The 230686-nt window shown below is 74.1% G+C and carries 170 protein-coding genes, 2 pseudogenes and 2 riboswitches (2 of these 174 only partly in view); of the genes and pseudogenes, 75 read left to right on the top strand and 97 right to left on the bottom strand.

Annotation, left to right across the window (positions count from 1 at the left end; translation table 11 throughout):
- Positions 1-48, top strand: partial view of a hypothetical protein gene (locus tag ACWCRA_RS03265; RefSeq protein WP_451066748.1) — the final stretch only. 471 nt of this gene lie to the left of the window's left edge; the window shows 48 of its 519 coding nt (coding positions 472-519); its start codon lies off the left edge, out of view; the stop codon is at positions 46-48.
- Between the two features lie 84 nt (positions 49-132).
- Here the strand turns inward: ACWCRA_RS03265 and ACWCRA_RS03260 are convergent, their stop codons facing one another.
- From ACWCRA_RS03260 to ACWCRA_RS03220, 9 genes are all read right to left on the bottom strand, one after another.
- Positions 133-1356: a sensor histidine kinase gene (locus ACWCRA_RS03260; protein ID WP_351552877.1), complete on the bottom strand. Its 1224-nt coding sequence runs from the start codon at positions 1354-1356 to the stop codon at positions 133-135.
- The gene (locus tag ACWCRA_RS03255; RefSeq protein ID WP_351552879.1) at positions 1353-3086 is read right to left on the bottom strand and encodes a sodium/solute symporter; all 1734 of its coding nucleotides are present in this window, start codon (positions 3084-3086) and stop codon (positions 1353-1355) included. Before ACWCRA_RS03255 ends, ACWCRA_RS03260 begins: the two co-directional genes overlap by 4 nt.
- Positions 3087-3118: 32 nt before the next feature.
- Complete coding sequence (locus ACWCRA_RS03250; RefSeq protein ID WP_351552881.1) at positions 3119-3499, bottom strand: DUF485 domain-containing protein; 381 nt, start codon at positions 3497-3499, stop codon at positions 3119-3121.
- Positions 3500-3562: 63 nt separating this feature from the next.
- A complete protein-coding gene (locus tag ACWCRA_RS03245; protein WP_451066747.1) occupies positions 3563-4954 on the bottom strand; it encodes an MFS transporter in 1392 nt (463 codons plus the stop codon).
- Between the two features lie 615 nt (positions 4955-5569).
- A complete protein-coding gene (locus ACWCRA_RS03240) occupies positions 5570-5839 on the bottom strand; it encodes a hypothetical protein (RefSeq protein ID WP_351552885.1) in 270 nt (89 codons plus the stop codon).
- 187 nt (positions 5840-6026) lie between these two features.
- Positions 6027-6860, bottom strand: a complete 834-nt coding sequence (locus ACWCRA_RS03235; protein ID WP_351552888.1) for a LytR/AlgR family response regulator transcription factor — start codon at positions 6858-6860, stop codon at positions 6027-6029.
- A 97-nt stretch (positions 6861-6957) separates the two neighbouring features.
- Entirely contained in the window at positions 6958-8517 is a 1560-nt protein-coding gene (locus ACWCRA_RS03230) for a SulP family inorganic anion transporter (RefSeq protein ID WP_451066746.1), read from the bottom strand.
- An 8-nt stretch (positions 8518-8525) separates the two neighbouring features.
- Complete coding sequence (locus ACWCRA_RS03225; RefSeq protein ID WP_351552892.1) at positions 8526-9125, bottom strand: carbonic anhydrase; 600 nt, start codon at positions 9123-9125, stop codon at positions 8526-8528.
- A gap of 151 nt (positions 9126-9276) precedes the next feature.
- Positions 9277-9639: a hypothetical protein gene (locus ACWCRA_RS03220; protein ID WP_351552895.1), complete on the bottom strand. Its 363-nt coding sequence runs from the start codon at positions 9637-9639 to the stop codon at positions 9277-9279.
- 599 nt (positions 9640-10238) lie between these two features.
- On the opposite strand from ACWCRA_RS03220, the gene ACWCRA_RS03215 reads away from it, so the two are divergent.
- Complete coding sequence (locus tag ACWCRA_RS03215) at positions 10239-10925, top strand: HAD family hydrolase (RefSeq protein ID WP_351552898.1); 687 nt, start codon at positions 10239-10241, stop codon at positions 10923-10925.
- A gap of 24 nt (positions 10926-10949) precedes the next feature.
- Here the strand turns inward: ACWCRA_RS03215 and ACWCRA_RS03210 are convergent, their stop codons facing one another.
- From ACWCRA_RS03210 to ACWCRA_RS03180, 7 genes are all read right to left on the bottom strand, one after another.
- On the bottom strand, positions 10950-11822 hold the full coding sequence (locus tag ACWCRA_RS03210; RefSeq protein WP_351552901.1) for an Fpg/Nei family DNA glycosylase: 873 nt from the start codon (positions 11820-11822) through the stop codon (positions 10950-10952).
- A gap of 37 nt (positions 11823-11859) precedes the next feature.
- Positions 11860-12735, bottom strand: coding sequence for an amidohydrolase family protein (locus tag ACWCRA_RS03205; RefSeq protein WP_351552904.1), 876 nt, complete (start codon positions 12733-12735; stop codon positions 11860-11862).
- A 3-nt stretch (positions 12736-12738) separates the two neighbouring features.
- The gene (locus ACWCRA_RS03200; protein WP_351552907.1) at positions 12739-13050 is read right to left on the bottom strand and encodes an L-rhamnose mutarotase; all 312 of its coding nucleotides are present in this window, start codon (positions 13048-13050) and stop codon (positions 12739-12741) included.
- On the bottom strand, positions 13047-14093 hold the full coding sequence (locus ACWCRA_RS03195) for an aldo/keto reductase (RefSeq protein ID WP_451066745.1): 1047 nt from the start codon (positions 14091-14093) through the stop codon (positions 13047-13049). Before ACWCRA_RS03195 ends, ACWCRA_RS03200 begins: the two co-directional genes overlap by 4 nt.
- Positions 14094-14308: 215 nt before the next feature.
- On the bottom strand, positions 14309-15676 hold the full coding sequence (locus tag ACWCRA_RS03190) for a wax ester/triacylglycerol synthase family O-acyltransferase (RefSeq protein WP_451066744.1): 1368 nt from the start codon (positions 15674-15676) through the stop codon (positions 14309-14311).
- A gap of 159 nt (positions 15677-15835) precedes the next feature.
- Positions 15836-17932, bottom strand: coding sequence for a SpoIIE family protein phosphatase (locus ACWCRA_RS03185; protein ID WP_451066743.1), 2097 nt, complete (start codon positions 17930-17932; stop codon positions 15836-15838).
- 68 nt (positions 17933-18000) lie between these two features.
- Positions 18001-19248: a DUF6777 domain-containing protein gene (locus tag ACWCRA_RS03180; RefSeq protein ID WP_451066742.1), complete on the bottom strand. Its 1248-nt coding sequence runs from the start codon at positions 19246-19248 to the stop codon at positions 18001-18003.
- A gap of 201 nt (positions 19249-19449) precedes the next feature.
- On the opposite strand from ACWCRA_RS03180, the gene ACWCRA_RS03175 reads away from it, so the two are divergent.
- Positions 19450-20088, top strand: a complete 639-nt coding sequence (locus tag ACWCRA_RS03175) for a DUF1990 family protein (protein ID WP_351552922.1) — start codon at positions 19450-19452, stop codon at positions 20086-20088.
- Positions 20066-21475 carry a lipase maturation factor family protein gene (locus ACWCRA_RS03170; protein ID WP_451066741.1) on the top strand — a complete coding sequence of 470 codons (1410 nt, stop codon included), beginning with the start codon at positions 20066-20068 and terminating at the stop codon, positions 21473-21475. The genes ACWCRA_RS03175 and ACWCRA_RS03170 overlap by 23 nt, the downstream gene beginning before the upstream one ends.
- Positions 21476-21568: 93 nt before the next feature.
- On the opposite strand, the gene ACWCRA_RS03165 is transcribed toward ACWCRA_RS03170, so the two are convergent.
- The 5 genes from ACWCRA_RS03165 to ACWCRA_RS03145 all read right to left on the bottom strand — a co-directional run bounded on the left by ACWCRA_RS03165 (position 21569) and on the right by ACWCRA_RS03145 (position 26598).
- Positions 21569-21742, bottom strand: a complete 174-nt coding sequence (locus ACWCRA_RS03165) for a hypothetical protein (RefSeq protein ID WP_351553005.1) — start codon at positions 21740-21742, stop codon at positions 21569-21571.
- Between the two features lie 430 nt (positions 21743-22172).
- Positions 22173-23636, bottom strand: a complete 1464-nt coding sequence (locus tag ACWCRA_RS03160; protein WP_351552928.1) for an SDR family NAD(P)-dependent oxidoreductase — start codon at positions 23634-23636, stop codon at positions 22173-22175.
- A 449-nt stretch (positions 23637-24085) separates the two neighbouring features.
- Complete coding sequence (locus tag ACWCRA_RS03155) at positions 24086-24628, bottom strand: dihydrofolate reductase family protein (RefSeq protein ID WP_451066740.1); 543 nt, start codon at positions 24626-24628, stop codon at positions 24086-24088.
- Between the two features lie 76 nt (positions 24629-24704).
- Positions 24705-25850 carry a glycogen synthase gene (gene glgA / locus ACWCRA_RS03150; RefSeq protein ID WP_451066739.1) on the bottom strand — a complete coding sequence of 382 codons (1146 nt, stop codon included), beginning with the start codon at positions 25848-25850 and terminating at the stop codon, positions 24705-24707.
- 10 nt (positions 25851-25860) lie between these two features.
- Entirely contained in the window at positions 25861-26598 is a 738-nt protein-coding gene (locus tag ACWCRA_RS03145; RefSeq protein WP_451066738.1) for a (2Fe-2S)-binding protein, read from the bottom strand.
- A 200-nt stretch (positions 26599-26798) separates the two neighbouring features.
- Here ACWCRA_RS03145 and ACWCRA_RS03140 point away from each other — a divergent pair, with 200 nt between their 5' ends.
- Positions 26799-27971: a DMT family transporter gene (locus ACWCRA_RS03140; RefSeq protein ID WP_351552940.1), complete on the top strand. Its 1173-nt coding sequence runs from the start codon at positions 26799-26801 to the stop codon at positions 27969-27971.
- On the opposite strand, the gene ACWCRA_RS03135 is transcribed toward ACWCRA_RS03140, so the two are convergent.
- Complete coding sequence (locus ACWCRA_RS03135) at positions 27852-29300, bottom strand: transglycosylase family protein (protein WP_351552942.1); 1449 nt, start codon at positions 29298-29300, stop codon at positions 27852-27854. The genes ACWCRA_RS03140 and ACWCRA_RS03135 overlap by 120 nt on opposite strands.
- 391 nt (positions 29301-29691) lie before the next feature.
- Between ACWCRA_RS03135 and gndA the strand changes: the two genes are divergently transcribed.
- Positions 29692-31134, top strand: a complete 1443-nt coding sequence (gene gndA / locus ACWCRA_RS03130) for an NADP-dependent phosphogluconate dehydrogenase (protein ID WP_351552945.1) — start codon at positions 29692-29694, stop codon at positions 31132-31134.
- Between the two features lie 360 nt (positions 31135-31494).
- On the opposite strand, the gene ACWCRA_RS03125 is transcribed toward gndA, so the two are convergent.
- The 3 genes from ACWCRA_RS03125 to ACWCRA_RS03115 form a co-directional block, all read right to left on the bottom strand.
- A complete protein-coding gene (locus ACWCRA_RS03125) occupies positions 31495-31848 on the bottom strand; it encodes a GNAT family N-acetyltransferase (protein WP_351552948.1) in 354 nt (117 codons plus the stop codon).
- 38 nt (positions 31849-31886) lie between these two features.
- On the bottom strand, positions 31887-32303 hold the full coding sequence (gene panD / locus ACWCRA_RS03120; protein ID WP_351552951.1) for an aspartate 1-decarboxylase: 417 nt from the start codon (positions 32301-32303) through the stop codon (positions 31887-31889).
- Positions 32304-32956: 653 nt separating this feature from the next.
- Positions 32957-33568: a TetR/AcrR family transcriptional regulator gene (locus ACWCRA_RS03115; protein WP_451066737.1), complete on the bottom strand. Its 612-nt coding sequence runs from the start codon at positions 33566-33568 to the stop codon at positions 32957-32959.
- Positions 33569-33674: 106 nt separating this feature from the next.
- Here ACWCRA_RS03115 and ACWCRA_RS03110 point away from each other — a divergent pair, with 106 nt between their 5' ends.
- Positions 33675-34895: an MFS transporter gene (locus ACWCRA_RS03110; RefSeq protein ID WP_451066736.1), complete on the top strand. Its 1221-nt coding sequence runs from the start codon at positions 33675-33677 to the stop codon at positions 34893-34895.
- A 142-nt stretch (positions 34896-35037) separates the two neighbouring features.
- Here ACWCRA_RS03110 and ACWCRA_RS03105 read toward each other — a convergent pair.
- The 3 genes and pseudogenes from ACWCRA_RS03105 to ACWCRA_RS03095 form a co-directional block, all read right to left on the bottom strand.
- Positions 35038-35370: pseudogene (locus ACWCRA_RS03105) on the bottom strand (hypothetical protein); the annotation flags it as partial.
- Positions 35371-35431: 61 nt separating this feature from the next.
- Positions 35432-37405, bottom strand: a complete 1974-nt coding sequence (locus ACWCRA_RS03100) for an alkyl/aryl-sulfatase (RefSeq protein WP_451066735.1) — start codon at positions 37403-37405, stop codon at positions 35432-35434.
- Positions 37406-37754: 349 nt separating this feature from the next.
- Positions 37755-37934 carry a hypothetical protein gene (locus ACWCRA_RS03095; RefSeq protein ID WP_451066734.1) on the bottom strand — a complete coding sequence of 60 codons (180 nt, stop codon included), beginning with the start codon at positions 37932-37934 and terminating at the stop codon, positions 37755-37757.
- Here ACWCRA_RS03095 and ACWCRA_RS03090 point away from each other — a divergent pair.
- On the top strand, positions 37911-38702 hold the full coding sequence (locus tag ACWCRA_RS03090; protein ID WP_451066733.1) for a hypothetical protein: 792 nt from the start codon (positions 37911-37913) through the stop codon (positions 38700-38702). The genes ACWCRA_RS03095 and ACWCRA_RS03090 overlap by 24 nt on opposite strands.
- On the opposite strand, the gene ACWCRA_RS03085 is transcribed toward ACWCRA_RS03090, so the two are convergent.
- Positions 38642-39529 (bottom strand): hypothetical protein, encoded by an 888-nt coding sequence (locus tag ACWCRA_RS03085; RefSeq protein ID WP_451066732.1) that lies wholly within the window; start codon positions 39527-39529, stop codon positions 38642-38644. The two genes, ACWCRA_RS03090 and ACWCRA_RS03085, sit on opposite strands and share 61 nt — an antisense overlap.
- Positions 39530-39579: 50 nt before the next feature.
- On the opposite strand from ACWCRA_RS03085, the gene ACWCRA_RS03080 reads away from it, so the two are divergent.
- Positions 39580-40095 (top strand): hypothetical protein, encoded by a 516-nt coding sequence (locus tag ACWCRA_RS03080; RefSeq protein WP_451066731.1) that lies wholly within the window; start codon positions 39580-39582, stop codon positions 40093-40095.
- A 66-nt stretch (positions 40096-40161) separates the two neighbouring features.
- Positions 40162-40329: a hypothetical protein gene (locus tag ACWCRA_RS03075; RefSeq protein WP_451066730.1), complete on the top strand. Its 168-nt coding sequence runs from the start codon at positions 40162-40164 to the stop codon at positions 40327-40329.
- Positions 40330-40908: 579 nt separating this feature from the next.
- Here the strand turns inward: ACWCRA_RS03075 and ACWCRA_RS03070 are convergent.
- Entirely contained in the window at positions 40909-41769 is an 861-nt protein-coding gene (locus ACWCRA_RS03070; protein ID WP_451066729.1) for a hypothetical protein, read from the bottom strand.
- Positions 41770-42618: 849 nt separating this feature from the next.
- On the opposite strand from ACWCRA_RS03070, the gene ACWCRA_RS03065 reads away from it, so the two are divergent.
- Positions 42619-43182: a YcxB family protein gene (locus ACWCRA_RS03065; RefSeq protein WP_351552956.1), complete on the top strand. Its 564-nt coding sequence runs from the start codon at positions 42619-42621 to the stop codon at positions 43180-43182.
- A 561-nt stretch (positions 43183-43743) separates the two neighbouring features.
- The gene (locus ACWCRA_RS03060; RefSeq protein WP_451066728.1) at positions 43744-45768 is read left to right on the top strand and encodes an ABC transporter ATP-binding protein; all 2025 of its coding nucleotides are present in this window, start codon (positions 43744-43746) and stop codon (positions 45766-45768) included.
- A 455-nt stretch (positions 45769-46223) separates the two neighbouring features.
- Here the strand turns inward: ACWCRA_RS03060 and ACWCRA_RS03055 are convergent, their stop codons facing one another.
- A complete protein-coding gene (locus ACWCRA_RS03055) occupies positions 46224-46670 on the bottom strand; it encodes an anthrone oxygenase family protein (RefSeq protein WP_451066727.1) in 447 nt (148 codons plus the stop codon).
- Between the two features lie 91 nt (positions 46671-46761).
- Here ACWCRA_RS03055 and ACWCRA_RS03050 point away from each other — a divergent pair, with 91 nt between their 5' ends.
- A complete protein-coding gene (locus tag ACWCRA_RS03050; protein WP_351552964.1) occupies positions 46762-47343 on the top strand; it encodes a TetR/AcrR family transcriptional regulator in 582 nt (193 codons plus the stop codon).
- A gap of 289 nt (positions 47344-47632) precedes the next feature.
- On the opposite strand, the gene ACWCRA_RS03045 is transcribed toward ACWCRA_RS03050, so the two are convergent.
- A complete protein-coding gene (locus ACWCRA_RS03045; protein WP_451066726.1) occupies positions 47633-48580 on the bottom strand; it encodes a helix-turn-helix transcriptional regulator in 948 nt (315 codons plus the stop codon).
- A gap of 200 nt (positions 48581-48780) precedes the next feature.
- On the opposite strand from ACWCRA_RS03045, the gene ACWCRA_RS03040 reads away from it, so the two are divergent.
- Both ACWCRA_RS03040 and ACWCRA_RS03035 read left to right on the top strand, forming a co-directional pair.
- Positions 48781-49743 (top strand): alpha/beta fold hydrolase, encoded by a 963-nt coding sequence (locus ACWCRA_RS03040; RefSeq protein ID WP_451066725.1) that lies wholly within the window; start codon positions 48781-48783, stop codon positions 49741-49743.
- 147 nt (positions 49744-49890) lie between these two features.
- A complete protein-coding gene (locus ACWCRA_RS03035) occupies positions 49891-50823 on the top strand; it encodes an NAD-dependent epimerase/dehydratase family protein (RefSeq protein WP_451066724.1) in 933 nt (310 codons plus the stop codon).
- 48 nt (positions 50824-50871) lie between these two features.
- Here the strand turns inward: ACWCRA_RS03035 and ACWCRA_RS03030 are convergent, their stop codons facing one another.
- Both ACWCRA_RS03030 and ACWCRA_RS03025 read right to left on the bottom strand, forming a co-directional pair.
- Positions 50872-51045, bottom strand: coding sequence for a hypothetical protein (locus ACWCRA_RS03030; protein ID WP_451066770.1), 174 nt, complete (start codon positions 51043-51045; stop codon positions 50872-50874).
- A 70-nt stretch (positions 51046-51115) separates the two neighbouring features.
- Positions 51116-51757, bottom strand: a complete 642-nt coding sequence (locus tag ACWCRA_RS03025; RefSeq protein ID WP_351552975.1) for a nucleotidyltransferase domain-containing protein — start codon at positions 51755-51757, stop codon at positions 51116-51118.
- A 359-nt stretch (positions 51758-52116) separates the two neighbouring features.
- On the opposite strand from ACWCRA_RS03025, the gene ACWCRA_RS03020 reads away from it, so the two are divergent.
- Both ACWCRA_RS03020 and ACWCRA_RS03015 read left to right on the top strand, forming a co-directional pair.
- Positions 52117-52956, top strand: coding sequence for a MerR family transcriptional regulator (locus ACWCRA_RS03020; protein WP_351552978.1), 840 nt, complete (start codon positions 52117-52119; stop codon positions 52954-52956).
- A gap of 109 nt (positions 52957-53065) precedes the next feature.
- Positions 53066-53614 (top strand): NADPH-dependent FMN reductase, encoded by a 549-nt coding sequence (locus ACWCRA_RS03015; protein ID WP_351552981.1) that lies wholly within the window; start codon positions 53066-53068, stop codon positions 53612-53614.
- A 14-nt stretch (positions 53615-53628) separates the two neighbouring features.
- Here ACWCRA_RS03015 and ACWCRA_RS03010 read toward each other — a convergent pair whose 3' ends face one another.
- The 9 genes from ACWCRA_RS03010 to ACWCRA_RS02970 form a co-directional block, all read right to left on the bottom strand.
- Positions 53629-54879: a cytochrome P450 family protein gene (locus ACWCRA_RS03010; RefSeq protein WP_451066723.1), complete on the bottom strand. Its 1251-nt coding sequence runs from the start codon at positions 54877-54879 to the stop codon at positions 53629-53631.
- A gap of 34 nt (positions 54880-54913) precedes the next feature.
- Entirely contained in the window at positions 54914-55240 is a 327-nt protein-coding gene (locus ACWCRA_RS03005; RefSeq protein WP_451066722.1) for an acyl carrier protein, read from the bottom strand.
- Positions 55241-55297: 57 nt separating this feature from the next.
- Positions 55298-57046, bottom strand: a complete 1749-nt coding sequence (locus tag ACWCRA_RS03000) for an acyl-CoA dehydrogenase family protein (protein ID WP_451066721.1) — start codon at positions 57044-57046, stop codon at positions 55298-55300.
- Positions 57043-58731: an acyl-CoA dehydrogenase family protein gene (locus tag ACWCRA_RS02995; RefSeq protein ID WP_351552993.1), complete on the bottom strand. Its 1689-nt coding sequence runs from the start codon at positions 58729-58731 to the stop codon at positions 57043-57045. Before ACWCRA_RS02995 ends, ACWCRA_RS03000 begins: the two co-directional genes overlap by 4 nt.
- A gap of 197 nt (positions 58732-58928) precedes the next feature.
- Positions 58929-60680 (bottom strand): fatty acyl-AMP ligase, encoded by a 1752-nt coding sequence (locus tag ACWCRA_RS02990; RefSeq protein ID WP_451066720.1) that lies wholly within the window; start codon positions 60678-60680, stop codon positions 58929-58931.
- Positions 60677-62446 carry a thioester reductase domain-containing protein gene (locus ACWCRA_RS02985; protein ID WP_451066719.1) on the bottom strand — a complete coding sequence of 590 codons (1770 nt, stop codon included), beginning with the start codon at positions 62444-62446 and terminating at the stop codon, positions 60677-60679. The genes ACWCRA_RS02990 and ACWCRA_RS02985 overlap by 4 nt, the downstream gene beginning before the upstream one ends.
- A complete protein-coding gene (locus ACWCRA_RS02980) occupies positions 62443-69684 on the bottom strand; it encodes an amino acid adenylation domain-containing protein (protein WP_451066718.1) in 7242 nt (2413 codons plus the stop codon). The genes ACWCRA_RS02985 and ACWCRA_RS02980 overlap by 4 nt, the downstream gene beginning before the upstream one ends.
- Positions 69685-70143: 459 nt before the next feature.
- Complete coding sequence (locus ACWCRA_RS02975) at positions 70144-71694, bottom strand: alpha/beta fold hydrolase (RefSeq protein WP_451066717.1); 1551 nt, start codon at positions 71692-71694, stop codon at positions 70144-70146.
- A gap of 243 nt (positions 71695-71937) precedes the next feature.
- Entirely contained in the window at positions 71938-73623 is a 1686-nt protein-coding gene (locus ACWCRA_RS02970) for an FAD-binding oxidoreductase (protein WP_351559085.1), read from the bottom strand.
- Positions 73624-73910: 287 nt separating this feature from the next.
- Between ACWCRA_RS02970 and ACWCRA_RS02965 the strand changes: the two genes are divergently transcribed.
- The gene (locus tag ACWCRA_RS02965) at positions 73911-74585 is read left to right on the top strand and encodes a helix-turn-helix domain-containing protein (protein ID WP_351559083.1); all 675 of its coding nucleotides are present in this window, start codon (positions 73911-73913) and stop codon (positions 74583-74585) included.
- Between the two features lie 367 nt (positions 74586-74952).
- On the opposite strand, the gene ACWCRA_RS02960 is transcribed toward ACWCRA_RS02965, so the two are convergent.
- The gene (locus tag ACWCRA_RS02960) at positions 74953-75888 is read right to left on the bottom strand and encodes an AfsR/SARP family transcriptional regulator (RefSeq protein ID WP_351559081.1); all 936 of its coding nucleotides are present in this window, start codon (positions 75886-75888) and stop codon (positions 74953-74955) included.
- Between the two features lie 412 nt (positions 75889-76300).
- Here ACWCRA_RS02960 and ACWCRA_RS02955 point away from each other — a divergent pair, with 412 nt between their 5' ends.
- From ACWCRA_RS02955 to ACWCRA_RS02925, 7 genes are all read left to right on the top strand, one after another.
- Positions 76301-77119: an AfsR/SARP family transcriptional regulator gene (locus ACWCRA_RS02955; protein WP_351559079.1), complete on the top strand. Its 819-nt coding sequence runs from the start codon at positions 76301-76303 to the stop codon at positions 77117-77119.
- Between the two features lie 786 nt (positions 77120-77905).
- Complete coding sequence (locus ACWCRA_RS02950) at positions 77906-78610, top strand: class I SAM-dependent methyltransferase (protein WP_351559077.1); 705 nt, start codon at positions 77906-77908, stop codon at positions 78608-78610.
- Positions 78607-80385 (top strand): thiamine pyrophosphate-binding protein, encoded by a 1779-nt coding sequence (locus ACWCRA_RS02945; RefSeq protein ID WP_451066716.1) that lies wholly within the window; start codon positions 78607-78609, stop codon positions 80383-80385. Before ACWCRA_RS02950 ends, ACWCRA_RS02945 begins: the two co-directional genes overlap by 4 nt.
- Before the next feature lie 76 nt (positions 80386-80461).
- The gene (locus ACWCRA_RS02940) at positions 80462-81511 is read left to right on the top strand and encodes a saccharopine dehydrogenase (protein WP_451066715.1); all 1050 of its coding nucleotides are present in this window, start codon (positions 80462-80464) and stop codon (positions 81509-81511) included.
- 10 nt (positions 81512-81521) lie between these two features.
- Entirely contained in the window at positions 81522-82676 is a 1155-nt protein-coding gene (locus ACWCRA_RS02935; protein ID WP_451066714.1) for a saccharopine dehydrogenase C-terminal domain-containing protein, read from the top strand.
- 148 nt (positions 82677-82824) lie between these two features.
- A complete protein-coding gene (locus ACWCRA_RS02930; RefSeq protein ID WP_451066713.1) occupies positions 82825-83847 on the top strand; it encodes an EamA family transporter in 1023 nt (340 codons plus the stop codon).
- Positions 83844-85067 carry an ATP-grasp domain-containing protein gene (locus ACWCRA_RS02925; RefSeq protein WP_351559067.1) on the top strand — a complete coding sequence of 408 codons (1224 nt, stop codon included), beginning with the start codon at positions 83844-83846 and terminating at the stop codon, positions 85065-85067. Before ACWCRA_RS02930 ends, ACWCRA_RS02925 begins: the two co-directional genes overlap by 4 nt.
- 55 nt (positions 85068-85122) lie before the next feature.
- Here the strand turns inward: ACWCRA_RS02925 and ACWCRA_RS02920 are convergent, their stop codons facing one another.
- Both ACWCRA_RS02920 and ACWCRA_RS02915 read right to left on the bottom strand, forming a co-directional pair.
- Positions 85123-85428, bottom strand: coding sequence for a DUF1330 domain-containing protein (locus ACWCRA_RS02920; protein ID WP_351559065.1), 306 nt, complete (start codon positions 85426-85428; stop codon positions 85123-85125).
- Between the two features lie 129 nt (positions 85429-85557).
- A complete protein-coding gene (locus ACWCRA_RS02915; protein WP_351558941.1) occupies positions 85558-87012 on the bottom strand; it encodes a serine hydrolase domain-containing protein in 1455 nt (484 codons plus the stop codon).
- A gap of 132 nt (positions 87013-87144) precedes the next feature.
- Between ACWCRA_RS02915 and ACWCRA_RS02910 the strand changes: the two genes are divergently transcribed.
- A complete protein-coding gene (locus ACWCRA_RS02910) occupies positions 87145-87870 on the top strand; it encodes a TetR/AcrR family transcriptional regulator (protein ID WP_351558939.1) in 726 nt (241 codons plus the stop codon).
- Between the two features lie 184 nt (positions 87871-88054).
- Here ACWCRA_RS02910 and ACWCRA_RS02905 read toward each other — a convergent pair whose 3' ends face one another.
- Positions 88055-89008 (bottom strand): NAD-dependent epimerase/dehydratase family protein, encoded by a 954-nt coding sequence (locus ACWCRA_RS02905; protein ID WP_451066712.1) that lies wholly within the window; start codon positions 89006-89008, stop codon positions 88055-88057.
- A 72-nt stretch (positions 89009-89080) separates the two neighbouring features.
- Here ACWCRA_RS02905 and ACWCRA_RS02900 point away from each other — a divergent pair, with 72 nt between their 5' ends.
- Positions 89081-89980, top strand: coding sequence for a LysR family transcriptional regulator (locus tag ACWCRA_RS02900; RefSeq protein WP_351558936.1), 900 nt, complete (start codon positions 89081-89083; stop codon positions 89978-89980).
- A 58-nt stretch (positions 89981-90038) separates the two neighbouring features.
- Here ACWCRA_RS02900 and ACWCRA_RS02895 read toward each other — a convergent pair whose 3' ends face one another.
- On the bottom strand, positions 90039-91502 hold the full coding sequence (locus ACWCRA_RS02895; RefSeq protein WP_351558934.1) for an FAD-dependent monooxygenase: 1464 nt from the start codon (positions 91500-91502) through the stop codon (positions 90039-90041).
- 53 nt (positions 91503-91555) lie between these two features.
- Between ACWCRA_RS02895 and ACWCRA_RS02890 the strand changes: the two genes are divergently transcribed.
- The 10 genes from ACWCRA_RS02890 to ACWCRA_RS02845 all read left to right on the top strand — a co-directional run bounded on the left by ACWCRA_RS02890 (position 91556) and on the right by ACWCRA_RS02845 (position 103091).
- Positions 91556-92179: a TetR/AcrR family transcriptional regulator C-terminal domain-containing protein gene (locus tag ACWCRA_RS02890; RefSeq protein WP_451066711.1), complete on the top strand. Its 624-nt coding sequence runs from the start codon at positions 91556-91558 to the stop codon at positions 92177-92179.
- A gap of 178 nt (positions 92180-92357) precedes the next feature.
- Complete coding sequence (locus ACWCRA_RS02885; RefSeq protein WP_451066710.1) at positions 92358-93338, top strand: helix-turn-helix domain-containing protein; 981 nt, start codon at positions 92358-92360, stop codon at positions 93336-93338.
- A 148-nt stretch (positions 93339-93486) separates the two neighbouring features.
- Positions 93487-94593: an iron-siderophore ABC transporter substrate-binding protein gene (locus tag ACWCRA_RS02880; protein WP_351558929.1), complete on the top strand. Its 1107-nt coding sequence runs from the start codon at positions 93487-93489 to the stop codon at positions 94591-94593.
- A gap of 50 nt (positions 94594-94643) precedes the next feature.
- A complete protein-coding gene (locus tag ACWCRA_RS02875) occupies positions 94644-95726 on the top strand; it encodes a FecCD family ABC transporter permease (protein WP_451066709.1) in 1083 nt (360 codons plus the stop codon).
- A complete protein-coding gene (locus ACWCRA_RS02870) occupies positions 95723-96859 on the top strand; it encodes a FecCD family ABC transporter permease (RefSeq protein WP_351558925.1) in 1137 nt (378 codons plus the stop codon). The genes ACWCRA_RS02875 and ACWCRA_RS02870 overlap by 4 nt, the downstream gene beginning before the upstream one ends.
- A gap of 32 nt (positions 96860-96891) precedes the next feature.
- Positions 96892-97752 (top strand): ABC transporter ATP-binding protein, encoded by an 861-nt coding sequence (locus ACWCRA_RS02865; protein ID WP_351558923.1) that lies wholly within the window; start codon positions 96892-96894, stop codon positions 97750-97752.
- On the top strand, positions 97749-99455 hold the full coding sequence (locus ACWCRA_RS02860) for an ABC transporter ATP-binding protein (protein ID WP_351558921.1): 1707 nt from the start codon (positions 97749-97751) through the stop codon (positions 99453-99455). Before ACWCRA_RS02865 ends, ACWCRA_RS02860 begins: the two co-directional genes overlap by 4 nt.
- The gene (locus ACWCRA_RS02855) at positions 99452-101374 is read left to right on the top strand and encodes an ABC transporter ATP-binding protein (RefSeq protein ID WP_451066708.1); all 1923 of its coding nucleotides are present in this window, start codon (positions 99452-99454) and stop codon (positions 101372-101374) included. The genes ACWCRA_RS02860 and ACWCRA_RS02855 overlap by 4 nt, the downstream gene beginning before the upstream one ends.
- 3 nt (positions 101375-101377) lie before the next feature.
- On the top strand, positions 101378-102268 hold the full coding sequence (locus tag ACWCRA_RS02850; protein WP_351558917.1) for a siderophore-interacting protein: 891 nt from the start codon (positions 101378-101380) through the stop codon (positions 102266-102268).
- 328 nt (positions 102269-102596) lie between these two features.
- Positions 102597-103091: a DUF4430 domain-containing protein gene (locus ACWCRA_RS02845; protein ID WP_351558916.1), complete on the top strand. Its 495-nt coding sequence runs from the start codon at positions 102597-102599 to the stop codon at positions 103089-103091.
- Between the two features lie 75 nt (positions 103092-103166).
- On the opposite strand, the gene ACWCRA_RS02840 is transcribed toward ACWCRA_RS02845, so the two are convergent.
- The gene (locus ACWCRA_RS02840) at positions 103167-104579 is read right to left on the bottom strand and encodes a hypothetical protein (RefSeq protein WP_451066707.1); all 1413 of its coding nucleotides are present in this window, start codon (positions 104577-104579) and stop codon (positions 103167-103169) included.
- Positions 104580-104682: 103 nt separating this feature from the next.
- Positions 104683-104822: riboswitch (cobalamin riboswitch) on the bottom strand.
- A 316-nt stretch (positions 104823-105138) separates the two neighbouring features.
- On the opposite strand from ACWCRA_RS02840, the gene ACWCRA_RS02835 reads away from it, so the two are divergent.
- Genes ACWCRA_RS02835 through ACWCRA_RS02815 form a run of 5 tightly spaced genes read left to right on the top strand, consistent with a single transcriptional unit; the run spans position 105139 to position 112640 of the window.
- The gene (locus tag ACWCRA_RS02835; protein ID WP_451066768.1) at positions 105139-107913 is read left to right on the top strand and encodes a prenyltransferase/squalene oxidase repeat-containing protein; all 2775 of its coding nucleotides are present in this window, start codon (positions 105139-105141) and stop codon (positions 107911-107913) included.
- On the top strand, positions 107910-108872 hold the full coding sequence (locus ACWCRA_RS02830) for a hypothetical protein (RefSeq protein ID WP_451066706.1): 963 nt from the start codon (positions 107910-107912) through the stop codon (positions 108870-108872). Before ACWCRA_RS02835 ends, ACWCRA_RS02830 begins: the two co-directional genes overlap by 4 nt.
- A 5-nt stretch (positions 108873-108877) precedes the next feature.
- Complete coding sequence (locus tag ACWCRA_RS02825; RefSeq protein ID WP_451066705.1) at positions 108878-110065, top strand: energy-coupling factor transporter transmembrane component T; 1188 nt, start codon at positions 108878-108880, stop codon at positions 110063-110065.
- Entirely contained in the window at positions 110062-111720 is a 1659-nt protein-coding gene (locus ACWCRA_RS02820) for an ABC transporter ATP-binding protein (protein WP_351556712.1), read from the top strand. The genes ACWCRA_RS02825 and ACWCRA_RS02820 overlap by 4 nt, the downstream gene beginning before the upstream one ends.
- Complete coding sequence (locus ACWCRA_RS02815; protein ID WP_351556709.1) at positions 111717-112640, top strand: ECF transporter S component; 924 nt, start codon at positions 111717-111719, stop codon at positions 112638-112640. Before ACWCRA_RS02820 ends, ACWCRA_RS02815 begins: the two co-directional genes overlap by 4 nt.
- Here ACWCRA_RS02815 and metE read toward each other — a convergent pair.
- From metE to ACWCRA_RS02740, 15 genes are all read right to left on the bottom strand, one after another.
- Positions 112614-114938: a 5-methyltetrahydropteroyltriglutamate--homocysteine S-methyltransferase gene (gene metE, locus ACWCRA_RS02810; RefSeq protein ID WP_351556706.1), complete on the bottom strand. Its 2325-nt coding sequence runs from the start codon at positions 114936-114938 to the stop codon at positions 112614-112616. The genes ACWCRA_RS02815 and metE overlap by 27 nt on opposite strands.
- A 163-nt stretch (positions 114939-115101) precedes the next feature.
- Positions 115102-115326, bottom strand: a riboswitch (cobalamin riboswitch).
- A 175-nt stretch (positions 115327-115501) separates the two neighbouring features.
- Positions 115502-116317: an alpha/beta fold hydrolase gene (locus tag ACWCRA_RS02805; protein WP_451066704.1), complete on the bottom strand. Its 816-nt coding sequence runs from the start codon at positions 116315-116317 to the stop codon at positions 115502-115504.
- Complete coding sequence (locus ACWCRA_RS02800) at positions 116314-121035, bottom strand: non-ribosomal peptide synthetase (RefSeq protein ID WP_451066703.1); 4722 nt, start codon at positions 121033-121035, stop codon at positions 116314-116316. The genes ACWCRA_RS02805 and ACWCRA_RS02800 overlap by 4 nt, the downstream gene beginning before the upstream one ends.
- A 97-nt stretch (positions 121036-121132) precedes the next feature.
- Complete coding sequence (locus ACWCRA_RS02795; RefSeq protein WP_351556697.1) at positions 121133-121360, bottom strand: MbtH family protein; 228 nt, start codon at positions 121358-121360, stop codon at positions 121133-121135.
- A 103-nt stretch (positions 121361-121463) separates the two neighbouring features.
- Positions 121464-123200, bottom strand: coding sequence for an ABC transporter ATP-binding protein (locus ACWCRA_RS02790; RefSeq protein ID WP_351556694.1), 1737 nt, complete (start codon positions 123198-123200; stop codon positions 121464-121466).
- Positions 123197-125197 carry an ABC transporter ATP-binding protein gene (locus ACWCRA_RS02785; RefSeq protein WP_451066702.1) on the bottom strand — a complete coding sequence of 667 codons (2001 nt, stop codon included), beginning with the start codon at positions 125195-125197 and terminating at the stop codon, positions 123197-123199. The genes ACWCRA_RS02790 and ACWCRA_RS02785 overlap by 4 nt, the downstream gene beginning before the upstream one ends.
- Positions 125194-126393: an MFS transporter gene (locus tag ACWCRA_RS02780; RefSeq protein WP_351556688.1), complete on the bottom strand. Its 1200-nt coding sequence runs from the start codon at positions 126391-126393 to the stop codon at positions 125194-125196. Before ACWCRA_RS02780 ends, ACWCRA_RS02785 begins: the two co-directional genes overlap by 4 nt.
- 101 nt (positions 126394-126494) lie before the next feature.
- Positions 126495-127514 (bottom strand): ABC transporter substrate-binding protein, encoded by a 1020-nt coding sequence (locus ACWCRA_RS02775; protein WP_351556685.1) that lies wholly within the window; start codon positions 127512-127514, stop codon positions 126495-126497.
- Positions 127515-127548: 34 nt separating this feature from the next.
- Positions 127549-128385, bottom strand: a complete 837-nt coding sequence (locus tag ACWCRA_RS02770; protein WP_351556682.1) for an SDR family NAD(P)-dependent oxidoreductase — start codon at positions 128383-128385, stop codon at positions 127549-127551.
- Complete coding sequence (locus ACWCRA_RS02765) at positions 128372-134419, bottom strand: amino acid adenylation domain-containing protein (RefSeq protein ID WP_451066701.1); 6048 nt, start codon at positions 134417-134419, stop codon at positions 128372-128374. The genes ACWCRA_RS02770 and ACWCRA_RS02765 overlap by 14 nt, the downstream gene beginning before the upstream one ends.
- A 43-nt stretch (positions 134420-134462) precedes the next feature.
- Positions 134463-135635: an acyl-CoA dehydrogenase family protein gene (locus ACWCRA_RS02760; protein ID WP_451066700.1), complete on the bottom strand. Its 1173-nt coding sequence runs from the start codon at positions 135633-135635 to the stop codon at positions 134463-134465.
- Entirely contained in the window at positions 135628-141984 is a 6357-nt protein-coding gene (locus tag ACWCRA_RS02755; protein ID WP_451066699.1) for a type I polyketide synthase, read from the bottom strand. Before ACWCRA_RS02755 ends, ACWCRA_RS02760 begins: the two co-directional genes overlap by 8 nt.
- Positions 141981-143363, bottom strand: coding sequence for a SidA/IucD/PvdA family monooxygenase (locus tag ACWCRA_RS02750; RefSeq protein ID WP_451066698.1), 1383 nt, complete (start codon positions 143361-143363; stop codon positions 141981-141983). The genes ACWCRA_RS02755 and ACWCRA_RS02750 overlap by 4 nt, the downstream gene beginning before the upstream one ends.
- 112 nt (positions 143364-143475) lie before the next feature.
- Positions 143476-150171, bottom strand: coding sequence for an amino acid adenylation domain-containing protein (locus tag ACWCRA_RS02745; protein ID WP_451066697.1), 6696 nt, complete (start codon positions 150169-150171; stop codon positions 143476-143478).
- A 253-nt stretch (positions 150172-150424) separates the two neighbouring features.
- Complete coding sequence (locus ACWCRA_RS02740) at positions 150425-151297, bottom strand: aspartyl/asparaginyl beta-hydroxylase domain-containing protein (protein ID WP_351556664.1); 873 nt, start codon at positions 151295-151297, stop codon at positions 150425-150427.
- Between the two features lie 644 nt (positions 151298-151941).
- On the opposite strand from ACWCRA_RS02740, the gene ACWCRA_RS02735 reads away from it, so the two are divergent.
- Together ACWCRA_RS02735 and ACWCRA_RS02730 are read left to right on the top strand one after the other, a co-directional pair.
- Entirely contained in the window at positions 151942-152577 is a 636-nt protein-coding gene (locus tag ACWCRA_RS02735; protein WP_351556661.1) for a GNAT family N-acetyltransferase, read from the top strand.
- Positions 152578-153422: 845 nt separating this feature from the next.
- Positions 153423-154391, top strand: coding sequence for a terpene synthase family protein (locus ACWCRA_RS02730; protein ID WP_351548423.1), 969 nt, complete (start codon positions 153423-153425; stop codon positions 154389-154391).
- Positions 154392-154467: 76 nt separating this feature from the next.
- Here ACWCRA_RS02730 and ACWCRA_RS02725 read toward each other — a convergent pair whose 3' ends face one another.
- The 4 genes from ACWCRA_RS02725 to ACWCRA_RS02710 form a co-directional block, all read right to left on the bottom strand.
- Positions 154468-155499, bottom strand: a complete 1032-nt coding sequence (locus tag ACWCRA_RS02725; protein ID WP_351548420.1) for an ABC transporter permease subunit — start codon at positions 155497-155499, stop codon at positions 154468-154470.
- The gene (locus ACWCRA_RS02720; protein ID WP_351548417.1) at positions 155496-156422 is read right to left on the bottom strand and encodes an ABC transporter ATP-binding protein; all 927 of its coding nucleotides are present in this window, start codon (positions 156420-156422) and stop codon (positions 155496-155498) included. The genes ACWCRA_RS02725 and ACWCRA_RS02720 overlap by 4 nt, the downstream gene beginning before the upstream one ends.
- A 136-nt stretch (positions 156423-156558) precedes the next feature.
- Entirely contained in the window at positions 156559-157716 is a 1158-nt protein-coding gene (locus ACWCRA_RS02715) for a sensor histidine kinase (protein WP_351548415.1), read from the bottom strand.
- A 139-nt stretch (positions 157717-157855) separates the two neighbouring features.
- Positions 157856-158401 (bottom strand): metal transporter, encoded by a 546-nt coding sequence (locus ACWCRA_RS02710; RefSeq protein ID WP_351548413.1) that lies wholly within the window; start codon positions 158399-158401, stop codon positions 157856-157858.
- Between the two features lie 250 nt (positions 158402-158651).
- On the opposite strand from ACWCRA_RS02710, the gene ACWCRA_RS02705 reads away from it, so the two are divergent.
- From ACWCRA_RS02705 to ACWCRA_RS02695, 3 genes are all read left to right on the top strand, one after another.
- On the top strand, positions 158652-159305 hold the full coding sequence (locus tag ACWCRA_RS02705) for a response regulator transcription factor (protein ID WP_351548410.1): 654 nt from the start codon (positions 158652-158654) through the stop codon (positions 159303-159305).
- A gap of 164 nt (positions 159306-159469) precedes the next feature.
- Complete coding sequence (locus ACWCRA_RS02700) at positions 159470-159946, top strand: VOC family protein (protein WP_351548408.1); 477 nt, start codon at positions 159470-159472, stop codon at positions 159944-159946.
- Positions 159947-160209: 263 nt separating this feature from the next.
- A complete protein-coding gene (locus ACWCRA_RS02695) occupies positions 160210-160632 on the top strand; it encodes a DUF350 domain-containing protein (protein ID WP_351548405.1) in 423 nt (140 codons plus the stop codon).
- Between the two features lie 267 nt (positions 160633-160899).
- Here the strand turns inward: ACWCRA_RS02695 and ACWCRA_RS02690 are convergent, their stop codons facing one another.
- From ACWCRA_RS02690 to ACWCRA_RS02670, 5 genes are all read right to left on the bottom strand, one after another.
- A complete protein-coding gene (locus tag ACWCRA_RS02690) occupies positions 160900-161112 on the bottom strand; it encodes a hypothetical protein (protein ID WP_351548402.1) in 213 nt (70 codons plus the stop codon).
- Positions 161113-161262: 150 nt separating this feature from the next.
- On the bottom strand, positions 161263-162756 hold the full coding sequence (locus ACWCRA_RS02685; protein WP_451066696.1) for a DNA-3-methyladenine glycosylase 2 family protein: 1494 nt from the start codon (positions 162754-162756) through the stop codon (positions 161263-161265).
- A 65-nt stretch (positions 162757-162821) separates the two neighbouring features.
- A complete protein-coding gene (locus tag ACWCRA_RS02680; protein ID WP_451066695.1) occupies positions 162822-164126 on the bottom strand; it encodes an NAD(P)/FAD-dependent oxidoreductase in 1305 nt (434 codons plus the stop codon).
- A gap of 223 nt (positions 164127-164349) precedes the next feature.
- The gene (locus ACWCRA_RS02675; protein WP_451066694.1) at positions 164350-165765 is read right to left on the bottom strand and encodes an FAD-dependent oxidoreductase; all 1416 of its coding nucleotides are present in this window, start codon (positions 165763-165765) and stop codon (positions 164350-164352) included.
- A 5-nt stretch (positions 165766-165770) separates the two neighbouring features.
- On the bottom strand, positions 165771-167219 hold the full coding sequence (locus ACWCRA_RS02670) for an FGGY family carbohydrate kinase (protein ID WP_351548390.1): 1449 nt from the start codon (positions 167217-167219) through the stop codon (positions 165771-165773).
- Between the two features lie 332 nt (positions 167220-167551).
- On the opposite strand from ACWCRA_RS02670, the gene ACWCRA_RS02665 reads away from it, so the two are divergent.
- Positions 167552-168547 carry a hypothetical protein gene (locus tag ACWCRA_RS02665; protein ID WP_351548437.1) on the top strand — a complete coding sequence of 332 codons (996 nt, stop codon included), beginning with the start codon at positions 167552-167554 and terminating at the stop codon, positions 168545-168547.
- Positions 168548-168629: 82 nt separating this feature from the next.
- On the top strand, positions 168630-170159 hold the full coding sequence (locus ACWCRA_RS02660) for an amino acid permease (protein WP_351548388.1): 1530 nt from the start codon (positions 168630-168632) through the stop codon (positions 170157-170159).
- A 74-nt stretch (positions 170160-170233) separates the two neighbouring features.
- On the opposite strand, the gene ACWCRA_RS02655 is transcribed toward ACWCRA_RS02660, so the two are convergent.
- Both ACWCRA_RS02655 and ACWCRA_RS02650 read right to left on the bottom strand, forming a co-directional pair.
- Positions 170234-172339, bottom strand: coding sequence for a PQQ-dependent sugar dehydrogenase (locus ACWCRA_RS02655; RefSeq protein ID WP_451066693.1), 2106 nt, complete (start codon positions 172337-172339; stop codon positions 170234-170236).
- A 162-nt stretch (positions 172340-172501) separates the two neighbouring features.
- Positions 172502-172921: a DoxX family protein gene (locus ACWCRA_RS02650; RefSeq protein ID WP_351548383.1), complete on the bottom strand. Its 420-nt coding sequence runs from the start codon at positions 172919-172921 to the stop codon at positions 172502-172504.
- 239 nt (positions 172922-173160) lie between these two features.
- On the opposite strand from ACWCRA_RS02650, the gene ACWCRA_RS02645 reads away from it, so the two are divergent.
- Complete coding sequence (locus ACWCRA_RS02645; protein ID WP_351548381.1) at positions 173161-173448, top strand: hypothetical protein; 288 nt, start codon at positions 173161-173163, stop codon at positions 173446-173448.
- Positions 173449-173597: 149 nt separating this feature from the next.
- Positions 173598-174725 carry a hypothetical protein gene (locus ACWCRA_RS02640; RefSeq protein WP_351548378.1) on the top strand — a complete coding sequence of 376 codons (1128 nt, stop codon included), beginning with the start codon at positions 173598-173600 and terminating at the stop codon, positions 174723-174725.
- Here the strand turns inward: ACWCRA_RS02640 and ACWCRA_RS02635 are convergent.
- Both ACWCRA_RS02635 and ACWCRA_RS02630 read right to left on the bottom strand, forming a co-directional pair.
- The gene (locus ACWCRA_RS02635; protein WP_351548376.1) at positions 174673-175446 is read right to left on the bottom strand and encodes a GNAT family N-acetyltransferase; all 774 of its coding nucleotides are present in this window, start codon (positions 175444-175446) and stop codon (positions 174673-174675) included. The two genes, ACWCRA_RS02640 and ACWCRA_RS02635, sit on opposite strands and share 53 nt — an antisense overlap.
- A gap of 35 nt (positions 175447-175481) precedes the next feature.
- Positions 175482-176327 (bottom strand): class I SAM-dependent methyltransferase, encoded by an 846-nt coding sequence (locus ACWCRA_RS02630; protein ID WP_451066692.1) that lies wholly within the window; start codon positions 176325-176327, stop codon positions 175482-175484.
- 201 nt (positions 176328-176528) lie between these two features.
- On the opposite strand from ACWCRA_RS02630, the gene ACWCRA_RS02625 reads away from it, so the two are divergent.
- Positions 176529-177995: a N,N-dimethylformamidase beta subunit family domain-containing protein gene (locus tag ACWCRA_RS02625; protein ID WP_451066691.1), complete on the top strand. Its 1467-nt coding sequence runs from the start codon at positions 176529-176531 to the stop codon at positions 177993-177995.
- On the opposite strand, the gene ACWCRA_RS02620 is transcribed toward ACWCRA_RS02625, so the two are convergent.
- Positions 177979-178710 carry an HAD family hydrolase gene (locus tag ACWCRA_RS02620; protein ID WP_451066690.1) on the bottom strand — a complete coding sequence of 244 codons (732 nt, stop codon included), beginning with the start codon at positions 178708-178710 and terminating at the stop codon, positions 177979-177981. The genes ACWCRA_RS02625 and ACWCRA_RS02620 overlap by 17 nt on opposite strands.
- A gap of 6 nt (positions 178711-178716) precedes the next feature.
- Positions 178717-179880: a serine/threonine protein kinase gene (locus ACWCRA_RS02615; RefSeq protein WP_351548364.1), complete on the bottom strand. Its 1164-nt coding sequence runs from the start codon at positions 179878-179880 to the stop codon at positions 178717-178719.
- A gap of 302 nt (positions 179881-180182) precedes the next feature.
- Between ACWCRA_RS02615 and ACWCRA_RS02610 the strand changes: the two genes are divergently transcribed.
- The 4 genes from ACWCRA_RS02610 to ACWCRA_RS02595 all read left to right on the top strand — a co-directional run bounded on the left by ACWCRA_RS02610 (position 180183) and on the right by ACWCRA_RS02595 (position 184680).
- Positions 180183-181484, top strand: a complete 1302-nt coding sequence (locus tag ACWCRA_RS02610) for an extracellular solute-binding protein (protein ID WP_351548361.1) — start codon at positions 180183-180185, stop codon at positions 181482-181484.
- Positions 181485-181593: 109 nt separating this feature from the next.
- Positions 181594-182589, top strand: a complete 996-nt coding sequence (locus ACWCRA_RS02605; protein ID WP_451066689.1) for a carbohydrate ABC transporter permease — start codon at positions 181594-181596, stop codon at positions 182587-182589.
- Positions 182586-183437 (top strand): carbohydrate ABC transporter permease, encoded by an 852-nt coding sequence (locus ACWCRA_RS02600; RefSeq protein WP_351548356.1) that lies wholly within the window; start codon positions 182586-182588, stop codon positions 183435-183437. The genes ACWCRA_RS02605 and ACWCRA_RS02600 overlap by 4 nt, the downstream gene beginning before the upstream one ends.
- Before the next feature lie 145 nt (positions 183438-183582).
- Positions 183583-184680 carry a radical SAM protein gene (locus tag ACWCRA_RS02595; RefSeq protein WP_351548354.1) on the top strand — a complete coding sequence of 366 codons (1098 nt, stop codon included), beginning with the start codon at positions 183583-183585 and terminating at the stop codon, positions 184678-184680.
- 16 nt (positions 184681-184696) lie between these two features.
- On the opposite strand, the gene ACWCRA_RS02590 is transcribed toward ACWCRA_RS02595, so the two are convergent.
- Genes ACWCRA_RS02590 through ACWCRA_RS02580 form a run of 3 tightly spaced genes read right to left on the bottom strand, consistent with a single transcriptional unit; the run spans position 184697 to position 187280 of the window.
- On the bottom strand, positions 184697-185665 hold the full coding sequence (locus ACWCRA_RS02590; protein ID WP_451066688.1) for a mevalonate kinase family protein: 969 nt from the start codon (positions 185663-185665) through the stop codon (positions 184697-184699).
- Entirely contained in the window at positions 185662-186216 is a 555-nt protein-coding gene (locus ACWCRA_RS02585) for an NUDIX domain-containing protein (protein ID WP_351548349.1), read from the bottom strand. The genes ACWCRA_RS02590 and ACWCRA_RS02585 overlap by 4 nt, the downstream gene beginning before the upstream one ends.
- On the bottom strand, positions 186213-187280 hold the full coding sequence (locus ACWCRA_RS02580) for an NAD-dependent epimerase/dehydratase family protein (RefSeq protein ID WP_351548346.1): 1068 nt from the start codon (positions 187278-187280) through the stop codon (positions 186213-186215). Before ACWCRA_RS02580 ends, ACWCRA_RS02585 begins: the two co-directional genes overlap by 4 nt.
- A 197-nt stretch (positions 187281-187477) precedes the next feature.
- Between ACWCRA_RS02580 and ACWCRA_RS02575 the strand changes: the two genes are divergently transcribed.
- The 11 genes from ACWCRA_RS02575 (at position 187478) to ACWCRA_RS02525 (ending at position 203154) form a co-directional block, all read left to right on the top strand.
- A complete protein-coding gene (locus ACWCRA_RS02575) occupies positions 187478-189268 on the top strand; it encodes a hypothetical protein (RefSeq protein ID WP_451066687.1) in 1791 nt (596 codons plus the stop codon).
- Positions 189269-189653: 385 nt separating this feature from the next.
- Positions 189654-189776: a lasso RiPP family leader peptide-containing protein gene (locus tag ACWCRA_RS02570; RefSeq protein WP_351548340.1), complete on the top strand. Its 123-nt coding sequence runs from the start codon at positions 189654-189656 to the stop codon at positions 189774-189776.
- A gap of 91 nt (positions 189777-189867) precedes the next feature.
- A complete protein-coding gene (locus ACWCRA_RS02565; protein ID WP_451066686.1) occupies positions 189868-191778 on the top strand; it encodes an asparagine synthase-related protein in 1911 nt (636 codons plus the stop codon).
- Entirely contained in the window at positions 191775-192032 is a 258-nt protein-coding gene (locus tag ACWCRA_RS02560) for a lasso peptide biosynthesis PqqD family chaperone (protein WP_351548335.1), read from the top strand. Before ACWCRA_RS02565 ends, ACWCRA_RS02560 begins: the two co-directional genes overlap by 4 nt.
- Positions 192029-192451: a lasso peptide biosynthesis B2 protein gene (locus tag ACWCRA_RS02555; RefSeq protein WP_351548332.1), complete on the top strand. Its 423-nt coding sequence runs from the start codon at positions 192029-192031 to the stop codon at positions 192449-192451. Before ACWCRA_RS02560 ends, ACWCRA_RS02555 begins: the two co-directional genes overlap by 4 nt.
- Before the next feature lie 390 nt (positions 192452-192841).
- Positions 192842-193042, top strand: a complete 201-nt coding sequence (locus ACWCRA_RS02550) for a thiazolylpeptide-type bacteriocin (RefSeq protein WP_351548329.1) — start codon at positions 192842-192844, stop codon at positions 193040-193042.
- Positions 193043-193151: 109 nt separating this feature from the next.
- Positions 193152-195872, top strand: a complete 2721-nt coding sequence (locus ACWCRA_RS02545) for a lantibiotic dehydratase (protein WP_451066685.1) — start codon at positions 193152-193154, stop codon at positions 195870-195872.
- Positions 195869-197812: a hypothetical protein gene (locus tag ACWCRA_RS02540; protein WP_451066684.1), complete on the top strand. Its 1944-nt coding sequence runs from the start codon at positions 195869-195871 to the stop codon at positions 197810-197812. Before ACWCRA_RS02545 ends, ACWCRA_RS02540 begins: the two co-directional genes overlap by 4 nt.
- Positions 197809-199776, top strand: coding sequence for a TOMM precursor leader peptide-binding protein (locus ACWCRA_RS02535; RefSeq protein ID WP_451066683.1), 1968 nt, complete (start codon positions 197809-197811; stop codon positions 199774-199776). The genes ACWCRA_RS02540 and ACWCRA_RS02535 overlap by 4 nt, the downstream gene beginning before the upstream one ends.
- Positions 199777-199842: 66 nt before the next feature.
- The gene (locus tag ACWCRA_RS02530) at positions 199843-201606 is read left to right on the top strand and encodes a thiopeptide-type bacteriocin biosynthesis protein (RefSeq protein WP_451066682.1); all 1764 of its coding nucleotides are present in this window, start codon (positions 199843-199845) and stop codon (positions 201604-201606) included.
- Between the two features lie 237 nt (positions 201607-201843).
- Positions 201844-203154 carry an FAD-dependent monooxygenase gene (locus tag ACWCRA_RS02525; protein WP_351548315.1) on the top strand — a complete coding sequence of 437 codons (1311 nt, stop codon included), beginning with the start codon at positions 201844-201846 and terminating at the stop codon, positions 203152-203154.
- A 131-nt stretch (positions 203155-203285) separates the two neighbouring features.
- Here ACWCRA_RS02525 and ACWCRA_RS02520 read toward each other — a convergent pair whose 3' ends face one another.
- Positions 203286-204527 carry a helix-turn-helix domain-containing protein gene (locus tag ACWCRA_RS02520; RefSeq protein ID WP_351548435.1) on the bottom strand — a complete coding sequence of 414 codons (1242 nt, stop codon included), beginning with the start codon at positions 204525-204527 and terminating at the stop codon, positions 203286-203288.
- Between the two features lie 71 nt (positions 204528-204598).
- Complete coding sequence (locus ACWCRA_RS02515; protein WP_351548312.1) at positions 204599-204751, bottom strand: hypothetical protein; 153 nt, start codon at positions 204749-204751, stop codon at positions 204599-204601.
- 294 nt (positions 204752-205045) lie between these two features.
- Here ACWCRA_RS02515 and ACWCRA_RS02510 point away from each other — a divergent pair, with 294 nt between their 5' ends.
- From ACWCRA_RS02510 to ACWCRA_RS02480, 7 genes and pseudogenes are all read left to right on the top strand, one after another.
- The gene (locus ACWCRA_RS02510; protein ID WP_351548309.1) at positions 205046-206041 is read left to right on the top strand and encodes a DUF3068 domain-containing protein; all 996 of its coding nucleotides are present in this window, start codon (positions 205046-205048) and stop codon (positions 206039-206041) included.
- A 321-nt stretch (positions 206042-206362) separates the two neighbouring features.
- Positions 206363-207529 (top strand): annotated as a pseudogene (locus ACWCRA_RS02505) (glycosyltransferase family 4 protein); the annotation flags it as partial.
- Between the two features lie 258 nt (positions 207530-207787).
- Positions 207788-208588, top strand: a complete 801-nt coding sequence (locus tag ACWCRA_RS02500) for a class I SAM-dependent methyltransferase (RefSeq protein WP_351548307.1) — start codon at positions 207788-207790, stop codon at positions 208586-208588.
- Positions 208585-213036, top strand: a complete 4452-nt coding sequence (locus ACWCRA_RS02495) for an alpha-(1->3)-arabinofuranosyltransferase domain-containing protein (protein ID WP_451066767.1) — start codon at positions 208585-208587, stop codon at positions 213034-213036. The genes ACWCRA_RS02500 and ACWCRA_RS02495 overlap by 4 nt, the downstream gene beginning before the upstream one ends.
- Positions 213033-214409, top strand: coding sequence for a condensation protein (locus ACWCRA_RS02490; RefSeq protein WP_451066681.1), 1377 nt, complete (start codon positions 213033-213035; stop codon positions 214407-214409). The genes ACWCRA_RS02495 and ACWCRA_RS02490 overlap by 4 nt, the downstream gene beginning before the upstream one ends.
- Positions 214406-215236 (top strand): class I SAM-dependent methyltransferase, encoded by an 831-nt coding sequence (locus tag ACWCRA_RS02485; RefSeq protein ID WP_451066680.1) that lies wholly within the window; start codon positions 214406-214408, stop codon positions 215234-215236. Before ACWCRA_RS02490 ends, ACWCRA_RS02485 begins: the two co-directional genes overlap by 4 nt.
- Positions 215237-215376: 140 nt before the next feature.
- On the top strand, positions 215377-215622 hold the full coding sequence (locus ACWCRA_RS02480; RefSeq protein WP_351548299.1) for a Trm112 family protein: 246 nt from the start codon (positions 215377-215379) through the stop codon (positions 215620-215622).
- Between the two features lie 55 nt (positions 215623-215677).
- Here the strand turns inward: ACWCRA_RS02480 and ACWCRA_RS02475 are convergent, their stop codons facing one another.
- A complete protein-coding gene (locus tag ACWCRA_RS02475; protein WP_451066679.1) occupies positions 215678-216880 on the bottom strand; it encodes an MFS transporter in 1203 nt (400 codons plus the stop codon).
- A 93-nt stretch (positions 216881-216973) separates the two neighbouring features.
- Between ACWCRA_RS02475 and ACWCRA_RS02470 the strand changes: the two genes are divergently transcribed.
- Positions 216974-217579, top strand: a complete 606-nt coding sequence (locus ACWCRA_RS02470) for a TetR/AcrR family transcriptional regulator (protein WP_351548293.1) — start codon at positions 216974-216976, stop codon at positions 217577-217579.
- A 63-nt stretch (positions 217580-217642) separates the two neighbouring features.
- Here the strand turns inward: ACWCRA_RS02470 and ACWCRA_RS02465 are convergent, their stop codons facing one another.
- The 12 genes from ACWCRA_RS02465 to ACWCRA_RS02410 all read right to left on the bottom strand — a co-directional run.
- Entirely contained in the window at positions 217643-219208 is a 1566-nt protein-coding gene (locus ACWCRA_RS02465) for a carbamoyltransferase C-terminal domain-containing protein (RefSeq protein WP_451066678.1), read from the bottom strand.
- Positions 219209-219269: 61 nt separating this feature from the next.
- Complete coding sequence (gene hisN, locus ACWCRA_RS02460; RefSeq protein WP_451066677.1) at positions 219270-220109, bottom strand: histidinol-phosphatase; 840 nt, start codon at positions 220107-220109, stop codon at positions 219270-219272.
- A 78-nt stretch (positions 220110-220187) separates the two neighbouring features.
- Complete coding sequence (locus ACWCRA_RS02455) at positions 220188-220877, bottom strand: methyltransferase (protein WP_351548285.1); 690 nt, start codon at positions 220875-220877, stop codon at positions 220188-220190.
- Between the two features lie 26 nt (positions 220878-220903).
- A complete protein-coding gene (locus ACWCRA_RS02450; protein WP_451066676.1) occupies positions 220904-222193 on the bottom strand; it encodes a DegT/DnrJ/EryC1/StrS aminotransferase family protein in 1290 nt (429 codons plus the stop codon).
- A 71-nt stretch (positions 222194-222264) separates the two neighbouring features.
- Entirely contained in the window at positions 222265-223287 is a 1023-nt protein-coding gene (locus ACWCRA_RS02445) for a Gfo/Idh/MocA family protein (RefSeq protein WP_451066675.1), read from the bottom strand.
- A 96-nt stretch (positions 223288-223383) separates the two neighbouring features.
- Positions 223384-223857 (bottom strand): NUDIX hydrolase, encoded by a 474-nt coding sequence (locus ACWCRA_RS02440; protein ID WP_351548278.1) that lies wholly within the window; start codon positions 223855-223857, stop codon positions 223384-223386.
- Between the two features lie 714 nt (positions 223858-224571).
- Positions 224572-225429, bottom strand: coding sequence for an SAM-dependent methyltransferase (locus tag ACWCRA_RS02435; protein ID WP_451066674.1), 858 nt, complete (start codon positions 225427-225429; stop codon positions 224572-224574).
- A 490-nt stretch (positions 225430-225919) separates the two neighbouring features.
- Entirely contained in the window at positions 225920-226321 is a 402-nt protein-coding gene (locus ACWCRA_RS02430) for a peptidase inhibitor family I36 protein (protein ID WP_451066673.1), read from the bottom strand.
- A gap of 13 nt (positions 226322-226334) precedes the next feature.
- Positions 226335-226706, bottom strand: coding sequence for a hypothetical protein (locus tag ACWCRA_RS02425; RefSeq protein WP_351548271.1), 372 nt, complete (start codon positions 226704-226706; stop codon positions 226335-226337).
- A gap of 749 nt (positions 226707-227455) precedes the next feature.
- Positions 227456-229171 carry a sensor histidine kinase gene (locus ACWCRA_RS02420; RefSeq protein ID WP_351548269.1) on the bottom strand — a complete coding sequence of 572 codons (1716 nt, stop codon included), beginning with the start codon at positions 229169-229171 and terminating at the stop codon, positions 227456-227458.
- Positions 229172-229176: 5 nt separating this feature from the next.
- A complete protein-coding gene (locus ACWCRA_RS02415) occupies positions 229177-229959 on the bottom strand; it encodes a response regulator transcription factor (protein ID WP_451066672.1) in 783 nt (260 codons plus the stop codon).
- On the bottom strand, positions 229956-230686 hold the 3' portion of the coding sequence (locus tag ACWCRA_RS02410; protein ID WP_351548429.1) for an intradiol ring-cleavage dioxygenase. 121 nt of this gene lie beyond the right edge of the window; only the last 731 of its 852 coding nucleotides appear in the window; its start codon lies beyond the right edge, outside the window; it ends in the stop codon at positions 229956-229958. The genes ACWCRA_RS02415 and ACWCRA_RS02410 overlap by 4 nt, the downstream gene beginning before the upstream one ends.

Genomic DNA, 230686 nt, shown 5'->3' with positions numbered 1-230686 from the left:
TGGCAGCTGGGGCTGCCGCTGAGCCATCTGGCCATCCACCTCTTCTGACACCGTCCCGGCGGCGCACCGCACCTCCGGCGCACCCCGGAGGGTCCGGGCGCGCGGCCGGACCGGCGGCGTCCGGCGGACCCGCTACCCCGGCGGCGTCCGGCGGCCCGGCGAGGAGTGCACCCCCGCGCGGTACTTGGGAATCCGTACGGTGATCTTCATTCCCGCGCCCACGCCCGTCTCGATGACCAGTCCGTGGTCGTCCCCGTACACCTGGCGCAGCCGCTCGTCCACATTGGAGAGCCCGATCCCCGCCGACCCGGTCCGCTCCCCCGCGAGGATGCGGCGCAGCACGGCCGGGTCCATCCCCACCCCGGTGTCGTCGATCGTGACCATGGCCTCCGCCCCCGCGTCCTGGGCCGAGATGGTGATCCGGCACTCGCCCGGCGAGTCCTCCAGGCCGTGCTTGACCGCGTTCTCGACCAGCGGCTGGAGACAGAGGAAGGGCAGCGAAACCGGCAGCACCTCCGGCGCTATCTGGAGGGTGAGACCCAGCCGGTCACCGAAGCGCGCCCCGGCGAGCGCGAGGTACTGCTCGATCGAGCGCAGTTCGTCGGCGAGCGTGGTGAACTCGCCGTGGCGGCGGAAGGAGTAGCGGGTGAAGTCGGCGAACTCCAGCAGCAGTTCCCGCGCGCGCTCCGGGTCGGTGCGGACGAAGGAGGCGATGGCGGCGAGGGAGTTGAAGATGAAGTGCGGCGATATCTGCGCCCGCAGGGCCCGGATCTCCGCCTCGATCAGCCGGGTCCTGGAGCGGTCCAGCTCCGCCAGCTCCAGCTGCACGGAGACCCAGCGGGCGACCTCGGTCGCGGCCCGCACCAGCACGGCCGACTCGCGCGAACCGTAGGCGACCAGCGCGCCGAGCACCCCCTCCTCACCGGTCAGGGGGGCGATGACGGCCCAGCGCAGCGGGCACTCCAGATCGTCGCACTCGGTCTGCACGCTCTGGCTGCGCCCCGAGTCGAGCATCTGGGCCACCCGGACCATCACCCGCCGCTCGTGGTGGTCCCTGCCCGGCCCGTCCCAGGCGAGCACCGACGCGCGGTCGGTCAGACACAGGGCCTCGGTGCCGAGCAGCGACCGCAGCCGCCGGGCGGCCTTGCGCGCGGTGTCCTCGGTGAGGCCGGCCCGCAGCGGGGGCGCGGCGAGGGAGGCGGTGTGCAGGGTGTGGAAGGTGGCGCGCTCCACGGGGGTGCCGAGATCGAGATCGGGTCCGCCGCCGCGCCGCTCCAGCAGCCGCCCCAGCACCAGGCCCACGACGAACAGCACCGCGCCGGCCGCGACCAGCGCCGCGATTCCGGTACCCGTCATCGTTCCACTCCTTCGGGCCGGGCCCTGCCGACGAGGTCCTCCGGCAGATGGAGCCGCGCGAGGATCGCGCTGGCACCGGGCGGTATGTGGCGTGCGGTGGCGAGCGAGACGGCCACCATGGTGAGAAAGCCCAGCGGCACCGACCAGACGGCGGGCCAGGCCATCAGGGTGTGCGCCCAGCCCTCCGGGGCGAACCCGGCGCGGGTCGCCATCACGGCGGTGAGCGCGGAACCGCCCCCGGTGAGCAGCCCCGCCGTCGCGCCCGGCGGAGTGAGCCGCCGCCACCAGATGCCGAGCACCAGCAGGGGGCAGAAGGAGGAGGCGGAGACCGCGAAGGCCAGCCCGACGGCGTCGGCGACCGGCACATTGGTGGCCACCACGCTGATCGCGAGCGGGACCGCCATGGCGAGCAGGGTCGCGAGCCGGAAGTGGCGCACCCCCCGGGAGGGCAGCACGTCCTGCGAGATCACCCCGGCGACGGACATGGTCAGCCCGGAGGCGGTGGACAGGAACGCGGCGAACGCGCCGCCCGCCAGCAGGGCACCGAGCAGTTCGCCCGCGAGCCCGCCGACGATCCGCTCGGGCAGGACGAGGACGGCGGCGTCCGCCTCGCCGGTGAGGGCGAGTTCGGGGGCGTATATCCGGCCGAGCGCGCCGTAGACCGGCGGCAGCAGATAGAAGACCCCGATCATGCCGAGGACGACGAGGGTGGTGCGGCGGGCGGCGCGCCCGTGGGGGCTGGTGTAGAAGCGGACGGCGACGTGCGGGAGGCCCATGGTGCCGAGGAAGGTGGCGAGGATCAGCCCGTAGGTGGCGTAGAGGTCGTAGCCGTCCCGCCCGCCGGAGAGCGGCTGGGACCAGCTGGCCGGGTCGGTTCCCGAGGTGACGCGCTCGGGCACCCGGGCGCCCTCGGGCAGCCCGAGGGTGGTGCCGGAGGCGATGCGGTGATCGCCCTCGCCGAGGGTGACGGTGCGCCCCCGGTACTCACGGCCGTCGACCGCGCCGGAGACGGTCAGCGTCAGCGGGCGGTCCAGTTCGATCCGTACGGTGTCCTCGATCCGGATCTCGGTGTGCTGCCGCAGCACGGCGGGCGCGTCGAAGCGGGCCCTCGGCGCGCCGTCGCCGGTCCAGGCGGCGACCAGGAAGAGCGCCGGGACGAGCAGCGCGGTGAGCTTGAGCCAGTACTGGAACGCCTGGACGAAGGTGATGCTGCGCATCCCGCCGGCCGCGACCGCCCCGGCCACGACCACGGCGACGACCACTCCCCCGACCCAGCCGGGCGCGCCGGTGAGGATCTCCAGGGTCAGTCCGGCGCCCTGGAGCTGGGGCAGCAGATACAGCCAGCCGATCCCGACGACGAAGAGACTGGCGATGCGCCGCACGGTGGCGGATTCGAGCCGGGCCTCGGCGAAGTCGGAGAGGGTGTACGCCCCCGAGCGGCGCAGCGGGGCGGCGACCAGGACCAGCAGCACGAGATAGCCGGCCGTGTAGCCGATGGGGTACCAGAGCATGTCGGGGCCCTGGAGGAGGACCAGGCCGGCGATGCCGAGGAAGGAGGCGGCGGAGAGGTACTCGCCGCTGATGGCGGCGGCGTTGAGCCCCGGGTTGACCGTGCGGGAGGCGACGTAGAAGTCGGAGGTGGTGCGGGATATGCGCAGGCCGAGCCCGCCGATGAGGACGGTGGCGAGGACCACGGCGGTGACGGCGGTCACGGCGTACGCCTGGTTCACCGGCGGTCTCCGCCCTCGCCCGGGTGCATGGTTCAGCGCCCCTCGACGAGCCTGAGGAAGTCCTGCTCATTGCGTTCGGCCCGGCGGACGTACCAGCGGGCGATCAGCCACATGACCGGGTGGACGGCGACGCCCAGGATGCCCCAGACCACCGGACCGGGGGCGAGCGAGCCCCGGTGGAAGGCGTCGGGGAGGGCGAAGAGCAGGGGGAGGGTGCCGATGAACAGGACCAGGGCCCCGAGGGCGACGAGCGCGGCCCGCAGTTGACTGCGCATCAGCGAGCGTACGTAGGTGGTGCCGAGGGTGGTCTGCTCACTGATCTCGGAGCGGGCGTGGGCGTGGCCGGGGGCGCGTCGGGCGCCGCGCGGGACACCGGTGACCACCTCGCGACGGGGGCGTTGCTCTGCAGACATCGTCGTCCGCTCCAGCGTCTGTCGAACGAACTCTCGGGGGTGTGGAGTCTACGCACCGGACGATTACCGACGGTAGACGCCCCGGGGGCGGCGCCGGGGCGGGGCGAGGGTGAGGGCCATCAGGCCGGCGGCCAGCGGGAAGACCGCGACGGCGCCGAGCGCGGCGGGCAGGGTGAGCTGGGGGGCGAGCGCGCCCGCGGTGGCGCTGCCGACCCCGCCGCCGAGGAAGAAGCAGAGGTTGAGCAGGCCCATCGCGCCTCCGCGCAGGGCGGGTTCGACCCGGGCGGACATCAGGGCGGTGGTGACGACCTGGGTGATCGCCGTCCCGGCGAAGCCCAGGGAGGCTCCGGTGACGAGCTGCGCGGGGCCGGTGCCGCCGAGGGAGGCGCCGAGCGCGAGTGCCGTGGTCAGGGCGGTGGCGGTGAGCAGCCGGGTGGCTCCGGGGCCGGCGGCCAGCCGGCCGGCGACCCGGGAGAGGACCGCGCCCGCGACCGCGCCGGGCAGCAGCCAGGCCCCGATGGCGAGGACGCTCCAGCCGTGGTCCCGGGCGAGGATCTGGGGGACGGCGTACATCGCGGCGAACAGCCCCGCGTACACCCCGATTCCGGTGACGGCGGCGCGCAGGAAGGCGGCGTCGGTGATCAGGGCCCGGGGGACGAAGGAGGCGTCGGCGGTGCGGACCCGGCGGACCAGGGCGAGGAGGGTGAGGAGCAGCGCGGCGGCGAGGGCGGTGGTGACGGGTGCGGTGAGTCCGAGCCCGGAGGACTGGATCAGCAGGAGGAAGGCGGTGGCCGCGAGGGTGAGCAGGGCCGCGCCCGGGACGTCCAGGGAACGGCCGGAACCGCGGCGGGCGGTGGCCGCGCGCAGGCACAGCGGCACGGCGACGAGGGAGAGGGCGGGCATCACCAGGGTGAGGCGCCAGGTGACCCACTGGGTGAGGACGCCGCCCATCAGGGTGGCGCAGGCGGAGAAGACCGCCATGGTGGCCCCGATCCCGGCGATGGCCGCGGCGCGGTGCGCGGGGGCGGTGGCGGCGGCGAGGGCCAGGGCGCAGGAGATCATCGCTCCGGAGCCGGCGGCGAGCACGAAGCGGCCGGCCACCAGGACTTCGAGGCCGGGGGCGGCGAGGCAGATCGCGGCTCCGGCCGCCAGCACGAGGGAGCCGCTCAGCAGGGAGGCGCGGATGCCGCGGGAGTCGGCGAGCCGGCCGAAGAGGGCGGTGCCGACGGCGAGGGCGAGGGCGTACGCGGTGAGGACCCAGGCGGCGGAGGAGGCGGAGGCGCCGAGTGCCGAGGCGACCTCGGGGAGGGCGATGCCGGCGGCGGTGACGCCGAGCACGCCGGGCCCGAAGAGCAGCCCGTACCGCAGCCCGCCGGACCGCTCACGGGGCGCGGGGGCGTGCGCGGGGGCGCGGGCGCTTGTCGCGGGGGCCTGGTCAGCCGGGTCGCGGTTCATGGGGGTGCCTCACAGGGGTGGGGGCCTGACAGGGGTCGGTGCCAGGGTGAGCGCCCGTTCTCTTCCGGGCAACGGCCCCGCGCCCTTGATGTCAGGTCCCGCCCCTCCCCGAAAGCCCGCAGGCGCCCGTCCCTCTCGGGTCCCCCGTGGACGGGGTCCGTCCTCAATCGCCGGACAGGCTGGCTTACCCAACCCGCCGGGACCCGGAACCCTCGGGCCCACCGTGTACCGGGTCCGTCCTCAAACGCCGGACAGGCTGACTTTCCCGACCCGCCGGGAACTGGAACCCTCCGGCCATCCATGTGCGGGGTCCGTCCTCAAACGCCGGACAGGCTGGCTTACCCAACCCGCCGGGACCCGGAACCCTCGGGCCCACCGTCTACGGGGTCCGTCCTCAAACGCCGGACAGGCTGGCTTACCCGGCACGGGTCGCACACTCAGCCCCGCCGGCGATTGAGGCGCGGGGTTCGGGGCAGCGCCCCGACAACAACCCGCGGATCACGAGGCGCCCGCACACCCAAGCCCGTCCCCGCGCACCGGACCAGCTCGCACAACCGAAACCCCAACCCCAGCCCCGCCGGCGATTGAGGCGCGGGGTCCGGCCCCGGGGGCGGGTCAGCGGCCCGGGGGGCGGGCGCAGTCGCTCAGGGCTATTTCCAGCTCGACATACGACTCCTCGGCCCGCCGGAACGCCACCTCCAGCGCCGCCTCCGCCCTCGGCCCCACCAACCCCTGGGACGACTCGTGGATCTCGTAGAGCACATCCGCCCAGCGCCCGGCCGCGCTCTTGATCCTCGTGAGCAGTGCCTCGACGTCACGGGCACTGGACGCCCGGGTCGCCGGCAGGCTCCGGAGTTCCTCCAGCAGCGCTTCGATGTCGGACATCAGACCCCTCACTCCCTGATCAAGGCTATGCCTCGGGTGGCGCGGGGCGCGCCTGTTCCCCCGGTGGCTCTGTCAGCGGATGACGACGGTCGCCGGGCGGGTGTGCGGGACGACGAGCGGGCGCCCACCGCTGCCGAACGGTCGGCGGACCGCGACGAACGGCGGTCGCGGCCGGTCACGGGGCGGTTCAGCCCCTGGCGTGCCGCATCAGCAGGTCCCGCAGCTGACGGGCGTGCCGGCGGCTGACGGCCAGCTCCGCGGAGCCCACCCGTACCGAGGTCGTCCCGGCGTCCAGCCGGAGCTCGTCGATGCGGGCGAGCGCGACGAGATGGCTGCGGTGGATGCGGACGAACCCGCGCGCGGCCCAGCGCTCCTCCAGGGCGGAGAGCGGGATGCGCACCAGATGGCTGCCGCTCTCGGTGTGCAGCCGGGCGTAGTCGCCCTGCGCCTCCACATAGGTGATGGTGTCGATGGGCACGAAGCGGGTGACACCGCCCAGTTCGACGGGGATCTGTTCGGAGCTGCTGTGGACCGGCCCGGGCGCCGCCGCGGGCGGCAGCAGGTCGGGCGCGGATCTGGCGGGCGCCGGGACGAGGGGCGGGTGACCCGGCGGCCGGGGTTCCCCGGCCGCGTCGACCAAGTCGCAGACCCGGCGCACGGCTTCGGCGAGCCGCTCCCTGCGGACCGGCTTGAGGACATAGTCGACGGCCTTCAGATCGAAGGCCTGAACGGCGAACCCCTCGTGGGCGGTGACGAAGACGATCAGGGGCGGGTGGGCGAAGCGGGCCAGCAGCCGGGCGACGTCGAGCCCGGTCAGCCCGGCCATGTGGATGTCGAGGAAGACGACATCGACCCCGCCGTCGGCACCGGGCCCCGCGTCGAGCGCGTGGTTGATGCGGCGCAGCGCCTCGGTCGCGTCCGTGGCTCCCTCGGCACTGGTGATCCGGGGGTCCGCGCGGAGCAGATAGAGGAGTTCCTCAAGCGCCGGTTTCTCGTCGTCGACAGCCAGTACGCGCAGCATGGTGCGGAGTCTAGAGCGGGGGCGGGGAGCGCACCATCGGTCGCGCGGGGTCCGCGGCCCCCGCCCCGGCGCGAGGGCGGGGCGGGGGCCGGACGGCTCAGGAGCGGTCCGCCGCCGGTACGAGCACCTTGCGCCCGGCGTCCTCCGCGTCCTCATCCGATTCCGGGCCCGGGCCCGGGCCCGCGTCCGGCCACTCCCCCTCCGCCGCGCCGGTGACCCTCACCGTCTCGGGCGCGGTGGCGCTGTGCCGGGCGGCCCAGCTCTCCAGGGCCGCCCGGCAGGCGTGGTCCAGATGGTGCAGCCCGCTCAGATCCAGCTCCACGGCACGGCCGTGCGGGATCGCCTCCAGGCTGTCGAGAATCCTCGGCAGCCGCAGGAAGGTGGCGTTGCCGTCGAGCCGGACCACCGCGGGACCCGGCTCGTCGCCGGTGACCCGGAGCCGCACATGGGACGCCTCCCAGGCGGTCTTGGCGACCGCCAGCGCCAGGCCGATCAGCACCCCCTCGAACATGTTCACCACGACGATCGACACGGAGGTGGCCGCCAGGATCAGCGCCTCGCCCCGGTGTTCGCGCCACAGCCGCGCGAACCGCCCCAGCGGCAGCAGCTTCCACCCCGCGTGGATCAGGATGCCGGCGAGCGCGGGCAGCGGGATCAGGGCGAGCGCGCCCGGCAGCAGTGCCGCGAAGAGCAGCAGCCAGACGCCGTGCAGGACCCGGGAGGCCCGGGTCCTGGCGCCCGCCTCCACATTGGCCGAGCTGCGCACGATGACCGCGGTCATCGGCAGGGCGCCGAGCAGCCCGCACACCGCGTTCCCCGCGCCCTGGGCCATCAGCTCCTGGTCGTAGCGGGTGCGCGGCCCGTTGTGCAGCCGGTCCACGGCGGCGGCGCTGAAGAGGCTCTCGGCGGAGGCGATCAGGGTGAAGGCCAGCACGGTGCCGAGGACTCCGACACCGAGCAGCCCGCCGAACGCGTCGGCGCCCGGGACGGATACGGCGTTCAGCAGCCCCTGGATCTCGACGGTGGCGACCGGGAGGTCGAACAGCCAGACGGCGAGGGTCGCCAGGACCACCGCGGCGAGCGCCCCGGGGACCGCCCGCGCCCGCCGGGGCAGCCGCTTCCACAGCACGATGACGGCGATGGTGGCGGCCCCCATGGCCAGCGAGGTCAGGGCGGTGGCGCTGCCGGCGGCGTCGACGGCGGCCGAGGGCAGTCCGGTGATCTTCCCGAGCCCGGAGGCGGGGGCGGTGAGCCCGGCGGCGGCGTACAGCTGGCCCGCGATGATCACCAGCCCGATGCCGGCGAGCATGCCCTCGACGACGGAGACGGAGATCGCCCGGAACCAGCGGCCGAGCCGCAGGGCTCCCATGAGGAGTTGCAGCAGCCCGGCGGCGAGCACGATGACACCGAGCATGGGCAGCCCGTGCTCCCGTACGGCCTCGAAGACCAGCACCGTCAGACCGGCGGCGGGCCCGGAGACCTGGAGGCTGCTCCCGGGCAGCAGGCCGGCGACGATGCCGCCCACGATGCCGGTGATCAGCCCCAGTTCGGCGGGGACACCCGAGGCGACGGCGACCCCCACACAGAGCGGCAGGGCGACGAGGAAGACGACGAGCGAGGCGGCGAAGTCCTGCCGCGCGTGCGGGAATTTCCTCACGGTGCCGCTCACAGCGGGGTGAAGGCGTTGGCGTGCGGGCGGTGGGCGAGCACGGCGCCGGTGTGCACCTCGTAGTACCAGCCGTGCAGCCGCAGCGCCCCGCTCTCCGCGCGCCGGGCCACACAGGGGTAGGAGCGCAGCCGGATCAACTGGGTGAGCACATGGTGCTGTACGGCCGAGGTGACGGCCGGGTCGTCGGAGGCGCCGGTGGAGCCGGGGACCTCGGGGGCGCTGTGGGCGAGCCAGTCGCGGACGGCGGGGACGGTGGTGAGGTCCTCACCGCGCGCCAGGGCGCCGACCGCTCCGCAGTGGGAGTGGCCGCAGACGACGATGTCCTGGACGCCGAGCACATCCACCGCGTACTCGACGGTGGCGGCCTCTGAGGTCGGCCTGCCGGGGGTGTGGGGCGGAACGATGTTGCCGGCGGTGCGGAGTTCGAAGAGTTCGCCCGGCCGGGCCCCGGTGATCAGCGAGGGGATGACCCGGGAGTCGGAGCAGGTGATGAAGAGGGCCTGGGGCCACTGGCCGTCGGCGAGCGCGGCGAGTTCGCCGGAGCGGACGGCGGACCGCCGGCCGAAGGAGCGGGCATGGTCGATGAAGGGCTGCATGTCGGTTCCTCCTGGCGCGCCGTGGGGGCGCGTCGGTGTGCGTGGGGAGCGAACGGGGCAGCGCGGACGCGTGACACCGGTCCGTGGGGGCGCCGGCGGAGCCTCGGGGGCCCGTCGGGGGTGCCGTTCGCGTGCGTGCCCGTCGGTCCGCTCAGCAGCGGAAGACCTGGAGTACGGCGGGTCCGGGGCCGGCCGGCGGTCTGGCGCGGCGCGGCAGGGCCTCGGCGGCGGCCCGCGCGGACCGCTCCAGGGCGGCGGGGGTGACCGTGCCGCCGGCGGGTCGCGGTGGCGGCCCGGCTCCGGGCTCGCCCGCGCGGTGCCGGTCCCGGGCCCGCTGGGGCGAGGTGCCTTCCTTGAGGCGCTCCCCCTCCGCGCAGCCGGCGGCTTCCGCCGCGGCGGGCGGTTGCGCGGGGAGCGCCTGTGCCGGTGCCGCGGCGGGGAGGACGAGCAGAAGGGCGATCAGCAGGGCGGCGAGAAGGCCGGAGCGGTTCCGTGCCGTGGTGCCCCGGATCATGCGCCTCCCTTCGGCGGTTCTCGCCGACCGTCCTCCCGTCGGCGCCTTTCCCGTCGATCGGCGCGGCGGCGCCCCGACCGGGCAATACGCTAAGCAGCTCAGATGTTTGCCGGGTTAACGACATGTGTCCGCGGCATGGAGGCTTGAATTCCACCGCTTGGCGCGCTCCCCCCGCCCCGGCGCGCGGCCACAACGACCCCGAAGGCTCGTCCCGGCCCTGCCGGCGGGGCTCAGAACAATGTCATTCGATGGTACATTCCACGACCATGTTTGCGTATCCTCGCACATCGGCCGAGAATTCGAGAATTATTAGCATATACATAATTCATACATCTCGTATCGCTTAATCCAAATTCATTGACTTATACACCCGAAGAAAATTACGGTGGATTTCGCTGGTTTCCCGTCCGGCCCTGCTCACGTCGTGCAGTGCGTCAATACGCGGTCGACCCCGGCGAATGGCCGGCCTGCCGCACTGCCACGCGAGGACAACTCTTCCTGCGGTACGAGTCGGTAGCCCCGTGCCCGCAGCGCGCTCCTCTCAGCCTGCGCGGAAGCCCGGACCGGACACGTCCCCATCGCCTCAGGAAGGCAGAAACATGTCAGAAATCTTTCCGTGGACCCCGGCGGCCGTCGTTTTCGACTGCGACGGCACGCTGATGGACAGCGAGCGCCATTGGGAGGGCGCCCGGGATCTGGTGCTCCGTGAATACGGAGTGGTTCCGGACGACGAGTTCGCCGCGTTGTCGAAGGGTGTGCACTACGCGGAGTGCGGCGAGTTGATGGCGGTCACCGCCGGCCGCCCCGAACTGGCCCCGGAGATGACCGAAAAACTGCTCCGGGGCTTCCGGTCGCTGGTCGCCGATGACCCGGTCACCACACCCGGGGCCTCCGAAATGGTGGCTCACGCGGCCGAGTTCGCGCCCCTCGCGGTCGCGAGCAACTGCCCCCGCGATGTCGTGGAGGACTGCCTCGAGACGGCCGGGCTGCTCCAGCACTTCTCGCATGTGATCGTGCCGGAGGAGCAGATGCGTCCCAAACCCCACCCCGATGTCTATCTGAGCGCCGCGGCGGCCTTCGGGGCCGAACCGTCGGACTGCCTGGCCGTGGAGGACTCCCTCTGCGGCATCCGCTCGGCCGTCCGCGCCGGGCTGCGGGTCCTGGGGGTCGGCAGCCGGCCCGACCGGGAGAGCCTGGCCATGGCCGACCACTGGGTGCGCTCCCTGGAGGACAGCGCCCTGCTCGTCTGGGCGCGCAGCCGGGCACTCTGCGGCGTCGCGCGCTGACGGCGCACCGGGAGCGGGCCGCCGCTACTTCAGCAGCCGGGAGAGCCGGCGGTCCGCGAGCGGTTTGCCGCCGGTCTGGCAGGTGGGGCAGTACTGGAGCGAGGAATCGCTGAACGAGACCTCGCGGATGGTGTCGCCGCAGACCGGGCACGGCTCGCCGGTGCGGCCGTGCACCCGCAGCCCGCTCTTCTTCTCCGCCTTGAGCCGCCCGGCGGCCACTCCCCGGGACCGCTCGACGGCCTCGGTGAGTGTGGCGCGCAGCGCCTCGTACAGACCGGTGATCTCGTCCTCCCCGAGGTTGTGCACCGGCTTGAACGGCGACATCTTCGCGGCGTGCAGGATCTCGTCGCTGTAGGCGTTGCCGATACCGGCGATCAGGCTCTGGTCGCGCAGCGCGCCCTTGATCCGGCGCCGCTCCCCGGCGATGAGCGCGGCGAAGGCCGCCCGGTCGAAGTCGCCGGCCAGCGGGTCGGGGCCGAGCCGGGCGATGCCGGGGACCTCGGCCGGGTCGCGGACGAGATGGACGGCGAGACGTTTGGTGGTGCCGGCCTCGGTGAGGTCGAAGCCGCCGCCCGACGCGAGGCGGACCCGCAGCGCGAGCGGCCCCTTGCCGGGGCGCGGCGGGGTGTCCGGGATCTCGTCCCGCCAGCGCAGCCAGCCCGCGCGGGCCAGGTGCACGACCAGATGGAGCCGGCCGGGTCCGTCGCCCGCGGTGAGGTCCAGCCACTTGCCGTACCGGGCCACCGCGGTGACCTCCCGGCCCTCGACGGCGCTCAGCGGCGGGTCGTAGGTCTTCAGCACACTGATCGCCAGGGGCAGCACCCGGACGATCTCCTCTCCCACGAGATGGGTGTCGAGAAACTCTCTCAGCGATTCCACTTCGGGCAGTTCCGGCATGCGTCCAGGGTGCCGCAGCACCGGCGGCGGCGCAGGTTCACCGGCCCGCCGCGTCCGTGGCCCCGGGCGGGCGCAGTCCGTAGACACGGGTCGCGGTGGTCTCGAAGACCTCCCGGCGGTCGTCCGCGCCGAGCTGCCCGACGAGATCGCGGGCGGCGGCGGCGACCTCGGAGTAGTCGGCGGCGAGCAGACAGACCGGCCAGTCCGAGCCGAACATCAGCCGCCGGGGGCCGAAGGCCTCGACGGCGGTCTCGGCGTACGGGCGCAGGTCATCGGTGGTCCAGGAGGCCCAGTCGGCCTCGGTGACCAGGCCGGAGAGCTTGCAGACGGTGTTCTCGCGGGCGGCGAGGGCACGGACCCGGCTCGCCCAGGGTTCGCGTTCCTTCGCCGCGATGGGCGGCTTGCCGAGGTGGTCGAGGACAAAGGTCAGACCGGGCCGGCGGCTGACGGCCTCGGCGGCCGTGAGGAGCTGGGACGGCAGCACCACCAGGTCGTAGACGAGTCCGGCGGCGGCGACGGCGGCCAGGCCCCGCTGGACGTCGGGGCGGAGCAGCCAGTTCGGGTCCGGTTCGCCCTGGACCTGGTGGCGGATGCCGACGAGCCGGTCGCCGCCGGGAAGCTCGCGCAGCCGGGCCAGGGTGTCGGCGATATCGGGGCGGGTGAGGTCGGCCCAGCCGACGACACCCGCGACCAGCTCGTCGCGGTGGGCGGCGGCGAGGAGTTCGGGGGTCTCCGCCGGGTCGGTGACCGTCTGGACCAGTACGGTGGCGCGCACCCCGGCCGCCCGGGCCGCGGGCGCCAGATCGGCGAGGGAGAAGGTGCGGCGGATCGGTTCCATGGCGGGACCGGTGATCCACTCCTGGTCGCGGACGGCGAGGTCCCACACATGGTGGTGGGCGTCGATGATCGTCACGGCTCACAGCTCCCAGACGACGGGCAGGGGCGCGCCCGCGCCCTCCGGCGAGTAGTCGTGCGGGGTGGCCAGCAGACCGGCCATCCGGGCCTGCCAGGCGACATTGACCGGGAGCCGCTCCAGGGAGGCGAGGAGCAGCGGATAGTCCGCGCACTCCAGGAGGTGGAAGAGGTCGGTGCCGCTGCGCCAGATGGTCCACGAGGTGGCACCGGCGGCGCGGATCGCGCGGGTCAGCTCCGGGGGGACCTCGCGGTGGGCCTCCTCGTAGGCGTCGACGCGGTCGGGGCGGACCCTGGTGTGCAGGGCGACTCTCATCGGCTCTCCCCTTCTTCGTGGTCCCGTTGCTCATGGTCCCGGAAGGTCCCCGGGACCCACGTGGCCCCGGAGGTCCGGGGCGGCTCCGGAAGGAGCCCTTCGGCGCGCAGGTCCGCCCAGAGCGCGGGCGGTACGGGCGTGCGCAGCCGGTGCGCCGCGTCCCGTATCTCGTGGGCGGAGCGGACGCCGACCAGGGCGCCCGCGACGGCCGGATGGGCGAGGGAGTAGCGCAGCGCGGCGGCGCGCAGCGGCACCCCGTGGCGCTCGGTGACCGTCTGGAGGCGCTGGGCGCGGGCGATCAGATCCGGGGGCGCGGGCGCGTAGTCGTAGGTCGCGCCGGGGCGCGGATCGGCGAGCAGTCCGGAGTTGAAGACCCCGCCGACGACGACGCTCCGGCCGCGCGCCCGTGCCTCGGGGAGCAGTTCCGCCAGGGCGCTCCCGTCGAGCAGGGTGTGGCGTCCGGCGCAGAGCACGGCGTCGGCGTCGGTGTCGCGGAGGAAGCGGGTGAGCATCGCGGTCTGGTTCATGCCCGCGCCGATGGCCCCGACGACGCCTTCGGCGCGCAGCCGCTCCAGCGCCGGGTAGCCGTACCGGAAGGCGTCGTCCCCGTGGTCGTCGGGGTCGTGCAGATAGACGATGTCGATCCGGTCGAGCCCGAGCCGCCGCAGGCTCTCCTCGACGCTGCGGAGCACCCCGTCAACGCTGAAGTCCCAGACCCGGCGGTGCGTGGCGGGCACGGCGAAGCCCTGGGCGAGGTCGTCGCCGCCGGGCGGGACGGGTTCGAGCAGCCGGCCGGCCTTGGTGGAGAGGGTGTACGCGTCGCGGGGCCGGGAGCGCAGGGCGCGCCCGAGCCGGTGCTCGGAGAGCCCGAGGCCGTAGTGGGGCGCGGTGTCGAAGGTGCGGACGCCGCACTCCCAGGCCGCGTCGACGGCCGCCGCGGCGTCCTCGTCGGACACCGGGCGGTGGAGATTGCCGATGCCGGCGCCGCCGAAGGCGAGTTCGGTGATCTCGACCGTGCTCCGTCCGAGCCTGCGCCTTCTCATGCGGAACCGCCTTCCGCGGGCCGTGTCCGGGTGATCGGGGGGACGCGCGGCCCCGGGCCGCCCGGGACCGTCCGTGCGCTCGTCCACCTCTCTGTACGCCCGATGCCCGGCGCGGGTTCACCGGACGCGCGGTCCGCCGGTCGTTTCCGGCCGGGATCGCGCGTCCCCGGGCGGCCCGGGGGTGACAGCGGGCGGCGGGCTCCGTGGTCGGCGGGTCAGCGGGTCAGCGCCAGCAGTTCGGCGGTCTCCTCGCGCACCCCGGCGGCGAGCCGGTCGAGATCCGGCACCGCCTTGCCGTCGGCGACCAGCCCCACCTGCACCCGGCCCCCGTAGGTCGTCAGCGCCACCGCCAGCGCCTGGCCCCGGGCCAGGGGCGCCATCGGATAGAGCGCGCTCAGCGGGCAGCCGCCCAGCGAGAGGGCGGAACGGGGCAGCGGGACGCTGGTGACCACGATGTCGAAGAGCATCCGCGCGGCGCCGGAGGCGAGCGGGGTGCCGAAGCGGTGCGCCAGCGGAGGCAGTTGATCGGCGAGCACGGCGAGGGCCCCGGCGCCGCGCAGCGGGCCGGCCGCCTTGTTGCGGTCCATCGCCGTCCGTACGGCGCGCAGCCGGGCGAGCGGGTCGGGCTCGGCGACCGGCAGCTCCAGCAGATAGGCGGAGAGCCGGTTGGCCGAGCCGGGCGGGCCGCCGGGGCGGCGCCGCGAGACGGGGACCAGGGCGCGGGGGCCCGCCGCGGGCAGGGGCTCACCGCGCTGCTCCGCCCAGCGCCGCAGCGCGCCCGCCACGATCGCGAGGAGGACGTCGTTGGCCGTGCCGCCGGCCGCCCTGCGGATGTGCCGTACGTCCTCCAGGTCGAGCACGGCGGTGCCGAGTCTGCGGGTGCCGCTGGGGGCCGCGGTCAGGGCGGGCAGTCCGCGCGGGTCGAGCCGGCTGGCCCGGACGACGGACGCGCCGACGCCGACGGCGCGCCCGAGGCCGTCGATGCGGTCGCGGGCGAAGCCGATGAGCCGGCGGGGGTCGGGGGACCACATCCGCCCGGGCGCGGGCCCGGGCCGGCGGGGACGCGCGGCGGTCCGCGCACCGGGCGGTGCGGCGATCTCGTCGAAGATGCCCGCGCCGATCGCGACCGCGCGCATCCCGTCGGCGAGGGCGTGGTGGAGCTTGACGAGCACCGCGAAGGGGCCGTCCGGGGCGCCGGTGAGGAGGAACATCTCCCAGGGCGGCAGGCCCCGTTCGAGCGGGCGCTCCATGAGTTCCCCGGCGAGCGCGACGGCCTCGGCGGTGACATCGCCCCCGGGGAGGCGGAGCCGGTGGACATGCCGGGTGACGTCGAAATCCTGGTCGACGGCCCAGACCGCGCCGCCGACCGGCAGCAGCACGTCGCGCACCCGCATCCTGAGCCGGCGGACGGCGGCGGCGCGGGCGGCGAGCAGCTCCAGGACCGCGTCGCCGTCCGGGGCGGGGGCGCCCGCGGACGCCGGGGCGGGGGCGAAGAGGGCGAGGGCGCCGAGGTGCATCGGGTGCCCGGTGGACTCCAGCTGCCAGAACGCCAGGTCCAGGGGGGCGAGTAGCTCGCTGCTCACGGTGTCCTCATGTTCGGGGAGTGATCCGGAACCTGTCCGGGGTGCGCGGCCCGGGGGCGGGCCGCCGGGAGGGATCAGGACCGTACCGGAGCAGTCAATCGCCTGCGCTCGATTACGGTCACGTACGATCATTCCACGGAGCGTGACCGGTGGAGGGCTTCAGCCGTCCGGGCGGGGGCCGCCGCCGCCCGGTCCGGCCACCACCTGGAACTCGCACCACACACACTTGCCGGTGCCGCGCGACTCCACACCCCAGGTGTCCGCCAGCCGGTCCACCAGCAGCAGCCCCCGCCCGGTGACTCCGGACTCACCCGCGTCCCGCCGCCTCGGCAGCGCGCTGGAGCGGTCCTCCACCTCGACGCGGAGCCGCCGCTCCGGCCCCGAGAGCACCCGGGCCGTCACGATCGCCCCGCCGTCCGTGTGCAGCAGCGCGTTGGTGATCAGTTCGTCGGCGGCCAGCTCGATGTCGTCGGCCCGCTCCCCCGCGCCCCAGGCCCGGACCGCCGCGCGGACCATGTGCCGGGCGGAGACCAGCGCCTCGGGGTCGTTCTGGGAGACGTGCTGCTGGAGCCGGCCGCCCGTCTGCGGGGTGAACGCGCCCCGGCGGCGCAGCAGCAGGATCGCCACGTCATCGTCGCCGCCCCGGTCGTCCACGACCTCGCACAGATGGTCCGCCAGCCGCTGGAGGTCGCGCGGGCCGCCGCGCACCAGCGAGGTCAGCAGCTGCATCCCGTCGTCGAGGTCGGCGCCCGGCTGTTCCACCAGCCCGTCGGTGAAGAGCAGCAGCGTCTGCCCCGGGTCCAGCTCCACCGTGGAGACGGGGTACTCCAGCCGGCCGAACTCCGCCGAGAGCCCCAGCGGCAGCCCGCCGTCCACCGGCACCCGGCGGCAGCTCCCGTCGGTGTCCCTCAGCAGCGGGTCGACATGACCGGCCCGTACCACCTGCACCACCCCTGTCGAGAGGTCGGCCTCGGCGTACATGCAGGTGGCGAAGCGGTCGGTGTCGAGTTCATGGAGGAAGACCGAGGCGCGTGCCATCACGGTCGCCGGGGTGTGGCCCTCGGCCGCGTACGCCCGCAGGACGATCCGCAGCTGCCCCATCACCGCCGCCGCGTCGGTGTCATGGCCCTGGACGTCGCCGATGACCGCGCCGACCCGGCCGCCGGGCAGCGGGATGACGTCGTACCAGTCGCCGCCGATGTCCCGGCCCATCCGCGCCGAGCGGTAGCGCACCGCGATCTGCGCCCCGGGCACCTCGGGGATGCGGCGCGGCAGCATCGCCTGCTGGAGCCCCTCGGCGATGTCGTGCTCCTGGTCGTAGAGGACGGCGCGCTGGACGCTCTGCGCGATGCTGCTGCCGAGGGCGACGAGGACATTGCGCTCCTCGTCGCTGAAGCCGTTCCGGTCGCTGTAGAGGAGGCCGAGCGCCCCGATCGGCCGGGCCTGGGCGATCAGCGGCAGATAGGCGGCGGCCCGGATGCCGAGCCCCTCCAGATGCGGCCAGAGCAGCGGATAGGACTCGGCGAAGTCCCCGCGGGACTCGATGAAGCGCGGTGCGAGGGTCCGCACCACCTCGCTCATGGGGTAGGCGTCGTCGACATGGGTCCAGCGGGTGCCGGGGATGAAGGCCTCCTGGGGGCCCTCCGCGACCAGGTGGATTCTGCCGCCCGTCTCCAGCAGCCCGAGGACCAGGCTCGCGGCGCCGAAGTGCTCCAGGCCGTGGACGTCGCGCAGCACGTCGATGACGTCCTGCACGGTCCGGGCGTGGGCGAGGGCGGCGGTGGTGGACTCGACCACGCTGGTCCGGCGCCTGCGGACGGCGTCGGCCTCCATCCGCGCGGCGGAGTCGGCCAGCTCCTCCGTGGCGTCCCGGACGATGCCGACGATCCGCAGCGGGCGGCCGGTGCCGTCCCGGAGGACACGGCCCTGGGTGTGGGTCCAGCACAGAGTGGCGTCGGAGCGGCGGAAGCGGAAGTAGACGCCGTAGTGCTCGCTGCCGTCCTTGAGGGCCGTGGCGACCTTGGCGTCCAGCCGGGCGGCCTCGTCGGGCGGCATCCGGGCGGTGAGGCTCTCCCGGCGGCCGTCGTACTCCTCCGGACGCAGCCCGAGCACATCGAGCGCGGCCGGGTCCAGATGGCACAGCCCGCTGGCCAGATCCCAGTCGAAGCTGCCCATGCGGGTGAGGGCGAGGCTCGTCTCGGGGCTCGCCGGCCAGTCGTCGGGAAGCGACAGGGCCCCCGCTGCCCGCTCAACCATGGAGCCACTCTGTCATCATTTGTCGGATTCTTCGACTGTCGGTCCCGGGCCGGTCCCGCGCCCGGCCCTCAGCCCGCGAAGGTGTCGGAGCCGGCCGGCTCCTCATCGGGCACCGGCTCCTCATCGGGGACCGGCTCCTCGGCGTCGGGCAGGATCAGATCGTCGTCGTCCGGCGGGAGCAGACCGCCGCCGGAGCCGCCGCCGTGGTCGCCGTCGAGCGGAAGCAGCCCGTCACCGCCGGACCCGTCGTCGCCCGCGTCGAGCGGCAGCGGCTCGCCCTCCGGGAGGCCGTCCGCGCCGTCCCCGTCGTCCGCCGGTGCCGGAGCCGGCGGTTCCGGCACGGCCGGCGGAGCGGGAACGGACGGCGCGGAGGACTCCGGGGTCTCCCGGTTGGTGTCCGGGGATTCGCCGGGGCCGGGGGCCGGAGGGTAGGCGAACAGCTCCTCCAGGGAGTCCGGGGAGTCCGGCGGGAGCACCGCCGGCCGGCTGTCCTGCTCCCCGTCGCTCCCGGTCCGCCGGTCGATCCAGCTGCGGTCGGCCACATCGACGATCGCCAGCCGCCCCACGGCCCGCTCGGCGGGCTCGATCACCACGGACCGCTCGGGCGTGTATCCGGCCCAGGGGGTGCCCTGGTGGATCACCGCTCCCCGGGCGGCGACCGGCGGCCTCAGCGGACTGCCGCCCGCGCACCGGACCCGGGGGGCGCCGCGCTCGTCGACCAGGACGGCGGTGCCCGCCTGGAGCACGGCCTGCCGGGCGGTGTCCGCGCCGTCCCGGTAGCCGTGCGCGGTCACCCGGGTGTCGGTGCGCAGCACCACGGGGGTCAGCCCGCGCAGGAACCCGGCGAGTCCGGCCTCGGCGACCCCCGCGCCCCGGGCGAAGGCGCGGGCCGCGGCCGGGGCGTCGCGCAGCAGCGAGAGCTGCCGCACGGCGTCGCAGTTCCCGATGGCCTCGATCCCGCCGTAGAGGCCGGGGGTGGCGCCCGAGACGGTGCGCAGGGTCTGACCGCGCAGCGGCGCCCCGCGCGCGCCGGCCTTCGGGTCCGGCGGCCGGGGCGCGGGCGCGGAGAGGTCCCGTACGGTCGAGACGGTGTACGGGTCGGGGCCCCGGGCGGCGGCCGGCTGGAGGAGCACCTCCTCGTCGGGGGCGGCCCTGGGGAGCGGGTCCTCCGCGCCGCACCCGGCGAGCAGGGGCGCGAGACAGATGCCCGCGGTCAGCGCGACGGCCAGCGGCCAGCCGCCGCGCGGCGTCGGCCATGGACTCGTCGGGGACCAGCGCTGACGCGTCGCGGACCCGCGACGGCGATTGGGACGCACGTACCTCTCCCGCCTTCTCACCCTGCTCCGGTGTGCCCTCCGCCGGGTGCCCCGCCGCACTGCCTGCCGCCCGCGCACCCTGCTTCGGTGCCTCAATTTCTGCCGGACTCCCGGGCCGCCCGCCACTTGAACGCGTCCCCGGGAGTGCGTACGCTCAGAGCCCGGAAAGTTGAACATGTTCAAAGACGGGGGTGGCGGCCGATGTCCGTGCTGGTCAACCTGATCGCGAGGGCGGGGAGACGGGCGGCCGGGAGCACGGCGTCCGGCCGCGCGCCCGCCGGACGGCCCGCGCCCGTCCGGCGCACCTTCAGCTACCCCGAGGTCGGCGCCACCCTGCTGGGCCCGCTGCCCCGGGGCTACCGCCATCTGCACCGGACCACCCGGATCGGGCGGGGCCGTGAGGTCTTCGAGGCGGCGGGGGCCGCCGTGCTCGACTGGCGGATGCACCGCGCGAGCGGCGCCCGGCTGCGGAGCGGTTCGGCCGGGGCCCGGCCCGGTGCGCGGGTCGAGGTGTCGGCCGGCCGGCGCCCGCTGCGCTTCGCCGGGGTGTGCGAGGTGGTGTGGGTGGCCCGGGAGCCGCACCGCACGGGGTTCGCCTACGGCACGCTCCCCGGGCACCCCGAGTGCGGCGAGGAGTCGTTCGTCGTGGACCTCCGCGACGACGGCTCGGTCTGGTTCACGGTGACGGCCTTCAGCCGGCCGGGGCTCTGGTACACCCGGCTGGCCGGGCCGCTCGTCCCCCCGCTCCAGCACGCGTACGCCCGGCTGCTCGGCCGCACCCTGCGGCGGCTGGCCGTCCGCCCCGATACTGAAGGGGATGGAGTGGTTCGCCGACGGTGACTACTGGCTGAGCCGGCTGGTCTTCCAGCGGGCCCTGGCCGCCGTCTATCTGGTCGCCTTCCTCACCGCCGCGCTCCAGTTCCGGGCGCTGATCGGCGAGCGGGGCATGCTCCCGGCGCCCGAGCTGCTGCGCCGGGTGCGGTTCCGCGACGCCCCGAGCCTGTTCCACCTGCGCTACTCGGACGGGCTGTTCGCCCTGGTCTCCTGGACGGGCGCGGCACTGTCGGCGGCCCTGGTGGCGGGAGCGGCGGACCGGCTGCCCCTGGCGGTGGCGATGGCCTGGTGGGCCGTGCTGTGGGTGCTGTATCTGTCGATCGTCAATGTCGGCCAGACCTGGTACGGCTTCGGCTGGGAGTCGCTGCTGCTGGAGACGGGCTTCCTCGCGGTCTTCCTCGGCAATGAGCGGACCGCGCCACCGGTCCTCGTGCTTCTGCTGCTGCGCTGGGTGCTCCTCCGGGTGGAGCTGGGCGCGGGGCTGATCAAGATCCGCGGGGATCGCTGCTGGCGCGATCTGACCTGTCTGTACTACCACCACGAGACCCAGCCGATGCCGGGGCCGCTGAGCTGGTTCTTCCACCGGCTGCCCCGGCCGGCGCACCGGCTGGAGGCGGCCGCCAGCCACACGGTGCAACTGCTGCTGCCCGTGCTGCTGTTCACCCCGCAGCCGGTCGCGAGCGCCGCCGCCGGGGCGATCGCGCTGACCCAGCTGTGGCTGGTGCTCTCCGGCAACTTCTCCTGGCTGAACTGGCTGACCATCGCCCTCGCGCTGAGCGCCGTGGACGGCTCGCTCCTCGCCCGGCCGCCCGCACAGCCCCCGGCCCCGCTCTGGTACGAGGTCCTGGTGATCGCCGTCACCGGGGGCCTGCTGGCGCTGAGTTACCGCCCGGCGCGCAATCTGTTCTCCCGGCGGCAGGCGATGAACCGCTCGTATGATCCACTCCACCTGGTCAACGCCTACGGCGCGTTCGGCACGGTGGGACGGGTGCGGATGGAGGTGGTGGTGGAGGGCACCCGGGAGACCCGGCTCCACGAGGGCACCGTCTGGCGGGAGTACGGCTTCCGGGGCAAGCCGACGGATGTGCGGCGGCTGCCGCGCCAGTTCGCCCCGTACCATCTGCGGCTGGACTGGATGATGTGGTTCGCGGCGCTCTCCCCCGCGTACGCCCGGTCCTGGTTCGGCCCGTTCGTGGAGCGGCTGCTGACCGGCGACCGGGACACCCTGCGGCTGCTGGGGCACAACCCCTTTCCCGGCGCGCCGCCCGTCCATGTCCGGGCCCGGCTGTACCGCTACCGCTTCACGACCTGGCGGGAGCTGAGGGCCACGGGGGCCTGGTGGGAGCGGCGTTTCGTACGGGAGTATCTGCGCCCGACCCGGCTGGGCCGCTGAGCCGCCGGTTCCCCGGGGCGGCGGCACGGGCGAGCCCCCTCCGCGGCCCTGTGATGACGGAGGGGGCTGTGGGTCCCGCGGCCCGCGGGGCGGTCAGTCGACGCCCTGCAGGATGTGCGGCTCGGCGAGGTCTTCCTCGTACCCCGCGAGGCGGATCGGTGCCGAGCGGGCCCAGACCTCCAGGCTGCCCAGTTCATCGGGCCGGCGGGTCCGCTCGCGGATACGTTCCGGCAGTCCTTGGTCGGGCTTCTTCACTTCAGTGGTCACCGCGCACTCCTCTGTGTCGCGTAACTGGGACAGGGGCGGTTCGGTCGCGGTGGCGCCGGCTCTCGGGCGGGACCGCAGCCTGGTTGCAGACGTGTCCCAGGACGGCCAAAGGGCTTTTGTGGACCCTTGGGTGGCGTCCGTGCACCCCAGATTAACCAAATGAGCAGAGCATCGCTCGATGGGGCCTTGAATTCCGCTTAATCACGGCCAACGATCCAGCCACATAACGGATTTGTGGTCGTATTGTCGACGGAGGAGGGAACCCGGATGGAGTAACGGCCGTCAGGGCCAGGGGTGTGAACCTCCCCTGGGCCGTTCGGGTGATGCCCGGCCGCCGAACGGCCGCCGAACGGCCGATGGACGGCCGGTACGAGGGCGGGCGCGGGGCACCCGGGCTCGTACCGCCGTCCATCGGCGGAAGGGGAGGGGTCTACCAGTTGGCGGGGGCGTAGTCCTTGAGGAAGCAGCCGTAGAGGTCCTCGCCCGCCTCGCCGCGCACGATGGGGTCGTAGACCCGGGCGGCGCCGTCGATCAGGTCGAGCGGGGCGTGGAAGCCCTCGGCCGCGAGCCGCATCTTGTCGGGGTGCGGGCGCTCGTCGGTGATCCAGCCGGTGTCCACGGCGGTCATGAGGATGCCGTCGCTCTCGAACATCTCCTGGCCGCTGGTGCGGGTGAGCATGTTCAGCGCCGCCTTGGCCATATTGGTGTGCGGGTGGCCCGCGCCCTTGTAGCCCCGGCTGAAGACGCCCTCCATCGCGGAGACGTTGACGACATAGGTCCGCTTGGCGGGGGCCGCGGCCATCGCCGCGCGGAGCTTGCTGATCAGGATGAACGGCGCGGTGGAGTTGCAGAGCTGGACCTCCAGCAGCTCCACCGGGTCGACCTCGGAGACGGTCTGAATCCAGCTGTTGGTGTCGTGCAGATCCGGGACGAGACCACCGGCGTCGATCGCGGTGCCCGCCTCGATCCGGGCCGGGGTCGCCGAGCCGGAGACCAGGGCGAGATCCGTGACGTCCTGGGCGCTGAGCCCCTCGCCCATGGCGGAGGGCAGCGCGGCCACCGACTCCACGGCGCCGCTGCCGAAGACGCCGATGACCTGGGCGGGCGGCAGCTCGCCCGGGGGCAGCGGGGCGCTCTCGGCGGCGAGCAGTTCGCTGTACGCCCGGGGGGAGCGGCGCACGGTCTGCGCGGCGTTGTTGATCAGGATGTCGAGCGGGCCCTCGGCGGCGACGGAGTCGGCGAGGGCGACGACCTGGGCCGGGTCGCGGAGGTCGATACCGACGATCTTGAGGCGGTGAATCCACTCGTCGCTGTCCGGCATCGCCTTGAAGCGGCGGATGGCGTCGTTGGGGAAGCGGGTGGTGACGGTGGTGTGGGCGCCGTCGCGGAGCAGCCGTAGGGCGATGTACATACCGATCTTGGCCCGGCCTCCGGTGAGGAGGGCGCGCCGGCCGGTGAGGTCGGTGCGGGCGTCCCGGCGGGCGCGGTTCTCGGCGGCGCACTTCTGGCAGAGCTGGTGGTAGAAGGCGTCGACCTCGGTGTAGCGGGTCTTGCAGATGTAGCAGGACCGGGGGCGCTGGAGTATGCCCGCGATCTCCCCGGTGACGGAGGAGCTGGGCAGCAGCCCCTCGGTCTCGTCGTCGATCCGCTCGGCGGAGCCGGTGGCGGTGGCCTCGGTGACGGCCTTGTCGTGCGCGGTCTTGAAGGCGCGCCGCTCCTGGCGGCGCCGCTGCTTCACCGTGCGGTAGATGCCGGCGGTGGCACGGCGGACGGTGATGGCGTCGGGGTGATCGACATCCAGCTTGTCGAGCTCGTCGAGCACGCTCAGGCAGACGGCCAGCCGCTCCGGGTCGATTCCGGGGCCGGGGATGGGGGTGTTCTCTGTCACCGTCATGCTGCTGGGGTCCTTGATCACTCACGAGCCGGGGAAGGGGTCAAAAGGGGGAGTTTACAGGGGCGGGGGGTGTGGCCGCCCCGGCCCGTGTCTTCCCGCACCCGGGGTGCGGGGTCCGTCCTCAAACGCCGGACGGGCTGAGACCGGCGACCCCGCCAAAACCCAGACCCCGGGGCACAACCCCACCCCGTGCCTTCCCGCACCCAGGGCACGACGTCCGTCCTCAAACGCCGGACAGGCTGAAACCGGCGACCCCGCCAAAGCCCAGACCCGGGGGCACAACCCCACCCCGTGCCTTCACACACCCGGGGTGCGGGGCGCCGGACGGGCCAGGGGTGGCGACCAATAACGGATGGGGGGGAATGCCGGCACAAGGCAGGGCACAACCAGCCCCGCCGGCGATTGAGGCGCGGGGTTCGGGGCGGAGCCCCGGCGGTGGGGAGGGGTGCTCAGGGGCCCGAGGGGGCGTAGACGACGTGCTGGACGCCAGAGGGGAGCGGGGTCGCGCGGACGACCCGGAGGGGCGTGCGGGGGAGGTCCTCCGGGAAGAGGCGCTTGCCCGTGCCCACGATGACCGGGGCGATCAGGAGATCGAACTCGTCCACCAGCCCCCGCCCGAGCAACCACCGCACCAGCGTCGCACTCCCCCGCACCACGATGTTCCCGCCCTCCTCCCCCTTCATCCCCGCGATCGCCCCCGCGACATCCCTCCGGATGACCGTGGTGTTGTTCCAGTGGGCGGCCGTGAGCGTGGTGGAGACCACATACTTGGCGACGCCGTTCATATGGTCCGCCCCGGGAGCCTCGGCGCCCGGCCAGTCCGCCGCGAACCCCTCGTACGTCGTGCGCCCGAGCACCAGGGTGTCGGAGGCCGCCATCTGCGCGTCGGCCACGGCCGCCATGTCCTCGTCCCAGGAGGGCGTGTGCCATCCCCGCGGGTCCTCCATGACCCCGTCGGCGGTCAGCACCTCCGTGACGACCAGTTTCCTCATGACCGTGCCCCGCTCTCGCTGCCCCCTGGGCCCAGCGTGCCCATATCGCGCACCGGGCGCACGGCGGCGCACGGTCTCAGACCCGGGCGAGCACCTCCTCGTACAGCTCATAGGTCCGTTTGGCGGCCTGGTCCCAGCCGAAGTCGCGGACGGCGCGGCGCCGTCCCGCCGCCCCCATCCGGGCCGCGTCCCCCGGGTCGTCGAGCACCCGGTTCACCGCCTGGGTGAGGCCCGACTCGAAGACCTCGGGGTGGTGCGCGTCATAGGGCACCAGCAGTCCCGTGGTGCCGTCGTCGACCACCTCGGGGATGCCGCCGACAGCGGAGGCGACCACGGCCGTGCCGCACGCCATGGCCTCCAGATTGACCATGCCCAGCGGCTCGTGGGTGGAGGGGCAGACGAACACGGAGGCATGCGTCAGCAGCTGGATCAGCCGGGAGCGGGGCAGGGTCCCGGGGACCCAGTGCACTCCGTCGCGTACCCGCTCCAACTCCTCCACCAGCTCCGCGACGCCCTCGGTGCCGGGCGGTCCCGCGCAGATCACCAGCTGCGCCCGGGGGTCGAAGGCGCGGGCCGCGCGCAGCAGGTGCGGCAGTCCCTTGCGGGGTGCGGCACGGCCCACATGGAGCACATAGGGGCGGCGGGGGTCGAGGCCGATCCGCTCCAGGGCGTCCGTCTCGTGGTCGGGCCGGTAGAGGAGGGTGTCGACCCCGCCGCGGATGAGCCGCACCATGGCCGGGTCGAGGGAGGGGTGGGCGGCGAGGATGTCCTCGCGCATCCGCGCGGAGACCGCGATGACGGCGTCCGCCGACTCGATCGCGGTGCGCTCGGCCCAGCGGGCGAGCGGATGGCCGCCGTCGGACCCGGCCCGGGGACGGGGCGGCTCCAGGGAGTGGGCGGTCAGCACGTGCGGTATGCCGTAGAGGAGCTTCGCGAGGTGGCCGGCGAGCGAGGCGTACCAGGTGTGGGAGTGGACGAGTTCGCGCCCGGCGAGTTCCGCGGTCATCGCGAGGTCCACGGAGAAGGCGCGCAGCGCGCCGTCGGCCCCGGCGAGCTGCGCGGCGGGCCGGTGCCGGAGCACCCCCTCGGCCTCCCCGTCGCCCCAGCAGTGGACCTCCAGATCGGCCAGGGCCCGTAACTCGCGGGCGAGGAACTCCACATGGGCTCCGGCGCCGCCGTGGACGTCCGGAGGGTATTCGCGCGTGAGCAGTCCCACCTTCACCCCACGATGGTCACCCACCGGAGGCGCGCGGGGAAGACGGCGGCCGGTCGAAGACGCAGTCGCCGCAGAGGCCGCCGCGCGGCGCCCGGTAGTAGAGGCAGCAGCTGGTGCGGCGGCGGCCGGGCCCCCGGACCGTGCCGGAGAGGTCGGGGTGGGCGAAGAGACCGGCGGCAAGCGACTCGGCCCGGCGCGCGGCCCCGGCGTCTCCGGTGCCCCGGGCCCAGTCGTCGATCTGGCGCACGGCCGCGGCGAGCGCGGAGCCGGCGTTCCCCCAGAGCAGCCGGGGCGAGACGGCCGTCTCCTGGCGCATGGCCCGCGCGAGGGGGACGAGATGGGCGTACTGGACGGCTTCACGGAGCGCCTCCACGGTGGCGGGCGCCGCCGGCTGCCCCTCCCCGGGGCCGGGCAGCTCCAGCCACAGGTCGTCGGGGGTGGTGAGGCCGGGTGACCAGTGGAGCCGCTCGGGGGCCAGCGGTGGGACGCTCCCGTGGAGCACGGCGCCGCCGAGGGCGATGGACCAGAGCCGGGCGGCGAGGCCGAGGTGGGCGATGGAGGCGGCGACCCGCCGCTCGGGGGGTGTGTGACGGGCGGCGACCAGGTCGACCCGTCGGGTGAGGGGCTCCAGGTCACCGGCGTAGACCCGGGCGAGTGGCACGCCGGGCGCGTCCCCGCCCTCCGGGGGCGCGGTGTCCCCAAAGGTCCGCAGCGCGAAGAATCCGCCCAGTGTGCCCAGCTCCCGCAGATCCATGTGTCCTCGCTCTCATCCGTCACCCGTTGGTGGGCAGCTGTAGTCAACCTCACGTCGGTCGTATTTCTCCGCACCCCCTCTGACCTGCTCGACCTTCGCCCGTGAGACTTTTGGCCTACGCTCGTACTCCGTCGGCAGTACGCCCGAATGCCTGCTCAAGGACGACGACGTGACCGCCGAACAGGGAGATCGTGGTCTCTATGAGTTCCCTTGCGCTGGCCGTGCTTCTGTCCCTGGTCTCCGCGGTCGCCTACGCGGCCGGGGCGATCATGCAGGAGCATGTGGCCGCTGCGTCCCCCGCCCGGCCGTACGCTCCGCTGCACCACGCCGGGTGGTGGCTGGCGGTCGGTCTGAACGGCGTGGGCGCGGTGCTGCACGTGGTGGCGCTGGCGTACGGCCCGCTGAGTGTGGTGCAGCCGCTGGGCGCGCTCACCATCGTGTTCGCGCTGCCGATGGCGGCGCTGTTCGTGGGGCGCAGAGCGGGCGCCACGGCCTGGCGCGGGGCTCTGATGGCGACGGTGGGGCTCGCGGGTCTGCTGGCGGTCTCCGGGGACACCGGCTCGCACACGCTGGGAACCGGGCAGCGCGGGGTGCTCGCCGCGGCGACGCTGGGCACCGTGGCACTGATCTTCCTCATCGCGCAGACGATCAACCGGCCGGTCTTCCGCAGTGTGCTGCTGGCCGCTTCGGCGGGTGTCGCCTTCGGGATCGCCTCGGTCTTCACCAAGACGGTGGCGGACGGCTGGGAGTGGTCGCGCCCGCTGTCGCAGTGGTCGAGCATCGCGGTGATCGGGGTGCTCGCGCTGGGCGGTCTGCTGCTGTCGCAGGCCTCCTACCGGGGCGCGGGTCTCGCGGCGCCGCTGGCCACGGTCACCGTGGTCAATCCGGTGATCGCGGCGGTCGTCGGGATCACGATGTTCGGCGAGAGCTTCCGGTACGGCGTGCTGGGCGCGGTGCTGGCGATCGGCTTCGGGGTGGTGGCCGCGGGCGGTCTGATCCTGCTGACGACGGAGCGGCTGGCGGCCCAGGGGGCGCGGGAGCCGGTCGCTCCACCGCCCGGCGGGCCGACGCCGCCGGCCCGGGAGGCGGGAGCGGTCGGGGCCGGGGCTGCGGAGCCCCGGCCCGCGCGGTCGTCGCCGGTGTATCTGGACGGCATCCCCGCGCCGGAGAGGCCGGTGGAGCCGATGGGATCGGTGGGGTCGGTGGGGTCGGTGGAGCAGCCGCCGGAGAGCCGGCCGGCCGGTCCGGACGGGTCAGATCGAGACGCCGCCCGACCGGAGGTAGGCCAGGGGGTCGATGTCCGATCCGTACCCCGGACCCGTGCGGATCTCGAAGTGGAGATGCGGTCCCGAGCTGTTGCCGGTGGACCCTGAGCGGGCTATCCGCTGGCCGGCGGTGACCTGCTGGCCCGCGCGCACGGAGAGCGCGGACAGATGTGCGTACTGGCTGTATCTGCCGTCGTTGTGCCGGATGACGACCTGGTAGCCGTAGGAGCCGGCCCATCCGGCCGATACGACCCGGCCCGAGGAGACGGCCTTGACGGAGGTGCCGGTGGCCACGGGGAAGTCGACGCCCGTGTGGTAGCCGCTGGACCAGGAGGAGCCCGTCTGGCGGTACGCGGTGCCGGTGGAGGCGTCGACGGGGGCGCTCATCCGGGCGGTGCGGGTCGCGGGGCGGTTCTGGGCGACCTGCTTGGTCTCCCGCTTGACCTCCTTGACCTCCTTCTTGGCCTGCTGCTTGGCCTGCTGTTTGACCTGCTGCTTGGCCGCCGCGGCGGCCTGCTTCTTCGGGGCCTCCTGCTTCGGCTCCTGGGCCTTGGGGGCCCGCTGCTTGAGGCCCGGCCCCTCCGAGGGGGCCGTCTTCTTCGGGTCGGGCTTCTCCAGCCGGTCGCCGGCCGGGGGCTTCCCGGGGGCCCTCTTCCTCGGTGTCTCGCTCGTCTTCGGCGGGGCGGGGGCGGTCGTCGAGCCGCTCTTGGACGCCTGCATCCGGATGACGAGACGCTGGCCGGGGTGGATGAGGTCGGGATCGGAGCCGACCGTCGTGCGGTTCTGCGCGTACAGCTGCGGCCAGCCGCCCCGGACGTCCTTCGCGGAGGCGATCCTGGACAGCGAGTCGCCGGGGGCCACGGTGTAGCCCTCGCGCTGGGTGGGGACGGTGGTCGGCGACGCCTTGGCCTGCTGCGTCTGCGGGGTCTGGCGGGGGGTGGTGGGCGCGGGGCCCTTCCGCTCTCCCTGGGCGCCGCGCTCGCTCCGGGCGCTCGGGCTGCCCGTCCGGTCGGCACCGGCGTCCGTGCGGCGCTCGGGCGCCAGGGCCGGGGAGTCCCCGCCGCGCGTCAGCCCGGCCCGGACCGAGCAGTTGGGCCAGGCGCTGGGGCCCTGCCCCTTGAGCACCCGCTCGGCGACGGCTATCTGCTGGTCCCTGCTGGCGAGGTCGGCCCGGGGGGCGTACTCCCGGCCGCCGTACGCCTCCCAGGTGGACTGGCTGAACTGGAGTCCGCCGAAGTAGCCGTTCCCCGTATTGATCTTCCACTGGTTGGTGGATTCGCAGGCCGCGACCTTCTCCCAGACGTCCACGGACGCGGCTTGCGAGGAGCCCGCGCCCACGAGGGGCAGGGCGATGCCCGCGCCGCCGGCGGTGATCGTGAGAGAGGCACGATTGAATCGGCTCGGCTGGTACTTGCGGTGCCGACCGGTTGCGGTCATGTGAGTCTCCCCCACTGAACAGTTCTGTCGCATTACGGATAGGTCACGTCCGCCGTCAACTTAAGTGCTCGAATTGGCCGGTGACAAGGGCTCATTGCGGGCGCACTGCGGCAGACGCGGAGGGCCGTCCGCACCTCCGGACGGCCTCCGTCCACACGGTGCCGGCCCGCCCGCGGCCGGGGCGCGGAAGCCGCCGCGAGCCGCCGCGAGCCGCCGGGCGGCGCGCGGCGCCCGCACCGCCCCCGTACCGGCTCCGTACCGGCCGGACCCGATCGGAGCCGATCGGAGCCGATTCGGCGGGCCCGGAATGCGGCGGGTGCCGGACCGCTTGAGGATCAATGAAGGACAGTGGACCCGCAACGGACTCGCCACAAAGATCCAGGAGCGCATGATGAGTGGAACAGCCCAGATCGGTGTCACCGGACTCGCGGTGATGGGCCGCAACCTCGCCCGCAACTTCGCCCGCAACGGTTTCACGGTCGCCGTGCACAACCGCACCACGGCCCGGACCCGCGCCCTGGTGGAGGAATTCGGCGCGGAGGGCACCTTCGTCGCCGCCGAGTCCGCCGAGGAGTTCGTGGCGGCGCTGGAGCGTCCGCGCCGGCTGGTCGTCATGGTGAAGGCCGGCGAGCCGACGGACGCGGTGATCGAGGAATTCGCCCCGCTCCTGGAGGAGGGCGATGTGATCATCGACGGCGGCAACGCCCACTTCGCCGACACCCGCCGCCGGGAGAGGGAGCTGCGCGAGCGCGGCATCCACTTCGTGGGGGTGGGCATCTCGGGCGGCGAGGAGGGGGCGCTGCACGGCCCGAGCATCATGCCGGGCGGCTCCCCGGCGTCGTACGAGTCCCTCGGTCCGCTGCTGGAGAAGATCGCCGCCAAGGCACCCGACGGCGCCCCCACCGTGGCCCATATCGGCCCGGACGGCGCGGGCCACTTCGTCAAGATGGTCCACAACGGCATCGAGTACGCCGATATGCAGCTGATCGCCGAGGCGTACCATCTGCTGCGCTCGGTGGCGGGGTACTCCCCCGCGCGGATCGCGGACACCTTCCGCACCTGGAACACCGGGCGGCTCGACTCGTATCTGATCGAGATCACGGCGGAGGTCCTGGCCCATACGGACGCCGAGACCGGGAAGCCCTTCGTCGACATCGTCACCGATCAGGCGGAGCAGAAGGGCACGGGCCGCTGGACCGTGCAGATCGCGCTGGACCTGGGGGTGCCGGTCTCCGGGATCGCCGAGGCGGTCTTCGCGCGCTCGGTCTCGGGACACGCGGCGCTGCGCGAGGCCTCGCGCGGGCTGCCGGGGCCGGAGCCCCGGGCGCTGGGGGAGAAGGAGGCGGAGCGGTTCGCCGAGCGGGTCGAGCAGGCGCTCTACGCGTCCAAGATCGTCTCGTACACCCAGGGCTTCCACCAGATCCGGGCCGGCAGCGAGGAGTACGGCTGGGACATCGACCTCGGGTCGGTGGCCGCGATCTGGCGCGCGGGCTGCATCATCCGGGCGGCCTTCCTGGACCGTATCCGGGGGGCGTACGACGCCCGGCCGGAGCTGCCGAGCCTGCTGTCCGACAAGGGGTTCGCGGAGGAGATCGGGGCGGCCCAGGACGACTGGCGGGAGGTGGTCGCCACCGCGGCGCGGCAGGGAGTGCCGACGCCCGGGTTCTCGGCGGCCCTCGCCTACTACGACGCGCTGCGCGCCGAGCGGCTGCCCGCGGCGCTCACCCAGGGCCAGCGGGACTTCTTCGGCGCGCACACCTACCGGCGTACCGACCGCGAGGGGTCCTTCCACACGCTGTGGGGCGGTGACCGCTCGGAGGTGCCGGCGGGCTGACCTCGGAGGCGCGCACGGACCGTGCGGGGCCCGGGGCGGTGTGCCCCGGGCCCCGCACGGTCAGACCGGTCCCGGTGCGGGCTCCGGCTCCGGTGACGGTTCCGGACCGGGGGAAGGCGGCCTCGGAACGGGGTCGGGGGTCGGAACGGGCGGCGGCGAAGGGGTGGGGACCGGGCCGGGCAGCGGTCCCGGCGGCGGGACGGGCGGCCCCGGGGCCGGAACGGGCGAGGGCGGTACGGGGGGTGGCTGGGTCATGCCTGACCTCCAGGGTTCGGAGTCGTGCGTTCCCACTCTCTCCCCGTCCGCCTTCCCCCGCGCGCGGAATCCACACACCCCGCGCTCCCGGACGCCCTCGCGGCGTCACCAGAGGTTCGGGTCCGCCTTCAGCTGCCGCTCCGCCGCCTCGACCAGCCCGGCCGGCGCCTCGGGGGCCTCGGCCGGATGCCGCTGGGCCCAGGCGGCGGCGTACGGACAGAGCGGGACGACCGGGACGCCCTCGCGGGCGGCGATCCCGTAGAACGCGCGCACCAGCGAGCCCGCGATGCCCTTGCCCTCGTGCTCCGGCCGCACCACGGTGTGCACGGCGACCAGAGCGGCGGGGTCGCCGTCGAGGACGAAGTAGGCGATACGCCCGGTGACGGCGCCGCTCTCGTACGCCTCCAGCAGGCCCTTCGCACGGTTGTCGCGGATGTCGAACGCTGAGATGTCTGGCATGACGGCATACTCCCTCGGCCGGGCGTCGGGCGCCCGTTTCAGACGGCGGCGTGCGGGCTGCGCAGGGCGCCGCTCCCCGGTGCGGGTTCGGCGGTGTCCGATCCCGTACCGATGATCCGGTTGCCGGCGTCGACATGCACCACCCGGGGGGTGAGCGCGCGCGCCTCGGCGTCCTCGACCTGGGCGTAGCTGATGAGGATCACCAGATCGCCGGGGTGGACGAGATGGGCCGCAGCGCCGTTGATACCGATGACACCGGAGCCGCGCTCGCCCTCGATGACATAGGTCTCCAGCCGGGCGCCATTGGTGATGTCCACAATGTGGACCAGCTCACCCGGCAGCAGATCCGCCGCTTCCATCAGCGCGGCGTCGACGGTGACGGAACCGACGTAGTGCAGATCGGCCTGGGTGACGGTGGCGCGGTGAATCTTCGACTTGAACATGGTGCGCAGCATCGAGGTACTCCCGGAACTAGGCTCCCTGCCTGCGTTCGTGCAGGTCAAGGGCGGTTTTCCCACTCTACAACGAGTCGCGTGCCCGGGCAGGTCTCCCCAGGTTCCTCAGGACTCGTGCTGACCACTCCGCTGACCACTTGCCGGACTCCCTGACGGCTCACCGGGGGTGGCTCCAGGTGGTCAGCCGACCGGGCACCCGCCACAAGGCTCCGGGCGCTCGCGACCCCGGGCTCAACTCCCATGGCGCGGGGAGGCAGCAGGGAACCCCCGGACAGAGAATCCGGGGATTTCCCTCGACCATTGACCTGACCGGCTGATGAAGCCTGACGGTGACACTTCCAGGCGGCGTCGACGGGCATCAGGACGCGGGGCTTCTCGGTGGCGAACTCCTCGTCGGTGAGCAATCCCTGAGCCTTCGGGTCGGCGAGCCGGGCCAGTGGGGACACCCGGTCCGTACCCGCCGGCGCCGGGAGGGGGGCGGCTGCCGGCATCTGTGGGGCCTGGGCAACCCCCGGGCGCCGCGCGCCGTGACGCGCCACCCGGTTGGAGACCGCGGTGGCGGTCGCCCGCGGTGCCCGCCACCGGCGGACCGGGTCCCGCCGGCGGCCGTCCACCATTCCACCAGTCCCACGATGCGGCAGCTCGCCCCCGGGTCAAACACCCTTCCGCGACACGCTGGGACTGTTTGCCCCCCTGCATCTCGCGTCCAGCCACAGGCACAGCTCGTCCAGTGCCGCTTCGGCCCGTTCCCGGTCGCCGGTGGTGAGGTAGTCCGTTTGAAGGCCTGCGAAAGCGCTGTTCAGGAGGGTCGCAGTCACAAGAGCGTCGGCTCCGGACATGCCACGCAGAGTGAGGCACGAGGCGACGAACTCCGATCTTCCGCGCACGAAGTCCACTGCGGACCCGGGCAACCGTCCCGCGGCGGCCAGGCCTTCGATCTCGCGGATGAGGCTGGTCATGGAGCGTTCCGCCGTGCTCAGGTTGCGGGCCCACGCCGAGCGGACGACACGGCTGACCGGTACATCGGCGTCCGCCCAGCCTGTGGTGGAACGCAGTTCCTCGTGCTGCCGCTCGTCCAGCCGGACCATGACGGCGCTCAGCAGTTCCCGCTTGTCGGCGAAGTGATGGGTCAGGACGCGGGTGCTCTGCCCCAGCGCTTCGGCGATGCCGCGCAGGGTGAACCGGCTGATGCCGGTGCGGGCGAGGTGACCGATGGTCGCGTCGAGTACTTCACGGCGGCGGTCCGGATTGATCGGCCTGGCCATGGCTGTACCTCTTCTCGTCCCGGCGTCACGCGGGTTCGCAGGCGGGGATGTGGCGGGATGTCACGGTCTCACACCCAGTAAGGGAAACAACTGTTACCTTAATTCGGTGACAGTGCGCTCTCGTCAAACACCCCTGTGGCTCCACGCGTTGACACTGGCCGCCTTCGCCGTCCAGACCGACGACTTCATCATCATCGGTGTGCTGCCCGACCTGGCGGCGGACCTGCGGGTGAGCGAAGGCGCGGCCGGCCAGCTGGTCACCGTCTATTCGCTCGTCTGCGCACTGACCGCCCCTCTCTGGGCCCTTCTGCTGTCGCGAACCGGCCGGAAGCAGGCCCTGCTCGGGGCGCTCGGCGTCTTCGGCGCGGCCAACTTCGCCGTCCCGTTCGCCGACTCCTTCCCCGTCCTCATGGGGCTGCGCGTCGCCGCGGCCCTCGGCGCCGCGGTCGTCCTGCCCGCCGCCCTCGCGGCGGCCTCCTCGGCGGCCCCGCCCGAACGACGCGGGCGGTATCTGGCCACGGTCATGACCGGCCTGACCGGCGCGGTGCTGATCGGGGTGCCCGCCGGTACCCACCTCGGCGACGCGCTCGGGTGGCAGGCCACGTTCGTCCTCGCGGGAGCGCTCGGCACGGCAGCCCTGCTGCTGATCTGGGCGAAGGTGCCGCACACGCCACGCGCAGGAGTGGCACCCGGGTTCCGCGTGTCGCTGAGGCCCCTGCGGCAGCGTCCCGTGTTCCTCATCCTGCTGGTCACCGCCGTTACCGTCGCGGGCAACCTCGCCTTCCAGACCTACCTCGCACCCTTCCTGGACGGATTGGCCCCGGTGACCGGCACCGGGCTGGCCCTCCTGCTGGTGCTGTCCGGCGCCGGGGGCATCGTCGGGACCAGACTCGCGGGACGCGTCGTCGACCGGTACGGGGCCCTTCGGGCGCTGTGGTCGGGCGGCGGACTCTTCTGTACGGGCATGGCCGCCTTCTGCGCGCTGTGGGTGGTGCGGCCCGTGCCGGTCGTGCTCGTGGCCCTGCTGCTGGTGTGCTGGTCGGCCGCCGCGTGGGCCGTGCCACCGGCCATTCAGGCCCTCATGATCGACCGAGTGGGGCCGGAGGGCGCCACCCAGGCCATGGCCCTGCACAGCAGCTCCGCGTATGTGGGGGCCGCGCTCGGCGGCGCACTGGGCGGCATCCTCGTGGGCTTGGACGCCGGCCTGTTGCCACTGGCGGCGGCCCTGCTGGTGGGGCCGGCGTTGAGTCTCGCCGCTTTCACCCTGCGAGAGGACCGCGTCCCCTCGGCCCGGGAGCCGAGGGCCGAGGGGAGCGAGGTGCGGTGAGGCCCCTCGGTGTCCTGGTGCCCACGTGCTTCTCAGCGGACTGTGGGGCCCTGGTGCTGCTTGCTGAATTCGAGCAGGTGAAGGCCCAGGGGGGAGTTCTCCAGGACGGATCAGAAATGGCAACCGACCAGCAAGATCAGGATCACCCGGTGGAGTGCCGCCCGATCCAGCCGGTGGCGGCCACCACTTCACGCGCGATGTCCACGACAGGCCGCCCGTCGGTCGCCACTCGCACCGCCTCCACGGGTGCCCGCTCATCCAGGAGCCGCGCCTTGCGGGCGCTGCCCTTCAGCTCCTTCTCCAGCTCCGAGCCCAGTTCCCGGGCGGCCAGTCGTTCGTCGGCGGTGGCATCGGAGGCGGTGAGCAGCACGCGTACGATCCGCGTGCCCGCCCCGATGGCGCGCTCGAACATGCCCGCCGCCTCGGGCAGCACACTCACGGTGTTCGTGCAGATCAGACGGCGGTAAGCGACGCGACCTCGTGAACGGAGCACTCGGCATCAGCACCGCGCTCCTGCGTCGCGCTGGAGATGCCGGTCAGGGGGTGGCGAGGCCGAACCAGTACTCGAAGGTCTCCAGCAGGCCGTTGAGGGTGTTGAGCGGGTCCAGGGTGCCGGTGTCGGCGGTGAGTTCTCCGTCGGTCTGGAGCTGTTCGGGAGTGGTCTGGGAGATGGCCAGGCGGTTCAGTCCGGAACGGGTGATCGTGTAGGTGGCGTCCGCGGTCGCCGGGTCGGTGAGGCCGGGGGTGTGGACAAGGACGCCGTTGCGCACCCGGAGTGTGCAGTGGGCGGGATCGTCGGCGAGGCCGCCGGTGATCTTGAAGCCGAGGGTGAGGGGGTGGGCGGCGGCGTCGGGTCCGTTGAGGCGGATGCCGAGGTAGTCGAAGAGCATCTCCAGCGGCATCGCCTCCAGCACAGGCTGGGTGATGATCTGCGGGGCGGGGAGATGGGGCGGCGTGCCGTCGGCCGGGCGGGTGCGCAGTTCGTGGGCCGCGGCGAGGTAGAAGTTGCGCCAGGGACCGCTTTCGGCCTGGTAGCCGAGCTGTTCGAGGACATCGGCTTCCAGCGCGCGGGCAGCGGTGTGGGTGGGGTCGGCGAAGACGGCGTGGGAGAGGAGTTCGGCGGCCCACCGGTAGTCGTCGGCGCTCTTGGCGTTCTCGAACGCCTGCCGGGCCAGCTCCACGACCTTGGCCACCCCGCCGATCGCCTCGACGTAGCGGGGGCCGGACTCCTCGGGCGGCAGCGGGTGCAGATGGGCCGCGTTGCCGTCGTACCAGCCCAGATACCGCTGGTAGACGGCCTTGAGGTCGTGGTTGACGGTGCCGTAGTAGCCGCGGTTGAACCACTGTCCCGCCAGGCTCTCCGGAACGCTGCCGTCGAGGTCCTCGGCGATCTCCGTCATCGTGCGGCCCTTGTTGGCCAGCCGCAGCGCCTGGTCGTGCAGGAACCGGTACAGGTCCGCCTGGCTGGTCAGGAACGACACGATGGCGTCCGGGGACTCCTCGGTGTTCCACCGGGGCCAGAAGTGCGAGGCGAAGAGCGTCTTCGACCGATGCCCGTACCACTCCACCGACTCGTTCAGGTACTGCGACCACCCCTTCGCGTCCCGCACCTGTGCGCCGCGCAGGCTGTAGAGATTGTGCAGGGTCGGTGTGGCGTTCTCCGCCATGCACAGCGCCTGGACGTCGGGGAGGTAGAAGTTCAGCTCCGCCGGCGCCTCCGTCCCGGGGGTGAGCTGAAACTCCAGATTCACCGGCCCGAACGTGACGACATGACCGGGCTGGGCCACCTCGGAGGTCACCGTGCAGGTCGGCGGCAGCAGACCGGTGGCCCCGGCGGACATGGTCTTGCCCAGACCGGCGTCCACCTGCCCCTTCTCTGAGCGCTCCAGCAGGGTCCCGTACATGAACAGCGCCCGGCGCAGCATCGCGTTCCCGGCATAGACGTTCTCGCTGACCGAGTGCTCCAGGAAACCCTCCGGGGCGATGATGTCCACCCCCTTGGGCACCTGTCCGCCCTCGAACAGGCCCAGCACGCCGCCGTAGTGGTCGATGTGGGAGTGAGTGAAGATCACCGCGCTGATCGTGCGTTCCTGGTCCCGGAGCCTGCGGTGCTCCCGGTACAGCTTCCAGGCCGCCGCCGCGCACTCCTCGCTGATCAGCGGGTCGACCACGACGACCTCCGGGGAGGCCCCGGTGGGGTCCTCCAGGAAGGAGATGTTCGACAGGTCCATCCCGCGCACCTGGTACACGGCGTCCGGGACGACCTCGAACAGGCCGGTGTTCATGTTCAGCAGCGCGTTGCGCCACAGGCTCGGGTTGACCGTGTCCGGGGCCGGCCCGCTCAGGAAGGCGTACGGGGCCAGACTCCACGCGGGCACGGGGCTGCCCTCCCGGGCCACGGCGAAGTCGGCGGGCAGTGCCGCGATCAGCCCCCGCGCGGCGAGCGCCGACTCCGGATCACGGTCATCCGGCGGCACCACCACCGCCGCGTTCAGATCCCTCGTCAACACTGTTGCGGGCTGGGGCACTTCGGACGGCAGACCAGTCAACGGACTCTCCCTTCACCGGGCAGGGCACACCCCGGAACACAACGGAGCAGAACCCCGCGAACAGACCCCGGAGCCTTGGAGGACACTGGAAAAAGGCTACGGAAAGTAAGCGCTTGGCCACGGAAGCATGCCACTCCCCGGTCACTCCCAAAAGACCCAGAACGAGCCATCCGCCACATCCGGATGGCTTCAGCCGCCGGGCCCGCCGCGCACCCGGGGCGGTTCGGGCGGGACGGCGGCGGAGCAGGCCCGGGTCCCCCGCTCCGCATGCCGCCCCACCGGGGCAGGGGTCGCCGGTGGGGGGATGCGGTCAGGTGGGGGATTCGGTCTGTTCGGCGATCTGTTCGACGGTGTCGGCCTGGGCGGCGATGGCGGCCTGGACGGGGGCGGGGACGGCCTTGTTCTCGAAGGTGGTGACGAGGGTGTCGAGGACCTGGTTGGCGGCTTCGGTGTTGCCGTCCTTGGCGTGGACGAGGGCGAGACGGCGCATGGCGGCGTTGAGGGTGATGTTGTCGAGTCCCGCGTCGCCGAGGGAGGCGTCGACGGCGGCCGTCAGCTGCTGGACGCTCTCGGCGATGTCGGGCGGGCGGACGGCCAGGCCGTCGTCGGTGAGGGTCTGGAAGTGGCGGCCGGCGTTGGCGCCGCGGGCCAGGCGGGCATAGGTGGCCAGGGGATGGCCGCCGTGGCGTTCGACGATTTCCTGGAGGGCGTCGTTGCCGGGGGTGAGCTGGGGTGCGTCGGAGCCGAGGAGGGCGAGGAGGGTGCCCTGTTGGTCGCCGATGAGGAGTTCGCCGACCTGCTGGTCGGTGCGGTCGAGCGGGGCGCGGACCCGGTAGGCGGTCGGTGCGGAGACGGTGCGGGAGCCGTCTGGTGCCTGGTGGGCGGCGGTGATCCGGTAGAGGCCGGGTTCGGCGAAGTAGAGGCCGTCGCCGCCGGAGCCGATGTAGGCGCTCTCGTACAGGGCGGGGGTGGTGTGGTCGAGGACGGTGGTGGGGGCGTCGGGGCCGTGGCCGTGGCAGGTACGGGCGAGCGGGCGGTAGACGCGGGTGTTCCCGTAGGGGTCCTGGACCCGGAGGACGGTGTGGCCGTCGCGGGGGTGCAGGAGGGGGGAGACGGTGACCTGGTCGCGGGTGCCGCTGCGGGTGAGGCGGAGTTCGGCGACGACGGGTTCGCCGTACTCGAAGGTGGTGCGGCCGGTCAGTTCCAGCCGGAGTCCGGACTCGTCGGACGGGGGCGGTATGAAGAGTCGTGCGGGTAGTTCATCCAGGAAAGGTCGCCGTATCCCCGGCGCGGGCCGAGCGGTGCGGGCGGCCAGGCGGAGCGCTTGTCCCAGGAGTGCAACAGGTTGAAGGCGTGGCCCAGTTCATGGACATGGGCGTGGAGGTCGACCCGGGTGCCGAGCGCGGCGTTGAGTTGCAGTGCTTCGTTGAAGACGGCGACGCCCTGTCGAGGGGTGTCGTTGGTGTCGAACATGATTCCGTAGGTGAGGAATCCGAACTGGGTTTCGGCGTACCGGGTCGCGACGAGGGTCCACAACTTCCACTGCGGGTTGTCGCGGTACTGGCTGAAGCCGGCCTCCATCGCGGCGTGGAGTTCAGCCGTGGACCAGCGCAGATCGGCACCTGAGCCAGCGGTGCCCACCGTGTTGCGCGTGCCTGCGGAACGGAGTTCGAGACCGGCGTCGGCGAAGGCGGCGGGCACGGTGAGGACACGGTTGCGGTAACCGGGCGGGGTCGCGGCCCGGGAGGTGTCGTACGAGTCGAAGGCGGCTGTACCGGTGACCGAGTCCACCTCGTGGTCGAAGGTGCGCAGATAGGGGGAGCGGCGGTTGCCGCTCCCGCTGAGCGTCTGGCTCCAGTCGGCGCGGTTCAGGTCCCAGATCGCGGAGGGCAGCGCTCCGCTGAGGGGTTTGCGGTCGATCAGCAGGGAGAGGGTGTGGCGGGGGCGGGCAGGTCGAACTCCACGGTGGCGGCGTCCGCGACGACGGAGCCGGGGGCTGACCTGCACGGTGGCCGGGGTGCAGCGGAAGGAGTTCTCGTAGGTGGCGCTCTGGCCGTTGAGGGTGAAGATGTCGCGGCTGATCATGCGGGAGGTCGTGGGGCCCTCCAGGTCGACCCCGCAGGACGAGCTTGGTCGTGGCGGACTTCCACTCGTACCGGCCGGAGAACGTCTCGCGGGGTACGGCGATGTCCCCCGTCAGTTTGGCGAGGCCCGGGGTGAGCGTGGTGAGCGGGCCCTGCTTCTCCACCCCGGTGGACCAGTTGAGGATCACCCCGTCGGCGCCTTTGATCAGCAGGGAGCGGCGGATGCCGCCGGCGGCGGGCGGCAGGGCGAGGATGTGGTCGAGATCGTGGGTGAAGGCGGAGGGCAGCTTTCCCCAGCCGGGCTGCCCCGCGTCCGGCCCCTCGCTGATGGGGACATCGCGGACGACGCCGGTCTCCGAGTTCAGGGTCAGCACCCGCTCGCCCCGGAAGAAGTACGTCTGCCAGGCGCCGTTCGCGGCCGTCGGCGCCTGGAGGAGGACGTCGATCCCCGACTGCCACTCGACGGGCAGCAACTGGCCCAGCGTGGTACCGACGGGCCCCAGCCGCAGCCCCTTCCAGGAGCCCGCGGCGTGGATACGGCTGGAGCCCCAGCTCAGCTGGAGGTAGGTGTCGCCGTAGAAGAGCATGAGCTGACGGACGCCGCTCTCGTCGGGCGGCTGTAACGCGCCTTCGGTGCAGCTCGTCCAGACCCCGACCAGAGGTGCGAGGGCGCCGCCGTACGCGGCGGTCAGCGCGCCGGAGGAGATCTGGTCGCTCTCGCCGATGACGAGGGCCTTGTCACCCGAGGCGAACAGGGCGTTCCACCCGCTCGCCGAGGTATGGGACACCGCGTACGCGTAGGCGGTGGACTTGTACCGGAGGAGCGCCACGAAGCCTCCCCCTCCGAGGAATCTCCCGCCGGACCAGCTCCAGTGGGAGCACCTCCACCCTGCCCACCTTTCCGGTAGGAAATTCACATGGGCGTAAAAGCACCGCGAATCGCCCCCGGAGGTCTCCGCAGCCGCCTCCGGCGAGCAGCGCAGAGCCCGTCGGCGGCGGAGCCTCCGGGGGACGGCCGGGGCGACCGGAGCCCCGGGCCACGGCGCGGTGGTGTGGGAATGGTGGTGCCGTGCGACGCGTTTCCCCGCGAACGTCTGGGCGCAGTACTGGTCGGGGGCGTTCGTGTACCCGCGGACGGCGAAGCGCTGGGACGAGCGCCCGTCGCACGGGTGCTGCACCAGCACCGCGCCGTTGGCCGAGGACGAGTACACCCGGCCCGCCCGACCAGCCACGGGAGGACAACACCCCCACCAGCCAATCCAGTCGCCGAGCACCGGCGCAGCCGGCCCCTCGGGTCGGCTGCGCCGCGGCGGTGCCCGGTGGACGGGCTCCCGGGTGTGTACCGGGGCGACGGCCGTGCGGGGCGGGATGCCGGGTGGGCTAAGGGCAGGTGGCCAGAAGGACGGAGATGACGGTGCAGGTGGCGCTGCCGGTGTCGTTGGCCGGGTTCGGGTCCGCCGGGGTGGAGGCGGTGCGTGCCGCGGTGACGGTGACGTGGCCCAGGGAGAGCAGGTGCAGGGGTACGCGGAAGGACTTGGCCGCGCTGGTCCCATTGGCGATGGCGCCGTAGGCGCAGGTCACGGACGCGGTGCCGGTGGTGCATCCGGCCGGAAGGCCGGTCGCGGCGGCGCCGGGCGGCAGGGCGGCGGTGACGGTGGCGGAGGTGACCGCGCCGGGGCCGGTGTTGTGCGCGGTCAGGGTGTAGGTGAGGTAGGGGGTCAGGATGCCGAGGTGGGGCCGCGCGGTCACACCGACGGCGAGGTCGGCGGAGGGCGGCGGCGCGGCGGTGACGGTGATGGCCGGTGCGTACACGGTGGCTTCGCCGCCGCCGTCGCCGAAGAGCTGGTAGCCCAGGACGAAGGAACCGGCCGGGGTACCGGGGTTGACCCGGAGGGTCAGCGTTCCGCTGAACGCGCCGCCCGCCGCCAGGTCGCCCACCGGTACGCGCTGGCCGATGCCGAAGGCACTGGTGCAGGGGGCGGTGTTGCCCGTGCACGCAACGATGGTGGTGAAGTCAGAGAGCCGGCCGAGGGTGGAGGAGCCGGCGTAGAAGTTCTCACCGGCGCTGGACATGGCGACGTCCGCGGTGCCGTTGAAGGTGATCGTGAAGGTGTCGCCGGCGGCGACGGTGGTGGAGGAGACGCTGACGCTGGAGACGGCGTGGGCGGCCTGGGGGACCGCCAGGACCGCTCCGGCCGCCAGGGCCAGGGTCGCCAGCCCGGACAGCACCCGTCGGCGCATACGGCGCAGCGGGCCCGGTCCTGCGCCCGCGTCGTGGGTACCGGCTCCGCGGGGCCATCGCGCGGGTGTGGTTATCGGGGTGGTGTTCGAGGACATGAAGGTCCCCCTTCCCTCGGTTGCGCGCCACCACGGGCGGGACCCGGCGGGCCCCGGCAACCAGCGGCGGTGCGGTCACGCCGGCGCGGGCGCGGCACGCCCGCCGGGATCACAGACCACCGGAACACGTACCGCGCATCGCCCACCACCGCGGCACGAGCCCGGCCCGCGGCGACCTCGCCAGACTGACAGCGGACCGGCAGCTCCCGAACAGGGTTTTTCATCATTGATCGGATGAGGTCATCTATCGACCGCGTGGCGTCCATGTCTGGCAGGAAGCCCCGGCCCGTCGGGCCGGTGTTCCGAATCCCGGCGGTTCAGGAGCGATTCCATGTCCGGGAGCAGGTACTGGCCGGAAGCCCAGGACGTGCTCCCGGGCGAGGTCGCGGACGTGGTCGCGGCCCGAACGGCCCTCGCGGGCCCGCCGGCGTCCCACAGACATCTCAGGAGCCTGCTCCTGCCCACCGGACGACTGACAGGGCCACAACACGACACGGCACCGCCCGGAAGAACTCCCAGCCCACCACCGGCCGGGCAGCACCGCGCCGCATCCGGCCGGGTCGGGCTCCTGTGCCCCGCAGGAGCCCGACCCGGCGCCCGGCACCACCGACCGGGAACCCCGCGGCGTCGCCGCGCGTGGTCCTGGTGGCGCCGGGCGGGCCGGCCGTTATGGGCCTCTTTCCGGCCCTCGGACCGGGGAGGAGGGAGCGGTTCACTATGATCCGCATGTCCTGCACCGGGGAGGAACGAACCATGGCCGAAGGCAACAGCGACCAGGGCACCAGCGACGCGGAGGGCTCCGGCCGTGCCGTCGACGAGCGGGCGGGAGTTGAACTGGTCTACCGGCCCCAGCCTTCCGACACTCTGGCCGGGCTGCGGGTCCGCGAGCGGGTCAAGCGCACCGGGCTCCTGCTGCGGTGGGGGTTCCTCCTCCTGTGGGTGGGGCAGTGGCTGGTCCCCACGGTGAGCCGCGGGAGTGCCGACGCGGTCTCGACGGCTCTGGTTCTGTTCGTCGCCCTGATCGTGTGGGGGTACCCCCGGGCGCAAGCCGCCCATGTGCAGCGGCTCGTCGGCTGGCAGGGCGAGTACCGCGTCACCGTGTCCCCCGCCGGGATCACCTGCCGTACCGACCACGGCACACTCATCCAGAAGTGGTCCGTGTTCCAGGGACACCGGGAAACGGCGGGGCACTTCGTCCTGCTCAGCCGAGATCCCGGCATGATGTTCGTCGGCGTCCTGCCCAAGCGGGGCCTGCGGGAGGACGGGGATCCGGAGCGGCTGCGGGAGATCCTGGACCTGCACACTCCTCGCGTGTGACCGAGGCCCGCCGGCTCGGCGGGGAGCGGGAGACGCGTCCATCCGGAGACCTCGGAGCCGGCCGGCCCCGACGGCGCACGTCAGCGTGCCGACGGCCCCGCGTCACCGGCGCCGCGGACTGACCGGCAGCCGGCTTCCGCGGCGGTGACGCGTGCGCTCGCCCGGGCGGGGCGGCAGCGAGTGAGGGCAACCTCATCCGTCACAGGGGCATCGGCCGCGGCGATTCGGCCATCACGGCGTCGAGCACCACCCGGGCTCCGGCACGGGTCGGTGGCCAGTACAGCCTCGGAGAATCGCTTGTTCATGCGGTTCCCGGCCCGGCCGAAAGACGTGTGTTCGAAAGGGCGGTCCGGATCGTTGTCCCGGGTACCACAACAGGTCACAGCGGAGATCGCTCCGCCATCCGCCCGATCCATGGCCACCGGACCGATGATCCTCCCGCGCGTCCGACGCCGAACAGACAAGGGGAACACCGATGACGCCGACGATCCGCCCCCCGGCCCCGCCCGTCGGAGGACGCTCCGGAATCCTCAGCCCGCAGCCGGCGCCGGGGACACGCGGATGAACCAGGCGCGGAACGGGGCCCGGAGCGGGGCCGCCGGGACCGGCGGAGGGCGTGTCCCGCCGCCCCGGTCGGTGGCCGGGCTGGGCCTCCCCCCGGCGCGGGTGTCCGTCGGGCCCGCCGACGGCGGTGACATCACCGACGGGATGGAGACCGCGTACTGGGCGGTGCACGACGGGGCGTCGGCGAAGGCGAGCGTGCGGGAGATCCTGGCGAAGCTCCCGCGCATCGTGCGGCAGGTCGGGGCGCTGGCGTGGCGGGCGGACCAGCGGGGCACCGTCGCGGTCGTCGTCCTCCAGCTGTTGTCCGCCGCGATGAACGCCTTCGGTCTGGTCGCCTCGGTCGCTGTCCTCCACACCCTGTTCGCGTCCGGGCCGACACCGGACAAGATCCGCTCCGCCCTGCCCGAACTGGCCCTGGTCGTGGTGCTGCTGTCGCTGCGGGCCGTGCTGGAGACCGCGGTGTCCACCGCCGAGGCCCGTCTCACCCCGAAGATCCGCACATCCTTGGAAGTGGAGTTCTACCGGCTCGTCGCGCATGTACGGCTCGAAGCGGTCGACGACGCGAACTGGCACGACGACATCCACCGGGCCTCCGACCGGGGCCTGTACTACGCACGGCAGGTCGTCGGCCAGATCGTCGCCCTGGCCGCCGCTCTCCTCGACCTCGTCGCCACCGCGGCCGTTCTCACCGTGCTCCACCCGGTACTGATTCTCATGCTGCCGCTGTCCGTGCTGCCGGTCGGCGCCGCCGCCGTCCGCGCGGCGAAGGAGCGCTTCCACTCGTACATGCGGTGGAACGCGCTCCAGCGGCGGGTGCGCACCTTCAGCTGGATTCTCCTCGATCAGGACTCCGCCGCCGAGATCCGCTCCAACACCACTCAGGGCGCCCTGCTCGCGGAGCACCGGCGGCTCACCGAGAACATCGCCGCCGAGGACACCCGGCTCGGTGTCCGCGCCGCCCGCATCCATATCGCCGGGCGCGCGGCCGGCGGTGTGGGTACCGGCATCACCTACGCGGCGCTGTGCGCGATGCTGATCGGCGGCTGGATACCCCTCGCTGTCGGCGCCGGAGCCGTCCTGGCGATCCAGTCCAGCCACCGCTCCCTCACCACCTTCGTCAACTTGGCTCACATGGTGTACGAGCACGCGCTGTGGGTGTCGGATCTGCTGGAGGTGCAGGCGCGCTGCCGCGGCCTGCTGCCTCGCGCGGGCGGCGCACCGGCCCCGGATTCGGTGCGGGAGATCCGCCTGGACGACGTTTCCTTCACCTACCCGGACAAGGCCTCCCCCGCGCTCGACGGGATCAGCCTCACGCTCAGGGCCGGGGAGACCGTGGCGTTCGTCGGCGTCAACGGCAGCGGTAAGTCCACGTGCTCCAGGCTGATCGCCGGTCTGTACGACCCATCCGCCGGAACCGTGTCCTGGAACGGCGCCGACGCACGGACCCTCGACCCGGTCTCGCTCCAGCAGCGCGTCGCGATGGTGTTGCAGGACCCGGTGCACTACCCGTTCACCGCACTGGCCAACATCACCGTCTCACGGGGGTCGCTGACCGAGTCCGTGCCCGAGGAAGCGCACGCGGCTGCCGTGGCCTCCGGAGCCGACACCGTCATCGCGGGTCTCCCGGCAACCTGGGAGTCGCTGCTGTCCAAGCGGTTCGCGGGCGGGCAGGAGCTCTCGGCGGGGCAGTGGGCCAAGATCGCGGTCGCCCGCGGGCTCTACAAGAGCGCGCCCGTCCTCCTGCTGGACGAGCCGACGGCGAGCATGGACCCACGTGCCGAGCACGCCGTGTACCGGGCGGTCCTTCGCGGCGCCCGCCGTCCCGGCCAGATCACCGTCCTCATCTCGCACCGTCTGGCGTCCGTCGTGGAATGCGACAAGATCATCGTCTTCGACGGCGGGAGGATCGTCGAGTCCGGTTCACATCAGCAACTCATGGACAGACAGGGCGAGTACGCCCAGATGTTCGCCCTCCAGGCCGCCGGGTACCGGAGCACACCGACCAGCGCGGAGGAGGCGTGAGCCCGGAGAACGGGTGCCCTCTGCCTGCGGGTGCCCTCCGGTGAGAGGTCCTCCGGTGACGCCCGGCGTGGCGACTCCTCGCCGAGGGTACGGGCCGGCGGCACGGTCACGGGCCGAGTCCGCGCCCACCGTGCCCGTGCTGTGCGCGGGCACCCCCTTTCCGGCGCGGCCGGCGTGCCGCACCGGGCAACCTGGGGACCTCGTCCCCCGGCCCCCGGCTCGCCTTCGCCGGCCCTACGGCCAGCGGCGCGCTCCCCCGGTCACTCCTCGCGGGCGGCTCCCGCCCGCACCCGGCCCGTTCGCGCGGTCGCCCCGTCCGAGGGCTGGTGCGGCAACCGGGCGGCCCATCGGGATCGCGGCGGTCGCGTTCCCAGCGGGAATCGCGTGTACGGCTGCCGCCGGCCGGGACCGAGGACCGTTCGCCGCCGGGCACGCGCGGTGGCGGCTCCCGGGTGTCAGACGAGGGCGGCGACCAGCAGGACGAAGGCGGCGAAGATGACGGCGACGCGGACACAGTGGTAGCGGGACCAGCGGTCCAACTGCTCCTTCCAGTCCTCGGGCCGGTTCTCCGGGGTCCAGGTCCTGTTCCGGTTGTTGATCGGTACGAGCAGCAGCAGCGACATGACCACGCTGAGGATCAGCAGCCCGCCGGCGGTGACGACGAGGGCGGTGCCCTGGTGGTGCCATCCGGCGAGGGCCCGGACCGCGACGAGGACGAGCGAGCCGATGTACCAGAACGGCATCACCGCGCCGAGAATCCGGCCGCCGTGCGCGTGGCCGAGCTGTCCGCTGTCGCCGGGGAGCGCCCTGAGGATCGGGGCCATGACGAAGAGAACGGAGAACTCCACCCCCACCATCACGCCGACGGCCACGGCGGTGAAGACCTCAAGGGCGTTGAGCATGACGACCCCTCCCAGGATCTAGCGTCGCTAGATTTCAAGGCAACGCTAACTCTGTCGACGCTCGCTTGTCTAGCGGTGCTAGGATTTCCGTATGCCGGTACAGGAACGCAAGGAACGCGAACGGGCGGAGCGCGAACGCCTCATCGTGGCGACGGCTCGCGCGCTCGCCGAGCAGCAGGGCTGGGACGCGGTCACCACCCGTCGGCTCGCCGAGCGCATCGAGTACAGCCAGCCCGTCCTCTACAGCCACTTCCGCGGCAAACGGGAGATCATCGGCGCCGTCGCCCTGGAAGGCGCCGCCGAGCTGGCCGGGGCGGTGCGGGCGGCGACCGCCGCCGAGGACGGCCCGCGCGAGCGGGTGTACGCGCTCGCCCGCGCCTACCTCGGCTTCGCCGCCCGCAACCCGGCGGTCTACGACGCCGTCTTCCAGCTCGACGGCGGCCTCCCGTACGCACAGGAGTCCACTCCGGAACCCCTCAAGGACGCTTTCGCCGCGCTGCTGGAGTGCCTCGGCGAGGTCACCGGGAACGGCGTCGAGGCGGGACTGCTCACCGAGACCTTCTGGGCCGCCCTGCACGGGCTGGCCACTCTGACCCGGGCCGGACGGCTGCCGCCGGAGGACACCGAACGGAGGGTGGAACTGCTGGTGGAACGGCTCGCCGTGGTGGTCTGACACAGAAACCGCGACGGACGGACGGCCGGGGCACCCGGACCCCTCCGCCGCGTGCGCGCGGCATCGCCTCCGGCCACGCGCGCGCACGCGGCGCGGCCACGGATCGCCGCCCCGCACCCCGGGCATGCGCGCCGGCCCTGCGGCGAGGCGCTCCCGGAGTCAGCCAACCGGTGGGCGCCGGCCCGAGCCGTGCCGTGCGGGACGGCCTCCCGGGCCGGGCCCGGGACACCCCTGCCCGCGAGGCCGCCTCCGGGCTCCGGGCTCCGGGCTCCGGCACCACGGGACGGTCTCAGCCGTATCGCTCGACGAGCGCGTTGCCGATCGAAGCCAGGTGGTCTCGCACATCCGGAGGGCCGGTCACCTCGACCCATTCGACGAGCCCGGCGAGCTCGCCGGCGAGTATGTACGCGTTGGGGCCCCGGATCACGACCTCGATGCGGCCGTCGGCCGCGGAGCCTCCCACCTGGAGCCGAGCGCCGAGTGCCATCCGGAGCAGGTCCACCCCGTGCGGCACGCATACTGCCTGGATCTCCAGGGGCGTCCGCTTGCGGTCGACCTCGTCGGCGATCTCGCGCCAGCTCTCGGCGAGGTCGAAGTCCGCGGGCCGGTGCACGGGATCGCCGGTCGGGTCGGCGGACACCACGCGGTCGATCCGGAAGCTCCTCCGGCCCGCCTCGGTGCCGGAGACGAGGTACCACGACACCCCCTTGGCGACGATGCCCAGCGGGTGGACCGTTCGCTCGGTTTCGGCGCCTTCGCGGTCGACGTAGCGGAGCCGCACCTGGACTCCCCGGATCACCGCGTCCTGGAGTTCGCCGAGGAGGCGAGGTGGCCGCTGCTCGATCCGACTCGCCCCCCACCGTCGCGGGTCCATGACCAACGACGAGGCCGCCGCCTCGGCCTGCGCCCGGAAGGGCTCCGGCAGGGCCTGGACGAGCTTGCGCAGGGCCGCTCTCACGGCCGGCGTCGCAGCCGAGGCCGAGCCGGCGACCAGGAACAGGGCGCGGGCCTCGCCCGCGGTCAACCCGGACAAGTCGGTGCGGGCGCCGCCCACGAGGCGCCAGCCGCCGCCCCGGCCCTGCGTGGCGTACACGGGCACCCCCGCCATGGCCAGGGCGTCGAGGTCGCGGCGGGCGGTGCGCTCGGAGACCTCCAGCTCCCGGGCGACCTCTGCCGCCGTCACCTGCTCGCGGCGTTGCAGCAGGAGGAGGACGGCCACCAGCCGGTCGGTTCGCATACCGGCAAAACTCTCATGGAAACCGGTCATGGGGTGACCGGTTTCGGACGGCACGATGGCGACACGGCCTCACCGACGATGCCCACTGCCCACGAGCGCACCGGGCACCGGGCATCGGGCACCGGCCGACCAGGGGTGCGCGGGCGCCACCTTCGGGAGCCCCCACCGCCTGATCACCCGGAGAAGAAGGAGAAAACGCAGTGTTCAGTCCAACCGATTTCCCCAAGTCCACCCTCATTTCCGTCAACGGCGTGGAACTCGAAGTCTTCGAGGCGGGCCGGCGGAACGCGGGGAAACCCATCGTGCTCTGTCACGGCTGGCCGGAGCATGCCTTTTCCTGGCGTTATCAGATGCCCGCCCTCGCCGCGGCCGGTTACCATGTCATCGTCCCGAACCAGCGGGGTTACGGGAATTCATCCCGTCCGGCCGAAGTGACGGACTACGACCTTGAACACCTGTCGGGTGATCTCGTCGCACTTCTCGATCACTACGGGTACGAGGATGCCGCCTTCGTCGGTCATGACTGGGGTGCCATGGTCGTCTGGGGAATGACCCTGCTGCATCCGAGCCGTGTCAACAGAGTGATCAACCTGAGCCTGCCCTACCAGGAGCGCGGAGCAAAGCCCTGGATCGAGGTCATGGAAGACGCACTCGGCGGGGACTTCTACTTTGTCCATTTCAATCGGCAGCCGGGCGTCGCGGACGCCGTGTTCGAAGAGAACACCTTCCGGTTCCTCCGCAATCTGTACCGGAAGAACGAGCCCCCCAGGGCGCCCCGGCCGGGCATGGCGCTGATCGATCTCGCCAGAGCGGAAACGCCACTCGGCGATCCCGTCATGAGCGACGGCGAACTGGCCGTTTTCGTCTCCGCCTTCGAATCGACCGGATTCACGGGCAGTGTGAACTGGTACCGGAACCTGGACCGCAACTGGCACTTGCTGGCGGACGTGGACCCGATCATCCGGCAGCCCACACTCATGATCCATGGCGACCGGGACACGGTCCAGAGGTCCGCGAGGCCGGCGGAGTTCGTGCCCCGTGTGGAAGTGGTGAGTCTGGACTGCGGTCACTGGATACAGCAGGAGAAGCCGGAGGAGACGAACCGGTTGATGACGGAGTGGCTGGAACGGCAGGACGCCGTCCGAGGGCCGTCCCGTAGATGATCTTCCAGCCCGGTGTGGACGCGGTTGGTCCCGATCCGGCCCGTCCCGGGCGCGGGGGCTCGGGTCAGGGGCTCTGATCCAGGGCCCTCGCCCCCCGTTCCGCTGTTCCACCCCAGGAGGCCGGTACCACGCCGTACAGTCGGACGCGTGCACTCAGCGACGAGAAGAGCCCCCGCCGGGCTGGTCACGGTTACCGGGAGTTCGGGCCGGGTCGGAGCGGCCCTGGCCGAGGCACTGGACGCGGCCGGCTGGGTGGTGCGCGGCGTGGACCGGATTCCCGGCCGCTGGACGAGCGTCGTCGGAGATCTGCGCGACCGGCCCGTGCGACTGGCCGCGTTGCGGTCGGCCGATGTCCTGGTCCATGCCGCCGCGCTGCACGCCCCCCATGTCGGCCGCCTGGCCGATGAGGAGTTCCGAGCCGTGAACGTGGACGCGACCGCGGGCCTGCTCGACGACGCCGGCCGCACCGGCGCCCGGCGGGTTCTCTACATCAGCAGTACGAGTGTGTACGGACACGCCCTGGAGCCCACCGACCGGGCTGTCTGGGTGGACGAGCAGCTCACACCGCTCCCCCGGGACATCTACGACGAGACCAAACTCGCCGCGGAGGAGCTGGTCGCCGGCTGCGCCGTCTCCTCGGTCACGCTGCGCATAGCGCGATGCTTTCCGGAGCCGCTGCCGGTGCGAGCCCGCCACCTGCTCCACCGGGCGGTCGACCTCGCCGACGTGGCGGCGGCGGGGGTCCTGGCCGTGGCACACCCCACCGTCACCGGCAGGTTCAACATCTCCGGGCCGCACCCGTTCCGGCGCGAGGACTGCCGTGCCCTGTCCCGCGACGCGGGCGCGGTGCTCGCCGAACGGGTTCCGGACGTCGTCCGGGCATTCCGCGACCAGGGGTGGCCGGTGCCCGGTCGCCTGGACCGGGTGTACGACTCGACTGCCGCGACGAACGCGTTCGGTTACCGGCCCGTTCGCGGAGTCCGGCAGCTGCTGCGCGATGCCGAGGGCGGTCCGGGCGTGAGTGACCGGACGGCTCGGCTCGGCCCGCCCTCGGCGACTTCCGTGGAACCAGCGTCGTGAGACGCCGCTCCCGGCCGTCCCGCCGAGCTGCCGGGCACGGCGGTGAGGTCAGCCCGGCCGGGCGGTGATCTCCCGGCGCGCGGCGTCCCAGACCTCCTCGAACTCCTTGGACGTCAACTGCCGCGGATCGTGTCCCTCCCACTCGGGGACGGGGAGTTCGGCTGTGAGCCCGAACCTGTCCTCGTACGCGCGCAGCCGGTTTCGCGGGAGCAGCGCATCCACGTGGACGCCGCACCCTCGGTTCCGTTCATCGCCACACTCTTCCACCAGCGGGCGACCGGCGGGAACGCGGCTACAGGTCCGAGAGCCAGGGATGTCCCGGGTGTACGCGGGCGAGCAGCCCGGCCAGGGTCGCGCGCTGGGCCGCGGTCAGGTGCGGGACGGTCGCGGCGAAGTCGGCTTGATCCTTTGGGCGGGTGTGCTTGGCCTTGAAGAGCAGTACCAGTTCGGGGATCAGATAGGGGATGCCGTCCGGAGAGCGGTGGATGATGTCGCCGTAGGGAAACCGGACCGTCTCATCGCGTCCGCAGATCCAGGTGTCACCATCGTGCGGTTCGCGGAACACGTCGAGCAGATAGTCGCCGGTGGCCGGATCACGCAGCCAGGTCTGACGCACGGCGGCCAGCGCCTCCGCTCCGGCGTTCTCCCAGATCCGGCCGCCGCCCGCCGCGTCGAAGACGTATCCGGGGAAGCGGCGGCGGACCCCGGGGAAACTCGCGGCCGGGATCGCGATCTCGATGTCTCCATGAGCGCGCGTCCGCTCGCCGCGGAACAGATCCAGCGCCCAGCCCGCGGCCACGTACCAGGGCGTGCCGATCCCGGCCAGCCGCCGCGCGACCTCGGCCGGGGTCCAGCAGGATGACCACCGGTGGTGGAGGGCCTCGGTCTCGTCGGGGGACAGTTCGATGCCTCCGCCGGGGAGCTGCTCACTCATCGCGGGAATCTATCAGCGGACTCGAAGGCCCCCGGCCGTGGTCGAGGAGGAACACCGGCGACGGCGGTGGACCGAGCACGGGCGCGGCGGGCGCTGCGCGGCTCGCGGAGGCGCATCCGGCTCCCGGCGGACTGCCCCCGCGCCGACGGGGCGGCACTTCCCGGCCCGGGGGACACGACGGCTGCCGGACAGGAACGCGGAGCACCTCCGGCGGGACGCGGACTCCCCGTCCCGCTGACCGGGGTCCGGCGCCGGACCGGAGCCCGGCGGATGGTGGAATCGGGGCGGTGCGCTGTTGCACCTGCCGTAGCGGCATGTGGTGTCGTCGAGGCACCACCGCACGAAAGGCCCCCTCCGCGATGTACCCCTTCATCACACCGCCCCGCCAGGTCAGGATCGGCGCCGCTGCCGCCTTCGCCGGGACCACCCCGCGCGCTGTCCGCCACTACCACCAGATCGGTCTGCTGCCGGAACCCGAGCGGGGCGGGGACGGCCGCCGCCGGTACGGCTACGACGACATGGTCCGCCTGCTGTGGATTCGCAGGATGGCGGAGGTGGGCATCAGCCTGGACGACATGCGGACCGCCTTCGACGACTCCGGGAACATCGAGGAGACCCTGGGCCGGCTGGAGGAGTCGCTGGCCGCCCGGGAGAGCGACATCAAGCGTCAGAGGGCGGCCGTCGAGCGCCTGCGGGCCGTGGGCAGTCCGCTGGGGCTGCTCTCCGAGCCGGTGACGGACCGGCTCGGCCACCTGCCCCGTGGCGCACTGCGCGCCGCCGACATGGAGGCCCTGCTGATCACGGAGCGGATCTTCGGGCCGCTCGGCTCCGCGATACAGGCCGGCCTGTACATCGTGCTGGCCACCCACCCCGGGCTGCGGGCCGAGCAGGACCGCCTCGACGAGGCCGAGGCCGCCCTCGACGACGGCGTGGACCCCGACGACCCGCGCGTCGAGGACCTCGCCGTACAGCAGTACACCCACCACCAGGCCCTCCTGCGGGCCATCACGGCGGCCGGGCTGGACGCCGGCGACGACGAGCTCTTCGAGACCTACGAGGCCGACCCGGCGGAGGAGGAGAGACGGATGAGCGCCGTTGAGGCCGTCTCCACCATGCCCTACGACTTCTCGCCCGCCCGGATGCGCTGTATGGAACGCGTGGCACAGCTCATCGGCCAGGACGACCGCGCGGACGGCTGACCGCCCGTGCGCGGCCCCGGCCCGGGCGCCGCCCCGCCGTCGCACCGAGGCCACCGGCGGGTCGCATGTCCCCCACACCGATGATCGGCTCCTGCGATACGGTGCGGTGATGAAGTTCCTCGCTCTGTGCGGAAGTTTACGTGCCGGATCGTTCAACGGGGCTGTGATCAGAGCGGCGGCGGAGCTGTGCCCGCCGACCGCGCGACTGGACATCGGTCCGGATCTGGGACAGCTGCCCTTCTTCAACCAGGATGTGGAGCGGCGGGAGCTGCCGCCCGAGGTGCGGGAGCTGCGTGAGCGGTGCGCGGCGGCGGACGGGCTGCTGATCGCGAGCCCGGAGTACGCGCGCGGCACCTCGGGTGTGCTGAAGAACGCGCTGGAGTGGCTCGTGGGCGGCGGGCAGCAGGTGGGCAAGCCGGTCGTCCTGGTGACGGCCTCGACCTCGATGCAGGGCGGCGACCGGGCGCAGGCCTGGCTGGCGGAGACCCTGACGATGATGCAGACCACCGTGCTCCCCGAGAATCTGCGCATCGGACTGGCCGCCGCGAAGATCACCGATGGCCGGCTGGTCGACCCGGCGACCCGCGAGGAGTTGCGGGCGTGCCTGTCCGCGCTCTCCCGGGCGGCGGGCGCGGCCCGGGAGAGCGCGGTCGGCTGACGGCTCCGGCCCGGTCAGCCGGTGACGGGGCCGGAGCCGTCACCGAAGGCGACGGGGAGTGCGGCCAGCGCCCGCGACACCGTGGACGGCCGGTACACCGGCTCCCCGTCCAGCCGCAGCCCGGGCAGCGAGGCGAAGACCAGCGGTACCGCGATCCTCGCCTCCAGCCTGGCCAGGGGCGCCCCCACGCAGTGGTGGATGCCGTGGCCGAAGGCGAGGTGGCCCCGGTCGCCCCGGGCGCTGTCGAAGGACTCGGCGTCCGGGAAGCGCGCCGGGTCCCGGTCGGCCGACGCGACGCTCAGGGCGATCGCCTCGCCCGCCGGGATGGTGACGTCCCCGAGCGTGACCGGGACCCGGGTGAACCGCCAGATCGCGTTCTGGATCGGGCCCTCCCAGCGCAGCACCTCCTCGATGGCGCCGGGCCACCCGTCCGGCTCCGCGCGCAGCGCCGCCAGTTGTTCCGGGTGGCGGAGCAGGGCGAGCACACTGCTGCCGAGAAGGTTGACGGTGGTCTCGTGCCCGGCGGCGAGCAGGACGCCGAGCATCGCCACGAGTTCGTCCTCGGTCAGCCGGTCGCCCTCGTCGCGGACGTCGATGAGGGCGCAGGTCAGATCGGTGCCGCCGGTGCGCCGTTTGCGCCGGACGTGGTCGCCGAGGAAGGCGTGGAAGTCCTGGAACGCCCGCAGGGCGGTGTCCCGGCTGCCCGGGTCGTTGCTCATGACCGCCTCGGTCGCGCGCCGCAGCCAGTCGCCCTCCTCGGCGGGCACACCGAGGAGTTCGCAGATCACCTCCATGGGGAGCAGCGCGGCGAACTCGGTGGTCAGGTCGGCGCGCCCGGCGCGCGGTCCCTCGCGGGCGGTGAGACCGGCGAGGAGCCGTTCGGTGGAGCGCGCGATCCCCGGCGCGAGGGACTCGACGCGCCGGGGGGCGAACGCCTTGGAGACCAGGGAGCGCAGCCGGGTGTGCCGGGGCTGGTCGGAGACGAGCATGGAGTCCCCCATGCCGATGACCACGTCACCGGTGACGGGGACCCTCTCCTCCCGGTACGCGGTCCAGGCGGCGGCCATGTCCTTGGAGAAGGAAGTGTTGTCGAGGAAGATCCGCCGGCAGTCCTCGTAGCGGGTGACGAGCCAGGCCTCCACCCCGCCGGGGAGGGTGACCCGGTGGGCGGGGCCGCTCTCCCGCAGGGTCCGGTAGACGGGGTACGGGTCGGCGACGAAGCCGGCGGTGAAGAGGTGGGCTCGGGGGTCCGGCCGGTGTTCCATGCCTGAGCTGCTCCGTTCGGCGGGCGGGGTGGTGTCACCTGCTGTCGTCGCGGGCCGCGGGGGCGGCGGGCGCGGGCGGGTCGCCGGCGCGGGCGGCCAGCAGGGCGTCGGCGAGAGAGACGATGGTCGGGTGGTCCCACATGATGGTCGGATCGGCCTCGATGCCGAGGTGGTCCTCGATGTCGCCGCACATGGCGAGGGCGTAGACGGAGTCCAGCCCGTACTCGGCAAACGGAACCTCGTGGCGGATCTCGCCGTCGTACCGCGCGTACTCGGCGACGCGTTCGGTGAGCCAGGCGCGCAGCTCCTCGGCGGTGGGTGCCTGGGCGGGGCCGCTGGTGGTGGTGTCGGGCTGGGGCATGGGGGCCTCCGGTGGGTGCCGTGGTGAGGGGCGGGGTGGGGACGGTTCGGTGCGGTCTCAGGCGCCGGTCGGGTGGCAGCCGAGGTCGAAGGTGCGGCCCGCGGCCTCACGGCGGACGAGTTCGGCGTAGAGGGGCTCGGTGAGGTGCGGGGGCAGATGGTCGCGGTGGCGTCCCTGGTGGGCGTCGAGCCGGTGCAGGGCGGCGAGCACCCAGACGGGGTCGGCGAGCGGCCCGCCCGTGTCGTGGTGGTGCCACAGGCCGATGCAGGCGGAGGCGGCGAGGATGCCCGTCCACCGTTCGGCGAGGGCGAAGCCGTGCGCGGGGGCGGTGGGCGCGAGGTGCTCGGGGCGCAGGTCCCGGCAGTCCGCCGCCAGTGCGGCGAGTTCGGCGGTACGGGAACGGGCCGCGGCGCCGATGTCCCCTTCCGGTGTGCCGTCGGGGGCGTGGCTCGCGGGGCCCGAGGTGAGGGAGCGGGCGAGCGGGTCGCGGCCGGACGCGGTGACGGCGAGGGCGTCGAAGCGCAGGGGCGGCAGGGGGTCGGCGAGCCGGAAGGTGGCGGCGGGGAGCGGTTCGGCCCCGGGGTTGGTCCAGGTGCGGCGGGCGACGAGCGGGAGCTGTGGCAGCAGCCCGGCCAGACAGGAGGCGCGGGAGGCGTGCCCGAACGACGAGGGCAGTCCGTCGCGGAGCAGTTTCTGGAAGAGCGCGTGTTCTCCGGTGCGCAGATAGAACTGGGACCCCATGAGCTGTGAGAGCCGGTGGACCGCGGACATGAGGATGCGCGGGACCAGGGCCTTGACGGCGGAGGAGGGGATGGCGGTCCGGGCCGGCGCGGTGTGCGCGGCCCGGGCGGCGACGGTGAGGAAGGCGTCGGCGAGCAGCAGATCGGCGAAGGACTCGGCGAGCAGGGTGCGGGAGAGCGGCAGATCGGCCGCTGTCCTGCCGTAGAGGGGGCGGCCGGTGGCGCAGCGCAGGGCGGTGCGGATCGCGGAGTCCAGGAGCCCGGCCGTCATGCCGGGCAGGGCGATCCGGGTGAGCTGGAAGGAGCGCAGGGCGGTCTCCAGGCCGAGGCCCGGGGCGCCGATGACGCTGTCGGCGGGGACCGGGCAGTCGGTGAACTCGACCCCGCCGAGCGGGACTCCGCGCATGCCCGTGGTGCGGAAGCGGTCCAGGTGCCGGACGCGGTCGACGGGCAGGGCGGCGGTGTCGAGGAGGAGCTGGGAGTGGCTGCGGCTGCCGGATGCCCGGCCGGTGCGGGCGAAGAGGACGACGGTGTCGGCCCGCCGCAGATTGGCGATGACCTCCTTGCGGCCGTTGAGGAGCAGGGCGGTGTCCGGCGGCGGGGCGGGCAGCGCGGTGACTCCGGCGCGGCCGAGATCGTTCCCCTGGGCGAGTTCGTGGTAGGCGCAGGCGGCCGTGGAGCCCGACAGCAGGGCCCGGGCGAGATGGGCGCGCTGTTCGGGGCGGCCGGCGGTCCAGACGTTGACGGCGGCCATGAAGGGGCCGGCGCCCCGGGCGAGGCCGAGGGCGGGGTCGCGGCGGTAGACGGTCCGCATCACGTCGATCAGTTGGTCGAGCCGGGTGAGCCGGCCGCCGAGGCTCTCGGGGACGACATGGGCGGCCAGGCCGTACCGGTCGAGCAGCTGTTCCCCGGCGGCGAGCGGCTCCTGGCGCTCGTCGGCGGCGAGGACGGCGCGGCTGCCGGTGGGGTTGCCGGGGTCGGCGGCGGTGCCGAGGAGCCGCTCCAGTCCGGCGACGGCGGAGCCGCCGTCCGCGGGGGCCGCGGGGTGGTGGGGGGCGGTGCTCACGGGGTGCCGGTCTCCTCTTCCGCGCCGGTCGCGCCCAGGGTGGCGAGCAGGTCCTCGTACAGGCCGGCCGGCGCGGGCTCGCCGCCGGGGGTGAGCAGGTCCACCGCGCGGGCCAGGGCGGCTTCCAGCCGGAGGGAGCCCTCGGTGCCGGGGTCGGCGGCGAGCCACAGGTGCAGGGCGGCGGCGCCCGCGAAACAGGTCTCGTACGCGCGGGCGAGCGCGAACGCCCCGGCCGGCAGCTCCCGGGCCGAGGGGCGTACCGCGGCCATCCGCTCCGTGGTGTCGTCGGTGAGCGTCCGCAGCCGCCGGGCCAGGGCCACGGTCCGCTCCGGGGCGGTGCGGCGGCCGTCGAGCCGGGTGGTGGCGGCGGCCAGTCCCTGGACGACGCTGCACCCGGTGCGGCTCATCAGGCGCAGCCGGGCGGGGTCGAGGCCGGGCAGTTCCGCCCGGGGGTCGGTGGCGGCGGCGAGTCCCGCCGCGTCGTGGCGCCCGGTCCGCTGGGCGCGGACGAGGACGGGGAACTGGTTGATCAGGGCGTTGCGGTTGACGGCCGTGCTGCCGTCGAAGATGGAGACGATCCGGTGGTCGCGCTCCAGCTTCTGGAACATGCCGTGGGCGTGGAGCCCGGTGAGGAAGCCCCGGGCGCCCAGGACTTCGGCGCAGTCGTCGATCACCGACTGGGCCAGCTCGGGCACGGCGGCCTTGGCGAGCGCCGACACCACACTCTGCTCGCCGGGCAGGGCGTGGGCGCAGCGGGCGGCGACCGTGGTGGCGGCTTCGGCGAGGCAGAGGGTGGCCGCGGCGGTGGCCAGGGTGTTCCGGGCGTGGGGCAGCCGCAGCAGCGAGGTGCCGTACAGGGCCCGGTTCCGGGCGAAGTCGAGGGCGAGGCGCAGGGCGTGCTCGCCGGCGCCGACCGAGAGCGAGCAGCAGACCGTACGGGTGAGCTGAAGGGCGCGGAGCACGGTCTCGGCGCCCTCGCCGGCCGCGCCGACGACGGTGTCGGCGCCGACCTCGGCCCGGTGGAGGGCGATGCCGCTGATGTCGGCGCCCCGGATGCCGTGGGTGGGTTCCTTGGGCAGGTGGCGGTGGTGTCCGGGGCCCAGGGTGTCCTTGTCGACGAGGAAGAGGGTGAAGCCCCGGGGGCCTCCCCGGGGATCGGTGCGGGCGAGCACGGTGCAGAACCGGCTGCGGGTGGCGTTGTTGACGGGCCACTTCACGCCGTCGAGGAGCCAGGTGCCCCGGTCGGTGGCGGTGGCGGTCAGCTCACCGGCGAGGAGGTCGCTGCCCCGGCCGGGTTCGGTCAGCCCCCAGCAGACGACCGCGCCGGCGAGGACCGCGCGTGCGAGGCCGCCGGCCTGTGCGGGGCCGCCGGACAGCCATACGGGCGCGGCGCCGAGGAAGGTCTTGCCGTGGGCGACGGCCGAGGTCAGATCGTGGCGGGCGACGGTGCGCAGGGTTTCCACCAGCTCGGGCAGACCGCCCCCGGCGCCGCCGAGTTCCGGCGGCACATAGGCGCGCGGGACCCGGAGGGCGTCGAGGAGGGCGCACTCCAGGTCCGGGAACTCCTCCCGCTCGTCGAGGCGGGCCGAGCGAGCCGGTGCGAGGGGCGCCTCGGCGCCGTCCTCGGCGAAGCGGGCGGCGATGGCGGATTCCAGGGCCGTGGGAAGCGGGAGGGCGCCGGCCATCGCCGGCCAGCGGGCGGGGGTCGCGGGGAGGGCCGGCGCACTCCCGGCTCCGGACCCCGGCCCCGGCGCCGGAGCGGGGTCCGCGGGCGTGGCCGGAGCGGGGCCGGCGGGCACGGTCGGAGCGGGGTCCGCGGGCGTGGCCGGAGCGGGGCCGGCGGGCGTGGCCGGAGCGGGGTCCGCGGGTGTGGCGGGGGCCGTCACGGGCGTTCCCGGAGGGCCGGGGCGGCGAGCACCGGATCGAGCTCCTGGTGGACCGGGGCGAGGGCTCCGTCGAGGAAGAGCCGGCGCATCCGGGAGCGCCGCACCTTGCCGCTGGAGGTCCGGTGGATGGTGCCGGGCCGCATCAGCAGCACTCCGGCGGCGTGGACGCCGAACTCCCGCAGCACGGTGCGGCGCATGCCCCGGACGGTCTCGGTCAGCTCCTCGGGGGTGAGCCGGCCCCGGATCTCGTGCAGGACCACGATCTCCTCGTGCGGGGCGGGAACGCTGAAGACCGCTCCGGCGAGGGTGGCGAGCGCGGGGTGGCGCAGCCGCAGCTCGTGCTCCAGGTCGTGGGGGTGGAGATTGCGCCCGTGGATGATCAGGAGGTCCTTGATCCGTCCGGTGACGAAGAGTTCGCCGTCGTACCGGGCGCCGAGGTCGCCGGTGCGCAGATAGGGCCCCTCTCCCCGGGCGGTGCGGGCGGCGAAGGTCTCGGCGGACGCCTCCGCGCGTCCCCAGTACCCCGCGCCGACGCTCTCCCCGCGCACCCAGATCTCGCCGGTGGTGCCGTCGGGCAGCTCCCGCGAGGTGGCCGGGTCGACCACGCGCACGTCGAAGTCGGGGGCGTCGGCGCAACCGACGAGTTCGCGTACGGGGCCGCCGGGCGCGGCGGGCCGGAGTTCGTCCTTCTCCAGCGCGCCGGGGTCGACGCGCCGGACGACCGGGGGCCGTCCGGCGCGGCCGGAGATGAAGACGGTCGCCTCCGCCATCCCGTAGCAGGGTGCCAGTGCCTCGGGCCGGAAGCCGGAGACGGCGAAGTGCTCGGCGAAGCCGCGCAGGGTGGACGCCTGGATGGGCTCCGAGCCGTTGGCCGCGAAGCGCCAGCGCGACAGGTCGAGCGCGGCGGCCCGCTCGGCGGTCACCTTGCGCACACAGAGCTCGTAGGCGAAGTTCGGCGCGGCCGAGTAGCCGAGCCCATGGCGGTCGATCATCGAGAGCCACTGGTGGGGGCGTTTGAGGAAGGCCATCGGCGACATCAGCACACAGGTGCTGCCCAGGAACAGCGCGGGCAGCAACTGCCCCATCAGACCCATGTCGTGGTAGAGCGGAATCCAGCCGCCGAACCGGGTGTGCTCATCGAGGCCCAGGGAACGGCGCAGGCTGTCGGCGTTGTGCAGCAGATTGCCGTGGCCGATCATCACCCCTTTGGGGTCCCCGGTGGAGCCCGATGTGTACTGGAGGAGGACCAGGTCCCGCGCGTCCACGGGCGGCTCCCGCCAGGCGGCGGCGTCACCGAAGCCGGGGGCGTCGCTGGCCTCGGCCCGCAGTCCGAGGCCCTGTTCGGTGATCCACCGCTGGACCTCGGGGAGCTGACCGGTGTCGGTGAGCGCGATCCGGGCTCCCGCGTCGGCCGCCATGCCCGTGGTCCGGCGCTGCTGGTGGGCGAAGTGACCGGGCATGGGCGAGGGGACGGCGACCACCCCGGCGTAGAGGCAGCCGAGGAACGCGGTGACGAACGGGAGCCCCGGGGGGTGCAGCAGCACCCGGTCGCCGGGGGCGCAGTGCTCCTGGAGCCAGGAGGCGACCCGGGCCGCCTCGGCGTCGAGCGCGGCGTAGCCGAGGGTCTGTTCCCCGGCGGCGCTGTCGTGGTCGTGGACGAAGGTCACGGCGTCCTGACCGGGGCGCTCGGCCGCGTGGCGGCGGAGCAGACGCAGGGCGGTGGGGTCACGGAGCAGAGAGCCGGTCATGGGGTGGTCCTTCGCGGGGCGGTGCTCGGAGGGGTCGCGCGCGGGGCGGTGCCCGGGGGGACGGCGCCTCGCGGCGGGGGCAGATACCCGGTGGCGGCGAAGTGGGTGAGGAAGCGGTCGATCAGCTCGCGGTCGGGCGGCCCGCAGGAGATGCCGGAGCCCGTCAGCGCGGCCCTCAGGTTCGTGGTGGCGAACTCGGGCTCGCTGCCCCGGTAGCCGAGGTCCTCGGAGGGCGCCTCCTCGCCGAACAGCGGGAGGAAGCGGGCGAGTTCGTTCTCCTCGCCGCGCTCGACGGCGCCGGACAGCTCGCGGTACCAGTCGCGGTACGGGAGCAGGCGCAGCGGATAGCCGCACTCCCCGAGCAGTTCGACGAGCCGGTGCCAGCTGAGGGTGCGGGCGGCCGGGACGTTGAAGGCCGTTCCGTGCCACCGCCCGCCGAGTGCCACATGGGCCAGGGCGTCGGCGAAGAAGTCGACCGGGGTCAGCTCCAGGGTGACGTCGAACTCCAGGGCGGCGCCCAGCTGGACACAGCCCTTCAGTGTGGCGTTGAGGAAGGTGTCGGTCGAGCAGGCCCCGGTGGACTGCGCGCCGCTGACCTGGCCCGGGCGGTAGACGCATGTGGGGATGCCGCGCCGATGGGCCTCGGCCATCATCCGGTCGCCGACCCACTTGGTCTGCCGGTAGCCGCCGACCACTCCCTCGGGCGCGGTGGCCGCGTCCTCGGCCCAGTGGTGCCGGCCGGGGTGCCCCGGATAGACGGCGAGGGAGGAGGTGTAGTGGACCGGTTTGACGCGGTGCCGGGCGGCGAGCGCGAGGACCTCCCGGGTGCCCAGCACATTCACCGGCTTGAGGCGCCGGTAGGGCAGGGCGTAGCTGGACCAGGCCCCGTTGTGGACGATCATCTCGATGTCGCGGGCGAGCCGCTGATGGGTGTTCCGGTCGAGTCCGAGGTGGGGGCGGGCCAGGTCGCCGGGTACGCCGGTGAGCCGCCGCTCGTCGCCGGCGCGCCACACTCCGTACCGCTCCATGGCCGCGCGCACCCGGGCGATGGCCGCCGAGGGGCGGTCGGCCCGGACCAGGACGTGGAGATGGGCGTCGGAGCGGTCCAGCAGCGCGCGGAGCAGAAAGGCCCCGGTGTAGCCGGTGCCCCCGGTGAGGAGGACGCTGCGGTACGGTCCGCCGGAGGGCGGGGCCGCGCCGGGCTCCGGCGCGATGTCGGCGGGGAGTTCCGCGTCGGCGGCGAGGTCGGCCGCGGGGACGCTGCGCGGGTGGCGGCGGACGGTGTCCGGGGTGCGCCCGCCGCCGCCGAGCAGGGCGATGAGGTGTTCCACCGTCGGGTTCTCGAAGAACCGCCGCAGATTGACGCGGGCGCCGGTGTCGGCCCGCAGCCGGGCGGCCATCTGCGCCGCCGCGAGGGAGTCCCCGCCCAGTTCGAAGAAGTTGTCGCGCACACCGACCCGGGGTGCGTCCAGGACGTCGGCCCACAGGGCGGTGAGACGGAGTTCCTCGGGTGTCTCGGGCGGGAGGTGGGCGCTGTCCGGGGTGGCCTCGGCGGGGCCCCGGGCGAGGCGCCCCCGGTCGATCTTGCCATTGGGGAGCTTCGGCAGTTCGGGGAGGACCACGAAGCGCGCGGGGACCATCGCGTCGGGGAGCCGGGCGGCCGTGTGGGCCCTGATGTCGGCCCGGAACCGGGCCCAGGCGGCGGCGGACAGCGGGTCGTTGGCGGTCGGCGCGGAGGGCTGGGAGGGGAGGGAGGGCGCGTTCACCGTCGTTGCTCCTCGGGGTCCTGGTGGGCTGCCGGACCGGTGGACGCGGGAGTCCGGGCCGGTCCGATGACGGCGTCGAACTCGCCGGGCCGCCCGGACCGGGCGGGTACCAGCCGTACGGTGCGGCCGTGCCGCTCCCCGAGGCGCGCGGCGGCCTCGGGGTGCACGGCGCCGGGGCCGCCGGCGTCCCAGACGGCGCGCTCCAGTTCCCAGGCCGTGGTCTGCGCGGGCGGTTCGCCGCGGAGCAGGGCCAGCGCCGCCAGCGGGCGGGCGAGCCGCTCGTCGGGGACCCCGGTCAGGGTGAGGGCGCGATCGGCGGGGGTGCGGGCGAGCAGGGCGTCCAGCGCGCCGGTTCCGGTGCCGTCGGACGCGGTCACGGCCTCGCGCCAGCCGACGGTGCCGGTCCCGCCCGCCGGGGGCGGGTCGGTGGCGCGGCCGGGGCCCAGCAGGGTGACGTCCCGGCGGAAACGGGTGAGTTCGTTGTCGCCGTGGCCGCGCTTGAGGTCGATCCGTACGGTGACGGGGTGCTCCGCCACCGTGCTCAGCTCGTGGAAGAAGCCGGGGGCGAGGCAGAGTTCGCGTTCGTCGGCGAGGGCGCGGGAGGCGGCCGATGCGACGGCGCGGGCCGGGGTCAGCGGCGGTGAGCGGCGCAGCTGCACATCGGCGTGGAAGGCGTCGAGCAGGGTCAGATCCCGTACGTCGCCGATGAACACGGCCCCCGAGGGGCCGGCGACCCGGATCGCCTCGGCCAGGGCCCGGCGGAGATAGCCGGGGCCGGGGAAGTACTGGACCACGGAGTTGAACAGCACCAGGTCGGCGCTGCCGGAGGGCAGGTCGGCCAGGGCGAGGGCGTCGCCCTGGCGCAGGGTGACATGGCCGGGGAGCGGGCCGGACCCGCAGAGCGCGCGGGCCGCGGCGCGCAGGGCGGCCCCGGAGACGTCCAGGCCCAGGTAGGAGTCGGCGCCCGGGGCCAGCTCCCGCAGAAAGAGGCCGACGCCGACGCCGACATCGACGATCCGGCGGGCGTTCAGCGCGGCCACCCGGTCGAGGGTGCCGGTGAGCCACTCCCGCATCTCGTCCTCGGGGATCGGGGCGCCGGTGTAGCTGCTGAGCCAGCCGGCGAAGTCCCCGGAGCCGGCGGTGTCGGTGGCGGCGGAGTCAGTGCCGGCGGCGGGGAGGTCCGTGGGGGGTGCGGGGCGGTCCGCGGGCTCCGGTGCGCCGTAGGTGTCCTCCCAGACCTCGCGCCAGTGGTCGAGATGGGCCAGGTGCGCGTCGTCGGTGGCGTGCGCGGCGGCGGGTGCGACATAGGCGACGAGTTCGGTCTGTCCGCCCGCCCGGTCCACGGCGACCACGGCGGCGGTGGCGACCCCGGGGTGGGTGGAGAGCACGCTCTCCACCTCGTCGGGCTCGACCCGGTGGCCGCGGATCTTGACCTGGCGGTCGATGCGGCCGAGGAAGTCCAGCTCCCCGTCGGCGCGGCGGCGCACCCGGTCGCCGGTGCGGTAGTGGCGCAGCCCGTCGTCGGCAGCGGTGACGAACCGCTCGGCGGTCAGCTCGGGGCGGCCCAGATACCCCTCGGCGACGCCGTCGCCGCCGATCCACAGCTCCCCCTCGGCCCCGATGGGCAGCTCGCCGCCGTCCGGCGCGCAGACGCGCAGGACGGCGTTGGCGACGGGCCGGCCGATCGGCACGGCGGCGCCGGGGTCCCGGTCCCGGTCGAGTTCATGGACCACGGAGTAGATGGTGGCCTCCGTGGGGCCGTATCCATTGAGGACACGGGTATCCGGCAGCGCGGTGAGCAGCCGCTGGGCCAGCCCGGAGGGGAAGGCCTCGCCACCGGCCATCAGGGTGCGCACGGACCTCAGCGACCGCAGGGCCTCGGGCTCGGCGGCGACGGCGGAGAGGAAGGACGGGGTCGCCTGGACCAGTGCGGGCCGGTGGCGCTCGCACAGACCGGTGAAGGAGTCCTCGCCGGGGTCCCCGTCCGGGTCGGGCACCAGCCGGTCGATGACGCGCTCGCCGCCGATGGCGACAGCGGCGCCACGGGTCAGGGGCCAGAGCAGTTCGAGGATCGAGATGTCGAAGGACACGCTGGTGAGGGCGAGGACGGTGGCACCGGGACCGGTGCCGATCAGCCGGTCCATCCCGGCGAAGAAGTTGGTGAGGTTGCGGTGGAGCAGCACCGTTCCCTTGGGATGGCCGGTGGAGCCGGAGGTGTAGATCACATAGACCGGATCGCCGGGTCCCGCCGGGCAGTCGAAGGGTGCGGGTGAGCGGGCGGCGATCGGCCCGGCCTCGTCCTGGAGGCGTACGACGGGCCGGTCCCCGAGGTCCGGGATCTCGGCCCCCGGCCCGGCGAGCACACAGTCCAGTCCGGCGTCCCCGGCGATGTGGCGGAGGCGCTCGGCGGGGAAGTCCGGGTCCATCGGGACATAGGCGGCGCCGGTCCTGATCACCGCGAGCAGCGCGACCACGAGATCGGCGCCGCGCCGCACACTGACACCGACGCGGGCGCCCACGGTCGCGCCCCGCGCGCGCAGATGGCGGGCGAGCCGGTTGGCCCGGGCGTCGAGGGCGGCGTAGTCGAGGGTGGTGCCCCGGTCCAGCACGGCGACGGCGCCCGGCGTCGCGGCGGCCTGATCCGCGAACGCCCGGTGCGCGTGGACCGCGGTGCCCTGGACCGGGGTCGTCTCGTTCCACCGGCTCAGCAGCGCGCGTTCGGTCTCGTCGCGCAGGTCGCAGCCGTCCGCCGCCGCCGCGGGGTCGGCGGCGAACGCGAGCAGCGCCCGGGCGTAGTAGCCGGTGAGCCGGTCGCAGAACGCGGGGTCGAGTACGGCGGTGTCGCAGTCGAGCCACAGTCCGAGCCGGCCGCCGACGGGGTCGACGAGGAAGTTGACGGCCAGTGGGAAGTCGGTGTCCGCGATGCCGAAGCCGTCGAGTACCGCCGTGCCGGCTCCCCACTGCCGGTGGAAGTCCATGAAGTTGACATACGCGTCCGGGGCGGCGGCGGGGTGGTCGCGCAGGACCCGGGCGTAGGGGTAGCGGCGGTGCGGCGCGGTGCGGCGCTCATGGCCGTGGATCTGCCGGGCGAGTTCCCGCCAGGAGGTCCCCCGCACGGAGACCCGCAGCGGGAGGGTGTTGACGAAGACGCCGATCACCTCGTCGCCGCCGTCCTCGTCGAGACGGCCGTGGGCCACCGTTCCGGTGACGACATCGGTGCCGGGCGCGAGGCTGTGCAGAACGGCGGCGTGGGCGGCGGCCAGCACGGACTTCAGCGGCAGCCCCGCGGCACGGGCCGCGTCCGCGAGGCGGGCCGCGGTGCCGGCGCCGACGGGGACGTCGTAGCGGCGGTGGCAGGCCGTGCCGGGCTCCCCGGTGGCACCGGTGCGGGGCAGCGGGGTGGCTTCGGCGCCGGCCAGCTCCGCCTCCCAGAAGGCGCGGTGCCCGGCGTCCCCCGCCGCCGCTCGCTCGGCGGCCACGAACGCGCGGTAGGTGGACGGCAGCTCCGGCAGCCAGAGGTCCTCTCCGGCGCTGCCGGCCCGGTAGCGGGCGGCGATCTCGTCGAGCATCGCGGCGTCGCTGAATCCGTCGAGCACCGCGTGGTGCTCCACCACGCCCAGCTGGAACGACTCCGCTCCGAGCGGATGGGCGGTGAAGGCCAGCAGCGGGGCCGACGCGAGGTCGAACGCGCGGCGCTTGACGCGGTCGGCCCAGGCGCGCAGGCCCTCGTCCCTGGCCTCGGACCCCGCTCCGTACAGCGCGCGGTCCACCTCCACTCCGACGGCGACCTCGTCGTGGACGAGTTGGAGGGGTTCGCTGAAGCCGGTCGGGTGGAAGGAGGTGCGCAGGGCGGGGTGGCGGCGGACGGTGGCGTCCAGGGCCCGCCGCAGCACGGCCTCGTCGAACGGCAGACCGATCCGGACGCTGGTGACGACCCGGTAGACCGAACTCCCGTCCTCGTATCCGCCGTGCAGGAGCATCGCGGTCTGCATACTGCCCAGCGGATACGCGTCGGTGAGGCCGGCGGGCAGCGCGGCCCGGTCGGCGGGGTCGAGCAGCGAGAACGGCCCGGCCCGGCCGGCCGCCGGGGCCGTGGGGCGGGTGCGCCGGGCGAGGGCCCGGACCGTGGGCGCCTCGAAGAGGTCGGCGACCGGGAAGGTGAGCCCGCGCCGCTCCAGGGCGGTCCGCATCCGGATGCTGAGGATGGAGTCCCCGCCGAGCGTGAAGAACGAGCGGTCCAGGTCCACGGCGTCGCGGCCCAGGACCTCCCGCCATGCCTCCAGGACCAGGCGCTCGGCCTCGTCGGCCGGTTCCCCGGCGGCGGGCCGGGCATCGTTGTCGGGCGGCGGCAGGGCGGCGCGGTCCACCTTGCCGCTGGGCAGCGCCGGCAGCTCGCCGAGGACGACGATCCGCGAGGGGACGAGGGGCGCGGGCAGTCGCTCACGGACCTCGGCGAGCAGCGCGGCCTCGGAGACGGCGCCGCCGGGGGCCGCCGGCGCCGGCACCACATGGGCCAGCAGCTGCCGCTCCCCGCCGGGTGACCGGGGCGCGGTCACCACGGCCTGGGCGACGTGGGGCAGGGCGAGGAGCGCCGCCTCGACCTCGCCGGGCTCGACGCGCTGTCCGCGTATCTTGAGCTGCTGATCGATCCGGCCGTGGTACTCGGCGACCCCGTCGGGCCGCAGCGCGGCCAGGTCCCCGGTCCGGTAGAGGCGGCCGAGGAGGGGGTGGCGGATGAAGCGGAGCGCGGTCTCGTCGGGGCGGTTGAGATAGCCGGAGGCGAGTTGGACCCCGCCGATGTGGAGTTCGCCCACGACACCGAAGGGCACCGGCTCGCCGCCCGCGTCGAGCACGTACAGGGCGGTGTTGGCGACGGCCCGGCCGATCGGGACCGGGCCGGCGTCGTTCCCCGGCGCGCACGGCCAGTGGGTGACGTCGATGGACGCCTCGGTGGGTCCGTAGAGGTTGTGCAGGCCCGGGCCGTCCGGTCCGCCGTACACCGTGAAGAACTGCCGGACGGTGGCCGGGCCGAGGGCCTCACCGCTGCACAGCACCCGCCGCAGGGACGGCAGCCGCGCCGCCGCGGGCTCCGCCAGGAAGAGATCGAGCATCGGCGGGACGAAGTGCAGGGTGGTGATGGACTCGCGCCGCACCGTCTCGGCCAGGGCGCGCGGGTCCCGGTGCTCCCCCGGCGCGGCGAGGTGCAGGGCCGCGCCGGTGAGCAGCGGCCAGAAGAACTCCCACACCGATACGTCGAAGGTGTACGGCGTCTTCTGGAGGACCCGGTCACCGGGGCCGATGCGGAACTCGTCCTGCATCCACAGCAGCCGGTTGACCACGCCCCGGTGCGGCACCGCGACACCCTTGGGTGCGCCGGTGGAGCCGGAGGTGTAGAGGACGTACGCCGTGTCGCCGGGGCCGGCGACGTCGGCCGGCGGCCCGGACTCGGGCAGTGCGGGCAGCACCTTGTCCACGGGGACGACCTCGGTGCCGGGCCACTCCGCGGGGCGCGGCCGGGTGGCGAGATCCGCGCTGCTGAGCACGGTGCGCACGGCGGCGTCCTCGATCTGGAACGCGATCCGGGCGGCGGGCAGCCCCGGGTCGAGAGGCAGATAGGCGGCGCCGGACATCAGTACGGCGAGCAGGTCCACGACCAGGTCGGCGGAGCGCTCCTCGTGGACGCCGACGACCGTGCCGGGGCCCGCTCCGCGTTCGCGCAGATGGCCGGCGAGCCGCCGGGCCCGGCCGGTCAGCTCCCGGTAGGTCAGGGTGGCGCCGGCGGCACTCACGGCCGTGGCGTCGGGGGTGCGGGCGGCCTGCCGCTCCACCAGTGCGTGGAGGGACAGCTCCGCCGTGGCGTACGCGGTGGCGGGGCCCCGGCCGGCGCTCAGTACGGCGTCGCGTTCGGCGCCGTCCATGAGGTCGAGCCGGTCCACCGGCACCCCGGGGTCGCGCAGCGCGTGGCGCAGCAGGGTCAGCAGGCGCCGGGTGTGGCCGGCGAGGGCCCCGGGCGCGTACCGGGCGGGGTCGGCGTCGGCGACCAGCCGGACCCGGCTGGTGCGGGCGTCGGTGAAGAAGTCCAGCTGGAGGTCGTGGACCGGTCCGGAGGAGAGGTGGTGCGCGGTGCTCGGCGCTCCGGCGAAGGAGAGGCCGGTGTCGAAGGTGACCACGTTGACGGTGGTGCCCGCGAGCCGCTCGGCGCTGCCGGACATGCCGAGGTCGCGGCGGAGTTCCTCGCCTCGGTACCGCTGGTGGGTGAGGAGCCGTCCCAGGGTCCCCGCCGTCCGGGCGACGAGGTCGGCGAAGGAGGTACCGGGTGCGGCGGTGAACCGCACGGGCAGTTCGTTGGCGAGCATGGCGGGCGTGGCGCGTGCCGCCGGGGTCTGCCGGGCGGTGACCGGCAGGTTCAGTAAGGTCTCCGCGCGGCCGGTGACCCGGCACTGGTAGGCGGCGACCGCGGCGATCAGCAGCGCCGAGGGCCGGGCGCTCAGCCGGTGGGCGGCCTCCCGGAGCAGCGCGAGGTCCGGTTCGCCGAGGTCGGTGGCGTGCCGCAGCAGACTGCGGGCGGCGTGGGTCCGCTGCCCGCCCAGGCTCACGGGCTCGGGCCGTTCGGCGAACCGGCCGAGCCAGAAGTCCCGGTCCCGGGTGTGCGCGGCCGAGTTCTCGTACGCGGCGGCCTCGGCGACGGTCTCCCGCAGGGGCCGGGCGCGCGGCGGCGGGATCTCCGTGCCGGCGGCGAGCGCGGTGCAGATCTCGGCGATTCTGCGCAGATGGAGCGTCTGGCCGTAGCCGTCCATGACGATGTGGTGGTAGCGGAGATAGAGCAGACGGGTGCCGGGGGCGACCGTGATGAGGACGTGGCGCGCCAGGGGCCCGTCGGTGAGCGACGCGGCCTCCGACTGGTCCGCGCGCATCCAGGCCTCGGCCGCGGCCATCGGGTCGGCGGCGGTGGTGGTGTCGAGGAGCTCCAGGGGGTCGGCGGGGGTGGGGTGGACCGTCTGGACCGGGGTGGCGCCGCCGGGGCCGTCACGGTCGTGGAACCGTACGCGCAGTGCCTCGGCCTCGTCGACCGCCCGGCGCACCGCCCGGCGCATCAGCTCCGGGTCGATGCCGCCGGGGAGCTCCAGGTAGCTGCCGCAGTTGTAGCGGGGGCTGCCGGGGTCGAGGTGCTGGGCGGTCCACACACCGAGCTGGGCGGCGGTCAATTCCAGGCATGTCGGATCGGCACTGCTGGGCATTTGCTTGATCACTCCCCCGGGGGCGGAACATTCGCGCTGCTGCCATGGCGTTGGTGCACCGGGTCGACGGCTCTGTCACCCGACCGGACGTGATCCTTCCTAATAGATGCGTGTAGTACACCTCAAGGGGATGACGGCAATCTGGCGGCGAAGCCGCGCGATGGGGCTTGATCCCTACCTTGCGCAGCCGAAAGGGCATCGGCCCATGTCGTGGCCTGTCGAGCGTCGCTCCGGTGAGCTGCGCCGTTCCGCGCGCGGGTGCATCACGCCGCGATGACATGGCCGCCCCGCCGCCGTCGGACGGCCCTCGGTCCCGCCGCCGGTGTGCGGCACGGATCGCGCGGACCGGGGCCGGCCGCGCTCGCGCGGGCCCGCCCGGCGGGCGGTGGCCGGTGCGGGCGGACCGGCGGGCGCGCGGGCCCCCCGCGCCCGGACCCGGTGGTGTGGCCGGTCGCTCCGTCAGGGCTGTTGGCCACCGCCGCAGGTGCCCTCGGCCTTCCGCCCGGTGCGGAAGAAGGTGACCGCCTTCTCGGCGCAGGGCGAGGAGGGCAGGGAGGCGTGCCCGTCGTCCAGGATGGTGAGCAGGGTGCCTCCGGTGGCGTCCCTGGCCTGTTCGGCCCAGGTGTGGGGAGTGACGATCTCGTGGAGGTGGCCGGAGAGCTGGAGCGCGCTGGTGCCGTGCGCGGGCTCGGCGGCCGGCGCGTTCAGCGGCCACTTCGCGCACCAGGGGCTGAACTCCGTCCCTCCCGTCAGGGGATCGGCCGCGCGGCGGGCCTCGCGGGCCGCCCACAGGTCCCCGAACCCCCGGCTCGCGGGGGCGGTGTTGCAGAACATCGCGTTGTACTGGAGCACGTTGAAGCGGCTGCGCGGGCTGCTCAGCCCGAGGGGCCGCACCGGTGCCGCCGCGGCGGCGGCCGCCGCCGCGGCCCGGGGCGCCGGGGGTGTCGGGGGCGTACCGCCGTCGCGCACCGCGACCAGGTTCCTCGCCGCGTCGGGCCACTCCTCCTGGGGGCGGGTGAACTGCTCGACCGCCCAGTACCCGTCCAGGCGCGCCCCGCCGCTGGTGCGCGGCTTCCGCTCCAGCTCACCGCGCAGTTCCCCCAGCCGCCCGCGGGTGGTGGACTCGTCGGCGCCCAGGTGGTACTCGGCGTCGCGCCGGGCCAGCCAGGTGACGAACGGCGCGGCGCTCCCCCGGCCGGACGCCTCCGTTTCGGCGTCCATCGTGGGCCAGTGGCGGGTCGGAGGCATCACCGAGTCCAGCCACATGCGTTCCGTGCGGCGGTCGAACAGGGAGTGGTAGGCCATTCCGATGGCGGTGCCGAAGGAGGCCCCATAGAAGTTGATCTTCTCAGCGCCGAGCGCGGCGCGCAGGCGGTCGATGTCGCGGGCCGCGTTCTCCGGGGTGATCTGCCGTACGAACGCCGGATCGACGGCGGCGCAGCGGTTGTTGAACTCGGCCTGCTGGTCGAAGACTGCCTTCTTGACCTTCTTCTCCGGTGCCGTCGGCGCGGGTTCGGCCATCGGTTTCTCGGCGCAGGTGACGTGCTCGCTGTACCCCGACCCCCGGAGGTCCAGTCCGATGACGTCGTGGTCGGTGTTGAGCGTGGCCAGTCCGCGCTGGGTCATCGACGCGGAGTCGCTGATGTTGGAGAACCCCGGTCCGCCGAGAACGGACACGATGGGCGCCGTCCGCGCTGTCGGCTCGGTGGCCCTGACACGGCTCACCGCGATCGTGACGCTCCGGCCCCCGGGCTTCCGGTAGTCCATCGGTACGCTCAGCTCGGCGCACTCGGTGCGGGTGTCGTTCCTGACCGGCCAGTCCACCGCCGCCGTCGAGCAGAGCCGCCAGTGGAGTCCCGCCCCGGCGGGAGGCCCGCCGTGCCGCGCGGCGGCGAGGCCCGTACTCGCCTGCAACCCGGCCAGCACCACCGCGGCGACGGCCAGGGCGCGACGGCGCGCGACCCCGACGGGGCCGGGTTGCTCACTGCGGTGATCGGTGATCGGTGACACGAGAAGAAGCCTCCGTGCGAGGGGATGGTGGTGGGGAGGTCCACGGCGTGCGCGGACCTCTCCACCGTGGACCGCCCGCGCATCCACCACGCAACGGATACGGTGGCGGCCACCCATCCGTTCTGTATCAGCGGCGCGGCCACGACGGGGTGCCGCCGCCGGCCCGGCCCTCGCGGCCCCGGGGATCAGGGGCCCGGCCCTCGGCGGCCGGCCTCATGGGGCCGGAGGCCGGCCGCCCGGGCATCAGGTGCCGGGCAGCCGGACGGACTGGGCGTGGCGGAAGACGTTCAGGGGGTCGTAGGCCGCCTTCACCGTCTGGAGACGGGGGTAGTTGCCCTTGAAGTAGAGCTCGTGCCACGGCACCTGTGACGTGTTGTGGAGCGGACTGCTCAGATCGACGTCCGGATAGTTGATGTAGCAGCCGTCGGTGACCGCGTTGGGCACCGGAACGCCGCCCGTCGCCGAGTAGACGTCAGCGTAGAACTCCCGTACCCAGCGCACGCACCCCGCCTCCTCGGCCGGGTCGCTCCACCAGATCATCCAGGCCAGCTTGAAGGCCGAATCGCGGTGCGCCGAGGCCGTGGCCGCGGCGGGGACCGTGTTGACCTTGCCGCCGTGGGAGGTGAGCGAGACGCCTCCGGTGGGGTTGCCCAGGTCCGTGCGAGTGAGGTGGTGGTAGAGGGCGGTGAGCTGGGACGCGGGGAACGCGCTGCGCATATAGGACGACTTGAAGTCCCCCTTCAGCGTCGGATCGTTGCCCGTCGCGTTCGCCAGACCTATGTAGCGCGTGGCCTGCATCCAGGGCATCGTGCGCGGCGAGGCCATCTCCGGCATGGCGCTGTACTCACCCATGCGCGTCGTCGCCGCTCCCGGCTGCGTCCCCACACCGGCACCGATCGCGGCGATGAAGTCCGAGAGCAGCTGCGCGGCGTTCGGAACCGTGGCGTCCACCTGGGTGAACAGACCGATCTGGCCGTTGGACTTGTGGCTGAGCGAGAGCGAGGCACAGAGCGCGGAGTTCGGATCGTTCGCCCCGCTGTGCGCCACACTCCACTCGGCGAAGTTCTGTGCCAGCCGCTTGAAGCCGGCCTCGGTCATCCCTGCCCAGGGCCAGGAGACGGCGCTGATCAGCACCTCCGCCGGGGGTTTGGGCAACTGCGCGGCCGGAGCGGTGCCGGTGGCTCCGGGGCTGCGGAACCAGTAGCGGGTGACGATACCGAAGCTGCCGCCGCCGCCTCCGGTGTGGGCCCACCACAGATCCCGGTGCGGGTCGGTGGCCTCGCGGGTGGCCATCACGGTGCGCACGGTGCCGGTGGCGTCCACGGTGACCACCTCCACGGCGTACAGATGGTCGATGACCAGGCCGTGCTTGCGCAGCAGCAGGCCCCAGCCGCCGCCGCTGACGTGGCCGCCCGCCCCGACCTGGAAGCAGGTGCCGGCGGGGATCGTCACCCCCCACCTCAGATAGAGCTGTTCGTAGATGTCGAGGATCTGGGCGCCCGCCTCGACGGAGAAGGCGTTCAGGGCGGGGTCGTAATCCACCTTGTTCATCTCGGACATGTCGACGATCACCTTGATGTCCGGGTGGTGGACGAAGTCCTCCCAGCAGTGTCCACCGCTCCGCACCGTGATGCGCTTGCCCGCGGTGACCGCCTGCTGCACGATCTGCGCCACCTGGTCGGTGTGTCTGACCAGGTAGACCGTGTCGGGAGTGCCGATGTAGCGCTGGTTCCAGCCCCGGACGAGGTCCGGGTAGCGCTGGTCGCCCGGGGTGACCGCCACCGCCGGGTGCACGACCGTCCGCGTGCCCGGGCGCCCGGCCGCCGCCGCGCGCTCCGGAACGGCGGCGGCCAGTCCCGCGCCGGTGATGACCGCGGCGCCGGTGGTCAGCAGCCTGCGCCGTTCGAGTCCACGCTCGTCCTGCCCCATGGATATCCCCTCTCTCACCTGAATGCAGGCGACCTTAGGCGGCACGTGTCCACGCGATCGCTCCGGATCTTGCTCTCTCGGTCACCGGGGCGGAGGAGCGGCCTGGCTCGATCCTTCAGAGGCCACTGCGACAGTGCGGCTACCGGGCTGCCCCGGGCCCGCCCGGCCCCCAGCCCCCCTGCCCCCTGCCCCTTGTCGGTCCGCCGCCCGGCGGTTCGGCGTGACGCGCCCGGAACTCCCGGAGCGGGCCGGCGGCCGGGGAACGGCCACGAGCGACGGAAGCGACGATGCGAGCCGACTTCATGAACGACGACCACGAGAACTGGCGTGCGGTGGTCTGCCGGGTGTGCCGGCTGATGGACGCGTCGGACGCGGTGTCGAGCCTCGACGAGCTGGCGCGCTCGGCGGGCTACAGCCGGTTCCACTTCCACCGGATGTTCAAGGCATTCACCGGGGTCACTCCCCACGAGTACATGGCGGCGGGCCGGGCCCGCCGGGTGCGGGCCGAGCTGCGGCGCGCCGACACGGTGTCCGAGGCGATCTACAACTCGGGGTTCAACTCCAACGGACGCTTCTACGCGGTCTCCGCGGACATCCTCGGAATGACACCGGGGTCGTTCCGCTCCGGTGGGCGCGGGACCGCGATCCACTACGCGGTGGGGACGAGTTCGCTCGGAGCCGTCCTGGTCGCCACCGCCGACCGGGGTGTCTGCGCGGTCCTGATCGGGGACCGCGCCGAGGCACTGCGCTGGCGTCTCGGCGAGCGCTTCCCGCACGCCCGGCTCGTGGGAACCGACCCCGTCCACACCCGCGCGGTGCGCGACGCCCTCAGCCGTGCGGAACCGCCCCGCCTGGGACGGGAGTTACCGGCCGGGGTCCGCCGGGTGGCCATGGCCCAGCGGATACGGCAGCTGATGCGCCGGGAGGGCACGGACACGGCCACGCTCCGCCGCGCGGGCTGACCCGGCCGGTGGCCGGAGCTGGTGGCCGGGGCCCGGCCGCCCCGCCGGGGCCGGTCGGCCGGACGCGGCCGGGGCGCAGCCGGGCCGCCGGGCATCACGCGGGTGATCATTGACTCCGGCGGAGGTCCGCCCTCCCGGCCGGGACCGGTCGGAGGAGCCCGGGCCGGGCACGGGCATAGGGCCGGAGCCGGACCGGAGCCGGACCGGGGGCCAGGTGTCGGGCACGGACCGGCGCCGTACCCGGCCGGGGGCGAAGCCATACCCAGCCCGGCGGCGCACCGGTCCGGCCGCCCCGGGGGCCTTCCCCGGTCCCCGCACGCGGTCGCCCGGAGCCGCGCGATGATGCCGCACGGGTGCGCCCCGCGCATCACGTTCCTTGCTGTCCCGCGAAGGACATGGGGCCGCTGCCCGCGGACGGGGCCCCGTCCGTGTCCACCGTCCCGGGGGGCCGGCCCGGCCCCAGCGCGGGTCCCGCTCCGTCCTGGAGGGGGTCGGTGAGCAGATTCAGCGAGAGGCCGCAGTGGATGCCGGACGGCTTCTCGACACGGGGATGAGCGGCGAGGAGATCCATGTGGAGCTGCTGGACGCGCGGAGAGGGCGACGTTCCCAGCTCCTCGCGCAGCGTGTGCCGCAGCCGGTGGAAGACCGTCAGGGCATCCGCCTGACGGCCCGACCGGTAGAGGGCGAGCATCAGGCTGGCGGCGAGATCCTCGTCGGTGGTGTGCCGATGGACCAGGGCCGCCAGCTCCCCGAGCAGTTCATGGTGGCGGCCCAGCAGGAGGAAGGCCCGAATCCGGCAGCTGACGGCTCTCAGCCGGTCGCGTTCGATCGCCTCGGCACTGGACCGCAGCAGCGGGCCGGCTGTCACATCGACCAGCAGCGGCCCGTGCCACAGCCCCTCGGCCGCCGACAGCTCCGCCGCTCCCGTGGGGATGTCGCCCCGGAGCGCCGCCTTCCGCGCCGCGCGCAGCCGGTCCCGGTACCGGGCGAGGTCCAGCTCCCCGGGGCGGACCTCCAGGACGTATCCCTGGTCACGGGTGTGGAGCCGCTCGGGGGCGGTGGGGCACACCCGTGGCCGGGCACCCAGAGTCCTGCGTATGTGCATGACGTAGGTGTGCACCGCGGCGACGGCGCTGGACGGCGGGCGACCCTCCCACAGCTCCTCCAGGAACTGCGCGACCGATACGACATGGTTGGCGTTGAGCAGCAGAAGCGCCAGCATCTGCCGCTGTTTGGGCGCGGTGGGCGCTCTGCTGACACCGGCATCGACAGCGCGCAGCGGTCCGAGTACGCCGAACTCCATGAAACCCCCATCACAACATCGGGACCCAACTCCGCGCGGGACGCGGCACGGTCATCGTGATCCCAGTGTCCGGTGACCGCGCCGGGCGGCCCAACGGGTTCCGGCGGTACGCGGGTCCCCGGGGCCCGGAGCGCCGGGCCCCGGCCCCCGGGGCGGCGCCTCGGGGCCGGCCACGCCGCCGGGGAGGCGGCGGCGCGCGGAGGAGCGGCAGCACACGGCAGCACGGGAAAACACGCCGGCCGACCGGCCCGAGAGTTCCCGGCATATCACGCCGGACGATTGACACGTTCAATTCCTGCACATAAAATCCACAGAAACGTTCTCCACCAGTGGGAACCATTACCACAAGCTTTTCCGGCGCGCCGCGAGTTGCTCACCGCACACGGCGCGAGTCATACCACGGGGGATTTCCATGGAAGCAGGAGTTCTGGGAGATTTAGTGCTCCTGGACGGAAGGACGAACCTGCTTCCCAGCGCCCCCAAGCCGCGCCAGCTGCTTGCCTTCCTCCTGCTCAACGCGAACCATATGGTCCGGGCCGAGGACTGCATCAGGGAATTATGGGGCTCGGAGCCGCCCAGGAGCGCGATGTCGACCCTGCAGACCTATGTATTGCAGATCCGTCAGGCGCTGCGCACATCCCGGACGGATCTCAGTGAATCCCTCGTCACCAGAGTCCAGGGTTACCAACTGGGAATCCCGCCGGATGATTTCGACCGCACCCGCTTCGTCGATCTGGCCAAGCAGGGCCGCGGGGAAGCCGCCGCGGGAAACGCCGCCCTCGCCGCCGATCTGTTCACGGAGGCACTCGCCCTCTGGCGCGGACCGGCCCTCTCCGATGTCCGGACCGGGCCGATGAGCACCCCTCACCTCGTGGAGCTGGAGGAGTCCCGGATGGGTGTGCTGGAGCAGCGGATCGAAGCGGAACTGGCGCTGGGCCGGCACCGCGAACTGCTCGCGGAACTCCACTCCCTGTCGATGCTCCACCCGACCCACGAGAACATCCACGCCCAGCTCATGGTGGCGCTCTACCGATCGGGACAGCCGACTCGGGCGGCGGGTGTCTACCGGCGGCTGCGGGGCGTGCTGGGAGACTCGCTCGGCATCGCGCCCGTACCGCGCATGAAACGTCTCCACCAGGCCATCAGGGCGGGCAGCCCCTCCCTCGAAGCCCCGCGGCCGGCCCCCTGGCGCGGCGGGCCGGGCCCGGTCCGCTCCTCCGAACACCACTGACGCCGCCCCGCGCCGGGGCGCGCCCCGGAGGCCGCGCCCGCCGGACCGGAAGCCGGGCGCCGGCCCCCGCCGGCGCCCCCCCCGGCCGGTTCCGTTTCGCCGTGCCGGCCCCCGGGGCCGAGGGCGGACGGGCGGGGGCCACACGGCGGCACGGCCCCGCCCGGCGATCCGTCCCGCATGTCAGCGCCATGATCAGGGCCGCCGCCCCGCGCCCGGCGGTTCCGCGGCGTTCCCCTGACCCCCGGGTAATGCGCTCGAAGAGATCTTTCCATTTCCATGGTTCGCCTTTTGGCGATCATAAAGGAGAAGCGGCGCGCTTCTGGCCGCACCAGACATCTTCCAGCCACGCGGATTCCCTTCTCTTGACGCCATCCTGACGTGAATGGCACGCTTGCGGACGCCTGGCCGGATGTCGAGTGTGACCCTCATCGCGCAGAGAGGAATTCACGGGGCGCAAAGGATCGACGTCTCGATCACATCACCGATCGAGTGCGCCGGTTCCTGCCCCAACCGAAACAAACGCACCGCATCGCCGCCCGGTTGTTCCAGGGGCGGACAGGAACGACGCCGCCCGCCGGACGCCGGCGAGGGGTGTCACAGGTGATCCCGCGCGGCGCCCACAAGGCATGAGTCGCTGTGGCGCGCCCCGATACGGCCGGCATGCGCATGCCGGGATTTCACAGCTCACTCACGCTCATGCAGCGCACACACTCACCACAGTCCGCGCAGCCGCGCGCGGAATACTTCCGCGACCGCGCATGCGTGTCCGATTCCTGGGGGGAAAGGGTGTCACGTGTCACGGCGAAGAACCACGAGGACCTGGTCGATTTCTATACGCCGGCCGGTCGGGGCGAACCGAACATCTTCGAGATCTGGGAGAACGGCGGGAGCCGCGACGACTCGGTCACCCCGTCGACGTACTGCCCCGGATACCGCGACTGGATAGGCGGACGGCTCACCGCCGAACTGGAGCGCAACGGCGGCGGTCTGCTCAGCCTGGGATGCGGAAACGGCGCCGTCGAGGCCGAGGTGGCGCGGAAGGGCTTCCGCGTCCTGGCCATCGACGCCATGGAGGACGCCGTGGCGCTGGCCGTCAGGAAGGGGCTCGACGCCCACTGTGCCGACATCTACCAGTGGGAGCCGGACGAGCCGTGGTCGGTGATCTACATCGACGGGGTACTGGGCCATCTCCACCATGAACGGGAGGGCCTGACTCCCGTACTGGGACGCATACGGTCCTGGCTGAGACCCCGGAAGGGCTCCCGCTCCGGTCTCGCCTCGCTCATCGCGTCCAACGACGCCCCGAACGACGGTTCCCCGTACCAGAAAGCCCCGAAGGTGAATGGATTCCACTGGCTCTCGGCCGCCTATATGAGCCGGCAGGCGCTGGCATCGGGGTTCGACCACACGGAGACCGATCAGTTCCGCTATCAGCGCCCCGTGTCCGGAGAGCGGATCAGGGCCGTCATGAACGGATACGTGCGACGTTGAGCGGGGATACCGGCGGCGGGCCGGACGACGGGGCGAGGAACGGCGCGGAGCTGCTCGTCGACGCCCTGATGGAGCACGGTGTGGACACGGTGTTCGGTTTTCCGGGAGACACCAGCATCGCCCTCTACGACGTGCTGTCGCGCCGGAGGGGCCGCGTTCGCCACGTCCTGGCGCGGGACGAACGGCACACGGGTTTCATGGCCGACGCCTATACGCGCACCACGCGGCGCATCGGTGTCTGCGAGGCGTCCAGCGGCGCGGGCGCGGTCTATCTGGCCGGAGGAATGGCCGAGGCGTTCGCTTCCAGTATTCCGCTGCTGGCCATCACCACGGACAACAGCCGCCGCAGTCACGGCACCGCGGCCATCAGCGAGATCGACCAGCCGCGGCTGTTCGCCGCCTGTACGAAGTGGCGCCGGAGCGCGGAGCGGACGGCGGACATCCCCGCCCTGGTGGACGAGGCCATCGCCGCCGCCACCCGGGGGCGGCCCGGACCGGTCGTGCTGATCCTGCCCGAGGACGTCCTGGAGGGAACCGGGGAACCGGCGCCACGGGGGACGGCCCCGGGGCCCGCCGCTCCCGCCGGGGTCCGCACCGCCGCCGTGCCGGGCCTGCGTCTCCCGGCACCGCCGGGCCCGGTGAGCCGGGCCGCGGCATGGCTCGCGGCGGCCGAGCGGCCCGTCGTCGTGGCGGGCGGCGGAGCCCATCTCTCGGACGCCGGGGGCGAGTTGGCCCGGCTCGCCGAGCACGCCGCCGTCCCCGTCGCCACCTCCATCCACGGCAAGGGGGTCATCGACGAGGCGCACCCGTTCGCCCTGGGGGTGGTGGGGGGCAACGGCGCCCGCGACTACGCGAACGCCCGGGTGGCGGAGAGCGACCTGGTGCTGTTCGTCGGCACCCGGGCCAACGCCACGGACACCCTGGGCTTCACCGCACCCGCCCGCGACCGCGCGCGTGTCCTGCACATCGAGACCGACGAGGAACGCGCGGGGCGGAACTACCCGGGCGGGGTCGCCCTCGTCGGCGACGCGAGGACCGTCCTCGGGCAGCTCCGGCGGGAGGTGCCGGCGGCGCCCGGGCCGCTGCGCTCGGCGCGGGCCGCCGGACTGGCGGCGGTACGCCGGGAGTGGGCCCGCGCCGAGCGGCCCGCGCCGGGCCTGCCGGCCGGGGTCCTGCACCCCCGGGACATCGTGCGGGCGCTGGCCGGCGCCTTCGGGCGGGACACCTGGGTCGTGGGCGACGCCGGGACCCCGACCCCCTATCTGTCGTGCTACTGGCAGGCCCCCGGCGACGGGTGGCGGGTGGTCATCCCCCGGGGTCACGGTCCGATGGGCTTCGCCGTCCCCGCGTCGGTCGGCATCGCCGTCGCCCACCCCGGCGAGCGGGTCCTCTGTCTGACGACGGAGAACAGCGTCGCCATGGCGGTGGGCGAGTGGGAGACCGCCAAGCGGCTCTCTCTGCCCGTCACCTATGTGGTGCTGGACAACACCTCGATGGCGTGGATCAAGATGATCCAGCATCTCTACGCGGGCGGGCGGTACTTCGCCGTGGACCCCGGGCCGATCGACCCCGTCCTGCTCGCACGCGGGATGGGGCTGGACGGCGCGCGCGCCCGCACGCGGGAGGAGTTCGCCGGACTGGCCGCCGGGGCGGCGGGCCGTGACGGCCCCTCGGTCATCCACGCCGCCGTGCCCGAGCACATGGACGCGCCGCCGCCCGTTCCGGTCTGGCAGGCCGCCCTGGACGGCGAATCGGCGGTCCGGCCCATCCACTGACCCCGCTTCCCGCCCGGCGGCGAGCACCGGCGGCGGGCACCGGCGGCGGAGCGACGAACAGGAGAGGTGCGCCCACATGACGACCAGCACGGGGATCTGGCTGCGCCGCGAGAGTGGCGTGACCGAGCAGCGGACCCCGCTCGTCCCCGGGGACGCGGCCGAACTCGTCGCGGCGGGCACCCGGGTGACCGTGGAGGAGTCCGGCAACCGGGCCTTCCCGGCCGCCGCGTACGAGGCGGCGGGCTGCCGTGTGGTGCCCGCCGACACCTGGCCGGACGCGCCGCCGGACGATGTCGTCCTCGGGCTGAAGGAGCCCTCGCCGGCGTCCTTCGCGCTCTCCCACCGCCATGTCTTCTTCGGCCACGCCTACAAGGGCCAGGACGGCGGCCCGGCGCTGCTGCGGCGGTTCGCCGCCGGCCGGGGCACCCTCCTCGATCTGGAGTATCTGACCGACGCGACGGGCCGGCGGGTGGTCGCCTTCGGCTACTGGGCCGGATACGCGGGCGCCGCGCTCGCCGTGCTCCACCACCGCGGCCTGCTCGCCGCCCCGCTCGCCTCCTGGACCCGGCCGGAGCTGGACGGGCGGCTGCGCGGCCGTGCCACCGGGGCGACGAGGGCCCTGGTCGTCGGGGCGCTCGGGAGATCCGGCCGGGGCGCCCGCGAGGCGCTGGCCGTGGCCGGTGTGGCCGCCACCGCGTGGGATGTCGCCGAGACCCGCGACCTGGACCGGGAGGCCCTGCTCGGCCACGACCTCCTCGTCAACGCCGTCCTCGCCTCGGAACCGGGGACACCGTTTCTGACCGGGGCCGACTTCGGGCACCCCGGGCGCAGGCTTTCGGTGGTCTCCGATGTCAGCTGCGATGTGACCTCGGCGTGCAACCGGCTGCCCGTCTACCGGCGGGTGACCGACTGGGCCGAGCCGGTCCGCCGGCTGGCCGCCGCCCCGCCGCTGGACCTGATCGCCATCGACAACCTGCCCTCCCTGCTGCCCAGGGAGTCGAGTGCGGCGTTCTCCCGCGATCTGCTGCCGCGGGTGACCGACCTCCTGGCCGGGCGGGGCGCGGTCTGGGGCCGCTGCGAACAGCACTTCCACCACGCCCTCCGCACGATGACGAGCGACAAGTGAGGATCGGCCCATGGCTGAGTTGACCACCCCGACGGGACGCGTTCACTGGATCGGGACCGGGCTGTCCACCGGAAGCGGCCTGGGTCTCGTGTGCGAGAGCGCGCCGACCGTGCTGTGGGGCCGCACCGTCGCGAAGGCCGAGGACTGCCTGGCGCGGCTCGGGCTCACGGGCAGGGCCACGGCGCGCGCGTACGACCTCGGGGCGCTCGCCGGGCGGCTCGCCGCCGGTGACGTCGTGGTGTCGATGCTCCCGGCGACCGAGCACCCCGCCCTGGCGGAGCTGGCCCTGGAGCGCCGCGCGCACTTCGTGTGCTCCAGCTACACCAGCCCGGCGATCGCGGCGCTCGCCCCCGCCGCCGGCGCGAGCGGCTCGGTCCTGCTCACGGAGATCGGGCTCGACCCGGGCATCGATCACCTCCTCGCCCACCAACTGGTCGGGACGGCGCGGCGGCTGACCGGCGAGGAGCCGGCCACGGTGGACTTCACCTCGTACTGCGGCAGCAACCCGGCGGTGCCCAACGACTTCCGCTACCGCTTCAGCTGGGCGCCGCGCGGCGTGCTCACCGCGCTGCTGACACCCGCCCGGCTGATCGGCGGCGGTGCCGAGAGATGCGTCCCCCGCCCCTGGGAGGCCGTCACTTCGGAACGGGTCGGCGGGGAGACCTTCGAGGTGTACCCCAACCGGGACAGCCTCCCCTTCGTCGGTGTGTACGGCATCCCCCCGGCCTGGAGGCTGGAGACCTTCGTCCGCGGGACCCTGCGTCTCGACGGCTGGAGCGACGCCTGGAAGCCGGTCTTCGCGCGGCTGGCGGACGCCACCGACACCCAGATCACCGAACTCGCCCGGGAACTGGCGGCGGACCATCCCACCACGGCGGCCGATCACGACCGGGTGGTGATGTCCGTCCGGCTCCGGGTGCGGGGACAGGCGGGCGGGACCTGGTCCGGGGAGTACGTCCTCGACGCGACCGGCGATGCGGCGGAGAGCGCCACCACCCGTCTGGTCTCCACCCCGCTGGCCTGCGGCGTCCTCGATGTGGCCGCGGGCGGGCTGGAGCCCGGGCTGCACCGGGCGACCGACGATCCGCAGCGGGTGGAGCGGTGGCTGGAGTTCCTCCGGCGGCACGCGGTCACCATCGCGTACCACGAGAGCGGTGCGGCGTGAGGCCGCCGGGCGCCCGCCGGGGCGCCGCGCGGCGGGGCCGGCCGTGCGCCCGGTCCGGCGCGGCGGGCGCACCCGTCCGTGGCCGGGTGGCGTCCGGGGAGGGCGCGGCGACCGGCCGCGAGCGGAGGCACACCGGGGGGACGGCGCCGTGAACGTGAAGGCGGTGTCCGCCTCGGCGGTGACCGACCTCCGCCGGGGCATCATCCCGCTGGTCGGCTACGCGGTGCTCACCGCGGCGATGGACGTGTACGCGGGCAACCGCTTCGAGGTGATCAACCCGGCCAGTATCGCCGCGGTCTCCTTCACCCTCACCATGGTCTTCTTCGCCGGTCTCGACTGGCAGCGGCACGGCCTCCCCCGGCGCGCCACCCTGCTGGCCCACCGCGGCGATCTCGTGGCCATCAACATCACGACGGCCCTGACCTGGATGTCGACGTTCTACGCGCTCTGGTACCTGGAACCCGCCATCGTCAATGTCATCGGCCTCGCCCTCGGTCCGATGATCATGACGCTCACGGGTCCCCTGCTGCGCCGCCACAGTACGGTCATGGCCACCGAGGTCGTGGTGTCGGTGGCCATCGGGGTCCTGCTCGCGGCCCTGATGTGGACATCGTTCAGCGGGCGCAGCGGACTGGGCGACGTGCCCACCCGGGACGCCGTGCTCGGCCTGGTCTTCTCCTTCACCTGCGCCGTGGGCTCGGCCGTGAACATCATCTACATGAAGCGGCTCCATGACGCGGGCTGCGCCGCCGACACCGTGCTGGCCACCAGGTTCGTCCTGATGAGCGCCGTCGCCTGGGTCCTGGTGGCGCTGGAGGACCAGCCCGGGCTGGCGGCGGCGCTGCTGCCCGGGGCCATTGTCGCGGTCATCGGTGTCGGTCTGCCGATCTATGTCCTCCAGGTCGGCATCCGGTACACCGAGCCCATCACCACCTCCCTGCTGATCTCCCTCTCGCCGCTCTTCGCCTTCGCGATGCAGCTCGCCGACGGCCGGCTGCGCTTCTCCCTGTACACCCTCACCGGTGTGGTGGGCGTGGTCGTCCTCGTCGCCGTGGGCGTGGTGGCCCGGCGCGGCACGGCGGCCGCGTCCGCCCCTCCCGGCGGCGCCGACCGGTCGGCGCCGCCGCACGAACACCGGACCGACGACGAGCGCGGAGGCGCGACCCCATGACCACAGCCATCGTCGACGCCTACGGCGCGGGCCGGCTGCTGCCGGACGCCCTGAGGCTGCGCGGCCTGGACGCCGTCCATGTCCGGTCGCCGTTCCCCGACACCCGTCTCACCTACCGGCCCGAGGACTTCGCGGTCGATCTCCGGCACACCGGTGACCTGGCCGGCACCGTGCGGCGGCTGCGCTCCCTCGGGGTGGACTCGGTGGTCGCCGCCGCCGAGTCCGGTGTCCTCCTCGCCGATGAACTCTGCGCCGCGCTCGGGGTCCCCGGCAACGACCCCCGGCGCAGCCTCGCCCGGCGCGACAAGTACGCCATGCAGCGGGCCGTCGCGGCCGAGGGCCTGGCGGCGGCGGGGGGCTGCCGCTCGGCGTCGCTGGACGAGATCACCGCGTGGGTCTCGGGCCGGGGACAGTGGCCCGTCGTGCTCAAGCCGGTGCTGAGCGCGGGCGCCGACAATGTGTTCATCTGCCGTACCACCGGGGAGGTGGCCGCCGCGCACACGGCGATCATGACCTCGGTCGACCGGTACGGGCAGCGCAACACCGTCGCGCTCGCCCAGCAGTTCCTGCCCGGGACCGAGCACTACGTCAACACCGTCAGCCGTGACGGTCTGCACCGCACGGTGGAGGTGTGGTGCTACCGCAAGCGGTCGGTGGACGGCCGGTCCGTGTACGACTACGAGGATCTCCTCGGCCCGGACGAACCGGGGGTCCGCGAGATCACGGGGTATGTCCGGTCGGTGCTCGACGCCCTGGGCATCCGCAACGGCGCCGCCCACACCGAGGTGATGCTCACCGGGAGCGGCCCGGTCCTGATCGAGTGCGGGGCGCGGCTGGGCGGCGGCCAGATGCCGGAGCTGCTGACCCGGTGCGTGGGAGCCGACCAGGTGAGCTGTCTGGCCTACTCGATCGCCTCCCCGGAGAGTTTCGCCGCCGAGGCCGATGTGTCCTACCAGCTCAAGAACCGGCTGCGGTGCGTGAACCTCATCCTGCCCCGGGCGGGCACGGTGCCGGGCGATGAGGGCTGGGACCGCATCCGGCGGCTGCCGTCCTTCGCGCATCTGGTGGTGAACCACCCGGCGGGCAGCGCCCTCTCGCGGACCGTCGACATGGCGACCTGCCCGGGCACGGTCTATCTCACGACGGCGGACCAGGCGGTCCTGGAGGCCGACTACCGCGCCCTGCGCGAGCTGGAGCTCGACGGCCTCTACGACGGCTGAGGGAGCGGCGGCCGGTTCGAGCGGGGCCGGCCGGCGCCGGTGGGGCGGGGGTCCGTCAGCCGGGCGGGCCTCCGGTGCCCTCGACGAAGAGAATCCGGCGGCCGCTGATGCCGGGCCGGGCCGCGCGCGCCCGGGCGTACTCCGGCGAGGCGTACCAGTCCTTCGCCTCTCGCAGACCGGGGAACTCGATGATCACCATGCGGTTCGCCCCGGGCCAGTCGCCCTCCGGGGCCTCCGGCAGCGCGCCGCGCGCGAGATACCGGCCGCCGTACCGGGCGACGGATTCCCGGGCCAGCTCCCGGTATCTGCGGACCTCCGGTGTGTCCAGATGGGGGGCCTCGGCTATCACATAGGCGGTCACGCCGCCATGATGACATGGCGTCAGACCGCCGCGCGCGGGTCGTCGCCGGGCGGCACCGCGCGGTGCCGGGGCACGCGAGCCCGCGCGGTGCCGGGGCTCGCCAGCCCGGCACGATCCGGGAGAGGCGGCCTACGCGACCTTGGGGCCGCAGCGCATGCCGATGTAGACACAGCCCGTGCCGTCGGGCAGCGTGGAGAAGACCACGGGCATGTAGTCCTCGCTGAACGCCGCGCCCACCCCCGTACCGGCGAACACCGTCCCGGTCACCGGCAGCAGATCGATCTCCAGGGGTTCGGAGAAGTCCTTCATGCCGTCGACGAACGCGTAGCGCGCGTGCCCCGCGCCGTCCCGCTCGGTGACGGTGATGACCACACCCTCGCGCCGGTACGTGCCGACCAGCGGCGCGAAGTCGACGGCGGGCGGCCGGGCCGGCGGGGCGAAGGGCTCCGGCATGGTCACCCCGGCGAGTTCGGCGAGGAGTTCGCGGAAGAGCGCCGCGTACACCTCCCGCGCTCCGCCGCCGTTGGTGAGCAGCGCGACCGCGACGCCCGCCGACGGCACCACGCGCAGATAGCCGTACTGTCCGATCGAGGCGCCGTCGTGTCCGTACCCCTGGACGCCGTTCCAGTCGTAGAGGGTCCAGCCCAGGCCCCAGCCGTCGGAGCTGACCGTCCACTTGTCGGGGCAGTCCACCACCCGGCGCTGCATCAGCGCGACCGTCTCCCGGGACAGCACACGGGTGCCGTCCTCGGCCACGCCGCCGGCCAGATGCATCCGCGCGAGCCGGGCGAGGTCCCCGGCGGTGGCGATGACCCTGCCGTAGGGTCCGGCCGAGCGCGGCATCAGGTCCCACCGCGGCGCCGGGTCCGGGTCCTGGCCCGGGGCCCCGAGGTGGCCCATCGCGGCGCGGAACCGCAGCGCCTCCTCGGGCAGCGTCATGGTGTGGGTGAGACCGAGCGGGGTGAGGAGCAGTTCCCGCAGCGCCTGGTCCCAGACCCTGCCGGTCACCACCTCGACGATCCGGCCGAGCACGTTGTAGCCGACGCTGCTGTAGGAGATGGCGGTGCCGGGCGGGCAGTCGAGCGCCACGCCCCGCGCGGCCTCCACATAGCGGGCGAGGCAGTCGTCACCGCGTCCGCTGTCATGGGTGAAGTCGCAGGTGAGTCCGCCGGTGTGGCTGAGCAGCCGGCGTATGGTGATCTCCCTGTTCGCCTCGGGGTCCGCGACCGAGAACTCCGGCAGCACCTCCACGACCGGGGCGTCCAGGTCCAGTTCACCCGCTTCGGCGAGCCGCATGATCAGGGTCGCCGTGTAGACCTTGGCGATCGAGCCCATCTGGAAGACCGAGTCGGTGGTCGCCTCCACGCCCGTGCCGCGGTGCAGCACCCCGCGGGCCACTTCGTGGACGGTCCCGTCCACGAGGAGCGCGAGCGACGCTCCCGGGACGTGGTGCTCGGCGCAGAGCGCGTCGAGACGGGCCTGCCAGTGGGCGAGATCCGGCTGACGGCCCGCGGATTCCCGGGCCCCCCGCGCACCCCCGGCGGTCCGGCCGTCCTGTCCGTCCCGGCTCACGTTCTTCGGCATGTCCGCTCCCCTTCGATGCGTACGACGCTCTCTCGATGCGCACACTGTACGCACGGCAGAACGCTGTACGCAAGATGCGTACGTCGTCCGCTACGATGGGGAGGTCAGAGAACGAGCGGGAGCGAGGGGCGTATGCCGGCCGACGGGAAACCCAGTGAATCGGTGTGGACGCGTCCGCGCCGTCCGCAGCGGGAGCAGCTGACCCGCGAACACATCGTGGCCGCCGCGATCGAACTGCTGGATCTGGAGGGCATCGAGGCGCTCACCATGCGCGGACTCGGCGGCCGGCTGAACACCGCGGCCACCTCCCTCTACCGGCATGTGGCCAACCGGGACGAGCTGATCCAGCTGGCCGTGGACGAGGTCTACGGCGAGCTGGACCCGCCGGCCGCCACCGACCGCGCCCGGTGGCGGGAGTCCGTCACCCGGATCGCCGCCGAGCTGCGGGCGATGACCCTGCGCCACCCCTGGATGGCCCCCGAACTCGGCCAGGTCGGCCTGATCCACATCGGCCCGAACGCGCTGCGGATGTCCTCGGGGATGCTCGCCCACTTCGAGGCCGCCGGGTTCCCGCCCCAGGAGAGGGACCAGGCCGTGGGGACGCTCACGGCGTACGTCATCGGGATCGCGACCTCCGAGGCCGCGTATCTCTCGCTGATCGCCCGCAGCGGCAGAACCGAGCGGGAGTGGGTGGAGGGGCTGCGGCCCGCCCTCGACGCGGCCTCGCGGCAGGACCCGGGGCTGCGGGAGGGCGCATCCGCCCGGCGGGACGCGGACCCCCGGCAGATCCGGGACGACGCCTTCTCCTACGGGCTCGACCGGGTGCTCGACGGACTGGAGGCCCGGCTCACCGGCTGAACCGGCCCCGGCGCGCGGGGTGCGGGGCGGCGACCCGTGGCCGCGCCGCGTGCGCGCGGGCCGTCCGCAGCACGGTCGCCACGGCGGCGGCCACCAGGGGGCCGCGCCGCGTGCGCGCGGGCCGTCCGGGCGGGCCCGGTCCCCCGGCGGGACCGCCCGGTGGACAAGGGCGCGGCCGGTGTGTTCAGTTCCCCGGCCGGCCGGGCGCCGCCGTGAGCCCGTCCAGGGCCTCGGCCACCGCGCCCGGCAGCCAGTCGGTGGTGCGGGAGAGCGGGAAACCCAGTTCTCTCGCACGGGTGTTGCTCATGGCGTAGTGGCGGTCGAAGGAGTACGGCGACGCCTCCTCCCCGGGGGCGGCCGTGCGGTACCGGGGCCGGCGGCCGGTCTGCGCGGCGATCGCTGCGGTCAGGTCGTACACATCGAGCAGGCCGTCGGAGCAGGCGTTGACCGGGCCGGTGAAGTCGCCGGCCGCGGTGGCCCACAGCAGCAGATCCGCCAGCTCGCCGCAGTGGATGAAGACCGAGGGCTTCGGCTCCGCGTGCACGGTTATCTCCGTGCCCCGGGTGACGCGTTCGATGTAGTGCGCCAGCCGGCCGGTGAAGTCCCGGGCGCCGCCGCCGAGCACATGGGCGGCGCGCACGGAGGCGAACGCGAACCCCGCCTCCCGGGTGAGGACGGCCTCGGCCTGGCGCTTCCCCTCGGAGTAGTGCGCGTCGAGGTACTCCGCGTCGCGCCAGGGCAGATCCATCCGCACCGGCCAGTCCGCGGGGTCCACCCGGCTCTCCGGCAGCGGTGTGCCGTGCGGGACGGCGGGCAGTTCGGCGGTGGCGGGGTTGTAGACCTCGATCGTGGAGGTCATGACGTACCGGGGGGTACGGCCCCCGAAGACGCGGACCGCCGCTGCGGCCTGCACCGGCGAGTAGCAGAACTGGTCGATGACGGCGTCGAAGGTGCGGGAACCGAGGGCGGCGGCGAGGGCGGACTCGTCGTCGCGGTCGGCCACGAGGTGCTCGACACCGGGGGGCGCGGGGAAGGAGCCCCGGTTGACCAGAGTGACCCGGTGCCCGGCGGCCAGCAGGCGCTGGACCAGGAGTACACCGATGTAGCGGCTTCCGCCGATGACGCAGATTCTTTGCATGCGGACCATCCTGGGAGATCTACTGTCATCAGCGGAAGTGCCTCCTCACTGACGGCGCGTTAAGGAGAACTGTTGATCGATGTGCAGCGGCTCCGCGTCCTGCGCGCCGTGGCGGAGCACGGCAGCTTCAGCCGGGCCGCAGCGGCGCTCCGTCTCACCCCCTCGGCCGTCTCCCAGCACGTGGCCGCGCTGGAGCGCGGTCTCGGCGCCCAGGTCGTGGCCCGCAGCACCCGGGGGGTCACCCTCACCCGGGCCGGCCGGATCATGGTCGGCGCGGCGGAGTCGGTCGCCGCGGAGCTGGAGGACGCGAAGCGGCAGGTGGACCGGCTCGGAACGGGCCGCACCCGGCTCACGGTCGCCACGTTCACCAGCGGCGGCAGACTGCTGCTCCCCGGCGCCCTCGCCCGGCTGACCGCCGCCCACCCCGACACGGTGCTCCATGTGCGGGAGGCCGAGCCGGAGGAGAGCCTGCCGCTGGTCCGCCGGGGCGCCGTCGACCTCGCGCTCGCCTACCACTTCGACGGTCCGCTGCCCGGCCTCCACTCCACCGTGGAGTGGACCGCGCTCCTGGACGACCCGGTGCGGGTCGTCCTGCCCTCGGGACACCCGCTGGCGGGCCGGGCCGCGCTGGGCATCACCGAACTGGCGGCCGAGCCCTGGGTGCTCGGCTGCCTCAGGACGGAGGCGTATCTGCGGCGCTACGCCGAGCGGGCCGGGTTCGACCCGGAGATACGCGGCACCACGACGGACTACTTCTTCGCGCGCTCGCTGGTCGCCGCGGGCATGGGCATCTCCCTGATCCCCTCCATCGCGCTGGTCCCGCGCGCGCCGGGGGTGTGCACCGTGCCGATCCAGGAGCCGGGCCCGGTACGGCACATCGGGGTGGCGGCGATCGGCCGCCGCCGCGACCGGCCCCATCTCGCGACGCTGGTCCGGGCCCTGCGGGAGCAGGCCGCGGCGCACCCGGTGTGACCGCGCCGGGCAGGGCCGGCCGGCACGGGAACGGGCCCGGGGACCGTCCGGACCCGTCTCAGCGCACCGGCAGCCGGTCCGCGGCGGCGGCCAGGGCGGTGTCGTCGCCGTCGGTGTCCGCCCAGGCGACATGTCCGTCGGGGCGGATGAGGGCGGCGCGCACACCGGCCCAGCCGGCCGGGGGCCGGTCGAGGGTCGCCGCGCGCACGGTGAGGCCCGGGCGGGCGCGGTCCGTGAGGGCGCCGGTGCCGGTCAGGTCGAGCAGGAGGTGGCCGGCCGGGCGCAGTTGGGCGAAGAGGCCGTCGCCGGAGCCGGTGAAGGCCAGATCGGGGGCGCGGGTGCCGGTGAGCGGATGGGCGGCCGGGTCCGGGGCCGGGTAGGTGACGCCGAGCCCGGTGAGGCGTTCGGCCAGGGCGTCGTTGAGGGCCGGCTGGGTGGCGATCAACTCGCTTAGCAGGGAGCGCAGGGCGATGCCCTCGGGGGTGAATCCGGCCGTGAGGGCGGTCTGGGCGCGGCTGTGCGCGATCAGTTGGGCGCCGATGGGCCGGCGTTCGGCGTGGTAGGTGTCGAGCAGGCCGTCGGGGGCCCGGCCGCGCACGGTGGCGGCGAGCTTCCAGCCGAGGTTGTGCGCGTCCTGGATGCCGACGTTCATCCCGACGCCTCCGGTCGGGAAGTGCTGGTGGGCGGCGTCCCCGGCGAGCAGGGCCCGGCCCTCGCGGTACCGGTCGGCGAGCCGGGTGGCGTTGCCGAAGCGGGAGAGCCAGAGCGGGTCGCGCATCCCGAAGTCCTCGCCCGCGATGGCGCGGGTCCTGGACCGCAGCTCCTCCAGGGTGAGCTCGCCGGGCCACCGGGTGGTCAGACCGTCCGGGCTGACGCCGACGACCCGGTGCCGCCCGGGGGAGAGCGGCGCGACGATCACCCCTCCGCTGAGCCCGAAGGTGCTGAAGCCCGGCCGGGGCGGGGAGTCGAGGGTGACATCGCCGAGCCAGCCGAGGACGGTGGAGGGGGTGCCGGGGAAGTCGATGCCGGCGGCGGCGCGCACCGCGCTGCGGGTGCCGTCGCAGCCCACGATGTACGCCGCCGGGAGGTCGTACGGCCCGTCCGTCCCCTCGATGCGCGCGGTCACGGAGCCAGTGTGCCCGGTGAACCCCGTGACGCGGTGGCCGCGCACGATCCGCGCGCCGAGCGCGAGCGCGCGCTCCTCCAGGAGCTGTTCGGTACGGGCCTGGGGCAGGGCGAGGGTGTACGGGTACGGGGTGTCCAGCGCGCGGAAGTCGAGCCGCTGGTCGAGCAGGCCGAAGTGACCGCCCGGGATGGGCAGGCCCTCGTCGAGGAAGGGCCGGTGGGCGGCGCGGGAGGCGAGGATCTCCAGGGTGCGGGGGTGGATGGTGAGGGCCTTGGAGCGCTGGTCGATGCCGGTGCGCTCCTCCACGACGGTGACGGGGACTCCCCCCAGCCGCAGTTCGGCGGCGAGCCAGAGCCCGACCGGCCCCCCTCCGGCGATGACGATCCGCTGATCCATGAAAACCCCTCCTAGGTCAGTGACCAATACCGTCCGCGCAGTAAACTAGGTCAATGACCAATGCGCAAGCGTCCGAGGCCCGAGGCCCGAGGCTCGACCCCGCCGCGGTGATCAGCGCCGCACTGGAGCTGCTGGACGAGAAGGGCCTGGACGCCCTCTCCACGCGGGCGGTGGCCGACCGGCTCGGCGTACGGATGAACACCGTTCTGTGGCATGTGAAGACCAAGGCCCGGATGCTGGAGCTGATGGCGGACGCCGTCATCGGCGAGGCCGGGCTCGACGGCCTCCCGGCGCCCTGGCAGGACCGCGTCCGCGTCCTGGCCCGCCGGTTCCGCCGCGCCCTGCTCGGCCGCCGCGACGGCGCGGCCCTGGTGGTCGGCACCCACACCGCCGAACCCCACACCCTGCGCTTCGCCGACGCCCTGGTGGGCGCGCTGCTGGACGGCGGCCTGAGCGAGCGCGACGCCGCCTGGACGACCTGGACGATCGTCTACTTCACCCTCGGCCTCACCCAGGAGGAACAGGCGGCGGCCCGGGAGCCCCTGGACGGCCGCCTCGCGCGGGAGGTGTCCGGGACCGCCCACCCCGCTCTCCACCACGTCCTGGGGCATCTCGACGCGGAGTCGTTCGGCGAGCGCTTCGAGTTCGGCCTGTCGGCGATCCTCGCGCCGAGGTGACCCGGCGCCACGGCGCGCGAGGCGGGGCGGCCGGGGCGCGCGAGGCGGGGCGGCCGGGGCACGCGGGCGTGGCGGCCGGGGCGCGCGAGACGGGCCCGCGAGGCGGGCGGGCAGGCGGCGGAACACACCATTCCGACCCGCCCGATGGGCCAGGCGGAGGTTAGGCTAACCTAACCGCATGTCGGTTGCCCATGTCTCCGGTCGTGACCACGTCCAGGCGGTCCCGCCGCGGTGGTCCGCGCCGGTGATCGGCGGGGCGGAGGTGCCTTCCCCCTATCTGCTGACCACCGCGGTCTTCGACGGCAGCGAGCCCATGGGGCCGCTGTTCACCGGGGCGCACACCCACACCGACGGGCTCCTGGTGTGGCCGCACGCCGGGTCCATGACGCTCCACACCCCGAGCGGAGTGCGGCGGCTGGTGCCCGGGCAGGGGCTGTGGGTGCCGCCCGGCACCCCGCACGCCTCCACCGCGGACCCCAGCGGCGTCGGCTGCTACACCTATGTGGCGCGGTCGGCGAGCCCGGTGACCTGGACATCGCCGAGGGCGGTGAAGGTGGGGCGGGCGCTCCAGGAGATGCTGCTCCACCTCGACGCGACCCCGATGCGCGACGACCTGCGACTGCGCACCCAGCGGGTCATCCTGGAGATGCTCCAGGACGACCCGCTCCCCGTCCTGGAGGTGCCCGTCCCGGCGGACTGGCGCATCCACGCCCTCGCGGAGGACGTCCTGCGCGACCCGTACAGCGACCGCTCGCTGGAGGAGTGGGCCGCGCGGCACGCGCTGAGCGTGCGGACGGTCACCCGGGTGTTCAGCCAGGACACCGGGATGTCGTTCACCCGCTGGCGCTCCCTGGTGCGGATGTCCGCCGCGATGGGCCTGCTCGCCCAGGGGCACCCGGTGAACCTGGTCGCGCACCGCTGCGGCTACTCCGCGACGAGCGCGTTCAGCGCCGCCTTCCGCAGGGTCACCGGAGCCAGCCCGACCGAGTATCTGCGCGAGCGCTCGGTACCCGCGCCGGCCGAGCCGGCCGCCGGACCGCCCGCCGGGCCGCCCGAGCCGCCCGTGCGCTCCACCGGTGACACCGCACGGCCGGACGCTGGCCGATTCGCGACGCACCCTGGCCGGGACACGACGCACCGGGGGCCCGGAGTTCATTAGCTTTGGCCGAAGTGAGGGTTACCTAACCTCCGGCACGGCAGGCCGCGAGCCCCGTGCCTCGACCGCGCGCGTGTCCCGCACCGCCGGGCCGGCTCTCACCCCCGAACGCCGTCACCCGCCCGCGCGCCGCGCAGAACCGAGGAGAACCATGTCCCTGCCCACGTCCGCCCCCGCCCCGGCGGCCCGCCCCGCCGGGCTCTGGACCCGCGTCGCGGGCCTCGCGGTGACCGCCGCCCTCGTCCTGACGGGCTGCGGCACCTCCGACCCGGGGTCCGACGGGGACGGCGGCGCGGCGGAGAAGGGGTCCTCGGCGGCGTTCCCGGTGAGCATCGAGCACGCCCACGGCACCACCAGGATCTCCGAGAAGCCCCGGCGCGTGGTCGCCGTGAGCTGGATGAACCAGGACGTCGTGGCGGCGCTCGGCACCGTCCCCGTCGGCGTCGACAAGCAGTGGGGCGGCGACAAGGACGGCCACACCCCCTGGTTCCGCACCCAGGTCGAGAAGCTCGGCGGCGAACTCCCCGAGACCCTGAACTACGGCGACTCCGGCGAGATCGACTTCGAGCAGATCCTCTCGCTCGACCCCGATCTGATCGTCGGCCTGTACTCCGGCATCTCCGATGTCGACTACAAGCGCCTCACCGAGATCGCGCCCACGATCCCCTACCGGAAGCGGCCCTTCGACGGGGGCAGCTGGCAGGACATGACCCGCACCATCGGCAAGGCCCTCGGCGAGACCGGGAAGGCGGAGGAGCTGGTCACCGAGACGGAGAGCGTGCTCGCCGGCGTGGTGAGGGAGAACCCCGGGTTCAAGGGCAGGACCTTCGCCTACGGCACCTCCCTCACCCCCGGCTCCACCGAGGCCGGACTGTACGTCGACTACGACCCGAGGGTCCGGCTGCTCACCGAGATGGGCTTCGAGAACACCCCCTCCATGAAGGTCATCACCGACGGGGTCAAGGGGACCAACTTCTACGGCGGCGTCAGCCTGGAGAAGCTCGACACCGTCAAGGCCGATGTCTTCGTCGGCTGGGCCTATGAGGCCAAGGAGGTTCCGTACACCCTCAACGACCCCCTCTTCCGGCGCTGGGAGCCCATCGAGAAGAAGCGGTACGCGTTCGTCCAGACCCCTGAGCTGGGCATGGCCGTCAGCGGGCCGACGGTGCTGTCGATCCCCTGGGCCATGGAGCGGTACGTACCGCTGCTCGCCGACGCGGTCGCCGGCAAGGGCAGGTCGGACGTCCCCGCCTCCTGAACCGCCCCGCACCCGGCCCGCACCCGCACCGCCACACCCGAGGATCACCCGTGACGACCGCATCACCCCCCGGTGAGACCATCTCCGCACGGCGTGACGCGCCAGGCCCGTACTCCGGTACGGGCCTGGTCCCGCGTCACCGGCACCGCCTCCTGGTGCTGCTCACCGCCCTCGCGCTGCTCCTCGCCATGAGCGTTCTCAGCCTGATGGTCGGCGCCCGCGCGATCGCCCCCGGCACCGTGTGGGACGCCCTGTTCCACTTCGACGGGTCCCTCGACGAACACGCGATGGTCCGCGAGCTGCGGCTGCCGCGCACGGTGATCGGACTGGTGGTGGGAGCCGCCCTCGGACTGTGCGGGGCGCTCATCCAGGCGTTCACCCGCAACCCGCTCGCCGACCCCGGTGTCCTCGGTGTCAACGCGGGCGCGGGGTTCGCCGTGACCTTCGCCGTCGGTGTGCTCGGGATCACCGACCCGGCCCGGTTCGTGTGGTTCGCGCTCGCCGGGGCCTTCGCGCTGACCGTGATCGTCTACACCCTCGGCTCGCTCGGTTCCGACCGCGCGACCCCGGTGAAAATCACTCTCGCCGGAGTGGCGCTCACGGCCGTGTTCAGCGGGCTGACCTCCGCCCTCACCCTCAAGAGCCTGGCCACGCTCGACATCATGCGCTTCTGGGGTGTCGGCTCCATCGGCGGGCGCGGACTCGACATCCTCCCCGTCGCCCTCCCCCTCATCGGTGCCGGAATCGTCCTCGGCCTCCTCAGCGCCCGCGCCCTCAACGCCCTCGCGCTCGGCGACGACAGCGCCCGCGCCCTGGGGGTGCGCCTCGGCACGACCCGGGCGTGTGTCGTCCTCGCCGTCACCCTGCTCGCCGGAACCGGGGTCGCCGTCGCCGGTCCCATCGCCTTCGTCGGGCTGATGGTGCCGCATGTGGTGCGCTGGTTCACCGGACCCGACCAGCGCTGGATTCTCCCGCTCACCCTCGTGGTCGCCCCCGCCTTCCTGCTGGCCGCCGACATCGTCGGCCGGGTGGTCCTGCCGTCCGGGGAGCTGCGGGTGGGCCTGGTCACCGCGCTGGTGGGCGCCCCCGTCCTGATCGCGCTCGTCCGGCGCCGGAATGTGAGCGGACTGTGAACACCCCCTCGACCCGGAGAGCCGGACCCGCCGTGCCCTCCACCGCCACCCCGGCCCCCGGACAGGCCCCGGCCGCCGGGGAGCCCCCCGCGCGCGTCGACTTCGGGCGTCCCTTCTGGACCTTCCGGCGGCTGGGCACCGCACTGCGCGTGGACCGCCGCACGGTCCTGGTCTGTGCCGTGCTCGCCGCCGCCACCCTGGTCCTCGGTGTCCTGACCCTCGGCACCGGCTCCATCCCGCTGACCCCCGCCCAGGTCGTCACCGCGCTCGTGGACCCGGAGTCGGACCGCCGCGCCCGGCTCATCGTGGTGGACTGGCGGCTGCCGAGGCTGCTCCTCGCGCTGGTCTGCGGCGCCGCGCTGGCCATCAGCGGAGCGATCTTCCAGTCCCTGACCAGGAACCCGCTCGGCTCGCCGGACATCATCGGCTTCTCCTCCGGCTCGTACGCCGGGGCCAGCGCCGTGATGCTCTTCCTCGGCACCGCCAACCACCCGGCGATCGCCGCCGGCTCGCTGACCGGCGGGGCCGTCGCCGCCGTGGTGGTGTATCTGCTGGCCTACCGCCAGGGGCTGCACCCGTTCCGGCTCATCATCGTCGGAATCGCCGTCGGCGCCGGTCTCAGCTCGCTGACCTCGATGCTGCTGCTCTCCGTCAGCCCGCAGCAGGCGATGCTGGCGGCGACCTGGGCGGCGGGGTCGCTCAGCGGACTGGGGTTCGGGGAGCTGGGGCCCACCGCCGCCGTCTTCGCCGTCCTGCTGCTCTGCTCCGTCGCCGTCGTCCGGCCGCTGGTCCAGCTGGAGATGGGCGACGACGCGGCGGTGGCCCTCGGCGTGCGCTCGCGGCGCGCCCGGCTCGCGGGGACCGTCGTCGGGGTCGCGCTCACCGCGCTGGTGACCGCCGCCGTCGGCCCGATCGCGTTCATCGCGCTGGCCGCCCCGCAGATCGCCCAGCGGCTGACCAGGGGCTCCACCACGCTGCGCGTCCTGCCCGCCGCGCTCACCGGGGCGCTGGTGCTGACCGCCGCCGACTTCACCGCCCAGCGGCTCGATCTCCCGGTGGGGGTGGTGACCGTCTGCGTCGGCGGGGCCTATCTCGCCTGGCTGCTCGCCCGCCAGTACGCGACCCGCCGATGAACCCCGCCCCGCCGCCCTCCCGAGGACCCCTGATGCCGCCGAAGACCGACCGCCCCGGGCCGCACCGCCCCGCCCCCGTGAAGGCGCCGCCCGCGCCGCCCGCCAGGCTGGAGGTGCGGGACGCGACCTTCGGCTACGCCCGGCGGCCGGTCTCCGAACATCTGGACCTGGCGATACCGGAGGGCTCCTTCACCGCCGTCATCGGTCCCAACGCCTGCGGCAAGTCCACCCTGCTGCGCGCGGTCGCCCGGCTGCTGGCGCCCACCGCCGGGCAGGTCCTGCTGGACGGCCGGTCCATCGCCGACTACCGCTCCAGGGAGGTGGCGCGCCGCCTCGGGCTGCTGCCGCAGACCTCGCTCTCCCCCGACGGCATCGGCGTCGCCGAGCTGGTCGCCCGGGGCCGCTATCCGCACCAGAGGATGACCCGGCAGTGGACGGCCGACGACGAGCGCGCGGTGGCCGCCGCGATGGCGGCGACCTCCGTCACCGGACTCTCCGGACGGCTCGTCGACGAACTCTCCGGCGGGCAGCGCCAGCGCGTCTGGGTCGCCATGGTGCTCGCCCAGGAGACCCCGGTCCTGCTCCTCGACGAGCCGACGACCTTCCTCGACATCGCCCACCAGATCGAGCTGCTGGAGCTCTTCACGGATCTGCACCGCTCGGGCCGCACCCTCGTCGCGGTCCTGCACGACCTCAACCACGCCGCCCGGTACGCGACCCATCTCATCGCCATGCGGGACGGCCGGGTGGTCGCGGAGGGCCCGCCGGCCGAGGTCATGACGGCCGGTCTGGTCCAGGAGGTGTTCGAGCTGCCCTGCCGGGTGGTGCCCGACCCGGAGACCGGCACCCCGATGGTGGTCCCGCTGGCCCGCCGGCGGGAGACCGCCCCGTGAGCCGGGCACCGGCCGGAGCCGGACCCGGACAGCTCTTCAGGATCGCGCTGCTGCGCGGCGGACGCGGGCCGCGCCTCGGACTGACCACCCTCGCGTTCATGCTCCACCAGCTCTGCGAGGCGCTGGTGCCGATCCTCATCGGCGTCGTCATCGACCGGGCGCTGGAGCCCGGCGACCCGGCCGCCCTGCTCCGCTGGCTCGCGGTGCTCGGCGGGGTGTTCCTGGTCCTGTCGCTGTCGTACCAGCGGGCCTCGACGGCGATGGTCGGCGTCTACGGCTACGCGGAGCACGCGCTGCGCCGGCTCGCCATGGCCCGGCTGCTCGACCCCCACGGGCTGCGCCGGCGCCCCGGTCCCGGCGAGGCCCTGTCCCTGGTCACCTCCGACACCTACCGGGTCGCGGGGGTCTCCTGGAGCGTGGTCGAGCAGGCCGCCACGGTCACCGCGATCCTCACCGCCTCCGCAGCGCTGCTGCTCATCTCCGTCCCGCTCGCGCTCGGGGTGATCGTCAGCACGGTGCTGGTCCTGCTGCTGATGCGGCGGCTCGCGATGCCGCTGGAGGCCCGGGGCCTGGCCGAACAGGGCTCCGCCGCCCGTGCCGGGGAGGTCGCCACGGACATGATCGGCGGGCTGCGGGTGCTGGCCGGGATGCACGCCCAGGCGGAGGCCGCCGACCGCTACCGGGCCGCGAGCGACGCGTCCAAGCGGGGCGCGGTCGCCGCCGCGCGCGCCGTCCTCGGCTACTCGGCCCTCAGCCAGCTGCTCTCCGGGGTCTTCCTCGCCGGGCTGGCCACCGCGTCGGGCCTGCTGGCCCTGGACGGGCAGCTCACCATCGGGCAGCTCGTGACCGTGCTCGGCCTCGCCCAGTTCCTCCAGGGCGCTCTCGCGCACATCGGAACCTTCGCCTCCAACTGGGCGCACAAGCGGGCCTCCGCCCGGCGGATCGGTGATCTGCTGGCCGGACCCCGGCTGATCGAACCGCCGGCGCGGGGCGGCGCGTCCGTACCCGGCCCGCGCACCGGCGGCGCCCTCCCCCGCCCGCGTACCGTCTGGCACCCGCCCGGGCTCGCCGCACCCGTCGAGCTGGTGCCCGGCGCGCTGGTCGGAGTGGTGCCCCGGCACCCCGCGCACGCGCGCGGCCTCAGCGACCGGCTGGCCTGCCGGGTCCCGCCGGTCCGGGGCGAGCTGCTGATCGACGGGGTCGACGCGGCGGACCTCGGCCCCGAGGCGGTCCGCGCCCATATCGCGGCCCCGCCCCATCAGGGCACCCTCTTCTCCGGCACCCTGCGCGCCAATCTCACCCCGCCGGGCGGCACCCCCGACCCCCGGGTGATCCGGGCCGCGGCGCTGGACGACGTACTGGAGCACATCGGCGGCGAGGAGGCGGACATCGGCGAGCGGGGCCGCAGGCTCTCCGGCGGCCAGCGGCAGCGGCTGCTGCTCGCCCGGGCGCTGCACGCGGGGACCCCCGTGGTCGTTCTGGACGAGCCGACGACGGCGGTCGACCCGGTGACCGAGCGGCGGATCGCCCACGGACTGGGCGGACTCCCGGGCCCGGGCACCACCGTCGTCATCACATCGAGCCGCATTCTGCTCTCCGCCTGCGACCGGGTGATCGACCTCGGGGAGACGGCCGGCGCCGGCGGCGCGGACCCCGGCGCCGAAGGCCCCCGGGACCACGAACCGAACGGAGTCCTCCCGTGACCACGCCCGCCCCCGACCCCGCGACGGGCCGCCCCCGGCTCCCCGTCGCCACCCCGGGCCGTACCCGCCGCGAGGTGGTCCGCCGGCTGTCCCGCCGGCGCGGGCGGCTGACGGTGACCCTGCTCGCCCTGCTGGCGGGCACGGCCGTGTCGCTGACCGCCCCGCCGCTGCTCGGCGCGGTGGTCGACGCGGTCGTCGACCAGTCGGGGCGCGGCCGGGTGACCGCCCTCGGCGCGGCCCTCGCCGGCGTCTCGCTGACCGGTGCCGTGCTCACCCTCCTCGGCGGCCGGATGCTGGTCGGCCTGGTCCAGGACACCCTGGCCGGTCTCCGCGAGGAGGTCTTCGACGCGGCGGTACGGCTGCCCGCCGACACCCTGGAATCCACCGGCAGCTCCGACGCGGTCTCCCGGGTCACGGGCGATGTCGAGGCCGTCTCCGAGGCCGCGTCGGGGGTGCTGCCCGACATCACCGGCGCGGGCCTCACCATCGTCCTGACCGTGGCGGGCCTCGCCGTCCTCGACCCCCGGCTGGCCCTCGCGGGGCTGGTCTGCCTCCCGCTCCACTGGTACGCCACCCGCCGCTTCCTCGCCCGTTCGCACCGGGTGTACGGGGACATCCGGCGGCTGGAGTCCGCGCGCGGGCAGACCGTGATCGAGGCGGTGCGGGGCGCCGAGACCATCCGGGCGTACCGCACCCAGGGGACGCATCTGGCGGAGCTGGACGAGCGCGGCGAGCGGGCCATCGCGCGGCAGCGGGACGGGGTGCGGCTGCGCAACGGCTTCTTCGGTCTGCTGAACACCGCCGAGTTCCTGGGCCTGGCGGCCGTCCTGGCCACCGGGTACGCGCTGCTCGGCCGGGGTGCCATCACCCTGGGGACGGCCACGGCGGCGGCCCTCTACTTCCACCGGCTGTTCGGGCCGGTGGGGCTGCTGCTGACCAGTCTCGACGACATCCAGCGCGCGACGGTGGGCCTGGCCCGGCTGGTCGGGGTCACGGACCTCGCCCGGCCCGGGGGCGCGGACCCTCGGTCCGCGCCCCGGGCGCGGCCGGCCCCGGCGATCGCCGTCACCGGGGTCTCCCTCACCTATGGCGGCGCGGCCCGCGCGGCGCTGCGCGACATCACCCTCACCGTGCCCGGCGGCGCGACCGTCGCCCTGGTCGGCGCCAGCGGTTCGGGCAAGAGCACCCTGGCGCGGCTCGTCGCCGGGGTGGGGCGGCCGGACCGGGGGCGGATCACGGTCGGCGCGGAGCCGGAGGACGGGCCCCGGTATCTCGTCACCCAGGAGATCCATCTCTTCGGCGGCACGCTCGCCGACAACCTCCGGCTGGCCAGGCCGGGCGCCACCGACGCCGAACTGGTCGCGGCGCTGCGGGAGACGGGGGCCGACTGGGCGCTGGAGCCGGGCCGGGGGCTCGACGCGGTCATCGGCGGTCCGGACGGCGCGGCCCTGGACGACGGGGCGGTCCAGCATCTGGCGCTGGCCCGCGCGCTGCTGGCGGACCCTCCCGTCCTCGTCCTCGACGAGCCCACCGCGGAGTCGGGCCCCGAGAGCCGGGCGGCCCTCGGCGCCGCTCTCGAACGGGTCACCCGCGACCGGACGAGTGTGATCGTCGCCCACCGGCTGGAGCAGGCGCTCGGCTGCGACCTCGTCGTCCTCCTCAAGGACGGCCGGGTGGCCGAGCAGGGCACCCACCGGGCGCTGCTGGCCTCGGGGGGCGAGTACGCGGCACTGTGGCGGGCGTACACCGACCACACCGACCACACCGACCACACCAGCCACACCGACCACAGAGAACACACCAACCACACCGGCCGCGTCCGCCGCGCCGACGGCGCGCGGGCAGAGCCGGAACCCCACGCCGACCAGAACAGCGCGCCGGTGCCCGGCAGCGGCGCGGCAACCGACAAGGAGCACTGAACCATGGAGATCTACCGCGCCACCGTGGCCCGGGTCACGCCCCTCACCGCGACCATGGTCCGGGTGACCCTGACCGGCGGGGATCTGCCGGACTTCGTCTCCACGGGCGTCGGCGACGAGTACGTCCGGCTGTTCTTCCCGCACGGACCCGACCGGCTCGACCTCTCCCTGCCGGTCGCGGCGGACGGGAGCTGGGAGACCCCCGAGGGCCGCCCGACCGCCCCGATGCGGACCTACACCATCCGCGCGGTGCGGCCCGAACGCGCCGAGATCGATATCGACTTCGTCCTGCACGACCACGGGGTGGCGGCCACCTGGGCCGCGGCGGCCCGCCCCGGTGACCCGGTGGGTCTCAACTCCCCCACCGCGCTCTACGACCCGCCCGCCGACCTGGCCCGCCAGATCCTGATCGCGGACCAGACCGGGCTGCCCGCCGTCGCCCGGATTCTGGAGAACACCCCGGACTCCGTCGCCACCAGGGTGATCCTCGAAGTCCCGGACGAGGCGTCCGTACAGCCCCTCCCGACCCACCCGGGCACCAAGGTCACCTGGACCTACGGCGGCAACGGGCACTCCCCGAGCCGGCTCGCGGAGCTGGTCACCACGGCACTGCCCGAGGACAGCGATCTGACGGGGACCTACCTCTGGACGGCGGGCGAGACCACCGCCCTGCGCTCCGTGCGCAAGCACCTCCGCAAGACCCTGTCGCTGCCCTCCGGCCGTTTCAAGGTCGTCGGCTACTGGGTGCCGAACGCCGACTCGTGGACGGAGCGCTGGGAGGCCCTGCCCGCGACCGTGAAGGCGGAGCTGGAGGCCCTGTGGGAGGCGCCGGCGGAGGACCCGGAGGACGTCGCCATCGCGTACGAGGACCGGTTGAGCGGGCTGGGTCTCTGAGCGGCCGGTGCCGCCCCGCCCGGCCGGGGTCCTCCGGGGCCTCCGGGACGCTGCCCCGGCCGGCTGCCGCCCGCGCGGTCAACGAGGAGTGACGGCACCGCCGTTGGGCGGCGCGGCGCCGGACGCGTCCCATGGCGCGGCCGGCGCGGGGCGGCGTACCATGCGGCAGCCCTGGTCCTCATCAGGGCCGCGGTCGCGCGTGTGCACGGCCCGGGGAAGCCGGTGGGAGTCCGGCGCCGGACCACAGCCGCGAGGGGCTCCCGCACATCCCGAGCCGGGCCCCCGGTGTGCCGCGCGGACCGCCAGGACCACGCCAGGAAGGCAGTTCATGCGCCGCCCCACCCTGATTCGCCGTACCGCCGTCGCCGCCGCGGCCCTCGGTCTCGCCCTCACCACCGCTCCCGCCACCGCCACCGCCCACCACGCGCCCACCACGACCAACGCCCCGGTCAAGGTGCGGCTGACCGTCACCGGCCCCGACGGGGTGCTCTTCCAGGGGAGAGTCAGAACCAAGGGCCATGACGTCACCACCGCCACCGGTGGCACCCACGCGTGCGACGGCACCAACGGCGGAGCCCATCCGACGGCGGTTCCCACGCCCACCGCCGCCCTCGACGACGCGGCGCGCAAGCACCACTTCACCTGGGACGGCGCCTGGTACCCCTCGTTCGAGGACTTCTTCGTCGAGACGATCAAGGGCGTCAGCGGCGGCGGCAGTGCCTACTGGAGCATCGCGGTGAACGGCACCCCGACCCCGGTCGGGGGCTGCCAGTTCAAGATCCGGACCGGGGACCGGGTGTCGTTCACCTGGACCGGCTTCTGATCCGTCCGCCGATCCGGCGCCCCCGGCGGGGGCCCGTGAACCCGTTCGGTTCACGGGCCCCCGCCGGGCCGGCGGTCAGGCTCCCCAGCGCAGGGCGATCGTGTCCCCGACGTTGATCACCCGGGCGCGGGAGGCGGCGGCGAGGGCCGAGCCGTCCGTGCTCACCTTCCAGGTGCCGGAGCCGCTGTTGGCCTTGCCGTTGAGCGCGGTGATCGCGCCGGTGCCCGACGAGGGCGTCACGGCGGTCACACAGCCGGCCGGTGTCGCCGCCGAAGCGGCGGCGTCCAGCACGTTTCCGAGGGTGGTCGTGGCGCCGGTGGGCGTGAGGGCCACGGAGCAGACCTTGAGCGCCCCCGCGCCGTCGTCGACGGTGAGGGCGAGTTCGGTGGCCGTCCCCGGGGTGAAGGCGCTCGCCGCCACCCATCGCGGCGCGCCCGCCGTGACCGGCGTGGGCGGGGCGGCGGTGAAGCCGCCGCCCGCGACGGCGCGCAGGGCGTCGACGGAGGAGTAGGCGGAGGGCGTGGTGTCGGTCGGCTTGTACTTGAAGCCGCCGCCGGGGTTGTACTGGTTGGCGATGAGGAAGTCGACCGGGGTCCTGCCCATCGAGGTGAGGAAGTCGCCGGTCTGCGGGTTGATGCCACAGGCGTTGAGCCCGGCGACGGCCCAGCCGTTGGAGTTGGTGTTGGCGCCGTACAGGGAGTCGAAGGCCCCGTTCGCGGGGAGCAGTCTGGTCTTGAGGAACGCCTTGGCCTGCACGATGTCGGCGTCCGTGTTCGGGACTCCGGCGGTGCACAGGGCCGCCATGGCGGCGCCGGTCATGTCCACGTCGCTGGGTGCGTTGAGACGGGTCGGGTTGCCCTCGGCCTTCTGGTAGTCCCAGCCGCCGTCGTTGTGCTGGTTGGCCCGGACCCGGGTGGTTATCCGGTCGGCGAGGGCCTGGGGGACGCGCTGGGCGCCGCTCTGCGTCCTGGCCCCGTTGAGGGCGAGCGCGGCGAAGACCGTGCCGTTGAAGTTGCCCGAGGGGCCGAAGTAGCCAGCCTCGGCGGTCTGCCAGTAGCCGTAGATGTCCGCGATGAGATTGCGGGACGGGGAGACCCGGGCCGGGTCGATGCCCGCGGCGTAGGCGTTCAGCGTGGCGCGCTCGTAGTCCGTGACGACCGGGGTGGCGGAGGGCCAGGCCGCGGTGGAGAGCAGGTTCCGGTAGACGGTGCGGGCGTTCTTGGTGGTGTCGCCGCCGGGGGCGACATCGGCGACGGCGGTGCCGGCCGCGGCGAAGGCGCCGAAGGCCCACTCGCTGGAGAGGCCGGACCCGGCGTAGGAACCGTCCGCGGCCTGAAGGGACTTGAGGTAGGCGACACCGTTCGTCTTCGAGGTGGCGATCTGCGCGGGGGACGAGGTCGCGGACGCGGGGAGCACGGTCAGGGCGAAGGCCCCGAGCGCGGCGGGGATCGCCAGGGCGAGGCGTCGGGAGGTCGGAGGACGGGACATGGGGGCCACTCCTGTGATGACAGGGACTCCGGCGGCACCCATGCCGAAGGGAGCCCTCCCGGCCGGGGGGTGCGGGGCCGTCGTCCAAGCGCGTGGTACGGCGTCGAATGCTGCTTCACCGCATGGGCATTCGGGCTCGGTACGGCCCTCGTGCCGTCCCACACCGCTGCGCGTCAGCCCCGGATTCGCACCGGATTCCCCCATGTGGCAGCCCTGGACGCTACCGGAGAGACCACCCGGCCACCAGAGCGGGAAGCACAGCGGCCCCGGACCGCGCGGGTGGGATTCAGGTCACCTTGACGCTGTCTTCGTCCGCGTGTTCCAATCCCGCTGATACAGACTCAACTTCAGGGAAAGCCGGTCGAATTCCGGCGCTGACCCGCAACCGTGGGCCCGGCAGCAGCCGGGCGAGCCGGATTGCCTGAAGGACTGATTCCAGCGAGAAGCGCCGTCGCGGACTACGGCGTGGTCGACCGGCTCTCCCCGTGCCCCGCTCGAACTCGAAGCGGACGGAGCCCCTCCGCCACGCCCTGCCGCCCGGAGGACACGAGGGGCCGTGGTGGGGACAGGCGTACGGAGACGGTGGGCGGGCCCGGCCGCGCTGGTGACGGCGGTGGTCCTGCTCGCGGGCACGGGTGTGTCCCTGGCCGCCGCTCCCCCGGCCGCGGCCGATCCGGTCAACCGGTGCACGGCCACCCGGGGCGCCATCGTCGCGGTGGACTTCGGCCCCTTCGGCGGCGGTGTCGCGCGCGGCTGCGACACCACCCCCACCACCGGCTACGAGCTGCTGCGCGAGGCCGGTTTCACCACCGCCGGGACCGGTCACGACGGCCCCGCGTTCATCTGCCGGATCGGTCACGGCTCGTTCGACTCCGGCAGGCAGTACCCGACTCCGGCGACCGAGGACTGCGTGCTCACCCCGCAGGCCACCGCGTACTGGTCGTACTGGGTCGCCTCGCGGGACGCATCGGAGTGGAGCTACAGCCATCACGGGGCGATGGACCGCCGGCCGAAGCCGGGCGACGTGGACGCGTGGGTCTACGGCGGCACCGACGTCGGCGGCAGCACCGGCAAGCCGGACTTCAGCCCCGACGAGGTCCGCGCGGAGGGCCTGCCACCGGCTCCCGACCCCGAGGCCCCCGCCGTTCCGCCGGGTGAGGTGAACATCGCCAAGGCCGCCTCCTGGGTGCGGGGCAAGCTGACCCGCGGCGACCGGGTGGTGGACGACGGCGGCGAAACCCCCAACCATCTGCTGACCACCGAGGCCGCGTACGCGCTCGCCGCGGCGGACGGCCGGAGCCGCACCGTGGACCGGATCGCCGCCTTCCTCGGCTCCCGGGCGACGGCCTACGCCTACCCGGAGGGGACGGACGCGGCCCCGGACGCGGCGGCGGCGGCCCGTCTCGCGCTGGTCGCCACCAGCACCGAGAAGGACCCGCGCGATGTCGGCGGGCACGATCTGCTCACCGGTCTCGCCGACCATGTCTGTCCGACCGGTTCGGACTCCGGTGTCCACGTTCCCGGGTGCACCGCCCGGGGCGACTTCCGCAACGCGACGTACACCGAGGCGCAGGCGCTGGCGCTGCTGGCGCTGCTGCGGGGCGGTGAACGGCCCCCGGCCCACGCGGTGACCCGGCTGACCCGGGCCCAGTGCCGGAGCGGCGGTTTCGCCGCGAGCCTCGGCCACACCGTCTGCGACGGCGATCTCCTCAGCACGGGTGCGGCCGTCCTGGCGCTGCGCAAGGCCGGCGGTCACCCGGGGCAGCTGGGCAAGGCGCGCACCTATCTGCGGAAGAGCCAGTTCCCCAGCGGCGCCTTCCCCGGCTGGACCGGGAGCACCACGGGCCATGTGATCTCCACCGCGTACGCCGCCCAGGCGCTGCGGGCCCTCGGCGACACCGTCCGTGCCGACGCCGCCGTCTCCTGGCTCTCCCGGCAGCAACTCCCCGATGGGGGCTTCAGGTTCGATGAGGACGCGACGGACGCGTCCGTCTACGCGACCTCGGTCGCCGTCCTCGCCGGGAAGGACACCAGTCTCGCCCGGCTGACCACGGAGCCCCGCCCGGCCAAGCCCCCGACCGGGCCCCCGACCGAGCCGCCGGCCGGCGACGGCGAGGGACCCGACCTGAAGAAGGGGGTCGCCTATCTGACCGGCGCGGCCAACCTCCGGCAGGGGCGGTTCTACGGCACCGGCGGCGCCCCCGCGCGGGCGGACTTCGGCCTCACCATCGACGGCGCCTACGCGCTCGCCGCGACCGGTCTCGACAACGGCAAGCTGCGGGGCGTCGTCGACTTCCTGGACGGCGGCGGCGAGGACGGCGAGGGCCGCACCGTCCACGACTGGACCAAGCTGGGCACCGCGTACGCCGGCGGCGGCTACATCGGCAAGACCGCCGTGCTCGCCCAGGCCGTCGGCCGCGACCCGCGCGACTTCGCCGGCGAGGATCTGATCGCGGGGCTCGCGAAGGCCGTCTGCGCCCGGCCCAGCGCCGCCCCGGACCGCAGCTGTCCCGCGCGGGGCGCCTACACCTGGGCGCCCTCCGTCTTCGCCCAGTCGCTCGCGGTCATCGCGCAGCTCAGGGCCGGTGAGAAGAGCGCGGCGGCGGCCCCCGTCGCCTACCTGGGGAGCCTTCAGCACTCCTCCGGCGCCTGGCCCAGCCTCGTCCCCTCCACCGGCGACTCCGACGTGGACTCCACGGCCATCGCCGCCATGGCCCTGGACCTCGTCGGGGAGCCGGGGACCGACAGGGCCGTCGACCGGGCCCTCGCGTGGATCGCGACCCGGCAGTTCGCCGATGGCGGCTTCCCCGGTGCCGCCGGGAACTCCGTGAACTCCGCCGCCCTCGCGGTGCAGGGCCTGTCGCTGGACGCCCCCCGGTACGGCAAGCAGATCGCCAAGGCGCGGAAGTTCCTGGCCGCGCGGCAGAACGGCGACGGCGGCTTCAATGTCGCGAAGGAGGGCCAGCGCGGCTCCGATCTGCGCGCCTCGACCCAGGCCGTGGGGGGCAGCACCGGTGTCTCCTTCGGGACGCTGACCCGCGATCTGAGCGGTACGAGCCCGCAGCCCGCGCCCGCGCCCACCCCCTCGCCGAGCCCCTCGCCGTCCTCGTCGTCCACCCCCGACATCGTCACGGACGGTACGGACGGAGCGGACGGCACCGCCGGCACGGACACCGGCGGCGACCGGGCCCACGGCTCCGGCGGTGAACTGGCCTCCACCGGCGTCCCGGCGGCCTCGCTCGCGGCCGGCTCCGCCGCGCTGGTCCTGACGGGCCTCGCCCTGACCGCGGTGTTCCGCGACCGCCGCCGCACCCGGGAAGGGAGCCCGTCATGAGAGGGTTCGCCGCCCGCACGGCCCGGCCGGCCGTCGCCCTGGGCCTGGTGGGCGCGGCCCTGGGCGCGACCACCGGCCCCGCCTCCGCCGCCCCGCAGCCCATGGGCCGGTGCACCACCACCTCCGGCGCCGTCCTGGCCGTCGACTTCAGCACCTGGGGCGGTCCGATCCACCGCTCGTGCGGCACCACGCCGACGACCGGCCACGAACTCCTCAACCAGGGCGGCTGGCGGACCACCGGCACGGGCCACGACGGTCCGGCGTTCATCTGCCGGATCGGGTACAGCGGCCACCGCGGCGGCAAGCAGTTCCCGCCGCCCGAGCAGGACGACTGCGTACTGACCCCGCCCGCGTCCGCCTACTGGTCGTACTGGCACGCCGACGCCGGGGAGAACACCTGGGAGTACAGCCGGCTGGGCGCGATGCTCTACAGGCCGAAGCCCGGCAGCGTCGATCTCTGGATCTTCGGCGGCACCGACCTCGAAGGCACCACGGGCCGTCCGAGCGTCACCCCCGACCAGCTGCGCGCCCGCAACACCCGGCCCACCGGGGGCGGGGCGCCCGCCGGCTCCCGGCCCACGGAGAGGACGGACCCGCCGCCCGGGACCGGCACCGGTCCCGCCCCGACCCGGACGGCCGTCCCCGCCCCCGCTCCCACCCGGACGCGGCCCACCGCCACCCCGCCGGTGACGGCCTCCGCCCCGCCGAAGAGGAAGCCCTCCTCCCGGACGTCCGCGCCGGTCCCCCCGAGCGCACCGCCGTCCTCCTCGCGGCCCCCCGCCACCGCGCCCGGGAGCGGCACCGTGACGGAGGCCGCCGAGATCGTCGACGCCGCCCCGGCGGGGGACGCCGGGCACGACTCGGGGTCGTTCCTCCCCGTGCTCGCCGCCGGCGGACTGATCCTCGCCGTCGCCGGCGCCGCCGTGGTCGCGGCCAGACGCCGCCGCCGCGCCGGCTAGCGCCGATGGCCGCCCCCGTCACCCGCCCGCCCGCCACCGCCCCGCAGCCGGACGCGGGCGGACGGCGGCTGCCCCGCACCCTCCACCCCGTGGCCTGGTGGATCTGGGCCCTCGCCCTCGCCACCGCCGTCAGCCGCACCAACAATCCGCTGCTGCTGTTCCTCGTCCTCGCCGTCCTCGGCTATGTGATCACCGCGCGCCGCACCGAGGCCCCCTGGGCCCGGGGGTTCACGTACTACCTCTGGCTCGCGCTGATCGTGGTGGCGATCCGGGTGGTGTTCCGCGCCGTGTTCGCCACCGGCATCACCCCGCGCGACCACTTCCTCTTCTCCCTCCCGCGCGTCCCGACGCCCGACTGGTACGCCGGCATCGAGATCGGCGGCCCCGTCTCGCTGGAGGCGCTGCTCTCCGCCGCCACCGACGGGCTGCGGATCGCCTGCATGCTGTGCTGCGTCGGCGCGGCCAACACGCTCGCCAACCCCAAGCGCGCCCTGCGGGTGCTGCCCGGGGCGCTGTACGAGCTGGGGGCCGCCGTCACCGTCTCGCTCAGCGTCGCCCCGCAGCTCGTGCAGAGCGTCCAGCGCGTGCACCGGGCGCGGCGGCTGCGCGCCGGGCGGACCAGGGGGCTCCGCGCCCTGCGCGGGATCGTCGTGCCGGTGCTGGAGGACGCGCTCGAACGCTCCCTGCGGCTGGCCGCCGCCATGGACTCGCGCGGCTACGGCCGGGCGGGCACGGCCACCCGGGCCTCGCGGCGGCTCACCGGGGCGCTGATGCTGTCCGGGATGTGCGGGCTGTGCGCCGGGGCGTACGGCCTGCTGGACGCCACCGCGCCCCGGCTCCTCGGGCTGCCCGCGATGGCGGCCGGGGCGCTGCTCTGTGTCGCCGGGCTGCGCCTCGGCGGCCGGCGGGTCACCCGCACCACCTACCGCCCGGACCCCTGGCGCCTCGCCGAGTGGGCGGTCGCCGGCTGCGGGGTGCTCTCGGCGGTCGTCCTCTTCGGCAACACGGGTTTCGACGCCGCCGAACTCAACCCGTCCATCCATCCGCTGAGCTGGCCCACGCTCCCGCTGGTGCCGACCGCCGCGATCCTGCTCGCCGGGGCCGCCGGATTCCTCGCGCCCCCGCCGACGGCACCCGCCCCGGCGCCCGTCCCCCCGCCCGTACCGCCCCAGCGCACCGAGGCCGCCACATGATCACCTTCGACCGGGTCAGCGTCCAGTACGAGGACCGGGCGGAACCCGTTCTGCGCGATGTCGACCTGACGGTGGACGAGGGGGAACTCTGCCTGGTCGTCGGGCACACCGGTGTGGGCAAGTCGACCCTCCTGGGCGCCGTCAACGGTCTGGTGCCGCACTTCACCGGCGGCACCCTGTACGGGCGGGTCACCGTCGACGGCCGCGACACGGCCGGCCATCCGCCGCGTGAACTCGCCGATGTGGTCGGGGTGGTGGGCCAGGACCCCCTGGACGGCTTCGTCACCGACACCGTGGAGGAGGAACTCGCCTACGCCATGGAGCAGTTGGCCGTCCCGCCGGCCACCATGCGCAAGCGCGTCGAGGAGACGCTCGACCTGCTGGGCCTCGCCGATCTGCGCCACCGCGCCCTGTACGAACTCTCCGGCGGCCAGCAGCAGCGCGTGGCCATCGGCTCGGTGCTCACCGCCCATCCCCGTGTCCTGGTCCTCGACGAACCCACCTCGGCCCTCGACCCGTCGGCGGCGGAGGAGGTGCTCTCCGCCGTGACCCGGCTCGTCCACGACCTCGGCGTGACCGTCCTCGTCGCGGAGCACCGCCTCGAACGGGTCGTGCAGTACGCCGACCGGGTCATCCATCTTCCGGGCGCCGGCCGGGTGGTGTCCGGGACGCCCGCCGAGGTCTTCCGCACGTCCTCCATCGCGCCGCCGATCGTGGAGCTGGGCCGGGCGGCGGGCTGGTCCCCGCTGCCGCTCTCCATCCGGGACGCCCGCCGGGCGGCGGCCCCGCTGCGCACCCGGCTCGCCCCCGTGCCCCCGCCCCCGGCCCGGCCGCCGGTGGCGCCCGCTGCGGCCGGGGGGCCGCCGCTGCTGACGGCGCGCGGGATCACCGTGAGCCACCGGCGCGTTCCGGCGGTCCGCGAGGTGGATCTCGACCTGCACGGCGGCCGCGTCACCGCGCTGATGGGCCGCAACGGCTCCGGGAAGTCCTCCCTGCTGTGGGCGCTCCAGGGCTCGGGCCCCCGGGCGGCGGGGACCGTCGAGGTCGTGTCGGCGGTGACCGGGAAGCGGGCCGATCCGCGCGGACTCCCCCCGGCCGACGCGCGCCGGCTCGTCGGCCTCGTACCGCAGACACCCACCGATCTGCTGTATCTGGAGAGCGTCGGGCAGGAACTCGACCAGGCCGACCGGGAGTCCCTGACCGGCCGGCCGGGCCCCGGCGCCCGGGCGGTCCTGGACCGGCTCGCGCCCGGGATCGACGGCACCACCCATCCCCGGGATCTCTCCGAGGGGCAGAAGCTGGCCCTGGTGCTGGCGATCCAGCTCGCCGCCGCCCCCCGGGTCGTGCTGCTGGACGAGCCGACGCGCGGGCTCGACTACCGGGCCAAGGCGGAGCTGATCCGGATCGTCGACGGCCTCGCGGCCGAGGGGCGGGCGGTGGTGATCTCCACCCACGATGTCGAGTTCGTCGCCCGGGCCGCCGACCGGGTCGTGGTGCTGGCCGAGGGCGATGTCGTGGCGGACGGTCCGACCACCGAGGTCATCGTCGCCTCGCCCGTCTTCGCCCCGCAGGTCGCGAAGATCCTGGCGCCGCTGCCGTATCTCACGGTGGCCCAGGCCGCCTCGGTGCTCCCGGGCGGCGGGGCGGGCTCATGACGCTCCCCGCGCTCCCCCGCGCCGCGACGGCGATCCGCGTCGGCCCGCGCGCCGCGGTCGTGATCGCCATGGCGGCCCTCCTCGGAGTCGTCGCCTTCTTCTGGCCGTTCCTCGTCGCCCCCGGAACGTTCGCCTCGCACTACGCGCCGCCGCTGATCTTCGGAGTGCTGCTCGTGCTGGTCCTGTGCGTGGTGGTCTCGGAGATCGCGGAGGGCGGGATCAGCTCGAAGGCCCTGGCCATGCTGGGGGTCCTCTCCGCCGTCAACGCGGCGCTGAGGCCGCTGGGCGCGGGGACCGCGGGCATCGAGACGGTGTTCTTCCTCCTGGTCCTGGCGGGACGGGTCTACGGCCCCGGGTTCGGCTTCACCCTCGGCTGCACCTCGCTGTTCGCGTCCGCCCTGATCACCGGCGGGGTGGGGCCGTGGATGCCGTACCAGATGTTCGGCTGCGCCTTCGTCGGCATGCTCGCCGGGCTCCTTCCCCGGGCCACCGGCCGCCGTGAGATCGTGCTGCTCGCCGTCTACGGCTCGTTCTCCGGCTATCTCTTCGGCTTTCTGCTCAACCTCTCCTTCTGGCCGTTCTCGCTGGACCCGGACAGCTCCATCGCGTATCTCCCCGGGCTGCCCTTCACCGAGCAGTGGCAGCGCTACATCGCCTTCGACATCGCCACCTCCCTGGGCTGGGACACGGGGCGCGCCGTCACCACCTTCCTCTGCGTCATCCTGGCGGGCCCCGCGGTGCTGACGGTTCTGCGCAGAGCCGCCCGGAAGGCGCGCTTCCAGGCCCCGGTCCGCTTCGCCGCGCCCCAGGGGGCCGGGGAGTCCCAGGAGCCCGCGGAGCGGGACGGGCCCCGGGCCGGGACGGACCCGGGGGCCCGTCCCGGCCCGGCGCGGTCAGGCGCCCCCGGTGGTCAGCCCTGAGCGGACTTCGCGGGCGGCGGCGACCAGATTCTCCAGGGAGGCGCGGGTCTCGGGCCAGCCGCGGGTCTTGAGGCCGCAGTCGGGGTTGACCCAGAGCCGCTCGGCGGGGATGGCCTCAAGGCCCTCGCGCAGCAGAGCGGCGGCCTCCTCGGCGCTGGGGACGCGCGGGGAGTGGATGTCGTAGACCCCGGGCCCGGCCTCGCGCGGATAGCCGTGCTCGGCGAGTTCCCGGGCGACCTGCATATGGGAGCGGGCGGCCTCCAGGCTGATGACATCGGCGTCGAGGTCGTCGATGGCCTGGACGATGTCGCCGAACTCGGCGTAGCACATATGGGTGTGGATCTGGGTGCCCGGCCGTACGCCGCTGGTCGTGAGGCGGAAGGACTCGGTGGCCCAGGCGAGGTAGCCGGCGTGGTCGGCGGCGCGCAGCGGGAGGGTCTCGCGCAGGGCGGGCTCGTCGACCTGGATGACGGAGGTGCCCGCGGCCTCCAGGTCGCCGACCTCGTCGCGCAGGGCGAGCGCGACCTGCCGGGCGGTGTCGCCGAGCGGCTGGTCGTCGCGGACGAAGGACCAGGCGAGCATGGTCACCGGCCCGGTGAGCATGCCCTTGACGGGCCGTTCGGTGAGCGACTGGGCCCAGGAGGTCCAGCGGACGGTCATCGGGTCGGGGCGGGAGATGTCCCCGGCGAGGACCGGCGGGCGGACATAGCGGGTGCCGTAGGACTGGACCCAGCCGTGCTGGGTGGCCAGATAGCCGGTGAGCTGCTCGGCGAAGTACTGCACCATGTCGTTGCGCTCGGGCTCGCCGTGCACCAGCACGTCGATCCCGGCCTTCTCCTGGAAGGCGAGGACATCGCGGATCTCGTCCCTGATGCGCTCCTCGTAGCCGGCGGTGTCGATGCGCCCGGCGCGCAGATCGGCGCGGGCGGTGCGCAATTCGGCGGTCTGCGGGAACGAGCCGATGGTGGTGGTGGGCAGCAGCGGCAGGCCGAGGCGGGCGCGCTGGGCGGCGGTCCGTTCGGGGTACGGCTGGGAGCGGCGGCCGTCCGCGTCGGTGACGGCGGCGGTACGGGCCCGTACCGCCGGGTCGTGGGTGAGGGCGGAACCGGCGCGGGAGGCCAGGTCGGCCCGGTTGGCGCTGAGTTCGCCGGCGATGGCGCCGGTGCCCTGGGAGAGGCCGCGCGCGAGGGTGACGATCTCGGCCGTCTTCTGCTTCGCGAAGGCGAGCCAGCGGGCGATCTGCGGGTCGATGTCGCGTTCGGCGGCGGCGTCCAGCGGGACGTGGAGGAGTGAGCAGGAGGTGGCCACGTCGACCCGGTCGGCGAGGCCGAGGAGCGTGCCGAGGGTGGCCAGGGACTTCTCGTAGTCGTTGATCCAGATGTTGCGGCCGTTGACGACACCGGCGACCAGCCGCTTGTCGCGCAGTCCGCCGATGGCGGCGAGGTCGGCGAGATTGCCGGCGGCGCGCTCGGTGAAGTCGAGGGCGAGGCCGTCGACGGGGGCCTTGGCGAGAACGGGCAGCGCCTCGCCGAGGCGGTCGAAGTAGGACGCGACCAGCAGCCTGGGGCGGTCGGCGAGCGCGCCGAGGTCGCGGTAGGCGCGGGCGGCGGCGTTCAGCTCGGCCGGGGTGCGGTCCTGGACCAGCGCGGGCTCGTCGAGCTGTGCCCACTCGGCGCCGGCGGCGCGCAGGTCGGCGAGGACCTCGGCGTACACCGGCAGCAGCCGGTCGAGGAGGGTCAGCGGGTCGAAGTCCGCCGCCACCCCGGGGGCGGGCTTGGCCAGCAGGAGATAGGTGACCGGTCCGACGAGGACCGGGCGGGGGCGGTGGCCGAGGGCGAGGGCCTCCTTCACCTCGGCCACCTGCTTGGCGGAGTCGGCGGTGAAGACGGTGCCGGGGCCGAGTTCGGGGACCAGGTAGTGGTAGTTGGTGTCGAACCACTTGGTCATCTCCAGGGGCGCGACGTCCTGGGTGCCGCGCGCCATGGCGAAGTAGCCGTCGAGGGGGTGCGCCGCGACGGCGTCGCGGTGCCGCTCGGGAACAGCGCCGACCATGACACTGGTGTCCAGCATGTGGTCGTAGTAGGAGAAGTCACCGGTCGGCACCTCGTGGACACCGGCGTCGGCGAGCTGCCGCCAGTTGGTCCGGCGGAGGCCCGCCGCGGTCTCCCGGAGGGCGTCGGCGGTGACGCGGCCCTTCCAGTACCCCTCGATGGCCTTCTTCAGTTCCCGGTTCTGTCCCTGGCGGGGGTAGCCGTACACGGTGGCCCGTGCTGCCGCGGCTGCGGACTGCGCTGTCACGGAACTCTCCTTCGCGAGATGTCTCGTTGAATCCCGGGACGGGACGAGAGCGCGAAGGGGGTGCCACAACGGACGGGTCCACGGCGCGCACGGGGCGCGCCGGTCCGCCTGCTCTGGTCGCCGACCCGCCCACGAGGTCACCGGGATGGCCGCGCCGGCGGGGGCCGTGCGCGGACAGCGGGCAGGTCTTCGGACTCGCGGGCGCGTCCGCCGGTCTCCCGGTGGACACCTACTGGCCGTCGCTTCCCAGAACCGTTTCCCGGCTCCAGTGCTCATGACGGCGGTCGTTCCCGCTCACCGCTGCGGGGCAGTCCCGGATTCCCACCGGGTTCCCTCTTGCGACGCGCCTGCCTGGCGGGCAGGGCGAACCAGCTGCGTCCGTCAGCCTAGAGGGATCGTCCGGGTTCGGACAGTACCGCTCACATCCCGGACCGTGACATGGGACACGGGCGGCTCCCCCGGCTCATGGGCCGGGCCCTGTCCGGCGCGGTGTGCGAGGACAGGGCCCGGTCCGGCGGGGCGGAGATGCGGCGGTCCGGGGACCCCGGCGCCTCCCGGCCGGCTCAGGCTCCGGTGAGGAACTCCACCAGGAGCCGGTTCACCTCGGCGGGCCGCTCCAGATAGCCGAAGTGCCCGGCGCCGGCCACGGTCTCCGAGCGGGCGCCCGGAATGGCGTCGGCCATCTCCCGGCCCAGATGCGGCGGGGAGAGCCGGTCGTCGGCGAAGGAGACCACCAGGGTCGGCGCGGTGATGGCGGCGAACGCGGAGACGCTCGGCGGGAATCCGGTGAGCGCGGCGACGAACTGCTCCCGGACTCCGGCCGACGGGGTGGCCGGTGCCATGGCGAGGATGGCGAGCCAGTCCTCGGCCTCGATCTCGTCCCGCAGGCTGGCGGGCGAGAGATTGGCCAGCGCGCCCAGCGCGGCCCGCACCTCCTCGGGGAGGGCCACGCGGTGGTCGTGCAGGGCGATCTGGGCCTGCGAGAAGACCGAGAGCGCCGCGTCCGTGCGGCCCCGGGTCGCCAGCAGGGCCAGCCGGTCGACCAGGTCGGGCCGGGTCAGCGCCAGTTGCTGGGCGGTCCGGGCGCCGAGCGAGGTGCCCACCACATGGGCGGGTCCCCCGGCCACCTTCTCGACCAGGCCGGCCAGGTCGTCGGTGAGGTCGTCCAGGGTGAAGCCCTCGGGGCAGGGGGAGCTGCCGCCCACGCCCCGGGGGTCGAAGACGATCACGCGCAGCCCGGCCGCGACCAGCGCGGGCACCTGGTGGGGGCGCCACACCCGGCCCGGCGAGCCGGCGCCCATGACGAGGACGACCGGGTCCCCGCCGCCGAACTCCTCGTACGCGAGGGTGATGCCACCGATCTCGATGGTCCGGGTCACGCGCCTGTCCTCTCGTTGCCCTCGACCGCCGCGGCGAGCGCCGTGAGCGCCGTGAGCCACAGGGCGGCCAGTTCCTGGATGTCCCCCGGGTCGCAGACACCGGGGTCGTACCGCCAGAGCGCCTCCACCACCGGGCCCCCGGGACCGGGGTGGACGGCGCAGATCAGCTCCAGCGGATACGGCTGGGCCGCGTCCGGTTCGCTGTCCTGCGGGAAGACCTCCCGCACCGCGTCGTCGACGACCAGCGTCCACGGGCGGCCCGGGTCGTCGCCGACGACCTGGTCGAGCCGGCCCAGATAGCTGAAGAACACCTCGGCACGCGCCGCGGCCGGCTCGCCGAGCAGACCGTGGTCGAACCCGCCGTGCGGCACCGCCGCCAGCTCCCCGCCCACCTTCTCCAGCAGGGCGAGCGCCGCCCCCCGGTCCTCCAGCGCCCCCTGGGGGGTGAGCCGGGGACCGGCCGTGCCCGTGTCGAGGGCGACGGGGTGGAAGACGTTGAACCAGCCCACGGTCCGCGAGGTGTCCACGGGTCCGCCGGCGGCTTCGAGGAAAGGGCCGACCAGGTCGTCCCGTCTGCCGTGTCCCTCCCGGACCACGGTGACCCCGCTGTCCGGCGGGTGCCCGTGACGCGCCCGCCAGCCGGCCTCCGCCAGGGCCACGGCCGTGAGCAGCGCGTTCTCGGGTGTGGTGCGCGCGGAGCGGATCAGCGCGCCGGTGGTGGCGGCGTCGGCCGTCACCCGGTGCGACACCAGCCGTCCCCGGGTGTGCACCGCGGGGTCGGCGGTCCGGCGGGCGATGCTCGGCGCCCGCTCGCTCTCCCGTGCCACGGCGCGCCAGTGGTCCAGCTGGGCGCGCGGCTCGGGCCCTTCGGCCCGGGCGGCCAGCGCCCGGGACCACTGGGCCATGGTGGTGCCCTCGGCGAGCGGAGGGGTGCCGGGGGACGCGTGGGCGGCGGCGAGGTCCTCCAGCAGGACGTGCCAGGAGACGATGTCGACCACCGCGTGGTGCACGGCGAGGAAGAGCCGGGCCGTCCCGGTCCCCGTCTCCCGCAGGAGGGCGCCCACCATCATCGCGCCGTTGTCCGGGTCGAGCCGCTCCCAGACGCGGTGGGCGCTCTCCAGGACCGCCCGGGGGGTCAGCCGCGGACACTCCTCCACGACCAGCACGGCGGGCACCGCGTCCGGCCCGGCCGGGACCAGGGCGAGCCGGCCGTCCGGTTCGCGCACGGTGCGGGCGGTGAGCTGCGGATGGGCGGCGCGCACCCGTTCCACCACCCGGTGGGCCTCGGCATCGGTGATGCCCCGGGGCAGCGAGATCAGCTGTGACTGGGCGAAGCGCCGGTAGGTGCCCAGGCGCCGCATCCACTCCAGCGCGGGGGTCCGCACCCGGGTCTCCCCGGCCTCCTCGCCGGCCGCCGTGCCCCCGGACGGACCGGGCGCGCCGGCGATCGCGCGGGCGACCTCGGCGGGGGTGCGGTGGACGGCGATCGTCCGGGGGGTGCAGTGCATCCCGGCGCGGCGCAGCTCGCCCACGAGCGTGATGGTGGCGATGCTGTCCATCCCCCGGTGGAACATGTCGTCGTCGACGCCGAGGTGCGGCTCGTCCAGCAGGGCGCGGGCCGCCCGGAGCACCGTCTCCTCCGCGGCGGTCGCCGGCGGGCGGGACGCGCCGGAGGACTCCCCGCTCCCCGTGGGGCGCGGCAGGGCGCGCAGATCCGCCTTGCCGTTGACGGTCAGCGGGATGGCGTCCAGCTCCACCCAGCGGGCCGGCACCATGTAGTGCGGAATGCGCCCGGCCAGGTCCTCCCTCAGTTCCACCGGGTCGAGCCGGCGGCCGGCGGAGCGCACCTGCTCGGTGGCGACCACATAGGCGACCAGGACGCGTCCCCCCGCTCCCGGCTGGGCCACCACGACCGCGCGGGCCACATCGGAGCGGGTCTCCAGCGCGGCCACGATCTCGGCGAGTTCGATCCGGTAGCCGCGGATCTTCACCTGGTCGTCGGCCCGGCCGAGGAAGACCAGCCGGCCCGCCGCGTTGCGCCGGACCACGTCGCCGGTGCGGTAGAGCCGCTCCCCGGTGACCGGGTCGGGGACGAACCGTTCGGCGGTGAGGGCGGGCCGTGCCTGGTAGCCGCGCGCCACCTGGAGCCCGCCGAGGTACAGCTCCCCGCGGACCCCGACCGGCACGGGCCGCAGGTCCGGGCCGAGCACCTGGGCCGTCGACCCGGGCGCCGCGCTGCCGATCTGCGGCTCCTCGCCGGCGACCACGAGCGCGTTGACGGCCTCCACGGTGATCTCGGTCGGGCCGTAGAAGTTGTGCACCCGGGTGCCCTTGAGCCCGGCCAGGACATCCCAGGCGCTGCGGGGTATGTCCTCGCCGCCGAGGGCCAGGATGGTCAGCGGGCAGCGGTCGCCCTCGATCAGTCCCGCCTCGGCGAGCCGGCCCAGCATGGACGGCGAGGTGTCCAGCATGTCCACCCGGTCGTCCCGGACCCTGCGCACCAGCCGGTACGGGTCGCGCTGGTCCTCCTCGTCGAGCAGGACGACGGTGTGGCCGCCGAGCAGGGCGAGCTGCGGCTGCCAGCTGGCGTCGAACGCGAACGACCAGCCGTGGCCGACCCGCAGCACCCGCTCGCCGTCGCCGGTGACGGGGGCCCAGATCTCCCGCCGGTGCGCCTCCAGAAGGGCCAGCAGGCCCCGGTGGGTGGCGATGACGCCCTTCGGCTCCCCGGTGGAGCCGGAGGTGAAGACGGTGTGCACCGCCTGGTCGGCCGCGGTGGTGCCGGCCGGCCGGCGGGTCCCGGCCCCGTCGTCGCCGGCGGCGGGGGCCTCACCGGTCGCGCAGCGCTCGCCCCGCCACCAGTCCTGGTCCCCGGGCTCGGCGATGAGCACCCGGGCGCCGGCCAGTTCGGCGATGGTGGTGTTGCGCTCCCTCGGCGCGGAGAGATCGAGCGGTACGAGGGTGCCGCCGGCCTTCAGCACGGCGAGCAGGGCCGCGAAGAACGCGCGTGTCCGCGGCAGCGCGACCGCGACCCGGGTCTCCGGTCCGACGCCGAGGGCGCGGAGCCGGTGGGCGACGGTGTTCGCCCAGCGGTCCAGGGTCCCGTAGTCGAGTTCCCCGGCGGCGTCGACGACGGCGGTGCGCCGGGGGTGCCGGTCGGCGGCCCGCTCGAAGAGCCGGTGCACCCCGTGGTCGGCCGGTCCGGCCGGCCGGCCGGTGCCGTCCGCCGGCGCGGTGCCGTCCGCCGGCGCGGTGCCGTCCGCCGGCGCGGTGCCGTCCGCCGGCGCGGTGTCCCCGCCGGACAGGGCCCTCAGCTCCGCCGCCTCGTGGGGCAGCAGGGCGTCCAGGCCGAGGTGGGTGCGCCCGGGGTCGCGGGCGATCTCCTGGACCAGGCGCAGGAACCGCTCGGCGAGCCGCCCCGCGTCCAGGCCGCCGAGCAGGGCGTCGACATGGTCCACATTGACGTACAGCCGTCCGTCGAGCAGGAACGGGACCACCGTCAGCGGGTAGTGGGTGTAGCTGTCCATGAGGACGGGCGACATCGTCACGCCGTCGCCGAGGTCCAGGGTCTCCCTGGCCGTTCCCTTCGGCGTGTTGTGGAAGATCATCATGGTGTCGAAGAGGTCGCCCGCGCCGGCCTCCCGCTGGATCTCGCCGAGCCCCACATACCCGTGGGCGCGCTGCTCGGCGGCGTCCCGCTGCACACGCCGGCAGAGCGCGTCGAGCGGCTCGTCCGCACGCAGTTCGATCCGCGCGGGGACGGTGTTGATGAACAGGCCGATGGACGACTCGATGCCCGGGACCTCCTCCGGGCGCCCGGAGACCGTCACCCCGAAGGTGGTGTCCTCCCGGCCCGTCAGCCGGTGCAGCAGCACCGCCCAGGCGACCTGGGCGACGGTGTTCAGCGTGAGGTTGAGCGAGCGGACCCGGGCGAGCAGCGCGTCGAGCGCCGGCCCCTCCAGGGAGCGCATGGTCAGCCGGGGCAGCGGGGCGGCGCCCGGGGGCGCCGTGCTCGCGACCACGGTGGGTTCGTCCACCCCGGCGAGCATCTCCCGCCAGCGGCGCAGCGACCCCTGCCGGTCCTGCCGCTGGAGCCAGCCGATGTACTCGGGGTAGGCGGGCGAGGGCTCGACCGGCCCGGGGCCGTCCTCCTCGTACCGGTCGGCCAGCTCCCGCCAGAACAGGGGCACCGACCAGCCGTCGACGACGATGTGGTGGAAGACGACCAGCAGCCGGTGGTGACCGGGTCCCAGCGCGGCCAGGGTGGCGCGCAGCGGGGGCCCCTCGGCCAGGTCGAAGGGCTCGTACTGCGCGGTGCGCACATACGCCTGGAAGTCCTCGGGGGTCGACTCCATCTCCCGCCAGGGGAAGTCCGCGGTGGCCGGGACCAGTTGCACGGGGTGCGGCAGCCCCTCGTCCCAGAACCGGGCGAGGAGGTGGGGGTGGCGGGCCAGCACCGCGGTGAGGGCGCGCCGCAGCCGCCCGGGGTCGAGCGGTCCGTGGAAGTCGGTCAGGACGGCGATGGCGTAGATGTCCGCCGCACCGTCCGGTTCCGCCCCCGGCTCCGCCCCCGGCTCCGGTGCCCGCCGGGGCTCCCCGGGGGTTCCCGGTGGGCTCTGCGGTGTGCTGTGGAGCATCCTGTTGAGCGAATACAGCCCCCGTTGGAGGGGGCCCAGTGCCAGGACGTGGGCGATGTCCTGCTTGCCTCTGGGGGCCACCGGGTGTTCCTCACCTCTCGCTGACGATCGGTCGTTCATGTGCGGGTACGCGTCTCTCGGTGCGGGCCGGCCGCGGTGGGGCGGCCGGCCCGGGCGGTCAGTGGGCCGAGGCGTCCGCGGCCATGGCCTCGCGCAGGCTCAGCGGGCGCATGTCGGTCCAGTTCTCCTCGATGTACTGGACGACCTCGGCGCGCGAGGCCTCGCCGAACACGGAGCGCCAGCCGGGCGGGATCTCGCGGAAGGCGGGCCACAGGGCGTACTGCTCCTCGGCGTTGACCACCGCGTGGAACCGGCCGTTCTCGTCGTCGAAGGGGTTGGTGGACATGGTGTGTTCTCCCTGGGTGAGGTGGGTGCGGGGGTGTGCGGGGCCGGGGGCCGGCCGGTCGGTGGGGCTGGTGGGGGCAGTGGGGTCGGTGGGGTCAACGGGGTCAGCGAGGGGTGAGCCTCCAGGAGTCCGCCTGTTCGCGGAGCCGGACGAAGCGGCGGTAGGTGCCGTCGAGTTCCAGCAGTTCGGTGTGGGTGCCCGACTCGGTCACCCGTCCGCCGTCCAGGACGATGACGCGGTCGGCGCCGCGCACGGTCTGGAGGCGGTGCGCGACGACGAGGACCGTGCGGTCCTCGGCCAGTCGCGCGATGGCCTGCTGAACCAGCCGCTCGTTCTCCGCGTCGAGCGAGGAGGTCACCTCGTCGAGCAGCACGATCGGGGCGTCCTTCAGCAGGGCGCGGGCGATCGACACGCGCTGCTTCTCGCCGCCCGAGAGGGTGGAGCCGCCCTCGCCGACCCGGGTCCCCCAGCCGTCGGGCAGCCGGCCGACGATCTCGTCGACCCGGGCCAGCCGGGCGACCCGCTCCAGCTCCTCCCGGCTCGCGCCGGGCCGGGCCAGCAGGATGTTGTTCTCGATGGTGTCCTCGAAGAGGTACGGGTCCTGCGAGACCAGGGAGATCTGGCGCATCAGCGCCTCGGTGCCCAGTTCGCGGATGTCCCGGCCGCCGACCAGCACCGCGCCGTCGCCGGGCGCGAGGTCGTGGAACCGGGCGATCAGGGAGAGGACCGTGGACTTGCCCGCCCCGGAGGGTCCGACCAGCGCGGTCAGTGTGCCGGGGGCGGCGCTGAAGGAGAGCGGGCCGAGGACCGGCCGGCCGGGCTCGTATCCGAAGGTCACCTCGCGGAACTCGACCGTCGGCGCGCCCGCCTCGGCGGCCTCGGCGGGCTCCGGCAGCGGCTCCACGGCCAGCAGGTCCCGGAACCGGCGCATCCCGACCGCCGCGATCCGCAGTCCGCCGGCGATCTCCGCGACGGCGGTGAGCGGCTCCACGAACCGCACCGCGAGCACCATCACGGCCAGCAGCACCGCGAGGTCCGCGCCGCCCCCGAGGGCGAGGTGCACCACCAGGGCGAGGACGGCGGTGAGCACCGCCTGGAGGGCGAGGAACAGCGGCGCGCTGGCGGCGGAGTTGCCGAGCACCATCCGGCGCGCCTGGGCGTCCTGTTCGGCGAAGGCGTCGGCCAGCGGGCTGCCGTCCTCCAGGGTGCGGCCGCAGGCGCGCAGCACCGGCTGCTGGGTGGCGTACTCCAGGACGTGCGCGGAGGCCCGGTTGGTCCCGGCCTCCCAGTCGCCCTCGACACGCTCGATCACCCGCAGGTAGAGCCGGTAGGCGAGGAGCGGCAGGGGTGCGCCGGCCAGCAGCGCGAGGCCGATCTCCCAGCGCACGGCGAGGGTGACGGCGATGATCGTGGCGGGTGTCACGAACGCGGTGACGACCGGGGCGATCAGATGCGCGGGCGCGGTGGCCACATCGAGGGCCGTCTTGGTCGCCAGCCGGTTGACGCTCGCGGAACGGCCCGCGCCGAACCAGCCGAGCGGGATGGCGGTCAGGGTCTCGCCGAGCCGGGTGTGGAGCAGCCGCAGCAGCCGGCTGGACAGCTCGCCGGAGCGGGAGTGGTTGTGGAGGATCAGCAGATGGTGGACGAGGACGAGTCCCGCGAGGACTCCCGCCCAGGTCCAGGTGCGCTCCCAGTCCTCCTCGAACACGGCGCTGAGCAGCGGGATCAGGGTGCAGCCGGCGAGGGCCTGGAGGACGGCGGCGGCGGTGATCCGCGCCAGCAGCGCGCGGAGCCGGCGGCGTCCGGTGTCGTCGAGCAGGGTGTGCAGATCGCGGATCATCGTGGTGCGGGTCCTTCCCGGCGGTCGCCGCGGTCGTCGTGGCCGGGTTCCGGCACGGGGCCGGCACCGGACTCCGGCGCGGGCTCGCGCGCGGGGCCCGCCGGCGGGCGGGGAGCGGCGCCGGGGGCGGCGGGCCCGGTGCCGGACGCGCTCGCCTCCCCGCCGTTGTGGGCCGCCCAGAGCGCCGGGTAGAGGCCGCCGCCGCTCAGCAGTTCGTCATGGGTGCCCCGCGCCGCGATCCGGCCGCCGTCGAGGACGACGATCGTGTCGGCGTGGCGGACGGTGTGCAGCCGGTGCGCCACCACCAGCACCGTCCGGTCGGCGGCCAGGGCGTTCAGCGCCCGCTGGATGACGGCCTCGCTGTCGGGGTCGACGGCCGAGGTCGCCTCGTCGAGGATGAGGACGGGCCGGTCGGCCAGGATCGCCCGGGCGATGGCGACGCGCTGGCACTCGCCGCCCGAGAGGGTGGCGTCCGTGCCGATGACCGAGTCGAGCCCCTCGGGCAGCCGTTCGATCACATCCGCGATGTGCGCGGCGCGGGCGGCGCGCATGACCTCCTCGTCGGTGGCGTCGGGCCGGGCGAGGCGGATGTTGTCGCGCAGGGACACCCGCAGCGGGGTGGTGTCCTGGAACACGAAGCCGACGTGCCGGTACAGCTCGGCGAAGGGCAGCCGGCGCAGATCGGTGCCGTCGACGGTGACCCGGCCGGACACCGGGTCGTGGAAGCGCGCCAGCAGCTTGGCGAGGGTCGACTTGCCGGAGCCGGACGGGCCGACCAGGGCGGTCATGGTGCCCGGCGCGAGGGTGAGATCGATGCCGCGCAGCGCGGCGGTCTCGCCGTAGGAGAAGTCGACCGACTCGAACCGGATCGTGGAGCCGGAGGCGGAGAGCCCCGGCCCGTGCGCCACCGAGGGCAGCTCGGGCTCGGCGAGGATCTGCCGGACCCGGTCGGCCGCGCCCCGGGCGGCCAGCAGCGCGTGGTAGTTGAAGCCCACCGCCAGCACGGGCGCGGGGATGGCGAGCCCGAGGACGATGAACGGCAGCAGCTCCAGCGGCCCGTCGAGCAGGCCGGCCCTCAGCAGCCCCGCGCCCGCCACGACCGTGGTCAGCAGCAGGGTCATCGGGGACAGGGCCAGCTCCATGAAGGTGGCGCCCGCCGAACTCGACCGCATCCACGCGTAGTGCTTGCCGTCGAAGTCCTCCGCGGCCTCCCGGTAGGCCCGGTGGGCGCGCCCGATGGTGCCGAACGACTTGACCTCGGTGATGCCGTCGACGAAGCCCACGGTCACCGAGCCGAGACGGCCGAGGGACCCGGCATACTCCACCATCTTCTCGGTGGTGCCACGGGTGGCGATCCTCAGCCCGAGCATGCCCGCCGCGACCGGCAGCAGGGTGACGAGGGTCATCAGCGGGTCGGTCAGCAGCAGATAGCCGACGATGGTGAGGGGGACCACGACGGCCGTGGTCAGTTCGGTGACCGAGTGCGCCACCAGGTGGTGCAGCGCGCCGACGTCGTCCTGGACGGCCTTCTTCACCAGGCCCGAGTTGCGCTCGGTGAACCAGCCCAGCGGCACCCGGCCGAGCCGGCGCACCACCGAGCGGCGGACCGAGGCGCCGAGGGCCACGTCCGCGAGGTGGGAGAGGGTCGACGCGGCGAGCATCAGGACCAGCCGGAGCGCCAGCGCGCCGGCCGCGATCCCGGCCCAGCCCCAGGCCGCGCCCTCGTCCACGGCGCCGCCGCTCACTCCGGGCAGCAGCACACCGGCCAGCTCCACCAGGGCGATCAGCGGCACGACCCCGGCGAACGCGGCGACGGCCGCGAGCGCGGCGCTGCCGGCGAGCGCGCCGCGCACCGGGCGCAGCAGCGCGCCCAGGGTGGCGGGCGCGTCGGCGGGCGGCCGGGGTGGCGCGGGAGGGGCGTCCCCCGGGCGGGCGGCGGGCGTGCCGGGGCCGTCCCCGGTGGCGCGGGTGTCGGGTTCGGTGGTGGCCGGGGTCACTGGGGCGCTCCTTGTTCCTGTTCGGCGCCGCGCGACGCGGCGGTGGGGTTCGGCGGGCGGAACGCGAGGGTGATGAGACCCAGCGCGAGGACGGAGGTGACGGCGGTGGCGACCGGGAGCCAGCCGGCGCCGGCCTCGGCGACGATGACCCCGCCCAGCGCCCCGCCGAGCGCGATGCCGAGGTAGCCGAAGCTGGTGTTGAGGGCCAGGGCCTGGGCGGTGAGATCGCCGGCGACCTGGTGCAGCCGGGTCTGGACGGCGGGCGAGCTGAGATGGGCCAGGGCACCCCACAGGGCCACCAGCGGCAGGAAGACCCAGAGGGACACGGGACGCAGCCACCACAGGGCCGCCAGCGCGAGCACCACGGCGATGAAGGAGCCGAGCCCCAGCCGGATGGTGCGGTCGGCGCCGAGCCGGTCGGTGGCGTATCCGCCGGCGAGGACTCCGGCGGTGCCGGCGATGCCGAGGACCGAGAAGACCAGGCTCCGCACGCCGTCGCCCGCGGTCAGCACACCCTCCAGATAGGGCACGAGATACGTCAGCAGCATGATCGAGCCCATGATGGCGAGCGCGCCGCCGGTGAGGGCGAGGGAGATGGGCCGGGCGGAGAGCGAGCGGATCTGCTGCCGCAGCGGCAGCGGGACCGACGGCTCGGTCGCGGGCAGGAAGAGCGCGACGAGCACCAGGCTCACCACGCCCAGGACCGCCATCGCGCCGAAGGTGGACTGCCAGTTGAGGCTGGTGCCGATCCAGCTGCCCAGCGGCACCCCGAAGGCGATGGAGCCGGTGACCCCGATGGCCAGGACCGAGAGATACCGGCCCCGGCGCTCCGGGGGAGCCAGTTCGGCGGTGCTCGCGAAGATCAGCGGGGTCGCCGCCGCGGCGGCCAGGGCGGCGACGATCCGCAGCCCCACCATCACGGCGTACGAGTCGACGGCGGTGGCGCAGAGATTGGCCGCGGTGAAGACGGCCAGGGCGCTCAGCACCACCGCGCGCCGGGCGACATGGGACAGCAGGAGTCCTGCCAGGGGGGTGACGATCGCGATGGTCAGCGAGAACACCGTGACGAGCTGACCGGCGACGGCCTCGGAGACCGAGAGCCCTTCGGCCAGCTCGGGGAGTATCCCCGCGATCACATGATCGTCCGTGTAGAACGTGAATATCGACAGGAACAGCGCGATGAGCCACATCGGCATCGCGGTTCCTTTCCCCTCTGCCACCACTTCTCCTGACCGGTCATGGGTTGGTCTCGACGGGCCGCGGTGCCCCGGCACGTGCCGGGGCACCGTGGCGGGAACTACTTCCTGGTCTCGGACAGATACGTCTGCCAGACCTTCTGGACGGTCTTCCGCGACGCCAGTTCGCCCTGGCCGGAGGCGAGGGTGTTCAGGTCGTTGGCGGACGCGTAGAAGGCGAAGCCGGACATGCCGTACCAGACGTCGGCGTCCGGGATGACGACCTTGCCCGTGAGCTTCTTGAAGGGCGCCTTCTTCTGGAGGGCGGCCGGGTCGTAGTAGGCGCCCTTGGGGATGACGATCAGCTCGGCGTCCTGCTCGGGCAGGAACTCCGAGGAGAGCGGCACCGAGTACCCCTTCACCTCGCGCCGCTGGAACTCGGGCCGGGTGAACCCGGCCTCCTCGATGAGGGTGGAGATGGGCACGTGCGGCGGCATGGTGAAGTCGTTCTGCCCGAAGGAGTTGCCGAGCAGGGAGAGCGTCTGGTCGCCCTTCGCGGCCTTGTTGGTCTCCGCCGGCTTCTTCAGCAGCGCCTCGGTCGCCGCGATCTGCCGCTTGCCGGTCTCCTCCTGGCCGAAGTAGCCCGCCGTCTCGGTGACGATGTCGCGCCAGGTGCCCTCGATGGGCAGCACGACCGTCGGCGCCAGCTTGACGAGCTTCTTGTAGCCGACTCCGGCGGGCCCGGCCGCCCCGGTGCCGACCAGCAGATCGGGTCCGTCGGCGGTGAGCTTCTCCATGGAGGGGACGGTTCCGACGGTGATGTCGCGCAGTTCGACGCCCTCGGCCTCAAGGATCTCCTGGGCGCGCGGCTGGGCGCTCGCCTTGTAGACGACCTTGGGCTTGATGCCGAGCGAGACGAGGGTGAGCCCGGCGACCTCGTCGAGCGCGACCACGGACTTGGGCGCGGTCGGCACGTTCAGGGTGCCGAGCGCGTGGGTGACGGAGCGGGTCGTCTTCCCGGCGGGGGCCTTCTCCCCGCCGGAACCGCCGTCCGACCCGTCCTTCTCCGACGATGTTCCGCAGCCGCCGAGGAGCAGCGGCGCCACCAGGGCCGCTGCGACAAGGACACGACGCTTTCTCATGGTTCTTCTTCTTTCGCTGTTTCTTCTTCTTGTCCTACGCTCGCGCGCCGGCGTTACCGAGCATTCGGTTCACCTGCTGGGCGAGCGCCCTCGGCAACCGGGAGACCGTGGCGATGAACACCTTGTTGCGCATCCCGGGGAGCGAGAACGTCTTTCCTCTGCGGATGTCCGCGAGGCACCGGTCGACCACGTCGTGGGGCTCCAGCCACCAGCCGTCGCCGACCGTGCGCACGTCGATACCGGCCCGTGCGTGGAATTCGGTGCGGACGAATCCCGGGGCCAGGACCACGACCCGGGTATTGGTGCCGCGCAGGGCATGGCTGAGCCCCTGCGAGAAGTAGAGAATCCATGCCTTGGAGGCGGCATAGGTCGATCCGCGCCCCGGCACGAGTCCGGTGATGGAGGAGAGGTTGACCACCGTTCCCCCGTCGCCCGCGAGCATCGTGGCGACGGCGGCGTGGGTGAACTCCTGGGTGCCGGCGACATTCACGGCGAGCTGGTCGTCCAGCTCGGCGCGGTCCACGGACCAGAAGGCGCCGGAGACCCCGAACCCGGCGGCGTTCACCAGGAAGTGCACGCCCTCCTCGATCCGGGCCGTGACGGTCCCCCGGCCGGCGGCGGACGCCAGATCGGCGGGGAGCACCTCGCAGCGGACCCCGTACCGCCCGGTCACCCGGTCCGCCACGGCCGTGAGCCGGTCCTGGTCGCGGGCGACCAGGACGAGGGAGTACCCGCGCCGGGCGAGCCGGTCCGCGAAGGCGGCGCCCAGGCCCGAGCTGGCGCCGGTGATCAGGGCGGTGCGGCCGGTGCCCGGGCCGGTGCCCCGGACACACGGCTCCGGCCGCCCGGCGGCGCGTTCACTCCCGGTCATCGCCCTCACCCTCCAGATAGGCGTCGAGATCGTCCTCGCTCAACTCGGTGACCTCGCGGTACATCGCGGCGATCTCCTCCAGCCGGGCGCCGTCCGCGCCGGTGCCGCGGAGCAGGGCCGCGAACTCGGCGGCGCTGCGGGTGGAGAAGACACCCCCGGGTCTGATCCGGGCCCCCGGGAGGATCTCCCGCAGGTCCAGCACCACCCGGGAGACGAACAGGGAATCGCCGCCCAGCAGGAAGAAGTTGTCATCGGGCAGCACCCGCTCCACCTCCAGAGCGCGTGCCCACACCTCGCAGACCAGCCACTCCAGCGCGTTCGCGGGTACGGTCCGGTCCGCGCGCTCCCCGCCGTCGCCGTCGTCGCCGGGGCCGCCGGCGTGCTCGCTCTCGTACGCGCGCAGCAGCGCGGCCCGGTCCACCTTGCCGTTGCGGCTGGTGGGCAGGGTGTCGACGGCGATCAGGCGGTGGGGGCGCAGCGCGGGGGCGAGCCCGGTCATGGCCCGTTCCCGCACCGCCCGGGGGTCGGTGCCGTGGTCGAGGACCACGAAGGCCACGAGTGCGCGCACCGTGCCGTGGCCGGGTCCGGGCACCGGGAGGACCGCCGATCGGCGCACTCCGGGGAGGCCGTTGAGGAAGGCGGTCACCTCGCCGGGCTCCACCCGGTGGCCGCGGATCTGCACCTGGTCGTCGGCGCGGCCGATGAACTCGATGAGCCCGTCGCGGTACCGCCCGAGGTCGCCGGTGCGGAAGAACACCTCACCGGTGTCCGGGTCCGTGTGGTGGCGGTCCCGGGAGATGCGGCCGGCGGTGAGATAGCCGGGTGTCACCCCGACCCCGGAGACGACCAGTTCCCCGGTGGCCCACGCGGGCCGGTCCCGGAAGTCGCCGTCCACCACCCGGTAGCGGGTGGCGGGGATGGGCCGGCCGTACGGGACGGTCGCCCAGTCGGCGCCGACGGCGTCCGGGCCGTCGGTCTCGTGGACGATGTTCCAGCCGGTGGTCTCGGTGGGGCCGCCGATGCTCACGGGCTCGACCCCGGGGGCGGCCGACCGCAGCCGGTCGAGCAGCGGCAGCGGGACCCAGTCGCCGCCGGTGAGCACCCGGCGCAGCGACGGCAGCGCGGACGGTCCCGGGGCGCCGTCGAGCAGCATCTCCACCACGGCCGGCGCGGCGCACACGGCGGTGACGGAGTGCCGGACGACCGCGTCCGCCCACTCCTGGGCGTCGGCCGCCGCTCCGCGCCCGGCGACGACGACCGTGCCGCCCGCGCCGAGCATCACGAACAGGTCGAACAGCGACAGATCGTGGTGGAGCGAGGCCACGGCCAGCGAGGTGTCCGCCTCGGTGAGACCGAAGCGCTCGATGGTGTGGTCCACACAGTTGGCGAGACCGTCCAGGGTGATCGGCACCCCCTTGGGCTCGCCGGTGGAGCCGGAGGTGAAGAGCACGTAGGCCCACGCGGAGCCGGGCCGGCCGGACGGGCCGCCGGGCCAGGGGGCGCGCCAGGAGTCGTCGGCCGCCGCCGGTTGTGCCGGGGTGACGACGGCCACTCCGGGCAGGTCCTCGTCCGGGACGAGCGCCCGGCTGGTCCCGTCGGTGACCACCACGCGTACGCCCGCGTGGCGCAGCACGGTGGCGATGCGCTCCGGCGGGGCCTCGGGGTCGAGCGGCAGATACGGCCGGCCGGCCTCCAGCACGCCGAGACAGGCCGCGTACTGCCGCGGGCCGCGCGCCGTCAGGACCGCGACGGGCCGGTCGGTCTCGCCCGTCGGGGGGATCTCGTCGGTCTCGCGGGTCTCGCGGGTCTCGCCGGTGGGGCCGGTGGGGCCGGCGAGCGCGTCCGTCACGGCCAGCGCGACCGCGCGGGCGGCCGCCGCCAGCTCGCCCCGGGTCACGGTCCGTCCGCCGTCCACCAGGGCGGGGGCGCCGGGGTCGCGGAGGGCGTGCTCCCGGATCACCGTGTGCGGCGGGGCGCCCGGCGCGGTGCGCCCGGGGCCGGTGCCGCGCTCCCGGGCCACGGCCGGGGAGACCGCGGCCACCGGGGGCTCGGACCAGCGGGACCCGGAGTCGCCGAGGGCCTCCAACTGGCTCACGAGCAGCCGGAACACCCCGTCCACCAGGGTCCTCGGGAACAGCTCCTCCACCACGTCCCAGTTGAGCACCAGGGCCCCGGCGCGCTCCCGCAGCAGCAGGTCCATCCACACCTGGGGGGTCTGGCTGAGCGCGTAGGTCTCGCGCAGCCGCCCGTCGAAGATCTCGTCCACGCCGTCGCCGACACCGAGTTCGCTGGTCATCACCACGGGCGCGAGCGCCTCGGTGACACCGCCGTTGCGGCGGATCAGCTCCCGGGTGACGTCCATCCCGCTGAAGTGGCGGTGGTCCAGATCGCTGAGCAGCCGCCGCTGCACGCGCGCGGCCAGCCCCTCGAAGGAGCCGGTGCCGCCGGTGTCCACCTCCAGCAGGGTGAAGGAGGCGCACTCGCCGACGATGGAGTCGACCCCGGGGTGGACCGGGTGGCGGCTCATGCTCGGCACATTGAGCAGGAACCGGGGCGCGTCCGACCACTGGGCGAGGGCCCAGGCGTAGGCGCCGAGCACGACGGCCGTGGGGGTGAGTCCCCGCTGCGCGGCGTCCGCGCGGATCCGGGCCCAGCGCTCGGGCGCGAGGGTGTGGCGCCGGTTGACGAAGACCGGCGCGGCCACCGTCGCGGGGTCCCGGACAAGCGGCAGCCGGGGCCCGGCGGGCAGGGTGTCGATCCTGCCCCGCCAGTAGTCGGCCGCCCGCCGGAACTCGGGCTGCTCGCGCAGCCGGCCCACCGCCGCCACATAGTCGCGGAAGGTGGGGGCGCCGGGGGCGGGGACCAGTTCGCCGCGGAGCGCGGCGGACCAGTCGTCGAAGATCACCTGGATGCCCCGGGCGTCCGCGAGCAGCGCGTCGATGCTGACGCACATCCGCAGCACGCCCTCGGGCAGCCGCACGAACACCACGTTGAACAGCGGGAAGACACCCGGGGGCCGGCTCTCGTGGGAGAGCCGGTCGCGGACGGCCGGCGCGGCGCCGGGATCGGCCACCGCGTCGACGACCTCGCAGACGTACGGCGGTACGTCAGCGGCGGGCAGCACGCGCTGGGTCATGGTCTGTTCGTCGAAGACCGTCCGGAGCGTGTCGTGCCGGTCGATCAACTGCCGCAGCGCGTCCTGGACCTCCTCGATCCGGATGCCGGAGTCCGCGCGGCCGGAGCCCGGGGCCGCCTCCGCGCCCTCGTACTCCAGATAGAGGTGGCAGGCCACCCCGCCGCCCTCGATGTCGCCGCCGCGCCCGACGAGATACGCCTGCTGCTGGTCGAGGAGGTCGAAGGGCTCGTACCGCTGGTCCGGCCGGGGCCGCAGGGCCGGCTCGGTGTCCGGGGCGGCGGGGACCGCGACCCGGGCGGCGACCCGGGCCGCGAGCGCGTCGAAGCGGGGGTGCTCGGCGACATCGGGCACGTTCAGCCGGATGCCGAGCCGGCGCCGCACCGCCGACACCACCTGGATCGCGGTGAGGGAACTCCCCCCGACCTGGAAGAAGTCGTCCTCGTCGGCGACCTCGGCGACCCCGAGGACCTCCGTCCAGATGGCGGCCAGCTCGGCCCGCGGGCCGGTCCTCCGCACGCCGGGCGCCCGGGTGGCGGCGGTGGTGTGCTCGGGGAGGGCGGCCTTGTCCACCTTGCCGCTGGGGGTCAGCGGCAGGGCGTCCAGCAGGACCACCGAGGCCGGCACCATGTAGTCGGGGAGCGTCTCGCCGAGGCGCTCGCGCAGCCGGGCGGGGAGCGAGCCGTCGGCGGTGCGCGGCACCACATAGGCGACGAGGACATTGGCGCCGGAGGAGTCGCGCCGGGTGACCGTCGTCGCGTTGGCGACCTCCCGCTCGTCCAGCAGCCGGGCGGTGATCTCGTCCGGCTCGACCCGGTGGCCCCGGATCTTCGTCTGCGCGTCGCCGCGCGTCACATAGGCGAGCCCGCCGTCCGGGAGCAGCCGCACCCGGTCGCCCGTCCGGTACATCCGGGCGCCCGGCGCGCCGAAGGGGTCGGCGACATAGCGCTCGGACGTCAGCCCGGGGCGCCGCAGATAGCCCCGGGAGAGCTGGGTGGCCGCCGCGTACAGCTCGCCGACCCCGCCGGGCTCCACCGGGCGCAGCCGCTCGTCGAGAACGTACGCCCGGCAGGTGTCCAGGAGCGGTCCGAGGGCGACCGGGCCCTTGGCGTGGCCCCGGCCGCGCCGGGGCAGCGGGAGGGCCGTGATGACATGGGTCTCGGTGGGCCCGTAGTGGTTGTGCAGGGTGGTGCGCGGGTGCCGGTCGAGGAAGCGGCCGATCCAGTCGTTCATCACCAGCGGTTCGCCGGACTGGTAGACATGGCGCAGCTCCGGCAGGACGGTGCCGGTCTCGGCCGACGCCCGGCACATCTCCTGGAGCATCACCTGCGGGCAGAAGAACTCGGTGACCCGCTGCCGGGCCATCAGCGCGACCAGCGCCTCGGGGTCGGTGCGCTCCTCGTCGCGCGGGAGGACCAGGCACTTGCCGGCGGCCAGCGCGGTGAGGATCTCCTGGCTGGCGACGTCGAAGTTCAGGCTCGCGAACTGGAGGACGCGCGGGTCGCTCTCGGCGGTGGCGGTACGGGTGTGCCAGTCCACCAGGTTGCCGATGGCGCCGACCGTGTGCACGACGGCCTTGGGGGTGCCGGTGGAGCCGGAGGTGTAGAGGACGTACAGCGCGTCGTCGGGGCCGGCGGGGGCCCACTCCGGGTCGCCCGGCAGTCCGTCCGCGTCGGCGATGTCGATGGCCCGGGTGGTCTCCGCGTCCGCGTAGGGCGCGAGGGTGCCGGCGTCGCCGATGACCGTGTCCACACCGGAGTCGGCGGCCATGAAGGCCAGCCGGGCGCGCGGGTAGGCGATGTCCAGCGGCAGATAGGCGCCGCCCACGCGCAGCACCGCGACCATCGCGGCGATGGCGTCGACGGAGCGGGGCAGGGCGATGCCGACCGTGCTGCCCCGGCCGCACCCGTGCTTGCGCAGCAGTTCGGCGACGGCGGCGGAGCGCTCGTCCAGGGTCCGGTAGTCGACAGAGGTCTCCCCGGCGAGCACCGCGGGCGCGGCCGGGGCGTGGGCGAACCGGTGGGCGACGCGCTCGGGCAGCGGGATGGACGCGGGTGCGGGGGCGCGCTCGCCCCGGGTCAGCCGGTCCGTGAACCGCTCCAGGTCCGCCGGGTCGATGGACCGCACATCGTGGTCGACCACGGCGACCCCGTCGGCGCGCCGCTCGACCGCCAGCGGGTAGGCGTGTCTCGGGTCCTCGCTGTGCTCGGTGATCCGGACCTCGGTGCCGGGTCCCGCGGCACCGGCCGGGAGGTCCCGCACCCAGGCCCGGTCGAGGAGCAGGGAGCCGCCCGACGGGTCCGGGACCGGGGGCTCCGGGTCGCCGCCCAGGAGGACGCGGACCTCTCCCGGGGTCACCGACGGCATCAGCGACCGCAGCCAGTGCGCCACCTCCGGCTCCGGCACCGCCGCCGACAGCGTCACCTCGACGCTGCGGCGGAGGGGGTAGCGGAGGGCCCCGGCCGTGGAGGTGTCCGGCGCGCCGGAGGAGCGGGACGGCGCGCCGGAGGAGCGGGACGGCCCGCCGGCGGACGCCACCCGGGCGCACAGCTCCCGAGCGATCCCGTGGGGGAGGGCCGCCCGGCCCGGGCCGCGCGGGGCCGCCACCGAGACGAGGTGCAGCTCGCCCCGGCCGTCGGCGGGTTCGGGCAGCCGCGCCACCCGCAGGGTCCAGCCGCCGTCGCCGGCGAGGACGCCGTGCCACTGCGCTGCCTGGACCTCGCGGAACGCGGCGAGCGCCGCCGCCTCGCCGAGGCCGGTGAGATCCACCGCGTCGGCGGTGCCGGGCGCGCCGTCCCGGCCGGGGGGTTCATGACGGACGAGCCCTGCCGCCTCCACCCATCGGTGTGCGGGTACGGCACCCCGCACCCGCAGCACGATATGGGCCACTGGAGTCCCCATGCTCAGACCGCCTCCGTACGATTCCGTGACACGAACCTGCTCCTCAGAAGATCGAGAGATCGAGCGGGGCACCGGTGAACCGCGCGCCCAGCGACTCGGCGCTGGACACCCCCCGCGGTGGATGGAACGCCAGCGCCCGGGAGGCGGACAGCAGATACGCCGGTTCCGGCCCGGTGACGAAGGCGAGGCCGCCGAGGAGCCCGGCCAGCCGGGCGCAGAGGTCCGGCAGCCGCGCCTCCACGTACAGCCGGGCCATCAGCGCCTCGGTCATGGCCTCGTCGGCCGCGCCGCCCGCGTCGAAGGTGGCCGCGGCGCGCTCACAGGCGCTGCGGCAGACGAACAGTTCGGCGGCGAGTTCGCCCAGCGCGCGCCGCTCCACCCGGGGCGCGTGGGCCGCCCGGTCGAAGAGCGACTGGGCGGTGCCGAGGTAGGTGCCGCAGGCCAGCACCTCGAACCAGGTCCAGGCGCGCACCTGCAACTCGTCCATGCCCCGCTCGGGCCGGCCGCCGGGAACCACCATCTCGGCGGGGACGCGCACCCGGTCGAGCACGACCTCGTCGCTCTCCGCCGCCGCGAGCACCGGGCTGCGCCAGAAGGGGCGTACCGAGACGCCCTCGATGGCCGCCGGGATGACGGCGAGGGCGACCGTGCCGTCCCGCTCGTCACCGGACCGCACCAGCACGCTGCTGGTCAGGATCGACATGGAGCGGGCCAGGCTGCACGGCTTCTTCGACCCTTCGAGCACATAGCCGCCGTCCTCCTGGAGGGTGGCGGTGGTGCGCGGGACCAGCGCGTCCGAGCCCCGGCGGGCCTCGGACGAGGCCGAGGCGAGGAGGTGGTCGTGGGCCGCGACGGAGGCGAGCAGGGCCCACTGGGGGGCGTCGTCGCCGACATGGACGCGGAGGTACTCCACGAAGGAGACCACCGCGAGGTGGTGCATCATCGTGCCCACGCCGAGGGAGGGGGAGAGGGTCGCCAGCGCCGACTGGACCCGCAGCGCGGACCGGCAGTCGAGGCCGTGGCCGCCGTGCCGCTCGGGGATCAGCAGCCCCGGCCCCTTCGCCTCGCGGAACAGGCCGAGCACCGGACTGTTCCCGCCCTCCAGTTCCATCAGCCCGTGTGCGCCGAGGCCGGTGATCAGACCGGGCAGCAGGGCGTCGGTGAAGGCCGCGTCGGCCTCGGTGAAGGCGCTCCAGCGCCGTCCCTGTTCACTCATGGCCGTGCTCCTCGCTGCTTGCGGTGACCGTTGTCGCGGTGCGGTGGTGGGGAATGCGCGGTGCGGGCGGGGCGGCTGACGCGCCGCCCGGTGCCTCGGGGGTGGCGCCGAGCGCCTGTCGGACCCAGCGCGTCAGTGACAGCGGGGTGTTGTGGGTGGCGAAGACCTTGACCGGGACGGTCACCCCGAGCGAGTCCCGGAGCCTGCGCCGCAGGTCGACCGTGGTGAGCGAGTCGAGTCCCAGCTCGGTGAAGGTGTGGTGGCCGCGCTCGTCGGCGTCGGCGGGCGCCAGGTGCAGCACCCGGGCCACCGCCGCCAGGACCGCCGTGTCGGGACTCGGCGCCGGTGCCGGTTCCGGTGTTTCGCCTGCCGCCGGTGCCGGGTCCGCCGCTCGCGGAGCGGGTACGGGAACGGGGGCAGGAGCCGGTGCGGGCGCGGGCGCGGCGGGGTGAATCCAGAACCGGCGGTGCGCGAACGGGGTGGTCGGGAGATCGGCCGGTTCCCCGGCGGGCCCGCCGAAGGTCTCCGGCGTCCAGCGGACCGGCACCCCCCGGGTCCAGGCCAGGGCGACCGAGGAGAGGAAGTCGCCGTACGAGCCGTGGTCGCGCCGCAGACTGCCCAGCACGATCGTGTCCGCGCCGTCCGCGAGCCCGTCCAGGGTGGCCGTGATCGGCGAGGTCAGCACCTCGTGCGGGCTGATCTCGACGAACGCCGTCCGCCGCGAGCCCGCCACCGCCGCCACCGAGCGGGCGAACCGCACCTCGCCGCGGAGGTTCTCGTACCAGTAGGCGCCGTCCAGCTCCGGGCCGGTGAGCCGGCCGGCCCGCGCGGTGGAGAAGAACGGGGTGTGCGCCGTCCGGGGCGAGAGGTCCGCGAGCGCGGCCGTCAGCTCGGTCTCGACGGGCTGGACCATGGCGGAGTGGGAGGCGTAGTCCACGGCGACGGTCGCGGTCCGCACCCCCGCCGCCGCCAGGCGGTCGACCAGCGCGCGGACGGCCCCGGCCGGGCCCGACACCACCGTGCTGCCGGGCCCGTTGACGGCCGCGACCTCGACCCGGCCGGCGGGCGACGGGTCCCGCGCCAGCTCGTCGCGGGCCGCGGCCTCGTCGAGTCCGACCACGGCCATCGCGCCGCTGCCCGAGAGCCGGGAGAGGAGCCGGGCCCTGACGGCGACCACCCGGGCCGCGTCCGCGAGATCGAGCGCCCCCGCCGCGTACGCGGCGGCCACCTCGCCCTGCGAGTGTCCGATGACCAGGTCGGGGACGACTCCCGTGGAGCGCCACAGATCCGCCAGTCCCGCCATCGTCGCGAACAGCGAGACCTGGATACCCTCCAGGGTCCTGCCGTGTCCCTCGGGGTCGTCGCCGCGCAGCAGACCGGGAACGGAGAAGTCGACATACGGCGCGAAGGCCTCCGCCGAGGCGGCGACGCTCCGGGCGAACACCCGTGACTCGGCGAGCAGCCGCCGGCCCATGCCGGACCACTGCGAGCCCTGGCCGGGGAAGACGAAGGCCACGGCGCAGTCGCCGCGCGCCTCCCCGAACGCCACCCGGTCGCCGGCCTCTCCGCGCCGCGCGGCGGCGAGCCCGGCGAGCAGCCCGGCCCGGTCCTCCGCGACGACGGACGCGCGGTACGGGAGGGCGGCCCGGCCCGTCGCCAGCGTCAGCGCGGCGGCCGGGAGCGCGGGCGCCGTGCCCGGGTCCCGGGCCAGCGCGGCGCCGACGCGCCCCAACTGGTCGCGCAGCGCGGCGCGGTCCCCCGCCGAGACGACGAACGGCAGCGCGGGCACCGGCTCCCGGGCGGGCGGGGGCGGGCTCACGGGCTCGGCCTCCTCGATCAGCAGATGCGCGTTGGTGCCGCTCATGCCGAACGAGGAGATCGCGGCCCGGCGCGCCCGTGCCCCGCGCGGCCAGGCCGCCGGCCGCTCCAGCAGCCGTACGCTGTCGGGCCAGTCGACCTTCGGCGTCGGGGTGTCCGTGTACCGGGTCGCCGGCAGCCGCTCCCCGTGCAGGGAGGCCACCATGGCGATCAGACCGCCGACGCCGGCCGCGGCCTGGGTGTGCCCGATGACCGACTTGAGGGAGCCGAGGAGGACGGGCGCGGCCGAGGGGTCGCGCGCGCCGTAGGTGTCGATGACGGCCTGGGCCTCCACCGAGTCGCCCAGGACGGTGCCGGTGCCGTGCGCCTCCACGACGTCCACGTCGCCGGGGCGCAGCCCGGCGTCGGCGAGCGCCCGGGCGATGACCCGGCGCTGGGCGCCGCCGCTGGGCGCGGTCAGTCCGTTGCTCGCGCCGTCCTGGTTGACCGCGCTGCCGCGCACGGTGGCGAGAATCCGCAGGCCCCGGCGGTGTGCCTCGGAGCGGCGGGCCACGACGACGACACCGGCGCCCTCGCTCCACACCGTTCCGTCGGCCGCCGCGGAGAACGGGCGGCAGCGGCCGTCGGCGGCGAGGCCGCCCAGGCGCTGGAACTCCTGGAACATCTTGGGTGTCGACATCACGGTGACACCTCCGGCGAGCGCCAGTCCGCACTCGCCGCGCAGCAGCGAGGCGGCGGCGAGATGGATGGCGACCAGCGAGGAGGAGCAGGCGGTGTCGACGGTGAGCGCCGGTCCGGTGAGGCCGAGCTGATAGGCGACCCGGCCGGAGAGGACGGCGTTGGACGCGCCGGTCAGCTCATGGCCGCCGAGATCGTCGCCGGCCTCGCGGGCGGCGGTGGCGTAGTCGCCGGCCATGGCGCCGAGGAAGACGCCGACCTCCTGCCCGTGCAGGGACCGGGGGTCGCAGCCGGCCCGTTCGAGGGCCTCCCAGCACAGCTCCAGGGCGATGCGCTGCTGCGGGTCCATGGCGCGGGCCTCCCGGGGGGAGATCCCGAAGTGGGCCGCGTCGAATCCGGCGGCGTCCGCGAGGAATCCGCCGTGGCGGGGGTGGGGTCCCGGTACGGCCCAGGCGGGACCTCGGTCGTCGGGGAAGCCGCCCAGGGCCTCCCGGCCGGAGAGCGCGAGCTCCCACAGCTGCTCGGGGGAGGAGACCCCGCCCGGGTAGCGGCAGGCCATGGCCGCGATCACCACGGGGTCCTCGCCGGCGGCGGTCCGCCCCGGCCTCGGCTCGCCGGGCCCGGGCCGGGGCTCGGGCCGGGGCTCGATGGGGTCCGGCGCGGTGAAGGGCCGGTCCGGGCCGGCCAGCCGGGCGGCGAGGGCGGCGGGGGTCGGGTGGTCGTAGACGAGCGAGGCGGGCAGCTCGCGGCCGGTGCGCGCGGTGAGTTCGGCCCGCAGCTCCAGTCCGAGGAGGGAGGTCATGCCGAGGTCGGCGAGGGTGTCGGTGGCGTTGACGGCGTGCGCGGGGCGGATGCCCAGCACCTCGGCGACGGTCGCGAGGACGAGCCCGAGGGTGTCGCCGCCGGAGGGTGCCGGGGCGGGGCGGGCCGGGGCGGACGGAGCCGCGGTGGACGGGCCGGGGGCGGCGGGGGTGCGGACCGGTCCGGCGGCGGGTCCGGTGGGGCCTGCGGCAGGGGGTCCGGCGGTGGTGTCCGTGCCGGGCCAGTACCGCCGGCCCGTGAACCTGTGGGTCGGCAGCGGCGTCCACGGGCCCTGTGCGAACCCGGGCAGCGACCGCCAGTCGATGTCATGGCCCTGGGCGTGGGCGAGCACCACCGCGTCGAGGAACGCCCGGTACTCGTCCGGGCCGTCCCCGAGGAGGGAGGCGGCCTCCGGGGCCGCGCCGTCGGGGGTGCGGAGGGCGCCGCGGCCCATCGCGCCCAGGGCGCCGCCGGGGCCGAGTTCCAGGAGGAGCGAGGTGCCGGATTCCGCCAGGCGCTCCAGGCAGTCGCCGAAGCGGACGGTGCGCCGGATGTGGTCCACCCAGTAGTCGGCGGTGCGCAGATCGCCGCCGGTGGCGAGAGCGCCGCTCACATTGGAGAGCACGGGGAGGGAGGGGCGGCCGTAGTCGACGGTCTCGGCGACCGCGCGGAACTCCTCCAGCACCGGGTCCATGTGGTGGGAGTGGAAGGCGTGGGAGACCTTCAGCACCTTGGTGCGGCGACCGCGCCCGCGCAGTTCCCCGGCGCAGGCGAGCGTCGCCGCGCGGTCGCCGGAGAGCACGGTGCCCGCGGGGCCGTTCACGGCGGCGACATCCGATCCCGGGTGCCCGGCGGCGACCGCGCGGACCTCGTGCTCGCCCGCCTCCACCGCCACCATCACCCCGCCGGGGTCGGCCTGGGCCATCGCGGCGCCCCGGGCGAGCACGAGCCGGATCGCGTCGGAGAGCGTCAGTACGCCCGCCACGTGGGCGGCCGCCAGCTCGCCCACCGAGTGGCCGAGGACCACATCCGGGACGATCCCCAGGTCCGTCACGGTGCGGTACAGGGCGACGCCCGTCGTGAACAGGGCGATCTGGGCGTGCTGGGTGGCGTGCACCGGCGCGTCGGCGGTGCCGCTCCCCGGAGCCGGGGCGGCCAGCACCCGGTGGAGCGGCAGCTCCGCGTGGGCGTCGACGTCGGACGCGATCGCCCGGAAGTGGCGTCCGAAGGTGACCAGGCCGTCGTGGAGGGCCGCGGTCATTCCGGGGCGCTGGCTGCCCTGGCCCGGGAAGAGGAAGGCGGTGTGGGCGCGGGAGCCCGCGCCGTGCCGGATCGCCCGGTCCCGGCCGCCCTCGGCGACGGTGCGCAGCCGCTCCCGCAGCTCGTCCGCGCTCGCGGCGGTGAAGCCCGCGCGTCGCGGCAGCCGGGCCCGCCGGGTGGCGAGCGTCCGGGCGAACGCGGCCAGTTCGCCGGCGTCCGCGCAGGCGTCCGGTGCCGACGCCCACTCCGCGAGCGCCTCGGCGCCCAGCCGCAGGGATTCCGCGCTGCCGGCGGACAGGACGACGGGCACCGGCACGGCGGGGACGGCCGCAGCCGCGACAGCCGACAGCGCGGAGCCATCCGGACCGGCCCCCGCCGCGAGCCCACCGACCACGCCGACGGCCGCCCGGGACACACTCCCGGACCCCGGCGCGTCCACCGGAACGGCGGTGGGCGCGCCGTGCCCGCCCGCCCGGGGGGCCACCGGAGGTGCGGCGAGCACCACATGGCAGTTGGTGCCGCCCATGCCCACCGAGCCGACGCCCACCAGGGCGCCGTCGCGCAGCGGGACCGCCCGCGCGGGCACCCCGATGCCGGCGGCGGCGAGCCGGCGTGCCTGCGCGCCGCCCCGGTGCCCGGCCGTGCCGGGGACGGTTCCGTGCCGTGCGACCAGCACGGCCTTCACCAGGCCGAGCAGACCGGCCGCGCCCTCCAGATGGCCCGTGGTCGTCTTGACCGAGCCCACCAGGAGCCGCGCCGGGCCGCCTTCGTCACGGCTGTCTCCGGAGCGCTCGGGAGAACCCTCGCCGAACACCCGCAACAAGGCATCGGCCTCCACCCGGTCCCCGACCGGGGTCCCGGTGCCGTGCAGTTCCACGAACCCCAGCTCGGCCGGGTCGGCGCCCGCGCTCGCGCAGGCCCGCAGCAGCGCCCTCGCCTGTCCCTCGGCGGAGGGGACGACCAGGGCCTCCCCCGCGCCGCCGTGGGTGACGGCGGTGCCGCGCAGGACCGCGTGGACGCGGTCCCCGGCCCGTACGGCATCGGCCAGCGGACGCAGCACGACGGCGGCGCCGCCCTCGCCCCGGACATAGCCGTCCGCGCCGTCCTCGAAGAGGGTGGCGGAACCGGAGGGGGACTGTCCGCCGAAGGACGCGGTCGCCGTGGCCGCCTCGGTGGAGAGGTTCAGATTGACGCCGACGACCAGCGCGGCCGAGCAGTCGCCCGCGCGCAGGGCCAGCACCGCCTGGTGCACGGCGACCAGCGAGGAGGACTGGCCGGTGTCGACGACCAGACTCGGACCGCGCAGCCCCAGCAGATGGCTGATCCGGTTCGCCATGGCCGAGGGCGCCCAGCCCGCGAGGGACGAGGGGCCGATCGGCCCCAGCCGGCCGGCCGCGTGCTCCATCGCCCAGTCCGCGCCCATCGAGCCGGCGAAGACGCCGACCTCCGCGTCACGCGCGGCGCCGGGCACCCGCCCGGCGTCCTCCAGGGCGGCCCAGCCCAGTTCGAGCGCCCACCGCTGGTGCGGGTCCATCGTCGTCGCCTCGCGCCGCGACACCCCGAACACCTCGGCGTCGAAGCGCGCCGCGTCCTCCAGGTAGGAGCCGCGCACCGACCGCGACAGCAGCCCGGCCGGGATCGCGTCCGGGTCGAACCGGCCGTCGGGTGCCCGCCCGTCGGCCCGCCGGCCGTCGAGCAGCAGCCGCCACAGCTCCTCGGGCGACTCGGCGCCCGGGACCCGGCAGGCCAGCCCGACGACGGCGATGTCGCCCTGCGTACCGCGGTCGCTCATGCCTCACCGCCGCCGAGCGCGGCTCCGGAGACGACCGCGCGGTCCCGGTCCCCGAGGACGGCGGCGACCGATCCGGGGGTGGCGCCGAGCGTGATGCCGAGCACCCGGTCGGAGAGCAGCCCCAGCGAGCTGAGGTTGGCGAAGCCGGGCCCCTGCTCGTACCCCGCGAGGGTCGGCAGCAGCAGCCGGGGGGTGACACCGTCCAGGGCGAGGTCCGGGCCGATCCGGCGCTCGATGGCCCGCACGCCGTCGGTGGTGTCGCCGACGGCCCGGAACAGGGCCTTGCGGGCCACGGGTCCGAGCAGGTCGAGGAACCAGTCGGGGCGGGCCCCGGTGGCGTCGATGACGACGTCGAAGCGGAGCGCGCGGTCCGCGCGGCCGGGGTTGCTGAGCACCAGTTCGGTCGAGCCGCCGACGCGGTCGACGGAGACCACGGTGCCCTGCTGGTGCTCCACCCGGGCGTCGGTGGTGATCGCCTCGATGGCGCGGGGCGAGAAGACCCCCCGGTCGGTCCGCGCGATGACGTCCCTGCGGTCCTTCTCGGAGAGTTCGCGCCACCGCTCGGGGCTGGAGTAGAGCGCGTTCTCGAAGTAGCCCTCGCCCCGGCTGTAGACCACCGGCTGCGGGCTGATCACCGTCGTGGCGCCGCCGTGCTGCCGCATCAGGTACTCGACGATGGTCGCGGCGGTCTCGCCGCCGCCGACCACGGCCACGTCCGGCTCGGCCGCGTCGGTGCCGAGGCCCAGGCGCCAGAACTCCTCGACGCTGCGGGTGGCGTCACCCGGGAGCAGCCCGTCGTGAGGGCCCGGGCCGCTGATCATCATCTGGTCCAGGAGGAGCACGGCCTCACCGCCGCCGTCGCCCTCGACGGCGACCTCCCAGCGGTCGCCGGCGATCTCCAGACCGCAGACCCGGCCGCGCACCAGGGCGAAGTCCATCAGATCGGCGGCCCAGCGCAGATAGGCGGCCCAGGTGGCGTGGCGGGGGCCGGGCCTGCCGCTGTCCACCCAGGTGGCGTACTCGCCCCGGGAGACCAGGTAACCGGCCCAGCTGAACTGCTGCATCCGGGCGTTGACCTCGGCCGCCAGCGGCCCGTACACCTCCGAGGCGTAGGGGAATCCGAGGTCCTTCTCGGGGCTGGTGGAGAGCCGGGGGCGGCCGTTGGTGCGCCCGCCGACCGGGGTCCAGTTGGCGCCCACACCGTGGGGCTCCACGACCACCACGCGCGGCGCGGGCAGACCCAGTTCACGCAGGACCTGGCTCTTCGCGGCCGTGGCCAGCGCCTTCGGTCCGGCCCCGACGACACCGAGCAGCCCGTGCGGGTCGCGGTGGCCGGTGCCGAAGCGACGTCGGGCTTCCTCCAGGGAGAGCGGCTCCATCGATTCAGTGCTCCAGGCTTCTGTCGGATGTTCTTCGAATGGGGAGGGGTGCGGGCGCGCGGTCGCGCGCCGGGGGGCCGGCGGGATCACCGGCCCTCGGGGGAACGGCATGTCAGCCGCGCCCCCAACTGCCCAGCAGGGCCTGAAGGGTGTCCTTGTCGAGCCCGGACGCCTCGGTCGCCGACACGGGCGCCCCGGCCGCGGGCCGCTCCCCGGCGCGGGCGGCGTCGGCCGCCGCCCGGTCGCAGGCCGCGGCCATCTCGCCGACGGTGGGGTGCTCGAACACCATCTGCGCGGTCAGCGGCAGCCCCCGGGACCTGGCCCGGCTGGCGAGCTGCACCGAGATGATGCTGTCGCCGCCCAGCGCGAAGAAGCCGTCGGTGCGGCCCACGTCCCGGGCGTCGAGCACGTCCTCGAAGAGGGCGGCGACCGTCCGCTCGGTCTCGCCCACCGGGGGTTCGTGCGCGCTGTCGGCGCGCACCCGGGGCTCCGGCAGCGCGGGCCGGTTCAGCTTCCCCGACCCGGTGAGCGGCATCGCGTCCAGCACGGTGATCACCGATGGGTGGAGGTACGAGGGCAGTTCCCGCGCCAGCCTCTCCCGCACCGAGGCGACCACGGCGTCGGGGTCGGCCGACGGGTCGGCGAGGGTGAGATATCCGGCGAGGGTGGTGGAGCCGTGCGCCTCGTGGGTGCGGGCGGCGGCCAGCGCGACCCCGGGCACCGACCGCAGCGCCGTCTCGATCTCGCCGAGTTCGACGCGGATGCCGCGCAGCTTCACCTGGTGGTCGGTGCGCCCGCCGAAGACCAGCCGGCCGTCGGCGCTCCACATCGCCCGGTCGCCGGTGCGGTAGAGCAGTTCGCCGGGGCGGGTGGCGTACGGGTTGGGCAGAAAGCGCTCGGCGGTCAGCCCGGGGCGGCGCCAGTAGCCGCGGGCCACCTGGTGGCCCGCCGCGTACACCTCGCCGGGCACGCCCACCGGGCAGAGGTTGAGCCGGGCGTCGAGGACCAGCACCCGGGAGCCGTCGACGGGCGTGCCCAGGTGCAGCCCCTCCTCGTGGAGCCGGCCGCGCACCACGCCGCCGCTGAGTTCGGTGGCGCCGTAGTTGTTGATGATCTCGCTGTCGGGCGCGGCGGCGCGCAGCCGCTCCAGCAGCGGTCCGGTCATCGGTTCACCGCTGGTCACCCAGCGCGGCACCGAGCGCACCGCGTCGGGCGACGCGCCGAGCAGGGCGTTGATCGCCGTGGGCACGGCGGTGACCTGGCCGACCGGGTTCTCCTCGATCAGCCGGACCAGACTGCCCACGTCCCGGGCCTCGTTCTCGTCCGCGAGGAGGAGTTCGGCGCCCGCGACGACACCGGCGAGGATCTCGCAGCCGCCGTCGTGGAAGCTCAGCCAGCCCTGGCAGAGCCGGACATCGGGCGAGGCGATCGGGTAGCGCAGCGGCTGCCAGGTCAGCCGGGCCGCGAAGGCGCGGTGGGTGCCGATGACTCCCTTGGGCACGCCGGTGGAGCCCGAGGTGTAGAGGAAGTACGCGATGTTCTCGCCGCGCGCCCGGCGGGCGGTCTCCTCCGGCAGCCGCTCGGCGGGCTGCGCGGCGAGCGCCGCGACGACTTCGGGCGCGTCCAGCGCCAGCCGGGGCGAGGCCGCCGAGCCGGGCAGCTCGACCGGGGCGTCCGAGCGGGTCACCACGGCCACCGGCGCCGCGTCCTCGATCATGAAGGCGAGCCGGTCGGCGGGCAGCCGCATGTCGAGGGGGAGGTAGGCGGCGCCCGTCTTCACCACGGCGAGCAGCGCCACGACCATGTCCACCGAGCGGGGTACGGCGATGGCCACGAACCGCTCGGGTCCCGCGCCGCGTTCGATGAGGAGCCGGGCCAGCCGGTCGCTCCGCTCGTGCAGCGCTCCGTAGCCGATGGTCTCGCCCGCGCAGTCCACGGCGGTCCGCGCGGCGAACCCGGGCTCCCGGAGCCGGCTCCGGCCGCGCTCGATCAGCTCCGGCAGGGTCTCGGCCCGGCCGGGGACGGCGCGCGGGCCGCGGCTCCACCGGTCGAGCACCAGCTCCCGCTCCCGCGCGGGGACCAGGTCCAGCTCGTGCAGCCGCCGGCCGGGGCGGTCCGCGAGGGCACCGAGCACCAGCCCGAGGCCCTCGGCGAGCCGGGCCACCGTCTCGGCGTCGTACAGGTCACGGCGGTAGATCAGCTCGCCGCCCCAGCCGCCGGTGGCCGAGTCGGGCTCGAAGTTCACCGACAGGTCGTACTTGGCGGTGGCGGTGTACTGCGGGATCAGCCGCCAGTCCAGGCCCTCCGTGCGCCGGTGCAGGGCCTCCTCGTCGCGCAGCTGGACCAGGACCTGGAAGAGGGGGCTGACGCTGAGCGAGCGCTCCACGCCGACGGCGTCCACGACCTGCTCGAAGGGCAGCTCGGCATGGTCGTAGGCGTCGACCGCGCGCGCCTTGGCGCGGGTGACGACCTCTTCCAGGGTGGGGTTGCCGGAGAGGTCGTTGCGGACCACGAGGAGGTTGACGAAGAGCCCGACGACCTCGTCCAGCTCCTCGTCGGGCCGGTTGGCCACCGGGGTGCCGAGGGGGATGTCCTCCCCCGCGCCCCGCAGGCCCAGCAGCACGGCGACGGCGCTCTGGAGCACGATGAAGGGGGTGGCCCCGGTGCGCTCCGCCAGCTTCTCCACGGCGGTGCGGGTCCGCTCGTCGACGGCGAGGGGGACGACGCCGCCCGCGCTGTCGGGCTGTGCCGGGCGGGTCCGGCCGAGCAGGACGGAGGTGTCCTGGGGCAGATCCGCGAGCGCGGTGCGCCAGTGGGCGCGCAGGGTCTCCGGGTCCTTGTGGCCCTCGGGCGCGGTGCGGCCGGCGCCGGTGAGCCAGGCGTTCTGCCACACCGCGTAGTCCGCGTATCCGACGGGCAGCGGCGGGAGCACGGGGCTCCCGTCCGCGCCGGCGCCGCCGCGCAGTGCCTCGTACGCCCGGGTCACGTCCGCCACGAGCACACCGGCGGAGACCTCGTCGCAGATGATGTGGTGGACGAGGAGCGCGAGGACGTGCCGCTCGGGGCCGGTGCGCAGCAGGGCGGCGCGGAAGGGCCGTTCGCGGGCGAGGTCGAAGGGGTGCTCGGCGGCAGCGGCGAGGGCGCCGGGGATCTCGTCGGGGGTGAGGGTGGTCAGCGGCAGCTCGACGCGGTGGTCGTCGAGGACGCGCTGGTGGCTGACGCCCTCCCGGTCGGGGAAGACGGTCCGCAGGGCCTCGTGGCGCCGCAGGACCTCCTCCAGCGCCCGCTGGAGCAGCCGTTCGTCGAGCGGTCCTTCGATCTCCAGCGCGAGGGGGACGTTGTAGGTGGTGCCGGCCTCCTCGATCCGGTCGACGAACCAGATGCGCTGCTGGGCGGGGGCCAGCGGCGGCTCGGCGGGCCGGGGGCCGAAGGCGGTGGCGCGGGGCGCGGGGGCGGCGGAGCCGGCCGTCACCAGCCGGGCGAGGGCCGCGGGGGTGGCCTGGGTGAAGGCGTCCCGGACGCCGACGCGCACGCCCAGGTCGCGGCGGATGCGGGAGAGGAGCCGGGTCAGCAGCAGGGAGTGGCCGCCCAGTTCGAAGAACGAGGTGTCCGCGCCGATGCGCCGGCCGCCGACCGCCGGGACGCTGTCGGCAGTGGCGCCGCCGGCGGTGGCGCTCCCGGACTCGGCGCTCCCGGACACGGTGTCCGGGCCGCGCGTCAGCAGTTCGGCGAAGAGGTCCGCGATCCGCCGCTCGGCGCCCTCGCGGACCGGCCGGAAGGCCGCTCCCCCGGCGGCGGGCGCGTCGGGCAGTGCCCGGCGGTCGGTCTTGCCCGCCGGGGTCAGCGGCAGGGCGTCGAGGACGACCAGGGCGCTGGGCACCATGTGCGCGGGCAGGGTCGCCGCGAGGCGCTCCCGGACCGCTTCGGCGTCGAGTTCCCCGCCGTCGGCGGGGGTCAGATAGGCGACCAGCCTGCTGCCCGTGCCGTCGTCCTCGCGGGGCACGACCACGGCCTGTCCGACCTGCCGGTCGGCGCGGAGCACGGCCTCGATCTCCCCGGGCTCCACCCGGAAGCCCCGGATCTTCACCTGGTCGTCGGCGCGGCCGGCGAACTCCAGTTCGCCGCCGTCGGTGAAGCGGGCCAGATCGCCCGTGCGGTAGAGCCGGGCCCCGGGGGTCAGCGGGCTCGGCACGAACCGCTCGGCGGTCAGGGCGGCGCGGCCGAGGTAGCCGCGCGCCAGCGAGGTGCCCTCGATGTACAGCTCCCCCACCTCGCCGAGGGGCGCGACCCGCAGATCGGCGTCGAGGATCAGGGCGGTGTTGCCCCACTTCGGGGTGCCGATGGGGACGATCCGGTGCCCCTGCGGGGCGGTGACGGGGTGGCCGGTCACGGACTGGGTGGTCTCGGTGGGGCCGTAGAAGTTGGCCAGGGTCACCCGGCCGGTGCTCCCGAAGCGGCTGCGCACCCGGTCCGCGAGGTCTCCGGGGAGCGCCTCGCCGCCGACGGGCAGCCAGCGGAGCGCGGGCAGCCGGACGCCCGGCGCGGCGGCGGCCAGATAGTGCAGGAAGCTCGGCACGGCGTGGACGATGGTGGCGTCCAGCTCCGTCAGCTCCGCGAAGAGGGCGTCGAGGTCGCGCTCGGCGTCGGGGCGGGCCACCAGGACCTGGCCGCCGGCGGCCAGCGGGCCGAAGAGCTCGCCGATGGAGACGTCGAAGGCGGGCGAGGCGAGTTGCAGCCAGCGGACGTCGCGGAGGTCGTCATGGGTGGCGGCGAAGTGGGAGAGCAGCCAGGCGAGATGGTCGCCGAGCGCGCCGTGGCTGGTGCCGACGCCCTTGGGGCGGCCGGTGGAGCCCGAGGTGTAGATGATGTACGCGAGGTTGTCCCGGCGCAGCGGGCGCACCCGGTCCCGGTCGGTGAGGTCGCCCGCGCCGGCCAGCGCGGACACCTGGGCGACGAAGCCGGGTCCGGTCACCACCGTGCGGGGCACCGTGGTCGGCGGGATCGCCGTGTCGGTCGCCGCCGAGGTGAACAGATGGCGCGGGCCCGCGTCGGCGAGCAGCGCGGTCAGCCGCTCCTCGGGGTGGGCGGTGTCGAGCGGGAAGAGGACCGCGCCGGACTTCAGCACGCCGAGGGCGGTGGTCACCGCCGTGAAGGAGCGCTCCAGCGCGCAGGCGACGACGTCCTCGGGGCCGATGCCCTGCGCGGCGATCCAGCGGGCCACCGCGTTGGCGCGGTGGTTCAGCTCGCCGTAGGTCATGCGGCCCTCGGCGCCGCGCAGCGCCACCGCGTCCGGCCGCGACGCGGCCTGCCGCTCGAACCGCTCCACCACACCGGGGGCCGGTGCGTCGAGGGCCCGGGCCGTGCCGTGGGCGAGGATGGTGGCGTACTCCTCGTCGGTGACCAGGGCCTGGTCGCCGAGGGGGGCGTCCGGGGTGCTCAGCCCGGCGAGCAGGGTGCGGCGGACCGACTCGACCAGGGACCGCGCGGTCGGCTCGCCGATCGCCTCGGGTATGTGCTCGAAGCGGATCACCCAGCCGCCGTCCGGCTCCTGACGGGCCATCACCGACAGCGGGGACTGGGCGATGCCGGTACGGGCGGTCAGGGGCCGCACCTCGATCCCGGGGAGCCGCAGGGGAACCGCGGCCCCCTCGATGCCGAAGCTGACCTCCACCGGCTGGACCCGGCCGGACGCGCCGAGCAGTCTGATGGCCTCGTCGTACTCCAGGTCCTGGTGGTCCAGTGCCGCCGCGACGACCCGGCCCACGGAGCCGAGCGCGTCCCGGAAGGTGCGGCGCGGGTCGGTGCCGACGGCGAGGAGGAGCACATTGCCGAAGTAGCCGAGCGTACGGGTGGTGTGTCCGCTGTCCCGGCGGAGCACGGGGGTGCTGATCAGGGCGTGTTCGCTGCCGGTGTGCCGGCGCAGGGCGGCGGCGAAGGAGGTGAGGAGGACCGTGAAGGGGGTGGTGCCCTCGGCGCGGGCGAGCGCGTCCAGCGCGGCGGACCGCTCGGCGCCGAGGGCGACCTCCACGGCCCCGGCCTCGGCGGTCTGCTGGTCGGCGGTGGTGCGGCGGTCGAGCCCCGCGCCGCCCGAGGCGTCCGCCAGGGTCTTCGCCCAGTGCCGGCGCAGGGCGGGCAGCGCGGCCCGGGACTCCCGCTCCACGGCGCGGACGGCGCGCGGGTACGGGGTGGTGGGCGCGGGCGCCGCTCCCCGGTAGGCCGCGGCGAGGTCCTCGAAGAAGATCTGCCAGCAGGCGTCGTCCCAGGCGATGTGGTGCACCACCAGCAGCAGGGTGTGCCGGCCGGGGCCCTCGGCGTACACGGTGACCCGCAGCGGATGGCCGGTCTCCAGGTCGAAGGGGGTGCGCAGGCCCTCCCGCACCAGGGCGTCGATGTCCGCGCCGCGGGCGTCCACCTCGGTGAGCGCGAGGGTGTCGGGCAGGTCGGGGACGGCGAGCAGTTCGCCCGCCTCGGTGAGCGAGTACCGGGTGCGCAGGATCTCGTGGTGGGCGAGGACCGTGCGGAGGGCGGCGGCGAGGGCGGGGAGGTCGAGCGGTCCTTCGAGGCGGAGCGCGGAGCCGACGTTCAGCGCGGCGCCGGTGGGGTCGCTGGCGTGCTGGAGCCAGAGCCGCTGCTGGGCGGTGCCGGCCGGGGCCGGCGCGCCGGGGGCCGCCGCCCGGCCGGGAGCGGGCGCGCTGTCGCCGTCCCCGCCCGCCGGGCCCGCCAGTCCGCCGGCGGCGATGCGCTTGCGCAGTGCCGCGAGCCGCCGCTGGTGGTCGTCTCTGCCTCTGGCCGGGTTGCCCGTGCCCATGTGCCCTCCCCCTGTCGCCGGCCGGCCTGGCCGGCGGCTGTTCTCGGTCGCTTTTCTCGTGGTCGGCGCCGTCTCGTCCGGTGCGCCCACCGCACCGGTGCGGTCCGTGCGCCGCCCGTTCCTCCGGCCCCGCCCGGGGCCGTCCTGTCCCGCTCTCGCACACCGTCCGGGCCACGGGGCCGCCGTCCGGCGCCGGCGGCGCGCGGTCGCGCGGTCCGCCGGTGCCGGGACGGCCGGTGCCCGTGGCCGGGGCTCACCCCCAGGAGTTCACGGTGAAGCGCTCGCTCAGCGCGCGGGCGCCGATGGCGTAGTCGCGCAGCTCCTTCGCCTTGCCGACGAGAAGCTCGTCGCCCGAGGTCGCCGCGATGTCGGCCAGCCACTCGTAGGTGGCCTCCGCGGGCACGTCGTAGCGGAAGTGGACCTTGGAGAGGAGGAAGAGGAACTCCTTGAAGTTCGAGCGGTCGACGACCTGTCCGAGGCCCTTGATGGCGTCCAGCCGGGCCGCGGGCAGGGCGGGGCGCTCGATGATCCGCGCGTCGGTCGAGGGCCGGTAGCGGGAGAGGTCGCGGAAGACGTCCTTCTCCTCGTAGGCGCCGTCGAAGGCGAAGTCCACACAGAGCATCTGCCGGCTGTCCGGGGAGAAGTTGGCCGCCGCGTGGACCGAGCCCGCGTCGAGGAACCAGATCTCGCCCGGGCGCATGTTGATGACCGTGTCGTCGTTGGAGTGCAGGGCCGCCGGGTTCTCCTCCAGGAACATCAGCACCCGGAAGTACTGGTCGGCCTCGCGGTCCAGCTCCACGAAGTCCCGGTGGGGGATGACGACCGCGTCCACGAGGTTGCGGGTGCGCACCATCGTGATGTGGTCGGTGTTGAAGGTGGTCTCCACCAGTTCGCGCAGATACGAGCAGTTCTTGCCGTGCTCGGTGAGCTGGGCGGCGGTGTCGGTGTCGCGGTAGAGGTCGTCGCCGGAGTCGCCGGTGCTGTTCCACAGGGGCAGGTTTTTCCAGTACCCGTTGCTGAACTCGTCGTAGCCCTCCTCCCCGCGGGGCAGGGAGGCGAGGTATTCGAGATCCCTGGACAGGAGTGTGGTGTCCAGGTCGATGCGTCCCAGGATGTGTGATCTCAAGACTGACATCACCTTTCCGACTCGTGATGCGGGGGCGGTGGGTGGCCACCTTCGTTCCCGCGCTGGTCAAGTGGCACGGACGTGCCTCTCTCCGCGGCGTTCCCCAGGTTCGTTGCGGGCGGGTGCCATGGTCCGGTCCCTTGGACAGCAGGGGACCCGCTGGGTGTTGTGGGTTGGGGATGCGACGCGTGGGGCGTCCGTCCGGCATCGGCTCCACTCTGTCGGGCCGACGTGGCCTGAACGTTATGCGCGGCTCGAAAGTTTGGCAAGGCTTACCTAAGTTGATCTCCAATATTACACACCGGTCCGACCCCCTGGAACCCCTGGTGTGACGCGTGTCACCGGGAACTCGCGCGCCGGGCGCACCACTTGGCGTAGGGTCGCTCGCGGCAGGGTGGGTGACGGTGATCTCCTTGTCGTCGCGGTCCCTCGGCTGGAACAATCCCCGAGGCCGCGAGTCCCCTTCGCCGGGGCTCGCCCCCTGCTCGGTGCCGTACCGCCCGCTCGGCGGGCCCGCCGCCGTGTCCCCAGCCCACACGGACACCCGGACGGCGGCCCACGCGGGCATGCCCGAGCGCCTCCTCCTGAGCCGGCACCGCCGCCGGCCCCACCCGGCACAGCCCTACCACCTGTGGAGTGTCACGTTGAATCCGACCGAGACCTATCCGGTCCTGCCCCGCTACGTCACGGACGGGCTGCCCGCCTCCTGGCTGGACGTGCCCGCCCCGCCGACCGGCTTCACCCGGGGGGAGCTGCGGTACCGGGAGGTGCGGGCGGACGGCCCCGATGTGCCGATGATCCGGGAGTGGATGAACCGCCCCCACACGGCGAAGGGGTGGGAGTACGACTGGCCGCTGGAGCGCTGGCAGTCGCACATCGACGCCCAGCTCGCCACCGGCTACTCACGGCCGATCATCGTGGAGAGCGCCGGCCGGCCCATCGCCTACATGGAGTTCTACCGGATGGCGCAGGACATCGTCGGGCACCACTACCGGTCCTCGGCGCACGACCTGAGCATGCATCTGGCCATCGCCGACCTCGCCGACACCGGGCGGGGGCTCGGCAGCCGGATCATCGGGGAGGTCACCGATGAGTTCTTCCTGCGCGACCCGCGGTGCAATGCCGTGGTGTACGAACCCGACGCGGCGAACGGGGCGTCCCGCAGGATGATCGAGAACAATGACGCGACCTGCCTCGGGGAGGTGCAGGTGCGGCACCGCAGGATCGCGCTGTACGCGAAGGCGCGAGAGGGGTGTGCGCTGCCGCGCTTCGAACGGTGACCACAGGGGCCCACACGGCACGCGGGCCCGGCCGCGCCCGGGCGGGCTGGGGTTGCCCCGGGGCACGGGGGCGCGGGAGATGCTCCCGGACAGGCTGGGTGGTCCACCCCTGCGTTATGCCGAGGCACAACACCCAGCCTCGTCGGCGATTGGGCCGCACCGCCCCAGCCCGTCCCGCGATCGAGCAGCACGACCCCAGCCCCTCCCGCGATTGAGCCGCACCACCCCAGCCCCTCCCGCGATCGAGCAGCACGACCCCAGCCCCTCCAGCGGCTGAGCCGCACCACCCAGCCCCTCCGGCGATTGAGGAGCGGGGGTTCGGGGGCCGGCCCCCGACCGCGACCCGCAGCGTGCGGGCACCTGTCGCACAGGGTCCGTCCTCAAACGCCGGACAGGCTGGGTGTGCTCGGGGCACCCGTGGTGCGGGGTCCGTCCTCAAACGCCGGACGGGCCGGGTGTGCTCGGGGCACCCGTGGTGCGGCGTCCGCCCTCAAACGCCGGACAGGCCGGGTGTGCTCGGGCCACCCGTGGTGCGGCGTCCGTCCTCAAACGCCGGACAGGCCGGGTTTGCTCAGCCTCTCCCGCGATCGAGCAGCACCACCCCAGCCCCTCCGGCGATTGAGGAGCGGGGGCTCGGGGGCCGGCCCCCGACCGGGGCCCGCAGCTTGCGGGCAGCTGTCGCACAGGGGGCCGTGCTCAGGCGCCCGGCGGGCGGGGCAGTCCGCGAGTGCCGGGCCCGTCAGGGGCGCGCGGGCCGAAAGTGATCGCCGGTCTGGCGCGCGGCGCGACTTCCGGTGTACTGAGGGCTTCGCATCCCACCACCCACCCCGCAGCGAGGCCCCTCCATGACCCAGCCCCCCTCCGTCTTCGGTATACGCGTCCCCGACCGGGTCCACCCCGCCGCCGACCACATCGGCCGGCACCTGATGGCCTGGGCGGTCCACACCGGCCTGGCGTCGGACGGCCGCGACATGGCCCGGCTCGACTCCGCCGGGTACCACCTCGCGGCGGCCCGTGTCCTGCCCGACGCCGCCCCCGCCGGGGTGGAACTCTTCGCCGAGTGGACCGTGTGGCTCTTCCACCTCGACGACGAACAGGACCAGGGGGCCATGGGCCGGTCCGCCGCATCCGTCGCCGCCGGCTACGACGCCATCACCGCCGTGATGGCGGGCCGTCCCGCCCCCGCCGGAGCCTCCCCCGCGGTCACCGCGGCGGCCGCGCTCTGGCCCCGTACCGCCGGGCGGATGTCCCCGGCGTGGTCCCGCCGCTTCCTGGCGCACATCCACGACCACCGCGACGCCTTCATCGCCCAGGCCGCCCACCGCGCCGGCGGCACCCTGCCGACCCCCGAGCAGTACCCCGCGCTGCGCCGGAACGACAACGCCATGTTCCTGTACGACCTGGTGGAGGTCGCCCACCGGACCGAGATCCCCCCGGAGCTGGCCGGTGACCCGCACTGGACCGAGCTGTGCGCGGCCTCCAGCGACATCGGCGCCTGGTGCAACGATCTGCTGTCGCTGGACCGGGAGGCCGCCAACGGCGAGACCACCAACTACGTCACCGTCCTCGAACACGCCACGGGCGCCGGACGGCACGCCGCCGTGGAGCAGGTCCGTGCGCTCATCACCCGCCGGTCGCACGATCTGGCGGCGGCCGCGGACGCCTGTCTCGCCCGGGCGGCGGACCTCGCGCCGCGCACCGACCCGGACGGGGTCCGGCGGGTCGTCGCCACCATCGTCGACATGCCCGGCGCGTATGTGGCCTGGATGCTCGCGTCCGGCCGGTACGAGGCGCCGCTCCACCCGGCCCCGTAGCGGACGGGGTACGGCGGCGCCGGTGGGTGCCGGCGTCGCCGAGGGCATGGCCCGCGCGGGTGCCCCCCACACCGGCTCACCCCGCCCGGCGGCCGATCCGCCGGAGGGACACCGCGAGGAGCACCCCGCTGAGCAGCAGATGGATCGCGGTCTCCAGCCACTGGAACGCCCAGTAACGGCTGCCGGGGTGGTAGAGGACATCGACCCGCAGATCCCGCTCGGCCAGGCACGCCGCCGTGTCGCCGAAGGTGCCGCCCGTGCCGGTGCTGGGCGGGCTGTCGAGACAGGCGTTGAACTCGGCACCGCCCAGGGGCTTCCCGTCCGCGGTGCGGAGCGGGCCGGTCTCGGCGATCCACGCGTCGGGCTCGCCCGGGACGGTCACCCCTCCGATGACGGCTCCCCCGCCGATACTGCCCAGACTCCGTGCCCCGTTGATGACTTCGACCGTCATCGGCAGCGTGGCCCTCTCCGGCGGCATGAGACCGGGCCGCACCACGTTGGGGAAGAAGAACTGGAAGGCGATGAAGCCGACGAGCGTCACGGCCATCGCGGGCAGGGTGCGGCGCAGCAGAAGACCGATGGTGGTGCCCAGGGTGACGGCCAGCGCGGCGTGGCCGATCGGCGCGATGTTCCGCGCGCCGAACACCAGGGTGTCGAACCGCTCCTTGACGACCTCGTCGAAGGGGGCGGCGGCCCAGGTGAGACAGGCGGACGCGACACCCGTCAGCACCATGGCCGCCGAAACGGCGAGCAGCACCTTGCCGAGCAGCCAGCGCGTTCGGGTGACGCTCTGGTTCCACACCAGCCGGTGGGTGCCGTTCTCCAGCTCGCGGGCGACCAGGGGCGCGCCCCAGAAGGTGCCGAGGACGGCGGGGATCAGGGCGAGTCCGGTCGCGAGGAACAGCAGCGTGTTCTGATGGGCGCCGCGGAACCCGGCCTTCGCCCGGGCGCAGCCGGCCCCGTCCCGGTCCTGGCAGTGGGCCCGGTAGACCTCGTAGCCGTCGCGGATCTCCATACCGGTGTACAGCAGATACGCGGCGATGACCAGCAGCGCCCCGGCGCCGGCCAGTGCCTGGAGGCGGAACTGCCGCCAGCTCAGCCACATCATCGCGGGCCCTCCCCGGTGGTGCTCCCGGTCCGTCCGGCTCGGTCGCCGGCCGCCGCCCGGGTCATATGGGCGAGGACGAGCTCCTCCAGCGAGACGGGCTCGGCCGGGTACGGCAGCGCCGCGTGCGGGGTGTCGGTGCGGACCAGCGCCGTGCTGCGCCCGCCGCTCTGCCCGGTTTGGATCACCTCGGTCCCGGCGGGCGGCCGTATCGGCGCGCCGGCCGGCGCGACCAGCCGGGTGTGCCCGGCCAGCAGGTCCCGGGTGTCGCCGGCGAGCTGCACCCGTGCGCCGCAGAGCACGATGAGGTGGTCACAGACCTGTTCGATGTCGCCCAGCAGATGGGAGGAGAGCACGGCGCCGGCGCCGAGTTCGCGTACGGATTCCATCAGGTTCAGCAGAAATCCCCGGCGGGCCAGCGGGTCCAGCGCCGCCGCCGGTTCGTCGAGGATCAGCAGTTCGGGCCGCTTGGCCGCCGCGATGGCCAGCGCGAGCTGTGCCCGCTGGCCGCCCGAGAGCTGCCCCGCCTTCTGCGCGGGGTCCAGTCCCGCCCGGCGGATGCGCCGCTCGGCGAGGGACGGGTCCCAGGAGGGGTTCATCCTGGCGCCGAGGCCGAGGTGCTCGCCCACGGTGAACGAGCCGTACACCGGTGTGTTCTGCGCGACGAAGCCGACGCGGGCCAGATGCGCGGCGCTCGCCGCCGGGCGTGATCCCAGCACGGTCAGCGAGCCGGCCGTGGGTTCGATCAGTCCGCAGGCCAGGTGCAGCAGCGTGGACTTGCCGGCCCCGTTCGGGCCGACGAGGCCGATGACCCGGCCGGCGGGGACGGTGAGGTCGACCTCGTGGAGGGCGGGCCGGCCGCGGCGGCCGTATGTCTTGGTCAGCCTCTCGGCGCGCAGGACCGGAGGGGAGGTTGCTTGTGCCATGCCGACCATCCTGGAATCGCGCCCGCGTCCCGGCATCGGCCGAAAGCACGGCTCCCGCCGCCGGGGGCCGTCCCTCTGACCGGTTCGGTCCCGCACCGGGATTCCCGGCGGGTCCGGCGGTCCGGCGGTCAGCCGGTCAGCCGGGCCGCCCGGTGGGGAGGTGCAGGGGCAGGGTCGCCCGCACGGCCCAGCCGCCGCCGGGCCGGGGGCCGGCGACGAGCGAGCCGCCGAGTGTCTCGACCCGCTCGCGCATACCGATCAGCCCGTAACCGGCGCGGGGGCGGGGCAGGACGGAGCGCGGCGGGGCGTCGTCGACGACTTCCACGGTGACGGCTCCGGGCGCCCGTCCGACGGTGATCTCGACCGACCGGGTGTGCCGCGCGTGGCGCAGGACGTTCGTCAGCGCCTCCTGGACGACGCGGTACACGGTGCTGGTCACCTCCGGTGGCCATGGGTCGCCGTCGCCGGGCACGCTCAGTCGCACCGCCGGGCCCTGCCGTCCGAACCGCTCCACCAGGGCACTCAGCGACTCCGGCCCGGGCGAGGCGGGCGCGGTGGCATCGGCGCCGTCGGTGGCCCCGGTGTCGCGCAGCAGGCCGACGACGCGGCGCATCGCGGCCATGGCCTCGGCGCCGGCGGCCTCGATATCGGCCAGCGATTCGGGTATCCGCTCCGGGCTCCGCCGCGCGACGATCCGGGCGGCCTGGGCCTGGATCAGCATCCCGGTGATGTGGTGAGCCACCACATCGTGCAACTCACGTGCCAGGTCGAGCCGTTCGGCACGGCGCAGCCGCTCCTCGGCGGCCCTGGCCCGGTTGTCGAGCATCCGCAGCGACAGTCCCGCCCCGAGGGCGGCGAGGAGGACCGCGCCGGCGATGAACGGGACGGCCGACAGCGGCCGGGCGGCGAACTGGGCGGCGACCACCACTGTTCCGCCGCCCGCGATGCCCGCGGCCCGCTCCGCCGGCAGTGCCCTGACCGCGGAGGCGATGAGCACCGCGAGGCCCAGGGCCGTCGAGGGTCCGAGTCCGGCGGGAAGCCGGGTGCCGGGCAGCATCGGGACGAGGACGGCCAGCGCGGCGACGGCCAGGCCCGCGACCGCCGTCCGGGTCCGCTTCCGGTGGCGTATCAGCGCGAGGGCGCACACCAGCGCTCCGGTCGCCGCGCCGGGCACCCAGAACAGGCCGCCCCAGGTCTGCGCGATGGCGAGCGCCTGGACCGAGATCACCAGCAGGAAGACGGAGCCGAGCGCGGCGGCGGGCAGGGCCCTGACCCATCGTTCCGGAGTGATCATGCCGACCAGGCTAGCGAGCCCGCGCGGCCGGTCCGGACCGTCGGGCGGGGTGGCGGACCGGGCGGCGGACCGGGCGGCGGGCCGGGCCGGGTCCGGCAGTTGCGAGGGTTCCGCCGGGTCCGGCGGGCCCCCGCCCGGCCTACCGATGCGGCGGGGCTCCCCAGGACCCCTGCGGCGCGGCGCGGCCGGCGCGCGGCCGGCGGTCGAGGAGGCGCAGCACCGGCCCGGTGACCAGGGCGGCGGCCAGCCCCGCGACGGCGATGACCGTCACGGCGGTCCAGCCCCCGGCTCCGGCCCACCCGGTCACTCCGGTGCCGCAGACGGCGATCGCGGCGGCCGGGCCCGGCGGCAGCGCCCGTACCGCCGAACCGACGAGCACGGACAGCCCCAGCACCGTGGCGGGCGCGGGCTCCTGCGGCAGACGGTCGCCGGTGGCCGCGCCCAGCGCGAGCGCCATGGCCGTCACGGCCAGGCCGGCGAGCGCGGTGAGCGCCCTGTTCCGCTCGCGCAGCAGCGCGAGTGCGCCCACCACCACCGAGACGGCGGAGCCGGGGACCCAGGAGGCGCCGCTCCGGCTGTCCAGGAGCAGATACGCCGTGGCGGCGATCCCCAGGGCGAGTACGGCACCGAGCCCGGCGTTGAACCTCGTCCGTGCCGGTCGGACCGGCCGCTCCGCTGTGTTCATGCGGATGAGGCTAGGGAGCGCGGACCCGTCGCACACCGGTCAGAAGTACGGAAGAGCGCCGGGGGAACCGTACTCGGGGAGGGTCCCGGACAGGGGCCCGGGCGGGGTTCCGCGCCGGTGGACCGGGGCCGTGGGAGGCGGGGGCCGCACTCCGGGCACGGCCGTGACCCCGGTGGTACGGTCGACCGGCCCCGACCCGGAACGGGCCGGTCCGTGCGGCCCGTTGTGCCCGTCCCCCCAGGGAGCCCGGATGACCATCAAGGTGCTGATAGCCGACGACCAGTCCATGATCCGCCGCGGTCTGCGGCTGATCCTGGAGGAGGAGTCCGACATCGTCGTCGTCGGCGAGGCCGCGGACGGAGCGGAGACGGTCTCCCTGGCCCGGCGGCTGCGGCCCGATGTGTGTCTGGTCGACATCAGGATGCCGAAGCTGGACGGCATCGAGGTCACCCGGCTGCTGGCCGGCCAGGGGGTGGCCGACCCCCTCCGGGTCGTCGTGGTCACCACCTTCGACACGGACGAGTACGTGTACGGGGCGCTGCGGGGCGGGGCGGTGGGGTTCGTCCTGAAGGACGCCGGACCGGCCCTCCTGGTGGAGGCGGTCCGCGCCGCCCACAACGGGGAGGCGCTGGTCTCGCCGTCGATCACACTCCGGCTGCTGCGCCAGGTGATCTCCGCCGGGGCGCCCCGGGCCCCTCAGCGGTCGCCGCTGTCGGAACGCGAGTCCGAGGTGGTGCGGTCCATCGCCCGGGGCCGCACCAACCTGGAGATCGCCTCGGAACTCTTCATCTCGCTGAGCACCGTGAAGAGCCATGTGTCCGGCATCCAGGCGAAGCTCGGAACGCGCAACCGGCTGGAGATCGCCGCGTGGGCGTGGGAGAACCGCGTGGTGGAGAGCGGATAGCGGCGCCCCGGTCACCGTGGGTGGCCGCCGCGCGGACGGGTGAACGGGACGGGTCCCGGTGCGCGGGAACCGCGCGGCCGGGGCAGCGATGAGTTCCGGGCGCCCTCCCGGTCCGAACAGAGAAGGCGGAGAGCGACCGCAGCGCAGTCGACGAGGAGAATCCCATGCCCACCGTCACTCCCAACCTCTGGTTCGACACCCAGGGCGAGGAAGCCGCGACGTTCTATGTCTCGGTCTTCCCGAACTCCGGGATCACGAACATCACCCACTACGGCGAGGCGGGCCCGCGCCCCGCGGGCACCGTGCTGACGGTCGAGTTCGTCCTCGACGGCCAGCCGTACACCGCGATCAATGGCGGGCCCGAGTTCACCTTCACCGAGGCGATCTCACTCATGATCAACTGCGCCGGCCAGGACGAGGTCGACCACTACTGGTACAGCCTCTCCGACGGCGGCGAGGAGGGCCCCTGCGGCTGGCTGAAGGACCGGTACGGACTGTCCTGGCAGGTCGCCCCCACCGTGCTCGGTGAGCTGCTCGCCGACCCGGACCAGGACCGGGCCCAGCGGGCCATGCGGGCGATGCTCGGCATGAAGAGGATCGACATCGCCGGGCTCCTCAGGGCGGCCGACGCCGAGGCGTAGCCGCACCCGCCGGGTGCGGGCACGGCGGGGGACCCGGCCGGTCGCAGCGGCCGGCCCCTCCGTCCCCGCCCCGCGGCGGTGGGGTGTGTGATCGGCTCCCTCGTGGGCCCGCTCCCCCACCGGTCCGGGGCATCACACGGAACGGACCCCGCACCGGCCCCCGTCCGTCCCGCGGGGCCCGTGCGCCACACCAGGGGGCGTGCGGTAGATTTTGCGCGCCCTTGAACCGGTATCACCTCATGAACTCGGAGACCGTCCCCTCAATGAGCGACATCGTCAATGGACTTGGCCGGGCCGGCGCCTACGGCGCCCTCGGTCTGGTCCTTCTGATCCTCGGCATGGTCCTGATCGACCTGCTCACCCCCGGCAAGCTCGGCCGGCAGATATGGGAGGACCGCAACCGCAACGCCGCGCTGCTTCTCAGCTCGGCGCTGCTGGGCATCGGCGGGATCGTCTTCACCTCGATCTGGACCACCTACGACGACTTCGGCAAGGGCCTGGTCTCCACGGCCGCCTTCGGTGTCCTCGGCCTGGTGATGATGGCCGTGGCGTTCCTGGTGGTGGATCTGGTCACGCCGGGGAAGCTGGGCGCGACCCTGGTGGAGCCGGAGCCGCACCCGGCGGTGTGGGTGACGGCCTCCTGCAACATCGCGGTCTCCGCGATCGTCTCGGCGTCCATCGCCTGACCCGGCGGGGCGCCTCCGCGACCGGTGGGCGCGCCGCCGCCGCGTGCCACCGGGGCGGCGGCCCGGACAGAGCCCCCGGGCCGGTCGCCGGGCGGATGGGGGTGGCCCGGGCCGCACCTCGCGGGCGGTGAGCGGCCCCGGGGGCCGGACCCTCGGCGCGCGACGGTCCGGGACCGCCCTCCCGGAACCCGGCGGCCTCCGGCGGCGACCGGCCGGGCCGGTCCCCGCGACGGCCCGGGGCCCGGCGGCCTCCGGGCGGGTCCGCCGCTACCGGAGTCCGTCCAGAAGCGGAGCGTAGTACCCGCCGTCCCCCTCGGCGAACGCCTCCAGCAGCGCCAGCGACGACGCCCGGTCGGCCTCGTCCGGCTCGGCGGACGCGAGGTCGTTCTCCAGCATCCAGGTCTCCAGCATGACCGCGTGGCCCAGGAGCACGTCCGGGCCGCCCGCCGCCGCCAGTTCCGTGGCGGCGATGGCGCGCACGACGTCCTGGAGGGGGGCGGGTTCGGCAGGGTCGCCCGGGGCGAAGGCGATCTTGAGCGGGGTCCGGTGCCGTGGATCGCGAGGCGGAGGAGGGAGCCCACGCGGAGCACCGGCGACCGACGACAACGCGGCGGGGCGCGGTGCCAGGGCTCACGAGCCCGGCACGATCCGCAAGAGACGACCCAGATGATGGGTGGCGTAGCTGCGCCACGGACGCCACTTCTCACCGGCCGGCCCCGCCGGGCCGGCGCCGGTGCGGCGCAGTCCGGCGCGGACGGCGGGGTCGTCGGCGAGCAGGACGTCGGGGTCGCCGAGGGCGCGCATCCGGATCAGCGCGGCCGGGCGGGGGCCGATCCCGGGGAGGTTCCGCAGCGCGTCCTCGGTGGCGTCGCGGTCGGCGCCGGGGTCGAGGGTGAGGGTGCCCTCCGCGAGGGCGCCGGCCAGGGTGCGCAGGGCGGTGATCCGGTCCCCGGGGAGGCCGAGGCCCTCCAGGGCGGCCCCGGCCAGGGTGTCCGGCTCGGGGAAGAGATGGGTGAGGCCGCCGCTGGGCCGGCACAGGGGCTGCCCCAGGGCCGCGATCAGCTCGTCGCCGAGCGCGCGGCCGGCCCGGACGGGGAGGCCGTCGCCGACGACGGCCCGTGCGGCCAGCTCCTCCGGGTCGGTGGTGCCGGGGGCGCGCAGTCCGGGACAGGCAGCCACCAGCAAAGCAAGCGCGGGGTCGCGGGCGAGGAGTCCGTCGACGGCCTCCGGGTCGGCGTCCAGGTCGAAGAGGCGGCGGACGCGCTGGGTGGCGGTGGTCAGATCGCGCAGATCGGTCAGGTGCAGCCGGCAGTCGAGCCAGCCCGCGCCGGTCTCCTCGGTGACCTCGGCGATCCCGGGGCCGCCGGGCAGCCGCAGGGTGCGGCGGTAGACGCGCCGGCCGCGCTCCCCGGTGATCTCCTCGACTCCGGCCAGGGCGCGCTCGGCGAGGTGGTCGAAGATTTCGGCGGTGGCGCAGACGCCCCGGAAGGCGAGGCGCAGCGGCACCCCGGTGCGGCCGTGCTCCGGGGTGACCGGGCCGACGCGGGCGGCGGGGGTCCGCCCGCCGGGGCGGGCGGCGCGCAGTTCGCTGGGGGTGGCCGCGTAGATGGCGCGGATGGTGTCGTTGAACTGCCGCACGCTCGCGAACCCGGAGGCGAAGGCGATCTCGGCGGCCTGGAGCGTGGTGCTCTGGAGCAGTACGCGCGCGGTGTGGCCGCGCTGGGCGCGGGCGAGCGCGATGGGCCCCGCGCCGAGTTCGGCGTTGAGCTGGCGCTGGAGCTGGCGGGTGCTGTAGCCGAGCCGGCCGGCGAGCCCGCCGACGCCCTCCCGGTCCACCACCCCGTCGCCGATCAGCCGCATCGCCCGGCCGACGACATCGGCGCGGGCGTTCCACTCGGCGGAGCCGGGGACGGCGTCGGGGCGGCAGCGGCGGCAGGCGCGGTAGCCGGCGCTCTGGGCGGCGGCGGCCGTGCGGTGGAAGGTGACGTTGTGGCGTCGGGGGGTGACGGCGGGGCAGCTCGGCCGGCAGTAGATCCCGGTGGTGGAGACGGCGAAGAAGAAGACCCCATCGAACCGGGCGTCCCGGCTGCGCACTGCCTCGTATCTGCTGTCCTGCGTGGTCATACCTCCAGTATCGGCGCTGCCGCGACGCCGTTCCGGCGGGTTTCGGACACGGAGATCCGGGGTGGTCAGAGGGTGATCCGGACCGGGCCCCCGTCCGGGTCGGCGTTCCTCGTCCAGCGCGCGGAGAGCGGGAGCGGGCGCCCGGGGAGCACCGGGCGGGGCAGGAGCTGCCGGTGGAGGAGGAGCCCGTCCTGGCGGACGGTGAGCCGGGGCGGCGCGAGGGCCTCGGCGGCGCGCAGCAGGAACCGGTTGTGCGGGGGCGCGGGGCCGTCCGGGTGGACACGGTTCGGGGAGACCCACAGGAGGGGGTGGGCGGCTTCCACGGGCAGCCCCGGGCCGGGCCAGGGCTCGCCCGCGAGATGGCCGAGCACCTGTACGGCGGCGGCCCGCCCCTCGGCCGCCGCGAGGACGGCGCGCTCGCCGCCCCGGAGCAGGTTCCCGGCGGCGAGGACCCCCGGGACGGTGGTGCGGCAGCCGGTGTCGACGGCGGGCCCCCGGGTGGCCGGATCGAGCGTGACACCGCCGCGCCGGGCGAGTTCGTGATCGGGTATCCAGTCGCCGGTGAGGACGACGGTGTCGCAGGCGAGGGTGGTGGCCCGGCCGTCCCGGTGGCGCACGCGCACCCCGGTGAGCCGGCCGTGGCCGGTGAGAGCGGTGACGGTGGTGCGGTGGAGCACGGGGACGGTGCGCCGCAGCGCGCCCGGCAGCGGCGGCGGAGGGCGGTCGGTGACCAGCGCGACGGTCTCGGCTCCCCCGGCGCGCAGGGTGAGCACGGCGTGGTGCGCGAGGGGGCCGGCGCCCACGACGACGGCGCGGGTGCCGATCCGCCGGCCGTACAGATGGACGGCCTGCTGGAGTTCGCCGGTGGTGAGGACGCCGGCGGGCCGGGTGCCGGGGATCAGCCGGGCGGCGCGGGGCCGTTCGCGGGCCCCGGTGGCGAGGAGGACGGCGCGGGCGGTGACGCGCTCGATGCCCCGGGGGCCGGTGGTCTCCAGGGTGGTGGGGCCCGCCCAGCCGGTGACGGTGACGCCGGTCCGCAGCGCGGCCCCGGCGGACACCGCGTCGTCGGCCATCCCGCGGGCGTACGCGGGGCCGTGGCGGCCGTCGAAGCCGCCGTGGAAGCAGTGCCGGGGGATGCCCCCGGGCTGCCGCTCGCGTTCGAGCACCTCGATCCGCCCGGCTCCGGCGCGTGCGAGCCGGGTCGCGGCGCCGAGGCCGGCGGGCCCGGCGCCGACGACCAGGACATCGACACTCCGCTCGACGACCTCGCCCCTGGTCCGGGCCGATCCACCGGTCCGCTCCACCCCGCCCACCCCGTGCCTCCCACTCGTCGCCCGGCCACGGGAGGAGTCCCGCACCGATCCGTCCATCCGTCCGCTCTCCGCCCGCGCGCCGGGCCCCGGCACCCGGCGCCGCGCCGCGCCGCCCCGGGGGTCCTCACCGCCGTGTGGGTGCCCGCCCGGAGCAATCGCCCACCCGCCCCCGGGCCCACCCCGGGAACCCCGCGCCCGGCCCACCGGACGCACACCACCCACCACGTACCCCTGACAAGCGGTACGCGGCACCGGGCGGGCACCCGCCCCGGCGGGGCGTTCATCCGCCCGGCTCCCCCGGTGGCCCCGCCGCCAGCAGCTCGTCGACCGCCGGGCCGCAGTAGAACCCCTGGCAGCGGCCCGCGCGGGCGCGGGTGCGGCGGCGGAGGCCGTCCACGGAGCGCGGCGGGATGGTGGCGGCGAGCGCGTCGCGGATCTCGCCGCGCGAGACCCGTTCGCAGTGGCAGACCAGCGTGCCGTACTCGGGGTCCCGGGCGATCAGCTCCGGGCGCTGATAGGGGCGCGGGAACGCCTCCCCGAGGTTGGGCATGCGGACCGGCTCCCACGGGTGCGCGGGCCCGGGGTCGAACCCGGACTCCCTCAGCAGCTCCAGCACATGGGCGGCGATGGCCATCGAAGCGGTCAGACCGGTGGAGCGGATTCCGCCGACGGTGAGACAGCGCTGCCCGGGGTGGGCGCGGATGCGGTAGTCCTCCTGGCCGGTGGCGGCGCGCAGTCCGGCGTAGACGGCGGTGATCTCCTCGTCCGGCAACCGTGGCACGATCCGCTCCCCCTCCCGCAGCAGCCCCGCGAGCCCCTCGGCCGTGGAGTCGGTGGCGCGCTTGTCGCCGAGGTCCTCGGCGGTGGGGCCGAGCATCACATTGCCGTACACCGTCGGGGAGACGAGAACCCCCTTGCCGAGGGCGGTCGGCACCGGCAGCAGGATGTGGCGGACCAGGTCGCGGGCGAGCTTGTCGAAGACGATGAGCTGGCCGCGCCGGGGGGTGACGGTGAAGTCGCGGCGGCCGATGAGGCGGTCGATGTCGTCGGCGTGGAGACCGGCCGCGTTGATGAGCCAGCGGGTGCGCAGCGGGCCCCGCCCGGTGGTGAGTTCATGGTGGCCGCCGGTGTCGGTGACGGCCTCGACCCGGCAGTTGAGGTGGAGGCCGACGCCGCCGCGCACGGCCTGGGTGGCGTAGGCGAGGGTGGTGGTCCAGGGGCAGACGATCGATTCGCCGGGGACGTCGAGCGCGCCCAGCGCGCCCGGCCCCAGCCCTGGTTCGCGGCGGTAGACCTCGTCCGCGCCGATGATCCGGGCCCGGTGGTAGTCGTTGCGGACGGCCTTCGCGGCGAGGGCGGGCAGGGCGTCGAGCTGTTCCCGGTTCCAGGCGACGAGGAGCGCGCCGAGCGGTTCGACGGGGATGCCGGTCTCGGCGGCGTACGCGCTCAGCATCCGCTGGCCCTCCCGCACCAGGCGGGACTCCAGAGTGCCGGGCACGGCGTCGAAACCGGTGTGCAGGATCGCGGTGTTGGCTTTGGAGGTGCCGTTGCCGACGTCGTCGGAGGCGTCGATGAGCGCGGTGCGCAGCCGGTGCCGGGCGAGTTCGCGGGCGATGGCGGAGCCGACGACCCCGGCGCCGACGACGGTGATGTCGTGGAGGCCGCCGGGGAGCGGGCCGGTGGTGGTGACTCTCACGACGGTCAAGGTACCCGGGGCGGCGTGCGCTCCAGGAGGGCGGTCACCTCGGCGCGGAACCGGCCGAGCCGTTCGGCGGCCTCGTCGGGTCCGGCCTGCGGTTCGTAGACGGCGGACGGCCGCCAGGCGGGAAGGGCGCCGGCGGCGGTGCGGCCGGGGTCGAGGCCGAGCCGCGCCACGGCGGCGGCGCCGAGCGCGGTGGCGTCGGGCAGGGCGGAGACCTCCACGGGGATCTGGAGCAGATCGGCCTGGGTCTGCATCAGCAGCGCCGAGCGGGTCAGTCCGCCGTCGACGCGCAGACTGCTCAGGGGGCGGCCGAGGTCGGTGGCGGCGGCCCGCGCGACCTCGGCGACCTGGGCGGCGATGCCTTCGCACAGGGCGCGCACCAGATGTCCGGGGCCGGTGTCGAGGCCGAGTCCGGTGAGTTGGCCCCGGACGTCGCCGCGCCACCAGGGGGCGGCGAGACCGGCGAGTGCGGGGACGAAGGCGACCCCGCCGCTGTCCGGCACCGAGGCGCCGACGCGGTCCAGGTCGGCGGCGCCGGAGACCACTCCGAGGCCGGTGAGCCAGCGGACGGCCGACGCGGCGGCGTACACCTGTCCGTCGAGGCAGTAGCTGGTGCGTCCGCCGAGCCGCCAGGCGACACAGGAGACCAGCCCGGCGGTGGTGCGGCGGGGGCTCGGGCCGGTCTGGGCGAGGAGGAACGCCCCGGTGCCGTAGGTGCACTTGGCGGTGCCGGGCTCGGTGACGCTCTGGGCGAGCAGGGCGGCCTGCTGGTCGACGAGCAGCCCGGTGAGCGGCAGCTCCGGGCCGAAGGCGGTGGTGGTGCCGACGAGGCCGGCGGCGTCGACCACCTCGGGCAGCGGCTCGTCGGCGAGGCCGAAGATCCCGAGCGCCTCGGGTGACCAGGCGACGGTGTCGAGGTCGAGGAGCTGGGTGCGGCCGGCGGTCGCGGCGTCGGTGACGAAGGCTCCGGTGAGCCGGTGGACCAGCCAGGAGTCGCTGGTGGTGACCACGCCGTCCCGGGTGCGGTGGCGGCGTATCCACGCCATCTTGGGGGCGGCGAAGTAGGGGTCGAGCGGCAGTCCGGTGAGATGGGCCAGCCGGTCGCCGTGGGCGGCGAGTCCGGCGCAGACGGACTCCGCGCGCCGGTCCTGCCAGACGATGGCGTCGGTGAGGGGTTCCCCGGTGGCGGGGGACCAGGCGAGGACCGTCTCGCCCTGGTTGGCGAGTCCGACGGCGGCGACGGGCTCCCCGGCTGCGGCCAGCGCCCGGCGTCCGGCGGTGACCACGGAGCCGAGCAGTTCCCGGGGATCGGCCTCCACCCGGCCCCCGGGGCCGTAGCGCGGGGTGACGGGCGCCGTGCCGGTGCCGATGACTCCGCGCTCGGGGCAGACGACGAGCGCCTTGGTCGCGGAGGTCCCCTGATCAATGGCGAGTACGGCACTTGACATCGGCCATCACACTCTCTCGGGAAGGCGTTGCCCGACGGCTCTCAAGTGCCGCGAGAATCCTGTTCGTTGACGAGAGGACAGGGTGGAGCACGGGACGACGGCCGTCAAGAGATAGTCAAATACCCTTGTTAATGTGCCCACCGTTCCACGATGTGACCGATCTTCGTCAACTTCTTGTCGTATTCGATTGGTTGAGTAAGATCGGCGCGCATACGGGGAGTGGAACGTTTTCTCTGCCCCCAGCCCACCCCCCACCTGTCCCTATGAGGACCCATGACGACCTTTTCTCGACATCCACGCCGGCGCAGAACGACGGGGGCGGCGGCGGACTGATGTCCCAGGACCAGTTCCGGCCGGTGTACCACCCGGCGGGCCACGACAACGAACTCCGCACCGTCATGCAGGATTTACGGACGGGCCGGTGGTTGTCGATGCGGAATCTGCTGCACACCACCACCAGCTGGGGTGTGTGGACCCAGCGCACCCAGGTGCTGGCGGCCGTCGCGGCGGGCTCCGACGCGGTCCAGGCGTGGCGGGCCGAGGAACCGGGCTCGCGGGCCGCCGCCGTGATGCAGAGCAGGGTCTCGGTGGAGCGGGCGCTGCGGGCCCACCGCGAGAACCACCAGCGGACCCAGGAGCTGTGGCACGAGGCGTGGGAGGCGTGCCGGATCGCCGCCCACCAGGGGCCCGACGACCCGGTGCCGTGGGTCTGTCTGCTGGCGCTGGCCCAACTGGACGAGAAGCAGCGGCTGGAGGAGCACCGCCAGGTCCCCCCGGGCCCGATGCTCTTCCCCGGCCCCTGGGGGCTGCTGGCGGAGGCGCACAAGCGCGACCCGTACAACCGCGAGGCGTACCACCGGATGCTCCAGTTCGTGTACGCCCGCAGGTCGGGCGGGCATCTGTCGGAGGCGGTGAACTTCGTCCAGTGGGCGGCGTCCGCCGCGCCGGCCGGATCAGCGCTGCTGGCCCTGCCGCTCCATGTCCGGGTGGAGCGCTACCGCCGGGACCGGGGCCACGAGCGGGCGCTGGATCTGCACTGGGTGACCGAGGACGCCACCCGGGAGGCGGTGATCGCCCTGGAGGGCTGGTTCGACCGGATCGACCCGGCCGAGGCCTCGCTGCTCGATCTCAACCATCTGGCCCACGCGCTGTGGGGCGCGGGCCGGTTCGCGGAGGCGGCCCGGGTCTTCGAGGCGCTGGGTCCGTACTTCACCGCACCCCCCTGGCTGTACCGCTCACAGAGCCCCGGTGACCCGGCGCTGGCCGAGGAGGTCTTCCTCCGCGCCCGGAGCCGCTGTCTCGCCGCCGCCCGCGGTGCCGGTCACTGACCGCGCCGCACCCGCACCACCCCCGTAACCCCCCACCGACTGTTCAGTGCGCGCACACCTTTCCCCCGGAGGTTGATTCATCATGTCCATCCCCTCACCCAGATGGTCGGGTGCGGACCCCAAGTCCCCCATCGACGAGGAGGAACGGCTGCGGGAACTCGGCTATCAGCCGGTTCTGGCCCGCCGCATGGGAGGCTTCGGCAACTTCGCCATCAGCTTCTCCGTCATCTCCATCCTCTCCGGCTGCATGACGCTGTACGGCTTCGGCATGAACACCGGCGGTCCCGCCGTGATGCTCTGGGGCTGGCTGGGTGTCGGGCTCTTCGTGCTCTGCGTGGGCATGGCGCTGGCCGAGGTCACCAGCGCCTACCCCACATCGGGCGCGCTCTACTACATGGCGGACCGGCTGGGCGGCCGCAAGTGGGGCTGGTACACGGGCTGGCTGAATCTGCTGGGCCTGCTGGGCGCCATCGCCGGCATCGACTACGGCGCGGCCCTGTTCACCGGCGCGTTCCTCCATCTCCAGTGGGGATTCGATCCGACACCCGGCTCCACCATGGTGATCTTCCTGATCATCCTGCTGCTGCACGCAACGCTCAACCTCTTCGGGGTGAAGCTGGTCAGCGTGCTGAACTCGATCAGTGTGTGGTGGCACATCGGCGGTGTCGCGCTGATCGTCGGTGTGCTGGCGGTCGTCCCCAAGAACCACCAGTCCCCGGAGTACGTCTTCACCGAGTTCGTCAACGGCACCGGCTGGGAGAACCCCGTCTATGTGGCGGCGATCGGTCTGCTGCTCGCCCAGTACACCTTCTCCGGCTATGACGCGTCCGCGCATCTCTCGGAGGAGACCTCCAATGCCTCCGTCACCGCCGCCAAGGGCATCGTCCGCGCGATCTGGGTCTCCTGGATCGCCGGTTTCGCCCTGCTCGCGGGGCTGACCTTCGCCATCCAGGACTACGCCGGGGCGCAGGACTCCGCGACCGGGGTGCCGCCGGCCCAGATCATGGTGGACGCGCTGGGCACCGGCGGCGCCTCGGCGCTGCTGCTGATCGTGATCGTGGCGCAGCTCTTCTGCGGCAACGCGGAGGTCGCGGCGGCCAGCCGGATGGTGTTCGCGTTCAGCCGGGACAACGCGCTGCCGGGCTCGTCCCTGTGGCGCAGGGTCAGCAGCCGCACCCAGACCCCGGTCCCGGCGGTGTGGCTGTCGGTGGGCTTCGCGGCGCTGCTGGCGCTGCCCTCCCTCTACTCGTCGACCGCCTACGGCGCGGTGACCGCGATCAATGTCATCGGCATCACCCCGGCCTACGCCATCCCGGTCTATCTGAAGCTGCGGGCGGGCGACCGCTTCCAGCCGGGGCCGTGGAACCTGGGCAGGTGGAGCAAGCCGATCGGCTGGATCGCCGTGGTGTGGGTGGCGTTCGTGACGGTGCTCTTCCTGCTGCCGCAGTCCAGCCCGGTCACGGTGGACACCATGAACTACGCTTCGGTCGCACTGGTCACGGTGCTGACGCTGGCCACCGTCTGGTGGTTCGTGGCGCGCCGCTCGTACGGCACCCCGCAGGCATACGGCTCGGCGCGTGAACAGGCCGAGCTGTCGGACCAGATCGTCTGACGTTCCGTCGGCGATCGGGCACGGAGAGACCGGTGGGGCCCGTCCGTCCCGGACGGGCGGGCCCCGCCGCCGTGTCACCGGACCGCGGGGCTCCCCGTGACCCTCGGTCCGCGCAGGCTCCCGGTGTTGTCGAAGGAGCCGAACCCGACCCGGCCGGTGGTGAGCGTCCGGTCCACGGCCGTCATCAGCGGGTGCCGGGAGCCGTCGACGTACACCGCGATCTCCCCGGTGCCGGCGCAGTGGGTCACGCGTACGGAGTGCCAGGCGGCGTCCGTGACGGCGGGCGGCGCCCCGGTCGCGCCGTTCCACTGGTGGTCGAGGCGGAGCCGGTCCGCGTCGGCGACGACGAAGATCCCGTTGTGCGGATAGATGGTGTTGTCCGACGACAGATGGGCGTAGTAGAAGCGGGTGTCGGACTGGTGGCCGAAGACGACGACCACATCCCGGTTGCCGATCTCGACCGGGGTGTCGAGCCGGATCTCGGCGTCGATCCGGGTGCTGCCGAGGACCGGGCCCGCGGTGAGCACGGCGTACTCGAAGGGCCTGCGGGGCCCCGGCCGTGAGACGCCGGCCTCGGCGAGGGTGACCCTGCCCCGCGGGAAGCGCCATTTCGCGGGGGTGACCGGGGCCCAGTGGCGGGAGGCGGTGAGACCGGTGAGCGTGGTGCCCGCCGGCCGGCAGTCGGCGAAGGTCCGGGTGCCGGTGACCCGCCAGATCCTCCCATTGGCCTTGGAGAGCAGATACAGCTCGCCCGCGGCGTCCTGCCCGAAGCGGAGATCGACCCGGCGGTCCCCGGCGAGGTCGCGCAGGGTCACCCGCTGTCCGGCGCGGTCGAAGAGCATCAGCCGGTAGGTGTCGGCGAGCCTCCCCGAGCCCCGGCGCATCTCGGCGCTCTCGGAGTAGAGGAGCCGGCCGTCGACGATGTCTCCGTAGAGGTACTTGCCGCGCAGCGCGGGGGCCGCGGAGCCCCGGTAGACATGGCCGCCGACGATGGCCCGGCCCACGTCCGAGCGGCAGTTCCAGCCGGCGGGCGGGTCGTGGTCGTAGGCGGCGACCGGATAGGTGTAGCCGTACCGGGCGTCGTCGGCGGGCAGGGTCAGAAGCCGGTCGCAGGGGTCGGCCGCGTTCCGGTCGTACACGAAGGCGCCCTCCCGCTCGCTCCAGCCGAGATTGTCCCCGGCGCGCACCTCGTACACCCCCTCGATGGCGTGTTCACCGATGTGTCCCAGGAGCAGCCGGTGGGGGGCGGCCCGGTCCCAGCTGAAGCGGTGCGGGTCGCGCATGCCGTACGCGTAGATCTCGCCGAGCGCGCCCGCCCGGCCGGTGAAGGGGTTGCCGGCGGGGATGCCGTAGGCGCCGTTGGGACCGTTCCGTCCGCCCGGGTCGATCCGCAGCAGCTTGCCGTGGGGCAGGGAGAGGCTCTGGGGCTCGCTGTTGTTCAGTCCCTGGGCGCCGTCGCCGACGGCGATGTACAGCAGCCCGTGGTCGCTGTCCCCGGGGCGGGCGGTGGGGTTGAGGTCGATCTGCTGGATGCCGTGGCCGCCGCCGGTGAAGCCGATCCGGAGCAGTTCGCGGCGGCTGCCGGAGAAGGTGGCCGCCGCCGGGTCGTCGGCCGTCCACTCGGTGACGACCCCGTGGTAGTTGACGGCCGACCCCTGGACGTAGTCGGGCCGGGCGGTGGTGGCGGACGCCTTCTCGGTGTGCACGGTGTAGAAGCGGCCGGTGTCGCGGAAGCCGGGCGCGAAGGCGACCGAGCCGAGGCCGGAGCCGAGGCCGCTGCTGGCGAAGAAGGCGGAGCCGATGGCGGCGGGGAGCTGGAGATAGGCGCGCGGGGTGCCGCGCCGCACGAGGTAGAGGGTGCCGTTGAGGTCGGGTACGGCCATCCGGCCCGAGCCGTCGGGCAGCTCGACGAGCTGGTTGATCCGGGCGTGGCGTCTGAGCCGGGCGTCGGTGACGGGCCCGGGGACGGGTTCGCTCCTGGGGAAGGAGGCGTACTCCTCGACGGTGAGTCCGAGGCCGGACTCGATGGGCTGCTGGGGGATCGGATCGCGGACGGGACCGGCCGCGCCGGTGTCGGCGGCGCTCCCCGGTGCGGCCGGGGCCGCGAGGAGCAGGGCGAGCGCGAGAAGGAGGGTGAGGAGGGGCGGGGGGAGAGTGCTCCTGCGGCGAGGACGAGACATCCCTCCATGTAATCGACGTTCCTATGTGTGAACAACCGTCGTGACACGATCCGTTGCCGGGGAACGGCGCGGAGGGTCCGGGCGGCGCGGAGGGTCCGGGCGGCGCGGACGGTGCTCCCGGGGCCGGCGCGGGTGGAGGAGAGGAGCCGGCCGCGGGGCGCGTCAGCGGATGCCGAGGAGCGGGCCGGTGATCGTCAGCCCGAGGTCGTGACCGGCGTACGAGAAGAAGGCCAGCAGCATCAGCGCCGCGCCGCCCAGCGAGACCGCCTTGAGGAAGTTGATCATCTCGGTCTGGCGGGCCTGCGCATCGTCCTCCTTCCAGAACGCGTGCATCAGCAGGGCCGTGGGGAAGAGGAAGACGGCGAGCAGCAGCGCGCCGAGGTCGGCCCAGACACCGAGGAGCACCATCAGCCCGCCCGCCGCCAGCAGCAGTCCGCTGCCGAAGGTGGCGGCGGCGGGCGCGGGGACCCCCCGCGCACCGGCGTAACCGGCCAGGGTCCGGGTTCGGGTGAGATGCCCGATGGCCGAGTTGAGGAAGAGCAGCGCGAACAGGATGCGTCCGATGAGCACCAGGACATCCATGGAGACCTCCCGAACAGGCGGTTGAACAGCGGACAACCAGCCCTTCCTCAGCGTACGTCCGCCCGGCGCGCGCCGCCCGCCGTGGCGGTTCGGCGCCCTTTGCCGGACATGGGGGGACACTCCCGGTGGCCGCATATGCCATTTCCGTGGGGGCGCGCGCTCCCCGCCCGCCGACGGGTATAGGACGAGGGCGCGGGCGGCACTCCGCATCGGCCCGCACCCTTCGGAGAGGCACCAGGGTGAACCCGAGCAGCCGGTACACGGCCATCGCAGCGGCACTGATCTTCGCGGCACTGGAGGTGACGGCCGTCCATCTGCTGCTCGGCGCGGGGACGGCCGTCCTGCTCTGTACGGACGCCGTCGTCGTCGCCGTCACCGGCGGCTGTGCGGCGGCGCTGCTCCGGCGGCGGGAGCCGGTGGCGGACGATCCCCGGGCGGAGGCCCGGGCCCGCCACAGGGCCGTGCGCTACCGGACGGACCGGGAGAGCAGCGCGCGCGGGTGCGGCCGGCCCGCCTGGCGGCCCTGAACCGGACGGATCGCACGGCCCGGTTGAATCGAGTCAGCAATCGGCCGTTTCCGGCCTTACTGCCCCCGCGTCCGGGGACAGCGGCCGGGGCTGCGTCCATGATCGTCGGAGCGAGTCCGCACCGGTCACCGGCTGAAGGAGTTCCCTCGATGCCCGCAGCACGCGTCAGTTCGGCCGTGATGACGCATCCGGTCCGACGAGCCGAGGCGGAGGAGCTCTGCGCCCGTCTGGGCCTGGACGGGCTGGCCCTGGACCCCGCGCCGGACGACTCCCCGTCGGCGCTGCGGACCGCGCTGGTGGCGTGGGGACGGGCGCGCGAGGACGCCACCCACCATCTGATGATCCAGGACGATGTGGCCGCTCCGCCGGATCTGCTCGACCTGGTGGCCCACTGCGCCGACCGGTTCCCCGGGGACGCCCTCGCCTTCTACACCAACTGGCACGCGCGCAACGGCGCCGCCGCCCGGCTCGCCGCGCTGGCCGGAGCGGGGTGGGTGCGGGCCGTGCCCGAGGAGTTCGCCCCGACCCTCGCCATCGTCCTCCCGGTGGCCATGGCCGCCGAGTTCCGCCGCTGGGCGGGCACGACCGGCGAGCGCCACGACGACGAGGTGATGGCGGCGTTCCTGCGGCGGGACGGGCGGCGCAGCGCCCTGCTGGCGGTGCCGACCGTCACCGAGCACATGGGGACCAGCAGCATCAACGGCCACGCGGCCCAGGGGGTGCGCCGCGCGGTCTGCCCGGTCGGCGCGGACGACGCCCGCCCGGCGCTGTACGGGGGCTGGGTGCTGGAGGAGCTGGAGTGGCTGCCGTACATGCGGTACGGCGAGGGGTTCATCCGGCTGCCGGGCCAGGACGCCACCCCCAAGGCGCGCTCGCACATCACCTGGCGCGAGGCGCTGCCGGGGACGGGGCTGACCGAGGAGGCGATCACGCGGGCGGTGCGGGCCGGCCGCCCGGAGGCCGCGGCCGGGGAGATCGGGAAGACGTTCGGGGCACCCTTCGCGGACGAGTTCTGGATTCACTGCCTGCTGCTGGGCCGGCAGGCCGAGTCCGCCGCCCGGCGGTACGCGCCCCGGGGCGCGGCCGGGAGCGGTTCCCCGGCCGGTGAGCGGCTGCGGGCCGCGGCGGTCTCCACCGCCGGTGTCGCCGGGCTGCCGCCGGAGCGCCGCCCGGAGGTGGACCAGGCGCACACGGAACTGCTCTCCGCGTACGCCTGGACCGCCGTCAGGTGCGGGGCCTCGCTGCTTCCGGAGCCGGGTCCCGCAGATCGAAGGTGATCCACACGCCCGGCTCCCAGTAGGAGGCGAGGTCCCGGTCCCGGTCCACCCGCAGGGTGGAGAGCCCCTCGGGGAAGACGTACTCGCCGTCCTCGGGGAAGGCCATCCCGGTCCAGGACTCCCACTCGGCGACGGTGCCGGTGATCCGGGAGGACTCCGACACCCCGGCGGCGACCACGCCCCCGAGCCGTACCTGGACACGAATCCAGGGGTCGAAGGGCTCGCCGTCCTCGCGGGTCCAGAACGCGTACCGCTCGACGGGGACGAGGGGGTAGCGGTGCTTCCAGATGGGCCGGACCGGCACGATCAGATGGGGCAGCCCGTCGGCGCGGGCCATCTCCGTCATCTGTGTCAGCAGCGCCTTGGAGAGGCCCTTCCCCTGGTGGGCGGGGGCCACTTCGACCCCGAGGGCGACCAGGGCGTTGGGCTCGGTGCCCGCGTCATGGGCGTCGAAGGCCGCGGTGATCGAGTCGTCGAGCCCGGAGCCGAGGTCCTCGGGGGTGCCGTCCCAGGTGCGCGGCAGTGAGCGGCCCGCGCCGAGCAGGGCGTCGTTCTCCTCGTCGTAGAGGACGAACTGGTGGTCCCTGAATTCCTCGAAGAGACGGTTCCAGTGGGTTTCGTTGATGTCCCCGTGCAGATTGTATTCGGGGACGACTCCGGCGAAGACCTCGGGGATACGGTCCCAGAGCTCGGGTCGCTCGGAATGGAGAACAACTCTCACGGCTGCCGCTGTCCTTTCCTTGGCGCCTTGGGCCGTCACGCCTTGACGGCTTCCCAGACGATGACAATGGGAATACCGCTCCAGGCCGCGCGGGCGGCGTCCGCGATGAACTCCTCGTACCCCCCGGGCGCGAGCCTTCCATTGAACACCGGCTCGACACAGGCGCGCACCGTGAGACCGGCGGATGCGAAGGCGTCGATGTAATGGCTCGGCAGATGCACATAGTTGCGCACAAAGGCCAGCCGGTCGTCGCCCTCCACGAAGAGGCACTGTCCCTGGAGGGTGATGACGAAGGGGTGCATGTCCGAGACGATGACCCGCCCGCCGGGGCGGACCACCCGGGCCAGCTCCGCGATCCCGGCCTTGAGGTCGGGGAGATGCGTCAGGGCGAGGGTGGACACGGCCAGGTCGACCGACTCGTCCTCCACCGGGAGGCTCTCCAGCCGCCCGCGGCGGTACTCGGCCTCCGGGGCCTTCTCCGCCGCGCGCTCCAGCATCTCCGGCGACTGGTCCACGCCGATCGTGCGGTAGCCGCGCGCGGTCAGGGCGGCCGTGGTGCGGCCGGTGCCGCAGGCCGCGTCGAGCGCGGTGCCCACCGGGCCGGCGTCCAGCAGCCCGTGCACCACCGGCTCCTCGACCTCGATGTAGGAGCTGGGCAGGGAGTCGTACACGGTGGACCAGGCCGCGTACCCGGCGGAGGCGTCCAGCTCGCTGACCGCCGAACCGCCGTCGGGCAGCCCCTGGGCGTCCTGGGCCGCGAATTTCCTTATCTCCTTGACGCGTTCGTTCAGGAACTCGTCATCCGCTTCCATCGCGGTGCGCAGCAGAGCCAGTCCCTCGATGCCCAGGACCAGCTCACGGACTCGGAATTCATTACTCATCGACATCTCCCAAGAGGGCGTTTCAACCTGTTGATCCGCGCTACCCAGAAAATCGCTCACACATTCTCCGGGCGCGCCACTTGGCCTGAATTCATCGCGAGTAGGCCGAACTTCTCCACCAGTTTGTTGTAGGGGGAACCGTCTTTTACCATCGCCCGGGACCCGGGCCGCGAACAGCGCGGTGGGTCACCGGGAGGAAAAATGATCGAAGGCTATGTGAACCGCGAAAGCGTGACCGCCGGCGAGATTCTGACACTCCATGTGTCGACCGATGCGGACGAGTTCCGGGTGCGTTTTTACCGGCTGGGCCGCGAGCTGTCCTTCATGGCCGAGTCCGAGGTGTTCCGGGGCGAGTGGAAGTCCCCGCCGCCGCACCCGGACGGGGTCGCGGAGCACGCCTCGCCCGCCGTGGCCTGGGAGCTGCCGCCGTATGCCTTCCGCACCCCCGAGGAGTGGCCGCCCGGCATCTATCTCGCCCATCTCGTGCCGGGCGACGCGGAGTCGGCCCGGTCCGTGCCCCTGCTGGACGCCTCGGGCATCGAGGGGTTCTCCCGGGAGTTCTTCGTGGTGAGACCGCGCGAACCCGGACGCCGGGGGCGCATCCTCTACAAGAAGTCGACCTTCACCCGGCACGCCTACAACCAGTCGAACAGCCAGGAGCTGACCCGGGGCTGCAACCTCTACGAGAACCCCGTCTACCAGGAGGGCGGCGACGGCGAGCCGCGCGGGCACCGGCTCAGTCTGCACCGGCCGGGCGGGGTGATCGATCTGGCCTACTGGGACGCCCCGTTCATCGCCTGGCTGGAGCGGTGCGGCTACGCCGTCGAGTACTGCACGGACCTCGATCTGCACGAGGACCCGGAGCTGCTGGCCCCCTACGACCTGCTGCTGAGCGTCGGCCACGACGAGTACTGGAGCGAGGAGATGCGGGCCCATGTGGCCGCGCATGTGGACGGGGGCGGGAATGTCGCGTTCTTCAGCGCCAACACCTGCTGGTGGCGCGTCCATCCGGTCGACGGGAACACCGCCTTCGTCTCGGACACCGACCACCGGGTGGGCGAGGAGTACCCCCATCTCCCGGCGACGGATCTGTGGTGGCCCGCCCCGCCGGACGGTGTCGGGGTGCCGGAGGACTCGCTCACCGGGATGAGCTTCCGCAACGGCGGCATGTGGCCCGGCGACTGGCCGGGCGACCGGCCGCGCGCGGGGTACACCGTGCAACACGCCGGCCACTGGGTCTTCGAGGGCACCGGGCTGCGCGACGGCTCGGACGGCGGGGAGCCGGACGCGCTGGGCGCGGGTACGGCGCTGATCGGATACGAGTGCGACGGCGCGTCCTTCGCGTACGACGGGGAGGGGGTCGCCCGGGCGGTCCGCGCGGACGGCTCCCCCTCCCCGTTCCTGATACTCGGCATCTATGTGCTGGACCCGGTGAACGAGAGCTTCCACGATCTCCGCTGGGGTCACTGGAACTGCCCCGAGCGGGAGCCGGACGCCACCGGCCCCCGCGCGGCGACCATGGGGGTCCACACGGCGGGCGGCACGGTGTTCTCGGCCGGCACCACCGACTGGCCGGTGGTGTGCGGCCGGGAACTGGACGCGGGTGTCGTCCGGGTGACCCGCAATGTGCTGGACCGGCTCTCGCACCGGGCTACAGCAGACCGGTGAGCGCGTCGAGCGTGGCGATCCGCGCCGCCCGGTCGGGCAGCGCGGGCGCCTCGCCCTCGACGGCCCGGTCGGGCCGCCACAGATGGACGGCGCGCATCCCCTGGTCCAGGGGGCCCAGCACATCCGCCTCCCACATGTCCCCCACGAAGAGGGCCTGCTCCGGTGCGGCCGAGCACGCGTCGAGCACGGTCCGGTAGATATGGGGGTGCGGCTTGCGCGCCCCGGCCCTGGCCGAGGTGACGGCCACGTCCACCAGGCCGTCGATGCCCGCCTCGGCCAGGGCCCGGTCCAGATCCCAGTACCAGTTGGAGCAGACCGCCACCGTCAGGCCGCGCTCGCGCAGTCGCGCGAGCACGGCCGTCACATCGGCGTACAGCTCCAGCCGGAGCTGTCTGACGGCCCGGTCCAGCTCGGCCGCCAGCTCGCCCGCCTGGTCCTCGGGCACTCCGCACGCGAGGGCCCGCCGGCGCAGCCGGTCCAGCTCCCAGGCCCGGTAGGAGTCCTCGCTCACCGAGTGGACCCGGTGATCCGCGCCGTCGGGCGGACCGGAGGACCACTGCCCGCCCCAGCGCGCCGCCGCCTCGTCGAGCCCTCTGCGCAGGAAGAAGGGCTCATGGCTCGGCGGCAGCGGCGGCACCATACGGACGAGCGTGCCGTAGAAGTCGAAGATCACTGCCTTGACATCGGACGGCCCCCCGGGCCGTATGGCGCCCACGGTGCGTCAGTACCGTCCGTGCCGGCGGGGGAAGTAGTCCTCGCAGTCGCCGTCGCGCTCGATGTCGACGGTGGCGCAGTGCAGTCCGCCGCCGAAGGGGCCGACCGACCGGAACGGCACGGGCACGATCTCGAAGCCGTAGGAGGCCAGCTGCTCGGAGAGGCGCACCTCCTTCTCCTCGACGCAGAGGGTGTTCTGGTCGAGGTTCAGCATGTTCCCGGCCAGCCAGGGGCTGCAGTAGGAGAGCTTCGGCGGGTGGTCCCAGCTCGCGGGCTGGACGGCCTCCACGATCTCCCAGTCGTTGAGCTTGAAGAAGTCCATCAGCTCCTGGTCGGCGAGGCGCTCACCGCAGTGCAGCACGAGCCCGGGGCGCAGCGGCACCCAGGTGGCGTCGATGTGCAGCGGATGGGTGTTGGTGGAGGTCACCGCGTGCACCCGGTGGTCGGGGTAGTGGCGCTTGAGCCAGTCGTAGCCGCTGCGGTTGGTGACGAAGGAGAGCTGGACGAAGAGGTCCTTGCCGAAGCGGGCCACATCGGCCGCGTCGAAGAGCGGCTCCTCCTCGGTGAGGACCAGATCGTAGTCGCGGACCTTGGCGAGCTGCACCTCGGTGGGCAGCTCGTTGTACGTGTCCCAGAAGGCGGTGTGGTAGCTGGCGTCGGTCAGCCGCGGCTTGGGCGCGGTCTCCCAGCGCATGCGCGCGTCGGCCTTGAACAGCTCCTGGAGGATGGGCCGGTAGGCGAGGTACTCGTGCCACCGGCTGCGGTACGACATGGTCGCTTCGAGGACCTCGTTGCCCACGGTGAGCAGGATGTCCCGCGGGGGCATACAACCGGACATCGTCTCCTGCTCCCAGTCCGGGGTGGAGACCTTCTGGTTGAAGTCGAGCGGGGTGGGTCTGTCCACCCGGATGCCTCGTTTGCGCAGCATGTCGGCGAAGTTGTCGAGCTGCTCGTTGGCCTCGGCGGTCATGTCGGCCGGCATCGGGCCGTAGGTGCCGAGGGGGTAGCCGTCGTCCGGGAAGTCCCGCCGTACAGCGGGTTCGGGCGCTTGCACCACGGCTTCGTCGGCCCTTCCGACGATGACATGGCGCAGCGGGTCCCAGCCGTTCCATGAGTTGACCCGTATGGGCCTGGTGGCCGATTCGCCAGTCGTCGTGCCGTGCTCAGTCACGTGCCACACCCTTCGATTGGTGACGTGGGGGACGCCAGGAGAAAAATGTGTCAGGAGGTGCGTCACCGTCAAGGGCACCCAAGTGGTGCATCGTAGTATTTTGCGTCAATCGAGAACGGCTGATCTGGTGCTGTTCGACGTTCTTCATCATCGCCGCCCGCTTGACCGGGGGCCTATCCGCATCAAGAACGTTCAATAAATCCCTGATCGATCCTGGCCAAAAAGCGCCCCATGGGTAGATTGCCGGTCTTCGCTGGGTAGATACGTGCCCGGTCCAGCCCGTCCTCGAAAGGTGGAGAATCATGCCCTGGCGCTTAATCCGCTTCACCTCGGCTGTCGGGGTGGTCGCACTGGCGGCGGCACTGACCTCGTGCGACTCCTCGGGGTCCGGCGGCCCGGCGAACGCCGGTGACCGGAGCGGGAGTCTGACGGTTTGGCTGACGATCGACGCCCGGGAGAGCTGGCCCGATCTGGTCGCCGCCACGAACAAACGTTTCGCCAAGCGCTATCCGAAGACGGAGGTGAAGGTTCAGTACCAGCAGTGGACGAGCAAGAACCAGAAGATTGACGCCGCCTTCGCGGGCAAGGACGTACCAGACGTGGTGGAGATGGGCAATAGTGAAACCACGAACTACATCGTCAACGGGGCGTTCATCGATCTGGAGAAGAGCGATTTCGACCATTCGGAAGATTGGCTTCCGGCTCTCTCGGATGCCTGCGAGTGGGAGGGCAAGACCTTCTGTGTGCCCTACTACGCGGGTGCCCGGGTGGGGGTCTACCGCACCGATCTGCTCAAGAAGGTCGGCGTCACCGAGGCGCCCCGCAGCTATCCCGAGATGCTCTCGGTCCTCGACAAGCTGAAAGCCGAGTTCGGCGCCGCCGACAAGAACTTCTCCGCCTTCCACATGCCCGGCCGCTACTGGTCCGCGGCGATGGCCTGGGTCAAGGACGCGGGCGGCGAGATGGCGGTGGAGCAGGACGGCCGCTGGCGCGGCGCACTCTCCTCGCCCGAGTCCGTGAAGGGCCTCACCGCTTGGAAGGACCTGCTGGACGCCTACTACACGGGTGACCGCTCCAAGGACAACGGCGACGAGCCCGCCGTGGTCGGCCAGGGCAAGGTGGGGATGTTCTACGGCAACACCTGGGAGGCCAACGCCGCGACCGACCCCCGGGCCGGCGGCAACGCGGCCCTGCGCGGCAAGTTCGCCACCTTCGCCTTCCCCGGCCCCTCGGGTGAGCTGATGCCGCCCTTCCTCGGCGGCTCCCTGCTCGCCGTCCCGGTCAAGTCGCGGAACCAGGCGCGGGCCCAGGAGTGGATCAAGCTCTTCACCGACCACACCTCGCAGCGGAAGCTCATCGACGCCGAGACCCTGCCCAACAACACCGTCCAGTTGCGCGATGTGCCCGCCGACGGCATCAACGGCGCCGCCGCGCGCGCCGCCGCACGGGGCTGGGTCACCCCGCTGGCACCCGGCTGGGTGGCCGTGGAGAAGGCGAACGTCCTGCCCTCGATGCTCCAGTCCATCGCCACCGGCAAGAAGTCGGTACGGCAGGCGGCCCGGGACGCGGACCGCGAGATCGACCAGCTGATCAACAACAACTGACACCCCTCCGCACTCCCTCACTCCCGTATCCCCCACACGACGAGTCCGCGCCGGCGCGGCGCACACGCCCGGGCGCGCCGCGAAACGATGACGTGAGGAGCCCGCCCGCATGGTGACCGCAGGTCCACCGCGCCCCTCCGGCGCGCCCTCGCGCCCCCACACCGTCCCCGCGCCCCGGGGCGGCCGGCCCGGCACCGGCCGCCGGTCCCCCGCGCGGCGGTGGCGGATCACGCCGTACCTCCTCATCGCCCCGACCGTGCTGGCGCTGACCGCGGTCCTCGGCTATCCGCTGGTCGATCTGCTGATGCTGTCGTTCCAGGACATGACCCGCAGAGAGCTGTTCGCCGGCACCGCTCCCCCGTGGGCGGGGCTCCAGCAGTACCGGACCATCGCGGGCGATGGCTTCTTCTGGGAGGTCGTGGCGCGCACCGCGCTCTTCACGGTGGCCGCCTCCGCGGTGACCATGGGCGCGGCGGTGCTGGTGGCCCTGCTGATGCGCCGGGTCTCGCCCTGGGTGCGGCTGACGATGGCCGGGGTGCTGGTGGCGGTCTGGGCGATGCCGGTGATGGTCGCCGCGTCGGTCTTCCGCTGGCTGGTGGACACGGACTACGGGGTCGTCAACTGGCTGCTCGGCCGGCTGCCGGGGCTGGACTTCGCCAAGCACAACTGGTTCGAGGACCCCTGGCAGGGGTTCACGGTGATCGTCGCCGTGGTGGTGTGGGGCGCGCTGCCGTTCGCCGCGATCACCCTCCAGGCCGCGCTCACCCAGGTGCCGCTTGAGCTGGAGGAGGCGGCCCGGGTGGACGGGGCGACGCCCGCGCAGACCTTCCGCCACATCACCTTCCCCGTGATCAAGCCCGCGTTCGTCATGGTCGCGACGCTCACCTCGATCTGGAACTTCGGTGTCTTCAACCAGATCTGGCTGATGCGCTCGGGCCAGCCGGAGCGGGAGTACTACCTCCTGGGCGTCTACTCCTTCATCGAGTCCTTCGCCGTGAACCGCTACAGCACCGGGGCGGCCATCGCGGTGGTCACGGTGGTGCTGCTGCTCGCCGGAGCCGTGTTCCATGTCCGCCAGCTCGTCAGGATGGGAGAGGCCGAGTGAGCACCGCTCCACGTCCCCGGCGCCGGGCCGGCCGCCGATCGCGGCGGGCCGACGCGCTCGGGCTGCTGTTCTGCGCCGTCATGGCCTTCCCCGTCTACTGGATGCTGCTCACCGCCGTGCGGCCCGCGTCGGAGATCCGGCGCGATCCACCGCGCTTCTGGGCATCGGAGCTGACCCTGGACCACTTCCGCCGGGCCGTCGCCTCCGAGACCTTCTGGTCGAGTGTGCGGGCGAGTGTGCTCGTGGGCGCGGCGACCGTGGTGATCTCGCTGCTCATCGGGGTGCTGGCGGCCTACGCGGTGGCGCGCTTCTCCTTCCTGGGCCGGCGGGCCTTCGTCCTGGTGATCCTCTCCGTGCAGATGATCCCGCTGGCCGGGCTGATCATCCCGCTCTATCTGCTGCTCAGCGACGCCGGGCTGACCGACAGTCTGACCGGTGTGGTGGTGACCTACCTGGTCTTCATGCTGCCGTTCACGGTCTGGCTGCTGCGCGGGTTCATCGCCGCGATCCCGGCGGAGCTGGAGGAGGCCGCGATGGTCGACGGCTGCACCCGCTGGGGCGCCTTCCGCCGGGTGCTGCTGCCGCTGCTGGCCCCCGGTCTGGTGGCCACCTCCATCTACTCCCTGGTCCAGGCGTGGAACGAGTACGTCCTCGCCTATGTGCTGCTGTCCAGCAATGACAAGCAGACCGTGAGCATCTGGCTGGTCTCCTTCCAGACCAGCTTCGGCACCGACTACGGCGCGCTGATGGCGGGGGCCACCCTGACCGCCCTGCCCGTCGTCGTCTTCTTCCTGATCGTGCAGCGACGCCTTGCCTCGGGGCTGGCCTCGGGGGCCGTCAAGGGATGACCGCACGAGGCCCGCCCCACCGCCGCCGCACCGGCAGTGGAGCGCCCGCAGGACTGGGCGCGGGGGCACAGCGCACCGCCCCGACGAAACACCGAGAACACCTGGGCCGTCCTGGTCCGGTTCTCTTTACCAGCAGGAGTTCATTTTGACGTTCGACCGTCTTGACCTGGTGTCCAAGCTGTATCAGCCCACCGGCTGGCCCCGCGTGCTCGAAGCGGCCGCGGGTAAACGTTCCTCCGGGCCGCTGGTGGTGGACCTCGATCCGACGACGTTCTGCGATCTCGCCTGCCCCGAGTGCATCAGCGGCAAGCTGCTGAACCAGGGGCGCTTCACCCCCGAACGGCTGGCGGAGCTGGCCGGGGAGATCATAGAAATGGGTGTGCGCGGTGTGGTCCTGATCGGCGGCGGGGAGCCGCTGGCGCACCGGGGCACCCGCAATGTGCTCCGGGTCCTGGGAGAGGCCGGCGTCGCCATCGGCGTGGTCACCAACGGCACCATGATCCAGCAGAATCTGGACGAGCTGGCGGAGTACGCCTCGTGGGTGCGGGTGTCGATGGACGCCGGTACGCGGGAGACCTATGGAATCTTCAGACCTGACCGCAAGGGCCGCAGCGTGTTCGACAAGGTCGTCGGCAATATGAGGCTGCTGGCCGAGGTGAAGAAGGGCGCCCTCGGCTACTCGTTCCTGGTGATGTCGCGCCGGGAGGCGGACGGCCGGGTGGTGAGCAACCACCACGAGGTGCTGGAGGCGGCGCGGCTGGCCCGGGACATCGGCTGCGACTACTTCGAGACCAAGGCGATGTTCGACGACGGCCACCATGTGATCCAGGTGGAGAACGAGATCCTCCAGTCCGTCGACGACCAGCTGGCCGAGGCCGAGGCGTGGGCGGACGGCTCCTTCGAGATCATCAATTCCTCCACCCTGACCTCACTGCGCAACCGGGTGGGCGCGGTCCAGCCGAAGGACTACCACCACTGCAAGGTCGCCGAGCTGCGGACACTGATCACCCCGTCCGGGGTCTATGTCTGCTCCTACCACCGGGGCAACTCCCAGGCGAAGATCGGTGACGCCGTCACCGAGCGGCTCCCGGACATCTGGGCGAACTCGGACCGCAGTGTGATCGATCCGAGCCGGGACTGCCTCTTCCACTGCGCGCGTCACCGCTCCAACCTCGAAATGGACAAGATCGACGCTGAAGCGGTGACACCCGTTCCGGACAACGACTACGACCCGTTCATCTGAGCCGTGAGCTGACCCTTCATCCAGCCGGTGCCCGCGTCCGCCCTCCGGGGGGCCGCAGGCCCGCCGCCGCCCGGGTGGGAATCACCCGGGCGCCGGGGTGAGCCGCGGCCAGGCCCCGCCGCAGCGCGGTGACCGTCTCGTCGAGACCGGCCACCGGGCAGACCCCGACCAGCGCCCCGCCGCCACCGGCCCCGCTCAGCTTGAGCCGCAGCCCGGTGGCGCGCCGGGCCGCCGACCGCAGTTCCTCCAGCAGCGGGGTGGACATCCCCTGGTGGTCCCGCATGGCGGCGTGGGCCCGGTCCATGGCGTCGGCGAGCCCTTCGAGGTCGCCTCCGCCGATCGCCGCCCACGCGTCGGCCGACGCCCGGTCCGCCTCCCCCATGTACGAGGCGAGCGCGGGGTCCCGGCCGGCGAGCTGTGCCCGTACGACCCTGATGTGGTCGCTGGTGTCCTTGCGGGTGGCGGAGTCCACGACGACCACGGCCCACGCGCCGGGGAACACCGCGCGTTCGAGGACCCGGGGCAGCCCGGTGGGCCTGCCGTCCAGCAGCAGGGCACCGCCCTCGATGACGGCCAGATGGTCCATCCCGCCGCCGTTGAAGTGCGCGAACTCGAACTCGTACGCCCACCGCGCCAGGGTGTCCACCGGGATGCCCGGCGGTACGGCCGCCGCTGTGTACGCCTGGAACAGCGCCACGATCAGGGCGGTGGACGAGGACAGCCCGCTGGCGGCGGGGGCGTCGCTGCGGACGGTGACGGCGGGCGGCTCGGGGCCCAGGGCGGGCAGGCGCGCGCGGAGGAACTCCCACACCTGCGCCGGCCAGTCCCCGCCGGCCGGTGCCCCCGTGCCGGGGGCCGTCCCGACCTCGGTGGTCAGATCCAGGGCCAGGCTGACGGATCTGCCGCCCAGCCAGTCGAGGTCCTCGCCGGAGAGACAGGCGCGGCAGGGCACCACCGCGCGAGAGGATTCACCACCGGTGCTCACCGTGCCTGGAACCTTCCCGTGGCGCCGAACTCCCGGAACATCTCCAGCACCACCCCGGTCGGCGGGTGCAGCGGCCGGGGCGGGTCCGCCGGGTCGTGGAACCCCGCCCGTACGACCTCGCCGGGCCCCGGGACCAGCTCGCCGGACCAGGTCCGGGCCAGGAAACAGAGGGCGAAGCAGTGGGTCACATCGCCGTTGGGGTAGGTGAGCGTGTGCACGCCGGGGTCCGAGAGGGAGCCGAAGGGGATCAGATCCGCCCGCTCCACCCGCAGCCCCGTCTCCTCGGCCAGTTCGCGGACGGCGGTGCCGGCGAAGTCGCTGCCCTCCTCGCACGCGCCGGCCGGGAGCTCCCAGACGCCGGTGTCGGCGCGCTGCTGGAAGAGGACCCGGCCGGCCGGGTCCTGGAGCAGTACCTGGGCGCCGGGGACGAGCAGGAGGCGGCTGCCGACCGACTGGCGCAGCGACCAGATGTAGGAGCCGGTGTACGTCATGGGTGTGCGGCCTTCCTCGGTGCCCGGCCGGTCTCCGGCCGTCTGGAGCGAAGGTGTCACGCGGTCTTCTCCGTGAGCCAGTGCGGTACCGCCTCCGGCGTGGCGTTCAGCCAGCGGACATAGCGCTCCACACCCTCGCGCACGGTGATCCCGGGCTTCCAGCGCATCAGTTCGTTCAGCTTCTCGGTGGCCGCGAAGCCGCCCAGCGGGTCGTCGGCGGGCCGGGGGGTGATGATGAACTCGGAGCCGGGGAAGTGCGGGGCGATCAGCTCGCCCACGTCCCGGACGGAGGTGGGGACGCCGCTGCCGACGTTGACGGTCTCGCCGACGACTCCGTCCTCGACCAGCGCGAGGGCGGTGGCCGCGGCTATGTCGTCCACATGGACCAGGTCCCGCACCTGGATGCCGCCGCCGTTGAGCCTCATCGGCAGCCCCACCCGGGCGTGCATGGCCAGCCAGGCGACCATCCAGGAGTGGCTGCCGGGCTTGGGAACCTGCGGGTCGCCGTAGACGGAGAAGTAGCGCAGGATGGCGAACTCGGTGTCCGCGGCTCCGAGCATCAGCCGGGTCTGGTGCTCGGCCCAGAGCTTGGCGTTGGCGTAGACGGAGAGCGGGTGCGGGGGCTGGTCCTCGGCGAACCGCTGGACTCCCTCGGCGCCCGGGACGCCATTGCCGTAGACGGCGGCCGAGGAGACCATGACGAAGCGGCGCACGTTGGCGGCGGCCACCTCCTCCAGCACGGTCTCGGTGCCGTCGTTGTTCGCGCGGAAGGCGATATCCGGCCGCCGCGTACAGGCGGCGACATCGGCGAACGCGGCGGCGTGGACCACGTAATCGGCGTCGGCGACGAGGGCGCGGACCTTCTCCCGGTCGCTGATGTCACCGACGATCAGACGGGTCGCCAGCTTCTCGGCGCCGAAGAGCCGATGGGTGGATTCCGGGTACGCGTCCATCCGGTCCAGGATCGTCACTTCGGCCTGCGCTCCGCTCAGCAGAGCGGTGAGTCTGCTTCCGACCAGCCCCGCTCCGCCGGTCACCACCACCTTGGAGCCACGGAGCCGCTCCAGCCGGGAAGAAACGGAATCACGTGCGCCGGTGCCTTCGTCAGTTGTCTGCACACTCATACGGGCTCCTCCATCGGTGATACGCATGGGGTTTGCGTGCTGCCAGCATGACGATCTTCGTCGGCTGAAACCAGGGTGCCTTTTCGGCGCCCCCGCAGCCGTGAAAGGCCCGACCGCACTGTCCGAAATTCATTGGTAGAGGGAGAACGCATATGCGGAATTTCTCCGTCCGCCAACAACCCGAGCACGGAGGACCTGTGACGCGTTATCGCATCAGCGGAGCGGTGATGACCCACCCGAAGCGGCTGCCCGCCGCCGAGAGGCTCGCCGCTTCGGCTCCGCCCGGAGCGCTGAGGGTCGTCATGGACCCCGACCCGGCCGGCAAGCCGTCGGTGCTGCGCACCGCGCTGGCGGCCTGGTCGTCGATCGAGGAGGGGGCCACCCATCAACTCGTCGTCCAGGACGACATGATCCTCTCCGACTCCTTCTTCGAGCGGGTCGGCGCGGCGGTGGCGGAGCTGCCGCACGCGGCGCTGGCGCTCTTCGCGCTCTGGGACTCGCGCAACGGGGCCGCCGTGCGCCTCGGCGCCATGGCGGGAGCCCGCTGGGTGGGCGCCGTCAACGAGTACTTCCCCTGTGTCGCGATCGTGCTGCCCCGGCGGGTCGCGGAGGGGTTCGTGGCGTACGGCAGGGCACGCCTGGACGCCTGGCCCGACGACATCCTGATGTACCAGTATCTGCGGGCCAACGGGATTCCCGGGTATGTGTCGGTGCCGAGCCTGGCCGAACACGAGGACCACGGCAGCATTTCCGGGAACGCTTTCCGGGGGCCGCGCCGCGCGGTGGCATTCCTGCCCGGCGACCGGCCCGGTGACGAGGGAGCGCGGCTCGAAGGGCTCCGGGTCATTCCCTTCTTCAAGCAGGGGGTCGCGCAGTGCACGGTCCGGGTGGACGGACCGGGGCCCGAAAGGTGGTTGCATCTGGACTGCAGCGACTTTTTGGAAGGTTATGGAATAAATACTGACAGAGTTATCGACAGTCTTAAATCGGCCAATGTCGGTTTGACCGAAGTATATGATCAAGAGGCTGTCAAGGGGACCTGGCTGACCGCTTTCACCATGGGATTCGTCCATCGGCGGGAGGGACGGGGCACCGATCTTTCCCGGACACCCGTCTGCGCCGAGGCGCTGGCCACCATCGGGGCGGGCGGGGTGAGCCACAACCGGGGCGAGGAGCGGATCGCCGAACTCCGCGACGGGCTGGCGCGGCTCGCCCGCGCCGGGGTCGAGGCGGGCCTGGAGGCGGGTGCGGGGCCCGCGCGGCGCGCGGCCCCCGCCGTGACGGCCCCGCGCGTCGGGGTGCTCGGCGGGGCGACCCCGCTGGGCGAGCATGTCGTCCGGCGGCTGACCGACCGGGGGCACACGGTCTCGCTGGTGCGGGGGGCGACGGGGGCGGACCCGGGGGTCGACGCGCTGATCGATCTGCGTCCGCTGCGGCACGGCGCCGGGGACGCGGGGGCGCGGGTCGTGGTCCGGTTCCCGGACCGGGCGGCCGGTGCCGGCGCCGGCGCCGGCCCGCTGTCGTACACCCTGCACACCGGGGACCTGTACGGGCCGGGCTGCTCCCTGGACACACCGATCGGCCGCATGGTGTGGAGTGCGCTGCGCAGCCATCCGGTGGTGGTGGGTGAGCCGGAGGGGGCGCCGCTGTATCCGTTGCACACGGCCGATCTGATCGAGGCGGTGGCACGGGTGCTGCGCACCCCGCCGCCGGAGCGGGAGTTGTTCCTGCCGGAGCGGGAGCCGGTCGGCGAGGGGGAGATGGCGGAGGCGGTGCGGTCGGCGGTGCGGCCGGTGCCGCTGGCCGGCGGACCGGTGGCGCCGGGCGCCCGCCGCCGGGGGCCGGGTCCGGAGATCACGGGGCTTCCCCGCCCGGCGGGGTGGGGGCCGGGGCGCGGGCTGCACCAGGGGCTGCACACCTTTATGCAGTGGCTGGCGTACGAGGGCATCCGCTATGCCGCCGACCCGGCGACGGACCGGACCGGCTGAACGGGCGGTGGCCGTACCGGGACTCGCCGGTACGGCCACCGCGCCACTCCCTGACACGGAGCCCGAACCACCCCAGCCCACCCCAGCCCACCCCAGCCCACCCCAGCCCACCCCAGGCCGGGCACACCTGCCGCCACCGGACAGAACCCCGAACCACCCCGGCCCGTCCGGCGCTTGAGGACGGACCCCCCACCCCAGGAACCGGCACAGAACAAGAACCCCACCAAACGCACCCCACCCCCCGCCCCCGACAGGGCACTCCCCAGCCACGAGCACCAAATCCAGACAGACATCCGATGACTATCGAATAGATCTTCCCCATCCGGAATATTGGTGCACAGACACCACCCCCTCCGCACCACCCGGCCCCACGAGAGGAATGGACATGGACCCCGACCAGTACGAGCCTCCGGTCATGATCGAGACGGGCGAGTTCGCCGAGACCACCATGGGCACCGACTACGGCTGGCCCGAGGGCGGAATCCTCTTCGTCTTCAGACTGCTCTGACCGCCCGGCGCGCGGGCCCGGTGACCAGGCCCGCGCGCCACCCGGGCCGGGCCCGGGCGCGCCTCCGCCTCCCCCGTCTCAGGAGCACCCCATGGACGACCCCGGACCGGAACGGGCCATCCCCGCGGGTGGCCGGTTCGCGGCCTTCCCCGACAGCGCGGGCGGCGCCGCGGACGCGGCCCGGCTCGCCGCCCGGGGCTGCCGCACCCTCTCCCACCCCTCCGGCCGCCCCTGGATCGTGGGGCGGTGGCGGCACAGCGACCTGGTGCACATCGCCGCCGGGCCGCTGCGGCTCGCGGTCATCGGCCTCTGCCCCGTCACCACCACCGAACTCGCCCGCGCCGCCGCCTCGATCACCCGCCCCGAGCAGGTCGCCGCGCTGGCGGGCCGCTGGCCCGGCTCCTTCCACCTCGCCGCCGCCCGCGACGGCTGGGTGTGGGTGCAGGGCGGCGTCGCCGAGGTGCGCCGGGTCTTCCTCGCCCGCACCGGCCGGGGCCCGGTCGCGGCGAGCCACGCCGCCCTCGCGGCCTGGCTGAGCCGGGCACCGGTGGACGAGGGGCGGCTCGCGGTCCGGCTCGCCTCGCCCGCGGCCACCCCTCTGGCCGAACTCACCCCCTGGCGGGGGGTGGACGCCGTGCCCGGCGGCAGCGGGCTCCGGCTCGACCGCGACGGGACCGCGCGGACCGTCCGCTGGTGGCGCCCGCCCGAGGCGACCGCGCCCCTGCGCGAGGGCGCGCCCCTGCTCCGTACCGCCCTGCGGGACGCCGTGGCCACCCGCGTGCCCGAGGGCGCCCCCCTGGGAGCCGACCTCTCCGGCGGACTGGACTCCACCTCCCTGTGCTTCCTGGCGGCCGAGGCCGGTGCCTCGCTGGTCACGGCGACGATCCAGTGGACGGGCGGCGGGAACACGGACGCCGAGTGGGCGCGCCGCGCAGCCGGGCGGCTGCCCCTGCGGGAGCGGTTCGCGTACCGGGGCGACGCACTGCCCCCGTTCTTCTCCCACACCGGCCGGCCGGGGCCCGTGCTCGACGAACCCCTGCTGGTGCGGGATCTGGACCAGCAGGGGCCCTTTCTGCGGGGGATGCTGGGGCACGGTGCCGTGACCCGGCTGAGCGGCCTCGGCGGGGACCATGTGGTCCAGGCCCCGGAGCAGTATCTGTTCGCGCTGGTCCGCCGCCGGCCCGCCACCGCCGCGCGGACCGTGCGCGCCGAGCTGGCCGAGCACCGCTGGCCCACCGTCCGCACCCTGCGGACCCTGCTCGCGCCGCCCTCCCACACCGCGTGGCTCGCCGGGCTCGCCGGCGCCGTCCGTTCCGGTGTCCGGGTGCCCGGGCGGCTCCAGCCCTGGGGCCCGGTCCCGGTCCTGCCGCCGTGGGCGAGTCCCCTCGCCCGCGAGGCGGTCGCGGCCCTGCTGGAGGAGCGGGCGGCGGCCGGGGCCGGGCCGCTGGACCCCCGGCCCGCGCTCCACGCCCGGCTCGCCCTCGCCCGCTCGGCCGGGCGCTCCGCGGGGCTGGTGGAGGAGTTGTACGCGGGGGTGCTGCCCACGCACGCGCCGTTCTGCGACGACGCCGTCGTCGCGGCCTCCCTCGCGGTGCGCCCCGAGGAGAGCGCCGACCCGTTCGCGTACAAACCCCTGCTGACGGCGGCGATGGCCCCCGTCGTCCCCGCCGGGCTGCTGCTGCGCGACACCAAGGACAGCTCCGTCGTCCACTGGTACGAGGGCCTGGAGCACAACCGGGGCGCGCTGGCGGCGCTCGCCGGGGACTCGGCGCTGGCGGCGCTCGGGCTCGTCGACGGGCGGCGGTGGCGCGAGGCGCTGCTCAGCCCCCGGCAGGCGAGCGGCTCCCCGCCCGCGTTCGAGAAGTCCCTCGCGCTGGAGATCTGGCTCCGGGACCGCGTCCGGGGCGCCGACGACCCCTTTCCCCGGCCTCTCGCACTCGACGATCTCCTCACCGTCCATCCCGAAGACCTCCGATCTCTTGCCCTTGAGGAGCGGACATGACGCTGCGGCTGCGCGACGATGTGTCGATGGTGCGGACCGACACCGCCCTGGTCGTGCTGGACGAGCGGAACGGCCGTTACTGGCAGCTCAATCCCACCGCGGCCGACATCCTGGACGATCTGCTGGCGGGGTGCGGCGACGCGCTGGCCGCCGAACGGCTGGCGCGGCGCTGCGGGATCGGCCCGGAGCGCGCGCGGGAGGATGTCGCCCGGCTCCTCGCCACCCTGGTGGACTCGGGGGTGACGGCGCCGTGAGCCAGGTCGCCGCCACGGCGTCCCGGCCGTCACCGTCCCGCCGGATTCCCGCCCTGCTCTGCGTGTTCGCCGCGCGGCTGCTCGCCCGGGCGAGCCCGCGCCGAATCCGCCGTGTCCTGGAGCTGCTGCGGACGGGCGCCCGGCCCGCGAGCCACGCCGGGACGGCGGCGGCCCGCGACGACATCACCGGCAGCAGCACCCTCTGCCGGGGCCGCCGCCACTGTCTGCGCCGGTCGCTGGCGGTCGCGCTGCTGTGCCGTCTCCGGGGCACCTGGCCCACCTGGTGCACCGGGGTCCGGACAGCGCCGTTCGCCGCCCACGCCTGGGTGGAGGCGGAGGGCCGCCCGGTCGGCGAGGAGGGGGACGACCGGCTCTACCACACCATCATGTCGGTGGGTCCGAGCAGCCCCGCGCGGTGACCGCGTCCCCCCACCGGGCGCGCGGGCCCCGAGACAGCGCCCGGCGCGCGCCCGTGCGCTGTTCCGCGCCGTAAAACGTAAGAATTGTCTCGCCGGTCCCTCCGGGCGGCGCAAAACATTCGCCCCGGTGGCCCCTCGGGCCCCTCCTTTGCTCCCGGAACCCCGGAACGAATTGACACACTGTCGACAACGCGCCTGTCGCACGCGCCGCACGCCCCGGTGAGCAAAGGAACCACGCCGGAAACCGGGCCGTCCGGAAACGGCCCACCGTCACGAACCCCCCGGTCAACTGCCCTTTCCCGCACCGGCGCGGGCCGTCGGAGGCTGATCTACGCTGCGCACGCGGCGCACGGGATCGCGCTGCTCCCTCTCACTCAACCGGGAGACACCATGACGCTCAGAGACATGACCACCTCCTTCGATCCGGACGCTCTGGACCTCGGTGACATCACCGTCACCGCGATGCGCGACACGGCGGGGATCGGTGAATCCACCTACTCCCTCGCCTCGTCCTCGTCGACGTCCTGTATGGGATGCAGCGGCTGCGGCGCGTGCAGCGTGCAGAACCCGCGCGTGACCGAGATGTCCTGACCCCCGCACGGTGAGGGCTTCCGCGGCTTCGGCTCCCCGCTCCGCGGGCGCCGCGGGAGCCCCGCACCGCGCCGGTCCGCCCCTCGCACACGCCGTCGACTGGATCGAAGTGAAACCGCTCCTCCCGGAACGTCAGACGCGGCCGGCGCCCACGCCCCGGGCCGGCACCGAACAGCCCGCCCCCGCCCCGCGGCTCGCCCCCGGCGCGCTGATCCGCACCACCCTGCTGAGCCTGCCCGCCGAGACCCGCCCAGCCGGTGCCTTCCGCGCCGCCCTGGCGGAGCTGACCGCGCTGGAGGAGGAACTCACGGCGCGCGCTCCCGCCCTCGGCGACGCGCTGTACGCGAGCCGGGCGGGCCACGGCGCGGAGTTCCACCGCGAGGTGGTGCTGCCGCTGCGCCGCGCGGTGCACAACGGGCGCGACCCGAGGCCCGCCCTCCTCGGCCGGCTCGGCGATCTGCCCGGACGGGTGCCGGGGCTGCCCGGGTGGCTCGGCGCGCGGAGGCGGAGGAGTGAGCTGCTGACCGCGCTGGAGGCCGGGACCGCGCCCGCCCTCACGGCCGGGCGCGCGGCGCTCGCCGGGCTGTGCCGGGAGCCCGCGTTCACCCGGGCCGTGGCGTTCGGCAGCGCCGATCTGCTGCGCGCGGTGGTGCGGGCCGGGGAGGGCCGGGACGACCGCGGGGCCCGCAAGGAGGAGGCGGGCGTGCTCCGGCACGCGATGCGCGCCGCCGCCCGGACGACCCCGCTCTCCTGGTTCACCGCCGTCGGCTGGGGTGAACTGCCGCCCCCTGCCGCTGGAACACGGCGGCCCTGGAGCGGCGCCGGGGTGCCGCTCGAATCGGCCGGAGCCGTCGTCCGCGTCAACCGGACCCTGGTGGACACCCTGATGGCGGCGCTCCTGGCCGACCGGGAACGCCGTGCGGGTCTGCCCCACCGCATGTGCAGCAGCCCGCGGCTCTCGGACGGCCGGGCGGCCTTCGCCCGCTCCCGTACCGCCTTCGTCTCCGCGCGCTTCGTGTCGGTGGAGGACGACGAGGTCGCCCTCGCCGCCGGGGAGCCGCTGCTCCGCCTCGCCGCACTGTGCGCCGGAGCCGGCGGGCCCGGCGGTCTCGACGCGCTCGCGCGGGCGCTCGCCGGACCCGGCGAGCAGGACGCCGCGCTCGCCTTTCTCGGGCGGGTGTGCGAGGCCGGGCTGCTCGTCCCCGTGGAGCCGGTCGGCCCGCACGACCCGGACCCGCTGACAGGGCTGGCGACCTGGCTCCGGGAGGGGACCGGTTCCCCCGGGGACCGGGAGCTGGCCGGCCGTATCGACTCCCTCGCCGCGGACACGCGCGCGTTCGGCACGGCGGAGCCCGCGCGCCGCACCGCCGTCCTCACCGGCCTCCGGGAGCGCTGGGGCGCCCTCCTCGGCGAGGTCGGCCGCCCGGTGGGCGACGGCGCGGACCGGCTCACGGTGCTGAGCGAGGACGTGGTTCTCGGGGAGCCGGTCCGGCTGGACGGCTTCCTCGACGACGGTGATCACCAGGCCCTGGCGGAACTGGCGGCGCTGACCGAGCTGTTCGACCTCGGCCCCGTGGTGCGCCGCTGCGTCCGGGACAGCTTCGTCGCCCGCTACGGACCCGGCGGTGTCTGCCCCCACGTCTGGGACTTCGGTGCCGCCGCCCACGAGACCTGGCAGCGGGCCACCCGGCTCATCGCCGCCGGTGACCCGCGGGCCGAGCCGCCCGGCTCCCCGGCGGCGGACGGCGCCGGCCGGCTCACCGCCCTCCGCTCCGAGCTGGTCGCCGCCGTCCGCCGGGACCACGCGGAGAGCGGCGGCGCGGATGTGGTCCTGCCCGGCGGGCTGGTCACGGACCTCGTCCACCGGCTGCCGCCGTGGGCGACCCGGCGCCCGGTGTCGTACTCCCTCTTCCTCCAGCGCGGCCACGGCGGACTGCTCTGCGTGAACCAGGTGTACGGCGGGTGGGGCCGCTTCTCCAGCAGATTCCTGGAATCCCTGCCCCCGGCGGCGGCACGCGGGACGGCGGACGCGGTCCTCGGGGCGCTCGCGCCCGGCGCGCGGGTCGCCCAGCTCCGGCCGGTCAGCGGCTTCAACGCGAATCTGCACCCCCTCTTCGTACCGGAGGAGATCGGGCCCGACCGCTCGTACGCCTCGCTCGGCGCGGACGATGTGGAGCTGGTCCACGATGTGCGCGACGACGAGGTGCGGGTCCGGCTGAAGGCCACCGGCGAGCCCGTCGACGTGCTGTACGCGGGGGTGCTCGCTCCGCTGCTGCTCCCGCCCCGGCTCGCGCCGCTGCTCACCGACCACGCGCACGGCACCACCGACTTCAGCGCCCTGGCACCGCGCCGGATCAGCGCCGTGCCCGGCGGCGAACTGGTGCGCACCCCCCGGGTGCGCCACCGCCATCTGGTGCTGCGCCGGCGCCGGTGGGAACTGGCGGGCGGCAGCGTCGCCGCGCTCCGGGCGGAGCTGGCGGCCGAGGGCGGGGTCCCGGTGGCGGCGGTGGCCCGGTGGCGGGCCCTGGCCGGCCTCCCCGACCAGGTCTTTCTGCACGCCGCCCCGCCGCCCCGGGGCGAGCGGGTCACGGAGGACTTCCTGCACGCGCTGGACCTCCCCAAACCGCAGTTCGTCGATCTGGGCGACGCCCTCCATCTGCGCTCGCTGGGGAAGTGGCTGGCCCGGCACCCGGGCGGCGCGGTCCTGGAGGAGGCGCTGCCGGCGCCCGGCACGGCGGGGGCGGGCCCGGCGGTCGAGCTGGTCGTGGAGACCTACCGCGCCGGACGGCCCCGGGTCCGCCGGAACGACGAATCGAGGGACCGGACATGACTGTTCGTCAGGAAGCGCCGCACGCGGCCGAGGACGCGCCGGTCGCACCGGTCGTACCGGTCGCGCCGGTCGCACCGGACGCACCGGACGCACCGGAAGAGGACCTGGGCGCGCCGGGGGGCGGGCCGGACGCACCGGACTCCCTGGACTCCCTGTGCCGGTGGCGGCTGCGCCCGGGGGTGGCGGCGACCGTGCTCGGGGAGGGGGTGCATCTGCGGGGCTGGATCACCAGTGTCTCGCTGGAGGGCAGCCCGGCGCTCCCCGCGCTGTGGGAGCAGTTGGCCGACGCCCTCGCGACGGACGGGGGCGCGGCCCTGGCGGGCGCGGTACCCGCCGGTTCACGGCTCCGGGCGGCCCTGGTCCAGCTGATCGACCGGCTCCGTGAACACGACTTCCTCGTCGAGCGGGACATCCCCGGCGGACCGGCCGGACCGTGGCTCGGCACGGTCGCCGACCGGCCCGCCGAAGCGGCGGCGCTCCTCGCCCGGACCCGGACGCGGGTGCTCGGCCCCCACCCCGGGGGCGCGCTCGCCCGGGCCGCGGGACGGGCGCTGGAGCGGACCGGTGCCGGGGCGGAGCGGCTCCGGGAGGCCGGTCTGCCCGCCGGGCGGATTCTGCTGGTGGCGTCGGTGCCCGGCGGACCGGACCGGGCGGTGGCGGCGGAGGTGGTCGCGGGCTCCGGGTTCGTCACGCCCGTGGGCAGCCCGGCCCAGGCGCGGGCGGACGCGGAGGCGCTGGCCGAGCGGCTGGGACGGCGGGCGGCCACGGCCCCCGGCTCCGGGGAGCACCCGGCGCTGACCGCGCTGGTGGCCTCGGCGGCGGCGCAGCGGCTGCTGTGCGCCGCCGCGGGGCTGCGCGACCCGTCGGCCGAGGCCGGGGACGCCCGGCTGCTGCCGGGCCGGCCGGCGGTGCTCGTCGCGGCGGACCGGCCGCTGCGGGGCGAGTACCGGACCTGGCTGGGCCCCGCTCTGCTGGACGCCGACCGGGTGGCACCCGGCGCGGTCCCCGCCACCCTGGCCGACGCGCTCGCCCGGATTCCCGTGCTCGGCGACGCCGAGGTGGGGGTGGTGGACGCGCCGGACCCCGGCGCCCTGCCGCAACTGCCCGTCGCCCTGGTCCGGTGCGCGGCGCCGGGCGGCGCGCTGCTCTCCGGGGCGGCGCGGGCGGACCTCGCCCGGCTGGAGGCGGTGTGCCGCGCCGCCGAACTCCACCTCGGGGGCGAGCGGCCGGGCCCGGCCGTGGGGGTGAACCCGGAGCACGCCCGGGGGCGCGCGCTGCGGCGGGCGGTCCCCCTGGACGGCGGCCCCTTCGCTGTCGTCGGCGCGCCGGTGGACACGCTCCATGCGCAGGCCCGCCACTGGTGGTCGGTCCTGGTCCGGCGGCTCGGTGTGGACGCGGAGCTGGAGGTCTCCCGTACCGGCTCCGGCGCCGGTGTGTTCCGTGCCGTGGTGCGCGGGCGCGCGGCCGGGGTCGGCTCTGTTGCCGTCCTCGGGGCGGCGGTGGAGGCGACGGCGGACGACGCGGTGGCCTATGCCGCGCTGTCGGCGGTGGTGCGGGTACGGGCCGGCGGACCGGCGCGGGCGGAGGCGGGCACGCGGGCACTGCTCGGCGGGCGGGTACAGGAGCACCGGTATCTCGCCCTGCCCAGCGGCGCGACGGCCGTGCTCGCCGCCGGTGCGGACCCGGCTCCCTGGGAGGACGGCGGCTGGACGGCGGTCTGGCTCGGGGAGACCGCCGGCCGGGAGCGGGCGTTCCAGCAGGCGCTGGCCGGACTGACCGGCGCGTCCCCGCGTCCCTGGGAGCCCGCCGGCGGCGCGTCCGCGCACGCGCACGCGCTCCGGTCCGCGCTGCGGCAGTGCGGGTTCTCGGTCCTGACCACGGAGCCCGCGTCCGGCCCCGACCTCGATCCCGGCTCCGGCCCCACGGAAGGACTCCGATGACCTCAGCGGCTCCGCTGCGGGACGCCCTGGCCGAACGGCAGCCCGTGGTACTCGACGCGCCACAGGCCCTGCGTCTCACCGGGGGCGGCGCCGTCGTGGTGCTCGACGAGTGGAGTCTCGCCACGGCGGCGGAGCTGTCCCGCCACGCGCTGGGGCATCCGGTGACCCTCGTCCCGGTCCGCTGCGACGGAGCGCTCGCGGTGGTCGGGCCCGTGCTGCGGCCCGGCGCGCGGGGGTGTCTGTCGTGCGGCGAGTACCGGCGGCTCGCGACCATCGGCGGCCGGGTGCCCTGGCACAGCCCGGGGCTGCGGCTCACGGGCCGTCCGTCGCCCGCGTTCCTCGACGCGGTCGGTGTGCTGGCCACCGAGCTGCTCGCCACCGGGACCCCCGCCGCCCACGGGAGCGGCGCCCCCGACGGCTCCCGGGGCCAGGACCCGGACCCCGGCGCGGTCGTCCATGTCGTCCACAGCGGCCGGGCCACCTGGTCGACACACCTCCTCCGGCCCGTCGGGGGCTGTGCGGTGTGTCTGCCGCTGCCGCCCGACGGGCCGGAGGCCGCCGAGACCGCCATCGGCCCGGCCGCGCGCCGGGCACCGGGACCGGCGCACGATCCGGCGTCGCTGCGCGCGCCCAACGCCCGCACCCACACGGCCGGTCTGACGTCGGAGCTGCTGGACGAGCGGTTCGGGCCGGTCAACCAGCTCCTGCGCACCGAGGAGTCCGTCTCCAGCCTCACCAGCGCGTATGTCACCTACGGCCGCCCGCACGGGCGCGACGGCGGCTACGGCCGGAGCACCGACTTCGACAGCAGCGAGCGCGTCGCCCTGTTCGAGGCGGCCGAGCGGCTCGCGTCCATGAGCCCGATCGGGCGGCGGACGGTGCTCCGCGCCCCGTACGCCGAACTCGGGCCCGCGCGGGCGGTGGACCCGGTGCGGCTCGGGCTGCCCGATCCCGCCCACCACGGCCACCCGGCCTCCGCGACGGTCCCCTACACACCCGCGCTGCCCCTGGACTGGGTGCACGGCTGGTCCCTGACCCGGGAACGGCCCCTGGCGGTGCCCGAGCACGTCGCCTACTGGGACCCGAGCCCCGGCCGGCCCCGTGTGGTGTACGAGTGCTCCAACGGCTGCGGTCTGGGCAACAGCCCGCAGGAGGCGGCGCTGTACGGCCTGTTCGAGGTCGCCGAGCGGGACGCGTTCCTGATGGCCTGGTACGCGCGCACCCCGCTGCGCCGGGTCGCCCCGCCCGCCGACGATCCGGAGGTGCTCCATCTGACCGACCGGGCGGCGCTGGCCGGCTACCGGATCACCCTGTTCGACGCCACCAACGACCTGGGGGTGCCCGTGGTGATCGCCGTCGCCCTCCACCGGGGCGAACCCGCCGCGGCGCCGCAGGCGTTCGTCGCCGCCGGAGGGCACCACGATCCGCGCTCGGCCATCCGCTCGGCCGTCTCCGAGGTCGTCACCAATGTGGTCAACGCCGTGCACCGGCACCGTGCCGAGCCGGGGCTCTACGACCGGCGGCGGCTGCTGACCCTGCTGGAGCGGCCCGAGCTGGTCACCACGCTCTCCGACCATGTGGCCGTGAACACCCTCCCCGAGGCGCGCTCCCGGCTGGACTTCCTCCACGGCGACGGGGCGGAGGCCGACTGGCGCGAGCTCTGGCCCGGTGCGCCCGCACCGGTGCCGGATCTCACCGCGCTCCTGGAACGAACGGTGGCCCGGCTGGCCGGGCTGGGGCTCGAGGTGGTCGTCGTCCCCCAGGACGAGCCCGGGGTGCGGGACCGGCTCGGGCTCAGCACCGTCAAGGTCGTCGTCCCCGGCTCGCTGCCCATGACCTTCGGGCATGTCAACCGGCGCACCCGCGGGCTCCCCCGGCTTCTGGAGGTGCCCTTCCGGCTGGGCCGGGCGGACCGGGTTCTCGGCCACGGCGAACTGTCGCCGCACCCGCACCCGTTCCCCTGACCCCGCCGCCGCACCGCCCATATCTCCCTCCCCCACCCTCAGCACCCCGAGCGACCAGGACATCATGTGACGGACACCCTCGATGTGACACCGGCGACCGGACCGACGGGCGCGGGCGGCTGGCTCAGCCTCCACTGTTTTCTGCGGTCGGCCCCCGAGGACACCGACGCCTTCCTCCACCGGGATCTGGCGCCGCTGCTCGACGGTCTCGTCGCCCGGGGCGGGGCCACCGGCTGGTTCTTCATCCGCTACGACGAGGGCGGACACCATCTGCGCGTCCGGGTGCGGGAGGCGGCGCCGGACGAGGCGGCGGCGCTGCCGGGGGCGCTGGCGCGCCTGGTGGGACGGCTGGCGGTCGTGGCCGGCGGGCCGGCCCCGGACGGGGAACCGCCGGGGCGGCACGGCGAGGTCCGCCAGGAGCCCTACGTCCCGGAGACCGGGCGGTACGGCGGACCGGCCGCCCTGCCGGTGGCGGAGGAGGTGTTCCTGCTCTCCAGCGGTGTGGCGGTGCGCGCCCTGGCCGGCGCTCCGCGCGGCAGCGCACGGCTCGCCCTCGCCGTCGATCTCGCGCACACCACGGCCCTCGCCCTGGGCATGGACCCGCTGACGGCGGCGCGGTGGCTGCGGCGGCACGCGGCCGGCTGGCGCTGGGCCGAGGAGGTGCCGCTGCTGGCACCCCAGCATGTCCACACCCGGGTCAACCAGGTGTACGCGCTCCAGCGCGAGGCCCTCGCGGGCCGCGCGGATTCGGTGCGGAGCGGGCTCGCCGACGGCACGGCTCCCGGCCCGCTGCTGGAGTGGCACCGGGGGGTCCGGGCCGCCGACGAGGCGGTACGGGCCTGCTCCCCCGCCGTGAACCGTCCCCTGGTGTGGGCCTCCCAGCTCCATATGCTCTTCAACCGGCTCGGCACGGCGCCCGACGAGGAGCGGGCCGTCTGCCTCCTGGCCGCGCGCACCCTTCTCGACGAGGGCGGGGAGACATCGTTCTTCCCGGCCGGGCACCTGTCGCCGGACCGGCGGTATCTGGAGCGGAGCAAGTTCCACATCGGGCGCGAGCAGGACTCGGCCGCCCGCGATCTGCCGCCCGCGCCCGCCGGGACCTCCCCCCGGGCGGAGCCGCTCCGGTCCGCCGGGCGGACCCTCCCCCCGGAGCGGGCCCTCCCCGCCGATCCGCTCCCGGAGACGGGTCTGCGCACGGTGATGGCGGCCCGGGTCTCCCGGCGCGGCGCGCTGACGGGCCCGCTGGACGCGCGGACGCTCGGCACCCTGCTGTGGGGGGCGCACGCCTCCGGGCACACCTCGGTCCACCGGCACGCGGACGGGAGCGAACGGATCATGCGCCACCGCCCCTATCCGAGCCCGGGTGCCCTGTACGCCGCCGGTATCCGGCTGATCGCCCTGGATGTCGAGGGACTGGCCCCGGGCACCTACCACTGTCTGCCGGACCGGCGCTCCCTGCGGTTCATCGGCCCGGCGCCCGCCCGGGACGAGGTCGCCGCCCTCTCCTCGTATCTGTCCCGTCCGCCCGGCGACCCCGACGGCATCGCGCCGGAGGGACTCCCGCTGTTCCTCGGTCTGTACGTGGATCTGGGCCTGCTCCGCCGCCGCTACGGGCTGCGCGCCCTGCGCCTCGGTCTCCTGGAGGCGGGCCATCTGACGCAGTCCCTCCTGCTCGCGGCCACCGCCCTGGACCTCGCCTGCACCCCCCTCGGCGGCTTCCGCGACGACCTCGCGCACGAGGTGTTCGGGCTGGACGATCTGGACCGGCCCCTTCAGTACCTGCTGCCCATGGGCAGGCCGCCGACGGCCGGAATGACGGACACCGGATGACGGACACCGGGTCTCGCGGCTCCGACGCCGCCGAACATCGCCCCCCTCACCCCTGATTCATCCCTTCCATCCGTAATCCACCACTAAGCCCATCTCCATCCCCCTTGGCCGTTTATGCGGTCGCCCGTTTGAGTGGTCGCCCCGACGCGGCGGGGTGAAGGGACGGCGGTGGGGGAGGTGGAGGGGGACAGGGAGGCCGGCTCGTCCGCCGGCCGACCGCAAAGGGACGTGGTGCGGATGCTCGGGACACATGCGGTGGTACTCGGCGGCGGCATGAGCGGGCTGATGGCGGCGCATGTGCTCGCGGGGCATTTCGAGCGGGTGACGCTGGTGGAGCGCGACGAGGGCGGGAGCCTCGATCCGCGGCGGGGCATCCCCCAGGGCTGGCATCCGCATGTTCTGGCGCTGAAGGCCAATGATCTGCTGGAGCGCCTGTTCCCGGGAATCGGCGAGGAGTTCATCGCCGACGGCGGGCTCCGGGTGGGCATGCTGGACCAGCACCGCATCACCTACTACGGCCGCCGTCTGCGTCAGTCGCGGAGCGCCCTGGAGACGGTCTGGGCGAGCAGGCCGTTCCTGGAGGAGGGAATCCGCAAGCGGGTGGACGCCCACGCGCAGGTGTCCACCCGGTTCGGCTGGGAAGCGGTCAGGCCCATCGTCGATTCGCCCGGCCGGGTGTCGGGGGTGACGGTCGCGCGCGCCGACGGCGGGCAGACGGAGGATCTCGCGGCGGACCTGGTGGTGGACGCGACGGGCCGGGCCGGCCGGGCGCGGGCCTGGCTGGCGGAGATGGGGTACAAGGCACCGCCGGAGGACCGGATCGGGGTCAATCTGGGGTACGCGAGCCGACTGGTGGAGTGCGCGCCGGATGTCCTGGGCCACGACCGGGCGATTGTGGTGGGGCCCGAACTGAACCGTCCGCGCGGCTTCTACTTCACCGTCCAGGAGGCGGGACGGTGGACGATGACGGTCTTCGGCTACGGCGACCACCGTCCGAGCACCCAGCCCGAGCGCTTCATGGCCCAGGCGGAGGCCCTGGCCCCCGACGATGTGTGGCGGGCCATCCAGTCCGCGAAGGTCTCCCCCGAGGTGCACTCCTTCCAGGTTCCCAGGACGTTCCGGCGCCGGTACGACCGGCTGTCGCGTTTCCCCGAGGGATTCCTGGTGACCGGCGACGCCCTGGCGGTGCTCAATCCCCTCTACGGCACGGGGATCATGTCCGCCGCGGCGTACGCGCTGATCCTCGACAAGCGTCTGCGCAAGGGTCTCGACGGCATCCACCGGGGCTTCTTCCGGGACGCGGCGCGTGTGGTGGTGGGCCCGTGGTGGTTCTCGGGTCTCTCGGACTCCGCCCTCCCCGGCGTGGGAGGTCTCAGCGTGCCGGGCGCGGGGCTGGCCTCCTGGTATCTGCGCCGCGTGGTGGCGCTCGCGGAGCAGGACGCGGCGGTGGCGGCCGGCTTCGTCCGGATCGCCGGAGCGCTGGACAGTCCGCTGTCACTGGGGCGGCCGGCGGTGCTGGGCAAGGTGTTCCGGTCCCGGTCGAGTTGATCGCGGTGGCGCCGCACGGTGCCCGGCCCGGGCGCCGGGCACCGTGCGGCGCCACCGTCCGGGCCATGGCCGTGGCCGTGGCCGTGGCCGGCGAGCGGGCCGGCGCCCGGGCCGCGGACGTGGTGCGCGGGTCAGGGGGTGAAGCGGCCCAGCTCTCCGCGCAGGCGCTGGGCGCGGAGGACCAGTTCGAGTTCGAAGCGGCGGTCGGGGTCGTCGATCTCGTCGCCCCACAGCTCGCGGATCTGGCGGAGGCGGTAGCGGACGGTCTGGGGGTGGACGCCGAGGCGGCCCGCGACCTCGGGGGCGCCGCCGCGGGTCTCCAGCCAGGCGAGGAGGGTTTCGGCGAGGCGGCGGGCATGGGTCCGGCCGCACTCGGCGAGCGGGGCGAGGGTGCGGCGGGCCAGGTCGTCGATCAGTTCCTCGGGCTGGAGGAGCACCAGCGCCTCGGTGTGCTCGGTGCAGTGCAGCACCTCCCCGGCCGGGAGCAGCCCGCGCTCCATGAGGCGTACCGCGGCCTCGGCCCAGCGCAGTGACTTCGCGGCGTCGACCAGGGGCACCGGTGGCCCGATCGCGCCGGCCCAGCCGGTCATGGCGCGCCGCAGCAGTTCGGGGCGGCCCGCCGCGTCCGGGTCGGGCACGACCATACGGGGCTGTTCGGCCTCCATGTCCAGAAGGACACCCTGGCCCACGGCGGGGGCGACGGCCTGGCGGGCGGGGCGCAGCAGCACCCCGGCCGCGACCCTGGCGGGCAGCGGCCAGCCGATCCGGGCGGCGCGCTCCGCGAGGGCGGCGGCGATCTCGTGCGGGCCGGCGGCGGGGCGGCTGCGGTCCTCCACGAGGAGGAGTTCCATCAGCTCGCGCTGGAGCCGGAGGCGTTCACCGGCCTGCCGGGCGGCGGCCTCGGCATAGCCGCGCACCGACTGGTCGACCAGCCCGTCCAGATACTCGTATCCCGCGTCGACCAGTTCGTACATGGCCGGTGGCGGGATGTCGACGCGCTGGCCGATCTCGGCGAGGCGGCGCCAGGTGAGGCGGACACCGAGGCGGTAGATGGCCTGGAGCGAGTCGAGGCTGCGCCCGCCGATCCCCTCGCCCCGGCCGAAGTCCTGGAAGACCTCGGGGTGGACCCGCGGCCGGTCCTCCGCGGTCTCCAGATGCAGCACGAAGATCTCGATGGCGCGCCGGATGCCGATGAGGGACTTGGGTTCGCCGGAGTCGTCGAGGATGACCGGGACGTGCGGGTACTCGCGGCGGATCTCCCGCAGGATCTCCTCGGCCAGCGCGGGAGCCTCGGCCATGGCGAGCGCCGCGAACCGGCGCACCTGGCTGCGCGGTACGTCGTACCAGGCCGAACGGGCCCCGAGGGGCGGCACGGCGCGGTCCCCGCCGGTGACGGGGGCCGCCGCGCCCGGGGGGCCGAGGGCCGGGGTGGAGGAGGGCACGGTCAGCGCTCCCGGTCGGCCGTCTCGTAGGTGACCAGCGGGGTGTTGGGCTGGTCCGGGGTGGCGTCGAGCAGGGCCACGACACCGAGGGCGGCGCCCACGGCGAGGGCCGCGGCGGCCGCGGCGGTGAGTGCGGCGGCGAGCAGTCTGGGCATGCTGGGGGTCCAGCCTCTCCGGTCGAAAGGTCGTCCCCACCCTGGATGATCCACACGATCCGCGCCAGTGGCCACGGGCCCCTGGTTCGGGCCTCCCGTGGTGGCGCACACCGGCCCCGACCGGCTGGGGCCCAGTGTCGGCAATGCATTGACACCTAGTCAAGGGTGCGCCTACGGTTCCCGGCCCATACCGCGGCTGCACTTTCCCCGCCCGCGCGACTACGTTCCGTCACCTTGTGACCGCGACTCCCCGACCCCGTGTCGAGCCGCCCCGAACCCTCCTGGAGTGCCCGGATGCGACGCACCACCTCACCCGTCCCGCTCGTTCTGCTGGGCGCCGGCACCTTTCTGCTGGTGCTGGCCGCGATGCTCGCCTGGTATGTCGAGCCGCGCGCCCAGCGCACCCCGATCGACACCGATGTGACCACGGTCTTCACTGGTCAGGGAAGCTATTTCGACACCGGCAGGGTCAAGACCGTCGACGAGGCGGAGCTGACCATCACCCGCAAGGTCCGCGGCGACGTGGCCGACAGCGAGGAGAGCGGCCGGGCCATCTGGGACGTGTCCACGAGTGTCGACACGAACGACACCCTGCCCGCGTCCGATCCCCACGACTCGTTCCAGTGGACCGTGGAACGCTGGGTGACCGACCGTGAGACCAACGCCCCCGTGCACTGCTGCGGGGAGAGTCCGCGATTCGACGGCGAGGCGTACCTGAAGTTCCCGTTCAACGTGGAGAAGCGTCCGTACCGCTGGTGGGACAGCACGCTGGGCGCCACCGTGGAGCTCCGGTTCAAGGAGCGGACGAAGGTCCAGGGCCATGAGGGCTATCTGTTCACCGGCACGGTCGACCCGGTCAAAACCGGGACGCGGCAGGTGCCGGGGGTGCTCGTCGGCCGGCCGGAGCGCGGCCAGGTGCTCGCCGAGGAGTGGTACGCCAACCACGGCATCGAGCTGGTCGCGGACCAGCGGACCGGGCGGATTCTCCTCGCGGCGATCGGGCCGAGGAAGACGCTGCGGGCGCCCGGGGCCGACTCCGCCGAGAACGAGGTGGTGCTGCTGGAGAGCGAGCGCATCGCGTTCACCGAGGAGACGCAGAGGAAGCAGGTCGAGCTGGCGAGGGCCGACAACCGCAAGCTCCAGTTGGTGGGGGTGACGGGGCCCGTGGGAGCGGGCGCGCTGGGGCTGCTGCTGGCCGTGGCGGGCTCGGTCATGGTGTTCCGGAGGCGTCCCGAGGACCCCGCCGGGGTCCCGGCTCCGGTCCGGGTGCCGGAACACTCCACCCGGTGATGAGGTACGGCCGGTAACAGGTGCGCAATTTGTCACCTCGGTGAGTAGCCGCGGCGAACCACTGGGCGAAAACTGTCCATCCCACCCACCCGAACACACCATCCGTGCATGACCCCAGCACATCCGAGCGGCCCCGGCACCCTCCGGGGCGGCCCGCATCCGGCCGGACCCCGCCGGAACCGCGCGCGACGGCAGTCGCTCCCCGGCGCGGTTCCGGACCCGGCCACCGCACGAACCACCGCGCCGCCGGCACTCCGTACCGCCGTGCACCTCCCTCGTACCACCGCACGGTTCCGCACCCTGAGACGAGTCGGAGCACCCATGCCCCAGCACGTGCACGCTTCGCTGCGCGCGGCCGGTCCCCGGCCCGCCCAGCCCCCCGCGGCGCCGCCCGCCGAGCCGCGCCGCATTGTGTTCCTCTCCCGTCGCGACCTCGGGAATCCCGCCGCCGGCGGTTCCGAGATCCTGGTCGACCGGCTGGCCGGCGGGCTCACCCGCCTCGGCCATCAGGTCACCCTCGTCTGCGGTGGACCGGCGGCCCGCCGTGACTACCGCGTGGTGTCGGCGGGCGGCGACCTCGGTCACTTCCTGCGGGCCCGCGGTGCCCTGGCCCAGCGGGTCGGCGCGTGCGACCTGCTGGTCGAGGTGTGCAACGGCATGCCCTATCTGACACCGCTGTGGCACAGCGGTCCGACGCTCTGTCTGGTCAACCACGTCCACACGGACCTGTGGGACATGCGCTTCGGCGGCCGTGCCCTCGCGCCCGCCGGGCGGCTGGGGCGCCGGCTGGAGCACTGGGCCCTGAAGGAGGCACAGCGGCGGAATCTGATGGTCGCGGTGTCCCCGTCCACGGCCGGGGCGCTGCGCGGGATCGGAGTCGACCAGGACCGGATACGCGTGGTGCACAACGGTGTCGAGGAGCCCGGGCCCCGGCATCCGCGCTCGCCCCGGCCGCTGTTCGTGGCGCTGGGCCGGCTCGTGGAGTACAAGCGGATCGATCTGCTGCTGCGGCTGTGGGAACGGGTGCGGCCGGTGACCGGCGGCCGGCTCGTCATCGTCGGGGACGGTCCGGAACGGGCCCGGCTGGAGCGGCTCGCGGGCGCCGGTGTGGAGTTCGCGGGCCATGTCACGGAGGCGGAGAAGCACCGGCTGCTCTGCGCCGCCTGGCTGCTGGTGCATCCGTCGGCCGTGGAGGGGTGGGGTCTGGTGGTCACGGAGGCCGCCATCCGGTCGACTCCGGCGGTCGGCTTCGACGTGCCGGGGCTGCGGGACTCGGTGGACGACGGGGTGACCGGGGTGCTGGCCCGGGGCGAGAGTTCGTTCGCCGCCGCCTGGTGCTCGCTGGCGCTCAGCGAGGAGCGCCGGACGGCGATGGGGCGGGCCGCGCGCGAGGCGGCGGCCGGGTACACCTGGGCCAGTACGGTACGGGCGTTCCGCGAGGTCGCCGTGGAGGCGGCCGCCCAGGGCCGGGACCGGGGCCACTCCCCCGGCGGAGACCGGGCCCGCGCCCCGGGCGGGGGCCACTCCCCCGGCGGAGACCGGGCCCGCGCCCCGGGCGGGGGCGGCTCCCCCGGCGGAGACCGGGCCCGTCTGTCCACGGTGCCCGAGCCGGGCGCTCCCCCGCCGGGCGCCGTCCCGCCCCTTCCCACCACCACCGCCGGCCGGCCGGGCGGCCGGCGGACCGAACCCCGGGAGAGTCCGCGACCCGCGCGGACCGCCGCGCGCTCCCGGCGGAAGTGAGGATCGATGCCAGCCCCCGCTCCAGGTGTCCGCGCCACCGCGGGCACCCCCGGTGTCCCGCGGACCGACGGCCGCCGCGCGTCACCGAAAGACCCCTCCTTCCGGCGTTCGCTGGCCCTGTTCCGGGCCTTCATGCGGGAACAGGACGACCCCCGGGCGTGCTACACACTGCTGGCCCGGGACGCCGCCGACCAGGTCGAGGCGTACGGCGGGCCGGTCCGCGGGCGTACCGTCGTCGACATCGGCGGCGGGGGCGGGAACTTCACCGAGGAGTTCCGCCGGCGCGGCGCGCACAGCTTCCTCTTCGAGCCGGACGCGCGGGAGCTGGGGCCGAAGCCGCCCGAGGGGGCGGTCGTCGCGGACGGCTATCTGCTGCCGCTCGCGGACGGTTCGGCCGATGTGTGCTTCTCCTCCAACGTCCTGGAGCATGTGGACGATCCCGAGACCTTCCTCAGTGAGATGATCCGCGTCACCCGCCCCGGCGGCCTGATCTATGTCTCGTTCACCAACTGGCTCTCCCCCTGGGGCGGTCACGAGTGGGCGCCCTGGCACTATCTGGGCGCCGCGAGGGCTCGGGCCCGCTACGAGCGGCGCACCGGCCGTCCCGCCAAGCACGTCCTCGGCGAGAACCTCTTCGCCGTGCACATCGGTCCCACCCTGCGCCAGGTACGGGCCAGGACCGACATCACCGTGGTCCGCGCCCGCTCCCGCTACTGGCCGTTCCTGGCCGCCGCGGTCACCCGGGTGCCCGGCCTGCGTGAGTTCGCTACCTGGAATCTCCTCCTCATTCTTCGGCGGTGTCCATGACCAGTACGGCCCCAGCGGCCCAGGCTCCCCCTCCGGCGGCCGTCCGGACCACCGGCACGGCCCAGGACCCTCCCGAGGGGCCACGGTCGCGGCGATGGCTCCTGGCGTTCTGGGCCGTGGTGTTCGTGCTCTTCCTGGCGGTGTCGCCGGGGCGCATGACGTTCGAGACCAAGCTCGGTGTCACCACCGATCCCTGGCGGTTCATGGCCGACCTCGGGACGCTGTGGCGGGACACCGGCGGTTTCGGCGGGCTCACCAACCAGTACATCGGGTACGCGTTCCCGATGCTGCCCTTCCACGGCCTCGCCGATCTGCTCCAGGTGCCGGTGTGGCTGGCGGAGCGGCTGTGGCTTTCGCTGGTGGTGACCACCGCGTTCTGGGGGGCGCTGCGGCTGGCCGAGCGCCTGGCCGTCGGCACCCGTTCGACACGGCTGCTCGGCGCGGTGGCGTACGCGCTGTGGCCGACGTTCACCATCGTCGTCGGCTCCACTTCGGCCGCCGCCCTGCCCGGCGCGCTGCTGCCGTGGGTGCTGCTGCCGCTCACCGACGACCGGTACAGCGCGCGGGTCGCGGCGCTGCGCTCCGCCCTGCTGATCCCCTTCATGGGCGGGGTCAACGCGGCGTCCACCCTGGCGTCCCTGCTGCCGGTGGGGCTGTATCTGCTGTCCCGGCCGAACGGTCCGCGGAAGCTGAGGCTCATTCTGTGGTGGGTGCCGGGGGTCCTGCTGGCGACGCTGTGGTGGGTGATCCCGCTGCTGCTCCTCGCCGTGTACGGGGAGAACTTCCTTCCGTACATCGAGACATCCCAGGTCACCACGGACACGATGGCGGCGACGGAGACCCTGCGGGGCGCCGGCAACTGGGTGGCGTATCTGAACTTCGGTGAGGCGTGGCTGCCCGCCGGGTGGAGTGTCGCGGCGTCGGTCCCGGTCGTCGTGGGTTCGGCGCTGGCCGCCGCGCTGGGGCTCGCCGGGCTCGCCCGGCGGGATCTGCCCGAGCGCCGCTGGCTGGTGCTGACCGTGCTGACGGTCGCGCTGCTCACCCTCGCCGGGTACGCGGGGAAGTTCGGCGCGCCGTTCGCGGGGCCCGTGCGGGATCTGCTGGACGGGCCGCTGGTGCCGTTCCGGAACATCTACAAGTTCCAGCCGGGTCTCGCGCTCGCGCTGGTGCTCGGGCTCGTCCATCTCACCGCCGTCGCGGTGCGGGAGCGCGGGGCGCGGCCGGGGCACGGGGTGCGGTGGGGCCGGCGGTACGCCCCGCTGATCGCGGCGCTGCTGGTGCTGCCCGGGCTCGCCCTGCCGTATGTCAACGGCGCCATTCTCCAGCCGGGTTCGTTCACCAGGCTGCCCACGCACTGGGAGTCCACGGCCGACTGGCTGGAGGAGCACTCGCCGGACAGCCGGGCCCTGGTGGTCCCGGCGACCGCGCACGGCATCTACACCTGGGGCTCGCCCATCGACCAGCCCCTCGACGTGCTCGCCGACTCCCCCTGGGCCCAGCGCGACTATGTGCCGTTCGGTACGGCCGGCAACCGGCGCGCCCTGGACGCCGTGGAGCAGGCCCTCCTCACCGGCGCCGCGATACCGGGGCTGCGGGACTATCTGGGCCGGGCGGGGCTGCACTATGTGGTGGTCCGCAACGACCTGGACCCGGACCAGATCGGCTATGTGCCGACCCCGACCGTGAAGCGGGCGCTGGAGCAGTCCGGCTACCAGCGGGTCAAGGGCATCGGTCCCGTCATGACCGGGGGGCGGATCGCGGACGACACCCCCCTCCAGGTCGAGGGGCTGTACCCGAGGCAGCGGGCGGTGGAGATCTTCGCGCCGGGCGGGGGCACCCCGCCGCCCGGCCGGGCCGCGATCCACGCCGCCGCCGACACCGCCGTGGTCTCCGGCGGACCGGAGTCGCTGCTGCCGCTCGCCGCCGACCCGGCGCTGCGCGGCCGGCCCGCCGTGCTGACCGGGGACGAGCACCCCGGCGTCGACCGGCCGGCGCTCCAGGTCACCGGTGACGGGCTGCGGCGCGCCGACACCCGGTTCGGCCTGGTGAACACCAACACCTCGTACACGTACACCGAGGACGAGCGCAATCATCCCGACAGCGCGCAGGCAGCCGGGGAGGCGCCGCACCAGATCCTGCCGACGAAGGGCATCGAGCGACAGACGGTGGCCGAGCTGCGCGGGGCGCGCGAGGTGACGGCGTCCTCCAGCGGCAACTGGCTGTTCCACCTCCCGCAGTACGATCCGGTGAACGCCTTCGACGGCGACCCCGGCACGGCGTGGGCCGAGGGAGCGCACGACAGCGCGAAGGGGCAGTGGCTGCGGATCGCGTTCGACGGGAAGAAGCGGATGCCGTCGTCGCTGGAGGTGACCCCGCTCCCCCAGGACGGGGTGCGGTCCGCCGCGACGCGGGTGAAGGTGGAGACCGAGCGGGGCAGCGCGGTCAGTCCGCTGGCGACCGGCGGGAAGACCCAGGAGATCACGTCGCCGGCGGGTGGGACGAGGTGGCTGAAGCTCACCATCCTGGACGTGGAGACCGGGCGGCCCGGGCTGATCGGTGCCGGGTTCTCCGAGATCTCGATTCCCGGTGTCACGGTGACCCGGATGCTGAAGCTGCCCGCTGACGGAGCGGGTTCGGACGCGGCGGCCGACTTGGTGTCGCTGCACCGGTCGGCCGACCCGGGCGGGCTCTCCCCGGCCGGCACGGAGTCGGGGCTGCACCGCTCCTTCGCCACCGACACGGCCGGAGCGCGGAACATCGAGGTCAGCGCGGTGCCGGTGCCCGGCGCCGAGCTGGACCGGCTGCTGTACCGGGTGGCGCCCGAGCAGGCGGGGCGGATCGTCGCCACAGCCGGCTCCACGGCCAGGCTCGGCGCCGGGCTGTCGGCACGGAATCTGACCGACGGCGATCTGACGACCGCCTGGATCGCGGGGAACAAGCCGGTGATCCATCTGAGCTGGTCCGGCCGGAAGTCCGTGGACTCGCTGGTGCTGGCCGGCGCGGGCGGGCTCTCGGCCCGGCCCACGAAGATCGAGATCAGCTCCCCGCACGGCGCCGCGATCGCGGACGTCGACGACAACGGCTGGGCCCGCTTCGAGCCGATCACCACGGACCGGCTCGACATCACCGTCACCAGGACCGCGCCGGTGACCCTGCACAACCCGCTCGCCGGCGACGATCTCCAGCTCCCCGTGGGCCTCACGGAGCTGCATGTCCCGGCGCTCGCGGACCATCGCACGAAGCAGCCGGCCGGGGACCGTCCGTTCACCCTGAAGTGCGGCGAGGGCCCGGACCTGGCCATCGACGGAACCCTGCACGCGACCGGCGCCAAGGGCACCGTCAGGGACCTGGTCGAGCGGCGTCCCGTCGAGGTGACGCTCTGCCAGCGGGGCAAGGAGCGGCCGACGATGGACCTCGGCGCGGGCACCCATGTGGTGGAGGCCGGGGACGCGGGTCCGCTGGCGATCACCGGGGTGACCCTCACCCGGGGCGAACCGGCGGCGGCAGCCTCCGGCAGCCGCCGGCTCACCGTCGGCGACTGGTCCCCCGACCGCCGTGAGGTGACAGTCGGCCCGGGTGCCACCGCGTATCTGACGACGTACGAGAACGTCAACGACGGCTGGAAGGCCACGCTGAACGGCGAGGAGCTGTCGCCGCTCAGGCTCGACGGCTGGCAGCAGGGCTTCGAGATCCCGGAGGGCGAGGGCGGCGTGGTCAAGCTGTCGTACGAACCCTCCCGGGTGTACGGCATCGGGCTGATCGCCGGTGGTCTCGCCCTGCTGGCGCTGATCGGCCTGACGCTGTTCCGCAGGCGCGAGGAGAACCCCGAGCACGCGGACGGGACCGCCCCGGCGGTGCCGAACGGGCCCGGGGCGGTCCTCGGGGTGGTGGCGCTGACCCTGGTGGCCGTGGTGGTCGCGGGCTGGCTCGCGCTGCTGGTCCCGGCGCTCGCGCTGGTCGCTCTCCGGCGTCACGCGCTGCTGGTGCCGATCGCGTTCGCCGCGATGGCGGGGGCGGGGATCGCCGCGGCCACCGGGGCCGGGGAGGCTCCGGCCGCCGGGGAGGGGGCGTTCGGGTACACGGCCCAGCTCCTGGCGTTCATCGCGCTGTTCGCCGCCCTGGTGACGGTGACGGGGTCCGCACGGCGCGGCGGGCGGATACGGACGGTCGCGTCCGGCCCCGGGTCCGAAGCCGGTGCCGGGTCCGATGCGGGGTCCGATGCCGATGCGGGTGCCGGGTCCGAAGCCGGTGCCGGGTCCGATGCGGGGTCCGATGCGGGTGCCGGGTCCGGTGCCGGGCGGGGCTTCCGGTTCCGCTTCGGGGCGGGCCGGGGCAGGGCGTCCGGCCCGGACACCCGGCAGACCGCCGGGCCCCCGGCGGACGCCGCCGCTCCCGCGCGCCCGGCGGGTCCCGCGGCTCCCGGCGCCCCCGGAGGTGGCGGGCGGTGACCGCTGTGGATGGTCCCGCGCGCCCGGTGCGGGCCGGGCGGCCCGCCCTCGTGCCGTTCCCCGTGGTCGACGAGATCACCCGGCACTGTCTCCGGGAGGAGGAGCCCGAGACCATCCACATCGAGATCCGGCTGCCGGGGCGGCCCGACCCGGCGCGGCTGCGGCGGGCGTTCACCGGGGCGCTGGACCGCCACCCCCGCGCCCAGGTGCGGCAGACACCGGGCCCCTGGTACCGGCGCCGCTACTTCTGGGAGCCGACCGGGGAGCCGGAGCCGGGCCTGGAGGTGGTGACGGCTCCGGCGCCGGGGCCCTCGGCGCTGGAGCGGGCCAGGGAACGCTGTCTGGCCTCGGCTCCCCCGCTGTCGGTGTCCCCGCCCGTCCGCCTCGACATCGTCGCGGACCCCGAACGGCCGGGCGGTACGGCCCTGTTCCTCACCGCCAACCACACCGCGCTGGACGCCCCCGCGTGTCTGCGGGTCCTGGCCACGGCCGCCGAGCTGTACGGCGGCCGGGACAGCACCCCGGCGGCGCCCCCGGTCCGTACCGCCCCCGGCGGCCGGGGCGCGCCGGCGGCGGGGCCGTCCCCGTGGACACCGTCGGCCCGGGTGGCGCGCGGCACCCCGTCCGGCCCTCCGGGCAATGGCGTGCTGGTGGCCGGCCTGGCCGTACCGCGCCGCCCGCCGGGCGCCGCGTACACCGTGAACGACCAGCTCATGGTCGCCACCGCGCTGATGATCGCGCGGTGGAACCGGGAGCGCGGCGCCCCGCCGCGCCCGGTGCGGATCACGATGCCGGTGGACGACCGGCCGCGCGGCCCCGGCATGCCCATCGGGAACGGCACCCGGCTCGTCGACGTCCCCTTCACCGTGGCCGAACTGGCGTCCGGCGCGCGGGGCGCCGTCACCGGGGACGCGGAGGCCATGGGTGCGCTGCTGCGCCGGACCGCCGACCGCACCCGCGCCCTCAAGTCCGTGCCCCGGCCGCAGCTCGGGCACGGGGCGGCCCTGCTGACGGCACCGGTGGTGCCGGTGGCATGGCGGGCCGCCGCGGTCCGCGGTCTGCGGCGGGCGGCCGGCCCGTGGTCGTCGACGGCGCTGCTGAGCAATATCGGACGTGTTCCCTACGCCCTGGACTTCGGCGACGCGGGCCGCGCGGACGCCGTGTGGTTCTCCGCGCCCGCGCGGATGCCCCGGGGGCTCAGTGTGACGACGGCGTCCACCGCCGGGCGGCTGCATCTCGCGCTGCGCTGGTCGAGGACGCTGCTCGCCCGGCGGGACGGGGCGAGGCTGCTGGAGCTGTTCGAGCGGTGTCTGGCCGCGACGGAGACCGCCCCGGCCGGGAACGGCGGGGCGGCGGAAGGGGGTACGGGATGACGGCGACCGCCCGGTCGAGCGCGGACCCGAGCGCGGACCCGAGCACGGACCCGGACACGGGCCCGGGGGCGGACACGGACACCCGGCCCCCGGGCGCGGGCGGCGGTGACGCGCCCCGGGGGCTCCGGGAGTTCTACGAGAATCCCGCCGTGCCCGTCGCGTCCGGGGACGCCCGCACACTGCGGCAGGCCCGGATGCTCGCCGCCGCGCTCGGCCCCGCCGCCGCGCGGCCCGCCGTCGTCCTCGACGTCGGCTGCGGTGACGGCACGGCGGCGGCCACGGCGGCGCCACTGCTCGCCGGACACCGGATCGTCGGCGTGGACTGGTCGCAGGACGCCCTGCGCCGGGCGCGGGCCCGGCTCCCCGATGTGGTGCGCGGCGAACTCGGCACCGGGCGGCTGCCGTTCCGGTCCGGTGCGGTGGACGCCGTGCTGTTCAGCGAGGTCATCGAGCATCTGGTGGACCCGGACAGCGCGCTGGACGAGCTGCGGCGCGTACTGCGCCCCGGCGGTCATCTGATGCTGTCCACCCCGAACCTGGCCGCCTGGTACAACCGGGCCCTGCTGCTCGCCGGGGTCCAGCCCGTCTTCTCCGAGGTCAGTCTGCGCGGTATCCACGGCCGTCCCGGCAGCGAGGTCGTCGGCCATCTGCGGCTCTGCACGGCCCGCGCGCTGCGGGAGCTCGTGGCCGCGTCCGGCTTCGAGGTGGTCCGGGTGGCGGGGGCGCCCTTCCACGGGGTGCCGCGCCCGATGCGGCCCCTGGACCGGCTGGCGTGCGCGGCCCCCTCGCTCTCCTCGATCCTGCTGCTGCACGCGCGGAGGAGGTAGGACGTGCGGTGCGGGAGCCCCCGGCCGCGAGCCGCACCCGGGCAGGGCCGCACCCGCCCGCCTCACATGACCGATCCGCCCGCCGTCCGCCGCCGGTCACGCATCGCCCCCGACCAGAACCGCCCAGGAGCCGACCGCCCATGAACCCCGATGACCCGCTGCTGCGCATCCTCGTCTGCCCGCTCGACAAGGGCCCGCTGCGGCTCGTGCGGTCCGGCGCCGCCCCGGCCGCCGACCCCGCCGACCCCTCCGGCTACGGCTCCGGGGACGCGCTCTACAACCCCCGGCTGCGGCGGCTGTACCCCATCGTGGACGGTGTCCCGAGGTTGCTGCCGGCCTCCGGGGCGCCGGTGTCCGACGAGGAGCACGAGCGGCTGACCCGGTAGGCGGGCGCGCCGCGCCGCCCCCGGCGCGCCGGGGGCCGGGACCGGTGGGGCTGGTTCACCGCAGGGCGTCGTTGGTGCGGGCGGTCCGGATCACCAGGGCGGCGAGCAGGGCGCAGGCGCCGCAGAGCCACAGCACGCTCCGGAAGGAGAGGGTGTCCACGATGACGCCGCCGGCCAGCGCGCCGAGGCCGATCGACAGATTGAACACCGCCACCCACAGCGAGGAGGCCGCCTCCACCGCCTGCGGGGCGGACTTGATCATCCAGGTCTGGAGGCCGACGGACACACCGCCGTAGGCCAGGCCCCAGACGGCCAGCAGAAGGGCGCCGCCGACCCCGGTCCTCCCCAGCAGCAGGAAGAGCGGCATCGCGACCGCCAGGGCCACGGACGTGATCAGCACGCTCCGGTACACCTGGCGGGAGAGCGCCGCGCCCGCGGCGAAGTTGCCGATCATCCCGGCCACACCGAACCCGAAGAGCAGCGGACCGACGTAGCGCTCGTCGATCCCCGACAGCCTCTGGAGCACCGGGCTGACGAAGGTGTAGGCGGCGAAGTGGCCGAACACGATGAGCACCGTCGCGATGATGCCGACGCGCACACCCGGGTTGCGGAACTGTTCCATCAGCAGCCCCGGCCGGATCGCCCGGGAGGAGGCCAGCCCCGGCAGCACCGCCAGCAGGGCGGCCAGGGTGACCAGTGCCAGAGCGCTCAGCGAGGCGAAGGCGACGCGCCAGCCGGTGAGATCACCGAGCAGGGTGCCGAGCGGGACGCCGAACACATTCGCCGCTCCGACGCCGCCGAAGATGACCGCCGTGGCCCGGGGCACGTCCTTGGGGGCGACGAGCCGGACGGCCAGGCCGCTGGCGACCGCCCAGAAGCCGCCGATCGCGACACCGACCAGCACCCGGGAGCCCACCAGCACGGCGTAGTTCGGCGCCAGGGCGGTGACCAGGTTGGAGACGGTCATCAGGGTCATCAGTCCGAGCAGCAGGAGGCGCCGGTCCATCGACCCGACGAGCATCGGCACCAGCGGCGCGGATAACGCGGCGACGATGCTGGGCACCGTCACCATCAGCCCCGCCGTCCCCTCGGAGACCGACAGCGCGGACCCCACGGAGGTCAGCAGACCGATCGGCAGCTGCTCGGCGGTCACCAGCAGGAAGGTGCCCAGAGCCACCGCGGAGACCGCCGTCCAGCGGCTCCTCTCCGGGATCTGCGGTCCCCGCGTCCGGGCGGGGGTCTGTTCTGCGGTCGTCAACGGAGTCTCCCTCAGCCATTCGGGAGCGATCGCTCCCATACTGAGGACGGTAGTATGGGAGCGATCGCTCCGCAAGGTGGGAAGGGTGAACACATGGCACGCCCGAGGAAGTTCGACGAGACGGAAGCGGTCACCTCGGCGACCGGACTGTTCTGGCGGCGCGGCTACCACGCCACCTCGGTGCGCGACCTGGGCGACCGGCTCGGGCTCACGCCCAGCAGCCTCTACCGGACGTTCACCGACAAGCACACCCTGTTCCTGCGGGCGCTGGACCACTACCGGGCCACCGAATCGGCCCGGGCCCGGCAGCGGCTGGACGTGTCGGACCGCCCGGTCCGGGAGGTGCTCGGGGAGTGGATGCTGTGGCTGGTCACCTGCCCGCCCGGCGGAGAGTCCGGCCTCGGCTGCCTCGTGGTCAACACCGCCACCGAGCTGGGCACCACCGACGAGACGGCCCGTCAGCGGACCGAGGCCGCGTTCGAGGTCACGCGGCAGGCGCTGCGCTCGGCACTGGCCGAGGGCCGCGACCGGGGCGAACTCTCCGACGGCCTCGACATCGACGGCGCCGTCGAGCTGCTCTTCACCACGGTGCTCGGCCTGCGGGTACGGGAGCGGGCCGGCCACGCGCCCGAGCACCTGGCCACCGCGATCGACCGGGCGCTCCTGACCCTGGGCCCGGCGCCGGCCGGACCCGCCTGAGGAGACCGGCGCCGGCCGATCCCGGCCGGGACACCGGCGGAACCGGCCCGGCGGCGGCGCGCGCTACCGTCGCGGGGTGATGAAGGTGCCATTCACCACATACCCGTCCAGCCCATGCAGTTCGCCGTAGGCGATCAGATCGCTGCTGTGGTTGATGAACCCGCGCCCCGAGTAGTTGAGCGAGGTGTTGCAGAGAACGCTGAATCCGGTCAGTTCACCGAAGGTGGTCAGCAGGGCGGCCATTCCCGGGTTCGCCTCCGGGTCGACGGTCTGGGTGCGAGCCGTTCCGTCGACATGGGTCACCGCCCGCAGCTCGCCCGACTCGACCCGGCTGAAGTACAGCATGTAGGGATCGGGGCCCCCGCCGCCGAACCAGCGGCCCGCGTCCCGCTCCAGGCAGATCGGGGCGATGGGGCGGTAGCTCTCGCGCTGCTTGATCTTGTTGAGCCTGACGGTCGTCTCCTCGGTGAAGGGAGCGGCGAGGATCGACCGGTTCCCGAGCGCACGGGGGCCGATCTCCCAGCGGCCCTGTGCCCAGCCGATGATGTTGCCGTCGCGGAGATAGCGGGCGATCTCGCCGTAGTCCACCGGGCGCGTCTCGTACCGCTGCGGGTCGAACTCCAGGTCCTCGACGAACTCGCCCCCCGCGTAGACGTCCCAGTCCAGGTCGGCCGAGCCGGTGTAGAAGTGCTGGGCGTCGATGGCGGTCCCGATCGCGGAGCCGCTGTCGTTCGGGCACGGCGGGACGAAGACCGCGGGGAAGAGCCCGCACTCGCGCCAGCGGCGGTTCCACTCGCAGTTGAGTCCGCAGCCCCCCGAGATGAGCAGCGGGAGGCCCTCCGTCAAGTGCTCCCGGGCGTAGCCGTGGAACCGGTCGAAGATGGCGTCCGACAGGCGGGCGGCGAAGCTCTTGTACGCGTCCGTCTCCACGCCGATGTTGTGGAAGGGGGAATCGGTCATCCGGTCCTTGAGCCCGCCGGTGATGACATTCCTCTGGCCGAGGATGATGTCGATGACTTCCTGTTCCTCCCGGGTGGCCGCCCGGTCCCCGGCGAATCCGGCCAGGGCCATCTGCTTGCCCGCGTCCTGGAATCGGACGAATTCCTGGTGCGGGCTGAAGCCGGGGTCCGCCAGCGCGAAGCCGTAGGAGTACTTGTTCCCCGGGTGGTTGAGCACCTCCCGCAGATGGGTCACCCTCCCGTGTTCGTCGATGCGGTAGAACGAGCCGATGTTCCCCTCCCAGACCAGGCTGTAGAAGGGCTGGTCCCGGCGGAAGGCCGACATTCCATAGGACGTCATGATGTGGGAGCGTTCGTGCGTGGAGGAGAAGACGCGCACGTTCTTGCCGAAGAACCGGCCGGCCTCGTCCGAGATCGCGGATTCGCCCACACCGAAATACCCGGCACGCGAGGGCTGGTCGGTGGCCTGGGTTCCCTTGATCCAGCCGCTCATGGCGACGACGTCCGGCTGTGCGCCCAGCCGGTCCGCCGCCACGGCGAACACCTCGGCGGTCAGACCGCTGTAGCGGAGGAAGGAGTCCTTCTCCGCCTCCAGGGAGAAGAGCAACCTGCCGTCCTCGACGGCTGCGATCGCCCCGTCATGGCCTTCCTTGAGCGAGAGAATCAGCATGATGGTCCCTTTCTCTGGGGAATTCCGACCGGACAGTGGGACGCCGGGACGCTCATCGGGTTCAGCCCGGTCCGACGCGGCCGGCTGTGCCGCTCCCGGGGGCCGCGCCGCCCGGCCCGGCCGAGAGGGCCTCCAGGGCGAGCCGGTGCAACCGCGGGTTGGCACTGAGGGCGCCGGTGCCGCTCCGGGGCGAGGCGCCCAGAAGATCGGTGCAGACACCACCGGCCTCCTCCACGAGGATCTGGACAGCGGTGATGTCCCAGGGGTTCACCACCGGTTCGGCCGCGATGTCGAGGGTTCCCTCGGCGACCATGCAGTGCTGGAGGAAGTCCCCGAAGGCACGGTCCTCCCAGCACGCCTCGGCCAGGCGCAGATACGCCGCGCGCGAGTGGAAGACGTCCCAGGTGCGTGTGCTGGTGGTGGACAGATAGGCGTGGGCGAGGGTGGAGTTGCCGGAGACCCGCAGGGGCAGAGGGGCGCTGCCGGCCGGGCCGCGCCGCAGCCACGCGCCCTGTCCGGCCGCCGCCCACCAGCGGCTGTGCAGGGCGGGCGCGCTGATCACACCGACGGTGGGCCGGCCGTCCTCCAGCAGGGCGATCAGGGTGGCCCAGACCGGCACCCCGCGCAGAAAGTTCTTGGTGCCGTCGACGGGGTCGACCATCCAGGTGCGCCCTGCCGTGACGGAACCACCGGTCTCCTCCCCGGCGAAGGCGTCGTCCGGGCGGGCGGAGCCGAGGGCCTCGCGCACGGCCTTCTCGACGGCGGTGTCCGCGTCGGTGACGGGGGTACGGTCCGGTTTCTCCCGGATCTCCAGGTCGCGGGCCTGGAAGCGGCGGCTGGTGATGCCGTCCGCGACATCGGCGAGTCGCAGGGCCAGTTCGAGATCGTCCTGGGGTGACATGGGCGCCTCACTGCACACATCGTGGGTTTCGGGGACGCGGCCCCCGGCGGTCCGCTCGGAGCGCCGAGGACCGCCGGATCACTTGGCGCGCAGTTCGAGCAGGTAGTACTCCATGACCCGTATCTCCTCGATCCGGCGCACCCGGCGGAGCACTTCGCATCGCATGCCGGCCTCCCCGGCGAGGGCGTCGAGCCGTTCGCGGTCCCCGAGGTCGGCCGTGCCCAGCAGCAGCCGGCCGCCGTCGGCGAGATGCGCGTGGCCGCCCGCGATGTACCGGGCCTGGCCCTGGTAACCGGGGTCGAAGACGGCGGAGTGCAGATCGGTGGAGAGGGGGAAGCCGTCCTCCACATAGGTCCAGGGCACATTCCAGAAGATGGTGTCGAAGCGGTCGGTGGGGGCGAGCGCCGTGTACATGTCGCTGTGGAGGACGCGCACCCGGTCGCCCACACCGTGCCGCTCGGCGTTGGCGGCCGTGTTGGCCACCGCCTTCCCGTTGATGTCCAGCGCCGTGACGGAGGCACAGCCGCTCAGCGCGGCGGTCACCGCGATCACGCCCGTGCCGCAGCCGACCTCCAGGAACGAGCCGCCCTTGGGGTAGGGCACCATCGAGGCCATCACCTCGGTGGCGGCGCTCAGGGTGCTGGGGAAGACACCTCGGTGCAGGCTCCACTCCCGCCCCAGCAGGGTGAAGGAGTCCGGCAGGTCGTCGCCCACGAGGGCGTGCCGCAGGACCTGGGCCACGTCCTCGGGGGACTCCTGGTACGTCATGGTCTCTCCCTCTTCGGTGGTGCCGGTCATCGGGACGGGCCGGCCGCGTACCGCACGAGCGCCTCGCGGTGGCGGCCGATCTTGCGGAAGGCCTCGGCGTACTGGTCGATGAGCGGCTTGTCCCCGGGCCAGTCGGTGAAGGTGGGCAGGGACAGCGCGTGCCGCTCGACGTGTTCGGCGTGGGAACCGGCCTCCGGCGCGATGCCCTTCTTCGGCATCCCGGGGAAGAGGGGGTTCTCCGGGCGGGCGTAGAGCGGCAGGGTCGACAGCCGGGGGCCGGACGGGGCGCCCACCTCCATGCCTTCCGCGCGCAGGGCCTCGATGAGCACGGAGCGGGGCACGCCGCCCAGCGCCTCGGGCCGGTAGAGCGGTTTGTAGCCGTACCAGGCACCCATGTCGACATGGCCGGCGACCTGGACCGGCTCCAGATAGCCCACGTCCCCGAGCCGCTCGCCGAGGTGGCGCAGACAGCGGTGCCGGGCCTGTTTGCGCTCCGGGAACGCCGCGAGCGCGTGCCGGGCGACGATGGCGTTGAACGGCGACATGCGCAGCTTGAGCCCGAAGCCGGTGACCCAGTGCGCGCGCAGCTCCTCGTCCTGGACGGTGTCCCGGGAGCGGTCCCGGTAGTGACCGAGGAGGATCGCGCGGTCGTGCACCTGGGCGTCGCTCGTGACGAGGATGCCGCCCTCCCCCGCGAAGACGGCCTTGTTGGCCTGGAGCGAGAAGACGGCGGCGTCGCCGAAGGTGCCGACGGGCCTGCCCTTGTAGCGGCTGCCGTGGGCGTGGGAGCAGTCCTCCAGAACGCGCAGCCCGTGCCGTTCGGCGATCCGCAGGATGGCGTCCATGTCACAGGGGTGGCCCCACTGGTGGACGACCGTGACGACCTTGGTGTGCTCGGTGAGCGCGGCTTCCAGCGCCGTGGGGTCCAGACCCCGGGTGCCGGGGTCGATGTCGGCGAGGACCACGTCGCCGCGGAGCGCGAAGACGGGGCTCAGCGCCGCGTGGTAGGTGAGGGCCGGCCCCACGACGTCCACGCCCTCGCGCACACCGAGCGCGAAGTAGGCGGCGAAGAGGGCGCTGGTACCGGAGTTGAAGGCGACCGCGAAGCGGGCTCCGCCGTCCAGAAAGGCGAGGAAGTCGGCCTCCAGCCGGCCGATGGGGCCGCTGTTGCCCCTGATGGAGATGTCGGTGTTCCGCTGCTCGGCCAGTTCGGACAGCTCCGCCTCGCCGGCGGGGGGCGGCCAGACCTCGTGCGGCAGCGGCTGTTCGATGGCGGGTGCGCCTCCGAGGAGGGCGAGTTGTTCGGCGGTGGTCATGTGTCCTTCCTGCTTTCACGGGTGGGGCCGGCCCGGCCCGTATCGGGTCCGGTCGGCGCGGAAGGGTGTCGTCAGGCGCACCGGCCGGCGAGTTCGTCCCGTTCGCGGGACCGGTCGCGGTAGATCCCGTCGATCGTCCGCACGGCGGCGAGTTGGCGCCGGAGGTGGTCCTGGCGGTAGTAGCGGTCGTCCAGGTGTCCCAGATGGTGGGCGATCATGGAGCGCACGGCGTCGGTCTTGGGGCCTTCCCAGGTGTAGCGCTCCAGCGGAAGCCCGCCGACGGAGTGCAGGGTGGCGACCCCGGGGGCGACGTTCAGCGCGCCCTCCGTGCCGAGGACGCAGAGGTGCTCGCTCTTCTCGTGGCTGTGGCGCGAGATGCGCAGCGAGCCCACCAGACCCGTGGACGGATAGCTGCACATCAGGCTGACGAGATCCTCCAGCCTGCGGTCCCGCGTCTCCTGGTACTGGTGCACGAAGGCGGAGTGCACCCGCGGGGGTTCGGGTTCGGGGAACATTCCGCTGATCACATCGATGAGGTGGTAGCCCATGTCGAGGAGGACACCGCCCATCGCCTGCTCCCTGGAGGCGCGCCAGCCCGTGGTCGGATGGGCCAGGTTGAGGTGGTAGTCGTAGGAGAACCAGTAGGGCTCCCCTATCCGCGCGAGGTTCTCCCGGGCGAACTGGAACACGGGGTTGAAGTTCCGTTGCAGCAGGGTGAAGACGCTGCGGTCGGCCCGTTGCGCCAGGTGTATCAGTTGCCGGGCTTCCCGCTCGGTGACGGCGAACGGCTTCTCCTTGATGACGTGTCTGCCGTGGGCCAGGAGTTTCGCGGAGACCGCGAAGTGCTCACTGTGCGGCACGGTGACCACCGCGGCGTCGAATGCGGCTCCTTCGAGCGCGTCGGAGAGGACGCCGTAGTGCGGGAATCCCCACTCGTCGGCGAGTGACGAGGCCGCCGGGGCGGGGTCGACACCGCCGACGATGTCCGCGCTCTCCCGGACGATCGGCAGATACTCCTTTCCTTGATGTCCAGCAAATCCGACCATCAATACTCTCAGTCGCGGACGCATGTTCTTCAACCTGTCGCTGGGCATGCGGAATATCCCCTCACGGAACATCGCTGGAGGATGGAGGCGGGGCGGCCGGCGAAGGCTCGCGGAGATCGGGACCGGACTCTCGGCCGCAGGCGTTCAGAGAGGTCTGCGGCTCTTCCCGGAAGCGTCGGCGAGCCAGGTGTGCGCCGCGTTCACCACGTCCTTGATAAAGGTGCTTCCGCTGCGCTGTGTGTTCTCGTCGAGCAGCGAGATTCCCTCGGCCGCTATCCAGGCGAACTCGGTGTGCTTGTCCCGTTCGAGCGCGGGCGACGAGAGGTCCCCGTCCACCTCGACGACATAGTCCGACTCGATGTGCCGCACTCCGTCCGCCGTCCACTCCTCGCGCGCCACCCGGGCGAGAACGCGGCGCAGCCGCCAGCCGGTCTCCTCCGCTATCTCGCGGTGGAGCGCGTCCAGGAGGGACTCCCCTTCCTCCACGGCTCCGCCGACGACGTCCCAGCACCCGGGGAAGAGGCGCCGGCCGGCCGAGCGGCGCTGGACGAAGATCCGATCGTGCGGGTCGCGGATCAGCGCGCCCACCACCTGTCGGGCCGCGGTCACCTCGGTCACGTCAGCCGTTCACCGCGCACACGCGATGGCGCGTGTGGCGGCCGGGAGCGCGGGGAGAGGTGGCCGGGGAGTATCGCCGCCCCGTGACCGGACCGCGCCGCCATCCGTCCCGCGGCGAGAGGGAATCGCGCGGCCGGCGCGGCCGGGGCGGCGGAGGCCGGAAAGGGATACCGGAGGAACCGAGCGCGGAATATGATCCTGATCATTATTCCCTCGTTTCACCTGCATATCGCAAGCGCCACACACGGGGCAGATTATATGCAGATTCGAACAGCCCGAACGGCGGGATGGAAGCGGCCGAATCAACACCGGGTCGGGACAGTTGACCGGACCCTGCGCTTCCGCCCTGAACAGTACCCGGCATCCCCGGGTTCGCGTGGCCTCGCGGAAATCTTCGGACGCCTGAACTTGTTCTTGACACAGAATCAACTCCCATGGTGCGTGGTCCGGTCCGGCGGGAACCGCGCATCCGTCAGGGGGCGGGCGCCCGGGCGCCCCGCACCGATCCGCGGGCCGCTTTCCTCGCGGCGCACCCGCTCCGAGGGAAAAGGCTCTCCGCATCGCACTCCTCTCAAACGATTGATTTTTCTGCCACCGTCAACGGATTCACGGTCGAATATGTTGGCTGGATCGACCACTCATCGTGACTCGGGAACACCTCCCGCCGACCGCGTCGGCACTCGGGGGACGACGCGGGAGGGGTGGGTCTCCCGTTCACCGACGGCGGGCGACCAGGAGGACGTATCCGATCTGCGGGAGCGCGCCGAACCGGGGAAGGGAGCGGGTGGAGGTGAAGAACTCGCGATGAGGGTCGTCGGCGGAGGGTTCCACATCGCCGAAGGCGTCGGCGAACGCCTGGTAGGTGCGGCGGACATGCTCTCCGATGTCGTGGAACTCCAGCAGCTCCATACCGGCGCGTTCGAGGCCCGTGCGAAGCTCCTCCGGTTCGGGCAGCGCCGGGGACCCGAACGCCCGGCACGCCTGGCGGACCGTCTCCGCGGAGTCCCCGGTCACCGGCGACCGGAGCAGCACATCGGTGATCACCAGGGGGCTGCCGGGACGCAGGGTCCGGGCGATCTCGGTCAGGACGGCGGTCCGGTCGCGGATGTGCATCATGGACTCGATCGCCCAGGCACCGTCGAAGGACGCGGCTTCGAAGGGCAGGGCGCGGGCGTCCGCGTACCGGAAGTCCACCCGGTCCGCGAGCGCGGCGGCGTGCGCCCGGGTGCGGGCGAGCGCGATGTCCGGGTCGCTGACCGAGATTCCCGACACCCGGGCGCCGGTGGCCCGGGCGATGCGCAGGGCGGGCCGTCCGGTTCCGCAGCCGACGTCCAGCAGGCGCGGGCCGGGTGCGGTGGCCAGCCGCTCCGCCACGAGGTCGGTGAGCCGGTCGGTGGCCTGGTCGAGCGTGCGCCGGTCCGCCGCGCTGTCCCAGTAGCCGACATGGATGTTCCCGTCGACGGCCGCGCCGTCGCCGGTGCCGGTCCCGGTCCCGGCCCGCCCGTCACCGGGCCGGTCTGCGTCCCGTGGCGAGGGGACGGTGGTGTGGTGCGCGGATGGGTCGTTGTCCATCGGGTCTCCCGAGCGTGAGAGCGGAGTCAGCCGGCGGCCGGGGTGTCATGGGCCCGCCGCCCCGGCTGTGCCCGGCCGGCCCCTTCGCTGAGGGCGGGTCCACCGCCGCCGCCGGCGTCGCCCGGGTGCCCGGGTGCCCGGGTGCCCGGGTGCCCGGGTGCCCGGGTGCCCGGGTGCCCGGGTGCCCGGGTGCCCGGCAGGCTGCCTCGGCGCGAGGGAGCGGGGGAGGGTTCCCGGCGTCACGGGGTGTGGGTGCCGAGGAGACAGGGGGCAGCCGTGGGCGTCCGCCGCGGACCCGCTCCCGGAGGCGGTCCGACGGTGGTGGTGGGCATCGGGTGAAGTCTCCCGGAGCGCGCACACCCCGTCCAGGGTGCCTCTGCCGCCCCGGGTCCGCCGGCCGGGCCCGCCTCCCGGCGCCGCCGGGCCGGGTGGGCCCCCGTGACCACATCTGGCCACGGGAGACCACACCGTACGAGCCGATTCCGCGTCCTCAGCAGGGGCGGAAGGAACTGATCCTGTCGTTGATCCACGCGGGAAGGGCGGACCACCACTCCCAGGGGCCGATCCTGAACTCCAGACCGCCGTAACCGGGGTGCTCGTAGAAGCAGATCGAGTAGTGCGAGTCGTTGACGATGGAGGAGACCTGGTCCTGGTACTGCCCGAGGTTCGAGTGGACGTTGGGCATGTTGAAGGGGAGGGACCAGCCCCCGTAGTTGTCGTGCTGCCGGAGGCACAGGCTGCGCCCGTTCCCCATGCAGCCGGCGGCCTCGGCGGGGGCCGCGTTCGCGAGAACACCGGCCGAGGCGGCGAGGGTGACGCCGGCGCAGAGAAGCGCCAGCCGGCCCTTGGCGTGCGTGAGAACGGAGATCCTGCCGTCGACGCTGGAACGCATGGCTGCCTTTCTGTCAGCAGGGCCGGTAGGACGAGATCCTGTCGTTGATCCACCCGGGGAGCGTGGCCCACCACTCGCCGGGGCCGATCCTGAACTCGAGGCCGCCGTAGTTCCCGTGCTCGTAGAAGCACATGCGGAGGTCCGTGCTGTTGCCTATGGAGGAGGTGCTGTCCTGCGCGGGGCCGCTGAGATTCGCGACCTGCACAGGCGCGCCGCTGGGGTACACCGGGATCGAGTAGTTGGGGTTGGCGTAGATGAAGACGCCGGCCAGGGCGCTGGTCGGAGCGGCGGCGGCCGAGGGGGCGGTGGCCACCGGACCCGCCGCCAGGGCTCCCACGGCAGCCGCCACGGCCAGACGCCGGCCGGTCTTCCTCGACAACGACATGGGCTTGTCCTTTCCTTGCGGGAAAGAGCCCGAGGTCACAGCACATCGGGCCCAGGGACTGAGGCACGTCATGACGCGATGCTGCAAATTCTTGCTGCAAGCAGCTGAAAGAATTTTCTCAAGGTGGACCGCCGAAGACAAGAGGTCGGTCCGCAGGGGGACATGGCCAGGGAGAGGACGCCCGGTCCGGACGGTCCCGGCGCCCGGGGCACACGACCCCGCGCCCCGGCTGACGCCGTTCCCGGCCGACCGGGCGCGGGAGCGCGGGGACAGGGCAGTGGCGGCCGGTGGCCCGGCCGGGACGGGCCCGGGGAACTCCCGGACGGAGTACGACGACGGATGACGCCCGCCGGCCGTCCGGCGGCGCGCGCGGATCGGCCCCCGGGTTCCCGGCTGACGGTGTGCCGGCTCAGCGCACGGGCCGGCTCCGCTGTGGTCCGCCCGCAACGGACACTCTCACCGTCTCCCTCCCGTCTCTCGCCGAGCCGTCGGGGCCCTCGCACCCGGCACCCGGCACCCGGCACCCGGCACCCGGCATGAGGGCAACCGCCCTCCGGGAGGTTCACCCGGGACCGGCGGCCCTGTACCAGCCTCCGCCCATCGGCCCGGTCGCGTCCAATACACCGTCGTGATGCCAGGGATCACGATCGCTGATCACACCGCCGGCCCCGCGGGCACACGGAGAGCGGAGCGGACGGCCCGGCCCGCGCATGTCCCGGCCGCGCATGTCCCGGCCGCGCATGTCCCGGTCACCGGCGCGGCCCCGCCGGGGCGGGCCGGGCCGCAGGGGCGGCGGGGCCTGGTTCCCCCGCGGTCGGCGGGATCGGCAGCACGACCCGGAAGGTGCAGCCCCGCCCGCTCCGCGTATCCAGCTCCAGCCGCCCTCCGTGCCCCTGGGTGATCGTCGCCGCGATGGACAGACCCAGGCCGTTACCGCCCCGGTCGCGGGAGCGGGAGGGGTCCGCGCGGTAGAAGCGGTCGAAGATCCGACGGGCCTCCCCGGGCGGCAGGCCCGCGCCCTCGTCGGCGACCTCCAGGACACAGACGGGAACGCCGGGCGGCAGAGGCGGGGTGGGGCTGGCGCGGTGCGGGGTGTTGACACCACCCGTGTCCGGAGCGGTCGTCGTGGTGCCCACCCGGACCTCGATCGGGGTGGCCGGCGGAGTGTGCCGGCATGCGTTGGACAGCAGGTTGTCGATGACCTGGCGGAGGCGGTGGGGGTCACCGGGCGCCTCCACCACCTCCAACTCGCCCTCCGGGACCAGGGGGTTGAGACGGATGTCGCGCGACGGTGAGCCCACGGCCGTCGCGCTGACCGCGTCCGCGGCGAGGGAGAGCAGATCGACCGGCTCGGCGCGGTACGTCGGCTGCCGGTCCAGTTCGGCCAGGAGTTGCATGTCGTCCACCAGCAGGCTCATGCGTGCCGCGTTCTGGGTGATGAGCCGATTGGCCTCCGCCGACCGCCGCTCATGGCGCAGCGCGAGTTCGGCGAAGCCCTGGACCGCGGTCAGCGGGGTACGCAGTTCATGGCCCAGGTCGCCGAGGAAGCGGCGCAGCCGCGCCTCGGACGCCTCGCGCTCCCGCAGGGCGTTCTGGAGCCGGTCCAGCATCGTGTTGAGCACGGCGCCCAGACGGCCCGTCTCCGTGCGGCTGTCCGTGTCCGGCAGGCGCAGGCCCGGATCGCCCACGGTGATCCGCTGGGCGGTGCGCTCCATCCGGGTCAGTGGCGCCAGCCCCAGTCGCACCACCCACCGGGCGCCCGTGAAGGCGCCCGCCACCGTCAGAGCGAGCAGGGCGACGTCTGCCAGCAGCATGGTGCGGAGGGTGCTCCGCACCGAGTCCAGCGGCAGGCTCACCACGGCCCGCATGCCGTCCGGGCCGGGCCGTACGATCGTCCGCCACGCTCCGTCCCCGGAGGCGGCGGGCACCGAGACCACCTTCTCCGTTCCGGTCCCCGTCGCCGCTTCCGCCGCGGGGAGGGTGTCCGCGGTGGGCGGCAGCGACGGGCCGGGAGCCGTTCCCTCCGCGATCGCGTCGCTCAGCAGACGGCCGTCGGTGCCGTAGAAGTGAATCCGGAAGTCCGCCGGCAGAACGCCGGGAGATGTCACGTACGACGGGAAGCCCTGGCCCGACGCCGCGTCCCGGAAGGCCCGCTCCGGCGGGCAGAAACTGGTCAGGGAGCGGTCGACGCTCTCCAGCAGCCAGTAGCGGAGGCCCACGAGAGTGATCGCCTCCACCGCCAGCACCGCCGCCGTGGCCAGCAGCGTCACGCCCCAGGTGAGCCTGCGGTGCAGGGAGGCCGGGCGGCGCCGGCCCGGTGCGCTGCCCGGAGGGTTCGCCGCGCTCCCGGGGTTCGCCTCGGTCGCCTTGTTCCCCGGGTTCGCCTCGGTCGCCGGGTCCGCCGGGTCCGCCGGGTTCACGGTGTTCACGGCGTTCGTCGTGTTCTCCGCGGTCACCGCGGTCACGGTGTTCACTGTGGTGTCCGTGGTGTCCGTGGTGTCTGTGGCGTCCGTGGGTCCGGGACGCCCCGGTCGCGCGGCAGCCGCAGGGTGTACCCGACCCCCCGCACCGTGTGGATCAGCGGCGGCTCGAACCGGTCGATCTTGCGGCGCAGATACTTGACGTATGTCTCGATGATCCGGGTGTCACCGGCGAAGTCGTAGTGCCAGACATGCTCGACGATCTGCGTCCTGCGCACCACTCGGCCCGCGTTGGTCATCAGATAGGCGAGCAGATTGAACTCGGTGGGAGACAGCGGGATGTACTCGCCCGCCCGGTGCGCCTCGTGCCGGGCCGTGTCCAGCCGCAGATCCGCGAAGAGCAGGACGTCGTCGGCCTTCTCCCGCGTCCTCCCGTCCGGCGTCCGGTGCGGTCCCTCAGCGGTACGGCGCAGGATCGCGGCGACCCTGAGCAGCACCTCCTCGATGCCGAACGGCTTGGTGACGTAGTCGTCCCCGCCGGCGCGCAGGCCCGTCACCGTGTCATCGACGCGCGCGGTCAGGAACAGCACCGGTGTCCCGTTGCCCGCCGCGCGCAGGCTGCGGGTCACCTCGAAGCCGTCGAGGTCGGGCAGCATCACATCCAGCACCACCAGATCCGGTGTGAACCGTTCCAGTTCCAGCAGCGCGGCCCTGCCGGAGCCCACGCTCAGCACCGTGTAACCGGTGAGGCCGAGCACCGACTCCAGCAGGGCGCGGATGCTGTCGTCGTCCTCGACGACCAGCAGCCGGTACGGCGCGGAGGCGGCGGTCACGTGCCGGGCCGGACCGGGCCGGGTGGCGGGTTGCCCCGCCGTCCCGGGTTGATCGCGTCCAGGTCGACGGCGGTCCTGATGGACGCCCGGATCGGCCTGGTCGCGTCGGCGCGGTCCCACTCCACGGTGAGCAGGCCGTCGGACGCCGTGTCACCGGAGTAGAAGGGGTCCGTGCTGTTGGTGGTGCGGGGGAGGTCGTTCCGGGTGTACGGCCGCACCCTGCTGACCGCCGAGGTGAGGTCCTCGGGGAAGAAGACCTGTCCGGTGTGCACGGTGACGCCCTGGGCGTACGCCCGGTCCAGCAGGACACCCCGGGTGTGCACCTTGGCGTGGATGTGCACGGTCCGCCCGGTGTACCAGCCGGGGAAGACGGTGCGGAAGCGCACCCAGCCGTCGCGGCCGGTCATCTGGAAGCCGCGCAGGTAGGTGGTGCTGCTGTCCGGCGGCAGCTTCGGGATCGGGCCGTCGAACACCAGCTCGCCCTCGTTCATGGCCTCCGAGGTCTCCTCGTACCCGGAGTAGATGCCGAGCGCGTCGCACTGCCAGATGTCGACCGACGCCTCGGGCACCGGTTTGCCGTTCTTCGCGTTCAGCACCTGGATGCGCAGCTCCAGCGGTGTGCCGGGCCTGCCCTCGGTGATGTCGACGCGGTGTTTGTCGTAGTCGAGGTAGTACGGGCCCTCGGTGGTCTCCTTGACCAGGGGCAGCAGGTCCGGCGCGGAGGGGG

The sequence above is a fragment of the Streptomyces sp. NPDC001889 genome, from assembly GCF_053594535.1.
Note: the sequence above shows the minus strand (reverse complement) of the source record. Positions and strands in the feature narration are given on the sequence as shown.

Bases quoted from the DNA above. Each gene is read 5' to 3' on its own strand.
- ACWCRA_RS03260 (WP_351552877.1), bottom strand. From the start codon at position 1,356: ATGACGGGTACCGGAATCGCGGCGCTGGTCGCGGCCGGCGCGGTGCTG.
- ACWCRA_RS03250 (WP_351552881.1), bottom strand. From the start codon at position 3,499: ATGTCTGCAGAGCAACGCCCCCGTCGCGAGGTGGTCACCGGTGTCCCG.
- ACWCRA_RS03245 (WP_451066747.1), bottom strand. From the start codon at position 4,954: ATGAACCGCGACCCGGCTGACCAGGCCCCCGCGACAAGCGCCCGCGCC.
- ACWCRA_RS03240 (WP_351552885.1), bottom strand. From the start codon at position 5,839: ATGTCCGACATCGAAGCGCTGCTGGAGGAACTCCGGAGCCTGCCGGCG.
- ACWCRA_RS03235 (WP_351552888.1), bottom strand. From the start codon at position 6,860: ATGCTGCGCGTACTGGCTGTCGACGACGAGAAACCGGCGCTTGAGGAA.
- ACWCRA_RS03225 (WP_351552892.1), bottom strand. From the start codon at position 9,125: ATGCAGCCCTTCATCGACCATGCCCGCTCCTTCGGCCGGCGGTCCGCC.
- ACWCRA_RS03220 (WP_351552895.1), bottom strand. From the start codon at position 9,639: ATGATCCGGGGCACCACGGCACGGAACCGCTCCGGCCTTCTCGCCGCC.
- ACWCRA_RS03215 (WP_351552898.1), top strand. From the start codon at position 10,239: ATGTCAGAAATCTTTCCGTGGACCCCGGCGGCCGTCGTTTTCGACTGC.
- ACWCRA_RS03210 (WP_351552901.1), bottom strand. From the start codon at position 11,822: ATGCCGGAACTGCCCGAAGTGGAATCGCTGAGAGAGTTTCTCGACACC.
- ACWCRA_RS03200 (WP_351552907.1), bottom strand. From the start codon at position 13,050: ATGAGAGTCGCCCTGCACACCAGGGTCCGCCCCGACCGCGTCGACGCC.
- ACWCRA_RS03195 (WP_451066745.1), bottom strand. From the start codon at position 14,093: ATGAGAAGGCGCAGGCTCGGACGGAGCACGGTCGAGATCACCGAACTC.
- ACWCRA_RS03185 (WP_451066743.1), bottom strand. From the start codon at position 17,932: ATGGTTGAGCGGGCAGCGGGGGCCCTGTCGCTTCCCGACGACTGGCCG.
- ACWCRA_RS03175 (WP_351552922.1), top strand. From the start codon at position 19,450: ATGTCCGTGCTGGTCAACCTGATCGCGAGGGCGGGGAGACGGGCGGCC.
- ACWCRA_RS03170 (WP_451066741.1), top strand. From the start codon at position 20,066: ATGGAGTGGTTCGCCGACGGTGACTACTGGCTGAGCCGGCTGGTCTTC.
- ACWCRA_RS03160 (WP_351552928.1), bottom strand. From the start codon at position 23,636: ATGACGGTGACAGAGAACACCCCCATCCCCGGCCCCGGAATCGACCCG.
- ACWCRA_RS03155 (WP_451066740.1), bottom strand. From the start codon at position 24,628: ATGAGGAAACTGGTCGTCACGGAGGTGCTGACCGCCGACGGGGTCATG.
- ACWCRA_RS03145 (WP_451066738.1), bottom strand. From the start codon at position 26,598: ATGGATCTGCGGGAGCTGGGCACACTGGGCGGATTCTTCGCGCTGCGG.
- ACWCRA_RS03140 (WP_351552940.1), top strand. From the start codon at position 26,799: ATGAGTTCCCTTGCGCTGGCCGTGCTTCTGTCCCTGGTCTCCGCGGTC.
- ACWCRA_RS03135 (WP_351552942.1), bottom strand. From the start codon at position 29,300: ATGACCGCAACCGGTCGGCACCGCAAGTACCAGCCGAGCCGATTCAAT.
- gndA (WP_351552945.1), top strand. From the start codon at position 29,692: ATGAGTGGAACAGCCCAGATCGGTGTCACCGGACTCGCGGTGATGGGC.
- ACWCRA_RS03125 (WP_351552948.1), bottom strand. From the start codon at position 31,848: ATGCCAGACATCTCAGCGTTCGACATCCGCGACAACCGTGCGAAGGGC.
- panD (WP_351552951.1), bottom strand. From the start codon at position 32,303: ATGCTGCGCACCATGTTCAAGTCGAAGATTCACCGCGCCACCGTCACC.
- ACWCRA_RS03115 (WP_451066737.1), bottom strand. From the start codon at position 33,568: ATGGCCAGGCCGATCAATCCGGACCGCCGCCGTGAAGTACTCGACGCG.
- ACWCRA_RS03095 (WP_451066734.1), bottom strand. From the start codon at position 37,934: ATGCGCCGTCTCGCCCTCGTCCACGCCAAGGACGGCAACACCGAAGCC.
- ACWCRA_RS03085 (WP_451066732.1), bottom strand. From the start codon at position 39,529: ATGATCAGCCGCGACATCTTCACCCTCAACGGCCAGAGCGCCACCTAC.
- ACWCRA_RS03070 (WP_451066729.1), bottom strand. From the start codon at position 41,769: ATGCGCCGACGGGTGCTGTCCGGGCTGGCGACCCTGGCCCTGGCGGCC.
- ACWCRA_RS03065 (WP_351552956.1), top strand. From the start codon at position 42,619: ATGGCCGAAGGCAACAGCGACCAGGGCACCAGCGACGCGGAGGGCTCC.
- ACWCRA_RS03060 (WP_451066728.1), top strand. From the start codon at position 43,744: ATGAACCAGGCGCGGAACGGGGCCCGGAGCGGGGCCGCCGGGACCGGC.
- ACWCRA_RS03055 (WP_451066727.1), bottom strand. From the start codon at position 46,670: ATGCTCAACGCCCTTGAGGTCTTCACCGCCGTGGCCGTCGGCGTGATG.
- ACWCRA_RS03050 (WP_351552964.1), top strand. From the start codon at position 46,762: ATGCCGGTACAGGAACGCAAGGAACGCGAACGGGCGGAGCGCGAACGC.
- ACWCRA_RS03045 (WP_451066726.1), bottom strand. From the start codon at position 48,580: ATGCGAACCGACCGGCTGGTGGCCGTCCTCCTCCTGCTGCAACGCCGC.
- ACWCRA_RS03025 (WP_351552975.1), bottom strand. From the start codon at position 51,757: ATGAGTGAGCAGCTCCCCGGCGGAGGCATCGAACTGTCCCCCGACGAG.
- ACWCRA_RS03020 (WP_351552978.1), top strand. From the start codon at position 52,117: ATGTACCCCTTCATCACACCGCCCCGCCAGGTCAGGATCGGCGCCGCT.
- ACWCRA_RS03015 (WP_351552981.1), top strand. From the start codon at position 53,066: ATGAAGTTCCTCGCTCTGTGCGGAAGTTTACGTGCCGGATCGTTCAAC.
- ACWCRA_RS03010 (WP_451066723.1), bottom strand. From the start codon at position 54,879: ATGGAACACCGGCCGGACCCCCGAGCCCACCTCTTCACCGCCGGCTTC.
- ACWCRA_RS03005 (WP_451066722.1), bottom strand. From the start codon at position 55,240: ATGCCCCAGCCCGACACCACCACCAGCGGCCCCGCCCAGGCACCCACC.
- ACWCRA_RS02995 (WP_351552993.1), bottom strand. From the start codon at position 58,731: ATGGCCGGCGCCCTCCCGCTTCCCACGGCCCTGGAATCCGCCATCGCC.
- ACWCRA_RS02990 (WP_451066720.1), bottom strand. From the start codon at position 60,680: ATGACCGGCTCTCTGCTCCGTGACCCCACCGCCCTGCGTCTGCTCCGC.
- ACWCRA_RS02980 (WP_451066718.1), bottom strand. From the start codon at position 69,684: ATGCCCAGCAGTGCCGATCCGACATGCCTGGAATTGACCGCCGCCCAG.
- ACWCRA_RS02970 (WP_351559085.1), bottom strand. From the start codon at position 73,623: ATGGGGCAGGACGAGCGTGGACTCGAACGGCGCAGGCTGCTGACCACC.
- ACWCRA_RS02965 (WP_351559083.1), top strand. From the start codon at position 73,911: ATGCGAGCCGACTTCATGAACGACGACCACGAGAACTGGCGTGCGGTG.
- ACWCRA_RS02960 (WP_351559081.1), bottom strand. From the start codon at position 75,888: ATGGAGTTCGGCGTACTCGGACCGCTGCGCGCTGTCGATGCCGGTGTC.
- ACWCRA_RS02955 (WP_351559079.1), top strand. From the start codon at position 76,301: ATGGAAGCAGGAGTTCTGGGAGATTTAGTGCTCCTGGACGGAAGGACG.
- ACWCRA_RS02940 (WP_451066715.1), top strand. From the start codon at position 80,462: ATGACGACCAGCACGGGGATCTGGCTGCGCCGCGAGAGTGGCGTGACC.
- ACWCRA_RS02935 (WP_451066714.1), top strand. From the start codon at position 81,522: ATGGCTGAGTTGACCACCCCGACGGGACGCGTTCACTGGATCGGGACC.
- ACWCRA_RS02925 (WP_351559067.1), top strand. From the start codon at position 83,844: ATGACCACAGCCATCGTCGACGCCTACGGCGCGGGCCGGCTGCTGCCG.
- ACWCRA_RS02915 (WP_351558941.1), bottom strand. From the start codon at position 87,012: ATGCCGAAGAACGTGAGCCGGGACGGACAGGACGGCCGGACCGCCGGG.
- ACWCRA_RS02910 (WP_351558939.1), top strand. From the start codon at position 87,145: ATGCCGGCCGACGGGAAACCCAGTGAATCGGTGTGGACGCGTCCGCGC.
- ACWCRA_RS02905 (WP_451066712.1), bottom strand. From the start codon at position 89,008: ATGCAAAGAATCTGCGTCATCGGCGGAAGCCGCTACATCGGTGTACTC.
- ACWCRA_RS02895 (WP_351558934.1), bottom strand. From the start codon at position 91,502: ATGGATCAGCGGATCGTCATCGCCGGAGGGGGGCCGGTCGGGCTCTGG.
- ACWCRA_RS02890 (WP_451066711.1), top strand. From the start codon at position 91,556: ATGACCAATGCGCAAGCGTCCGAGGCCCGAGGCCCGAGGCTCGACCCC.
- ACWCRA_RS02885 (WP_451066710.1), top strand. From the start codon at position 92,358: ATGTCGGTTGCCCATGTCTCCGGTCGTGACCACGTCCAGGCGGTCCCG.
- ACWCRA_RS02880 (WP_351558929.1), top strand. From the start codon at position 93,487: ATGTCCCTGCCCACGTCCGCCCCCGCCCCGGCGGCCCGCCCCGCCGGG.
- ACWCRA_RS02865 (WP_351558923.1), top strand. From the start codon at position 96,892: ATGCCGCCGAAGACCGACCGCCCCGGGCCGCACCGCCCCGCCCCCGTG.
- ACWCRA_RS02850 (WP_351558917.1), top strand. From the start codon at position 101,378: ATGGAGATCTACCGCGCCACCGTGGCCCGGGTCACGCCCCTCACCGCG.
- ACWCRA_RS02845 (WP_351558916.1), top strand. From the start codon at position 102,597: ATGCGCCGCCCCACCCTGATTCGCCGTACCGCCGTCGCCGCCGCGGCC.
- ACWCRA_RS02840 (WP_451066707.1), bottom strand. From the start codon at position 104,579: ATGTCCCGTCCTCCGACCTCCCGACGCCTCGCCCTGGCGATCCCCGCC.
- ACWCRA_RS02830 (WP_451066706.1), top strand. From the start codon at position 107,910: ATGAGAGGGTTCGCCGCCCGCACGGCCCGGCCGGCCGTCGCCCTGGGC.
- ACWCRA_RS02825 (WP_451066705.1), top strand. From the start codon at position 108,878: ATGGCCGCCCCCGTCACCCGCCCGCCCGCCACCGCCCCGCAGCCGGAC.
- ACWCRA_RS02820 (WP_351556712.1), top strand. From the start codon at position 110,062: ATGATCACCTTCGACCGGGTCAGCGTCCAGTACGAGGACCGGGCGGAA.
- ACWCRA_RS02815 (WP_351556709.1), top strand. From the start codon at position 111,717: ATGACGCTCCCCGCGCTCCCCCGCGCCGCGACGGCGATCCGCGTCGGC.
- ACWCRA_RS02795 (WP_351556697.1), bottom strand. From the start codon at position 121,360: ATGTCCACCAACCCCTTCGACGACGAGAACGGCCGGTTCCACGCGGTG.
- ACWCRA_RS02790 (WP_351556694.1), bottom strand. From the start codon at position 123,200: ATGATCCGCGATCTGCACACCCTGCTCGACGACACCGGACGCCGCCGG.
- ACWCRA_RS02780 (WP_351556688.1), bottom strand. From the start codon at position 126,393: ATGCCGATGTGGCTCATCGCGCTGTTCCTGTCGATATTCACGTTCTAC.
- ACWCRA_RS02775 (WP_351556685.1), bottom strand. From the start codon at position 127,514: ATGAGAAAGCGTCGTGTCCTTGTCGCAGCGGCCCTGGTGGCGCCGCTG.
- ACWCRA_RS02770 (WP_351556682.1), bottom strand. From the start codon at position 128,385: ATGACCGGGAGTGAACGCGCCGCCGGGCGGCCGGAGCCGTGTGTCCGG.
- ACWCRA_RS02765 (WP_451066701.1), bottom strand. From the start codon at position 134,419: ATGGGGACTCCAGTGGCCCATATCGTGCTGCGGGTGCGGGGTGCCGTA.
- ACWCRA_RS02760 (WP_451066700.1), bottom strand. From the start codon at position 135,635: ATGAGTGAACAGGGACGGCGCTGGAGCGCCTTCACCGAGGCCGACGCG.
- ACWCRA_RS02755 (WP_451066699.1), bottom strand. From the start codon at position 141,984: ATGAGCGACCGCGGTACGCAGGGCGACATCGCCGTCGTCGGGCTGGCC.
- ACWCRA_RS02750 (WP_451066698.1), bottom strand. From the start codon at position 143,363: ATGGAGCCGCTCTCCCTGGAGGAAGCCCGACGTCGCTTCGGCACCGGC.
- ACWCRA_RS02745 (WP_451066697.1), bottom strand. From the start codon at position 150,171: ATGGGCACGGGCAACCCGGCCAGAGGCAGAGACGACCACCAGCGGCGG.
- ACWCRA_RS02730 (WP_351548423.1), top strand. From the start codon at position 153,423: ATGACCCAGCCCCCCTCCGTCTTCGGTATACGCGTCCCCGACCGGGTC.
- ACWCRA_RS02725 (WP_351548420.1), bottom strand. From the start codon at position 155,499: ATGATGTGGCTGAGCTGGCGGCAGTTCCGCCTCCAGGCACTGGCCGGC.
- ACWCRA_RS02720 (WP_351548417.1), bottom strand. From the start codon at position 156,422: ATGGCACAAGCAACCTCCCCTCCGGTCCTGCGCGCCGAGAGGCTGACC.
- ACWCRA_RS02715 (WP_351548415.1), bottom strand. From the start codon at position 157,716: ATGATCACTCCGGAACGATGGGTCAGGGCCCTGCCCGCCGCCGCGCTC.
- ACWCRA_RS02710 (WP_351548413.1), bottom strand. From the start codon at position 158,401: ATGAACACAGCGGAGCGGCCGGTCCGACCGGCACGGACGAGGTTCAAC.
- ACWCRA_RS02705 (WP_351548410.1), top strand. From the start codon at position 158,652: ATGACCATCAAGGTGCTGATAGCCGACGACCAGTCCATGATCCGCCGC.
- ACWCRA_RS02700 (WP_351548408.1), top strand. From the start codon at position 159,470: ATGCCCACCGTCACTCCCAACCTCTGGTTCGACACCCAGGGCGAGGAA.
- ACWCRA_RS02695 (WP_351548405.1), top strand. From the start codon at position 160,210: ATGAGCGACATCGTCAATGGACTTGGCCGGGCCGGCGCCTACGGCGCC.
- ACWCRA_RS02685 (WP_451066696.1), bottom strand. From the start codon at position 162,756: ATGACCACGCAGGACAGCAGATACGAGGCAGTGCGCAGCCGGGACGCC.
- ACWCRA_RS02680 (WP_451066695.1), bottom strand. From the start codon at position 164,126: ATGGACGGATCGGTGCGGGACTCCTCCCGTGGCCGGGCGACGAGTGGG.
- ACWCRA_RS02670 (WP_351548390.1), bottom strand. From the start codon at position 167,219: ATGTCAAGTGCCGTACTCGCCATTGATCAGGGGACCTCCGCGACCAAG.
- ACWCRA_RS02665 (WP_351548437.1), top strand. From the start codon at position 167,552: ATGTCCCAGGACCAGTTCCGGCCGGTGTACCACCCGGCGGGCCACGAC.
- ACWCRA_RS02660 (WP_351548388.1), top strand. From the start codon at position 168,630: ATGTCCATCCCCTCACCCAGATGGTCGGGTGCGGACCCCAAGTCCCCC.
- ACWCRA_RS02655 (WP_451066693.1), bottom strand. From the start codon at position 172,339: ATGTCTCGTCCTCGCCGCAGGAGCACTCTCCCCCCGCCCCTCCTCACC.
- ACWCRA_RS02650 (WP_351548383.1), bottom strand. From the start codon at position 172,921: ATGGATGTCCTGGTGCTCATCGGACGCATCCTGTTCGCGCTGCTCTTC.
- ACWCRA_RS02640 (WP_351548378.1), top strand. From the start codon at position 173,598: ATGCCCGCAGCACGCGTCAGTTCGGCCGTGATGACGCATCCGGTCCGA.
- ACWCRA_RS02630 (WP_451066692.1), bottom strand. From the start codon at position 176,327: ATGAGTAATGAATTCCGAGTCCGTGAGCTGGTCCTGGGCATCGAGGGA.
- ACWCRA_RS02625 (WP_451066691.1), top strand. From the start codon at position 176,529: ATGATCGAAGGCTATGTGAACCGCGAAAGCGTGACCGCCGGCGAGATT.
- ACWCRA_RS02610 (WP_351548361.1), top strand. From the start codon at position 180,183: ATGCCCTGGCGCTTAATCCGCTTCACCTCGGCTGTCGGGGTGGTCGCA.
- ACWCRA_RS02605 (WP_451066689.1), top strand. From the start codon at position 181,594: ATGGTGACCGCAGGTCCACCGCGCCCCTCCGGCGCGCCCTCGCGCCCC.
- ACWCRA_RS02580 (WP_351548346.1), bottom strand. From the start codon at position 187,280: ATGAGTGTGCAGACAACTGACGAAGGCACCGGCGCACGTGATTCCGTT.
- ACWCRA_RS02570 (WP_351548340.1), top strand. From the start codon at position 189,654: ATGGACCCCGACCAGTACGAGCCTCCGGTCATGATCGAGACGGGCGAG.
- ACWCRA_RS02565 (WP_451066686.1), top strand. From the start codon at position 189,868: ATGGACGACCCCGGACCGGAACGGGCCATCCCCGCGGGTGGCCGGTTC.
- ACWCRA_RS02560 (WP_351548335.1), top strand. From the start codon at position 191,775: ATGACGCTGCGGCTGCGCGACGATGTGTCGATGGTGCGGACCGACACC.
- ACWCRA_RS02550 (WP_351548329.1), top strand. From the start codon at position 192,842: ATGACGCTCAGAGACATGACCACCTCCTTCGATCCGGACGCTCTGGAC.
- ACWCRA_RS02540 (WP_451066684.1), top strand. From the start codon at position 195,869: ATGACTGTTCGTCAGGAAGCGCCGCACGCGGCCGAGGACGCGCCGGTC.
- ACWCRA_RS02535 (WP_451066683.1), top strand. From the start codon at position 197,809: ATGACCTCAGCGGCTCCGCTGCGGGACGCCCTGGCCGAACGGCAGCCC.
- ACWCRA_RS02525 (WP_351548315.1), top strand. From the start codon at position 201,844: ATGCTCGGGACACATGCGGTGGTACTCGGCGGCGGCATGAGCGGGCTG.
- ACWCRA_RS02515 (WP_351548312.1), bottom strand. From the start codon at position 204,751: ATGCCCAGACTGCTCGCCGCCGCACTCACCGCCGCGGCCGCCGCGGCC.
- ACWCRA_RS02510 (WP_351548309.1), top strand. From the start codon at position 205,046: ATGCGACGCACCACCTCACCCGTCCCGCTCGTTCTGCTGGGCGCCGGC.
- ACWCRA_RS02500 (WP_351548307.1), top strand. From the start codon at position 207,788: ATGCCAGCCCCCGCTCCAGGTGTCCGCGCCACCGCGGGCACCCCCGGT.
- ACWCRA_RS02495 (WP_451066767.1), top strand. From the start codon at position 208,585: ATGACCAGTACGGCCCCAGCGGCCCAGGCTCCCCCTCCGGCGGCCGTC.
- ACWCRA_RS02485 (WP_451066680.1), top strand. From the start codon at position 214,406: ATGACGGCGACCGCCCGGTCGAGCGCGGACCCGAGCGCGGACCCGAGC.
- ACWCRA_RS02480 (WP_351548299.1), top strand. From the start codon at position 215,377: ATGAACCCCGATGACCCGCTGCTGCGCATCCTCGTCTGCCCGCTCGAC.
- ACWCRA_RS02470 (WP_351548293.1), top strand. From the start codon at position 216,974: ATGGCACGCCCGAGGAAGTTCGACGAGACGGAAGCGGTCACCTCGGCG.
- ACWCRA_RS02465 (WP_451066678.1), bottom strand. From the start codon at position 219,208: ATGCTGATTCTCTCGCTCAAGGAAGGCCATGACGGGGCGATCGCAGCC.
- hisN (WP_451066677.1), bottom strand. From the start codon at position 220,109: ATGTCACCCCAGGACGATCTCGAACTGGCCCTGCGACTCGCCGATGTC.
- ACWCRA_RS02455 (WP_351548285.1), bottom strand. From the start codon at position 220,877: ATGACGTACCAGGAGTCCCCCGAGGACGTGGCCCAGGTCCTGCGGCAC.
- ACWCRA_RS02450 (WP_451066676.1), bottom strand. From the start codon at position 222,193: ATGACCACCGCCGAACAACTCGCCCTCCTCGGAGGCGCACCCGCCATC.
- ACWCRA_RS02445 (WP_451066675.1), bottom strand. From the start codon at position 223,287: ATGCCCAGCGACAGGTTGAAGAACATGCGTCCGCGACTGAGAGTATTG.
- ACWCRA_RS02435 (WP_451066674.1), bottom strand. From the start codon at position 225,429: ATGGACAACGACCCATCCGCGCACCACACCACCGTCCCCTCGCCACGG.
- ACWCRA_RS02430 (WP_451066673.1), bottom strand. From the start codon at position 226,321: ATGCGTTCCAGCGTCGACGGCAGGATCTCCGTTCTCACGCACGCCAAG.
- ACWCRA_RS02425 (WP_351548271.1), bottom strand. From the start codon at position 226,706: ATGTCGTTGTCGAGGAAGACCGGCCGGCGTCTGGCCGTGGCGGCTGCC.